Source organism: Provencibacterium massiliense, assembly GCF_900169495.1.
GTDB classification, from domain to species: Bacteria; Bacillota; Clostridia; order Oscillospirales; family Ruminococcaceae; genus Harryflintia; species Harryflintia acetispora.
The window spans coordinates 1-230,686 of record NZ_FWCH01000010.1; the positions used below are offsets into that span (position 1 = coordinate 1).

The 230,686-nt window shown below is 60.8% G+C and carries 191 protein-coding genes, 5 tRNA genes and 1 pseudogene; 125 read left to right on the forward strand and 72 right to left on the reverse strand.

The window, feature by feature from the left end; translation table 11 throughout:
- Nucleotides 1-358: 358 nt before the first annotated feature.
- The gene (locus B5477_RS02525; RefSeq protein ID WP_079698255.1) at nucleotides 359-544 is read right to left on the reverse strand and encodes a hypothetical protein; all 186 of its coding nucleotides are present in this window, start codon (nucleotides 542-544) and stop codon (nucleotides 359-361) included.
- A 243-nt stretch (nucleotides 545-787) separates the two neighbouring features.
- Between B5477_RS02525 and ftsZ the strand changes: the two genes are divergently transcribed.
- A complete protein-coding gene (gene ftsZ, locus B5477_RS02530) occupies nucleotides 788-1,903 on the forward strand; it encodes a cell division protein FtsZ (protein WP_079698256.1) in 1,116 nt (371 codons plus the stop codon).
- Between the two features lie 385 nt (nucleotides 1,904-2,288).
- A tRNA-Arg gene (locus B5477_RS02535) sits at nucleotides 2,289-2,365 on the forward strand.
- A gap of 159 nt (nucleotides 2,366-2,524) precedes the next feature.
- Here the strand turns inward: B5477_RS02535 and B5477_RS02540 are convergent.
- Genes B5477_RS02540 through B5477_RS02550 form a run of 3 tightly spaced genes read right to left on the reverse strand, consistent with a single transcriptional unit; the run spans nucleotide 2,525 to nucleotide 6,133 of the window.
- On the reverse strand, nucleotides 2,525-3,667 hold the full coding sequence (locus tag B5477_RS02540) for a serine hydrolase domain-containing protein (RefSeq protein ID WP_079698257.1): 1,143 nt from the start codon (nucleotides 3,665-3,667) through the stop codon (nucleotides 2,525-2,527).
- 27 nt (nucleotides 3,668-3,694) lie between these two features.
- Nucleotides 3,695-4,609, reverse strand: coding sequence for a transglutaminase domain-containing protein (locus B5477_RS02545; RefSeq protein ID WP_079698258.1), 915 nt, complete (start codon nucleotides 4,607-4,609; stop codon nucleotides 3,695-3,697).
- A gap of 60 nt (nucleotides 4,610-4,669) precedes the next feature.
- The gene (locus B5477_RS02550) at nucleotides 4,670-6,133 is read right to left on the reverse strand and encodes a GntR family transcriptional regulator (RefSeq protein ID WP_079698259.1); all 1,464 of its coding nucleotides are present in this window, start codon (nucleotides 6,131-6,133) and stop codon (nucleotides 4,670-4,672) included.
- A gap of 180 nt (nucleotides 6,134-6,313) precedes the next feature.
- Here B5477_RS02550 and B5477_RS02555 point away from each other — a divergent pair, with 180 nt between their 5' ends.
- From B5477_RS02555 to B5477_RS02645, 18 genes are all read left to right on the forward strand, one after another.
- Nucleotides 6,314-8,725 (forward strand): PAS domain-containing hybrid sensor histidine kinase/response regulator, encoded by a 2,412-nt coding sequence (locus tag B5477_RS02555; RefSeq protein ID WP_200806036.1) that lies wholly within the window; start codon nucleotides 6,314-6,316, stop codon nucleotides 8,723-8,725.
- A 167-nt stretch (nucleotides 8,726-8,892) separates the two neighbouring features.
- Complete coding sequence (locus tag B5477_RS02560; protein WP_079698260.1) at nucleotides 8,893-10,581, forward strand: sensor histidine kinase; 1,689 nt, start codon at nucleotides 8,893-8,895, stop codon at nucleotides 10,579-10,581.
- Nucleotides 10,571-11,350: a response regulator transcription factor gene (locus B5477_RS02565; RefSeq protein WP_079698261.1), complete on the forward strand. Its 780-nt coding sequence runs from the start codon at nucleotides 10,571-10,573 to the stop codon at nucleotides 11,348-11,350. The genes B5477_RS02560 and B5477_RS02565 overlap by 11 nt, the downstream gene beginning before the upstream one ends.
- 102 nt (nucleotides 11,351-11,452) lie before the next feature.
- On the forward strand, nucleotides 11,453-12,559 hold the full coding sequence (locus B5477_RS02570) for an extracellular solute-binding protein (RefSeq protein WP_159448904.1): 1,107 nt from the start codon (nucleotides 11,453-11,455) through the stop codon (nucleotides 12,557-12,559).
- Nucleotides 12,560-12,649: 90 nt separating this feature from the next.
- Entirely contained in the window at nucleotides 12,650-13,726 is a 1,077-nt protein-coding gene (locus B5477_RS02575) for an ABC transporter ATP-binding protein (protein ID WP_079698458.1), read from the forward strand.
- Nucleotides 13,723-15,381, forward strand: coding sequence for an ABC transporter permease (locus tag B5477_RS02580; RefSeq protein ID WP_079698263.1), 1,659 nt, complete (start codon nucleotides 13,723-13,725; stop codon nucleotides 15,379-15,381). The genes B5477_RS02575 and B5477_RS02580 overlap by 4 nt, the downstream gene beginning before the upstream one ends.
- A gap of 27 nt (nucleotides 15,382-15,408) precedes the next feature.
- The gene (locus B5477_RS02585) at nucleotides 15,409-16,200 is read left to right on the forward strand and encodes a histidinol-phosphatase HisJ family protein (protein ID WP_079698264.1); all 792 of its coding nucleotides are present in this window, start codon (nucleotides 15,409-15,411) and stop codon (nucleotides 16,198-16,200) included.
- A 157-nt stretch (nucleotides 16,201-16,357) separates the two neighbouring features.
- Nucleotides 16,358-17,842, forward strand: a complete 1,485-nt coding sequence (locus B5477_RS02590; RefSeq protein WP_079698459.1) for an APC family permease — start codon at nucleotides 16,358-16,360, stop codon at nucleotides 17,840-17,842.
- 69 nt (nucleotides 17,843-17,911) lie between these two features.
- Nucleotides 17,912-19,564, forward strand: a complete 1,653-nt coding sequence (locus B5477_RS02595) for an MATE family efflux transporter (protein ID WP_242942101.1) — start codon at nucleotides 17,912-17,914, stop codon at nucleotides 19,562-19,564.
- Entirely contained in the window at nucleotides 19,446-20,132 is a 687-nt protein-coding gene (gene deoC / locus B5477_RS02600; RefSeq protein WP_242942113.1) for a deoxyribose-phosphate aldolase, read from the forward strand. Before B5477_RS02595 ends, deoC begins: the two co-directional genes overlap by 119 nt.
- Nucleotides 20,133-20,152: 20 nt before the next feature.
- Nucleotides 20,153-20,575 carry a pyridoxamine 5'-phosphate oxidase family protein gene (locus B5477_RS02605; protein ID WP_187138715.1) on the forward strand — a complete coding sequence of 141 codons (423 nt, stop codon included), beginning with the start codon at nucleotides 20,153-20,155 and terminating at the stop codon, nucleotides 20,573-20,575.
- 52 nt (nucleotides 20,576-20,627) lie between these two features.
- Complete coding sequence (locus B5477_RS02610) at nucleotides 20,628-22,913, forward strand: putative bifunctional diguanylate cyclase/phosphodiesterase (protein ID WP_079698266.1); 2,286 nt, start codon at nucleotides 20,628-20,630, stop codon at nucleotides 22,911-22,913.
- Between the two features lie 28 nt (nucleotides 22,914-22,941).
- Nucleotides 22,942-23,820 (forward strand): MBL fold metallo-hydrolase, encoded by an 879-nt coding sequence (locus B5477_RS02615; protein ID WP_079698267.1) that lies wholly within the window; start codon nucleotides 22,942-22,944, stop codon nucleotides 23,818-23,820.
- Nucleotides 23,821-24,004: 184 nt separating this feature from the next.
- Complete coding sequence (locus B5477_RS02620; RefSeq protein ID WP_079698268.1) at nucleotides 24,005-25,042, forward strand: M42 family metallopeptidase; 1,038 nt, start codon at nucleotides 24,005-24,007, stop codon at nucleotides 25,040-25,042.
- 201 nt (nucleotides 25,043-25,243) lie between these two features.
- Nucleotides 25,244-25,708, forward strand: coding sequence for a DUF2975 domain-containing protein (locus tag B5477_RS02625; protein WP_143533528.1), 465 nt, complete (start codon nucleotides 25,244-25,246; stop codon nucleotides 25,706-25,708).
- Between the two features lie 14 nt (nucleotides 25,709-25,722).
- The gene (locus B5477_RS02630; protein ID WP_079698270.1) at nucleotides 25,723-25,941 is read left to right on the forward strand and encodes a helix-turn-helix domain-containing protein; all 219 of its coding nucleotides are present in this window, start codon (nucleotides 25,723-25,725) and stop codon (nucleotides 25,939-25,941) included.
- Between the two features lie 2 nt (nucleotides 25,942-25,943).
- Complete coding sequence (locus tag B5477_RS02635; protein WP_079698271.1) at nucleotides 25,944-27,620, forward strand: DUF4153 domain-containing protein; 1,677 nt, start codon at nucleotides 25,944-25,946, stop codon at nucleotides 27,618-27,620.
- A gap of 1,010 nt (nucleotides 27,621-28,630) precedes the next feature.
- Nucleotides 28,631-29,857, forward strand: a complete 1,227-nt coding sequence (locus B5477_RS02645) for an MFS transporter (protein ID WP_079698272.1) — start codon at nucleotides 28,631-28,633, stop codon at nucleotides 29,855-29,857.
- Nucleotides 29,858-29,922: 65 nt separating this feature from the next.
- Here the strand turns inward: B5477_RS02645 and B5477_RS02650 are convergent, their stop codons facing one another.
- The 8 genes from B5477_RS02650 to B5477_RS02685 form a co-directional block, all read right to left on the reverse strand.
- On the reverse strand, nucleotides 29,923-30,921 hold the full coding sequence (locus B5477_RS02650; protein ID WP_079698273.1) for a LacI family DNA-binding transcriptional regulator: 999 nt from the start codon (nucleotides 30,919-30,921) through the stop codon (nucleotides 29,923-29,925).
- A gap of 199 nt (nucleotides 30,922-31,120) precedes the next feature.
- Nucleotides 31,121-31,957 (reverse strand): TIM barrel protein, encoded by an 837-nt coding sequence (locus B5477_RS02655; RefSeq protein WP_079698274.1) that lies wholly within the window; start codon nucleotides 31,955-31,957, stop codon nucleotides 31,121-31,123.
- Between the two features lie 51 nt (nucleotides 31,958-32,008).
- Entirely contained in the window at nucleotides 32,009-32,842 is an 834-nt protein-coding gene (locus B5477_RS02660; protein WP_079698275.1) for a carbohydrate ABC transporter permease, read from the reverse strand.
- 13 nt (nucleotides 32,843-32,855) lie between these two features.
- A complete protein-coding gene (locus B5477_RS02665) occupies nucleotides 32,856-33,734 on the reverse strand; it encodes a carbohydrate ABC transporter permease (RefSeq protein ID WP_079698276.1) in 879 nt (292 codons plus the stop codon).
- Between the two features lie 161 nt (nucleotides 33,735-33,895).
- On the reverse strand, nucleotides 33,896-35,266 hold the full coding sequence (locus B5477_RS02670; protein WP_079698277.1) for an ABC transporter substrate-binding protein: 1,371 nt from the start codon (nucleotides 35,264-35,266) through the stop codon (nucleotides 33,896-33,898).
- A gap of 105 nt (nucleotides 35,267-35,371) precedes the next feature.
- Entirely contained in the window at nucleotides 35,372-36,205 is an 834-nt protein-coding gene (locus B5477_RS02675; protein ID WP_079698278.1) for a sugar phosphate isomerase/epimerase family protein, read from the reverse strand.
- A gap of 19 nt (nucleotides 36,206-36,224) precedes the next feature.
- Complete coding sequence (locus B5477_RS02680) at nucleotides 36,225-37,052, reverse strand: sugar phosphate isomerase/epimerase family protein (RefSeq protein ID WP_079698279.1); 828 nt, start codon at nucleotides 37,050-37,052, stop codon at nucleotides 36,225-36,227.
- A 24-nt stretch (nucleotides 37,053-37,076) separates the two neighbouring features.
- Nucleotides 37,077-37,913 carry a sugar phosphate isomerase/epimerase family protein gene (locus B5477_RS02685; RefSeq protein WP_079698280.1) on the reverse strand — a complete coding sequence of 279 codons (837 nt, stop codon included), beginning with the start codon at nucleotides 37,911-37,913 and terminating at the stop codon, nucleotides 37,077-37,079.
- Nucleotides 37,914-38,274: 361 nt separating this feature from the next.
- Here B5477_RS02685 and B5477_RS02690 point away from each other — a divergent pair, with 361 nt between their 5' ends.
- Together B5477_RS02690 and B5477_RS02695 are read left to right on the forward strand one after the other, a co-directional pair.
- A complete protein-coding gene (locus B5477_RS02690) occupies nucleotides 38,275-39,027 on the forward strand; it encodes a fumarylacetoacetate hydrolase family protein (protein WP_079698281.1) in 753 nt (250 codons plus the stop codon).
- 34 nt (nucleotides 39,028-39,061) lie between these two features.
- Nucleotides 39,062-39,682 (forward strand): hypothetical protein, encoded by a 621-nt coding sequence (locus B5477_RS02695; protein WP_079698282.1) that lies wholly within the window; start codon nucleotides 39,062-39,064, stop codon nucleotides 39,680-39,682.
- Between the two features lie 90 nt (nucleotides 39,683-39,772).
- On the opposite strand, the gene B5477_RS02700 is transcribed toward B5477_RS02695, so the two are convergent.
- The 4 genes from B5477_RS02700 to B5477_RS02715 form a co-directional block, all read right to left on the reverse strand.
- Entirely contained in the window at nucleotides 39,773-40,987 is a 1,215-nt protein-coding gene (locus B5477_RS02700) for a YibE/F family protein (protein ID WP_079698283.1), read from the reverse strand.
- A 24-nt stretch (nucleotides 40,988-41,011) separates the two neighbouring features.
- The gene (locus B5477_RS02705; protein ID WP_079698284.1) at nucleotides 41,012-42,604 is read right to left on the reverse strand and encodes an ABC-F family ATP-binding cassette domain-containing protein; all 1,593 of its coding nucleotides are present in this window, start codon (nucleotides 42,602-42,604) and stop codon (nucleotides 41,012-41,014) included.
- Nucleotides 42,605-42,715: 111 nt separating this feature from the next.
- On the reverse strand, nucleotides 42,716-43,042 hold the full coding sequence (locus tag B5477_RS02710; protein WP_079698461.1) for a branched-chain amino acid transporter permease: 327 nt from the start codon (nucleotides 43,040-43,042) through the stop codon (nucleotides 42,716-42,718).
- A complete protein-coding gene (locus B5477_RS02715) occupies nucleotides 43,039-43,743 on the reverse strand; it encodes an AzlC family ABC transporter permease (RefSeq protein WP_079698285.1) in 705 nt (234 codons plus the stop codon). Before B5477_RS02715 ends, B5477_RS02710 begins: the two co-directional genes overlap by 4 nt.
- A 128-nt stretch (nucleotides 43,744-43,871) precedes the next feature.
- Between B5477_RS02715 and B5477_RS02720 the strand changes: the two genes are divergently transcribed.
- Nucleotides 43,872-44,510, forward strand: coding sequence for an HAD family hydrolase (locus B5477_RS02720; RefSeq protein ID WP_079698286.1), 639 nt, complete (start codon nucleotides 43,872-43,874; stop codon nucleotides 44,508-44,510).
- Nucleotides 44,511-44,552: 42 nt separating this feature from the next.
- Here B5477_RS02720 and B5477_RS02725 read toward each other — a convergent pair whose 3' ends face one another.
- On the reverse strand, nucleotides 44,553-45,749 hold the full coding sequence (locus B5477_RS02725) for a GGDEF domain-containing protein (RefSeq protein WP_159448905.1): 1,197 nt from the start codon (nucleotides 45,747-45,749) through the stop codon (nucleotides 44,553-44,555).
- 406 nt (nucleotides 45,750-46,155) lie between these two features.
- Between B5477_RS02725 and B5477_RS02730 the strand changes: the two genes are divergently transcribed.
- The gene (locus B5477_RS02730) at nucleotides 46,156-47,475 is read left to right on the forward strand and encodes a hypothetical protein (protein WP_079698288.1); all 1,320 of its coding nucleotides are present in this window, start codon (nucleotides 46,156-46,158) and stop codon (nucleotides 47,473-47,475) included.
- A gap of 77 nt (nucleotides 47,476-47,552) precedes the next feature.
- Here B5477_RS02730 and B5477_RS02735 read toward each other — a convergent pair whose 3' ends face one another.
- Nucleotides 47,553-47,936, reverse strand: a complete 384-nt coding sequence (locus tag B5477_RS02735) for a desulfoferrodoxin family protein (RefSeq protein ID WP_079698289.1) — start codon at nucleotides 47,934-47,936, stop codon at nucleotides 47,553-47,555.
- Between the two features lie 171 nt (nucleotides 47,937-48,107).
- On the opposite strand from B5477_RS02735, the gene B5477_RS02740 reads away from it, so the two are divergent.
- From B5477_RS02740 to B5477_RS02770, 7 genes are all read left to right on the forward strand, one after another.
- Nucleotides 48,108-48,518, forward strand: coding sequence for a metal-dependent transcriptional regulator (locus B5477_RS02740; RefSeq protein WP_079698290.1), 411 nt, complete (start codon nucleotides 48,108-48,110; stop codon nucleotides 48,516-48,518).
- Nucleotides 48,519-49,024: 506 nt separating this feature from the next.
- Nucleotides 49,025-49,402, forward strand: a complete 378-nt coding sequence (locus tag B5477_RS02745; RefSeq protein WP_002586617.1) for a TnpV protein — start codon at nucleotides 49,025-49,027, stop codon at nucleotides 49,400-49,402.
- Nucleotides 49,403-49,529: 127 nt separating this feature from the next.
- Nucleotides 49,530-49,838 (forward strand): ArsR/SmtB family transcription factor, encoded by a 309-nt coding sequence (locus B5477_RS02750; protein ID WP_002586618.1) that lies wholly within the window; start codon nucleotides 49,530-49,532, stop codon nucleotides 49,836-49,838.
- A gap of 88 nt (nucleotides 49,839-49,926) precedes the next feature.
- Nucleotides 49,927-50,940, forward strand: a complete 1,014-nt coding sequence (locus B5477_RS02755) for a permease (protein WP_072851497.1) — start codon at nucleotides 49,927-49,929, stop codon at nucleotides 50,938-50,940.
- An 18-nt stretch (nucleotides 50,941-50,958) separates the two neighbouring features.
- Nucleotides 50,959-51,339 carry a thioredoxin family protein gene (locus tag B5477_RS02760; RefSeq protein WP_074141146.1) on the forward strand — a complete coding sequence of 127 codons (381 nt, stop codon included), beginning with the start codon at nucleotides 50,959-50,961 and terminating at the stop codon, nucleotides 51,337-51,339.
- A 2-nt stretch (nucleotides 51,340-51,341) separates the two neighbouring features.
- On the forward strand, nucleotides 51,342-51,734 hold the full coding sequence (locus tag B5477_RS02765) for an arsenate reductase ArsC (RefSeq protein ID WP_002586621.1): 393 nt from the start codon (nucleotides 51,342-51,344) through the stop codon (nucleotides 51,732-51,734).
- 1 nt (nucleotide 51,735) lies between these two features.
- Nucleotides 51,736-51,903, forward strand: a complete 168-nt coding sequence (locus B5477_RS02770; RefSeq protein WP_074141147.1) for a cysteine-rich KTR domain-containing protein — start codon at nucleotides 51,736-51,738, stop codon at nucleotides 51,901-51,903.
- 53 nt (nucleotides 51,904-51,956) lie between these two features.
- Here the strand turns inward: B5477_RS02770 and B5477_RS02775 are convergent, their stop codons facing one another.
- Both B5477_RS02775 and B5477_RS02780 read right to left on the reverse strand, forming a co-directional pair.
- Entirely contained in the window at nucleotides 51,957-53,393 is a 1,437-nt protein-coding gene (locus B5477_RS02775; RefSeq protein ID WP_002586622.1) for a MobA/MobL family protein, read from the reverse strand.
- Nucleotides 53,394-53,627: 234 nt separating this feature from the next.
- Nucleotides 53,628-53,843 (reverse strand): helix-turn-helix domain-containing protein, encoded by a 216-nt coding sequence (locus tag B5477_RS02780; protein WP_002586623.1) that lies wholly within the window; start codon nucleotides 53,841-53,843, stop codon nucleotides 53,628-53,630.
- Nucleotides 53,844-54,015: 172 nt separating this feature from the next.
- Here B5477_RS02780 and B5477_RS02785 point away from each other — a divergent pair, with 172 nt between their 5' ends.
- The 3 genes from B5477_RS02785 to B5477_RS02795 all read left to right on the forward strand — a co-directional run bounded on the left by B5477_RS02785 (nucleotide 54,016) and on the right by B5477_RS02795 (nucleotide 56,704).
- On the forward strand, nucleotides 54,016-54,690 hold the full coding sequence (locus tag B5477_RS02785; protein ID WP_225363674.1) for a helix-turn-helix domain-containing protein: 675 nt from the start codon (nucleotides 54,016-54,018) through the stop codon (nucleotides 54,688-54,690).
- 107 nt (nucleotides 54,691-54,797) lie between these two features.
- Entirely contained in the window at nucleotides 54,798-56,096 is a 1,299-nt protein-coding gene (locus B5477_RS02790; protein WP_002586625.1) for a tyrosine-type recombinase/integrase, read from the forward strand.
- A 161-nt stretch (nucleotides 56,097-56,257) separates the two neighbouring features.
- Nucleotides 56,258-56,704 carry a GNAT family N-acetyltransferase gene (locus tag B5477_RS02795; RefSeq protein ID WP_079698291.1) on the forward strand — a complete coding sequence of 149 codons (447 nt, stop codon included), beginning with the start codon at nucleotides 56,258-56,260 and terminating at the stop codon, nucleotides 56,702-56,704.
- Nucleotides 56,705-56,958: 254 nt separating this feature from the next.
- On the opposite strand, the gene def is transcribed toward B5477_RS02795, so the two are convergent.
- Complete coding sequence (def, locus tag B5477_RS02800) at nucleotides 56,959-57,414, reverse strand: peptide deformylase (RefSeq protein WP_079698292.1); 456 nt, start codon at nucleotides 57,412-57,414, stop codon at nucleotides 56,959-56,961.
- Nucleotides 57,396-57,650 (reverse strand): helix-turn-helix transcriptional regulator, encoded by a 255-nt coding sequence (locus B5477_RS02805; protein WP_079698293.1) that lies wholly within the window; start codon nucleotides 57,648-57,650, stop codon nucleotides 57,396-57,398. Before B5477_RS02805 ends, def begins: the two co-directional genes overlap by 19 nt.
- A 150-nt stretch (nucleotides 57,651-57,800) precedes the next feature.
- On the opposite strand from B5477_RS02805, the gene B5477_RS02810 reads away from it, so the two are divergent.
- Entirely contained in the window at nucleotides 57,801-58,622 is an 822-nt protein-coding gene (locus tag B5477_RS02810; protein WP_079698294.1) for a collagen-like protein, read from the forward strand.
- Nucleotides 58,623-58,642: 20 nt separating this feature from the next.
- Here the strand turns inward: B5477_RS02810 and B5477_RS02815 are convergent, their stop codons facing one another.
- A complete protein-coding gene (locus tag B5477_RS02815) occupies nucleotides 58,643-59,155 on the reverse strand; it encodes a ferritin (protein ID WP_079698295.1) in 513 nt (170 codons plus the stop codon).
- Nucleotides 59,156-59,357: 202 nt separating this feature from the next.
- On the opposite strand from B5477_RS02815, the gene licT reads away from it, so the two are divergent.
- Nucleotides 59,358-60,200 carry a BglG family transcription antiterminator LicT gene (licT, locus tag B5477_RS02820; protein ID WP_079698296.1) on the forward strand — a complete coding sequence of 281 codons (843 nt, stop codon included), beginning with the start codon at nucleotides 59,358-59,360 and terminating at the stop codon, nucleotides 60,198-60,200.
- 61 nt (nucleotides 60,201-60,261) lie between these two features.
- On the opposite strand, the gene B5477_RS02825 is transcribed toward licT, so the two are convergent.
- From B5477_RS02825 to B5477_RS02870, 10 genes are all read right to left on the reverse strand, one after another.
- Nucleotides 60,262-61,737 carry a PTS transporter subunit EIIC gene (locus B5477_RS02825; protein WP_079698297.1) on the reverse strand — a complete coding sequence of 492 codons (1,476 nt, stop codon included), beginning with the start codon at nucleotides 61,735-61,737 and terminating at the stop codon, nucleotides 60,262-60,264.
- Between the two features lie 139 nt (nucleotides 61,738-61,876).
- A complete protein-coding gene (locus B5477_RS02830) occupies nucleotides 61,877-62,134 on the reverse strand; it encodes an HPr family phosphocarrier protein (RefSeq protein ID WP_079698298.1) in 258 nt (85 codons plus the stop codon).
- A gap of 23 nt (nucleotides 62,135-62,157) precedes the next feature.
- A complete protein-coding gene (locus B5477_RS02835; protein ID WP_079698299.1) occupies nucleotides 62,158-62,652 on the reverse strand; it encodes a PTS sugar transporter subunit IIA in 495 nt (164 codons plus the stop codon).
- 405 nt (nucleotides 62,653-63,057) lie between these two features.
- A complete protein-coding gene (locus B5477_RS02840; RefSeq protein ID WP_079698300.1) occupies nucleotides 63,058-63,822 on the reverse strand; it encodes a copper homeostasis protein CutC in 765 nt (254 codons plus the stop codon).
- Between the two features lie 22 nt (nucleotides 63,823-63,844).
- On the reverse strand, nucleotides 63,845-66,184 hold the full coding sequence (locus B5477_RS02845; RefSeq protein ID WP_079698301.1) for a sensor domain-containing diguanylate cyclase: 2,340 nt from the start codon (nucleotides 66,182-66,184) through the stop codon (nucleotides 63,845-63,847).
- Between the two features lie 587 nt (nucleotides 66,185-66,771).
- A complete protein-coding gene (locus tag B5477_RS02850) occupies nucleotides 66,772-67,617 on the reverse strand; it encodes a prenyltransferase/squalene oxidase repeat-containing protein (RefSeq protein WP_079698302.1) in 846 nt (281 codons plus the stop codon).
- A gap of 235 nt (nucleotides 67,618-67,852) precedes the next feature.
- Nucleotides 67,853-67,928, reverse strand: a tRNA-Gln gene (locus B5477_RS02855).
- Nucleotides 67,929-67,986: 58 nt separating this feature from the next.
- Nucleotides 67,987-68,063: transfer RNA gene (locus B5477_RS02860), tRNA-His, on the reverse strand.
- Nucleotides 68,064-68,077: 14 nt separating this feature from the next.
- Nucleotides 68,078-68,154 (reverse strand) — tRNA-Arg (locus B5477_RS02865).
- Nucleotides 68,155-68,180: 26 nt separating this feature from the next.
- Nucleotides 68,181-68,254: transfer RNA gene (locus B5477_RS02870), tRNA-Gly, on the reverse strand.
- Nucleotides 68,255-68,465: 211 nt separating this feature from the next.
- Here B5477_RS02870 and B5477_RS02875 point away from each other — a divergent pair.
- Genes B5477_RS02875 through B5477_RS02890 form a run of 4 tightly spaced genes read left to right on the forward strand, consistent with a single transcriptional unit; the run spans nucleotide 68,466 to nucleotide 72,549 of the window.
- On the forward strand, nucleotides 68,466-69,962 hold the full coding sequence (locus B5477_RS02875) for a nicotinate phosphoribosyltransferase (protein ID WP_079698303.1): 1,497 nt from the start codon (nucleotides 68,466-68,468) through the stop codon (nucleotides 69,960-69,962).
- A gap of 18 nt (nucleotides 69,963-69,980) precedes the next feature.
- A complete protein-coding gene (gene obgE, locus B5477_RS02880; protein ID WP_079698304.1) occupies nucleotides 69,981-71,252 on the forward strand; it encodes a GTPase ObgE in 1,272 nt (423 codons plus the stop codon).
- A gap of 3 nt (nucleotides 71,253-71,255) precedes the next feature.
- Complete coding sequence (locus tag B5477_RS02885; RefSeq protein WP_242942103.1) at nucleotides 71,256-71,687, forward strand: Mini-ribonuclease 3; 432 nt, start codon at nucleotides 71,256-71,258, stop codon at nucleotides 71,685-71,687.
- The gene (locus tag B5477_RS02890) at nucleotides 71,677-72,549 is read left to right on the forward strand and encodes a YitT family protein (protein ID WP_242942104.1); all 873 of its coding nucleotides are present in this window, start codon (nucleotides 71,677-71,679) and stop codon (nucleotides 72,547-72,549) included. Before B5477_RS02885 ends, B5477_RS02890 begins: the two co-directional genes overlap by 11 nt.
- 100 nt (nucleotides 72,550-72,649) lie before the next feature.
- Here the strand turns inward: B5477_RS02890 and B5477_RS15185 are convergent, their stop codons facing one another.
- A complete protein-coding gene (locus tag B5477_RS15185) occupies nucleotides 72,650-72,802 on the reverse strand; it encodes a hypothetical protein (protein WP_165873126.1) in 153 nt (50 codons plus the stop codon).
- Between the two features lie 161 nt (nucleotides 72,803-72,963).
- Here B5477_RS15185 and B5477_RS02895 point away from each other — a divergent pair, with 161 nt between their 5' ends.
- Nucleotides 72,964-73,515 (forward strand): NADH peroxidase, encoded by a 552-nt coding sequence (locus B5477_RS02895; RefSeq protein ID WP_079698305.1) that lies wholly within the window; start codon nucleotides 72,964-72,966, stop codon nucleotides 73,513-73,515.
- 176 nt (nucleotides 73,516-73,691) lie between these two features.
- Here B5477_RS02895 and B5477_RS02900 read toward each other — a convergent pair whose 3' ends face one another.
- From B5477_RS02900 to B5477_RS02920, 5 genes are all read right to left on the reverse strand, one after another.
- Nucleotides 73,692-74,123: a flavodoxin gene (locus B5477_RS02900; protein WP_079698306.1), complete on the reverse strand. Its 432-nt coding sequence runs from the start codon at nucleotides 74,121-74,123 to the stop codon at nucleotides 73,692-73,694.
- Nucleotides 74,124-74,164: 41 nt separating this feature from the next.
- Nucleotides 74,165-74,725, reverse strand: coding sequence for a DUF3793 family protein (locus tag B5477_RS02905; RefSeq protein WP_079698307.1), 561 nt, complete (start codon nucleotides 74,723-74,725; stop codon nucleotides 74,165-74,167).
- A gap of 358 nt (nucleotides 74,726-75,083) precedes the next feature.
- A complete protein-coding gene (locus tag B5477_RS02910) occupies nucleotides 75,084-76,943 on the reverse strand; it encodes a heavy metal translocating P-type ATPase (RefSeq protein ID WP_079698308.1) in 1,860 nt (619 codons plus the stop codon).
- 66 nt (nucleotides 76,944-77,009) lie between these two features.
- Nucleotides 77,010-77,228 (reverse strand): cation transporter, encoded by a 219-nt coding sequence (locus tag B5477_RS02915; RefSeq protein WP_079698309.1) that lies wholly within the window; start codon nucleotides 77,226-77,228, stop codon nucleotides 77,010-77,012.
- Between the two features lie 59 nt (nucleotides 77,229-77,287).
- Nucleotides 77,288-77,650 (reverse strand): ArsR/SmtB family transcription factor, encoded by a 363-nt coding sequence (locus tag B5477_RS02920; RefSeq protein WP_341455971.1) that lies wholly within the window; start codon nucleotides 77,648-77,650, stop codon nucleotides 77,288-77,290.
- Nucleotides 77,651-77,915: 265 nt separating this feature from the next.
- On the opposite strand from B5477_RS02920, the gene B5477_RS02925 reads away from it, so the two are divergent.
- The 9 genes from B5477_RS02925 (at nucleotide 77,916) to B5477_RS02965 (ending at nucleotide 85,879) form a co-directional block, all read left to right on the forward strand.
- Entirely contained in the window at nucleotides 77,916-78,398 is a 483-nt protein-coding gene (locus tag B5477_RS02925; RefSeq protein WP_079698311.1) for a hypothetical protein, read from the forward strand.
- Nucleotides 78,399-78,427: 29 nt separating this feature from the next.
- Complete coding sequence (locus tag B5477_RS02930) at nucleotides 78,428-82,036, forward strand: vWA domain-containing protein (protein WP_079698312.1); 3,609 nt, start codon at nucleotides 78,428-78,430, stop codon at nucleotides 82,034-82,036.
- On the forward strand, nucleotides 82,033-82,233 hold the full coding sequence (locus B5477_RS02935) for a hypothetical protein (RefSeq protein WP_079698313.1): 201 nt from the start codon (nucleotides 82,033-82,035) through the stop codon (nucleotides 82,231-82,233). Before B5477_RS02930 ends, B5477_RS02935 begins: the two co-directional genes overlap by 4 nt.
- Nucleotides 82,234-82,476: 243 nt before the next feature.
- Entirely contained in the window at nucleotides 82,477-82,680 is a 204-nt protein-coding gene (locus B5477_RS02940) for a YwbE family protein (protein ID WP_079698314.1), read from the forward strand.
- Nucleotides 82,681-82,697: 17 nt separating this feature from the next.
- Nucleotides 82,698-83,264, forward strand: a complete 567-nt coding sequence (locus tag B5477_RS02945; protein WP_079698315.1) for a hydrolase — start codon at nucleotides 82,698-82,700, stop codon at nucleotides 83,262-83,264.
- A 106-nt stretch (nucleotides 83,265-83,370) separates the two neighbouring features.
- Nucleotides 83,371-83,733 carry an arsenate reductase family protein gene (locus B5477_RS02950; protein ID WP_079698316.1) on the forward strand — a complete coding sequence of 121 codons (363 nt, stop codon included), beginning with the start codon at nucleotides 83,371-83,373 and terminating at the stop codon, nucleotides 83,731-83,733.
- Entirely contained in the window at nucleotides 83,734-84,780 is a 1,047-nt protein-coding gene (locus tag B5477_RS02955; RefSeq protein ID WP_079698317.1) for an alcohol dehydrogenase, read from the forward strand. It begins immediately after the preceding gene.
- 14 nt (nucleotides 84,781-84,794) lie between these two features.
- A complete protein-coding gene (locus tag B5477_RS02960; RefSeq protein WP_159448906.1) occupies nucleotides 84,795-85,505 on the forward strand; it encodes an MBL fold metallo-hydrolase in 711 nt (236 codons plus the stop codon).
- The gene (locus B5477_RS02965) at nucleotides 85,505-85,879 is read left to right on the forward strand and encodes a cytidine deaminase family protein (protein ID WP_079698464.1); all 375 of its coding nucleotides are present in this window, start codon (nucleotides 85,505-85,507) and stop codon (nucleotides 85,877-85,879) included. The genes B5477_RS02960 and B5477_RS02965 overlap by 1 nt, the downstream gene beginning before the upstream one ends.
- Before the next feature lie 129 nt (nucleotides 85,880-86,008).
- Here the strand turns inward: B5477_RS02965 and B5477_RS02970 are convergent, their stop codons facing one another.
- Complete coding sequence (locus B5477_RS02970) at nucleotides 86,009-86,509, reverse strand: nitroreductase family protein (RefSeq protein WP_242942105.1); 501 nt, start codon at nucleotides 86,507-86,509, stop codon at nucleotides 86,009-86,011.
- Nucleotides 86,510-86,644: 135 nt separating this feature from the next.
- On the opposite strand from B5477_RS02970, the gene B5477_RS02975 reads away from it, so the two are divergent.
- The 5 genes from B5477_RS02975 to B5477_RS02995 all read left to right on the forward strand — a co-directional run bounded on the left by B5477_RS02975 (nucleotide 86,645) and on the right by B5477_RS02995 (nucleotide 90,337).
- Nucleotides 86,645-87,814: a DNA glycosylase AlkZ-like family protein gene (locus B5477_RS02975; RefSeq protein ID WP_159448907.1), complete on the forward strand. Its 1,170-nt coding sequence runs from the start codon at nucleotides 86,645-86,647 to the stop codon at nucleotides 87,812-87,814.
- A 12-nt stretch (nucleotides 87,815-87,826) separates the two neighbouring features.
- Complete coding sequence (locus tag B5477_RS02980) at nucleotides 87,827-88,726, forward strand: helix-turn-helix transcriptional regulator (RefSeq protein WP_079698321.1); 900 nt, start codon at nucleotides 87,827-87,829, stop codon at nucleotides 88,724-88,726.
- A gap of 71 nt (nucleotides 88,727-88,797) precedes the next feature.
- Complete coding sequence (locus B5477_RS02985; RefSeq protein WP_079698322.1) at nucleotides 88,798-89,637, forward strand: zinc finger domain-containing protein; 840 nt, start codon at nucleotides 88,798-88,800, stop codon at nucleotides 89,635-89,637.
- Nucleotides 89,638-89,645: 8 nt separating this feature from the next.
- Entirely contained in the window at nucleotides 89,646-89,909 is a 264-nt protein-coding gene (locus B5477_RS02990) for a zinc ribbon domain-containing protein (RefSeq protein ID WP_079698465.1), read from the forward strand.
- Between the two features lie 11 nt (nucleotides 89,910-89,920).
- Nucleotides 89,921-90,337, forward strand: coding sequence for a DUF3788 domain-containing protein (locus B5477_RS02995; RefSeq protein WP_079698323.1), 417 nt, complete (start codon nucleotides 89,921-89,923; stop codon nucleotides 90,335-90,337).
- 135 nt (nucleotides 90,338-90,472) lie between these two features.
- Here B5477_RS02995 and B5477_RS03000 read toward each other — a convergent pair whose 3' ends face one another.
- Nucleotides 90,473-91,303: an Mrp/NBP35 family ATP-binding protein gene (locus tag B5477_RS03000; protein WP_079698324.1), complete on the reverse strand. Its 831-nt coding sequence runs from the start codon at nucleotides 91,301-91,303 to the stop codon at nucleotides 90,473-90,475.
- Between the two features lie 11 nt (nucleotides 91,304-91,314).
- Nucleotides 91,315-91,950 (reverse strand): TIGR04100 family radical SAM protein, encoded by a 636-nt coding sequence (locus B5477_RS03005; protein ID WP_341455973.1) that lies wholly within the window; start codon nucleotides 91,948-91,950, stop codon nucleotides 91,315-91,317.
- 81 nt (nucleotides 91,951-92,031) lie between these two features.
- Here B5477_RS03005 and B5477_RS03010 point away from each other — a divergent pair, with 81 nt between their 5' ends.
- From B5477_RS03010 to B5477_RS03020, 3 genes are all read left to right on the forward strand, one after another.
- A complete protein-coding gene (locus B5477_RS03010; protein WP_079698326.1) occupies nucleotides 92,032-92,292 on the forward strand; it encodes a DUF3781 domain-containing protein in 261 nt (86 codons plus the stop codon).
- Between the two features lie 170 nt (nucleotides 92,293-92,462).
- Nucleotides 92,463-93,689, forward strand: a complete 1,227-nt coding sequence (locus B5477_RS03015) for a 6-phosphofructokinase (RefSeq protein WP_079698327.1) — start codon at nucleotides 92,463-92,465, stop codon at nucleotides 93,687-93,689.
- Between the two features lie 162 nt (nucleotides 93,690-93,851).
- Nucleotides 93,852-94,067, forward strand: coding sequence for a heavy-metal-associated domain-containing protein (locus B5477_RS03020; protein WP_079698328.1), 216 nt, complete (start codon nucleotides 93,852-93,854; stop codon nucleotides 94,065-94,067).
- 50 nt (nucleotides 94,068-94,117) lie between these two features.
- On the opposite strand, the gene B5477_RS03025 is transcribed toward B5477_RS03020, so the two are convergent.
- The 4 genes from B5477_RS03025 to B5477_RS03040 form a co-directional block, all read right to left on the reverse strand.
- A complete protein-coding gene (locus tag B5477_RS03025) occupies nucleotides 94,118-95,146 on the reverse strand; it encodes a DUF4349 domain-containing protein (protein WP_159448908.1) in 1,029 nt (342 codons plus the stop codon).
- A gap of 218 nt (nucleotides 95,147-95,364) precedes the next feature.
- Nucleotides 95,365-96,084: a 5'-methylthioadenosine/adenosylhomocysteine nucleosidase gene (locus B5477_RS03030; protein WP_341455974.1), complete on the reverse strand. Its 720-nt coding sequence runs from the start codon at nucleotides 96,082-96,084 to the stop codon at nucleotides 95,365-95,367.
- A 110-nt stretch (nucleotides 96,085-96,194) separates the two neighbouring features.
- Complete coding sequence (locus tag B5477_RS03035; RefSeq protein WP_159448909.1) at nucleotides 96,195-97,028, reverse strand: endonuclease/exonuclease/phosphatase family protein; 834 nt, start codon at nucleotides 97,026-97,028, stop codon at nucleotides 96,195-96,197.
- Between the two features lie 89 nt (nucleotides 97,029-97,117).
- Entirely contained in the window at nucleotides 97,118-97,714 is a 597-nt protein-coding gene (locus B5477_RS03040; RefSeq protein WP_079698331.1) for a GNAT family N-acetyltransferase, read from the reverse strand.
- Between the two features lie 249 nt (nucleotides 97,715-97,963).
- Here B5477_RS03040 and lon point away from each other — a divergent pair, with 249 nt between their 5' ends.
- From lon to lysA, 3 genes are read left to right on the forward strand one after another with little or no spacing between them, the layout of a single operon-like run.
- Nucleotides 97,964-100,432: an endopeptidase La gene (gene lon / locus B5477_RS03045; RefSeq protein ID WP_079698332.1), complete on the forward strand. Its 2,469-nt coding sequence runs from the start codon at nucleotides 97,964-97,966 to the stop codon at nucleotides 100,430-100,432.
- Nucleotides 100,433-100,462: 30 nt separating this feature from the next.
- Nucleotides 100,463-101,086 (forward strand): ribosome biogenesis GTP-binding protein YihA/YsxC, encoded by a 624-nt coding sequence (gene yihA / locus B5477_RS03050; RefSeq protein WP_079698333.1) that lies wholly within the window; start codon nucleotides 100,463-100,465, stop codon nucleotides 101,084-101,086.
- Nucleotides 101,083-102,375 carry a diaminopimelate decarboxylase gene (gene lysA, locus B5477_RS03055; protein ID WP_079698334.1) on the forward strand — a complete coding sequence of 431 codons (1,293 nt, stop codon included), beginning with the start codon at nucleotides 101,083-101,085 and terminating at the stop codon, nucleotides 102,373-102,375. The genes yihA and lysA overlap by 4 nt, the downstream gene beginning before the upstream one ends.
- A 56-nt stretch (nucleotides 102,376-102,431) precedes the next feature.
- On the opposite strand, the gene B5477_RS03060 is transcribed toward lysA, so the two are convergent.
- Nucleotides 102,432-103,562 carry a CapA family protein gene (locus tag B5477_RS03060; protein ID WP_079698335.1) on the reverse strand — a complete coding sequence of 377 codons (1,131 nt, stop codon included), beginning with the start codon at nucleotides 103,560-103,562 and terminating at the stop codon, nucleotides 102,432-102,434.
- A 511-nt stretch (nucleotides 103,563-104,073) separates the two neighbouring features.
- Here B5477_RS03060 and B5477_RS03065 point away from each other — a divergent pair.
- Nucleotides 104,074-134,349 (forward strand): fibronectin type III domain-containing protein, encoded by a 30,276-nt coding sequence (locus B5477_RS03065; protein WP_079698336.1) that lies wholly within the window; start codon nucleotides 104,074-104,076, stop codon nucleotides 134,347-134,349.
- Between the two features lie 270 nt (nucleotides 134,350-134,619).
- Here the strand turns inward: B5477_RS03065 and B5477_RS03070 are convergent, their stop codons facing one another.
- Both B5477_RS03070 and B5477_RS03075 read right to left on the reverse strand, forming a co-directional pair.
- The gene (locus B5477_RS03070; protein ID WP_079698337.1) at nucleotides 134,620-135,117 is read right to left on the reverse strand and encodes a COG2426 family protein; all 498 of its coding nucleotides are present in this window, start codon (nucleotides 135,115-135,117) and stop codon (nucleotides 134,620-134,622) included.
- 12 nt (nucleotides 135,118-135,129) lie between these two features.
- Nucleotides 135,130-135,978 carry a helix-turn-helix domain-containing protein gene (locus B5477_RS03075; RefSeq protein ID WP_242942106.1) on the reverse strand — a complete coding sequence of 283 codons (849 nt, stop codon included), beginning with the start codon at nucleotides 135,976-135,978 and terminating at the stop codon, nucleotides 135,130-135,132.
- Between the two features lie 186 nt (nucleotides 135,979-136,164).
- Here B5477_RS03075 and B5477_RS03080 point away from each other — a divergent pair, with 186 nt between their 5' ends.
- The 7 genes from B5477_RS03080 to B5477_RS03110 all read left to right on the forward strand — a co-directional run bounded on the left by B5477_RS03080 (nucleotide 136,165) and on the right by B5477_RS03110 (nucleotide 144,246).
- Nucleotides 136,165-137,466, forward strand: coding sequence for a galactokinase (locus B5477_RS03080; protein ID WP_079698339.1), 1,302 nt, complete (start codon nucleotides 136,165-136,167; stop codon nucleotides 137,464-137,466).
- Between the two features lie 15 nt (nucleotides 137,467-137,481).
- Nucleotides 137,482-138,456, forward strand: a complete 975-nt coding sequence (gene galT / locus B5477_RS03085; RefSeq protein WP_079698340.1) for a galactose-1-phosphate uridylyltransferase — start codon at nucleotides 137,482-137,484, stop codon at nucleotides 138,454-138,456.
- 486 nt (nucleotides 138,457-138,942) lie between these two features.
- Nucleotides 138,943-140,604, forward strand: a complete 1,662-nt coding sequence (gene ilvD / locus B5477_RS03090; RefSeq protein WP_079698341.1) for a dihydroxy-acid dehydratase — start codon at nucleotides 138,943-138,945, stop codon at nucleotides 140,602-140,604.
- Nucleotides 140,605-140,632: 28 nt separating this feature from the next.
- A complete protein-coding gene (locus B5477_RS03095) occupies nucleotides 140,633-141,124 on the forward strand; it encodes an HD domain-containing protein (RefSeq protein ID WP_079698342.1) in 492 nt (163 codons plus the stop codon).
- A 310-nt stretch (nucleotides 141,125-141,434) separates the two neighbouring features.
- Complete coding sequence (locus tag B5477_RS03100) at nucleotides 141,435-142,835, forward strand: preprotein translocase subunit SecD (RefSeq protein WP_079698343.1); 1,401 nt, start codon at nucleotides 141,435-141,437, stop codon at nucleotides 142,833-142,835.
- Nucleotides 142,832-143,761: a protein translocase subunit SecF gene (secF, locus tag B5477_RS03105; protein ID WP_079698344.1), complete on the forward strand. Its 930-nt coding sequence runs from the start codon at nucleotides 142,832-142,834 to the stop codon at nucleotides 143,759-143,761. Before B5477_RS03100 ends, secF begins: the two co-directional genes overlap by 4 nt.
- 80 nt (nucleotides 143,762-143,841) lie before the next feature.
- The gene (locus tag B5477_RS03110) at nucleotides 143,842-144,246 is read left to right on the forward strand and encodes a hypothetical protein (protein ID WP_079698345.1); all 405 of its coding nucleotides are present in this window, start codon (nucleotides 143,842-143,844) and stop codon (nucleotides 144,244-144,246) included.
- Between the two features lie 31 nt (nucleotides 144,247-144,277).
- Here B5477_RS03110 and B5477_RS03115 read toward each other — a convergent pair whose 3' ends face one another.
- Genes B5477_RS03115 through B5477_RS03135 form a run of 5 tightly spaced genes read right to left on the reverse strand, consistent with a single transcriptional unit; the run spans nucleotide 144,278 to nucleotide 149,759 of the window.
- On the reverse strand, nucleotides 144,278-146,293 hold the full coding sequence (locus tag B5477_RS03115; protein WP_079698346.1) for a bifunctional 4-hydroxy-3-methylbut-2-enyl diphosphate reductase/30S ribosomal protein S1: 2,016 nt from the start codon (nucleotides 146,291-146,293) through the stop codon (nucleotides 144,278-144,280).
- Nucleotides 146,290-146,892 (reverse strand): lysophospholipid acyltransferase family protein, encoded by a 603-nt coding sequence (locus B5477_RS03120; RefSeq protein WP_079698347.1) that lies wholly within the window; start codon nucleotides 146,890-146,892, stop codon nucleotides 146,290-146,292. Before B5477_RS03120 ends, B5477_RS03115 begins: the two co-directional genes overlap by 4 nt.
- A gap of 30 nt (nucleotides 146,893-146,922) precedes the next feature.
- Nucleotides 146,923-147,594, reverse strand: coding sequence for a (d)CMP kinase (gene cmk / locus B5477_RS03125; protein ID WP_079698348.1), 672 nt, complete (start codon nucleotides 147,592-147,594; stop codon nucleotides 146,923-146,925).
- Between the two features lie 39 nt (nucleotides 147,595-147,633).
- Complete coding sequence (locus tag B5477_RS03130) at nucleotides 147,634-148,875, reverse strand: BaiN/RdsA family NAD(P)/FAD-dependent oxidoreductase (RefSeq protein WP_117507743.1); 1,242 nt, start codon at nucleotides 148,873-148,875, stop codon at nucleotides 147,634-147,636.
- 11 nt (nucleotides 148,876-148,886) lie between these two features.
- Entirely contained in the window at nucleotides 148,887-149,759 is an 873-nt protein-coding gene (locus B5477_RS03135) for a MurR/RpiR family transcriptional regulator (RefSeq protein WP_079698350.1), read from the reverse strand.
- 437 nt (nucleotides 149,760-150,196) lie between these two features.
- On the opposite strand from B5477_RS03135, the gene B5477_RS03140 reads away from it, so the two are divergent.
- From B5477_RS03140 to B5477_RS03155, 4 genes are all read left to right on the forward strand, one after another.
- Nucleotides 150,197-151,465 (forward strand): hypothetical protein, encoded by a 1,269-nt coding sequence (locus B5477_RS03140; RefSeq protein ID WP_079698351.1) that lies wholly within the window; start codon nucleotides 150,197-150,199, stop codon nucleotides 151,463-151,465.
- Between the two features lie 177 nt (nucleotides 151,466-151,642).
- Complete coding sequence (locus tag B5477_RS03145) at nucleotides 151,643-152,029, forward strand: GntR family transcriptional regulator (RefSeq protein WP_079698352.1); 387 nt, start codon at nucleotides 151,643-151,645, stop codon at nucleotides 152,027-152,029.
- Nucleotides 152,026-152,928: an ABC transporter ATP-binding protein gene (locus tag B5477_RS03150; protein WP_079698353.1), complete on the forward strand. Its 903-nt coding sequence runs from the start codon at nucleotides 152,026-152,028 to the stop codon at nucleotides 152,926-152,928. Before B5477_RS03145 ends, B5477_RS03150 begins: the two co-directional genes overlap by 4 nt.
- Nucleotides 152,903-155,245 (forward strand): DUF6449 domain-containing protein, encoded by a 2,343-nt coding sequence (locus B5477_RS03155; RefSeq protein WP_079698354.1) that lies wholly within the window; start codon nucleotides 152,903-152,905, stop codon nucleotides 155,243-155,245. The genes B5477_RS03150 and B5477_RS03155 overlap by 26 nt, the downstream gene beginning before the upstream one ends.
- An 86-nt stretch (nucleotides 155,246-155,331) precedes the next feature.
- Here B5477_RS03155 and B5477_RS03160 read toward each other — a convergent pair whose 3' ends face one another.
- On the reverse strand, nucleotides 155,332-156,474 hold the full coding sequence (locus B5477_RS03160; protein ID WP_079698355.1) for a hypothetical protein: 1,143 nt from the start codon (nucleotides 156,472-156,474) through the stop codon (nucleotides 155,332-155,334).
- A 379-nt stretch (nucleotides 156,475-156,853) separates the two neighbouring features.
- Between B5477_RS03160 and ligA the strand changes: the two genes are divergently transcribed.
- The 10 genes from ligA (at nucleotide 156,854) to B5477_RS03210 (ending at nucleotide 168,632) form a co-directional block, all read left to right on the forward strand.
- Nucleotides 156,854-158,839 (forward strand): NAD-dependent DNA ligase LigA, encoded by a 1,986-nt coding sequence (gene ligA, locus B5477_RS03165; RefSeq protein ID WP_079698356.1) that lies wholly within the window; start codon nucleotides 156,854-156,856, stop codon nucleotides 158,837-158,839.
- A 25-nt stretch (nucleotides 158,840-158,864) separates the two neighbouring features.
- The gene (gatC, locus tag B5477_RS03170; protein WP_079698357.1) at nucleotides 158,865-159,134 is read left to right on the forward strand and encodes an Asp-tRNA(Asn)/Glu-tRNA(Gln) amidotransferase subunit GatC; all 270 of its coding nucleotides are present in this window, start codon (nucleotides 158,865-158,867) and stop codon (nucleotides 159,132-159,134) included.
- 15 nt (nucleotides 159,135-159,149) lie between these two features.
- Nucleotides 159,150-160,613, forward strand: a complete 1,464-nt coding sequence (gatA, locus tag B5477_RS03175) for an Asp-tRNA(Asn)/Glu-tRNA(Gln) amidotransferase subunit GatA (protein WP_079698358.1) — start codon at nucleotides 159,150-159,152, stop codon at nucleotides 160,611-160,613.
- A 14-nt stretch (nucleotides 160,614-160,627) separates the two neighbouring features.
- Nucleotides 160,628-162,073, forward strand: coding sequence for an Asp-tRNA(Asn)/Glu-tRNA(Gln) amidotransferase subunit GatB (gene gatB / locus B5477_RS03180; protein ID WP_079698359.1), 1,446 nt, complete (start codon nucleotides 160,628-160,630; stop codon nucleotides 162,071-162,073).
- Between the two features lie 26 nt (nucleotides 162,074-162,099).
- The gene (locus B5477_RS03185) at nucleotides 162,100-162,666 is read left to right on the forward strand and encodes a hypothetical protein (protein WP_143533530.1); all 567 of its coding nucleotides are present in this window, start codon (nucleotides 162,100-162,102) and stop codon (nucleotides 162,664-162,666) included.
- A 17-nt stretch (nucleotides 162,667-162,683) separates the two neighbouring features.
- Nucleotides 162,684-163,880, forward strand: coding sequence for an aminotransferase-like domain-containing protein (locus B5477_RS03190; RefSeq protein WP_079698361.1), 1,197 nt, complete (start codon nucleotides 162,684-162,686; stop codon nucleotides 163,878-163,880).
- Between the two features lie 24 nt (nucleotides 163,881-163,904).
- Nucleotides 163,905-164,930, forward strand: coding sequence for a tryptophan--tRNA ligase (gene trpS, locus B5477_RS03195; RefSeq protein WP_079698362.1), 1,026 nt, complete (start codon nucleotides 163,905-163,907; stop codon nucleotides 164,928-164,930).
- Between the two features lie 152 nt (nucleotides 164,931-165,082).
- A complete protein-coding gene (locus tag B5477_RS03200) occupies nucleotides 165,083-166,477 on the forward strand; it encodes an MBOAT family O-acyltransferase (RefSeq protein ID WP_079698363.1) in 1,395 nt (464 codons plus the stop codon).
- A gap of 17 nt (nucleotides 166,478-166,494) precedes the next feature.
- Entirely contained in the window at nucleotides 166,495-167,637 is a 1,143-nt protein-coding gene (locus B5477_RS03205) for a DHHW family protein (RefSeq protein ID WP_079698364.1), read from the forward strand.
- 17 nt (nucleotides 167,638-167,654) lie between these two features.
- Nucleotides 167,655-168,632 (forward strand): type I phosphomannose isomerase catalytic subunit, encoded by a 978-nt coding sequence (locus tag B5477_RS03210; RefSeq protein WP_079698365.1) that lies wholly within the window; start codon nucleotides 167,655-167,657, stop codon nucleotides 168,630-168,632.
- A gap of 86 nt (nucleotides 168,633-168,718) precedes the next feature.
- On the opposite strand, the gene B5477_RS03215 is transcribed toward B5477_RS03210, so the two are convergent.
- The 3 genes from B5477_RS03215 to B5477_RS03225 all read right to left on the reverse strand — a co-directional run bounded on the left by B5477_RS03215 (nucleotide 168,719) and on the right by B5477_RS03225 (nucleotide 170,962).
- Nucleotides 168,719-169,141, reverse strand: coding sequence for a DUF2000 domain-containing protein (locus tag B5477_RS03215; RefSeq protein ID WP_079698366.1), 423 nt, complete (start codon nucleotides 169,139-169,141; stop codon nucleotides 168,719-168,721).
- Nucleotides 169,125-170,039 (reverse strand): DMT family transporter, encoded by a 915-nt coding sequence (locus B5477_RS03220; RefSeq protein ID WP_079698367.1) that lies wholly within the window; start codon nucleotides 170,037-170,039, stop codon nucleotides 169,125-169,127. Before B5477_RS03220 ends, B5477_RS03215 begins: the two co-directional genes overlap by 17 nt.
- 68 nt (nucleotides 170,040-170,107) lie before the next feature.
- The gene (locus tag B5477_RS03225; protein ID WP_079698368.1) at nucleotides 170,108-170,962 is read right to left on the reverse strand and encodes an AraC family ligand binding domain-containing protein; all 855 of its coding nucleotides are present in this window, start codon (nucleotides 170,960-170,962) and stop codon (nucleotides 170,108-170,110) included.
- Nucleotides 170,963-171,239: 277 nt separating this feature from the next.
- Here B5477_RS03225 and B5477_RS03230 point away from each other — a divergent pair, with 277 nt between their 5' ends.
- Nucleotides 171,240-171,524: a co-chaperone GroES gene (locus B5477_RS03230; protein ID WP_079698369.1), complete on the forward strand. Its 285-nt coding sequence runs from the start codon at nucleotides 171,240-171,242 to the stop codon at nucleotides 171,522-171,524.
- Between the two features lie 41 nt (nucleotides 171,525-171,565).
- Nucleotides 171,566-173,194: a chaperonin GroEL gene (gene groL, locus B5477_RS03235; RefSeq protein WP_079698370.1), complete on the forward strand. Its 1,629-nt coding sequence runs from the start codon at nucleotides 171,566-171,568 to the stop codon at nucleotides 173,192-173,194.
- 104 nt (nucleotides 173,195-173,298) lie between these two features.
- On the opposite strand, the gene B5477_RS03240 is transcribed toward groL, so the two are convergent.
- Entirely contained in the window at nucleotides 173,299-173,709 is a 411-nt protein-coding gene (locus B5477_RS03240) for a helix-turn-helix domain-containing protein (RefSeq protein WP_079698371.1), read from the reverse strand.
- Between the two features lie 224 nt (nucleotides 173,710-173,933).
- Here B5477_RS03240 and B5477_RS03245 point away from each other — a divergent pair, with 224 nt between their 5' ends.
- Nucleotides 173,934-175,214: an HlyC/CorC family transporter gene (locus tag B5477_RS03245; protein WP_242942107.1), complete on the forward strand. Its 1,281-nt coding sequence runs from the start codon at nucleotides 173,934-173,936 to the stop codon at nucleotides 175,212-175,214.
- Nucleotides 175,215-175,285: 71 nt separating this feature from the next.
- Here B5477_RS03245 and B5477_RS03250 read toward each other — a convergent pair whose 3' ends face one another.
- The 3 genes from B5477_RS03250 to rny all read right to left on the reverse strand — a co-directional run bounded on the left by B5477_RS03250 (nucleotide 175,286) and on the right by rny (nucleotide 177,870).
- Complete coding sequence (locus B5477_RS03250; RefSeq protein WP_079698372.1) at nucleotides 175,286-175,630, reverse strand: GIY-YIG nuclease family protein; 345 nt, start codon at nucleotides 175,628-175,630, stop codon at nucleotides 175,286-175,288.
- Nucleotides 175,631-175,643: 13 nt separating this feature from the next.
- The gene (locus tag B5477_RS03255) at nucleotides 175,644-176,126 is read right to left on the reverse strand and encodes a DUF6530 family protein (protein ID WP_079698373.1); all 483 of its coding nucleotides are present in this window, start codon (nucleotides 176,124-176,126) and stop codon (nucleotides 175,644-175,646) included.
- Between the two features lie 181 nt (nucleotides 176,127-176,307).
- Nucleotides 176,308-177,870, reverse strand: coding sequence for a ribonuclease Y (gene rny, locus B5477_RS03260; RefSeq protein WP_079698374.1), 1,563 nt, complete (start codon nucleotides 177,868-177,870; stop codon nucleotides 176,308-176,310).
- 627 nt (nucleotides 177,871-178,497) lie between these two features.
- On the opposite strand from rny, the gene thrS reads away from it, so the two are divergent.
- From thrS to B5477_RS03340, 16 genes are all read left to right on the forward strand, one after another.
- Nucleotides 178,498-180,402 (forward strand): threonine--tRNA ligase, encoded by a 1,905-nt coding sequence (gene thrS / locus B5477_RS03265; RefSeq protein ID WP_079698468.1) that lies wholly within the window; start codon nucleotides 178,498-178,500, stop codon nucleotides 180,400-180,402.
- Between the two features lie 271 nt (nucleotides 180,403-180,673).
- Nucleotides 180,674-181,096, forward strand: coding sequence for a hypothetical protein (locus B5477_RS03270; RefSeq protein WP_143533531.1), 423 nt, complete (start codon nucleotides 180,674-180,676; stop codon nucleotides 181,094-181,096).
- Entirely contained in the window at nucleotides 181,093-183,414 is a 2,322-nt protein-coding gene (locus B5477_RS03275; protein WP_079698376.1) for an Ig-like domain-containing protein, read from the forward strand. The genes B5477_RS03270 and B5477_RS03275 overlap by 4 nt, the downstream gene beginning before the upstream one ends.
- Before the next feature lie 434 nt (nucleotides 183,415-183,848).
- Nucleotides 183,849-184,358: a crossover junction endodeoxyribonuclease RuvC gene (gene ruvC / locus B5477_RS03280; protein WP_079698377.1), complete on the forward strand. Its 510-nt coding sequence runs from the start codon at nucleotides 183,849-183,851 to the stop codon at nucleotides 184,356-184,358.
- Nucleotides 184,355-184,960 carry a Holliday junction branch migration protein RuvA gene (gene ruvA / locus B5477_RS03285; protein ID WP_079698378.1) on the forward strand — a complete coding sequence of 202 codons (606 nt, stop codon included), beginning with the start codon at nucleotides 184,355-184,357 and terminating at the stop codon, nucleotides 184,958-184,960. The genes ruvC and ruvA overlap by 4 nt, the downstream gene beginning before the upstream one ends.
- Before the next feature lie 36 nt (nucleotides 184,961-184,996).
- Nucleotides 184,997-186,040: a Holliday junction branch migration DNA helicase RuvB gene (ruvB, locus tag B5477_RS03290; RefSeq protein WP_423241242.1), complete on the forward strand. Its 1,044-nt coding sequence runs from the start codon at nucleotides 184,997-184,999 to the stop codon at nucleotides 186,038-186,040.
- A gap of 139 nt (nucleotides 186,041-186,179) precedes the next feature.
- On the forward strand, nucleotides 186,180-187,553 hold the full coding sequence (gene glmM / locus B5477_RS03295) for a phosphoglucosamine mutase (RefSeq protein ID WP_079698380.1): 1,374 nt from the start codon (nucleotides 186,180-186,182) through the stop codon (nucleotides 187,551-187,553).
- Entirely contained in the window at nucleotides 187,531-188,388 is an 858-nt protein-coding gene (locus B5477_RS03300) for a class I SAM-dependent methyltransferase (RefSeq protein WP_079698381.1), read from the forward strand. Before glmM ends, B5477_RS03300 begins: the two co-directional genes overlap by 23 nt.
- A gap of 63 nt (nucleotides 188,389-188,451) precedes the next feature.
- The gene (locus B5477_RS03305; protein WP_079698469.1) at nucleotides 188,452-189,321 is read left to right on the forward strand and encodes an energy-coupling factor transporter ATPase; all 870 of its coding nucleotides are present in this window, start codon (nucleotides 188,452-188,454) and stop codon (nucleotides 189,319-189,321) included.
- A gap of 1 nt (nucleotide 189,322) precedes the next feature.
- A complete protein-coding gene (locus B5477_RS03310; RefSeq protein WP_079698382.1) occupies nucleotides 189,323-190,186 on the forward strand; it encodes an energy-coupling factor transporter ATPase in 864 nt (287 codons plus the stop codon).
- Nucleotides 190,186-190,998, forward strand: a complete 813-nt coding sequence (locus tag B5477_RS03315) for an energy-coupling factor transporter transmembrane component T family protein (protein WP_079698383.1) — start codon at nucleotides 190,186-190,188, stop codon at nucleotides 190,996-190,998. The genes B5477_RS03310 and B5477_RS03315 overlap by 1 nt, the downstream gene beginning before the upstream one ends.
- 9 nt (nucleotides 190,999-191,007) lie before the next feature.
- On the forward strand, nucleotides 191,008-191,766 hold the full coding sequence (truA, locus tag B5477_RS03320) for a tRNA pseudouridine(38-40) synthase TruA (RefSeq protein WP_079698384.1): 759 nt from the start codon (nucleotides 191,008-191,010) through the stop codon (nucleotides 191,764-191,766).
- Between the two features lie 19 nt (nucleotides 191,767-191,785).
- Nucleotides 191,786-192,940 (forward strand): DUF5711 family protein, encoded by a 1,155-nt coding sequence (locus B5477_RS03325; protein ID WP_079698385.1) that lies wholly within the window; start codon nucleotides 191,786-191,788, stop codon nucleotides 192,938-192,940.
- A gap of 52 nt (nucleotides 192,941-192,992) precedes the next feature.
- Nucleotides 192,993-193,796 carry a CvpA family protein gene (locus B5477_RS03330; protein WP_159448910.1) on the forward strand — a complete coding sequence of 268 codons (804 nt, stop codon included), beginning with the start codon at nucleotides 192,993-192,995 and terminating at the stop codon, nucleotides 193,794-193,796.
- Between the two features lie 178 nt (nucleotides 193,797-193,974).
- On the forward strand, nucleotides 193,975-196,272 hold the full coding sequence (locus B5477_RS03335) for an ATP-dependent Clp protease ATP-binding subunit (RefSeq protein WP_079698470.1): 2,298 nt from the start codon (nucleotides 193,975-193,977) through the stop codon (nucleotides 196,270-196,272).
- An 87-nt stretch (nucleotides 196,273-196,359) separates the two neighbouring features.
- Nucleotides 196,360-197,502, forward strand: a complete 1,143-nt coding sequence (locus B5477_RS03340) for a hypothetical protein (protein WP_132085253.1) — start codon at nucleotides 196,360-196,362, stop codon at nucleotides 197,500-197,502.
- A gap of 55 nt (nucleotides 197,503-197,557) precedes the next feature.
- On the opposite strand, the gene B5477_RS03345 is transcribed toward B5477_RS03340, so the two are convergent.
- Complete coding sequence (locus B5477_RS03345) at nucleotides 197,558-198,115, reverse strand: CDP-alcohol phosphatidyltransferase family protein (protein WP_079698388.1); 558 nt, start codon at nucleotides 198,113-198,115, stop codon at nucleotides 197,558-197,560.
- Between the two features lie 169 nt (nucleotides 198,116-198,284).
- Between B5477_RS03345 and B5477_RS03350 the strand changes: the two genes are divergently transcribed.
- The 6 genes from B5477_RS03350 (at nucleotide 198,285) to B5477_RS03375 (ending at nucleotide 204,013) form a co-directional block, all read left to right on the forward strand.
- Nucleotides 198,285-198,710 (forward strand): acyl-CoA thioesterase, encoded by a 426-nt coding sequence (locus tag B5477_RS03350; protein ID WP_242942108.1) that lies wholly within the window; start codon nucleotides 198,285-198,287, stop codon nucleotides 198,708-198,710.
- A gap of 11 nt (nucleotides 198,711-198,721) precedes the next feature.
- Nucleotides 198,722-199,501: a uridine phosphorylase gene (udp, locus tag B5477_RS03355; RefSeq protein ID WP_079698390.1), complete on the forward strand. Its 780-nt coding sequence runs from the start codon at nucleotides 198,722-198,724 to the stop codon at nucleotides 199,499-199,501.
- 311 nt (nucleotides 199,502-199,812) lie between these two features.
- Complete coding sequence (locus tag B5477_RS03360; protein WP_079698391.1) at nucleotides 199,813-200,898, forward strand: PucR family transcriptional regulator; 1,086 nt, start codon at nucleotides 199,813-199,815, stop codon at nucleotides 200,896-200,898.
- 194 nt (nucleotides 200,899-201,092) lie between these two features.
- Nucleotides 201,093-201,770, forward strand: a complete 678-nt coding sequence (gene ftsE, locus B5477_RS03365; protein ID WP_079698471.1) for a cell division ATP-binding protein FtsE — start codon at nucleotides 201,093-201,095, stop codon at nucleotides 201,768-201,770.
- On the forward strand, nucleotides 201,770-202,666 hold the full coding sequence (ftsX, locus tag B5477_RS03370; RefSeq protein WP_079698392.1) for a permease-like cell division protein FtsX: 897 nt from the start codon (nucleotides 201,770-201,772) through the stop codon (nucleotides 202,664-202,666). Before ftsE ends, ftsX begins: the two co-directional genes overlap by 1 nt.
- A gap of 36 nt (nucleotides 202,667-202,702) precedes the next feature.
- A complete protein-coding gene (locus B5477_RS03375; RefSeq protein ID WP_079698393.1) occupies nucleotides 202,703-204,013 on the forward strand; it encodes a murein hydrolase activator EnvC family protein in 1,311 nt (436 codons plus the stop codon).
- Nucleotides 204,014-204,192: 179 nt separating this feature from the next.
- Here the strand turns inward: B5477_RS03375 and B5477_RS03380 are convergent, their stop codons facing one another.
- The 4 genes from B5477_RS03380 to potA are packed head-to-tail and all read right to left on the reverse strand — an operon-like array spanning nucleotide 204,193 to nucleotide 208,090.
- Nucleotides 204,193-205,413: an ABC transporter substrate-binding protein gene (locus B5477_RS03380; RefSeq protein WP_079698394.1), complete on the reverse strand. Its 1,221-nt coding sequence runs from the start codon at nucleotides 205,411-205,413 to the stop codon at nucleotides 204,193-204,195.
- Entirely contained in the window at nucleotides 205,410-206,228 is an 819-nt protein-coding gene (locus tag B5477_RS03385) for an ABC transporter permease (RefSeq protein WP_079698395.1), read from the reverse strand. Before B5477_RS03385 ends, B5477_RS03380 begins: the two co-directional genes overlap by 4 nt.
- Nucleotides 206,225-207,043, reverse strand: a complete 819-nt coding sequence (locus tag B5477_RS03390; RefSeq protein ID WP_079698396.1) for an ABC transporter permease — start codon at nucleotides 207,041-207,043, stop codon at nucleotides 206,225-206,227. The genes B5477_RS03385 and B5477_RS03390 overlap by 4 nt, the downstream gene beginning before the upstream one ends.
- A gap of 3 nt (nucleotides 207,044-207,046) precedes the next feature.
- A complete protein-coding gene (potA, locus tag B5477_RS03395) occupies nucleotides 207,047-208,090 on the reverse strand; it encodes a spermidine/putrescine ABC transporter ATP-binding protein (RefSeq protein WP_079698397.1) in 1,044 nt (347 codons plus the stop codon).
- Between the two features lie 614 nt (nucleotides 208,091-208,704).
- Between potA and B5477_RS03400 the strand changes: the two genes are divergently transcribed.
- From B5477_RS03400 to thrC, 11 genes are all read left to right on the forward strand, one after another.
- Entirely contained in the window at nucleotides 208,705-209,556 is an 852-nt protein-coding gene (locus B5477_RS03400; RefSeq protein WP_159448911.1) for a M23 family metallopeptidase, read from the forward strand.
- A 1-nt stretch (nucleotide 209,557) separates the two neighbouring features.
- Nucleotides 209,558-210,133, forward strand: a complete 576-nt coding sequence (locus B5477_RS03405; protein WP_079698399.1) for a zinc metalloprotease — start codon at nucleotides 209,558-209,560, stop codon at nucleotides 210,131-210,133.
- A gap of 116 nt (nucleotides 210,134-210,249) precedes the next feature.
- Nucleotides 210,250-212,082 carry a TIGR03960 family B12-binding radical SAM protein gene (locus B5477_RS03410; protein WP_242942109.1) on the forward strand — a complete coding sequence of 611 codons (1,833 nt, stop codon included), beginning with the start codon at nucleotides 210,250-210,252 and terminating at the stop codon, nucleotides 212,080-212,082.
- Nucleotides 212,079-212,735 (forward strand): TIGR03936 family radical SAM-associated protein, encoded by a 657-nt coding sequence (locus B5477_RS03415; protein ID WP_159448912.1) that lies wholly within the window; start codon nucleotides 212,079-212,081, stop codon nucleotides 212,733-212,735. Before B5477_RS03410 ends, B5477_RS03415 begins: the two co-directional genes overlap by 4 nt.
- A 297-nt stretch (nucleotides 212,736-213,032) precedes the next feature.
- On the forward strand, nucleotides 213,033-213,377 hold the full coding sequence (rplS, locus tag B5477_RS03420) for a 50S ribosomal protein L19 (RefSeq protein WP_079698400.1): 345 nt from the start codon (nucleotides 213,033-213,035) through the stop codon (nucleotides 213,375-213,377).
- A 212-nt stretch (nucleotides 213,378-213,589) separates the two neighbouring features.
- Nucleotides 213,590-214,174, forward strand: a complete 585-nt coding sequence (gene lepB, locus B5477_RS03425) for a signal peptidase I (RefSeq protein ID WP_117507924.1) — start codon at nucleotides 213,590-213,592, stop codon at nucleotides 214,172-214,174.
- Nucleotides 214,175-214,216: 42 nt separating this feature from the next.
- Nucleotides 214,217-215,086 carry a ribosome biogenesis GTPase YlqF gene (gene ylqF / locus B5477_RS03430; protein WP_079698402.1) on the forward strand — a complete coding sequence of 290 codons (870 nt, stop codon included), beginning with the start codon at nucleotides 214,217-214,219 and terminating at the stop codon, nucleotides 215,084-215,086.
- 18 nt (nucleotides 215,087-215,104) lie between these two features.
- Nucleotides 215,105-215,746, forward strand: a complete 642-nt coding sequence (locus B5477_RS03435; RefSeq protein ID WP_079698403.1) for a ribonuclease HII — start codon at nucleotides 215,105-215,107, stop codon at nucleotides 215,744-215,746.
- Nucleotides 215,747-215,749: 3 nt separating this feature from the next.
- A complete protein-coding gene (locus B5477_RS03440) occupies nucleotides 215,750-216,154 on the forward strand; it encodes a YraN family protein (RefSeq protein ID WP_079698404.1) in 405 nt (134 codons plus the stop codon).
- Nucleotides 216,155-216,168: 14 nt separating this feature from the next.
- The gene (locus B5477_RS03445) at nucleotides 216,169-217,107 is read left to right on the forward strand and encodes a dipeptidase (RefSeq protein WP_079698405.1); all 939 of its coding nucleotides are present in this window, start codon (nucleotides 216,169-216,171) and stop codon (nucleotides 217,105-217,107) included.
- A 39-nt stretch (nucleotides 217,108-217,146) separates the two neighbouring features.
- Complete coding sequence (thrC, locus tag B5477_RS03450) at nucleotides 217,147-218,640, forward strand: threonine synthase (RefSeq protein WP_079698474.1); 1,494 nt, start codon at nucleotides 217,147-217,149, stop codon at nucleotides 218,638-218,640.
- A 148-nt stretch (nucleotides 218,641-218,788) separates the two neighbouring features.
- Here the strand turns inward: thrC and B5477_RS14795 are convergent, their stop codons facing one another.
- Nucleotides 218,789-218,953: a DUF1540 domain-containing protein gene (locus B5477_RS14795; RefSeq protein ID WP_117507923.1), complete on the reverse strand. Its 165-nt coding sequence runs from the start codon at nucleotides 218,951-218,953 to the stop codon at nucleotides 218,789-218,791.
- 177 nt (nucleotides 218,954-219,130) lie between these two features.
- Here B5477_RS14795 and B5477_RS03460 point away from each other — a divergent pair, with 177 nt between their 5' ends.
- From B5477_RS03460 to B5477_RS03485, 6 genes are all read left to right on the forward strand, one after another.
- On the forward strand, nucleotides 219,131-219,829 hold the full coding sequence (locus B5477_RS03460) for a metallophosphoesterase (protein WP_079698475.1): 699 nt from the start codon (nucleotides 219,131-219,133) through the stop codon (nucleotides 219,827-219,829).
- A 184-nt stretch (nucleotides 219,830-220,013) separates the two neighbouring features.
- Nucleotides 220,014-221,420 carry a trigger factor gene (gene tig / locus B5477_RS03465; protein ID WP_079698407.1) on the forward strand — a complete coding sequence of 469 codons (1,407 nt, stop codon included), beginning with the start codon at nucleotides 220,014-220,016 and terminating at the stop codon, nucleotides 221,418-221,420.
- Between the two features lie 99 nt (nucleotides 221,421-221,519).
- Nucleotides 221,520-222,104 carry an ATP-dependent Clp endopeptidase proteolytic subunit ClpP gene (gene clpP / locus B5477_RS03470; protein ID WP_079698408.1) on the forward strand — a complete coding sequence of 195 codons (585 nt, stop codon included), beginning with the start codon at nucleotides 221,520-221,522 and terminating at the stop codon, nucleotides 222,102-222,104.
- Between the two features lie 111 nt (nucleotides 222,105-222,215).
- On the forward strand, nucleotides 222,216-223,544 hold the full coding sequence (clpX, locus tag B5477_RS03475; RefSeq protein WP_079698409.1) for an ATP-dependent Clp protease ATP-binding subunit ClpX: 1,329 nt from the start codon (nucleotides 222,216-222,218) through the stop codon (nucleotides 223,542-223,544).
- A gap of 295 nt (nucleotides 223,545-223,839) precedes the next feature.
- Nucleotides 223,840-225,312 carry a 4-alpha-glucanotransferase gene (gene malQ, locus B5477_RS03480; protein WP_079698410.1) on the forward strand — a complete coding sequence of 491 codons (1,473 nt, stop codon included), beginning with the start codon at nucleotides 223,840-223,842 and terminating at the stop codon, nucleotides 225,310-225,312.
- 42 nt (nucleotides 225,313-225,354) lie between these two features.
- The gene (locus B5477_RS03485; RefSeq protein WP_117507920.1) at nucleotides 225,355-227,730 is read left to right on the forward strand and encodes a glycogen/starch/alpha-glucan phosphorylase; all 2,376 of its coding nucleotides are present in this window, start codon (nucleotides 225,355-225,357) and stop codon (nucleotides 227,728-227,730) included.
- Between the two features lie 38 nt (nucleotides 227,731-227,768).
- Here the strand turns inward: B5477_RS03485 and B5477_RS03490 are convergent, their stop codons facing one another.
- The 4 genes and pseudogenes from B5477_RS03490 to B5477_RS03500 all read right to left on the reverse strand — a co-directional run bounded on the left by B5477_RS03490 (nucleotide 227,769) and on the right by B5477_RS03500 (nucleotide 230,497).
- Nucleotides 227,769-228,824, reverse strand: coding sequence for an Ig-like domain-containing protein (locus B5477_RS03490; RefSeq protein WP_242942110.1), 1,056 nt, complete (start codon nucleotides 228,822-228,824; stop codon nucleotides 227,769-227,771).
- Nucleotides 228,825-228,929: 105 nt separating this feature from the next.
- Nucleotides 228,930-229,043, reverse strand: a pseudogene (locus B5477_RS15460) (Ig-like domain-containing protein); the annotation flags it as partial.
- Nucleotides 229,044-229,046: 3 nt separating this feature from the next.
- The gene (locus B5477_RS03495; RefSeq protein ID WP_079698413.1) at nucleotides 229,047-230,168 is read right to left on the reverse strand and encodes an Ig-like domain-containing protein; all 1,122 of its coding nucleotides are present in this window, start codon (nucleotides 230,166-230,168) and stop codon (nucleotides 229,047-229,049) included.
- Nucleotides 230,165-230,497 carry a hypothetical protein gene (locus B5477_RS03500; RefSeq protein ID WP_079698414.1) on the reverse strand — a complete coding sequence of 111 codons (333 nt, stop codon included), beginning with the start codon at nucleotides 230,495-230,497 and terminating at the stop codon, nucleotides 230,165-230,167. The genes B5477_RS03495 and B5477_RS03500 overlap by 4 nt, the downstream gene beginning before the upstream one ends.
- Nucleotides 230,498-230,686: the final 189 nt, after the last annotated feature.

Below are 230,686 nucleotides of genomic sequence, written 5' to 3' on the forward strand. Positions count from 1 at the left end.
TTATACCGCTAGGGGTATCTGTATCTCATATTATCGGGCAAATCAATTTATTTGTCAAGAAATTTGCCTCAAACATCTTAATATCAAACTTTGAATTTACCACTTGACATTGTGGCAAAGAGCTGATTGAAAAGGACGAGCAGGAGCGCCTGCAGAGCGCCGGGCAGGAAGGCGTAGGCGAAGGGGGCGGCGAAGAGAGCCCCGCCGGCGGCAAGACCGGGATCCAGGTTGATCCGAATACCGGGGCGATCATCGTCGGGCCGAAGGACCCGCTGGCGCCCGAGAGCGGCACCGATCTCGGCGGCTTGTCCTCCTCCGAGGGGGAGGGCGCGTCGTCCTCCGAGCCCGGGACAAGCTCTCAGCCTGCGCCGTCCGATGCGTCCGCAGGGGATTCCTCCTCGTCCGCTTCGTCCTCGTCGCGTTCGGAGAGCTCCTCATCCAAGGAGAGTTCCTCGAAGGAGGAATCCTCTTCTTCCTCCAAGGAGAGTTCTTCCAAGGAGAGCTCCTCGAAGGGCAGCTCCTCCAAGGGGAGCGGGTACGACAAGAAGGATTATCTTGTGGTTTGACCCCCGCGCGAACACTCTATATACCGTATGATGGATCAAAACCGCCATGGGACCGGCAAACGGGCACAATATCTTGTATTTTTACGCGAATATCTCGCAATTCCGTATTGATTTCAGGTATGAAATCTGATAACATATATTTATATGATTGGAATAATTGTGACAGAACCGATTTTTCGCTTGTTCTTCTAGAAAATAGAGTGTAGGGGGCAGAGGATTCTATGAATTTTGATATGGATTCCGATTTCGAGAAAGTTGTTTCGATAAAGGTCGTCGGCATCGGCGGCGGCGGCGGGAACGCCGTGAACCGGATGGTTTCTTCCGGCATGAAGAGCGTGGAGTTCATCTCGGTGAACACCGACCTGCAGGCGCTGAACACCTCCAAGGCGACCGTGAAGATCCCGCTGGGCGAGAAGCTGACCAAGGGCCGCGGCGCGGGCGGCTCCCCCGAAAAGGGCCAGAAGGCCGCCGAGGAATCCCGCGACGAGATCGCGGCGGCGCTCAAGGGCACCCAGATGGTCTTTATCACCGCCGGTATGGGCGGCGGCACCGGCACCGGCGCAGCCCCCGTGGTGGCCGAGATCGCCAAGGATATGGGAATCCTCACCATCGGAATCGTGACCAAGCCCTTCCTGTTCGAGGGCAAGCGGCGCATGGACCAGGCCGAATCGGGGATCGCCTCCCTGCGCGAGCATGTGGATGCGCTGGTGGTCATCCCCAACGAGCGCCTCAAGCTCATTTCGGAAAATAAGATCACCCTGCTCAACGCCTTCCAGGCGGCGGATAACGTCCTCAAGCAGGGCGTGCAGAGCATCTCCGACCTGATCAACATCCCCGGAGTGGTCAACCTCGACTTTGCGGACGTGACCGCCATCATGAAGGATGCCGGCTACGCCCACATGGGCATGGGCGTCGCCGACGGGAAGGACAAGGCCGAGAAGGCCGCCGCCATGGCGATCGCCTCCCCGCTGCTCGAAACCTCGATCAACGGCGCGCGCGGTGTGATCATCAACATCACCGCCTCGAGCGACATCGGCCTCGACGAGATCGACGTGGCCTCCACCATGATACATAACGCGGCCCATCCGGACGTCAACCTGATCTGGGGCGCGGCGTTCGACGACAACCTCAAGGATCAGATGATGGTCACCGTGATCGCGACCGGCTTTGACAGCGGCAATAACTTTGAACCCCCTGTCGCCCGCCAGCAGCAACAATTCGGCGCCAAGGCCCAGGAGAGTGAGAAGGCTCCCGAGGAGCAGAAGAAGGAAGAGGAAGAGACCGGAATCGACGACGATGCCTTCTTCGATATCATGGAGCTGTTTAACAAGAAATAAGAAAAATGCGACAGGCGGCGTGAAGGATTCACGCCGCCTGTTTTTCTGTCGTCCGCCTCTTGGTAAATTGGGAAGGGCGGGCAGCCGAAGCGCCGGGCCCAAGGGGCGCCCACAGGCCGCGGGTTGACGCCCCGCTTTGGGTGCCCCGGAATGGTCCGGCGCTTTAGCTGAAATCATTTTAGGAAGCATCCTGTACGGATAGTGCGTTGGTTCATATGCGGGAGCTGTCCGGTCTTGCGCCGGAGCGGCCCCGCAATACAGTATATGCGCGCACCCCCAAAAAGTTGCCAGAGAAAAAGAAAAAATGGTCGCTTTTTCCGGCACAATGCTTGACAATTTTTTATGGGCATGGTAATATATTAAGGCTGACATGAAAAGTAAATACGCGCCAGTAGCTCAGTTGGATAGAGTGTTTGACTACGAATCAAAAGGTCGGGGGTTCGAATCCCTTCTGGCGCACCAGCGGCGAGCCGCCGCTCCCAAACGCGCTCCTCACAGTTGTGGGGAGCCGTTTTGTTTTTTGCACGCGAAGAAGTGCTCGTTTGTTTTGGGTGCAGAAGGCAAAAAACACGTTTAAGCGAAACGCTTAAACGTGTTTTTTCTGTGGTGTGACCGATCGCCTTATGCGCCCTCCCGATACGCCGCGAGGACATAATCGGTAAAATAGGGCCAGGGCGCGTAGCTGTCGCTTGGGTAGTTGCTGGTGATGACCGTCACCAGGTCCAGCTCGGGCACGACAAAGATATACTGCCCCCATGCGCCGAAAGCAAAATAGGTATCGTAGTTTTTGGCGCCAAAGGAGTTGATCCACCACTGGTAGCCGTATTGGCCGGTCCGCCCGCCGGGACCGGGGTTCTGCACCGAAGTGGAAGCCTCAACCCAGTTAGCCGGCACGAGCTGCTGGCCCTGCCAGCTGCCGCCCTGTAAGTAGAGCTGGCCGAAGCGGGCGGCGTCCCGCGCGCTCATAGAGATGCCGTTGCCGCCGTCGCAGATGCCCTGCGGGTCGCGGCCCCATTCGACGCTCTCCATCCCGAGCGGGCCGAAGAGGTTCTCCTCGGCGTATTGCAGCTCGTCCATCCCGGTTGCCTCCGTCAGCGCGGCGGACAGCAGATGGGTGTTGCCGGTGCTGTAGTTAAAGAGCGTGCCAGGCTGGGCCACCAGGCTGCGCCCGAGGATGTATTCTACCCAGTTCTCCGCCGACTGGAACTCCATCCAGTTGCTGCGCCCGCCGCCCCACTCGTACCACTCCAGGCCGGAGGTGTGGGTCAGCAGGTGGCGCAGGGTGAGTTGGCGCTTGCCCTCCTCCAGGGAAGCCACCTGCGGGAGGTAATCGGACAGAAGGTCGTCCACCCCGCCAAAGTATCCCTGCTCGATGGCGATTCCCACCAGCGCCCCGGTGAACGACTTGGAGCAGGAGTGCAGCGCAAACACGCTGCTTTCATCATAGCCCTCCTGGTAATATTCGTCGATCAGGACTCCGTCCTTGGCGGTGACCATGGCGTAGATTTGAGAGCCGGCCAACACCGCGTGCAGCTGCTCGAACAGCGCCGGGTCCATGCCGTGGTTTTGCGGCGCGTCAAGCTGCCAGCTGTTGTCCGCCTCCGGTTCGGGCTCCGGATCCGATTCAGGTTCCGGCTGTCCTGAAGCGATAGAAACCTCTGAAGCCGCACTCACGGCTTCGTGCGGCGCCTGTGCCGGACCTTGGACAGCGCAGGCGGCCAGGATCAGGCAGGCGGCAAAAAGCAAGGAAATGATTCTTTTCATAATGGTCTCCTTTTTGTCTGCTGCGGTCTACCCCTCGTCCTCCGGGCCGAAGCCCGCGAGGCCGAAGAGGGGCGGCGCGCTGGGTTCCATCGGCGGCAGCGCGCCATGCTCGCTTTCGTAAGCGGCGAGCTCCTCCCGCACGCGCTGTTTCAGCGCCGACAGGTTCGGTGCGGGCGCTTCGGCGAGGACATGCTCCGGGGGAGTGGGGTAGTCCTGCGGGCAGGACGGCGCGAGAAAGTTTTCCTCAATTTCAGCGTTCTGCTCCGGTGTCAGCAGCCCGGAGCCGATGAGGCTTTGCCCCCAGACGTGGGAGCGCGCCATGCTGGCGTCGCTTTTCATAAAGTAGCGGTAGCGGATGGCGCCGTTGCGGGAGACGTTGTCCTCCAGCTGGCTGTCCAGGTGGTACCAGACCCCGTCGACCTTGACCATCGTCCAGGCGTGGTCCACCAGGTTCCCCTGCAGCGAGTAGGTCAGTCCCGGGACGTATTCCGCCTCCAGTCCCAGCCCCTGCAGCAGCAGGGCCAGCGCGGCGGCGTAGTCCTCGCACATCCCCACGCCGAAGCGCAGGGGGCTCAGCGCCCGCTGCTCCACAAAGGTTGGCGCTTCCTCACCGTCGGCGCGGACACGCCACAGCTCCAGGCCGATGGGCGCGTCGAAGACGGTGTTTTCGATCATGTAATCGAACGCCGCCTTCGCTTTTTCAAATTCCGTCATGTCCGGCGTCGTAAGCTCCGAGGCGGTGTCCTCCACGAGCCGGTCGAGATAGGAGCGGACAGACGGTTCGGAAAGGTCCTGCGAAGAAGTGGGCGGGTCCGCTGCGTCATAGTCCGGCTGCTCCTGCGCGGGCGGCTCCTGGGGCTCGGAGGGCGTGGGTGCCGGGGATTTTGCCGAGCAGCCGAACAGGAGAAGCAGGGCTGCCGCGGCCAGGATCCATCTTTTCATAAAAGCCTCCCTTCTTGAGACACCCACATTTTAATGCAACGCTTATGATATGTCCAATACTTAGATTACATTGCTGGAAATGCTGTCTGGGCATGGGCATGTTCGGGCGCTCTCCGGGCCGTCGGGTGGGAAGAGGCGCTCCATCGCCGGGGCGGCCAGCAGAACCAACTGCCGAAGGCCGTCGTGCAGCTGCCGGCGGTCCCTCTCCTGCACGCCCCGGATGATCCCTTCGGCCTCGGCGCGCATGAGGGTGCACTCGGGCAGCGCGCCGGCATGCGCCTCCAGCAGGGGCAGGCCGAGCAGCAGCACCTCGCACAGCTTCCCCCAGATCTCTTTTAAGGGCTGGTTCCCGCAGCCCTCCAGCAGGTACTCTATACAGATGAAAAAGGGCTGGAGCGCGCCCCCGCGCGCCTGCTGCCGCTTGAGCTTTGCGACACAGGGGCCCACGTCCGGCAGCGCCTGTGGATATAAAAGCAAAAAGACCTGATCGAAGCTCAGGCGAACAATCTGTACCGCCTCCAGGAACATGGAGGCGATTTTTTTCACCGACTTGTGGCGCAGGTCGATCTCCTGCTCCCCCGGCGGCGTGACCCTGGTCCCCGCGCCTTGGCTGGCAAAGACCAGCCCCAGGCGCTCCAGCATGGCGACCGTGCGCCGGATGGTGCTGAACGAGACGCCGTATTTCTCCGCCATCGCCCCATAGGAGGGCAGGCGGTCGCCCGGGGAGAGCTGCTGCCCGACAAGGATGCGCCAGATCAGCTGGGAGCTCAGCGAATAACATAGCTGCGGACGCTCCCGGTAGACCCTCCACTCGAACGGGACCTGCTCCGGCGGCGCTGGCCGCTCCTTGGCGGCCTGCTCGATATAGGAGAAGACCGTCCCGTCCAGCAGCCACTGGATCTGGAGGTATATGCTGAAGAGCTCGCCGCGATCCCCTCCTTCGCAGGCCTCCACGGTCTGCCGCGCCAGCTGCCGGTAGCGCCGGTTCTCCCGCTCCATGGGGATGATCCTTGGGAGGGTGTGGACGAACTGGTAATAGGAGACGATCTCGTGATAGAGGTCGAGCAGCAGCTGGTTGTCGAGCGCCAGCAGCATCTCCCGCCCACAGAAATAGGAGATGTAGAATCCCCCGTCCTCCAGGGCGAGGGCCGTTTCTTTGATCTGCTGCATATTATGCTTTTGCAGCCGCCGGCTCCCCTCCCGCAGCAGAGGGACCAGCAGGGCGCGCAGCAGCTGCCCCATCGCGCGGAAGGTTTCCCTCCGCGCCAGGAAGTAGTCCTGCGTGTTGGCGATGCCCGCTTCGGGCGGGGCGCTGTAGGTCACCACGGTTTTGCGCCCCGGCGAGAGGCTGATGTAGCCCTCCTCCTCGAGCTGCAAATAGGCGTTGCGCGCCGTGCGCACCGCGACGCGGTAGACCTCGTGCAGCAGTTCGATCGAGGGCAGGCAATCGCCGCTGCGGTAATATCCGAATTGGATCTGGGATTTGAAGAATTTGTAGATCAAACCATACCGTCCCTGCTTCATCGGTTCCTCCCAATCAGTTATCGCTTAAATTGTAACATTTTGAGCCAGCCCTTGCAATGCGGCGGCAACTTTGATAAAATCTAACTAAAGTTACCTACATGAACAAAGTGAAAACTTCAGGGAGCGGCCCCGGGCGGGCCGCTTTCAGCATGCGGGCTCTAAGATCGGGAGGAGAACAGGATGGCAAAGATGCCGGAGGAAAAACCCATGGAACGGCCCGCGATGGCGCTCGCTGCGGACTATGAATACAACACCCTAATGCGCCTGCTGGGGGTCAGCGTGAGCAAGCATCTGCTGGACGAGCACTTTACGGTGATCTGGGCCAACGATTTTTATTACCAGCTCATCGGCTGGCCCCGGGAGGAATATGAGGCGACCTTCCACAACCACTGCGACTTATACTACAGGAACGACCAGGCCGAATGGAAGCGCCTGACGGATATGGTCACGGACTCGCTGATGAACGGGCGCAGCGGCTACAACCTGGTCACCCCTTTGCGCCGCAGGAACGGCGAGTACATCTGGGTGAAGTTTTCCGCCGCCTTCTCGGATGAATATGTGGACGGGTACCAGGTGGCCTATACCGTCATGACGAACATCGACGACCTGGTGCGGATGCAAAAGGAGCAGTCCGTCACCTACGACAACATCCCCGGGTTCGTGGCCAAGTTTTGCCTCCGGGGGGACGGCCTGCACCTGCTGGACGCCAACGACCGCTTCCGCGCCTTTTTCGGCTGCGAGGGCCAGTGCGGTCCGGCCTGCGGCCTGTCCAACCTGGACACGGTCCAGAACCGCACGACCTATGTCCAGAACCTGCCGCTCATGCGGGAGGGCAAGCACGTCCACTTTACCCTGCAGGCGGTGGACCACGGAGGCGGCAACGTCTGGCTGCAGGTCAACGGCGACTGCATCGACCACATAGGCGGGGACCCGGTCTACCTGGTGATCTACATCGACATCACCGACATCACCGAGCAGCGCGAGCTGCAGCGCCAGCTCGAGGAGCGCTCGCGGCTGCTGCACGAGGCGCTCGAGGCGGCCAAGAAAGCCAACCGGGCAAAATCCGATTTCCTCTCCCGGATGAGCCACGACATCCGCACCCCGATGAACGCCGTCATGGGGATGTCGGCCATCGCGGCCTCCCACATCGACGACAAGGAGCGCGTGCTCGACTGCCTGGCGAAGATCGACGTGTCCGCCAAGCTCCTGCTCAGCCTGATCAACGAGGTGCTCGACATGTCCAAGATCGAGAGCGGGCGGATCACCATGGCGCAGGAGGAATTCGCCCTGGGGGACGTCATCCAGAACATCGTGACCATCACCCAGCCCTCGATTTTGGAGAAGGGGCATTCCTTCGACATCCACGACTACGGGATCCGGCACGAGCGGGTCGTCGGGGACCCCAACCGCCTGGAGCAGGTCTTTTTAAACGTCCTCTCCAACTCCATCAAGTATACTCCGGACCGGGGCAGCATCGTGCTGGAGATGCGCGAGACGCCCTGCCAGCGGGAGGGGTACGGGCGCTATGAATTCATCTTCCGGGACAACGGCTACGGCATGACCCCGCAGTTTTTGGAGAAGCTCTTCACCCCCTTTGAGCGCGCCGACGACGAGACGGTGCACACCATCCAGGGGACGGGGCTGGGGATGGCCATCAGCCAGAACATCGTGCGCATGATGGGCGGGGAGATCGAGGTGGAGAGCGCCTACGGCAAGGGCTCCGCCTTTACTGTGAGCGTCTGCCTGCAGCTGCAGGGGGAGGAGTCGGAGGACTTTGAGATGCCGGATTCCCGGCCGGTGCTGGTGGTGGACGACGACAGGATCGCCTGCGAGACCACCTGCGAGCGGCTCGACGAGATGGGCCTTGATGGCCGGTGGGTCCTCAGCGGCGGCGAGGCCGTCAAGCGGGTGAGCGAGGCCCACCGGGCGGGGGAGGACTTCTTCGCCATCCTCATCGACATGAAGATGCCGGGCATGGACGGGATCGAGACCGCCCGACAAATTCGCGCCGAAGTGGGTGCCGGGGTGCCCATCATCCTGCTTTCCGCCTACGACTGGACCGATTATGAGGCCGAGGCGCGGGCGGCGGGGATCAACGGCTTCGTGGGGAAGCCCATGCTCAAGTCCAACCTCGTCTACGCCTTCAAGCGGTACGTCCTGGGCGAGGCGGCCCCGGCGGCCGTCACGCCGGCGGAGCCGGCGCGCTCCTATGCCGGCAAGCGGCTGCTGCTGGTGGAGGACAACGACCTCAACCGGGAGATCGCCACCGAAATCCTTTCGGGGACCGGCGCCGCGGTGGAGACGGCCGCCAACGGGCTCGAGGCGGTGGAACGCTTTAGCGCCTCCTCCGAGGGGTATTACGACCTGGTCTTTATGGACCTGCAGATGCCGATCATGGGCGGGATCGAAGCGAGCGTGCGGATCCGCGGGCTGCAGCGCAAGGATGCAAAGGCGGTACCAATCGTGGCGATGACGGCCAACGTCTTTGCCGAGGATGTGGAGCAGAGCAAGGCGGCGGGGATGAACGACCATCTGCCAAAGCCGCTTGATCTCGGGCAGATCGCCCGGGTGCTCGAGCAGTATATCGGCTGACAAGGCCGAAGGACAGGACGCAAAGCGCCGCAGAAGGCTTTCTGCGGCGCTTTGCTTTCTTTGGCGGGGGGCGGATTTTGCCAAAGGGTCGGGACAGGGGAAAAAATAGATGATATAATGACATTAATATTGCAGTCTCGCCAACACGACCTGAGGAGGGGAGCGCCATGGTCTCCAGCCGCTACCAGAAAAAGCTCAACCGGCAGATCACCCAATACGGCATATTGACAGTTTTCATCTGCTTTACCGGCTTCTTCGCGACCCTGATCGCCTACACCGGCTTTTACAACTCCTACCTGTCCTACCGCTACAGCGCGCAGCTCGAGGCGTCCTTTAACCGGGTGGTGGGCGGATACGAGGGCTATCTTCGGGACGGGGACCAGCAGCGGACCATGCTGGACTTCCTCGATGGGGCGATCAGTGAAAACCACCTGTCCTACCTCTTCCACGATGCGCTGCGGGACATCCCGGTCGGGGCTGACCTGATCCTGCGCGACGCTGCGGGGAAGGTGCGCTTTACCACCTTTTCCGAGCGGGAGCGCACGCGGCATCTGCTCTACTTCGACGAGATCGTGCAGGCGGACCATGCAAAGGGCAGGAGCCGGGAAATCTACCGCACGGTCTATTACATCGGCGGGGAGTTTTCCCGCTATCTGCTGGTGGAGAGCCTCTACGATGGGGACGGGACGTACCGGGGCGGCGCCGCGCTCTACCTGGACGGCCAGGAGTGGAACAGCCAGCTCAACAGCAACCACTACACCAGCGTGATCACCGGCCAGGGCGGCCGGGTGATCGCCAGCTCCAACCGCTCGATGGTGGACGGGATGAACCGCTTTTTGCCGGTCCAGGGGAGGAGGATCACCCTAGGGGGCCAAAGCTACTGGCTCCACGGGCGCACGCTGCCGCGGGAGGGGGCCTCGGTCTACGCCTTCGTCTACTCCCCGCCGGCGGGGGGCTACCTGATGACCGGGTGCGTGGTGATCGCGGGCATATTGCTGCTGACCATCGCGCTCTGCCGGCGCTTCTCGTCCAATGTGGCGAACATCAACTCGGCCTCCCTCACCGCGCTGCGCGACGAGATCGCGGTGATCAAGGAGGGGAGGGTGGACCACCGCATCAAGCTGCGCAGCGACGATGAGTTCGAGGCTATCGCCGCCCAGATCAACGCCATGCTGGACAACATCGAGGCGCTCTCCTCGCGCAACCTGGAGCTGCTGCGCCAGAGCACCGAGATGGAGATGCGCCAGCTGGAGGCGCAGTTTAACCCCCACTTTTTGTATAACACCCTGGAGAGCATCCGCTACTCCATCAAGCTCGACCCGCAGGCGGCCGACCGGATTATTTTGAAGCTCACCGGCCTGCTGCGCTACAGCATTCGGGACAGCCAGCATCTGGTGCGCGCCGAGGAGGATTTTTACATGCTGCGGGATTACCTGGAAATCCTTTGCTACCGCTTCCAAAATCGGCTGAGCTATCATATGGAGATCGCGCCCGAATGCCTTGGGTACCCAATCCCGAAGCTGCTGCTGCAGCCGGTGATCGAAAACAGCATGAAGTACGGCTTCCTCTCCCGGCGCGAAATCCGGATCGGGATCTGCGGCTGGGTGGAGGAGGGGTATCTCTATTTCCGGGTGACGGACGACGGACGGGGGATGGACGAGGAGCAGCTGCAGGCGGTGCGGCGTCAGCTCGGGGAGGACGGGGGCGAGCACAAGGGGCTGCACCACATCGCCCGGCGTCTGCAGCTGCAATACGGCGCCGAAAGCGGGATCAGCATCCAAAGCGAGCGGGGCTCGGGCACGCAGGTGACGCTGAAGATCAGGTGTGGGGAGGGGTGGCAGTCAAATGAGCTATAAGCTTCTGGTCGCTGAGGACGAGGATGTCATCCGGCGGGGGCTGATCTATTCCATGAACTGGCGGGCGCTCGACTGCAGCGAGCCGCTCGAGGCCGGGGACGGGGAGGAGGCGGTGCAAAAAATCCTGGAGCACCGTCCGGACATCGTGATCCTGGACATCAACATGCCGGTGCTCGGCGGCTTGCAGGTGCTGGAAAGCACCCAGGAGCAGTGCGGCTACGCGCCGATCATCCTCAGCGGCTACGCGGATTTTGAATTCGCGCAGACGGCCATGCGCTATGGGGTGAGCAGCTACCTGCTCAAGCCCGTGGACTTCGGGCGCCTGGGCGAGGCGATCGAATCGGCCAAGGTCGAGCGGCAGCGCACCGCCATGTTCCGGCAGACGCTAGCAAAGCAGGACGAGCTGCGGCAGGTGGACCTGCTGGCCCAGCTGCGGGACGCGCGGGTCAAAAACGAGGCGGTGCGCGCTATGCTGGAATATGTCGAGGGGCACTATGCCGAAAAGATCACCGTCTGCGACCTGGCGCGCCTGCTCTGCTACAGCGATACCTTCCTCACCCGCAAATTCAAGGAGGTGGTGGGGATCAACTTCAACGATTACCTCAACCGCCTGCGGATCCAAAAGGCGATCGGGCTGCTGCTGCATTCCGGCAAGCGGGTGCAGCAGATCGGGGAGGAATGCGGCTTCCACGACTATAAATACTTTAACACCGTCTTCCGTAAATATCTGGGATGCAGCGCAGGGGAGTTCTTGAAATATATCAAATAGAGCAGAATTTTCCCCAAAACAGACAGTTTTCTGGTATTTTCAACGAAATACCGCGATGGTATCATGAAGACAAGAAATCCAGATAACAAAGGAGGAGACTTCATGAAACGGTTTAGAAGGTTGGCGCTGGCGCTTTCCATCGCGATGATCGCGGCCTCGGCCGCCGGATGCAAGAGCGGCTCGTCCGAGCCCTCGCCGCAGCCGGAGAGCGGATCACAAGCCCCGGCGAGCGAGGCGGACGGACGGGGGGACGGCGGTACGGTGGGGGATGCGGAAAAGAAGCTCGTGATCTACTCCCCTTCGACCGAGGCGCAGATCAACGCGGTGGTCCCGCTCTTCTCGGAAAAGTATGGGATCGACTGCGAAGTGATCACCGGAAATACCGGCGAGATCGTGGCGAGGGCCGATGCCGAGAAGGAAGCGCCCTATGCCGACGTCATCTTCGGCGGCGGAGCCTCCACCTACAGCCAGTACCGCGACGTCTTTGAGGATTATGTAACCTCAAACGACAGCGAACTGATTGATACCTGCAAAAACACCACCGGCTATATCACCAATCACAACGTGGACGCCACCATCATCGTGGTGAACACCGACCTGATCGGAGACATCGAAATCAACGGCTACGAGGACCTGCTCAACCCCGCGCTCAAGGGCAAGATCGCCTTTGCAGACCCGACCGTGTCCTCCAACGCCTACGCCCACATCGTCTCCATGCTGGAGGGCATCGGCGGCGGGGATGAGGCGGCCGGCTGGGATTTCATCGCCAGGTTTATTGAGAATCTCGACGGGAAGCTCCAGTCCGGCTCGGGCGCTGTCTGGAAAGCCGTCGCGGACGGCGAGATGGTGGTCGGCACCTCCTATGAGGAGGCGGGGATCACCCTGGTGCGGGACGGCGCGCCCATCAAGGTGGTCTATGCCAAGGAAGGGGTCAGCGTGGACCCGAGCACCTCGGGGCTGATCAAAAACTGCAAGCACCCGGAAAACGGCAAGCTGTTTTTGGATTTCATCATGACCAAGGAGGTGCAGAACATCTTCTGCTCCGAGCTGGGGATCCGCCCGGCGCGCGACGACGTCGAATATCCGGACTACTTCGTGCCCGCGTCGGAGATCAATGTGCTGCACGAGGACAAGGAATTCTACGACGGCAACAGCCAGACGATTGTCAACCGGTATATGGATGTGTTCCAGGATGTATACCCCGGCTGATTCGGTTTTCGGAAACGGTGAGGCTTTGGAACACTCCAAAGCCTCGCCGCTTTTAAAGGGACCCATCAATATGAAATGCAGGTGTGCAGGATGAGTAAAATTAAAATATCCAACGCGGTAAAAAAATATGGGAACAATACGGTGATCTCCGGGCTGAACCTGGACATCCGGGACGGGGAGCTCTTTACCCTGCTGGGGCCCTCCGGCTGCGGGAAGACCACCCTGCTGCGGATGATCGCGGGCTTCAATTCGATCGAGGGCGGGGATTTCTACTTTAACGAGCGGCGGATCAACGACATCGACCCGAGCCGGCGCAACATCGGCATGGTGTTCCAGAACTATGCCATCTTCCCTCACATGACGGTGCGCCAGAACGTGGAGTTCGGGCTGAAAAACCGCAAGATTCCAAAATCCCAGGTGACCGCCGAGGCACAGCGCTTTTTAAAGCTCATGCAGATCGACCAGTACGCCGACCGGCTGCCTGAAAACCTGTCGGGCGGGCAGCAGCAGCGCGTGGCGCTGGCGAGAGCGCTGGCGATCCGCCCGGACGTGCTGCTCATGGACGAGCCGCTCTCCAACCTGGACGCCAAGCTGCGCCTGGAGATGCGCCAGGCCATCCGGGACATCCAGAAGGAGGTGGGGATCACCACCGTCTACGTCACCCACGACCAGGAGGAGGCCATGTCCATCAGCGACACCATCGCGGTGATGAAGGACGGCGTGATCCAGCATCTGGGCACCCCCAAGGACATCTACCAGCGGCCCTGCAACCTCTTTGTCGCGACCTTCATCGGGCGCACCAATGTGCTCGAGGGGGAATACCGCGACGGGAAGCTGCGGCTGGACCAGGGGTATCTGCTGCAAAACGGCATGTGGGACAAGATCGGCGACCAGCCGCTCAAGGTATCGGTGCGCCCGGAGGAGATCGTCATCGCCGACGGGGAAACCGGGCTGCGCGGCACGGTGCTGGACAGCATCTATCTGGGGCTCAACACCCATTATATCATCCGCCTGTCGGGCGGGGAGAAGATCGAGCTGATCCAGGAATCCACGATGGAGGAGCTGATCCCCGCCGGGACCGCGGTGAACCTCATGGTCAAAAAGGAAAAGATCAACCTGTTCACCGGGGACGGCAGCCGCAACCTCCTCAGGGGGGAAGCGTCATGAAAAACAACAACAAATTCCGCCTCGATGCCTGGGGCGGCATAACGCTGCTGATGCTGGGCTTCTATGGCCTGTTCCTGCTGTTCCCGCTGGCCAACCTGACGGCGATGGCCTTTACCAGCACCGAAACCGGCCGGTTTTCCTTTGAGCATTTCATCCGCTTTTTCTCCAAGCCCTATTACTCGTCGACGCTGAGCAATTCCTTCAAGGTGTCGATCGCGGCGACGGCCACCTCGCTGCTCGCCGGGGTGCCCTTGGCCTATTTCCTGACGGTCTATAAGATCAAGGGAAAGAAGCTGCTGAGCATCCTGATCATCATCTCCTCGATGTCCGCCCCCTTTGTGGGCGCGTATTCCTGGATCCTGCTGCTGGGGCGCAACGGGGTCATCACCAAGTTCTTTGGCAGCCTGCTGGGGATCCAAATGCCGGATATCTACGGCTTTGGGGGGATTCTCCTGGTCTTTACCACCCAGCTCTACAGCCTCATCTTCCTGTATGTGCAGGGGGCGCTGCGCAAGGTGGACAACTCCCTGATGGAGGCCAGCGCCAACATGGGCCGCACCGGCTTCAGGCGTTTCTTTACCGTGGTGCTGCCGCTCATCATGCCCACCGTGCTGGCCGCCGCTTTGATGGTGTTCATGTGCGCGCTCTCCGACTTCGGCACGCCCATGCTCATCGGCGAGGGGTACCGTACCTTCCCGGTCATCCTTTACAGCGAATTCATCGGCGAGGTCTCCAAAAACAAGGGCTTCGCTTCGGCCATCGCGATCATCGCGCTGGCCATCACCACCGTCGTATTCCTGATCCAGAAGTATGTCGGGACAAAAAAGGCCTTTTCCATGAATTCCCTCCACCCGATCGAGGAGAAGGAGCTCAAGGGCGCGGCAAAAATCATCGTGCACGCAATCTGCTACCTGGTGGTGGGGATTTCGATCCTGCCGCAGGTCTACGTCACCTATACCTCCTTCCTCAAAACCAAGGGGGTCACCTTTGTCAAGGGCTACTCGTTCGACAGCTACGTGAAGATGGTCGACCGCCTTGGCAACAGCATCCGCAACACCCTGATCATCCCGGTGGTGGCGCTCGCATGCGTGGTGCTCATCGCCGTGCTGATGGCCTATGTCACCGTGCGCCGGCGCAACCTCGTCACCAATACAGTGGACGTGATCTCGATGATCCCCTATGTGATCCCCGGAACGGTGGTCGGTATCGCCATGCTCACCGCCTTCAACACCCGGCCTATCCTGCTCAGCGGCACCATGACCATCATGGTCATCGCGCTGATCATCCGGCGCCTGCCCTATACCACCCGTTCGTCGGTGGCGATTTTGCAGCAGATCCCGATCAGCATCGAGGAGGCCGCCCTGTCGCTGGGCAGCAGCAAGATCAAAACCTTCTTCAGGATCACGGTGCCGATGATGGCCTCCGGCGTCCTCGCGGGGGCGATCCTCAGCTGGGTCACCATGATCAGCGAGCTGTCCACGGCGATCATCCTCTACACCGGAAAAACACAGACCCTGACGGTGGCGGTATACACCCAGATCATCCGGGGCAACTACGGGATCGCCGCGGCCATGGCGACCGTGCTGACGGTGCTGACGGTCGCCTCACTGCTGATTTTCAACCGCCTGAGCAACGGAAAAGAAATCACCATGTAAACGATACTTTGACGGGGAGGGCCGCTCATGCTGGATTTACATACCCATTCAGACTGCTCCTATGACGCCGACGATCCGCCGCTGGCGATGATGGAGGCGGCGCTCGCGCGCGGCATTGGCACCCTCGGCTTCACCGAGCATGTCGATCTCGACCGCGCGGGGGTCGCCGAGGGGAAGGCGCCCGCCGACTTCACCCGCTGTAAACGGGCGGTGGAGGAATTCTCTCCCGAAGGGAAGGGGCTCACCGTGCTGCGCGGGGCCGAGGTGAGCCTGGAGGATAGCGGTACCTCCGCCCGCTCCCGGGCGCTGATCGAGGGGATGGAGCTCGACTACGTCATCGGCTCGGTCCATTCGGTCGGCGGGGTGGGGGCCTACGTCCCGCAGTTTTACAGCCGCGGCGGGAAGCGGGAGGTGGTGCGCTGCTACCTCGAGCAGACGGCGAAGCTCCTCGGCACCTGCCCCTACTTCCAGGTGCTTGGGCACTACGACTTCGTCTGCAAGCACGCCCCCTGGGAGGACCGGGCGGTCCGCTACCGGGACGCGCCTGACGCCTTTGACGCAATTTTTAAACACCTGATCACCCACGGCCAGGCGCTGGAGGTCAACACCTCCGCCTGGCGGGAGCACCCCTGGGGGCTGGATGTGCTGACCCGCTACCGCGAGCTCGGCGGCGAGCTGCTGAGCGCCGGCTCGGACGCGCACAGCGCCTGGGAGCTCGGCAACCGGATTCCCGAGGCGCTGGAGCTGGCAAAGGGGGCGGGGTTTCGCTATATCACCCGCTTTCGCGCCGGGGGGCCCGAGCAGATCAAAATCACCTAGGAGCGAAAACGCTCCCTCCAGTTTTAAAGCGGCCGCAAGGATTGTCCTTGCGGCCGCTTTTTTGCGCCGGGCCGGAAAGACGGGCAATTTCTTGCCGTCGGAACCCTTTTTTTCCGTTTTGGCATAGGATGATGAGAAATCATTGGGGGTGTCCGATATGCGAAACGAACACAAAGACGGCCCGTCGCCGCAGGCCGGGCTCAGGCGCTGCCTGGGGCTGCGGGAGACCATCACCATCACCGTGGGCACGGTGATCGGGGTCGGGTTGTTCACGGTGGGGGCCAACGTGGTGGGGATGCTCGGTCCCGCCGTGATCCTGGCGACATTGGCGGCGCTGGCGGTGAGCGTCTATCCGTCCCTGCTCTACGCCGAGATGGGCGCCTCGCTCCCCTTTGCGGGCGGGACCTATCAATACGCCTCGCTGGGGCTTGGCCGCCCGATGGGAATGCTCGCGGGATGGAACTTCATCATCTCGATGGTGTCGGTGGCCAGCGGTGAGGCGCTGGCCTTCAGCTTCTATCTGCGCACCCTGCTTGGGGCGCTGGGGATCGCGCTGCCGCTGAGCGATCGGGCGCTCGCCTGCCTCGCGCTGGCCGCCTTTTTGGTGCTGGCGCTGTGCGGGGTCGAGCTGACCGGGCGGCTGCAAAACGGTTTTCTTTTCTTCTTCTGGGGGGTGGCCGCCGTCTGGATCCTCTCCTCTTTGCCGAGCATGCACTTCACGGCCTCGTTCGCGGTGGAGGCGCGCTATCTGACCCCGGGTGGCTTTCTCGGGTGCGTGGCCTTAATCTGGTGGTGCTTCGCCGGGTTCGAGACCTGCTGCGCGATGGGGGAGGAAATCCGCCATCCGCAGATCAACCTGCCGAGGGCTCTCTTCCTGGCCCCCTTTCTGGTCTTTGCGGTCAACGGGCTGTTCCAGTGGGCGCTGCTCTGCCTGGTGCCGTCGGGGGATTTGCATGCCCTGGCCGAGGCGGCGGCGCCCTACGCCGAGGGGATGCGCCTGGCGGGGGTGGCGGGGCTGCCGCTGGTGCTGCTCTGCGCCGGGATCGCCTTCGGCGGGGACTTCTCCACCCTCAACGCGAGCGTCAGCGCCCCGGCGCGCTACCTCTACACCATGGCGCGCGACGGCGCTCTGCCCGCCTTCTTCGGCAAGCTCCATCCGCGCCGGCAGACGCCCGTCCCGGCGATCCTCGTCCTGGGGGTGCTGATGATCGCGCTGGTCTATACCGACTCGATCCCCTACATCGCCTCGCTCTCCCTCTTTGCCACCCTGCTCTACTATGTGATCGGGATCCTTTCCGCCTGCGGGCTGCGCCGGCGTATGCCGCGCCTCGCGCGCCCCTACCGCGCGCCGGGAATCCGGGTGGGCGCGCCGATGAGCGTCGCCATCTACCTGCTGCTGATGACCCAGCTGGACCGGGGCGCCGTGCTGGCGGGCATAGCGTGGTGCGCGCTGGGGCTGCTGCTCTGGGCGGCGTGCCGCAAGCGGTACCCCGCGCCCGCGCGGGAGGAAGCGCCCCTGCCCGAGCCCCCCGGCGCGGATGAAAAGGCGAAGATGGACCGGGAATACCGCTTCTGGACAGCCGCGGTGGCCTGCCTTGCGGCAGTGGTGCTGGCGCTCAATCTCTGGGTGCTGCTGCGCTGATACATAACCCTTTCCCCTGCGGCATAAAGATAAAACAGCTTATTTTTTGCCGGGAGGGGGATGAAGGCCATGGCGGGGCAGACGCGCCTGACGCAGGGGAATGCCTTTTGGACCCTGGTGCGCTTTTCATTGCCGTTTTTGCTCTCCAACATCCTGCAGGCCTGCTACGGGGCGTCCGACCTGTTCATGGTCGGGCGCTTCTCGGATTCGGTGGGGGTCTCGGCGGTCGCCACCGGGGGGCAGATCATGCAGACCATCACCGGGCTCTCGATCGGGCTGACCAGCGGCGGCACCGTGCTCATCGGCCAGTATTACGGCGCGCGCCGCAGCCGGGACGTAGCCCACGCCATCAAGACCGGGGTGCTGGTCTTCGGGGCGCTCTCGCTGCTGATGAGCGGCGGGACCATCGCGCTGCTCGGCCCGATCTGCCGGTGGATGCGTGTGCCGCGGGAGGCGGTGCGCACCACCAAGGAATACCTCTTCATCTGCGCGTGCGGGATCCTCTTCATCGTGGGCTACAACGTCATCAGCGGGGTGCTGCGCGGGCTGGGGGATTCGCGCACTCCGCTGATCCTGATCGCGGTGGCCTGCGTGATCAACGTCTCGACCGACCTGCTGTTCGTGGGGGTCATGCGCCTGGGGGCGCCGGGTGCGGCGGTCTCGACCGTGATCGCCCAGGCGGCGAGCCTGCTGCTGGCGGCGCTCTACCTGCTTCTGAGGGGCTTCTTTTCCCGCTACCGGCAGCATGAGCCCTGCTTCAAGCTCTACGCGGCCAAGGGGATCCTCATGGCCGGACTGCCCATCGCGCTGCAGGAGGGGCTGGTCAACGTCTCGTTTTTGATCATCACCGCCATCATCAACGGGATGGGCCTCGTCGCCTCGGCCTCGGTGGGGATCACCGAGAAGCTGATCGCGTTCAGCATGCTGCCCACCACCGCCTTTGCTGCGGCCCTCTCGGCCATGACCGCCCAGCACAAGGGCGCGGGCCTGATGGAGCGCGCGCGGCGCTGCCTCAACATGGCCGTGGGGCTCTCGCTCTTCTTCGGTCTATGCTGCTTTGCGGCCGCGCAGCTTAACGCCCCCGGGCTGATCGGGCTCTTCACCAAGGACCCGGCGGTAATCGAGAGCGGCGCGTGGTACCTGCGCTCCTATAGCCCGGACTGCGTGCTGGTCTGCTTCGTCTTCTGCATGAACGCTTTCTTCAGCGGCGGCGGCCGGCCCGTCTTCCCGCTGATCCACAGCCTGGCGGCGACCTTCCTGGTGCGCATCCCGCTTTCCTACCTGTTCAGCCACGGAGCGCACCCGTCGATGTTCAAGATCGGCTTCGCCGCGCCGGCGGCCACCCTGTGCTCGCTGGTGCTCTGCGAGTGGTACCTCTCCCGGCGCTTCCCCTCGGGGGCAAAGCCGCGCGGGTCGGCCCTCCGGGCGGGGCTGCTTCGTGCGGGGGAGCGCAGCGGGGCAATATTTAAAACGGGGTGCGGCGACCATCGGTCGCCGCACCCCGTTTTGCTTTCGGGCAAAATCCATTTGCCAAGAGCGGCCGGGAGGGATATAATGGTGGCAGAATCCATCATGAAACGGAGGCCCATCCATGAGCGAGCTGCTGCACACCCTGACGCGCGAGTCCCTGGCACAGTATTTCGACCACACCCAGCTTGCGGCCAGCGCCACCGAGGCGGACATCGAAGCCCTCTGCCGCGAGAGCCTCGAGAACCGCTTTAAAATGGTGGCGATCAATCCGGTCCAGGTGCCGCTTTGCAGCCGGCTGCTGCACGGCAGCGGGGTGCATGTGGGGGCCGCCGTCGGCTTCCCGCTCGGGCAGAACACCATCGAGGAGAAGGTCTTCTCCGCCGGGAAGTCGATCGAAAACGGCGCGCAGGAGATCGACTACGTCATCAACATCACCGCGCTTAAATCGAAGGACTACGCCTACCTCGAGCGGGAGATGGCGGCGCTCGTCGCCGTCTGCCGGGAGCAGGGGGCGATCTGCAAGGTGATCTTTGAAAACTGCTACCTCACCGGGGACGAAAAGTGCGCGATGTGCGAGATCGCCCTGGCGGTGGGGCCGGATTTTGTCAAGACCTCGACCGGCTTCGGCAGCGGCGGGGCGACGCTCGACGACGTGCGGCTGATGAAGCGGCAGGTCGGGGACAAAATTAAGGTCAAGGCGGCGGGCGGGATCCGCACGCTTGATTCGGCGCTTCAGATGATCGAGGCCGGGGCCGAGCGGATCGGCTCCTCGGCGAGCGTCAAAATTCTGGGGGAGTTTTGCCGCCTGCGGCAGGAATGATAAAGAAAGAGGGGATTTGGATGATGCGTGACCCAGTGTCCACCATCGGCAACCTGATCGACAAGCAGAGCACCGCCTACCTCGGCTCGGTGGACGGGGAGGGGTTCCCCAACGTCAAGGCCATGCTCGCCCCGCGCGTGCGCGAGGGGATCAAAACCTTCTACCTGACCACCAACACCTCCTCGCGGCGGGTGGCGCAGTTTCGGGAAAATCCCCGCGCCTGCCTCTACTTCTGCGACAGGCGGTTCTTCCGCGGGGTCATGCTCAAAGGGAGCGTCGAGGTGCTGGAGGACTCTGCCGCAAAGGCGCTGATCTGGCGGGAGGGGGACACGATGTACTATCCTGAGGGCGTAAACGACCCCGATTACTGCGTGCTGCGCTTCACGGCCAGCGCGGGGCGGTATTACAGCAACTTCAAGTCGGAGGACTTCGCCATCGGGTAGCCGCGCCGGCGGCTGCTAGCGGGCTTATATTTATTTAAACGGAGGACGGACCATGGAGCGAAGCAGACCGGCCGAAAATACAGGCAGAGCGCTAAAGCTCTGCCTTGCCGCCATTGCGTCCGCCCTGCTCGTGGTCTGCGTCTGGTTCGTGGCGCAGCTGGGGCGAAGCATGTCCCGTCAGACCAACCGCACGCTCGAGGAGACCGCCACCTTCCTCACCTCCCTGGCGGACTACCGCACCGAGTCGAACTTCTCGGTGCTGGAGTCGCTGGCCGACGTCTATTTTCAGCTCCGGGACGAGGACAGGGAGGACATTTTGCAAAAGCGCGCCGGGCAGAGCAACTTTTCCGGGATCGCGGTGCTGGACGCCGCGGGCAGGATGGCAAGCCCCGAGGGCCGGGAATACGACCTCTCGGGAATCTCCTCGGTACAGGCGGCCCTGGAAGGACAGACACAGGTGAGCAACCTGATCGAGGACCCGCGCACCGGGAACAAGGGGGTCGTTTATGCGGTGCCCCTGCTGCAAGAAAACAGCATAGTCGGGGCGGTGGCCGGATGGGTGCCCCAGGAGCACATGCGCAGGGTGGTGGACATCGGCAGCTTCGGCGGAGAAGGGTATTTCCAGGTCATCGATTCCGAGGGGAATATCGTGGTGGGCTCGACGCAGAAGAACGCGGCGGGCGGGGAGGAGAACTTCTTCGACCTGATCGAGCGGCGCGGCGAGCTCGGCCGGGGCAGCTCGCTCGGGCAGATGAAGCGGGACATCCTCGAAAAGCAAAACGGCATGCTCTATTACACGCTGGACGACGGGATGGCCAGGGTGCTCAATTACCATGCCCTGCAGCACTCCGACTGGTACCTGCTCTCGGTGGTGCCGCAGCAAGTCGCGCGCAGCCAGATGAAGCAGGCGTGGCTGATGGTGGGCGTGATCGTCCTGCTCTTCCTCCTGCTGATCGGGATGATCCTGATTTTAAACAAGCGCGGCAGCGAGCAGCTGCAGAGGCTTGCCTTTGTGGACCCGGTGACCGGCGGCTTCAGCCGTACCCGGTTCGAGATGGAGGGCTCCAAGGCGGTGCGCGCGGCCCCGCCCGGCAGCTATACGCTGGTTTCGCTCGATCTGCAGAAGTTTAAACTGATCAACGACGCCTTCGGCAGCGCCGAGGGGGACCGCACATTGAAATATGTCCACGAAGTCATCAAGGGCAGCCTCGGCCCCGGCGAGTACCTTTCCCGCACGAGCGCCGACCATTTCAACCTGCTGGTGTACAAAAAGAGCCAGGAGGAGACCCTGCGGCTTGTGCGCGGGATCGCCCGGACGGTCAATCGGTATAACGAAAAGCTCGAACAGAAATACTACCTGCCCATCACGGCGGGTGCCTACCTGATCGACGATCCGCAGCTGCCCATGGTCTATATCCAGGACCGGGCGAACGTGGCGCGCAAATTCGGCAAGGAGTCCCGGGTGGGACAGATGTACTCCTGCGTGTTCTACAGCGACCTCGAGCGCAGGCGGATGCTGCGGGAGAAGGAGCTGGAAAACCGGATGGGCAGCGCTTTGGATAACCGCGAGTTCGTGGTCTACTTGCAGCCCAAGGTCGAGCTGGAGCACGACGCCATCGTGGGGGCCGAGGCGCTGGTGCGCTGGCAGGACCCCGAGCGGGGGTTGCTGCCGCCCTCCGAGTTCATTCCATTTTTCGAGCGCAACGGCTTCATCGTGCAGCTGGACCTCTACGTCTTCGAGGAGGTCTGCCGCCTGCTGCGCCGGTGGATCGACTGCGGGGTGAAGCCGGTCCCGGTGTCGGTCAACCTCTCCCAGCTTCACCTGCGGGATCCGGATTTTTTGCGCAAGTATCAATCCATCCAGCAGCGCTTCGACGTGCCGCCCGAGCTGTTGGAGATCGAGCTGACCGAGTCGCTGGCCTTTGAAAGCATGGACCGGCTGCAGGAGATGATCGACGAGATCCATGCGATCGGCTTTTGCTGCTCGCTGGACGACTTCGGCAGCGGGTATTCCTCGCTGAATATGCTCAAGGACGTGTCGGTGGACGCGATCAAGCTGGACCGCGAGTTCTTCAGCGGCCTTGGTGGGGAGAGCGAGCGGGAACAGCGGGTGATCGAGTCGGTGATCGAGCTGACCAAGAAGCTGGGGGTGCGCTCGGTCTGCGAGGGGGTCGAGACCGCTTCGCAGCTGGAATTCCTGCGCCGCGTGAAGTGCGACGCGCTGCAGGGGTATATCGTCTCGAAGCCTCTGCCGCCCGAGGCGTTCGAGAAAATGGCCTTCGGCGCCCCGGTCGGCCGGCCGGGCGAGGATGGGGCAGATATACCAAATGTAAAATGAATTCCTGAAACGAAAGGAAGTATACAATATGTATGAATTGGTGCAGGCCGGGGAGCGCACCTATTACATCAACAGCCCCGCCAAGATCGGGCTTTACCTGGAGGGGGAGCGGGACGTATATCTGATCGACAGCGGGAACGACAAGGACGCTGGGCGCAAGGTCAAAAAGCTGCTGGAGCAAAATGGCTGGGAGCTGCGCGCGATCATCAACTCCCATTCGAACGCCGACCACATCGGCGGGAACCGCTTCCTGCAGGAGCGCTACCACTGCAAGGTCCTCGGCACCGGGCTGGAGAACGCCTTCACCCGCTACCCGCTGCTCGAGCCGTCCTTCCTCTACGGAGGGTATCCCTGCAAGGAGCTGAAAAACAAGTTCCTTATGGCGCAGCCGAGCGAGCCGCAGGTCATCACGCCGGAGGACCTTCCGGCGGGGATGGAGCTCATGGAGCTGCCGGGGCATTTTTTTGAGATGATCGGCCTGCGCACGCCGGACGACGTATGGTTCCTGGCCGACTGCCTGGTGGGGGAGGAGACGCTCTGTAAATACCACGTCTCCTTCATCTACGACGTGCGCGCCTATCTCGAGACGCTGGAGCGCGTCGAGCAGCTGGAAGGCAAGCTCTTCATCCCCGCGCACATGCAGGCGGTGGAGGACATCCGCCCGGCGGTGCAAAGGAACCGGGAGAAGGTGCATGAGCTGCTGGGGCTCATCGAGTCGCTTTGCGGAGAGCCGCTCGTATTTGAGCAGGTGCTCAAAGGGGTGTTCGACCACTTTAAGCTGCGGCTCGACTGGAGCCAATACGTCCTGGCCGGGAGCACGGTGCGTTCCTATCTTTCCTATCTCTACGACGAGGGGCGGGTCGTGACCGAGGTGCAGGACAACCTGCTGCTCTGGAAAAGGGCTTGAAGGACAGGAAGCAAAAGGACCACTTGGAAAGGCTTTCCGGTGGTCTTTTGTTTTATTGTCGTCCCGGTGACAAAAGCCGTCTCAAAGGGAGTGGTTTCGCCTCCCGCCGCGACAGCTTTGCACTTTACGTCAAGGCGGGGTTGGAGTATACTGGTCTTATCAATCAAAACGGGGAGCGATTCGTATGGAACTTTCGGCTTATAAGGACTATCTGTTTGACACGGTGCAAAAAATCCTGCTCACCGACAGCCCGAGCGGCTACTGTGACGAGGTGATCGGCCTGATCGAGGGGATCGCCAAAGAGAACGGCTTCCCCTTCGCGCGCACCAACAAGGGCTGCGGGGTGATCACCGTCGAGGGGAAGGACAGTGGGAAGGTCGTCGGGCTCTCGGCGCATGTCGATACCCTGGGGGCGATGGTGCGCTCGATCACCGACAAGGGGGAGCTCAAGTTCACCGTTGTGGGCGGGCCGATCCTGCCGACCCTGGATGGGGAGTACTGCAAAATCCGCACCCGCGGCGGGTGCACCTACACCGGCACCATTCTCAGCGAGTCGCCCGCGGCGCACGTATTCCTCGACAGCTCGACGAGGGTGCGGGATGAGGAGAACATGATGATCCGCCTGGACGAAAAGGTCAAGTGCAAGGAGGACGTCGGGAAGCTCGGCATCATGGCCGGGGACTATATTTTCTTCGACCCCAAGACCACCGTTACCGAAAGCGGCTTCCTGAAGTCCCGCTTCATCGACGACAAGGCCAGCGTCGCCATCCTGATGACCCTGCTCAAGGTCATGAAGGAGGAGGGCCTGCGCCCGCAGCACACCACCAAGATATTCATCTCGATCTACGAGGAGGTCGGGCATGGGGCGTCGTATATTCCGGAGGACATCGAGGAGTTCATCGCGGTGGACATGGGCTGCGTGGGGCTGGATCTGGGGTGCACCGAGTATGACGTTTCGATCTGCGCCAAGGATTCGGACGGCCCGTACGACTATGAGCTGACCACCCGGCTGATCCGGCTGGCACAGGAGCATAACCTCCAGTTTGCGGTGGACATCTATCCGAAGTACGGCTCGGACGTGGGCGCGGCGCGCAGCGCGGGCAACGACGTCAAGGGCGGGCTGATCGGCTCGGGGGTGCACGCCTCCCACGGGATGGAGCGCACCCACTATGAGGGAATGGAGAACACGCTAAGGCTCCTGCTGCTCTATCTGGGCTGCTGACAGAGGGCGTGCTTTGACAGCCCGCAGGCATTTTGCCTGCGGGCTGTCTTTTTGTTTTACAAAAAGAAAATATCGAAAATTAGATAAAATTTATTGACAAACGATAAAAAGCATGTTATCTTAGTGCCAGTGAGCAATCAAAGGGAAGGACGCGCGGCCTGGAGTCTCTTTGGCGGCGTTCCCGGGAAAGGAAGGATTGTGTTGTTGAAAATTTTGGGGGAAGGCAGCTTGTGCCGCCTAATGGAGCGTTTTTGCAGGCTGCTGATGATTGCGGGCGGGTTGTTCCTCGTGGGGCTGCCCTGGATTTTGCGGTTCTATTTTAACTTCAAGGGCCACGCGGGGATGACACTCTACGTCACCATGCTGGTGGTGCTCTACGTTTCGGGGCTCTGCGGGATGCTCATCCTGTGGCAGGGCAAGCAGATACTGCGCAACATCAATGCGAGCGACCCGTTCACCGGCGACACGGCGCAGCGTATGCGCCGCATCGCCCTGCTCTGCCTGCCGGTGGCGGCCGTCTATCTGCTGGCGACCATCCTGATGCCCTCGATGCTGGTGGTGCTGGTGGGGATTGTCTTCCTCTTCCTGGCGGCGCTGGCGGCCATCCTGGCCGAGGTCTTCCTGCAGGCGGCGCGCTTTAAGCAGGAAAACGACCTGACCATATAAAAAGGGGGAGCGACATGCCGATCATAATCAACATCGATGTGATGATGGCCCGGCGCAAGATGAGCGCCAGCGAGCTGGCCGAGCGGGTCGGGATCACCCCCGCCAACCTGTCGATCCTAAAGAACAACCGCGCGCGGGCGATCCGCTTTTCGACGCTCGAGGCGCTCTGCCGCGCGCTGGACTGCCAGCCGGGGGAGCTGCTGGAATACCGCCCGTATGGTGAGGAGGATTAAGGATGGATCAGGAGAAAAAACTGCCGCAGGCGCAACAGCCGAAGGAAGGCGGCGCGCTGCCGCCCGCCGCACAGGGACAAAAGCCGCCGCTCCCCCGAAACGACTACCTGAGCAAAGAAGCTCCCCGCACCGATGCGGACGGGGCGGACGCCAAGACGGCCGAGCTGCGCCGCCGGTGCTCCAACGAGCGGGCCATGCTCTGCACCCTGGGGAGCCTGCTGCTGGGCGTGATCTTCTGCGAGACAATGCTGTTCGGGGGCCTGGGGGTGTCGGTACCTGTCTTCACGCTGCTGTGCTACCTGCTCGTCTTCTGGTACCTGCACCGCGAGGGGGAAAAGGCCCCGCGCGCCGTGTGGTGGATGATGGTCCCCAACTGCCTGCTGGCGCTGAGCTTCCTGCTGCACCACAACCCGAGCACCATGTTCCTTGCGGTGCTCACCATGCTGGTACTCTGGGCCGGGCAGCTGCTGGTGCTGGGAAAGGTGCCCATCAGCAGCCTATTCTCCTTTGAAACGGTCAGCCAGTCCTGCTTTTGGCTGATCGGCAAGCCGGTGCAGCACCTCTTCCTGCCGCTGTACACCTTGCGCAAAACACAAAAGCACAAGTCCCGCCGCCTGGCGATGGCGCTGCTCGGCGTGCTGGCGGCCCTGCCGGTGCTGGCGGTGCTGCTGATCCTCTTCGCGCTCGCGGACCCCATCTTCGGCGAGGGGCTGTACGCCGTCCAGCGGGCCATCGGCCTGCGGCCGGTGAACCTGCTCGGCGATCTGCTCTTCGGCACATTTCTGGGACTGGGGCTGGCAGCTCTGCTGCTGGGCCTGCGCGAGGAGGAGAAGCAGCCTGCCAAGGCGAAAAGCCTGAGCGTACTCGACCCGGTGCTGGTTTCTTCCTTTTTGATCCTGCTGGATTTGGTGGTGCTCAGCTTTGTGGGGGTGCAGCTGGGCTACTTCTTCGGCGGTGAGGAGCGCCTGAATCTCGACTGGCTGACCTATGCCGAGTATGCGCGGCGCGGCTTCTTCGAGCTGGCGGCCGCCTCGGGGATCGTCTTTACAGTGGTCCTGCTCGCTTTGATCCTCTGCCGCCGCCGGGAGGGCGGGATCCCCCGTCTGGTACGGGCGCTGCTGGCGGTGCTCTGCCTTTCGGACGGAGTGGTCCTCCTGTCCGCCGTGCAGCGCATGCTGCTCTATGTCAGGGCATATGGATTGAGCCTCAAACGGCTGCTTACCCTTTGGTTCATGCTGGTGGTGGGGGTATCCCTGATCCTGCTGCTGGTGCGCTGCCTGTATGAGCGCTTCCCGGCGGCCAAGTGGGTCTGTGTGGCTTTGATCGCCGGGGTCTGCCTGCTGCGCTGCGTGAACGTTGAGCGCCTGGTCGCCCACTACAATGTCGAACGCTATCTCGCCCCGGATTCACAGGTTGAGGTGGATAGTGGCTACTTTTCGCGGCTCTCCTACACTGCCGCGCCCGAGTTGCAGCCCCTGTTCGATGCCGGGCTGGACGATGGGCTTTACGATGTGCTGGTAAGTTGGGACTTACAGCTGGAGAGGAGCCACCCGATCTACGGCTTTACACTGGAGCGGCCCGCCGCGAAACGGATGCTGGAACAGAACTGGGGCCTCGTCGAGGAATATGATTGGTACGGCCCGAAGGCCGAGTACTGGGATGACGACTGGGACGAATAGGCGAAAAAGGCCCGCAGGGGAACCCCCTGCGGGCCTTTCGTTTTGGATCAGGTCAGACCGAGAGATGGCCAGCCGCACGCAGTGAAGCGAGCAGGTTATTGACCGTGGTGACGACGTCTGCGGTGGTGGCGCCGACCGGGAGATCGGCGACCGCAGCGGCAGCCGGAACAGCCGGGCCAGTTGGGCCGGTGGGCCCGGTGGGGCCAGTGGGGCCGGTTGCCCCGGTCGCGCCAGTCGCCCCGGCGGCACCAGCCGCACCGGTTGCCCCGGTCGGGCCGACAGGGCCCTGTACGCCCTGGATGCCCTGCGCGCCAGTCGCACCAGTCGGGCCGGTTGCCCCGGTCGCGCCCACAGCACCGGCCACGCCGGTCGCGCCAGTCGCTCCGGCCGGGCCGATGGGGCCCTGCACACCCTGGAGACCCTGCGCACCGGTTGCCCCGGTCGCGCCGGTTGCACCAGTCGGGCCTACGGCGCCAGCAGCGCCCGGAGCACCCTGCGCACCGGTGGCACCGGTCGCGCCGGCAGCGCCAGTCGCACCGGTCGGGCCGACGGGGCCCTGAACGCCCTGCAGACCCTGAACGCCCTGCGGGCCGGTCGGGCCAAGCGGGCCGGGAACGCCCTGGATGCCCTGCGGGCCTTGGGGCCCACGGGGACCCATCGGGCCCATGGGCCCGGTCGGGCCGGTTGCCCCGGTCGCAATGCCGGTGGGGCAGATGGGCGGACACGGGCAGGGGGGACAGGGAGGCGGACACGGCGGGCACGGCGGCGGACAGGCCGGCGGCCGACAACAGGTCGACGGCTCAAAGCCATGATAGATATTCATAACAAGTACCTCCGTAAATGTATAGTGGAATCCCTCGCATAGAGGTATCCTATTCAGCATATTCCATAGCAAAGGGTTTGGTGAAGGTGCAGAAAAAAGGAGGGATGAAACTGCGCAAAAATGATTGTGAAACCGACAAAAATATGGTACAATCGACCTAGTTTACCGGAGATTGGCAGGGTTGACAATGTCCTATTTCAAAAAGGAAAACCTTCTTTTCTATGCGTTCAACGTGGTCTATTTCGCCTGCAGCAGCCTGTATTTCGGCTTTATCGTGATGTACCTCACCGCGCACGGCTATTCCAGCTTTGAGTGCGGGGTGATCAACACCATCATCAGCCTGGTGGAATTTTTGTTCCAGCCGGTGGCGGGGTACATCACCGATACCTTCATGAGCATCAAAAAATATATCATCCTCTGCTCGGCCGGGGCGATCCTGACCACCTACCTGCTGCCCCTCACAGTGCATAATATGCTGGGCGCCAGCATTTCGGTCATGCTGCTCACCCTGTTTGCGTATCCGTTGACCTATCTGGCCGACACCTGGTCGGTCACGCTGCGCGAATCCCTAAGCTACATCGACTACGGCAAGAACCGCTCGGGCGGTTCGGTGGGCTATTCGGTCACCTCCGCGCTGGCTGGCGTGCTGATCGCCAAATTCGGCTACGACCTGCTCTTCTTGCTGCATGTCATCCTCTTCGCGGTGGTCATCGTCATTGTGCTGTTCATCCCTGGCGTCCCCTGCGGCAACGCCCGCAAAAAGAAGGTGGAGGGGGCGCAGCTCCAACCGGAGCAGGGGGAAAGCCTCTCCTTCGGCGGGATCATCAAGATGCTGCTGCGCAACCAGAAGTATATGGTTTTCCTGCTGAGCACCTTCTGCTTTTACATGGCGCTCAAGGCCTGGTGCACCTACATCCCCTACAAGATCATCGAGCTCGGGGGCGCGGACAAGGAGCTCGGCTACGCCATCGCCTTGGCTGCGGTGGGGGAGATCCCGATTTTGTTTATCATGAACCGGTGCGTGCAGCGCTTTCGCCTGAGCTTTATCTACATCACGGCCACCCTTTGCCTCTTCGCGCGCGGGCTATTGATGCTCACGGCGCAGTCGATGTCGATGGTGATGCTCTCCGAGCTGCTCGAGGCGTTCACCTACGCCTTCTTCATCGCCGTCTCACTCGAGATGATCAACCGGATCGTCCCGCGTTCCATCCGCACCACTGCGGTCACGGTGGAGGTGGCGGTGACCAACGGGCTGTCGGGGATCATCGGCACCTTCATCGGCGGGATTCTGGTGGACCGCTTCGGGGTGGACATGATGTCGCTGGTGATGTGCGTAATGAGCGCGCTCGGGGTGTTGCTCTTCGCGGTGCCGACCTATATACAGTTCCAGCGCGACCGCGAACTGGTGGTTTGACGCTGAGCGCAAAAAGTGCCCGGAACCGCTCGGTTCCGGGCACTTCACATGTTGTTAGTCTGGACTTACGAATTCACGGGCCGGGTGGATTCCCCGACCACCAGGCGGGGAGGCAGCTTGAGAAAGCGGGAGGTGAGCTCCCTTCCGGCGAGGAGTTGCAGCAGCATCTCCACGCTCTTTTCAGCGATTGTTGGAACCGGCTGCTCGACCGAGGTCAGGCGGGGGGAATAGTTGTTGTAAAGCGGGATGTTGTCGAATCCCACCACCGAAATGTCCTGCGGCACCCGGTAGCCGTGCTCCTTAAAGGCGCCGATTGCCCCGGCCGCGACGCTGTCGCAGACGCCGATGACCGCGCTGGGAATGGTCCCCCGTTCGATCCAGCGGTTTGCCACCCGGTAGCCGACCGAGAAGTCGTAGATGTCCCCGCCCCCCTCGCACAGCAGCCTCAGCCCGTGCTTTCTCAGGGTGTCGATCGCGCCGGCGCGCCGCTCGTGGCAGCAGAGCATGTTCGGCCCGTCGATATAGCCGATTTGGCGGTGCCCCAGCCCGATCAGGTGCTCGGCGGCCATGACCCCGCCGAGGTAGTCGTCCACCTCGACGTAAGGGTAGTCCGCCAGCGCGTACTGGTTGTCCAACAGGATCACCGGCAGGTTATAGCGCTTTAGCTTCTCGAGCACCGGCGATTCCAGCCCGGGGGCGATAACGAAAAATCCGTCCACGCGCTGCTCGTCCAGGATGTAGCGGGCGTTGTCCTCTCTTGTGATGTCGTCAAAGAGGAAGAGGGAGAGAAAGTACCCCTTTTCCAGCAGCTTTGCCTTGGCGGCTACCACCACCCGGCTGGTGTAGAGGCCCTTGAGGTCGGGCAGCACCACGCCGATCAGCCCGGTCTTTCCGCGCACCAGGCTGCGCGCGGCGGCGTTGGGCGTGTACCCGAGCTCCCGGATGGCGGCCAGAACCTTCTGGCGGCTCTCCTCCTTGACGTTTCCGGTATTGTTGATCACCCGCGAAACGGTGACGGTGGAAAGCCCGCATCGCTTCGCCACATCGAGAATACTGACGCTCATTGTGTTTCCTCCTGTCCGGCGCCATTCTGGATCGGTTGATGGCCTTTAAAAACAGTATACCATCATTTTTTCAAATGTGCCACTGGTATTGTCAGGTTATGGGGGATTTTAGGAAAACCGGCAGGGACCGCCCTTTCGGGCGGCCCCTGCCGGTTGGAGATATTCCTTTCTTTGGAAAGGAGTGAGTAAGTAGGTTGTCCTATTGGATCCCCAGGCGCTTCATCATCTCGCGGATGCGGCGCACCGACAGGGACATGTAGAACTCGGGATCGCCGTGGGCGCTGTCGCCGCCGAGCTCAATGCTGCAATAGCGGTCGTACTTGTAACGCTCGATCATCAGCAGCAGCTCCTCGAAGACTACCTCGCCGGTGCCGACCACCATATGCGCGTGGCTGATCCCGTTGCCGTCGGTGAGGTGGATGTGGCCCATCTTATCGCCCAGCTTCTCGAAGTAGTTGGAGTAGGACTCCTGCATGACCAAGGGGTTTACGCAGTCGAGCATACCGTACATCCTGGGGGAGGGCACGTCGTTGATCAGGCGCTGCAGGTCGTCGGCGGTGGTGATGATCAGGCTCTCGTAGGGGGAGAGGGATTCCATCACCACGTCCACCCCGACCTTCTCGGCGTGGGCGCAGACCTCCTGCATGCCCTCGACGAGGTGCCGCCAGTCGTCCCGCTCGTTCCCCTCGTAGCCGGGGTCGCCGGGGGTGATCTGGATCAGCTTCGCCCCGATCTGGGCGGCGACGTCCAGCGCGAGCTTGTAGTATTCCACCGTCTCCCGGCGCTCCTTCTCGGACTGGGAGCACAGGTTGTACGGATAGACGCAGTTTTCGGGGGTGTAGGCGCAGACCGGCACGCCGGTGTCCCTGGACATCCGGTTGATCTCATTAATCATCTTGTCGTCGCAGTCATAGACGTAGGCGTGCGGCCGTCCGCCCCAGACCTCGATCCCATCCATTCCGAGGCGCTCGGCCTCCGAGAAGGCCTTGGAAAGCGAGTAGCGCGAGTAGGCCATTGAAAGAAAAGAAAGTTTCATAATCCACCTCGATAATAAAATTTCTGACCGGTTGGCGGGGCCAAACGGTAATTAACCCTTGACGCCGCCCGCGGTCATGCCGCGCACGAACTGCTTCTGGAAGGCGACGAAGAGGATGATCACCGGGATCGCCGCGATTACCAGTCCCGCGATCAGCGCGCCCCAGTCGGTCGACAGGGTGCCCTTGAGGGTGGCGAGCCCGAGCGGGATGGTGCGGATCGAGTTGTCGGACGTGAAGACCATCGCCATCATGAATTCATTCCAGAAGCTCATGACCGCCAGCAGCGAGGCCGAGGCCAGCACGGGCTTGGAAACCGGGAGGGTGATGCTCAGGAAGATGCGGAAGGTCGAGCAGCCGTCGATGATGGCCGCCTCCTCGATGTCCTTGGGGAAGTCGAGGAGATACGCCCGGATCAAAAAGACGGTGAAGGGGATACGGAACGCCACATAGGGCACGATCATGGCGAGATAGGTGTTATAGATTCCCATCGTGCTGAGGATCCGGTAGAGCGGTACCAGCGCGACCTGGGGGGCCAGCAGCAGGCCGGCCAGGATGACCATGAAGAGGACCTCGCGGCCGCGAAACTTGAAGCGGCTCAGCCCGAAGGCGCAGGCCGCGCTCAGCGCGAGGGTCAGGATGGTGGAGACCAGCGTGACAAAGACGCTGTTGCCGATGAAGCGCCCCACGCCGACCCGCCAGGCGGTGGCGTAGTTTTCCACCTTCCAGACGGTGGGCAGGCCGAAGGAGTTGCTGTAGAGGTCCTTGTTCTCCTTGAAGCCGCTGATGATCATCCAGTAGAAGGGCAGGAAGATGGAGAGGACCAGCACGATCAGCATGATCCAAAGCAGGATGTGGACAATTTTAGATTTTATATTTTTTTCCATTTTTCGCCCCTCCTTATTCCTTGCCGGAGCCGGATACCTTCATCTGCAGCAGGGAGAGGATGAAGGTGATGATGAACAGGATGACCGCGATGGTGCAGGCGTAGCCCATTTCATCCTGCCGGAAGGCCGCCTTGTAGATGTAGCCGGCGAGCACCTCGGAGGAGTAGCCCGGGCCGCCGCGCGTCATGATGTAGACCTCGTCGAAGAGCTTGAAGGAGCCGACCACGCAGACGATGGTGTCGACCAGGATCATCTCCTTGATGTTCGGGATGGTGACGTGCCAGAAGATCTGCACCTGGTTGGCGCCGTCGATGACGGCCGCCTCGTTGAGCTCGTCGGGAATCTTCTGGATCCCGATGATCAGCAGCATGGCCATGTAGCCGAACCACATCCACTGGGAGACTGCGATGACGCCGAAGATGGCGGTCTCGGGGGTGCCCAGGATGTCGAGGGCGGTGGTGTCCATGCCGGTCAGGGCATGCACGATGGTGTTGAACGGGCCGACGTTCGGGTTGTAAAACAGGTAGAACAGCAGTCCGACCACCGTCATGGACATGATGGACGGGATGAAGTAGACCGTCCGGAAGAACCCGGAGTAGCGGCGCATGAACTGGCTTTCCAGGATGGCCGCGATGACCAGGCCGAAGCCCACCTGCCCGAAGAGGGAGATAAACGCATAGAGGGAATTGTTTTTCAGGCAAATCCAAAAGTTTTCATCCTGGAAGAGCCTGGCGTAGTAGTCAAGCCCGACCCAGTTCATGCCCGGGGTAAACGCGTTCCACTGGAAAAGGCTCCAGAAAAAGTTGAGGATGATGGGGACATAGACGAAGACAAGAAGGATTGCGAGAGCTGGAATGATGTAGAGAAACGGGGTGTATTTCTTAGCACGCAAGAAATATCTCCTCCTTTACCATAGATTTCGTCTCTACGGCCGACCAGCGGCCAAGGCCGTACGGTTATCAATCAGGGCCGGGCGGTCCGCCCGGCCCTGATTGAATGAATGCGAAGCGTTTGGTGTGAGACCAATGTTTCGAGCTGAAATCCCGAGGCTGTTTACTCGGCGGCAGCTTCGCCGGCATATTCGGCACGCACGGCGTTGGCGGCTTCCTGCATCTTGCCGATGTACTCCTCGGCGGTGAGGCGCTCGTCGATGTAGTCCTGGCCGTTCTTGAGCAGGACCTCGGTGATTCTGGACTCGAAGCCGCAGTCGCACCACTCGATCATGCCGGAGGTCTCGTTGAGGACCCAGTCCATGGCCTCGAGCGCCTGGGCGCAGAAGTTGTCGCTGGTCATGGCGCCGATCAAGCTGGAGGTGTGGCCGGCGTCAGCCTTGCGCTTCTCAGCGTCGGGGCTGGTCAGGTGCTTGAGCACGTCGACGGTCACGTCGGGGTTCGCGGTGTAGCCGGAGACGCACAGCCCTTCCGGTCCGCCGTGGATGCGGTCCTGGTCACCCTCTTCGCCGGGGATGTCGGGCATGGGGAACCAGCCGAAGTTGTCGCCCATGTTGTCATAGACGGTCTGGAATTCGAGCATTTCGAGGTAGGCCATCGCGCCCTTGCCGGCGTAGAAGTTCTGGCAGAGCATCTCATGGTCGGTGGAACCGACGTTGGGGGTGAAGTAGGGCTGCAGCTGCTTGAAGTACTCCAGGCCCTTGATGTAGCCGGGATGGTCGATCTTGACGGTGGTCACCTCATAGTCCTGGCCCTGCATGATCTCTTCGGGCACGCACTTGCCCCAGAGAGCGCCGTACCAGTGGGGCGCATCCCAGACGATGCCGTTGCCGAAGGAGAACGGGGTGATCCCGGCGCCCTGCAGCTTCTCGCAGATGGCTATAAACTCGTCCCAGGTTTCGGGGGTCTTTTCGATCCCGGCCTGCGCGAAGAGCTCTTTGTTGTAGACGTAGAGCATGGCGTCGAAGCGGGTCGGGATGCCCCAGGTCTTGTTATCATAGGTGAAGGAGCCCAGCGCCGCGGGGATGTAGGAATCCTTCCACTCGGTGTCCTTGGCCAGGTAGTCGGTCAGGTCCAAGGTGGCGCCGGCGCGGATGAACTTCTTGGTGTACTCGCCGGACCAGACCTGGTAGATGTCGGGCATGTCGCCCGAACCCATCAGGACGCGCAGCTTGTCCTTGATCTCGTCGTCGGTGGTGGTCTCGATCTTGATGGTCACGTTGGGGTTCGCGTCGGTGTACTCCTTGCACAGGTCCTCAAAGAGCTGCGGGAAGGGCTCCGCCACATACTTGTGCAGGAACTTGACGGTCACCTTGTCGCCGCTGGCCGCCTTGTCTCCTCCCTGTGAAGTCTGGGAGGCCTCGGCGCCGCCCTCGGAGCCGGCCTGTGCCTGTCCGCCGCCGCCACAGCCGGCAAACACGGACATGGTCATGATCGCAGCAAACAACAGCGCGAGCATTTTCTGTTTTTTCATTCTCCTCTTCCTTTCTCAAACGAAATGTACTTTCACGTTTTATCGCACTGTGCATTTTCCGGCCGCGTGGGCACGAAATAGAAAAGCACAGCTGGGACCAATGCTTTACTCGGCGTACTGGTAGCAGAACTCGAGGCTCTTCTTCATCGCGTCCTCGGGGTCCATCGCGTACCGGGTGCCCCAGAGCTCGGGGGTGAGCACGCCCTTGTAGCCGTGGTCGGCCAGGATCTGCATCCATTCGGCCATCGGCAGGACCCCGGTGCCGGGGATCAGGGAATAGGCGTTCTCGGTGGCGTCGATAAAGTGCATATGTACCAGGTCTTCGCCCAGGAGCTTCACGCAGGTTTCAAAGTCCTCCTCGGCCTTATAAAGGGCGTTGGTGTCGATCATCCCGCGCAGGTTGGGCAGCCCAATTTCGTCGATCATCTGGCGGATGTGGGTGCAGTTGTTGACCACCGTCGAGGTCATGTAGGACGAGGCTTCGAGCACGATGGTGATCCCGTAGCTTTTGGCCCGCTCGGTGATGAGGCGCAGGGATTCCTTCGAACGCTCCCACGCGCCGTCGAGGTCCCCGTCGAAGTAGCCGCGCCCGCCCACGATCTGCACCAGCGGGGAGCCGAGGATGGCCGCGTATTCCAGGGTGTAGTCGTAGTAGTGCACCGAGTAGCTGCGCGCATAGTCGTCGTCCAGCGCGATGTTGATCGGGTAGGAGCACTGCTCCGGGGTGAAGCAGGCCACCTTGATCCCGCTGTCGTCGAGCCGGCGGCGGATGTCCTTCGCCCGCTCGGGGGTGCAGTTCTCCACATAGAGGTGGGGGTCCGCCGCGTAGAATTCAATCTGACGCACGCCCAGGCGCTCCATGGATTTCACGAAATAGGGCAGGCTGTAGCGGGTGTAGTGGTAGTTTGCACCCACAATCTGGTCCTTTTTGAGCTTCAATGTATGTTCCTCCTTGCGCTTAATCGTCGAGGCAGCCGCGGCAGAAGTCGAGGCTCTGCTGCATGGCCTCGTCCGCGCATTCCTGGTAGCGGAAGCCCCAGAGCTCGGGGGTCAGATACCCCTCATAGCCGTACTTGCCGAGGACGTCGAGATATTCCTTCATCGGCAGGATCCCGCTCCCCGGGACCAGGCAGCCGCCGTCCGGCTTAAGGTCGATGAAGTGCAGATGGCGCAGATGGGGCCCGAGCAGCTTAACACTCTCCTCGAAGTCCTCGCCGGCGTGGTAAATCGCGTTGGTGTCGATCATCCCGCTGAGGTGGTCGCTGCCGATTTCCTTGATCATCTTGAGCTGGTCGGGGGTGTCCTTCACCGTGCAGGTGCGGTCCGCCTCGAGCACGATGGTGACCCCCACCCGCTCAGCGGTCTTCATAAGACGGGCGATCCCGTCGGCCGAACGCTTCCAGTCCTCCCCGGGGTCGCTGCCGATCAGCCCGGAGCCCGAGATCATCTGCATATAGGGGGACTCGAAGGCGGCGGCCAGCTCGAGCGCCTTCTCATAGTAGCGCAGCGAGCGCTCCCGCACGATGGGATCGTCGATCGCGGCGCTGACCGGGTAGAGGCACTGCTCGGCGGTCAGGCAGCAGACGGTGATCCCGGCCTCGCGCAGCAGCTTCTGCTGCCCGCCCACCGTGCCGGGGGTGTAGTCGTCGACATACAGGTGGGGGGAGGCAGCGTAGAGCTCGATGTGATGGACGTCCATGCGCTTCATCGACTCCACGAAGTGGGAGAAGGGGTGGCGGGTGTATTGGTAGTTTCCGCCGGCAATCTGTTCTTTTCTCAGTTTCATAGCGGTTCCTCCTGACGGTTTCACTTATTTGAGGAGCTTGAAGAGGTAATCGACGCTCTGCCTGACCGAGGCGGTCGGGTCCATGTAGTACCGCCCGGAGGTGATCTCCAGCGAGAGGTAGTTTTCGTACCCACCCGCGGACAGCTCCTCGAGGTACTGCTCGGCCGGGAGGTTCCCGTCCCCCCAGGCCAGGTGCCCGCCCGGGGTCCCGTCGATGAAGTGGACGTGGATGAGGTCCTTGCCGAGCGCGTCGAGGTAATCCTTCGGCGTCTCGCCGGCGAAGCCCATCGGGGCGTTGTCGATCATGCCGCCCACGTTCTTGTGGTTCAGTTCCTTCAGCATCTTGCACAGCGAGGGGAGGTTGTTGACCAGGTTGCTCTCATCGGTGCGCAGCACCTCCAGCGCGATCTTTACCCCATGCTCGAGCCCCAGCTCGCACAGGTCGTAGATCCCTTCCCGCGCGTGCTCCCAGGCTTCCTCCTTGTTGCTGTCATCGAAGTAGCCCCAGCCGGTGGTGACCAGCATCTTCGGGCAGTGCAGCTCGCCGGCCACCCGGATCGAATCCTCGAAGAACTTGAGGCTGCGCCGGCGTTCGGGCTCGGTTTCGGCCGCCATGTTGATCGGGTAGACGCACTGTTCGGGGGTGTAGCAGACGAGGCTCAGATTTCTCGTCTCGATCTCGCGGCGCACCTTCTGGATGTCCGCGTAGGTCATGTCCTCGGGATGGAAGTGCGGGGCGGCGCCCCACAGCTCGATGTTCTGTACGCCGCAGTCTACCGTGTCATCCAGGAATTTCTTCAGCGGCCAGTATTTGTACTGGATGTTCATCGTCACCAGTTTGTCCTTGCCAATGGTAATCATAAATCTACCTCCTCGTTTTGATAAGGTCGGCTGTGTTTATATTGCGGACACCTGCCCGCCTCCTGATAATCTGCATTATACGCATGGATGAGGACTTTTGCAAGGGTTTTTAGCTAATTCCTCCATAGTAACGAATGAAAACGTATTAATTTATGGCATTGTGACTAAAATATTTTTATATTTATTCCCTTGAACGAATATTTATTCCATGAATTGTATTTTCTTCCAGGAGCGAACGCTGTTTAATTTCTTTCAGATTATTTGACGAAATCTGACGAAAAAGGACGAATGGTACTTTTCTGGGAATAGAAACTGTGATATAATCGGTTTTAGTAAAATTAAGTAAAAAGGGGGCGGAAATTTGAAGCTGGTTCGTTTAAAAACACGGGACGGCATCCGCTATGGCGTCATCAAGGGCGGGGCAATCTACGAGGTGCAGGGGGACATTTTCGAGGGGCTGCGCATGAGCGGCCGTTCCTTCCCGCTCGAGGGGGCGAACCTGCTCCCGCCGGTTCAGCCGGGCAAGGTCGTCGGGGTGGCCTATAATTACAGGGAGCATGCGCAGGAGCGGGGGCTTCGGGCGCCCAAAGAGCCGCAGCTCTTTTTAAAACCTCCTTCGGCGGTGACGGCGCCCGGCTCAAGGATTCCCTGGCCGCCGCTGTCCAAGCAAGTGGAGTTCGAGGGGGAGCTGGCGGTGGTCATCGGCCGCCCGGCCAAGAACATCGACATGAAGTACGCGCAGGACTACATCCTCGGGCTGACCTGCGCCAACGACGTCACGGCGCGCGATTTGCAGCTTCCGGGGAGCCAATGGGCGCTGTGCAAGGGGTTCGACGGCTTTCTCCCGCTCGGGCCCTGTGTGGTGACCGGGCTCGATTATAAGGAATTGCAGCTGACGGTTTCCCTCAACGGGAAGGTCCGGCAGCAGGCAAATATGGGGGACATGCTCTTCGGCATCCCCGAGCTGGTGGGGTATGTTTCGCGGGTCATGACGCTGCTTCCGGGGGACGTGATCCTCACCGGGACCCCGGCGGGCAGCGCTCCCATGCGCCGGGGGGACGAGGTCAGCGTGGAAATCGGGGGGATCGGCACGCTGCGAAACACAATGGGATAAACGACTTGACAACACAGACTGGAGCATACGACAGATGGAGATCCCCATAATAGGCAACCTTTTAAAGTCCGCCGGGTGTGGCGTTGTGGCGGCGGCATTGCTCGCCGCCTTTTTCCTGTCCGATTCATTTTGCTTTCTCCTGCCGCCGGTGCGCATCGGGGATTTCAAGGAGATCGAGGATTTTGAGGATTCGGGAAACTACTTTACTCTCGCGATTCCCGGAGCGCAGGACACCGGGATTTGCACCTACAGCGATACGATGAGCGGCGCGGTGTATGAAGAGATGATCTACTATTGCGAGCTGGAAGAGATTGGATTTCTGATCGCGAAGCCGATCCGGGAGGGGTACGAGACGCCCGAGGAGATGCCGCTCTCCCTGCCCGGGGGAGATATGATCGCCAAGGTCGGGCCGGATGAGGACTACCGCGGGGTGGCCGGCGACGTGGACCGGGAACATGGGTATTCGGAACATAAGCCGCTTTATGAAAACATCCTGGTGGAATCGGAATTTTATTTCCTGCGCGGGCGGGTCAACACCATCCTGATCCTCGCCGGTTCGGCCGCCGCGCTCGCTTTCATGCTCGCCTTCTTTTGGCAGTGGCAAAAGGAACGCGGCCTGGCCCGCCAAAGGGAGCGGGCGTCTGCCTGTGCGTAGATGGGGGAGGCGCCGCGCCCGGCCCGGATAAAAGCTGAGGGCGGGGGCTGCCCACATCGGCAGCCTCCGCCCTCAAGCATTCGTGATTATTCACTTGGCCTTCGCCCCTGCCGCGGCCCTTTTGCGCAGGCGCAGCTTGTGCAGCGCGCAGGTGACGGCGGCGGTACAGGGCACCGCGCAGAGGATCCCTATGCTCCCCGCCACCGACTGGAGCACCTCGACGGCCACCATCTCCCGGTTGAGCACCGCCGAGAGGGAATGGTTGTAGGCCATCAGCAGCAGGATCACGTTGAGCGAGCTGCCCACGTAGGCCAGGATCAGGGTGTTGGCCATGGTGCCGATGATGTCCCGCCCGATGTTGAGCCCCGAGCGCATCAGCTCCCCGGCACTGAGATTGGGCTGATAGGAAAGCAGCTCGTCGAGCGAGGAGGCGATGGACATCGCCACGTCCATCACGGCGCCCAGCGCCCCGATGGCGATGGCCCCGAAGATCACCCCGCGCAGGTCGATCATGTGGTCGGGGTTGATCAGCCGTACAAACATCGAGTCCTCGTCCACCAACCCGGAAATCTTCATGCTGTATTCCATGACCACGGTAAGGATCCCCGCGACCCCCACCCCGCCGATACACCCGGCGGCCGCCGCCAGGCTCTTGGAGGAGGGGCCGGCCACGATCCCCAGGGTCATCACGATGATGAACGAGGCGATGATAAAGGTGAGCAGGTAGATGTTCACCCCCTTGATGATGGCGGGGATCATCACCAAAAAGACGGAGGCGGTGGTAAAGATCAGGGTGATTACCGTGTTGACCCCTTTGCGCCCCCCGAAGAGGACGAGCAGCAGCAAAAACGCCCCGATGAGCAAAAAGAGGCTCTTGTCCCGCACATGGTCGCTGGCGAACCACACCGGGTCGTCGTTTTCGTCGAAGTCGAAGGTGACGAAGATTTCGTCCCCCGCCCTGTAGGGGTAGAAGCTGGCCGAGGAATTCTGCTCGATGTGCTGGCCGCGGATCTCCACCGTTTCGCCCGTGAGAAACCCGTCGAGCAGCTTGACGGTCAGGTCCATCTTGGGGGTGACGATCTCGGTGTCGCCGTAGGTGGTGCTTTCGAGATGCACGTCGGAAGCGGTGAGCACCTTTGCCCGGTAGTAGTCCTGCGAGAGGGTCTGGCCCGCGAAATAGGCGTTGTCCCCCGTCGCCAGCCGGTAGCCGGTGAAGAGAAAGATAAGGGAAAAAAGAATGAGAACGATGGTGCAGACCGGATTCCGGTGCCCGGCGATCCAGCCGGGCAGCTTGGCTTTGTCCAAGGCGCGCCTCCTTTTGAATTTGGATTATTTCTGTTGATCCTTCCAGACGAGGTAGTCGTCGTAGGTGGTGCTGCGGTCGATCAGGCCGTTGTCCGTCAGTTCGATGATCCGGTTGGCCACCGTCTGGATAAACTGGTGGTCGTGGGAGGAAAAGAGGATGATCCCCTTAAAGTCGATCAGGCCGTTGTTGAGTGCGGTGATCGACTCGAGGTCGAGGTGGTTGGTGGGCTGGTCGAGCAGCAGCACGTTGCTTCCCGCGAGCATCATCCGCGAGAGCATGCAGCGCACCCGCTCGCCGCCCGAGAGGACCGAGACCGGCTTTAGGGGCTCCTCGCCGGAAAAGAGCATCCGCCCGAGGAAGCCGCGCACATAGCTTTCGGCGTCGTCAGAAGAGAACTGGCGCATCCAGTCGATGAGGTTCAATTCAGACCCGTCGAAGAAGGCGGAATTGTCCTTGGGGAAATAGGACTGGGAGGTGCTCACCCCCCATTTATAGCTGCCGGAGTCCGGCTCGAGCTCGCCGCTGAGGATCTGCAGCAGGGTGGTGGTGGCCTGCTCGCTGCCCAGAATGGCGACCTTGTCCTCCCGCCCGAGGCGGAAGGAGACGTTTTGCAGTACCGGGACGCCGTCCACCGTTTTTGAGAGGTTCTCCACCGCCAGGACCTCCTTGCCGACCTCGCGTTCCGGCTTGAAGGAGACCCAGGGGTAGCGCCGCGAGGAGGCGGGCATCTCGTCGATGGTCAGCTTTTCGAGCAGCTTCTTGCGGGAGGTGGCCTGCTTGGATTTGGACTTGTTGGCCGAGAAGCGCTCGATGAAGCTCTGCAGCTCCTTGATCTTGTCCTCGGCCTTCTTGTTCTGGTCGCGCAGCATCTGCTGGACCATCCGGCTGGACTCGTACCAGAAGTCGTAGTTGCCCACATAGAGCTTGATCCGGTTGTAGTCGATGTCCACGATATGGGTGCAGACGGTGTTGAGGAAGTGCCGGTCATGCGAGACCACGATCACCGTGCCGGCGAAGTCGAGCAGGAAGTCCTCCAGCCAGTCCACCGAGCGCACGTCCAGGCCGTTGGTCGGCTCGTCGAGCAGGATGATGTCCGGCTGCCCGAAGAGGGCCTGGGCCAGAAGCACCTTGACCTTTTCGGGCTGGGAGAGGGCGTGCATGGGGGAGGAGAGCAGGTCCTGGCTGAGGCCCAGTCCCTGCAAAATCCGTCCGGCCTCGGTTTCGGCCTCCCAGCCGTTTAGCTCGGCGAATTCGCCTTCGAGCTCGGCGGCGCGCTCGCCGTCCGCTTCGCTGAAATCCGGCTTCTCGTAGAGGGCGTCCTTCTCCTTCATGATCTCATACAGGCGCGGGTTGCCTAAAATGATGGTGTCCAGCACCGGGTATTCGTCATACTGGAAGTGGTCCTGCCGAAGGACCGACATGCGGCAGCCCTTGGCGAATTCCACCTCGCCGGTGTAGCCCTCCAGCTCGCCCGAGAGGATTTTGAGGAAGGTGGACTTCCCCGCGCCGTTGGCGCCGATCACCCCGTAGCAGTTGCCGGGGGTGAATTTGAGGTTGACCTTGTCAAACAGCTTGGCGGCGCCAAACTGAAGGCCCACATTGGTTACCGTAATCAACGAGTCATCATTCCATTTCAAGTAAAATACAAGAGCCCGGCGGCTTTGGCCGCCGGACCGCAGAACCTTGTCCATTATAACACATTTGCGGGGGAATATGCTACCTGTTCTCTAGACAAAGACGAACTGCACCAGCGCCATGTAGAGCAGGGTGCCCCCCGCGATACTCAGCAGGGTGTTGCGCCGCCAGAGATGGAGCGCCACCACCCCCGCCACGGCGATCAGCTCGGGCAGGGCAAAGGGATAGCGCAGCGGCGTGATTCCTTTGAGGCAGTAGACCACCAGCATCCCCATGATGGCGAAGGGGAGCACCTGCCCGAGGTAGCTCACCAGCGCCGGGGTCTGCTTCCCGCGAAAGAGCAGGAAGGGCAGCGCCCGGGTGAGGAGGGTGCAAAGGGCGATCACGAAAAAGACGATGAGCGACTGCGAGGTGGTCAGCACTGTGCCTCGCCCCCTTTCCGGAGCCGGCGGCGCAGCAGGATGAGGGAGAGCAGGATCAGCCCCATGGCGGGCAGCAGGAAGTTCTGCGCCCCGAAGAGGAGAAGGCAAATAACGCTCGCCAAAAGCCCCACCAGCGCCGGGGGATGACTGCCGGGCGTGCGCCACTGGTCGGTGAAGATGACCACGAACAGGGCGGTCATGGCAAAGTCGATCCCCTTGGTGTCGAAGGAGAAGGAGGACCCGAGCACCCCGCCCAGGAAGGAGCCGGCGATCCAATAGATTTGGTCGAGCAGCGAGGTGAAGAGGTAAAACCACCCCTTGTCCACCCCCTCGGGCACCTTGGCCGAGCAGAGCAGGGAGAAGGTCTCGTCGGTCAAAGAGAAGACGAGATAGGGCTTCTTTTTCCCCGTGTCCGCATATTTGTCGAGCATGGCGATCCCGTAGAAGAGGTGCCTGGCATTGACCAGCAGGGTCATCAGCACCGTCTGCACCAGGTGAAAGCCGGAGGAGAGCAGCCCCACGGCGACGAACTGCATGCTTCCGGCATAGACGATCAGGCTCATCAGCGCCGACCAGCCGGCGTGGTAGCCCTTTTGCTGCATGAGGATGCCGAAGGCGATCCCCAGGAACAGGTACCCCGCCATCACCGGGATGGTGAGCGGGAAGGCGGCCGCGAGGGCCTTACGTTGTTTTGTCATCCGTTGTCGCTCCCGAAATTGGTTTCTATTCATTGTACAATAGGAACGGCAAAATGTCCACAGCCTGTCCGGCTTGCGTTTGCGGGAAGCTGTGTTAAAATAGAAAAAACGGGAAGCGGGAGGAAACGATGGGAAAAACGACGACGGTGATTTGGGACTGGAACGGCACGCTGCTCGACGATGCGCCGGTCTGTGTCGCTGCGATCAACGATATGCTGCGCGAGCGCAGTCTGCCGCAGCTGAGCGCCGAGCGCTACCAGGAGATATTTTGCTTTCCGGTGAGCGAATACTACCGCAAGGCCGGGTTCGATTTCAGTAAGGAGCCGTTTGAGCGCCTGGCGGTGCTCTACCATGAGCGCTACCTTGCGGCGAGCGAGCGCTGCCCGCTGTGCGAGGGGGCGCTGGACACGCTGCAGGAGCTGCAGCGCCGCGGCGTGCGCCAGGCGGTGCTCTCCGCCTCGCACCGGCGGCACCTGCTCTGGCAGATGGGCCTTTTCGGCCTCCTCGGCTACTTCGACGAAATATTGGGCGTTTCGGACATCTACGCGCGTAGCAAAGCGGAGCTGGGACAAGACTTTGTCCGCCGCCGGGGGCTGGACCCCGCCGGGGTGCTCCTGGTGGGCGACACCGAGCACGATTATGAGACGGCGCGGGCCATCGGCTGCCGCTGCCTGCTGATCCCCGGCGGGCACCAGTCCCCCGGGCGGCTGCGCCGAAGCGGCGCCACGGTGCTCTCCTCGCGGAAAGAGATACTGGAATATCTATAAAAGCCTGCCCCCTTCGGCGAAGCCGAAGGGGGCAGGTTTTGATCAGCGGGCCGCCCGGCGCCCCACCTTGTGCCGGTACATCCGCTCGTCGGCCAATTGCAGCACCTGCTCGGCCTCGATCTTTGTGCCCGCAGGGAGGTGCACCACGCCGTAGCTCAGCGACATGTCGTACCCGGGGTGGTAGAGCCCGGAAAACGCTTGCAGCCGGCCTGCCGCGTCCCCGCAGCGCGCATGGGCCTCCTCCTCGCGCACTCCGGGCAGTAGCGCCATGAATTCGTCTCCGCCCATCCGGCAGAGGAGCGCCTCGCCGCCGAAGGCCTCGCGCAGCGCCCCCGCGGCGGCGAGGATATATTCGTCCCCCTCCTTGTGGCCAAACCGGTCGTTGACCAGCTTGAGGTGGTCCAGATCGAGAAAGCAGACCGACAGCTCCCGCCCCCGTGAGAGCATCTCCTCCAGATGTCCCTGGCCAAACCGCCGGTTATACAGCCCGGTCAGCTCGTCGTTGAAGGCAAAGGCGCGCAGCTCCTCGCTCTCCCGGGTCCGCAGGCGCAGCAGCTGGCGGGAGCGGGAGCGGTATTCCAGCAGCACGCACATCCGGGTGCTGTGCCGGAAGATGGTGTAGAAGGCGGCGAACAGGATGAAGGCGGTGCTCAGGTGGAACAGCGGCAGCAGCCGGTTTGGGGAAGGGGCGTCGAACCCGAGGCTGAGGATGAGCAGATAGAGGTTCATGCATCCCAGTGAAAACACCACGAAGCGCAGCTGGTCGGGGGTGCCCAGCAGCAGGAGCATGGTCTGCAGCTCCATCACCTTTCTAAAGAACAGTACGAAGAGGGCGCAGCCGAACATGGTGGTGCAGAGCGAGGCGTAATAAAGCTCCCTCTGCGCGAGGATTTCCCAGGGGGTCGCCCCGCAGATCAGGGAAAACAGGGAGATGACGATCATCCGCATACAGATCAGGTGGAAGAGGAACATTCCGGTGGCGAAGAGGGTTCCGAGGAATCCGCAGCGGTAAAGCAGAAGGTGTTCGACGAGCAGCACCAGATAGGTAATGAGATAGGTTAGCGCCAGGGGAAGGCCCAGCGCGCTGTAAACGCCCATGATCAGGCAGTTGACGGCGCAGGAGACGAGCAGGCAATCCCCCTCGCGCAGCCGGGCGCCGAACAGGGCCCCCATATAGGAAAAGGATAACGCCGTATAGGCGATCAGGCCGCAGAAAGCCGGCAAGCTTTCCCAGTACATAATCATCCGTCCCTTTTTGAATCCTTGCCCCTTGCTGCGTATTGCTGTGTATATGCGACGCATACGCAACAACGCGCCAGGCACGCAAGGAGACTGATACATCCTATGCCTGTAAATGGGGAACGGTGAAAAGCGCCCTTGCGCCCCGCGGCAAAAACGGCGGCCCGACATCATGTCGGGCCGCCGTTTACAAATGACCGCAAGATAAGGTTTCCTGTTGGCAAATTTTGATTCTGTTTTGAAGGATGGGCGAATAAACCCCCCGCCTTTTTTTAAAACCATCCTAATTATATCCTCTTCTGGCGATTTTTGCAAGGGAATATGCCTCCTTCCCCCTGCCTCCCGGCCCTCATATGACCGCTGGCAACCTTATCTAGCGGTCTATTATGAGGGAGGGAAAACGGCATTGAAACTACGAATATCGGCGCTGCTCCTGGCGGCGGCAGTCCTGCTGCCGGTCGTCCCGGCGGATGCCGCCGGGACGGGGATCACGGTGACGGTGCGGGAGGGCTACCAGTGTGATTACGGGGTGGACATCCCCTTTACCCCCTCGCCCCGCACGGACAGCTACACCTTCGCGCTCTACGAGGGCAACAGTACGTCGGGAAGCCCCGAGGTGAGCGCCGAAGTGACAGTCCCCTCGGCCGGGACGGTGCACCTGCCGCTGCGCTACGACGTGAGCGGCCCGAGCACCTGGACGCTCAGCGTGACGGCGCATGTCCGGCCGGGGCGGGAGGCGTTCGACCAGGAATCAACGGCCACAAAAGTTTTCACCACCGCGCCGGTCTGTGGCTGTCCGGCAGGGACGGAGGGGGCCTTCTACGCCGGGGACGGGAGCGAAAGGAGCCCCTACCGGGTCGGGACGCCCTGGCAGCTGCAGCACCTGAACCATACCCGGCATCTCGCGGCGGGCCAGCATTTCCGCCAGACGGCCGACCTCGACTTTTCCTCCTTCGGCAACTGGACGCCGATCGGAAATGCTACGGCCGCCTTCACCGGGAACTACGACGGGGACGGGTATGTGATCTCGAATTTGTCCTGCGTGCAAAACGGCCTTGATCTTGAAGGGCTGTTCGGGTTGGTGGGGCCTGCTAAAATTGAGCGAATGGGGATTGTAGATTCCCAATTTATAGAAAACAAATCTACAGGAACCCAGCTTTGTATGGGAGCGTTCATAGGGCAGTCTTCCGATACTACGTCACTCGATCAGTGCTATATCAAAAACTGTACCATCTCCGCCCCTTATGCCTCGACTCTCGTCAGAGTAGGCGGGCTGGTTGGGCAGAGCCTTGGAGCCATCTCCGATTGCTATGTGGTTGATTCTTCCGTCACGGGAAGCGGCCGAGAGGACGACAGCTTCCATGTAATTGGCGGCGGACTGCTCGGCACCAGTTGGACCCATTTGACCACGGCGCCCAGAACCTCGAGAAGTTATACCCTTTCCACTGCCGTTTCCCGGTTCTCGACTTCGACCATGGGGGTGTTCTGCGGCGCCACCCTTGTCGGAAGTGTCGATTCTTCCTGCTTCTTCACCCCGACAGCCGGACTCAATCTTGGAACCGGATGGAGCGGCTCCGAAGAAGGTCTTTTTTCCGCCACCCAGCTCATGAGCGAAGCCGAGTTCGGGAACCAATCCAATTTTACTGCCAAGGGGTGGGATTTCAGCTCGGTCTGGCGGATGGACGCCGCCCTCGGCTATCCCGTCCTGCGCGCTTTCGACCACTGAACGCCTAAGCCATATAAAACGGGAGCCCGCAAACCCATAAGGTTTGCGGGCTCCCGCGGAAAGACAGGGAAGCGAAATCAAAGGTCGGTCTTCCACAGCCCGTGCAGATTGCAGTAGGCGTAGACCGCCACTGGCTCGTCGTCCACCACCGCGAACTCGACCACCGGAGCCCCGTCGACCGGCAGGCTCTTGCGCTGGCCGCCGTGCTTGGTCTGCAGATAGACAAAGCCGATGTGGTGCTCCTCTGACATCGGATGATGGGTGCTGCCCACCTCGACGCGGATCTTGCCCTTGTCATTGCTGACCACCGGCAGGTGCTTTTCGGCGGCGCCCTCGCTGGTGTTGGCATGCAGCTCGCTCATCGGCTCGCCGCAGCAGATCAGCTGGACGCCGGCGTTGTAGATCATGCCGACCAGGTTGCCGCAATGCTTGCAAATAAAGAATTTCTGTTCGTTTTTCATAACAATTCCTCCTGTGTCTCAATTCCCTGCTGTTAGTATGCCCAGTATACCAGTATTTGTCGCAAAATTTAAGTCAAAATCTATGAATGAATTGAAAATTAGTCCAGACTAACAAAATCTCTTGCGCCTTGGGGAAAGAGATGCTACAATGGGGGAGAGGGGGCGGGGAAGATGGAGCTGGGCGAATCGGCGGAGAACTACCTGGAGACGATCCTGCTGCTGCAGCGTGAGCATGGGCCGGTGCGTCCGGTGGAGATTGCCAACCGGCTGGGCTTTTCCCGCCCGAGCGTCTGCCACGCGGTGGGGCTGCTGCGTCAGGCAGGATACCTGGAAAGCGAGGACGGCCGGCTGCGCCTCACACCGAAGGGCGAGGCGGCGGCCGGGGAGGTCTTCGAGCGGCATTTGCTGCTTTGTCGGATGCTCCGCTCCTTCGGCGTGGGGGAAGAGGCCGCCGGGAAGGATGCCTGCAAAATGGAGCACATCGTCAGCGAGGAGACGGTGCGCTGCCTGCGCGCGGCGTTCGGGGAAGCGCCCCGGCGCGGGCCGATCGTGCGCCAGGGCGGGCACAACAGGAGAGGATAAAAACACCCTTGCGGCTTAGCGGGGTGTTTGTAAGACAGTAAATAAGCAAACGGCGTGACTTTCGTGGTCACGCCGTTTCTTTTAGCAGATAGCCGCAAAGCGGCGCAAGGGGTGCGATCACTTGTTCAGAACACAGTGACGAAAACGCCCCGGATATTCAGAGGTCTGGAACGTTTGCCTCGTAGAGTGCGCATACGGGGTTGCCCCGTATAGAAGCGCGCCCTTGCATCTGCTCGACAAATAGTAATTTGAATATCAGTAAATTATGACCTCTCAACAGAGGTTACAGTGTTTTAATAAAATCCTCCAAAAGCCTTGAAAATAAAGGATTTATCGCAATGTGTCTGCCTTATCTCTTTATACGGTTACACACAAGTTTACTCTTTCCCTCATTGCTCATAAGGGCAAATACAAGGGCAAGAAAATCTCATAACAAGATATAACAAAGTGTGGCAATCGGAGAACTGTGATGTATGTGCGAATATATTATAACGGAGGATTTTTCAATGGACAAGTACATTTACGATGATAAAAATGGTCTGTGGTATGAACTGCAAGGAGATTATTATATCCCATGTCTTATCTTACCAGCCGAAAAAGAACAGCCTATTGGTTTGTGGGGACAGCGGCACTTGCGGTATCTGAAAGAATACCGCCGAGCCACCTACATAACCTTGTTCACAAGCGGCAGACTGAACAATTACCTTGCTGACATCGACAGGCAGGCGCAGGAACGCATGGAAAGGCTCACAGAGCAGATGAAACGGGTGCAGGGTATTACGGAGCAGTTAAAGGCGGAAAACGCTTTGGAATGGACACAGAGAATGAATAACATACGGGCGTGTGCAAAGGAGATTGTGGAAAAAGAAATCATCTTTGCATAAGAAGACAGCGGTAGGATTTAGTTTTCCTACCGCTGTTTCACTTAAATCAAAAAAATATATTGACATTTTTCTATGTGTTGCATATAATAACACATAGACATTTATCTATAGGAGGTGATTGAGAGAGATGGATGAAAAAAGAATTGCGGCAATTTTCAAAGCGTTTTGTGATGAAAACCGCATTAGGATTATAAAACTGCTGCGTTCAGGTGAAAAATGTGCTTGCAAGTTGCTAGAAGAAATCAATGTCACGCAGCCTACGCTTTCCCACCATATGAAAATTCTTTGTGACGCTGAAATAGTTGTCGGGCGCAAAGAGGGAAAATGGACACACTATTCTATTTCAGAAAAAGGTGTGGAGCAGGCAAAAGAATGTTTGCGGCAGTTGACAACACTTGATGTTGAAAGCGAAAACAAGTCGTGCTGTGAAAAGTGAGGAAGTTTATTGATTGCTTTTCCGCACGGCTTATATTCGGGACGATAAATCGACATATTTCAATATAACTATATGAAAGGGGCTTTTTATGGAGACACTAAAAACAATTTGGGACTTTTTTCAAAATGAAGTCCTTGGTATGAACTGGCTGAATCGCCTCATTGAAACATTTTTGAACGCTTGCGGTTTAGATACCACGGGCAAAATAGGAGGAAGTGTTCAGTTTTTCATCTATGATACTGTAAAAATTATGGTACTGCTCGGCGTTTTGATTTTGATTATCTCGTATATTCAAAGTTATTTCCCGCCCGAAAGAGCTAAAAAGATACTCGGCAGATTTCACGGAATATGGGCGAATATCATCGCCGCTCTGCTCGGTACGGTAACACCGTTTTGCTCGTGTTCTTCCATTCCGTTGTTTATCGGGTTTACAAGCGCAGGTTTGCCGCTTGGCGTTACATTCTCCTTTTTGATTTCTTCGCCGATGGTTGACCTCGGAAGCCTTGTCTTACTGATGAGTATTTTCGGCTGGAAAGTTGCTGTTTTATATGTAATATTCGGTTTGGTAATCGCTGTGGCTGGCGGAACGCTAATTGAAAAGTTGCACCTCGATAATCAAGTGGAAGAATATATCCGAAACGGTCACTCGATTGATGTTCCGCAGGAGGAACTGCATTTCAAAGACCGTATGAAATTTGCGTGGGAACAGGTTGTTGAAACCGCTAAAAAGGTTGCTCCTTATGTTCTGATCGGCGTGGGCATTGGTGCTTTCATTCACAACTGGATTCCTGAAGAATTTATTGTCAAAGCACTTGGCGAAAATAATCCGTTTGGCGTAATTCTTGCTACGATAGTCGGTATTCCGATGTATGCGGATATTTTCGGTACAATTCCGATTGCAGAAGCCCTGCTTGCAAAAGGTGCTTTGCTCGGCGTTGTCCTTTCCTTTATGATGGGCGTTACTACGCTTTCGCTCCCTTCAATGATTATGCTTCGCAAGGCGGTCAAACCGAAACTGCTTGGTATTTTCATTGGAATATGTGCTGCTGGTATTATTATTGTAGGCTATCTTTTCAACGCAATACAATATTTAATTGTTTAATTTTAGGAGGTTATTATTATGGCATTATTTAACTTTGGAAAGAAAAAGGAAGAAGAAAAGAAAACACCTGCTTGCGCTTGTAGCTGCGGTTGTGCTGCCAGCGAAGCAGAAAGCATTACAAACGATTGCTGTCCTGATTTGAAAGAGGGAGAAATCTGCTGTATCAAAGTGTTAGGGGCAGGTTGTAAATCCTGTCACGAACAATTTGAATACACAAAGCAGGCAGTAAAGGATATGGGACTTTCCGTAGAGGTCGAATACATTACCGATATGCAGAAAGTAATGGAATACGGTGTTATGAGTATGCCTGCCCTTGTTGTCAACGAAAAGGTTGTTGCTATGGGTAAGGTTTTGAAAGCTGCTGATGTGGTTGCTCTGCTGCACAAGCTGGGGTTTTAACGATGGATAAGAAAAAGGTAGCCTTTATTTGTGTGCATAACTCCTGCCGCAGTCAGATTGCAGAAGCACTTGGAAAACATTTGGCGGGAGATAAGTTTGATTTCTATTCTGCCGGAACAGAAACAAAATCACAAATCAATCAGGACGCTGTGCGGCTTATGAAACAGCTTTATGGGATAGATATGGAGCAAAGCCAGTATAGCAAGACGATTGATAAAATCCCTACGCCCGATATTGCGATTTCAATGGGGTGTGATGTCGGTTGTCCCTATATCGGTAGAGCGTTTGATGATAATTGGGGACTTCCCGATCCGACGGGCAAAAGTGATGAATGTTTTATACAGGTCATTGAGAGAATATCTCAAAAAATAAAAGACTTGAAATTAGAAAAGTAACATGAAAGCCACAGAATGGATATATTGCCCTATCTGCGGCAATAAAACTCGCACAATGATACGGGAAGATACAGAATTAAGAAACTTCCCTCTCTACTGTCCGAAGTGCAAAAAGGAAACAAGCATCAATGCTCAGGATATGAAAGTCACGCTTGCAGAACACAAATAAGATTTTTATGTATGCCGCCGCATGGGTGATACCATAGCGGCGGTTTTTCGTGCCTATCGGCTGTCTCTGTCAAAGGATTTCTTTCTCTGTCTCGGCTGGTTTCTCTGCTTACCCTCCGCCTGAAGCTGACGCAGGCGTTTCAGCACGCTCTCTCGTTCAGGCGGCTTTGCCTGCTCTTTTTTGGCGGGTTTCTGTTTTTCCCTGACCTGTTGCTCCCATGCGGCAAGGTCACGATTGAACTGCTCCACAACAGCCTCCGCCTTACGGTAGGTTGCCATGTACGCCTGCACATCGGGATAACCGTCCTCTTTCAGAACATCGGGCAGTTTATCCAGCTTTTCAGCGATTTCCTTTTCTGTCCGCTGTATCTGCTCTGTGAGCGCCTTGCGCTCCTTACCCTTGAAAATCCCTTTTGTATCGGCAAGCTGTTGTTTCAGCTTCGGAAGTACCGTATCCTGCAAATGCCGGATTTCTTTCGCCTTATCCTGCGCCTTTATCATCAGCTTTTGCATGGTACGGAACTCTGCCATATCTATTTCAAGGACAGGCTTCGGCGGCATATCGTGTTCACGGATTAAGTTTTGCAGGAAGTCCTTAGCCTTGTTTACGATACTGCGGAACAGACCCGGCAGCCAGCCCTTGCTTTTGATAGACTGGCTCGCCTTTTCGTGTATCTCTGTCTGCTTGACTTCTAAAATCTTTGCTTCGGAGATACCTGATAATAACGCCATATCCGCTGTCCTGTTCCATTCCTGCCTTGCGGCATTATCGGCTTTGATTTCGTCCTCTTTGGGATTATTTTTGCCGATTTTCTTGGCCGGAAGATAGACGCTGTTTTTATCAAATACCTTTAAGTGCTGCTCAGGATCGGAGATATGGCAGTTAATAAGTTCTGTATACACTTCCTTTATCTCTCGGAGAAAAGGCTCTCCCTTAAAGCGTGTATCTTTGGTAGTAAACAGATGGCTTTCGTATACCTCGCCTTTTTTGATGACGGTACAGCCTTTCCGTATCTGCCCGTCCTCCCCCGTGATTTCCTTTTTGGTGCGGACACGCTTTCCAGTCTCGTCAAAGAACACGCTGCGGGAAGCAACCTTTACATCAGGTTCGGGGAGCAACCTCCTCTCGCTGAAAATCAGATGGATATGATAATTTGTCTTGCGCTTGTTGTGGTGGAGGGCGGACACGCACTCCACACCGTACCGCCTGCGGAACTCCTCTGTAAAGTCCGTGAGTACCTGCTGCGGCTCGTATTGCGTATAGATTTCGGGCAAGGCGATAATCAGTTCCCTTGCTTCGATACATTTGCCCTCTGTGCCGCTGCGCTGAAACTCCTGCTGGCTTTCCCTTGCAAGGTTGCTCCAAAAGGTGCTGTCGGCGGTGCGGTAGGTGGCATAGAGATTTTCCTGCCTTGCATGGCTTGTAATATACGATATTCGCCCTTTGACATTGGGCAGTTTTGACATCTGGATAAAACTGTGTCTCGGCATACATCATCTCCGTTTTCTGTTGTCAAGGTGCGTCCTTTTTTTGCAACCGTTTACGGTTGTGGCTGTCGCTGCGGCAGCGGTGACAGCCCCGTATCATACGCCGCAGGCGGTTGATACGGAAGCCCCCTGCAAGGGCGAAATACCCGGAGTACAAATCGAAGATTTGTGCGAGGGGTGTATTTCGCTCTCAAACGCCGAGGGCTTAGGGTTACTTTCCGAAAAGAGAATGGATGGTCATTCCACTCTGCGGACATCATCGGGCTTCAGAAGATTTCTTCCCTGATTGACCGTCAGAAACCGTTCCAGCGTGTCCCTGCGGATAATGGTCTTGCGCCCCACTTTGAGGACGGGCAGCTTTCCCCATTCCACCAGCTTCCGCATGGTGTTCCTGCCGATACCCGTACATTCTGCGGCTTCCTCTATGGTAAGTCCCATTTTGACTGCGCTCATTCTATCAACCTCCTTTTAGAATACTCATTTTGCAACTACTGTTTTATCATTATACTTATTCTGCCATCTCTTGTCAACCTATTTTGCAACCATTCATAGTTTATTTACAACTTTCATTGAGATAAAGGTTGCAAAATAAGTATCGGCGTGTTATACTGATACCAGTCAGGAGGTGAACACCTTGAAAAAAGAAACCACATTCACCGCAAAACAGGTCGGTAGGAGGATTAAGGAACGCCGCACAGAGTTAAACATTACCATGCCGGAACTTGGCAGGCGTGTAGGCGTGAACAAATCCACCATTCAGCGGTATGAAGCGGACGGAGTTGATCCGAAGCGCACAATGGTTATCAACGGTCTTGCGGAAGCGTTGCTCACAACTCCCGAATGGCTGACAGGTCTTTCCGATGATAAGGAATATGACACCTATACTCTTTGCCAGCGGGATATTGAGGAACACATCAGGAAATATCTGGACACAGTTTCCTATACAGTAAAGGGCGAGCCGCACCAGCAGCTTCTCACGACATTTCTCGGCAAGATGGTTGACCTGTATACGGTTATGACCTGCTACTTTGCTGATGCTATGGAGGAAGTTGACCGTGTGGCGGAGGACAAAGGGCTGAAAGAGTCTCTTGGACGGTACGCCATAGAGTCCGGGGCAATCATGGAACAGGTATACCGCAAGAAGATGGAAGTACCGATTGAGGATATGAAACGGTTTTTAGACGGGATTTTACATATCCACGATGAGGGGCGCACAAGAATGTCGATGGGCGCACTTTTCGGGATAGTGGAGGAAGCCGAAGAAAGGCTTTCCGAAAAAGAAAATTCCGTGGCACCTTGACAAGTAAAGACGCCAGTTGACTTTCACTGGCGGAAGTGACACAATTACTTTACGCACACCATATGTCACAGTCCCGATTGCCACGGATAGAAAGGAGTTTTTTATCTATGGCAAAAGGTTCTGTAAGAAAGAAAGGCAAAAAGTGGTACGGACGCTTTTATATTGAAGATGAAAGCGGCAGAAAAGTGCAGAAAGAGTTTGCAGGCACAGAGAGCAAGGCGGAAACAGAAGCCATGCTCCGCAAAGCGATAGCGGACTATGAGGAAAAGCAGTTTGTCGGGAAAGCGGAAAACATCACGGTAGGCGATATGCTGGATATGTGGGTAGAGGAAGAACTGAAACCCGGCAACTTAAGCAACGGGACGGTCATGTCCTATCAGGGAACGGTCAACCGTATCAAGCAATATCCCATTGGCAAACGCAAGCTGAAAACCGTGACCGCCGACCATTTGCAGGCGTTCATTGATTTTCTGAGCTACGGTGGGACAAACCCGGACGGGACAACTTCAAAGCCCATGAGCAAAGGATATATGCTCCTGTTCTCGGCGGTGTTGCAAAATTCCTTCCGCTTTGCGGTTTTCCCGAAAAAACTGATTACCTTTAACCCTATGCAGTATGTGAAGCTGAGGGGCAGGAAGCAGGAAACGGATATTTTCTCGGACAGTGAGGAAGATACTTCCAGTATTCCTACTATCACCCATGAACAGTTCCAAAAGCTGGAGGAATTTCTCAAGGCAAAAGATAATCCCGCCTTGCTGCCTGTGCAGATAGCGTACTACACGGGGCTTCGTATCGGGGAAGTATGCGGCTTGACTTGGCAGGATATTAACCTTGAGGAACAATATCTCACGGTACGCCGAAGCATGCGCTATAACGGAACAAGGCACACAACCGAAGTGGGAACGACAAAACGGAGCAAAGTCCGCACCGTTGATTTCTGCGACACGCTGGCGGCAATCCTGCGGGCGGCGAGAACAGAACAGCGCAAAAACCGTTTCCGCTACGGGGAGTTTTATCACCTGAACTACTACAAAGAAGTAAAGGAAAAAGGGCGCACCTATTATGAGGTTTACAGCCTGCAAAGGACAGAGGAAGTCCCGGAGGATTACAAGGAAATCTCCTTTGTCTGCCTGAGAGCAGACGGGGCGTATGAAGCGCCGAGTACGGTAGGGATTATGTGCAGGGCGGCAAAGAAGAAAGTGAAAGGGCTTGAAGATTTCCATTTCCACACGCTCCGTCACACCTACACAAGCAATCTGCTTTCCGGCGGCGCAAAGCCGAAAGATGTGCAGGAACTTCTCGGACACTCCGATGTCAGTACCACAATGAACATCTACGCTCACTCTACAAGGGAAGCGAAGCGCACTTCCGCAAGGCTGCTGGATAAGGTGGTCGGCGGGGAATAAAAAGTTGCCCTTGTTTCGGCTCGTAAGGGCAAAAACAAGGGCAAACAGATAAGGTTTGAATGAAAAACAGGCGTGAAGCCTTGAAAAATCAATGGTTTTTGAGGATTAGATAGTTAAATCTGAATTTGACGGTAGAATGCGGCGAAAAGGAGCACCAGAGAATGCGTTTTGAAAAAACGGATGTTCAATCGGCAGACGCACAGATGCTTTTGTATGAATTGAATGTGGCCTTGATGGGTATTCTTGGCCATAATGGAACAAAACATGTTTGTCTGGACGATTTCAATCATGACAAGTCTTTTTTTGTGATAGGCTATGATGAAGGTATGCCCGTTTGCTGTGCGGGGATTCGTAAATTTGATGATACCACTGGAGAAGTCAAACGAGTTTTTGCAAAGAAGAATCGTCGGGGATATGGAGCGGAGTTAATGGCCGCAGTTGAAACACTGGCGCTGGATTGTGGCTACAGACGGCTTATCCTAGAGTGCCGGGAAGGTAATCCTCATGCGATTGATTTCTATAAAAGAGTAGGCTATTTGCCCTGTGAAAATTATCCTCCTTATAAAAATGAAACGGACGCCGTCTGCCTAGAAAAGAAATTGCTGTGATTACGAATATTTCATAAAAAAATTTTCAGTTTGACAATTTAGAATTTAAAGATCTGTTCGGTTCCACATTATCATATGGCCGGACAAACTACAAGAACAGCCACAGCAGTTTGCACTGCTGTGGCTGTTAACTGTCTTACGAACACCGCCCATTACCGCAAGGGCGTTTTTTTGCAGGTCGGCCACAAAATAAAACGGCCATGGCCGTAGGCCGGTCGTAAGAATCGTAAAAAATAGCTCGGAGAGATATTTTTTTACAGCTCGATCCATTCCAGCGCGCGGTCGGGGAGGGATATCCCGTCGAGATGGTCCAGCTCATGGCAGAAGCACTTGGCAAGCTCCCCTTCCCCCTCAAGCAGCAGCTCGTTCCCCCATTCGTCCAGCGCCTGCACGCTCACCCAAAACGGGCGCATGGTGCTCGCCCAGTGCCCGGGGAAGCTGAGGCACCCTTCCAGGCAGAGCTGTTCCCCGCTCGCGCCGACCAGGCGGGGATTGACCAGCTGCAAGAGGCCCTCTCCCAGATCGATCACCACCAGCCGCCGCAGGACCCCAATCTGGCAGGCGGCCAGTCCCGCGCCGTTTTGGGTGTGGTACATCGTCTCGGCCATGTCGCGCAGCAGAGCGCGCACCCTGTCGTCCACGGCCTCCACCGGACGGCAGGGGAGGTGCAGCGCCCGGTCGTCAAACAGCCTCAATTCTCGCAGCGCCACTGGCTTACCCCCTTGCTTTTGTCCACCCGGGAGCGCCGCACGCTCTCTTCGAAGAGGAAAACCTCCTCGATCCGGAGGCCGAACACCTGTGCAAGGTCGTGCGCCAGCCAGATCGAGGGCTCGAATTTTTCGGTTTCGATGGCGTTGATGGCCTGGCGGGAAGCGCCTGCCAGCTCGCCCAACTGCTCCTGGGTGAGCCCCCGAGCCTCCCGCAGCTGAAGGATACGGTTTTTCATGGAAGTCCCTCCGATTTGTCGTGTTAACCTTACAAACAGGATAACAGATACAACCTGTCTTGTCAAGTTGACCTGACAGACAGTCCCCCATTGGGGGATGGTGGAATAGGATAGAGTGGGGCAATCCAATCCACGAAAAGGAGACTATTTATGAATCGGGAATTTCCCTTTTATAACGGGTGCTGGCGGTACTGCTGCTGCCCGCCGTCCGACAATGGCAGCCCGGCAAACGAGACTGGAGCCACCGGGCCGATGGGCCCTCCGGGCCCACCTGGTTCCCCCGGCGCAAACGGCGCTCCCGGGCCGAGGGGCGCCACTGGCCCGGCCGGAGCGGCGGGCGCCACCGGAATGATGGGAACGACCGGCGCGACGGGCCCCACTGGGGCGACCGGGGCCACCGGCCCCACCGGAGCGACCGGGCTGAGGGGCGCCACCGGTCCGACAGGTCCGGCCGGTCCCGCTGGCGTGACCGGAGCGCGGGGATTTATCGGCGCGACCGGGCCCACGGGGGCGACCGGAGTTACCGGTCCCACCGGACCGACCGGGGCCACCGGGACCGTCCCGGGCGACTCCTACGCATCCTTCATCAATTTTGGCGCGTCGTTCGCCGATGCCACGCTGATCCCAATGCGGATGGCGGTGGCGGACCCGGCCGGGAACATCACGATGGCCGACCCCAGCCGCGTGTCGCTCGCGCCGGGGGTGTACGCTATTTCCTATGAGGTGTCGACCCTACTGGACGCTCCGGGGTTTATCCAGGTGACGCCGTATTATAACGGCGCTTCCCACATCGAATACGGCATCTATTTCATGACCGGCACCGGCACCGGGCGTTCCAGCGCCAACGGCGCGGTGTCGCTGATCATCGAGGTCCCGGCGCAGACCATTTTCAACCTGACCTTCAACAGCCCCGTGAGGGCCACCGAGGGCGCCCTCACCATGGTGATTACCAAGCTGAGAAGCGGGACCTGACCCTGCCATGCGGCTCTCGCTCAGAGCACCAGGGTGGGCGGGGCGTAGACACGCGCGGCCAGCTCGCTGTCGAGCAGATAGAGCCCCTTTGCCTCGCCGCCGAAGAGCTCCATCTTGGTGATCAGATCGTGGGCGCTCTTCTCCTCCTCGCCCTGCTCCTTGATGAACCAGTCGAGAAACTGCATGGTGCGGAAATCCTTGGCCTCCTGCGCGGCGGCGTAGATGGCGTGGATCAGCCCGGTGACGTACTCCTCGTGCGCCAGCCCCGCTTTGAGCGGGTCCATCGGGGCCTGCGGCGCCTGGTCCGGCTTCGCGATGGCCTCGAGTACCACGCGAAAGTTGTTGTTGTGCAGGTACTGGTAGAAGAGCATGGCATGATCGCGTTCCTCCTGGGCCTGGACCTGGTACCAGTTGGCGAAACCGTCCAGACCCTTGTCGGTGAAGTAGCTGGCGAAATCGAGGTAGAGATAGGCGGAATAAAATTCCTGGTTGACCTGGGCGTTGAGCAGCCCGGACACTCTGTTGTCCAGCATGGGGAAAACCTCCTTTGACGTATTCTCACTGTCAGTATGGGACAGGAACGGGCGAAACAATCTGTTAGTTTTAACTAACGATTGCGGTCGCGGCAAATTTACGTATTTGCCCGCTGGACAGATTGGCCAAAACCGCTTATACTAGAGACAGGGAAAATTTGCCTGTTGACCGTGCCCACCTTGAGGACAGCGGAGGGATTCGATGAAGATCGAAAAGGTTTTGAATAACAACGTGGCGGTCACCCGGGACGAACGGGGAAGGGAGAGCGTGGTCATGGGCCGCGGCCTCGCCTTCAAGGGGAAGCCGGGGGATGTGATCGACGAAGGGCTGATCGAGAAGGTGTTCACCATCTCGGACCAGGGCGTGCTCGACCGCTTCCAGCAGCTGCTTTCCAATATCCCGATGTCCCATGTGCTGCTCAGCGAGCGGATCATCAACTATGCCAAGATCAAGCTGGGAAAGAAGCTCAACGACAGCATCTACGTCACCCTGCCCGACCATATCTCGATGGCCATCCAGCGCCAGGAGGAGGGGATCGTGCTCAAAAACCCGCTGCTCTGGGACATCCGGCGCTTCTACCGGGACGAGTACGAAATCGGCCTCAAGGCCAACGAGGTGGTCAAGGAGGAGACCGGGGTCGAGTTCCCCGAGGACGAGGCCGCCTTTATCGCGCTGCACTTCGTCAACGCCCAGCTCGGCGAGCAGATGGCCAACGTCTACGATATCACCTACCTCATGCAGGAGGTCTGCGGGATCGTCAAAAGCTATTTTGGGATCGAGTTCGACCTGGAGTCGCTGGACTATTACCGGTTCATCACCCATTTGAAGTTCTTCGCCCAGCGCCTGCGCAACAACCAGCACTACGAGGACGACGACGAGGACCTGCTCGAGGTGGTGCGCTTCAAGCACCGCGCGGCCTACCTCTGCGCGCAGAAGGTGGCGGCCTTCGTGCTCGATAAGTACGGCTACCGCCTGAGCGGGGAGGAGCTGCTCTATCTCACCGTGCATATCGCGCGGGTGACCCGCAAGCCGAACGAACCATAAGAAAAGCGCCCATCTCCTGGGAGATGGGCGCTTATTCGCGTGATAGGGCGGACAGGAGCTGTTATTTCATCAGCTTCTTGAATTCGTCGGCCACATGCTGGACCTGGGTGCCGACGATGACCTGTACGCTGGTCTTGCTCGGGCGCATGACGCCGGCGACGCCAGCGGACTTGATCAGCTTTTCGTTGACCTGGGTGTAATCCTTGATCTCCAGGCGCAGGCGGGTGATGCAGTTGTCCACGCTGGTGACGTTTCCGGCCCCGCCGAGGCCTTCGAGGATAACCCGGGCGACCTCGGTGAAGTCATTGTTGGAAAGGACCACCTTGGTCTCGTCCTCGTCGTCGTCCTCACGGCCGGGGGTCTTGAGGTCGAACTTGGTGATGGCAAAGCGGAAGACCAGGTAGAACACCGCGAACGCCGCAATGCCGAGCGGGATGATCATCCAGGTGTTGGCCGCTGCCGGCAGGCTGGCGGAGAAGAGCAGGTCGGTGGCGCCGGCGGAGAACGAGAAGCCCGCGCGGAAGCCGACCAGAACGGTGATAAAGGTGAAGATGCCGTACAGCAGCGCGTAAGCGACGTAGAGCAGGGGCGCCAAGAACATGAACGCGAACTCAAACGGCTCGGTGACGCCGCAGATGAAGGCGCACAGGGCGGCGGAAGCGACGATACCGACGGCGACCTTGCGTTTGTTGGTCTTGGCGGTATGGATCATCGCGAGCGCGGCGCCCGGGATACCGAACATCATGCACGGGAAGAAGCCGGACATGTACATACCGAGGTCCCAGCCCACCTGAGCCGAGGTTTCGCCCGCCCAGAAGTGGGTCAGATCACCGATACCGATGGTCGGGAACCAGAACACGTTGTTGAGCGCGTGGTGCAGGCCGACCGGGATCAGCAAACGGTTGAGGAACGCGTAGATACCAGCGCCGATGGCGCCCATGCTGAGGATGCCGTTGCCCAGGGCGACCAGGCCGCCGAAGATGATGGGCCATACGAACAGCAGGATCGCTGCGGCGACGATCGAGACGACCGCCGTGACGATGGCGACGCAGCGCTTACCGCTGAAGAACGCCAGGAAGTCCGGCAGCTTGGTGTTTTTAAACTTGTTGTAGCAGGTCGAACCGATGATACCGGCCAGGATACCGATGAAGGCGTTCTGAATGCTGTTGAACGCGATCGTCTTGGAGGCGTCCTCGGCGACACTCGGGATCAGGGTGGTGACCACTCCGGTGCTCAGCAGCTTGGTGATCATCAGCCAGGAAACCAAGCCGGCCAGCGCCGCGGTACCGTCGTGGTCGTCCGACATACCGATCCCGACGCCGACGGCGAACAGCAGCGCAATGACCGGGCCGTCAATGATGGCGAGCGCCGCCTGGACCATGAAATAACCGATCAGCGGGATCGCCCCGGTGATCTCTCCGCCCTGCATGGACGCCGGGCAGAGCAGGTAGCCGAGACCGGAAAGGATACCGGCGATCGGCAGCACTGCCACCGGCAGCATCAGGGACTTGCCTAATTTTTGCAGGTACTTCATCATAAGTGCATACCCTCCTCATTGTTTGCGCGGCTTCGTTGGCCGCGCTCTTTGTTTTTGGCCCGCCCCGCGCCCGTCCACCCCTCAAAGGGCCCGGGGGAGCGCTTTATCAGAACCCGTTTGCCTTACGGGATTCCAACCTCTACAGGTTGCCCTGGAAGAAGGCCTCCAAATCCTTGGCGGCCGTTTCCTCGTCCCCGCCCTCGCAGGTCACGCTCACGGTGTCGCCCTGTTTTACGCAGAGCCCCATCAGGGCCATGATCCGGGTGGCGTCCGCCTCCTTGCCGCCGGCCGCGACGCGGACCGTGCAGGAGTATTTCTTGGCCTCCTTGCACAGCAGCCCCGCCGGCCTCGCGTGGATTCCGAGCTCGTCGCGGATGGTGTAGGTAAAGCTCTTCATGCGCCGTCTCCTCCTTTTAGGGATTATTTCTTCAGCCGGATCAGATCGTCCAGCTCCCCGACGTGGGCGCCGGTGAGCGGCTCGAACCCGGCGTAGGCGTCCGAATTGCAGATGACCACCGGAGTGATGACGTCGTATCCGGCGCCGGTGATCCCCGCGATGTCGAACTCGATGAGCAGCTCGCCTTTTTGCACCCTCTGTCCGTTTTTGACGTGGGCGGTGTAGAACTGCCCCTTGAGCCCCACGGTGTCAAGTCCCACATGAATGAGAATTTCGACCCCGTCGGCGCTGGTCAGGCTCACGGCGTGGCCGGTGTCGAACATGGTCTCGATCGTCCCGTCGGCGGGGGCGACGATCCGGCCCTTTCCCGGCCGGATGGCGACGCCCTTGCCGAGAATCTCCTGCGAAAAGGTGGGATCGCTGACCTCACTGATCGGGACCGCTTCCCCTTCCAGAGGGGCCTGGATGACAAGCCCGCTCTCGCCAAAACCGAACATATCCTTTAGTTTCCCGAACATTTCTCCCATCATCCTTCCCGGCTGCCTCTGGAAATAAAAACTTGGTCCCGGCTTTTTTATTGCCCCACTGTGCTTGGCAATAAAAAAGACCAAACCCCGCCTACCGCACCCCGCGGCTGACGAAATTTGGTCTTGCCTGCATTACCAGTAACAACCCATTCGTATTAAATTATACGTTTAACAACGGTATTTTCATGCCGATCCAGCAACCCAAATTTATAGATTGAAGCCGAAACGAAGCGAATGAATGCTTCGTTTTTTGTGCGTTTTACTGGAAAAACACACCAGTCGCTGAATCTATAACTAGTATAACAGCGGAAAAAACCAAAATCAATTGGAACATGCAACAGTGATTTTGTTAATATCTTGTACATATTTGCCAAAACAAATATGGCATACTTGTCTTCATTGCACGGACAGGTTTTCTTCGAGGACCTGGACGGCGGCGGCCACCGCCGCCGGGTCGGTGCGCCAGAGCTGGTATTCGTCCAGGGAGGCGACCCCCATGCTCACATTGGGGTTGCGGTAGGTCATGCCGCTCTTTAGCACCCGTTTGCCGGACATATGAAAGCTGCGCAGGGGCGTGTCCCGCAGAAAATCGGAGATCACTCCGGCGTTCACCCCGCCCCCGACCAGGATGTCCGGCCCGTTTTCGCCCGCGGCTTCGGCCAGGCGGCAGAGCAGCTCTTTGCCCGCGGTGCAGCTGTTTTGCTGGCCCGAGGTCAGGATGGCGCCGATCCCGAGGGACCGGGCCTGCTCCAGCGCCAAAAAGGGATCGCGGCACATGTCGAAGGCCCGGTGCAGGGTGACGGACATCCCGCCGGCCTCCTCCATCAGCGCCCGCATTTGGGGAAGGTCCAGCTCTCCGCCGGGGGTCAGGCAGCCGATCACGAGCCCCTCGGCCCCGGCCTCGCGAAAGAGGCGCGCCTCCTCGCGCAGCACCCGAAGCTCCTCCCCGGTGTAGAGGAAATCCCCGAAGCGGGGGCGCAGCAGCACATGGATGCGTATCCCGCACTGCCTGCGGATCTCATGGAACAGGGCGAGGCTGGGAGAGAGCCCGCCGGTGATCAGGCTGCTGCACAGCTCCAGGCGGGTGGCGCCGCCCTGGTATGCCGCCAGCGCGGACTCCACCGAATCCACGCAGCATTCGAGCGTATAGGTTTTTTTCATATGAACCTCCATTCTGTGAGGGCTATTGTTCGTTCCACTTCGTCTTCTCAAAGGTCCAGATACATTCCCTGCATTGGGGGGAGTAGTCGGGGGAAGGGAAGATATGCAGGAAGATGCACTCGCCGTCTTTCTTTCGGTAGAGCAGCTGGGGCTCCTCGCCGCGTCCCAGGCGCTTCTCCAGCGCCTGGTAGTCCAGCAGCGCCAGCAGGGCCTTGCGGTCCATGGCATCGACGCTCTTTTCGGCGTAGCTCTGGAGCGCGGCGCTGAACTTCCCGCCTGCGGCCTGCACGGCCCGCTGGAAGTAGGCGGGGATATAGATCGTGCGCAGGGAGTCCATGCGCAGGTCGACGATGTACACCCCGATGTACTTGGAGGCGAGCGCCGAGCGGAACACATCCAAATCCCGCTTCTCCTGCAGCAGATCCTCGAGCTGGCGGTTCATCTCCCGCGCCTGCTGTTCGCCGTCCCGGTTCTGGTAATATAGCCGCTTGGCCTCGTACATCTTTTCCTCGGCGCGCTTCACCATCTCGAAGACCAGCGGCGCCCGCTCGCGCCGTTCGACCCCCAATGAGACGTGGTAGCCGCAGTCCGCGATGGCCCGCTCGAGCGCCTGTATGCGCCGGCCGACCTGCTCCTCGTCCTCGCCGAGGCAGAAGGCGGCGAATTCGTCCCCGCCGATCCGGTAGGTGTTCTCCTCACCGAAGCATTCCTTGAGCGCCTCGGCGACCGATTGCAGCATCCTGTCGCCCGCGATGTGGCCGAACTGGTTGTTGATCTCGTGCAGCCCGTCCGCGTCGAGATAGACGCAGCAAAGGGAGAGGTTCCCGCCCTTTTCGTACTCCTCCATCGCCTTTTGGAAGCTGTTGCGGTTGAGCAGTCCGGTCAGGTGGTCCATCATGCCCATCTCCTTGATGGTGAGGAAGGATTCCATATTGTACAGCGCCATCGAAAAGCTGAGCACGACGCTCTGCAGCAGCTCGGCCGAGGAAAAGCGGCGGCCGAGGTTATAAGCGCCCAGCACGCCCGCGTGCACGCTGTCCGGGTTCCTGACGCTGACGAGCATAAGGCTCTCCACCCCGGCACCCTGAAGCAGCTCATATTCCCGGGGGCTTTCCTCAGCCAGGGATGAGAAGTCGTAGCACACGAGACTGCCCTGCCGGGTAAGCATCGCGCTCAGGCGGGGGAAACGCTTGGCCGAAAGGTTTTCCCAGAACCCGTTGGGGGCGTCGTCCCCGCCCGTCCAGACGTAGGCATGCCTGCCCTCGTGGCTGCCGTAGAGGAGGAAAAAGGCGCCCTGCGCCTGCAGCATGCCGGCGACCTTGTGCAGCGCTTCCTCGAACAAGCCGGGGTCGCGCGCGGCGTTGAAGAGGACGTTTTCGATCTGCAACATATACTGCACCCGGTCCAGCTGGGCATCCTTTTCGCGGGTTTCGCGCCGGGTGCGCAGGAGCAGCCAGACAAAATAGAACACCAAAAAGAGCGCCTCGAGCCCGGCCAGCAGCATGAGCATGCGGCGGATTTTTTGGGCGTCGGCCAGGGCGACGCTCTCGGGCAGGGAGAACATGAGCATCCAGTCGTTGATCCCGGCCGGCTCATAGGCGCAGTAGAGATATTCCCCCGCGGTATTCGAAAAGAAGGCCGTCTGGCCGGATTTCCCCTCGTCCATGTCGCGGATCACCTGCTCCAGGCTGTAGCCCTCCTTGATCTTGCGCGAGCGGAGGCCATGGATATTCCCCAGGTAGTCGTGTACCGTGTCCACCAGGAAATTGCCGCTTTTCCCCTCGATGACGCACAGCCTCGAGCCCTCCTGCGACAGGTTGTCGCTGTAAAAATGGGGCAGCGTTTCGAGGTCGATCACGGCGCAGAGCAGCGCCTGCGTTTCCCCGTCTTTGACGATCGGGGCATAGCTGCGCAGGATCATCCCGCTGCCGTCAAGCTCGTTTTGCCGGCCGGAGATATGTTCGCCCAGCGCCTTCTCCCGCTCGTAGGAGAGGGCGTCCGAGGCGTCGGTAAGGCTGCCGTCCATGCTTAGGATTTGGTCGCCCGGCAGCAGGATTTCCAGACGGGAGATAAGGGAGCCCCCCTCGAAGGAGGAGAGCAGGCGCAGGGCCGGCTCGGAATCGAGCCCATCAAGCTCGGCGAACTGCCGCGCGGTCAGCTTCAGCAGCTGGCGGCTGCCGGAGACGTTGCTCTTGAGCTCCTGCCCGAACTGCAAGGTTGCTTGGCGCAGCATACGAAAGCAGGAATCGGTCGCAAGGGCCGTGATCTCCCGCGAGGCGAAGAAGAAGGCGGCGCCCAGGCAGAGGGAGAGGAAAACGGCCGCAAGAATATGCGGTTCGCTGCGCCTGCGTTTCGCTTTCACCGTCCATGCACCTCCCGGATGAAAATAGCGGCCATAAAAGTCCGTATCATTGCTTTTCTACCGCCATTATACCATGAGCGCAAAGCGCGAATGGTATAATCGGCCATCGCCATGGGCGGGCCAGTGAGATCTGTATAATAGTCGCTCTGCGACTGTTATACCATGAGCGCAAAGCGCGAATGGTATAATCGGCCATCGCCGTGGGCGGGCCAGTGAGATCTGTATAATAGTCGCTTTGCGACTATTATACCATGAGCGCAAAGCGCGAATGGTATAATTGGCCATCGCCGTGGGCGGGCCAGTGAGATCTGTATAATAGTCGCTCTGCGACTGTTATACCATGAGCGCAAAGCGCGAATGGTATAATTGGCCATCGCCGTGGGCGGGCCAGTGAGATCTGTATAATAGTCGCTCTGCGACTATTATACCATGAGCGCAAAGCGCGAATGGTATAATCGGCCATCGCCGTGGGCGGGCCAGTGAGATCTGTATAATAGTCGCTTTGCGACTATTATACCACAGCGGCGGGGGCAATGACAGATTTTGGCTGTACCTTCCCGGAAAATGTGAGAATTTTCGGGGGCCGCTCACAGGGAGGCACGGCTCTGCATATTTCGGAGGATTTCCCGATAGCGGTTGGTGGCGGGCCCGCTGGGCCGGCCCTTGCGGCAGAAGGAGAGCCGTCCGAGCTTTGGCACCACCCGCTCGACGATTATCTGCCCATCCGACAGCTTCCCGTCGAGCACCCGGAGCGCTTCCAAAAACCGCGGGTCGCTGCAAGCGCACGCGTAGAAGGAGAGTACATAGAGATAGTAGAAGAGGTTATATCCCCGAAAGGGGTACTCGACTTGCAGGAAGAGGGAACCGATCCCGTAGTGGCAGGGCCCGGCGGGCTTGCGATAAGTCCAGTGCCAGAGCAGGAACCCGACAGCGCGTTCGAGCGCCGGCTCGGCGCGAAACGTTTCGCTCTGGCGGAAGGCGTCGAGCGCCACAAGGGTCGGGAAGGGGTTGGAATACTCGGTTTCCGGGCCGCGCCCGTAACTATACTTGTTGCAGCGCCAGCCTCCGTCGGGCTGCTGAATGTCCAGCAGGTGACGAAAGGTTATGTGCAGGCGCGGATCGTCGGCATAGCCCAGCCGGCAGAGCGTGGCGGCGGCGTGGGCGGTCTGGCAGGGGTAGATGGCGCCGGTGGGGTACAGCTTAAAGCGCCCGTCCGGCTGCCATGCGTCGAGGATCAGTTCGGCCACCTCCCGCAGCGGCGGGTCGCCGGGGTCCATCCCCAGCTCGAGCAGATAACTGGCGCTTTCCAGCGCCGAGAAGGGCGCCCCCTTGATCAGACGCTTGTCCGGCGTGGTCCAGAAATCCGCCCCGCCGTCATGGCGGTGGGAGAGGATCTCCTGAACGTCCGGCAGATATTGCTGTGAAACGGACATGCTGGCCGCCCCCCTTTACAATTCAGTTTATTTCTGTGCGTACGCGACATCCTGCTCTAAAGTTTAGAATATCCGGATATGTCTTGTCAATTTATATTTTAGCCCGGGGGTGCCGTTAGCGCCCCGCCGAACGGCTTGGGGCGCTTTCCCCTAAGGGGACGTGACAACGTCAAGAGGGGGATCATCCCCCTACGAAAAAATAGTCGTTAAACCGAACCGGTTTAACGACTATTTTTGGTTGGGCTGGCTGGATTCGAACCAGCGGGATGAGGGAGTCAAAGTCCCTTGCCTTACCGCTTGGCTACAGCCCAATGTTTATATAGAAAATCCCCAAGTACAGAATACTGCAATTGGGGATTCACTTTTAAATGGGGTGGATAGTCGGATTCGAACCGACGACCTCCAGGGCCACAACCTGGCGCGCTAACCAACTGTGCCATACCCACCATATATCATTTTTTGGCGCGCCAGGAGGGACTCGAACCCCCGGCCTACTGCTTAGAAGGCAGTTGCTCTATCCAGCTGAGCTACTGGCGCATAAGAGCCCGCCGATCGGTGGGCCGTGGAGCGGGTGATGGGAATCGAACCCACGCTGCCAGCTTGGAAGGCTGGAGTTCTACCATTGAACTACACCCGCGCACCTGTCCCAAGCCGGGTCCTCCCGTTTTGCGACGAACTATATTTTAACAAACTTTGTAACCGATGTCAATACAAGAATCGCGCTTTGTGCTGAGAAAAAGCAAATTGGCTGTACAAAACAGGGAAAGGGTGGTAAAATAACTCTAGTTAGGCTGTCATCGCCAATACCTGTCCGGATACGCGTAAGGACCCAAAGGAGAGATGTGAAAATGAGCCCCCAGGATAAGCTCGGCAGAAACCTGAGCATGCTGACCGATTTTTATGAGCTGACCATGTCCAACGGATATCTGCAAAACGGCATGAAGGATACGGTCGCGGTCTTCGATATGTTTTTCCGCAGGATTCCGGACGGAGGAGGCTTCGCCATCTTCGCCGGGCTCGAGCAGCTCATCGAATACCTCTCGAATCTCTCCTTTACCGAGGAGGACATCGGCTATCTGCGTTCCAAGAACTGCTTTTGCGAGGAGTTTCTGGACTACCTGCTCCACTTCAAATTCCAGTGCGACATCTGGGCGATGAAGGAGGGCACCCCCATCTTCCCCAGCGAGCCGGTGGTGGTGGTGCGCGGACCGGTCATCCAGGCCCAACTCGTCGAGACGATGGTGCTGCTTACCATCAACCACCAGTCCCTGGTGGCCACCAAGGCCAACCGCGTGGTGCGCGCCGCGCAGGGGCGCTCGGTCTTCGAATTCGGCTCCCGCCGTGCGCAGAGCTACGACGGCGCGGTGCTCGGCGCGCGCGCCGCATACATCGGCGGGTGCGACGCGACCGCCTGCGTCATCGCCGACCGGGACTATGGGATCCCCGCCGTGGGAACCATGGCGCACAGCTGGGTGCAGATGTTTGGCAGCGAATATGAGTCCTTCGCCGAGTATGCGAAGCTCTACCCTGATAATTGTACCCTTTTGGTGGATACTTATAATGTGCTTTCGAGCGGGATCCCCAACGCCATCAAATGCTTTAACGAGGTGCTGCTCCCGATGGGCTACCGTCCGAAGGGGGTGCGCATCGACAGCGGCGACATCGCCTACCTCTCCAAGAAGGCGAGAAAAATGCTCGATGAGGCGGGCTTCGACTACGTCAACATCGTGGCCTCCAACTCGCTGGACGAGTATATCATCCGCGACCTGCTCATCCAGGGGGCGAGGATCGACCTGTTCGGGGTGGGGGAAAACCTGATCACCAGCAAGTCCGATCCGGTGTTCGGCGGGGTGTATAAGCTGGCGGCGGTGTGGAAGGGGGAGGAATACCTCCCGAAGATCAAGATCAGCGAATCGATCGAGAAGATCACCACCCCCGGCTTCAAGATGGTCTACCGCTTCTTCAGCAAGGAGACCACCCTGGCGGTGGCCGACCTGGTGACGCTGCACGATGAGGCGGTGGACGCCTCCCGTCCGGTCACCATCTTCGACCCGATCGCCACCTGGAAGAAGAAGACGCTGCAAAACGTCGAGGCCGTCGAGCTGCTGACCCCCATCTTTAGGGGAGGGGAGCTCGTCTACCGCTCGCCCGAGCTTTCGCAGATTCGCAGCTACTGCCTCGACCAGGTGGACCACCTCTGGGACGAGGTCAAGCGCTTCGAGCACCCGCACACCTATTATGTGGACCTCTCGCACAAGCTGTGGAGCATGAAGAACGCCCTGCTGGAGGAGATTTCCTCTCAAAATACGGGCGCCCCTCAAATCAACGAGGGGACATCATTTTAATTTGAAACGGGGAACAGAATGTTTGTAGATATTGCAAAAATCCGCGTTAAGGCCGGCGACGGCGGCAACGGGGCGGTGACCTTCCACCGTGAAAAGTACGTTGCGGCGGGCGGCCCGGACGGCGGCGACGGCGGACGTGGCGGCAACGTCATCTTCCAGGTGGATACCAACCTGTCCACCCTAGTGGACTTCAAGTTTAAAAAGCGCTACATCGCCCCCAGCGGCCAGAACGGCTCGGGCAGCCGCTGCTACGGCAAAAAGGGGGAGGACCTTCTCATCAAGGTGCCGATGGGCACCCTGGTGCGGGAAGCCGAGAGCGGCCGGCTGCTGGCGGACATGTCCGACTTCGAGCCCAAGGTGATTGCAAAGGGCGGCAAGGGCGGATGGGGGAACAGCCATTTCGCCACCCCCACCCGCCAGATCCCGCGCTTCGCGAAGCCCGGGCTGCCGGGGGAGGAGTTTGAGCTGATCCTTGAGCTCAAGCTCCTGGCCGACGTGGGGCTTTGCGGCTTTCCGAACGTCGGGAAGTCCACCTTGCTGTCCATGGTCAGCTCGGCGAAGCCGAAGATCGCCAACTACCACTTCACCACCCTGTCCCCCATCCTGGGGGTGGTCCGCGTCGGGGAGGGCAGCTCCTTCGTGATGGCGGACATCCCGGGGCTGATCGAGGGGGCGGCCGAGGGCGTGGGGCTCGGGCACGAGTTCTTGCGCCACATCGAGCGCTGCCGGCTGATCGTGCATGTGGTGGACGTCTCGGGTGTGGAGGGGCGCGACCCCAAGGAGGATTTCGAGGCGATCAACCGGGAGCTCCAAGGCTTTAGCGAGGAGCTCTCAAAGCTTCGGCAGATCGTGGCGATGAACAAGACCGACATCGCCACCGGGGAGCAGGTGGAGGAATTCCGCCAATTCATCACCGGGCAGGGGTATGCCTGCTTCGAGGTGTCGGCGGCCACCGGAAAAGGGCTCCAGGAGCTCATGAACGCCGTCTGGCAGGAGCTGCTGACCCTGCCGCCGATCAAGCAGTACGAGCCCGACCCGGCGCCGGTGGTGGACCCCGGGAGCCTTTCGGGCCGCCGCTTCGAGGTGAAAGTCGAGGACGGCGTCTATTTTGTGGACGCGCCCTGGCTCTCCCAGGTGCTCGGTTCGGTCAACATGGACGACTACGAGTCGCTGCAGTACTTCCAGAGGGTGCTGCGGGACAGCGGGATCATCGACAGGCTGATCGAGCTTGGGATCAAGGACGGGGACACGGTCTCCATCTTGGACTTCGAGTTCGACTACGTCAGCTGAGGATTGGAGGCGGTCGGAATAGAAAATCCGAAGCTGCTGAGCCCCCTCAACCTGGCTTTCGTGGGGGATGCGGTCTATGAGCTGATGGTGCGCCGGCGCCTGGTCGAAGGCGGCAGCCGCCCGGTGAGCGAGCTGCACGCCGAGGCGGTGCGCTACGTGCGCGCCGGGGCGCAGAGCATGTGCTATGAAACGCTCTGCGCAGTACTTAACGAGGAAGAAACGGCAATTTTGAAGCGTGGGCGCAACGCGAATTCGGTGCGCCCGCCCAAGAGCAGCACGGCGATCGACTACCGCCGGGCCACCGCGGTGGAGGCGCTGCTGGGGTATCTTTTTCTGTGCGGGGAGCATGAGCGCCTGCAGCAGCTGGTCGGGCTGATGATGGAAACGATCCGGCGGCAGGCAGAAAAAATGGAGGTATGTGAAGGTGAAGATTAGGAAGGAAACGGGGAAGGAGCTCGCGCTCGACTTCCTTTATGACATCGTGGGCGGCGGGATATTCGCCATCGGGACGCACTGCTTCGTCTCCCCCAGCAACATTGCTCCGGGCGGCGCGTCCGGTATCGCGATCATGTTCAATTACCTGTTTAATTTGCCGATCGGCACCATGATCTTCGTGGTCAATGTGCCGCTGATGATCCTGGCCTATAAATACATCGGCAAGGGCTTCACCCTGCGCACCTTAAAGTCGGTGGTCGTCAGCTCGCTCATGCTCGACGTGGTGGTCGCGCCCTTCTTCCCGCAATATGTGGGGGACGAGCTGCTCGGCTCGCTCTTCGGCGGCGTTATCACCGGCGCGGGGCTGGCCATCGTCTTTATGCGCGACTCGACCACCGGCGGCAGCGACATCGCCGGCAGGCTGATCCAGGTGCGCTGGCCGCATATCCCCATCGGGCAGGCCATGCTCTTCTTCGACGTGACGGTGCTGCTCGTCTCGATCCTGGTCTTTGGCTCGATCGAGTCGGGGCTCTATGGGCTGATCTGTATGTTCGTCTGCTCCAAGGTGATCGACGGGATCATCTACGGCATGGACAAGGGCACCATGGCGGTGATCGTCTCGGACAAGACCCGGGAGATCGCCGAGAAGGTGATGGAGGAGATGGAGCGCGGCGTGACGCTTTTAAAGGGTGTCGGCGCCTATTCGGGCGAGGACAAGGAGGTCGCGCTGTGCGCGGTGGCCCGCTCGCAGTTCCACCGGCTCAAAACCATCGCCTACGAGGTGGACCCCAGGGCGTTCATCATCGTCTCCGAGGCGGGGGAGATCCTGGGCGAGGGCTTCAAGGACATCAAAAAGGATTGATCGGAATAAAAAGAGAGGGCCGCCCGGTTGGACGGCCCTCTCTCTGATTTCAGGCGGTTAACGAATAGGTTCCCTAACGGATAAACACATTTCGAACAGCTTACTTGGAACTCTTCGGGCAATTGTTGTTTTGCTCGTTGCTGTTCTTGTTCTCGGAACGGTTCTGGGAATTCTGCTGGTTGTTCTGAGAATTGGAGAAATTGGAATTGTTCTTGTTCTTGCTGTTGTTGCTGTTGTTATTGTTGTTGGACATTTTCATTTCACCTCACTTTTGTTAGTATTATCTGTCCGTAAAAGCGTTTTATACGCCCTTGGCAAGGAAAAATCCAATTTTTTTGTTTTCCGTGGTTGACAAAAATATACCATTATAGTATAATTAAACCAAACAAAAAAGAGTTTAGGGAGGAAAATATCATGAAAAAGTTTATCTGTACCGTTTGCGGCTACGTATACACCGGCGACGCTGCGCCCGAGAAGTGCCCCCAGTGCGGCGCTCCGGCTTCCAAGTTCACCGAGCAGAAGGAGCAGGCGGGGCTTTCCTATGCGGATGAGCACAGGATCGGCGTGGCCAAGGACGTGGACGCCGAGGTTGTCGAGGGCCTGCGTATGAACTTTACCGGCGAATGCACCGAGGTCGGCATGTACCTGGCCATGTCCCGCCAGGCGGACCGCGAGGGGTATCCCGAGATCGCCGAAGCCTTCAAGAGATACGCCTTCGAGGAGGCGGAGCATGCGGCCAAGTTCGCCGAGCTGCTCGGCGAGGTCGTGAATGCCGACACCAAGAAGAACCTCGAGCTGCGGGTCGCCGCCGAGAACGGCGCCTGCGAGGGCAAGAAGCAGCTCGCCACCCGCGCCAAGGAGCTCGGGTACGACGCGATCCACGACACGGTGCATGAGATGTGCAAGGACGAGGCCCGCCACGGCTGCGGTTTTGCGGGCCTGCTGGGCCGCTACTTCGGCAAGTAAGAATCGAGAACAGTGATACATAAAAGGAATCGCCGGTCATTGACCGGCGATTCCTTTAGGTAGGGACGTATGATAGGAGGAAGCCCGCAGCCTGTGCGGGGCTGCGGGCGGACAGGGGGGATATGGCAACCCCCATCGTCTGTATCGTTATGCGCTTGGTTGCGGATAACCAAAGATTAAAGAGAGACGAAGTCTCCGCCGAGCTTGCGGCAGGAGGCGAGCGCGTCGTCATCCGGGGTTTCGTGGGCCATCAGCCCCTCGTCCCCGCAGAGGATGGCGCCCGCGGCGGCCGTTCGGTCCTGCCAGTCGCGCATCCACTCCCCGTCGCCCCAGCCGTAGGAACCAAAGAGAAGCACCTTCTTGCCGGAGAGCTTGCCCTCAAGCTCGGTGAAAAAGGGCTCGAACTCGCTTTCCTCGAGCACCTCGGCCCCCATGGCGGGGCAGCCCAAAGCGAGCTTTTGATATTCGGCGGCCTTGTCTGCCGTGATTTCGGAAACGGTGAAAAGCTGAGCCTGCGCGCCGGCCGCGTTGATCCCCTCCGCAATGGCGTTGGCCATGGCTTCGGTGTTGCCGGTCTGGCTCCAGTAAATAACCGCGATGTTTTCCATAAAACAGCCTCCTGACTTCGTTATGTAGCATGCATTTGGTATTATGCGGCGATAAGCACCTGCCGCAGGGTCTTTCCCTGCGCGATCTGCGCGCAGAGGGCATGACGGCAGCGGGTGAAACTTGAGAAGAGCTTCCGGGCCTGCTCCTCGTCGGAATAGACCTTCCAATAGCCGCAGAGCTTGCAGTTTTTCCCCTTATTTTTGAGAAAGCCTTCCACATCCGCGAGCGGGTAGCCCAGCAGCACGCCGGCCTCGTGGGGAAAATCCCCGTCCTGAGCGAGCCTGTGCTCAAAACAGTGCAGCACATCCTTCAGCCCTCCGCCGGGGTAGCCGCGGCGCCGTAGAAATTCGCTCACCTTCTCCTGCGCCAGGTGGCGCTCGAGCAGGTCCTGCCGGTAGACCAGCAGAAGAGTGCGTTTTTCGCAACGGCAGAGGAGGCGCAGATGGATTCTCTCGGGATTCAGCTGCTCGTCCAGAGCTTCAATCTGTCTTTCCAGATCGCGATATTGCCCGTGAGGGCAGCAGATCAGGTTGGCAGGCTTGAGCCCGCAAAGCGCCGGCGCGCAGTGGAAGGCGAGCGCCTTCTCCAGAGACTGTGTCATCCGCTCCTCCTTTTTGTAGCTAGCAAATGCTAACTACGTGGGTGAAAGAATGGCCGCTCTGAGACGGCCTGTATTGTGTTAGAGTTAGCAATCGCTAACTATGTGCTTATATTACCATGGGGAGAACAGGCTGTCAAGGGTGAGCGGAAAAAAATTTTGCGCAACCGAAAAAAAGTAAGCCGCGGGCAGCAAAAAGGGCGCGACCTTGCCCGGATTGACGCTGCGAAGGCGTCCTTTGTGCCTTCGGCAGGGTTTCTTTGCCGAGGCCGCAGCATGTTCCCGCACCGCTAAAGAAAGCAGGCTGCGGACCAAGGTCCACAGCCTGCTTTTTACTCAGCCGGCCTCCCGGCAAAGTGCGTCATTTCCCCATGATCCCCTTGGTTTTCAGCGCCCGCGAGGCGTTGAGGATGGCGATGACCGAGACGCCCACGTCGGCGAAGACGGCCTCCCACATATTGGCCATCCCCAGCGCGCCCAGCAGCAGCACCAGCGCTTTGATCCCCAGCGCGAAGACGATGTTCTGGCGCACGATCGCAAGCGTTTTTTTGCTGATCTGCATGGCGGCGGCGATCTTTACGGGATTGTCGTCCATCAGGACGATGTCCGCCGCCTCGATGGCGGCGTCCGACCCCAGCGCACCCATGGCGATCCCGATGTCGGCGCGGGAGAGCACCGGCGCGTCGTTGATCCCGTCGCCCACGAAGGCCAGCCGGCCCTTGGGCGACTTCTCCCGCAGCAGCTGCTCGACCTTCTCCACCTTCCCGGCGGGGAGCAGCTCGGCATAGACCTCGTCGAGCCCGAGCTGGCGGGCGACCCCCTCGCCCACGGCCTTGGCGTCCCCGGTGAGCATGACGGTGCGGCGCACCCCCTGGCGCCTCAGCGCGGCGACGGCCTCGGCGGCGTCCGGCTTGACCTCGTCCGAGATCACGATGTGCCCGGCGTAGGCGCCGTCCACCGCCACATGCACGGTGGTGCCGATGTGGTGGCAGGGGTGCCACTTGACCCCGATCTCCTCCATCAGCTTGTCGTTGCCCGCGCAGACGACTGTGCCGTCCACCTGCGCGCGCACCCCGCGGCCCGAAAGCTCCTCGACCTGCTGCACCCGCTTGGCGTCGAGTTCGGCGCCGTAGGCTTCCTTCAGCGAGCGGGAGATCGGGTGGTCGGAATAGCTCTCGGCGAGCGCGGCCAGCTCAAGGAGCCGCCCTTCGGAAAACTGGTCGGGATGGATGGCGGTGACGTTAAAGACCCCCTTGGTCAGGGTACCGGTCTTGTCGAAGACCACGATTTCCGTGTCGGCGAGCACCTCGAGGTAGTTGCCGCCCTTGACCAGAATCCCGCATTTCGAGGCCCCGCCGATCCCGCCGAAGAAGCTCAGCGGCACCGAGATGACCAGCGCGCAGGGGCAGGAGATGACGAGGAAGATCAGCGCCCGGTGAATCCACTCGGACCAGGCCCCGCCGAGCAGCAGGGGAGGCAGCACGGCGAGCAGGGCCGCCGCGATCACCACCGCCGGGGTGTAGTAGCGCGCAAAGCGGGTGATGAAGTTTTCGGCCTTGGCCTTCTTGCTGCTGGAGTTCTCCACCAGGTCCAGGATCTTCTGCACAGTGGATTCGCCGAAGGCCTTGGTCACCCGCACGCGCAGCAGGCCGCTCTGGTTGACGCAGCCGCTGATCACGTCGTCCCCCGGCTGCACGTCGCGCGGGAGGCTCTCGCCGGTCAGCGCGGCGGTGTTCACCGCCGAAGCGCCCTCGAGCACCACGCCGTCCAGCGGGATCTTTTCGCCCGCCTTGATCACGATGGTATCGCCCACCGCGACCTCGTCCGGGTCCACCTGCACCAGCTTGCCGCCTTGTTCGATGTTGGCGTAGTCCGGCCGGATGTCCATCAGCGAGGCGATGGACTGGCGCGAGCGCCCGACGGCATAGCTCTGGAAGAGCTCGCCCACCTGGTAGAAGAGCATGACCGCCACGCCCTCGGGGAATTCCCCGGTGAAGAAGGCGCCGATGGTGGCCAGCGCCATCAGGAAGTTTTCATCGAATACCTGCCCGTGGGAGATGTTGCGCACCGCCCGCCAGAGCACGTCCCAGCCGATCACGGCGTAGGGGAGAAGGAAGAGCGCCATTCGCAGATACCCCGTGGCCGGGACCAGCAGAGCTAGCCCTAGGAGCAGGAAGCTGGCGACGATCCGGCAGAGCATCTTTTTTTGTTTCTTGTTCATGGAAAGGTTCCCTCCGTCAAAAAGATTGGGAAGAGCCTGTAAATTTCATGGAGTCCCGAGGGGCCGTCAAAGCTGGATGGTGCAGTCGGGTTCGACGCGCTTGCAGGCCTTGACGACCTTCGCCATAATTTCATCGAAGCGGCCCTCGTCGGCCTCGATGGTCATTTTCTGGCCCAGAAAGCTGACGGTGGCGGAGTGCACCCCGTCGATCCTGTTGATGGCGTCCTCCATCTTGGCGGCGCAGTTGGCGCAATCCAGGTCGATCAGCTTAAAATGTTTTTTCATGGTGTTTTCCTCCCGAATGTAAATTTATAGTAAAACAGTTAAGGAATCCCAAAGGCAAGCTATTCCGCGACGTGTTCCATCCCCTGCCCGAGGATGGTGCGCACATGGCTGTCGGCCAGGGAGTAGAAGACCGTCTTCCCCTCGCGGCGGTATTTGACCAGCTTGCTCTGCTTGAGCGCGCGCAGCTGGTGGGAGATGGCCGACTGGGTCATGTTCAGCAGCTGCGCGATGTCGCAGACGCACATCTCCGACTCGAAGAGCACATAGAGGATTTTGATCCGCGTGGAATCGCCGAAAATCTTGAAGAGCTCGGCCAGGTCGTAGAGGATTTCATCGTCGGGCATCTGTTCGTTGACCTTTTTGACGATCTCCTCGTGCGCATGGATGAACTCGCAGCGCTCGACGCCGTTTTGATCGATCACGGAAATGCACGTCCTTTCATATGATCTATTGTTCATATGTTATTATATAAAACTCCCTCACGGATGTCAACCCCATATTTTAATTTTTTGTGCCCGCCCGTGCAGGCGCTCCTCTCATTATACTATGCGGGCGGACCAAAAATGAAGTTCGCATGAGAAGGGGTCATAAAAAGAAAAAAGAATTTCGCTCGCGTTACCGGAATGTGACTGCGGCGTGCCATAATGGGCCTATAGAAAGAAAAAACCTGCGAAGGAGGATTCACGATTGCCAAACACAACCGGGATTCCACCCAGCAATGTGACCCGCACCCTGGTGTGCATAGACCGCTATGAAAACTGTGAGATTTACGGCAGGCTGATCAATCCCTTTGAAAAGGCGCCGATGGATTTTAACGGCGTGCTGGATATGGCCGGGCAGATGGAGGCGCTCTTCGACCGGCTGGCGTTCCCGCAGGCAAGCTTTCGTTACCGCAGCTTCAGCGAGGACAAGAAACCACAATCATACCGCCCCGGGGAGGTGCGCAGATATATGGACGAAATCATCTTTGAAAACGAACGCGGCGAGAAAGCCACCTTTATCATACAGGTGCAATTCCGCCAGAACGCCACCTGGCAGGGCACCATCCGCTGGGCGGACAAGAAAAAGGTGCAGCGCTTCCGCAGCACCCTGGAAATGATCAAACTGATGGACGACGCTCTGGGCGGCTTGGGCAGCGAGGTCGATCCGTCTTGGCAGGATGAAGACTGAGATAGCTTGTGATGGAGGCATAATTTAACATGAAAAAGAATAAGATCTTGGCGGCTGTCGCGGCTGCGGCCTTGTGCCTGAGCGCGCTGCCCGTCAATGTGTTTGCTGCGCCCTCCGATACCCTGAGCAGTGGTGCCGCGCTGACCGCGGCCCCGGCCGCCGGGGCCAACCGCGCGGATTATCCCGAGTATCCCAAGGAGGGCTCGGTGCAGATGCAAAAGAGCGCCGAGTGGACCGATTATCAAAAGGGCGAGGCCACGATCCACTTTTCAGTCGCCGGCGTGCCGGCCAACGCGGGGGTGGACGTGGTTCTGATCCTCGACCGCTCGGGCACCATGTCGGCCCCGGCCATCCAGGACGCCGTCTGCGGGGAGCCGACGGCGAACTACACCGAACGGGATATGCCGCCGGTCGGCCTGCCGGCAGGGTACTATAGAAAATACTATACCTGTCCGGTCTGCGGTTACGGCAGCACCATCACCTACAATGAAAAGGGCGGGCCGGTCAAGGTCAAGCAGAACGCCCACGGAGACGTGATCAAGCCGGTGCAGTACGTCCCCGCCGAGGGGCTGCCCGAAACCTGTCCGGGCAACACCTCCAAGATGCGCATGCAGGTGGTCAAGGGCGCGGCGAAAAACTTCGTCGAGATCATGATGAAGGAGAACGCCGACGGCACCCCCTCCCAGAACAAGGTGGGGATGGTATCCTTTGACACCTACGCCCAAGTCGATGTGGAAATTTCGGGCCGGGATCAGAAATCGCGGCTCCTCGGCGCGATCGATGAGCTCTATCCCCGCGGTGACACCGATTACACCCGTGCGTTCGAGGCGGCCGAGCGGCTGCTCGCCGCCCGGGGGGAGAGCGACCGGCCGGCCTATGTGGTCTTCCTCACCGACGGCCTCCCCGACCCGGCCAACAAGACCGGGGTCGACGCCGCGGCGCGGATCAAGCAGGACCTGAACGTCAAGATCTACACCGTCGGGATCGGGGACGAGGCGGGGGACGGCTCGCTGCTGGGCCGGCTCTCCTCCGGCGCGGGCTACACCTACCTGGTGGGGGATTCGGACGACCTGAGCGGGCTGTACGCCACCATCGCCGGGAATATGAAGGTGGCGGGCACCGAGGCGGTGCTGCGCGACCTGATCGACTCCAAATACTTTTCCTATGACAGCTCCCGCGCCGACGAACTGGTTGCCAGCGCCGGCGAGGCGTGGGAGGAGAACAACAACGTCGAGTGGTCCATCGGGGAGATCAACGAGAACGGCGCGACCCTCTCGATCCCGGTCAAGCTCGCCCCCTCCTATGTCAACAAGACCGGCAGCTACCCGACCAACATCCCGGGGGCCAGACTGCGGTACACAAACTTTGCCGGCCATCCCTGCGCGCAGACGGTCGCCTCCCCTTACCTGCCGGTGCAGGGTGGGATGATCCGGGTGGTGCCCTATCTCGTCGACGCCGAGGGACGCACGGTCAACAGCGAGGGTACGGTCGTCCCCTTCACGCAGCGCGTCGAGATTTCGCCCTACTACGTCGAGGACCCCTCCTCCACGGGGACGGACAAGAGGCTGCTTCCCATCGGGACGCACATCGTCACCGCGCGGGAGAGCGTCCGCTACGGGAATATGGATTGCCAATATGAGCCCGCCAGCGCCCAGCACAACGGCAGCGCAAATCCGACGCGGGGCGTCGTCAAAAACGGGCAGACCGGGATTATTTTCTTCGGCTATCGCCTCCCATCCTACCCGGTGAAGGTGGAATATTACTACGGCGACATTCGCAGCGAGCACTTCCTCGGCGAGGCGGCGCTGGGCGATTACGCCTACGGCACCTCGATCGAGCAGCTGCGCGCTCAGGTTTCCCTCACCGCCCCCGCCGGGAGCGTGCTGCCGGACGGCTATCAGACCAGCGGGACCATCCATGAGACGTCCATGCAGGCCGTCACCGAGTTTGCCGAGCGCAACGTCATCCGGGTGGTCTTCCTGCCGGGCGCCGAGACCGGCTACACCGTCAACTATTACCGCGACCGGGTGAGCACCATCGGCGAGAGCGGATACCTGGGCAGCTACCAGGGCAGCGCCGTCGCCAACACCACCCTGTCCTTCGGTGAGACGGCGGACGAGGGGCAGCTGCTGTATAAGCTGCCGCAGGGCTATCACCTCAGCGAGGGGCAGGCCCGAAGCCTGCGGATCACCGGGGACGCGGCGGCCAACGTTTTGGATGTGCTCTATCTGCCCGACCCGGTCCTCCCGCCCGAAAAGATAAAATACACCGTGCGGCTGATGACCACCGACGGGGCGTACGAGATGACCGTCTATCAGGACTCCGCCGACGAGGACACGCTGCTGACGGAGGTCGACCAGCAGAAGCTGGCCCGGTCTGCCGCGGCCCTGCCGGGCGGCAAATACCAGTTCAGCCACTATGAAAACCTCCCGCTGCGGCTGTCCAAGGATGGGGAGAACGTCGTTATCGCCTACTTCGCCCCGGTACCCGAGCCGCGCGCCGAGCTGGTGGTGAAGCATGTTTACCGGGAATATCCCCAGTTCGACTATACCGAGCAGGGACTGCAGGCCACCATTGGCGAGTCCTTTGCGGCGGGCAAATATGAAAATGACGCCCCCAATGGGAACACCGACCCGAAGCTGAGCTTTTCGCTCGAGCAGATCGAGGCCGACGAGGAGGACCTGCCCGAGGTGACGAACGCCCTTGCTGCGGCGCCGCAGGAGGAATACGACGCATTGGCGGCGCTCGAGGACGAGCGGGACGAGGCGCGGCGGCTTTATGATCTCGCCGCCGGCGTGCCGGAATTGATCGCGGGCTGCCGTGAGCAGGCCGCTGGGGAGGAGACTGCCGGGGAGGAGCCCGCCGGGACGGTCGATCCCGAGGAAGACGGCGGGGAGAACAGCGGCCTCGCGGCGCTTGAAGAGGCGGTGCGCGCGGCCGAGGAGAAGGTCCGGCTGCTGCGGGAGCGCCTGGACGCGCTGGACGGGGACCCGACGATCGGGGAATCGGAAGGCGGGTCCGAGGAAACCGGGCTTGCGCTTAAGGAAGCAAAGCAGGAGCTGGAAGCGGCCCGTGCGGCGCTGAACAGTGCCAAAAATGATTCCGATCCGGACGTGGACAGCGATCAGGAGCCCGCGGATACCGGCAAGGAGCCGCCCGAGGGCGGGCGCGACTGGACAGGGGAGCTGGAAAGCGCGGCCGGCGAACTGGGGCTTTCCCTCTCGCCGGACGATCTCGACGGCTTCGCCGCCTCGGCTCAGGCGCTCATGGAAGAGCTGCAGGGGCAGATTGAGGAGCTGGACAAAAGGATCGGGCGGCAGGAGGAGCGCATTTCTTCGCTCGGGCAGGCGGCCAACGCCGTGCTGCTGGCCCTGCCCCTTGCCGGGGAGGTTTCACCCCACGATCCGCTCGCGCTGTCCCCCGGGAAGCGCCTGATCGTCACTTATTACTATAAGGCGACGGTGCAGAAGGACGATCCGCCCACCCCGCCGACGCCTCCTGATCCGCCGACGCCCCCCACTCCGCTCCGGTGGAGCCGGACGACTACCGCCCCTCCCGCCCGAACGACCGGGACGATGACGAGGGCACCCACGGCCCTTACGCGCCGGTGCGTGTACCGTCCCAGGGTGAAACGGTGACCATCGAGGACGAGGCGATCCCCCTGGCGGCGCAGCCCCTGCTGCCGCAGGCCGGCGATCTTGTCACCATCGAGGACGAGATGATCCCCCTGGGCAAGCTGCCGGTTTCGGGCGGGCAGGCCGCCGAGGCCGCCTGCGGGCTTGGGATATTGGCTCTGGCCGCCGGGGTGCTGGTCCTGCGCCAAAGCAGGAAATAAGGTGCTCCCTGCGCAGCAGGGTAAAAATAGAAGCGGCTTGCCGAAATTGCGGCAGGCCGCTTTTATATGGTCCTGTGCAAAATTTGCCGCCGTCCTGGTTGCTTAAGTAGGGTGGATGGGCTACAATAGGGAAAGTAAAGAAAGGTTACTTTCAAGCATAGAGTTTTTGTGCCTATGCCGCCGCTGGCGGCAATTTCGCGCGGCGAAACCGGCACGAAACTTCCAGAAAGGGATGGTCATTTTATGCCGGACGGCAAGCTTCGAAAGGACATAGCCCCCGGGGCACTGGTGGACGTCGTGTTAAAATGCGACCAGCCCACCGGTAAGCTGACCCGCGGGCATGTCAAACGGATTTTAACCAAGAGCCCCAACCACCCGCACGGAATCAAAGTTATGCTCGAGGAGGGCGGGGCGGTCGGCCGGGTGCAGGCAATCATTGAGCAATAGGAAGGAGACGTGTAAAAATGGGAATGGTACCGACGATGGAACAGGCGCAGGAGCTGCTGCGGCAGTACAACAAGGAGGACTTCCACCTGCGGCACGCGAAGATCGTGTCCGGGGTGATGGGCTATTTTGCAAAGGAGTATGACCCGCAGAACGTCGAGTTCTGGAAGGTGGTCGGGCTGCTGCATGATCTGGATTTCGAGCGGTTCCCGGACGAGCACTGCATAAAGGAGCAGGAGCTGATGAAGGAGGCGGGGATCGACGGGAAAATTATCCGCGCGGCGGCCTGCCACGGCTGGCCGGCCTGCACCGACCTGAAGCCCGAGCATGTGATGGAGAAGGTGCTCTACGCCACCGACGAGCTCACCGGGCTGATCGGGGCGGTGGCCATCATGCGCCCGTCCAAAAGCGTGAGCGACCTCGAGCTCAAGTCGGTCAAGAAGAAATTTAAGACCCCCGCCTTTGCCGCGGGCTGCTCGCGCGAGGTGATCGCACGGGGGGCCGAGCTGCTGGGGATGGAGCTCGACGAGCTGATCAGTAAGACCATCCTGGCCATGCGCAGCCTGATGGGGGAGATGGAAATTTGAAAGATGAATCTTTCAAACTTATGGTTTTACGTTTTAGTGGTCTTACAACCGTCATTTCGGCTTTGCCGAAACCGACGCAATTCCCGGGAAAGGAATGATTAAAGATATGAAGACGGTTTTGTTCGTGTGGTATCCCAAGTGCTCCACCTGCCAGAAGGCCAAGCGCTGGCTGGATGAAAACGGCGTCTCCTATCAGGAGCGGCACATCGTGGAGGAAAGGCCCACCGCTGGGGAGCTCGCCGACTGGCATTCGCGCAGCGGCCTGCCGCTCAAGCGCTTTTTCAACACCAGCGGCATGCTCTATAAGGAGCAGAACCTGCGCGAGCGCCTGCCGGACATGAGCGAGGAGGAGCAGCTTGACCTGCTCGCGACCAACGGCATGCTCGTCAAGCGCCCGCTGATCGTGGGGACAGATTTCGCGCTGGCGGGCTTCAAGCCGGCCGAGTGGGAAGAGAGGCTGAAGGCTTAGATGAAGGACACCATGCTGGCCCTGGTCTGCCGCGAGGGAGGCGCCCTTTCGCTCGAGGAGCGGCCGGTGCCGCGCTTGCAGGACCGGCGCGATGCGATCGTGCGGGTGACCCGCTCGACCATCTGCACGAGTGATTTGCATATCCGTGCCGGGGCGGTGCCCAGGGCGCTCCCCGGGGTGGTGCTCGGGCACGAGTTTGTGGGCGAGGTCGTGCGGGCCGGGGAGGATGTGCCCCTGCGCCCCGGCGCGCGGGTGGCGGCCAATTGCATATCCTTTTGCGGCTCATGCTGGCACTGCCGCCGGGGGTACATCAACAACTGCGAGCGCGGGGGCTGGGAGCTCGGCTGCCGGATCGACGGCTGCCAGGCGCAGTATGTGCGGGTTCCCTTCGCCGACACCGGCCTTACCCCCATCCCCGATTCGGTGCGCGACGAGGAGGCCCTTTTCGTAGGGGACATCCTCTCCTCAGGCTACTTTGGGGCCGGGCTCTGTGAAATTCGGGAAGGGGACACGGTCGCGGTGATCGGCGCCGGGCCGGTCGGCCTTTGCGCCATGCAGTGCGCCCGCCTGATGGGGGCGCGGCAGATTATAGCGGTGGAGCCCATCGAAGCGCGCCGCCGGCTGGCGCTGCAGCGGGGCTTGGCCGACGCCGCCCTCGACCCGGCAGAAAACGTTTGCGAACAGGTCCTTGCCCTCACCCACGGCCGGGGCGCGGACGGGGTGATCGAATGCGCCGGGGCGAAGGGGACCTTTTCCCTCGCCTGGCGGTTGGCACGCGCCAACGCCGTGGTGGCGCTTTTGGCGATGTACGAGGAGGACCAGACCCTCCCCCTGCCGCAGATGTACGGCAAAAACCTGGTCTTTAAGACCGGCGGGGTGGACGCCGTCCACTGCGCGCGGCTGCTCGGACTGATTGAAGCGGGGAAGCTCGACACCAGCTTTCTTATCACTCACCGCGGCCCGCTGCAAAACATCCTCGAAGGGTACCGGGTCTTTGAAAACCGGGAGGACGGCTGCCTCAAATGGGTGGTCACCTACGGCGAATGAAAGGGAACGAAAGAATGGAAAAGCTGACCGGGCGGGTCTATTACCTGCCCCACGATGCGCGCACCGACCGCCCGGTGTTGGGCTACATAAGGGGCGAGCGGTACGCTCTGATGGTGGACGCGGGCAATTCGGCGGCGCACGCCGCCCTGTTCGAGCGGCAGCGCAGGGAGCTGGGACTGCCCGCCCCGGCCTTCGTCGGGCTGACGCACTGGCACTGGGACCATGTCTACGGGCTGCATGCGCTCGGTGCGGTTTCGGTTGCCAGCCGCCAGACCGGGGATTACCTCGCGCGGATGGCCCGCTGGGGCTGGTCCGACGAGGAGATGGAGGGGCGGATCGCCTCGGGGGAGGACATCCCCTTCTGCTGTGACAACATCAAGAAGGAATATCCCGACCGCTCGCAGATCGTGGTGAAGAACGCCGACCTCCTGTTTGAGGGCGGGCTGCGCCTCGATTTGGGCGGGGAGGTCTGCCGGGCGTGCCAAGTCGGCGGCCCGCACAGCCCGGACAGCGTGGTGTATCTGCTCGAGCGGGCGGGGGTCCTCTTTTTGGGGGACTGCGCCTGCGAGGACTTCCACCACGGCCCGGCGCACTACCCGCAAAAGGAGCTGGGGGAGCTGATCGGCCGGCTGGAAGCGCTGGACTTTGAGATTGCCCTCACCGGGCACTGGCAGCCGCAGAGCAAGGAAGAGATACTGCACGATTTAAAGGAGCATATATGGTGATGGATTGGAACGAGCTCTATGAGCTGGCAAAATCGAAGCGCGGTTCCCGCATCCTTTCAAAGCATTCCGAGGCCGGGTCGGTGGCCGCGGCGATACTAAGCGAGCAGGGCCATGTCTACTGCGGGGTATGCATCGACACCCCCTGTTCGATGGGCTTTTGCGCCGAGCACGCCGCCATCGCGGCGATGGTGACCGCCGGGGAAAACCGGATCCTGCGCATGGTGGCGGTGGGCGCAAACGACCGTGTGATCCCGCCCTGCGGGCGCTGCCGGGAGTTCATCTGCCAGGTGCACGACGACAATTACCGCTGCGAGGTGCTGCTCGACGGCGGACGGGTGAGCACCATCGGCGACCTGCTGCCCGAGCGGTGGTAGGCTCTGAGCGGCTGCGCCTGCTCCCGTTTCTGTGCGCAATTTCTGTTGCTTCGCTCACGCTCAACAATAAAAAAGCCGCGGGTCCCGGTTTCAAACCGGGGCCCGCGGCTTCCTGTATGGTCAGAATATCTACCAGCGGTCATAGTGGATCTTTTCGGGATCGAAGCGCTCGGGACGCTTCTTCTCCTCGCCGCCGTAGCCGATGGCGATCAGGCTGAAGGGGAGCATACCCTCCGGCAGGCCAAAGCGTTCGGCCAGCGGCTGCAGGCGCTCCCCGGCGGGATAGACCCCCAGCCAGCAGGTGTCCAGTCCCAGGCACTTGGCGGCGAGCAGGATATTCTGGGTGGCCGCGGCGCAGTCCTCGGGGAAGTAGCCGGGGCAGCAGCGCTTGCTGTCGGCGCAGACGAGGATGCATGCCGGCGCACTGGAGAGCATGTTGGAATAGGGGTGCACGCTCTGGATAAACGCGAGGTCCTCGCGCTTTTGGAGGACGACGAAATGCCAGGGGCGGCAGTCCATCGCCGAGGGGGCGTACATCCCGGCGCGCAGCACCTCCTCGAGTGCCTCCTTGGGAACCGGTTTATCCTGGTATTTGCGCACGCTGCGCCGGTCATAGATGATGTCCAGCAACAAAAACCACTCCTTTGCCGTTTTCTTCATTATACCGCAGGAATGTGAACAAATATAGTCTATTTTAAAATTTGTGTGTTTTGGGGCGGATATGGTACAATGACAGTATTCTGCGAAAAGAGGAGGGCACACGGTATGGCGCTGTATGCGAGCCGGCGGCAGCTTTGCCGGTACATGGTGGAGTACCATCACCTGAGCGCCGCCAGCGCGCTGCACGGCATGGAGGAACTGGAGGGGTACTTACGCAAGGTCGGCTGCGTGCAGTACGACCCGCTGGACGTGGTGGGGCGCAATCCGGATCTGGTGTTCCAGTCGCGCTGGTCCGGCTACCGCAAGGGGCAATATGAGCGGCTTCTCTATCGCGAACGCCGCTTTTTCGATATGTGGGACAAGAACATGTCGATCTGCGCCGTCGAGGATTGGCCCTGCTTCGCGCGCACTAGGGAGCGCCCGCTGCGCTGGTGCCGTGAGCACCCGGCGGCAATCGAGGAGATCACCGCCTATCTGAAAAAGCACGAATCCGCCTGCTCCTCCGATTTTGTGATGGAGGAGCGGGTGCTCTGGTGGTACGGCCAGCAGCGCCTGGCCAAGGCGGCGCTCGAGGCGATGTGCTACGCCGGGCTGGCACTGGTGCACCACAAGAAGGGCACGCGACGGTACTATTGCCTTTCGGAACGGGCGCTGCCGCCCGGGCTGCTGAGCGCGCCCGACCCCAACCCCACGCCGCAGGACTACGCCCGCTGGCAGGTGCTGCGCCGGGTGGGGAGCGTCGGCGCGCTGCCCGACCGCCCGGGGGACGCCTGGCTGGGGATCGGCGGGATGGACGCCGCCGCGCGCAGCCGGGCCTTCGCCGAGCTGGAGGAATGCGGGGCGCTCGCCGCGGTGGCGGTGGAGGGGATGAAGTCCCCGCTCTATGTAAAAACACAGGACCTGCCGCTGCTGGAGGGCTGCCAGCGGCCGCTCCCGCTCGGTACGGCGCGGATTCTGGCGCCGCTGGACAATCTGATCTGGGACCGCAGGCTGATAGAAGCGCTCTTCGGCTTTGCCTACCGCTGGGAGGTCTACACCCCGGCGCAGAAGCGGCAGTACGGCTACTATGTGCTGCCGGTGCTGGCGGGCGAGCGCTTCCTCGGGCGGATCGAGCTTGCCACCGACCGGGAGCGCGGGAGGCTGATCGTGAAAAACTTCTGGTGGGAGGAGGGCGCAAAAAGGAGCGCCGCCGCCCGGGAAGCGGTCACACGGGGCCTGCGGCGCTTCATGCGCTACAACCGCTGCGGGGAAATCGAGCGGGACTGTGAAATCTGAGGGGGGATCGAATTGCAAAGCGGCAGGCTGTTTGAGATCGTCTATCTGCTGCTCGAGCGCGGACAGCTGACGGCGCGCGAGCTCGCCGCCCGCTTCGAGGTGAGCGAGCGCACCATCTACCGGGACATCGAGGCGCTGAGCATGTCCGGGGTCCCGGTCTACTGCGCCAAGGGGCGGCACGGCGGGATACGGCTGATGGAGGGGTTCGTGCTCGAGCGCTCGCTGCTCAGCGAATCCCAGCAGGAGGACATCCTGCTGGCGCTGCAAAGCCTTAGCGCCGCGCAGTACGGCGATATGACAGGGGTGCTCTCCCAGCTTGGGGCCCTCTTCCGTAAGGAGAATCTCGACTGGCTGCAGGTGGATTTTTCCCCCTGGGGCAGCGGCCCGCAATCCCAGCAGGCCTTCGAGCTGCTGAAAAAGGCGGTGGCGGGCCGCCGGGTGATCGAATTCGATTACTGCGCCTCGAACGGGCAGCGCACCCACCGCGAGGCCGAGGGGCTCCAGCTTCGCTTCAAGGACAAGGGCTGGTACCTGTGGGCGTACTGCCGCCGGCGGCAGGAGCCGCGGCTCTTCCGGGTGACCCGCATCAGGAACCTGCGGCTGCTGGGCGAGACCTTCGAGCGCCGCCCCTTAGAGCAGGAGCCCGGGGAGCAGGAGCCGGCAGGTATGATCTGCCTGCGGCTGCGGGTGGACCGGGAGCTGTCCTACCGTGTCTACGACGAGTTCGACGAGACGGACGTGCGGGAGAACCCGGACGGCAGCTTCGAGGTGCGCGCCTATCTGCCACAGGACGGCTGGGTCTACGGCTATGTGCTCTCCTTCGGCCCCTATGCCGAGGTGCTGGGCCCTCCCGGGGTGCGCGAGGGTCTGGCGGCCCTGCTGCGGGAAATGAGAAAAATCTACGAACCGTAATAAAATATGACAGACAGGTGTCATAATAAGAGTGATAAGATCATATCAGACCACACGAAGGAGGGGAAATTATGCTGGAGCTGCCCGAGGCGGCGGTGATCAGCTGCCAGTTGCAGGAGCTGATCGGCGGCAAGCGGATTCTAAACGTCATGGCGGGGAAGACGCCGCACAAGTTCGCCTGGTTTTTCGGCGACCCCGAGGGGTACCATGCGCTGCTCGCCGGGAAGACGGTGGAGGAGGCGCGCGCCTACGGCGGGCATGTCGAGCTCAAGATCGGGGACTGCCGGTTGAGTTTTAACGACGGGGTGAACCTGTGCTACCTCGCCCCCGGGGAGGAGCGCCCGAAGCGGCACCAGCTCCTGCTGGAGTTTGAGGACTTCTCGGCCCTGGCGGCCACCGTGCAGATGTACGGCGGGCTCTACGCCTTCCGGGAAAGGGAGAACGACAGCTTTTATTACCTGGTGTCCAGGGAGAAGCCCTCGCCCCTTGGCGACGGCTTCGACGAAGGGTATTTTCTCTCGCTGTGCGGCTGCGAGGACTATGAAAAGCTCTCGGCGAAGGCCTTCCTCGCCACCGGGCAGCGGATCCCGGGGCTCGGCAACGGCGTGCTGCAGGACATCCTCTTTCGTGCGGGACTGAGCCCCAGGCAAAGGATGGGCGCTCTCGGGACAGAGGAGCTCTCCCGCCTCTTCGATTCGTTAAAGGTGACGCTGGCCGGGATGACCTTGGCCGGCGGTCGGGACACCGAGCGGGACCTCTTCGGCTGCAAGGGGGGCTACCGCTGCCTGATGAGCAAAAACACATACGGCAATCCCTGTCCGGTCTGCGGGGAAAGAATCGTCAAGGAGACCTATCTTGGCGGGAGCGTTTACTACTGTCCGAACTGCCAACCAAACAAAAAAGGAGAATGAAAATGGAAATGGAAAACATGATTTTCTGCCAGTCCTGCGCCATGCCGATGATGAAGGATGAGGACTACGGGACCAACCAGGATGGGAGCAAGAACGAGGAATACTGCACCTACTGCTATCAAAGCGGCGCCTTCACGGCTGACATCACCATGGAGCAGATGATCGAGGCCTGCGTGCCGATGGTCTCGAAGGGCAACCCCTATCCGGACGAGGAGAGCGCCCGCAAGGCCATGCAGGAGATATTCCCCACCCTGCGCCGCTGGAAGAAATAGCGGTGGCAAGGATGGCCCCCACCGCGCAGCCCACCGCCGGGGAGCTGGCGCTGGCAGGCGGCCCCCTCTGGCGGCGGCTCTGCGAGGAACTTGGGGAGCGTTACTGGATTCAGCCAAAGATCGAATACAGCGGCTGTTCGATGGCGCCGGGCTGGAACGTCAAGTACCGCAAGGGTTCGCGCGCGGTCTGCACCCTCTATCCGGCGAAAGGGATCTTCACCTGCCTGGTGGTGATCGGCCCGCGGGAGGAGGAGCGTGCGCGGCTGTTGCTGGACGGAATGTCGCCCTATCTGCGAGATCTTTACAGGAACGCCAAGCCCATGATGGGCGCGCGCTGGCTGATGATCGAAATTGCGGACGAGCGCACCCTCTCGGAGGCCCTGGCCCTGATCGCCCTGCGCATGGAGAAGGAGAAAATGGAGAAATAGAAAAATGCGGAGAAAAGGGCGCCCCTCTTTTTATGCAGGGCGGAGCTGGCGTTGCGCCCCTTCATAAGGATACGGGCAGCAGATTTTATCTGCCGCCCGTATCCTTTCTTATGTGTGCTTCCAAGTTTTACGAAGCTATTTCTGACTTTCGATCGCCGCGGCGGCGCCGTCCAGCCAATCGCCCTCGAACAGCTCGATCATCCCGCGGTCGCACGCCGCGCTGAGTCTCGGGTCGATCGGGATGCGCCCGAGCACCGGCAGCGAGAAGTTGGCGGCCACCTCGTCGATGTGGCTCTCGCCGAACACCTTGAGCTGCTTGCCGCAGTCCGGGCAGGTGGCGTAGCTCATGTTTTCGATCAGCCCGAGGGTCGGGATGTTCATCATCTGCGCCATCTTGAGAGCCTTGGAAACGATCATCGAGACCAGCTCCTGTGGGGAGGTGACGATGATGATCCCATCGAGCGGGATGGACTGGAAGACGGTCAGCGGTACGTCGCCGGTCCCGGGCGGCATGTCCACGAACATGTAGTCCACCTCGCCCCAGATCACCTCGCTCCAGAATTGCTTGACCGTCCCGGCGATGACCGGACCGCGCCAGACCACCGGGTCGGTGTCGCTCTCGAGCAGGAGGTTGACCGACATCAGTCCGATCCCGGTCTTGCTGTAGGCGGGCAGGATCCCGTTTTCATTCCCCTGCGCGCGGGAGTGGATGCCGAACATTTTAGGCACCGAGGGGCCGGTCACGTCCGCGTCGAGGATGGCGCTGGTGTGGCCCCGGCGGTTCATCAGCACCGCCATCAGACCGGTGACGAGCGACTTGCCCACGCCCCCCTTGCCGCTGACCACGCCGATCACCTTTTTGATCTGGCTCATCTCGTGGGGGCTCTCCAGCAGGCTCTGCGGGTTCTGGCGCTGGGCGCAGTCCTGCGAGCAGCCCTCGCAGTTGTGATTACAATCCATTCGCATTCAGTCCTTTTTCAGTATTCTTTGATATATTCCCTCACCCGCAGCGGGATATCCATCTCCTGCGCGAGGGCGCGGCAGCGCTCGATCTCCTGCGGGGAGATCACGTCGACCACCGTGAAGAGCACATTGGGCACGAAGCGCTTGCAATCCAGGGCGAATTCGAGCATGCTTTGAAATGAGCCGGGCCCGAAGATCGGGCTCGTCACCTCGAGGTAGCGCTCTTCGTCCGGCGCGTTGAGGCTGATCGACACGGTGTCCACCAGCCCTTCGAGCAGGTGGGCCGTCTTGCGTTTGTGGATCAGGTCCCCCAGCCCGTTGGTGTTGAGCCTAATCGGGATGTCGCTTCGCGAGCGCACCAGGTGGCAGACCTCCAGCAGCTTTTCCAGCGCGCAGATCGGCTCGCCGTAGCCGCAGAAGACCAGCTCCTTGTAGTTTTTCAGCTCCACCCCGTCGAAGGCGGCGAGCACCTCGTCGAGGTGGGGCTCCAGCTCGAACCAGAGGTTTTCGGCCGAACCGACATGGCTGCCGTTTTTGCGGATGCAGAAGCTGCACCGGCAGGGGCAGCGGTTGGTCAGATTGATATATAGGCTGTCGCCCAAGGTGTAGAGAATATCGGTCATCAGAAAGCCTTCCTTTACTACAGTCAATTTCAGGGCTTCCCTTTTATTTTAAACCCTGGCCGCCATAATGTCAAAGGGGGGCGGGGAGCATATGAAACGGAGGATAGCATGGCGATAAGAAAAGATGCCGGCGGCGGGCTGATTGCATGTTTGGACCGGCTCCATACGACCCGGCTCGGCGGGCAGCGGATCAGGAAAAACCTCTCGCTGGACGAGGGGGTGGATCCGGTGGCCTGGTGCGGGGAAAAGATCGGTGCGCCGCAGAGCGTGATCCGCCAAAGGGGAAAGAACTGGTATATCGCCGCGGACGGCTGCGAAATCACGGTCAACGCCCAAAGCATGACGATCATCACGGCACATAGGCGGTAAATATGGAGGTCCACGCACGCGTCAACTTTTATAGCCCCTCTTCGTGCAAAGGCTTCCCTTTTCGACAGGGGTGGGTTATAATGGAAGGCGTAACAGGAAACCGTGCGAAAGGCCGTGCCGGCACGGCCCTTTCGCACAGGGGAAAATACCGCCAAAGGAGAATCCGTTTCATGGGAAAAAATATGCTCATTGCCCAGTCCGGCGGGCCGACCGCCGCCATCAACGCCTCGCTGTCCGGGGCCGTACAGCAGGCCAGATGCAGCGGACAGATCGGTAAGGTCTATGGCGCGCGCTTCGGCGTAGAGGGGATCCTCAAGGGGAATATCGTGGACCTGGACGGGTGCCTTCGGAGTGAGGAGGACTTCCATGTGCTGGAGTGCACCCCCTCGATGGCGCTGGGCTCCTGCCGCTACAAGCTGCCCGCGCCCGGGGAGGACGGCGAGGTGTACCGCCGGCTGCTGCAGGCGCTGCACGAGTATGAGATCGGTTATTTCTTCTACATCGGCGGGAACGATTCGATGGACACGGTGGCCAAGCTCTCGCGCTACTTTGCCGAGCAAGGCGAGGGCATCAAGGTCGCCGGGGTGCCCAAAACGATCGACAACGACCTGGCCGAGACCGACCATTCCCCGGGCTTCGGCTCGGCGGCCAAGTTCATCGCCACCGCCGTGCAGGAAATCATCCGCGACGCGAGCGTGTATGATACCCGTTCGGTGACCATCGTGGAGATCATGGGGCGGGACGCGGGCTGGCTGACCGCTTCGTCGGCGCTGGCGCGGGACGAACACACCGGGGCGCCGCATCTGATTTATCTGCCCGAGGTGCCCTTCTCGGTGGCCGATTTCCTCGGGGACGTCGAGCGGCTGCACAAGGAGGTCAAGAACGTGGTGGTCGCCGTCAGCGAAGGGGTGCGCACCGCCGACGGACGGTATGCCGCCGAGAGCTACCAGAGCGGGGTGGTGGACACCTTCGGGCACCGCTACCTGTCGGGGGTGGGCAAGTACCTGGAAAACATGGTGCGCCACAACATCGGCTGCAAGGTGCGCTCGGTCGAGCTCAACGTGTTGCAGCGTGCGGCCGCGCACGTCCTTTCCGCCACCGACATCGACGAGGCGCGCGGGGTCGGACAGGCCGCGGTGCGCTTCGCGCTTGAGGGGAAGACCGGCTTTGTGGCGGTCATCCGGCGCGCGTCGCAGGAGCCCTATGAGGCAAGCTATGACTGCGCCCCGATCGAGCGGATCGCCAACGTCGCGCGCAACGTGCCGCCCGAGTGGATCACCCCGGAGCGCAACGATGTGACCGGGGAGATGCTGCGCTACCTCGAGCCGCTGATCCTGGGCGAGGTTCGTTTTCCCACCGAGCGCGGCCTGCCCAAGCATTTTTTGCTGCGGGCATAGGCCCGCCCCTCTCCCGCCGCGCGGTATGCGTACCGCGCGGTGCGCATAACCGGCGCGGGGGTTACCCATACTATTGGGTGAGGAAACGGCCTTGGCGGTTTCCCCGCCGCCATTTCGGCTTTGCCGGAACCGGCGCAATTCCCGGGAAAGGAAGATTTTAAAATGTCCAACAGCATTATGTTCAAGGTGGAGGGGATGTCCTGCCAGAGCTGTGCCAGCCGGATTGACACCACCCTGCACGCCTACGACAACGTGGACATCGTGACGGTGAGCATCCCTGACAAGAGCGTCACCGTGATCGGGGAGAACCTGGACGAGAACCGGCTCCGGCACACCATTGAGGACATGGGCTTCGAGGTCCGCGACGAGCGGGAATAAGAGAGAAAAACAGGGAGCGCAGCGATCGCTGCGCTCCCTGTTTTATAATATTATTCGTCTTTGGGCGGCTGCTGGGGAGTGTCCCCCTTCTCTTCGGGCGCGGTATAGGGGTTCGGGAGCTTGGCGCCGCCGTAGAGCGGGGCGGCGGACGTGCGCGTGCGCTCCTTTTTGACCAGCCGGCGTATCAGCAGCACGGCAAGCAGGACGACCACGCCAAGGATCAGCAGGTAGGGCAGGTTCACCACAAAGCCGACGAACAGGTTGGTGCCCGCCTCCTTCATATCCCCGAAGGTGTTCGACAGGCCGGTGCTGATCCGCTCGGGCACGGTTTCGGGGGTCTGCTCGCTGACCTTGCGCACCTCGTGCAGCTCCATGGTCACGGTGCTGTAGTCCACCAGGTTGTCGTACCCGCGCAGCTCGGAAGTATAGCCGTCGAGCTGGTAGCGCACCTCGCTCAGGCGTTCCTCGAGCTTGATGATCGACTCGAGGTCCTCCGCCTTTTCCAGCAGGGCCAGCAGACGCTCCTGCTCGACCTCGAGGGACTTTTTGCGCGTCTCGGTGTCGGTATATTGCAGCGTGATGTCCTCGCTGGACAGGTTGCTCGAGAGGACGTTGCAGATGCCACCCACCTCGCCGATGAAGCCGTCCAGCTTGTCAGAGGGCACCCGGGCCGTCAGGGTGCCGTACCGGCGGGAGGGCCCGTAGCTTTCAATGCTGTTCCCCTCGACCGAGGAGCTTTCCAGGTATCCGCCCGCGGCGTTTACGGCGGCGGTCAGCTTTTCGATGGCGCTGTCAAATTCCAGCGTCTCCAGCGAGAGCCAGGCACGCCAGATTTTTTTTCGGTTGGGCTGATTCTGTCCCGAGACAATGGCGGCGGGGCCGGCCCCGGCGTCGGCGGCTTCTTCCTCGGGCACGGCCTCGTCATAGGCCATGTCTTCGACGGCCGCCTCCTTTGAGTAGAGGTTCTGCGCGGCCGCGGACGACGCGGCGGCGGTCTCCCCGCCGGACGATGATCCCCCGCAGCCCGCCAGCGTGGCCATGCAAAACAGACAGCAGAGCAGTACGGATAGCTTTTTCATATTGATCTCCCTCCTCGTTGGTTCTGGCTTCTGACTGATAGGTGGCAAAAAGTTGGGGATTTGCTGCCTGCCGGGGCCCACCGGGCGCATAAAAATTTTACAGAACGGTAAGAAGTACAGCGCCCGGAGCAAGAAAGGGTGCAAAGCACCCTTTCTCCCGAAATGCGGGGTTGGGCGCGCAGAATGATTCTGAACGGGGAAAGGGGGCTGCACCCGGACTAGCGGGACTCCTTGGCGGTGCGCTTTAGCTCATCCAAAAAGTCCAGGACAACATCTTTGGAGATGGTGGAAGCGCGCTGGCAGTTTTCCTCAAATTGGTCCATTCCGGAATGCGTCGCGGTGTCCGTGATGGAACGTATGGCAATGAACGGAATTTTATTGACATAGCATACATGTGCGATGCCCGCCGTCTCCATATCCACGGACAGCGGCGCGTATTTTTGATTGATTGCGTCACGAAAATCATCTTCGATGAATTTTTCTCCCGTCACCGTCCGCCCCAGGCGCACCGACGGGTTCCTTTCGCTGATGAATGCCGCTATCTCCAACAGCGCCGGATCCACATCAAAATAGATCGAGGGCATCCATGGATGGAATTCGGTCAGGATTTCGTCATCCATGTCGTGATATGCGACCTGGGCTGAAACGACGGTGTCAAAAAGGTTGACGGACTGGTCCATTCCGCCCGCGGTACCGGCGTTGATTATCGCACCGACGCCATATTTGTCTATCAATATCTGCGTGGCGATAGCCGCGTTGACTTTACAGACGCCGCAATACAGCGCAACGACCGGAATGCCGTGGACAGAGCCTTGATGAAATTTCAGCATGGCGTTTTCCGTCACTTCATCATGGTCGATATGCGGCAAAAACGGTTCGAGCTCGTCATCGCTTGCGCAGATGATTCCGATCTTAGGCATGGGACTGGCTTGATCCATAATTGATCTCCTCTCGCTGTCTGTTGCATTTTTACGGACGGCTTACTCTTTAGCATAAGCGAAGCAATAAAAAAACAGCCGCAACTGCTGCGGCTGTCCCTTTTACCTGTTTAGGCCATATCCTTGAACCGCAGGGTGGCCATCACCGGGTAGTGGTCGGAAGGGTAAACCCCGTCCCGGCTTTGGGTGTCGATATTCACATCCACCACCTCGAACTCGTCGGATACGAAGATGTAGTCGATGGGGGAGGAACGGGGCTTGATCTTCCCCTTGGAGCCGTGATAGGTGTTGAACACCGAGTCGAGCACCCCGTACACGTCCTTCAGATGGACGTTGCGGTACTCGTGCATCTGCTCGCGGATGATCTTGACCGCCGTCGAGTTGGGATGGGCGTTGAAGTCCCCCATCACGATGGTGGGCAGCGGATCGTCGAGATTGGTCTGGTTGATATAGTCGAGGATCATGCGAACCCCGAGGGTGCGCGCCATCCAGCAGACGTGGTCGAAATGGGTGTTGAACACCCGGATACGCCGCCCGCTCTTTTTGAGCTTGACCACCGCCACGGTACAGATGCGCGGGAACATCGCGAAATACGCCCGCGAAACGGTGTCCGGCTTCTTGGAAAGCCAGAAGGTCTTGTACCAGGTGACCTCGACGTCGTCGTTTTTAAGGATAATGTCAGCGTGCTCGTCGTTTTTCGGCTTCTTGCCCATCATCCGGCCCACGCCGAAGATGCTGTAATCCGTCAGCAGGTTGCGGATGTCCTGCCGCATCTGGGGCAGCACCTCCTGCACGCCGATAATCGCCGCGCCCGAATCGCGGATGATGTCGGCGGCAATGGAGCGGCGCACCTCCCACGGATATTTGCGCCGCGGACCGAAATCCCGGCGCAGGTTGAAGGAGGCAACCCGGATGATATCGTTTTCTGCCAGGGAATAGGACATGACACACACTTCCACTTCGTTTTTAACCGGCGGGCAGGACCCGCAGCGGCTGTGCAAAACAGCCCTAAATCTTATTATAGCATTCTTTTTTAATTTTGTGTATGGAATTGTTGGGAAATTTGTAAATATTCCGTCCAGTCGCCGCGCAGGATGGCATAGGTGCGGCAGTCCTGGAACCCTTCGGTGGGGGAATAGTATTTCTGCCGTGCCATCCCCTCGAAGGTCATGCCGCATTTTTCCATCACCCGGCCCGAGGCGGGGTTTCGCACCGAATGGCAGGCCTCGATCCGGTTGAGGCCGACCTCCTGAAAAAGGAAGCGGATCGCGGCCGCCACCGCCTCGCTCATCAGCCCGCCGCCCCACCAGTACCGTCCCAGGCAGTAGCCGAGCTCGGCGCAGGCGTCGTTTTCGCTGGTGATCGTGGCCTCCAGAGCGCCGATGGGCGTGCCGGTCTCCCGCAGCTCGATCAGCCACAGGTAAAAGCTGGGCTGGCTATAGTGCTTGACCCAGCTTTCCACCACCTGCCCCGTCTCCTGCACACTCTGGTGCGGGCTCCAGCGCATATAGCGGGTAACCTGGGGGTCGCTGGCCCAGTTTCGGTAGACGGACGGCGTGTCCTCGGGCCAGAACCGGCGCAGGGCCAGGCGGGGCGTTTCCAGCGGTACGGTGCCTTTGTGCATGAGCATGGCGGCGCCTCCTTCGGCGTGTTTTCACCATCATACAAGGGTGGGGCGCGCCTGTCAAGGCGCGGCAACAGATTTGCTATATCCGGTTCACGAAGTGTTTACTTGCAAATAGGCAACTTATTTAGTATAATATTGATTCAATATAAAGCAGACACGAAACTTTTTGATAGAGCGGGCCCTGCCCGCGGGTTTTCTCAAAGGGACGGGGCCGGCAACGGGCCGGTTCCCGGGAAAGGAATGGTTATAAAAATGAGCGAAAGAATCAAAATAAAGGCCGAGGTCGTCCCCGAGGGGGGCGGCAAGGAAGTGGGGGAGATGCCGGTCATCGCCATGCGCGGGCTGGTGCTCTTTCCCCGCATGGTGCTGCACTTCGACGTGGGACGGCAGATTTCCATCCAGGCGCTGACCGCGGCGATCCAGGGCGAGCGCAAAATCTTCATGGTGGCCCAGCGCGACCTTAGCAGCGACGAGGTGAACGCCCAGTCGCTCTACCAGGTCGGGGTGGTCGCCACGGTGCGCCAGATCTTAAAGCCCCAGGACGACGTGCTGCGGGTGGTGGTCGAGGGCGAGTACCGCGCCAAGACGGTGGAGATCACCGCCTTCGAGCCCTATATCAAGGCCCGGTGCAAGCCCTTCCCGCTGCGCCCGCGCAAGGTGGTCAACACCATCCTCTGCGAGGCGCTCATCCGCACGGTCAAGGACTATTTCGAGGAGTACTGCGCGCTCTCGCCCAAGATGCCCAAGGAGTTCGTCATGGGCGTCTATATGAGCGACGACCCGGTGTACATAGCGGAGTACATCGCGGGGAACATCCCGATGGACGTGGCCCAGAAGCAGGCCATCCTGGAGGAGAACAACCCCACCAAGCGCCTGGAGATGCTCGCCCATTTCCTGGAGAGCGAGAACGAGATCCTCTCCACCGAGCAGCAGATCCAGGAGCGGGTGCGCGAGCAGGTGGACAAGAACCAGCGGGAATACTACCTGCGCGAGCAGATGAAGGCCATCTCCCAGGAGCTCGACGAGGACGAAAACCCCGAGCAGGAGATCGAGGACTACCTGCAAAAGATCGAGAAGCTGGGGCTTCCGGACGAGTGCCGCGAGAAGCTCGAAAAGGAGGCCAAGCGCCTTTATAAAATGCCGGCAAACTCGCACGAGGCCGGGGTGGTCCGGGGGTACCTGGACACCTGCCTCGAGCTGCCCTGGAACACCTACACCAAGGAGAAGCTGGACGTGGACAAGGCCCGGGCCCAGCTCGAGCGGGACCACTACGGCATGCAGAAGGTCAAGGAGCGCATCCTCGAGCTGATCGCGGTGCGCAAGCTGGCCCCCGACATCAAGGGGCAGATCATCTGCCTGTACGGCCCGCCCGGCGTCGGCAAGACCTCGGTCGCCAAGTCGATCGCCAAGGCGATGGGGCGCAATTACGCCCGGCTGAGCCTCGGCGGCGTGCGGGATGAGTCGGACATCCGCGGGCACCGCAAGACCTATATCGGGTCGATGCCCGGCCGGGTGATAGGCGCCATCAAGCTCTCCGGCAGCAAGAACCCGCTGATCCTGCTCGACGAGATCGACAAGCTGGGCAGCAGCTACAACGGCGACCCCTCGAGCGCCCTGCTCGAGGTGCTGGACAGCGAGCAGAACGTGGCCTTCCGCGACCACTTCATCGAGCTGCCCTTCGACCTGAGCGACGTGCTTTTCATCGCCACGGCCAACGACCTTTCCACCATCCCGGCGCCGCTGCTCGACCGCATGGAGGTCATCGAGCTCTCGAGCTACACCCGGGAGGAAAAATATAACATCGCCAAGCGCCACCTGATCCCCAAGCAGATGAAGCGCCACGGCCTCGCCGCCTCGCAGATCACCTTTAAAAAGGAAGCGGTCTATACCCTGATCGACAACTACACCCGGGAGGCCGGGGTGCGTTCCCTCGAGCGGGAGATCGCCTCGGTGCTGCGCAAGTGCGCGAAGCTGATCGCCAGGGGGGAACAGGAGAAGATCGTCCTCTCCCAGAAAAGGATCGGCGAGCTGCTGGGGGTGGCGAAGTTTAAGCCCGACGAGCTCGAGGGGTTCGACCAGGTCGGGGTGGTCAACGGCCTGGCCTGGACCTCGGTGGGCGGCGAGCTGCTGCAAGTCGAGGTCTCGGTGCTCAAAGGCACCGGCAAGCTCGAGCTGACCGGGAGCCTGGGCGACGTGATGAAGGAGTCCGCCCAGACGGCGGTGAGCGTGGTGCGCCGGATCGGCGAGCGCTACGGGATCGACCCGGACTTCTATAAGAGCAGCGACATCCACATCCACTTCCCCGAGGGCGCGGTGCCCAAGGACGGCCCGAGCGCGGGGGTGACCATCGTCACCGCCCTGATCTCGGCTTTATCGGACGTGAAGGTGCGCCACGACGTGGCGATGACCGGGGAGATCACCCTGCGCGGGCGGGTGCTGCCCATCGGCGGGCTGAGGGAGAAGACCATGGCGGCCTACCGCAATAAGATTACAACCGTCATCCTCCCGAAGCAAAACGAGCCGGACATCGAGGAGATGGAACCGGTGGTGCGGCAGGCGCTGACCCTGCGCCCGGTCTCGCAGATCGAGCAGGTGCTGCAGATCGCCCTGTGCGAGGGGCAAAAAAAGGGCCCGCGCCAGCCCCTCCCCGCGCAGAAGCCGCTGCCCGCCGCCACCGGCGAGGCGCCGGTGCACAGCAGCCCGATCCCCATCCCGCAATAAGAAGAGACCTACCCGACTGGAGGCATGGCCATGAATTATCACAATGTCGAGTTTGAGCGCTCCTTTGGAACCTATTCGCAGCTCGGGAAGAGCGACCTGCCCGAGATCGTTTTTGCCGGGCGCTCGAACGTGGGCAAGAGCTCGATGATCAACAAGCTCTTTAACCGCAAGAACCTGGCGCGGGTGAGCGCGGTGCCGGGCAAGACGGCGACCATCAATTTCTTTCGCCTGGAGAACCTGCGCTTTGTGGACCTGCCGGGCTACGGCTACGCCAAGGTCTCGAAGAGTGAAAAGCGGCGCTGGAGCGAGCTCATCGGCGGATACTTTGCCGACGAGCGGGACGTGGCGCTCGTCTTTTCCCTGATTGATATGCGCCACCCGCCCACCGCGGACGACCGGCAGATGGTGGACTTCCTCATCGAGCACGAGTTCCCCTTCGTCTGCGTGCTGACCAAGGCGGATAAGCTCGGGAAGACCGCCCGCGAGGAGCGGCTGCAAAAGATACGCCAGGAGCTGCCCTGCGGGGACCAGCTCACGCTGATCCCCTTTTCCGCCGAGACCGGCGAGGGGGTCGGGGAGATACGCGGCATCCTCGATGAGATTTCGCAGGACGTCGCCGAAGAGAGCGGTGAGGAAGGGGAGGCAGAGGAATGAACGAGAGCTTTTCGGTGAACCGGGAGGGCCACCTGACCATCGGCGGGGCGGATACCGTCGCGCTCGCCAAGGAGTACGGCACCCCGCTGTATGTGATGGACGAGGGGATGATCCGGGACAATTGCCGGCGCTACCGCCGCGCGATCGATGAGTTTTACGGCGGGCGCGGGATCGCCGCCTACGCCTCCAAGGCCTTCTCCTGCAAGGAGATCTACCGGATCGTGCAGCAGGAGGGGATGGGGGTGGACGTGGTCTCGGAGGGTGAGCTCTACACCTCTCTTCTCGCCGGGTTCCCGGCGGATAAAATCTTCTTCCACGGCAACAACAAATCAGAGGGCGAATTGCAGTTCGCCATCAGGCAGCGCGTCGGGTATATCGTGGTGGACAACCTGAGGGAGCTGCATACCCTCGAGCACCTGCTCGAGCGGGAGGGGCAGGAGATGAAAATCCTTTTGCGGGTCAAGCCCGGAGTGGACGCCCACACCCACCAGTTCATCCGCACCGGCCAGATCGACAGCAAGTTTGGCTTCGCGCTCGAGACCGGCGAGGCGCTCGCCGCGGCCAGGGAGTGCGCCGCGCTGCGGCGGGCAAGGCTCGTGGGGCTGCACTGCCACATCGGCTCCCAGATTTTCGAGGTCGAGCCCTTCTGCCTGGCGGCCAGGCGCCTGATCGGCCTGATGGGCCAGATCAGGCGGGAGTGCGGGCTGGAGATGAAGCTGCTCAACCTCGGCGGAGGCTTTGGGATCAAATACACCGAGGAGGACGATCCGGTTCCCTATGAGCGCTTCATGGAGCGGGTGAGCTTGGCAATCCACGAGGGGGCGGCGGCCGAAGGGTTGCCGGTGCCCTACGTCGTGCTCGAGCCGGGACGCTCGATCGTCGGGCGGGCGGGGATCACCCTCTACACCGTCGGCGCGCGCAAGGAGATCCCCGGGGTGCGCACCTACCTTTCGGTGGACGGCGGCATGACCGACAATCCGCGCTATGCGCTCTACCAGTCGAAGTATGAGGCCATCGTTGCCAACCGCGCCGGGGAACCGAAGACAGAGACGGTCACCATCGCGGGGCGCTGCTGCGAGAGCGGCGACCTGCTCGCCGAGGGGGCGAAGGTACAGCCTTGCTCGCCGGGGGATATCCTCGCCGTGCTCTCGACCGGGGCCTATAACTACTCGATGGCCTCCAACTACAACCGGGTGCCCCGTCCGGCGGTGGTGATGGTGAAGGACGGCAAGAGCCGGGTGGTCGTGCGGCGGGAGTCGCTGGATGACCTGGTGCGCAACGACCTGTAGCGTTATATATTAATAAGAAGGCCGGGCAGAAGTAAGTGCTTCTGCCCGGCCTTTTTTTACTGTGTGATCCCGTTTTCCCTAAGGATTGCACGTACCGCCTCGGGGGAGAGCTCCTCCCCGAAGGCGCGCACCCCGTGCCCGGCGGCGAGGTCGGGGGTATACTGCTTGAGGGGATAGACCGCGAGGTCCCGGAAGTGGGGGCCGTAGTAGGTCACCACCGGGGTGAGCGCGGGCGGATCGATCTCCACCCGGCCGTCCGCCCCCTTGCGGATGGTGAAGCGGGGGAGCAGCCCGACGAGGTTTTGCCCCTTGCGCTGGGCGCTGACCAGGTTCCCCAGCGAATAGAGCACCCACGCCTGCCGCCCGTCCGGGGCGGCGAGCGCTTCGGCGCTCTGGACGACGTGCGGGTGGCTGCCGAGGATGATGTCGGCCCCCTCCCGGGCGAGCAGCCGCGCGCTATCGCGCTGCGATGTGGTGACGGCGAAGGAATCCTCCTGCCCCCAATGGGTGTAGACCACCACCACGTCGGCGCGCTCACGCGCCCGCGCCATCAGGGCGCGCAGGCGTTCGTCGTCGCGCAGCAGCGGCACCATCCCGCCGCCCGAATCCGCCCCGCCGCCGAGGTTGGTGTAGGAGGTGAAGCCCAGAATGGCGAAGGTGATCCCGTTTTTCTCAAGCAGAAGGGGGGCGGCCTCCTCGCCGGGCAAAAACGCCCCGGTCACCGAGAGGCCGGGGGTTTCGCGCACCAGCCCGATGGTCTCCCCCAGCCCCTCGGGCCCCATGTCCAGCATGTGGTTGTTGGCGAGGCTGAGCACGTCGAAGCCGCTCTGCGCCAGTCCCTGCGCGAGTTCCACGGGGGAGTTGAAACGGGGGTAGCCCGAGGGCGGGAAACTGCCGGCCATCGGCGTCTCCTGGTTGATCAGCGCGAGGTCGGCTTCTTCGATCAGCGGGCGGATGTGCCGGTAGAGCGGGCAGAAGTCGTAGCCGCTCCCGGTTTTTGCCTGCTCGTAGAGCACATCGTGGATCAGGTTGTCCCCGGCGGCCACCAGAGTGACGGTAACGGGCCCGGGCTCCCGCTCGGGCGCGGGAGCTGCTTCGGGTGCTGGGAGCGGCGGCTCGGCCGGCAAAAACATGCCGACGCCCCAAAGAAGCGCGAGGGCGCACAGGAGGAAGAAGAAACGTTTCATGGCAGATCCTTTTCTGGTTGTGATGGTTCTCGTTTAAGTACGCCGCGTCAGACTTGGCCATTGCCGCGGACGGACCGGAAATTAAATGGGAAAATGGCCTTGAACCTAGGTCGGCCGCGAGAATTCTGAAAATAGATCGCAAAACTATATTTTATCTTGCCGTTATTATAGCATTCCCACCCTCGTTTGTGCTATTTTTGTTCACAAAATGTTGTATTTTTAGACAAATTCAAAACATAAAGTCGTTCAAAATGAATAAATTTACTGATATTTCCTTTTTTTTAGGCAAAGGTTGTTGTAGTAAAATTTTTGAAATGGTATAATATTCTAAAATATAGTGGGTGAAGTGCGCCCTTTTGTAGGAATGGCGCGCTCGCCGACTGGATATTTGCCTGTCCGCATGGGGGTAGGGGTTCCCCCGCTCGGACAGATCAAAATAAAAAGAATAGACGTAGGCCGCATAAAAGAGAAAGCGCGGCGCGGTATTCCAGTGTTTAGTGGGGGATTAGGAATGAACACAGAGTACAACGAATTGTCTGTATTTCCAGAGGAGGAACCGGACCGCAAAAAGCGGATTATAACGATCTCGGCCATTGCAGTGCTGATCATCGCGATCCTGCTGTTTGTGTTCTCACAATGCACCTTCTTTGGAAGGACCTTGGTCATCGACACGGCGGGGGAATATGTCGTGTCCGACCAATATGACAATGTAATCATTCGCGCCGACGGCGTGATCATCAAGGACTCGAACATACCGGGCCGTATTGTCGTGGACAAAAATGTCGACGGGGCGAGCCTCAAGCTGTCGGGGACCAATGTGGGAGAGGTCGTCTTCCAGGGCCCGGGCGAGGATAAGCTCTATCTGGAGAACTCGTCGATCGACCTGCTGCGCGACGACAAGCCTTCGGGCACCATCACCATCATCAAAGACAAGGGGTCCACGATCGAAAAGGTGACGGTGAGCGATCCCGACCGCCAAGGCAACACGGACGAGAATATCAAAGTCGAAGAGCTGCCGGACGATGTGCTCACCCCGGTCGGCCCGACCAATCCCGACGACGACAAGAAGGCGCCGTCCGATTCGTCGGATTCTTCCGGCTCGGACAAGGACAAGGATAAGGACAGCTCGAGCTCTTCCTCATCCAGCTCCTCGGGCGGCAGCTCCTGGTGGCCCAGCGGCAACGGGAACAATAATAACAATAACAACAATACCTCCTCGGGCACAAATTCGTCCGGTACGGGCAGCTCCTCCAAGGGGTCGTCCTCGTCCAAGAATTCTTCCTCGTCCAAGGGCCATACCAGCAAGCCGGATGACGACTTCTGGGGCGACGGCGGCGGCGGAAGCCACAACAAGCCTGACAAGGACGATGACGACGACCGCTCCAGCTCCCGTTCGAGCAGTACGTCGAGCATTTCCAGCAGCTCGAGCAGCACGCCCAGCGTGCCGGAGCTCGGGCCGATTACGGCCAACCTTACATATCGTCTGGAGGACAATACCTACGTCCTGACCTGGAACAAGCCGGCCAACGCGGGCAACGACGTCGCATATGCCGTCCGCTTCCTGTACGGGGATATTGAAGAGGACCTGACTGCAAACGAGAGCTATCTTCCGCTCGCGTCCAGCAGCCGGAGTGTTTCCCCGCTGCAGCTTCGCGCCGCCACCATCGGCGAAAGCACTTACGAGGACACGGTGACCAGCCTCAACGATACGCTGAGCTACACCTTCCCGGCGCCCCACCCGCCCAAGACGGCGGCGGACTGCCAGATGAAACTGGAGGATTACCTCCCTTACCGCGCCCAGGTAGCCGCTTGGCGCCCGAGCGATCCGAACAACCAAAACCAGTGGAAGCGCGCGTATTCCAACGTTTGCCACAACTATAATCCTGACTTCTCGGGCGGGTACGGCACCAAGGTCAATCCCTACCTGGTCGCGCAGGCGGGAGAATTCAGCCATATCAACAACGATGTACTCAACGGCCACGACATCACCGGCCGCTATCTCGGCATGCACTTTATGCAGGGCGCCGACATCGACTTTAGCCGGGAAGAGCAGATTGCCGGTACCTTTAACGGCAGCTTTATCAATCCTGGCAGCAAGGACGGCGCCAAACCCGGCGAGCCCGGCAAGGCCGGCGGCTATGCCTTTAACAATGTGACGCTGGGCAGCAGCGGGAATAACAGCAATCTTGGCCTGTTCAACTCCATCGGAAAAGACGGTGTGGTGGACGGGCTAAAGGTGTCTGAGTTCGCGTCGGTCAACGCCCAGGGCGGCAGCAACATCGGCGTGATCGCAGGCACTACCGACGGCACCATCAAGAACTGTGAAATCCATGCCCAGATGGATGTTGAGAGCTGCCATCTCGTCGGCGGCGTCACCGGCAAGACCGGCCCCGACGCAAAGCTGGTGGGCAACGTCACCCATGGATATATTAAGGGTGACACGATTGGCGAAAAGGTCGGCGGCATCACCGGCCAGAACGCTGGCCAGGTGGACAGCAACCGCAACGGCATGGAGATCCTGACCGGTGAAAAGCAGGTCGGCGGCATCGTCGGTGAAAACCTGGACGGCGGCTCGGTGACCAACAACCAGAACAACGGGCATATTACCAGCGATAAGGGCCCGGTTGCGGGCATCGTCGGCGAAGACAAGAATGTTGACGAGTCCGGCGCGCCGAATTGGCAGGACCATGTCAAGGACAACGTCAACTCCGGGACCATCACGGTAAATGGGAAAGACGAAGAGGGGAACCTCGATGCGGGCCAGATCGTCGGCAAGCCGCAGGTCAACGGGGAAAACGAGAGCGACAACAACACCGGCGACGGTGTGGTTATCCTGCCTGAGACTGAGCGCAACAAGCTGAACACGCCAGATAATATCGTGGTCGAGCTCAAGGAGTCCGCCGGGAAGTATTCGGCTGAAGTGTTCTTCAACCGGGTCACCACCGCCTATGATCCCGACAGCGGCGAGTACACCGGTATCACCAACAACAAGGAGCGCACCGGCATCACCTACCGCGCCCGGGTTTACAAGGGGAGCACCCAGCTGCAGACGGCGGATGGGGCGGATTATCTCACTGCTCTGACGGCGAACAATCCCGCCCTGACCAGGGTTTCCATCGACATCACTCCGTTCCTCACCGAGGTGGGGATAGAAAACCCGGTCGATGAGTTGGAAACCTATACCGTGTCGGTGGAAGCGATCCCCTATGCGCAGGGCGGCAATTATAAGCCGTCGGGCGAGAGCACGCCCAAGAATGCGTCTACCATCAAACGGGTTCCGTCCCCGGACGAGCCGATCATCGATGTGACCACCAAGGCCTCGGCCACGGAAGCGGACGCCGGCACTGTCACCTACTGGGCGAACCATACCTATCCTGGTGTGGAGTATGCGGCGCGGTATACCTACGACGCCGACAAGACCAGGGTGGACGAGCTGGGTGTTTATGATCCGGCCGAGCCCGACGGGCAGAAGATCACCCTCGGCGCGAGCGGCTATGAATACGACAGCACTGCCGTCTTTAAGAACTTCTACAAGCGCGATTATAAAAATGGGAATACGTTGCGCGACAATAGCGTGACGACTGCTTTGTACGCCAAGGACTTCCTGAGCGGCGACGCCACCCGCGCCCGGGTGGTGGCCGGCAAGCAGGTTTCCGGCGAATCGACGAAGGTTGACTCCTTCCGTCTGCCGACGCCGTTGACCTCCAGCGGCGACATCCAGCTCTCCAACGGAAAGCTGGAGATTGGCTTTGAGCCGCTCACCGCTCAGTTGAAGACCGCGATCGACTACTACGAGATCACGGCGGTTTGCGGGGATAAGTCCATCACTCCGGTCCGGCTGAAGCCTTCCCAGATCACCAACGACACCTATAATATCCTGCCGATCATCAGCACCGGCGGCTTTGCATTGAACGACCGGGTAGAGATCACCGTAACGGCCGTGCCGAAGAACGCTGCGGTCAATATGGCCCCGGCCAGCGCATCCAAGTTGACCTATAAAGTACAGACCCCGCCGCTTCCGGCGCCGGGTTATGTGCGCGTTGACCAGGTCGCCAGCGGCGACGTGGAGGTGGAGATCACCTGGCCCACCGGCGACAACGCCGACCTGGTGGAAGAGGTCACCATCCACTTGTTCGCGCCGGGTAGCGATACGACGGACCCGACCAACAGCATTTGGAACAAGACGGTCAGCAAGACCGAAGCCGCTTCGGGATCGTACACCGATACCTTCCCGAAGGCCCTGTTCTCCTCCAGCGGCCTTTACGAGGTGCAAATCCGCTCCGAGCTGCCGACGGCGCTCGAGGGCGCCTATACCGCTTCCTCCATCGAGAAGTGGCAGATCCGCAAATATGACGACCCGAGAGGGCTTGTAATCGGCGGGACCGGCGACGCCAAGGACCGCCTGACGGTCGGTTTCAGTGGGGATGCCGTGGTCGGTACCACAGGGGATAATATTGCCGCGCACTATGACGTCACCTTTGACAAGCTGGATGCGACTTCGCCCGCTGAGATCGACTATACAAAGGGGACTTATGTAAATGGCGTCGGCTCCTACGACGTTACCGACAGGGCGGCTGCGGCCGAGAAATACCGCGTCACCGTCGGCCTGCCGACCATCAACGGCGCGGCGAGCGCCGAGACGGCGACCGGGAATCAGCCGGTGCGTTACACCCAGTTGAAGACCGCGACCGCCTCCAAGGAGTACGAGGTCAAAGCCTACGACCTGGAGCCCTCTGTGCCCCTGATGGACGTCGGTTCGCCCCATAGCGGCGCGCAGGGCGGCACCGGGCTCTACCTGAATACCACCCCGGTGACGAATGCGATCCGTTACCGCTTCACGCTGGACTTCCAGAAGATGGACGGCGCATACGGCATCGGCGGCAACAAGAACGATGACGGCAGTAGCGCGGGCTTTGGCGGCGCGCTGGATAGCATCGTCGTCGATGCAAGCAATGCCGACATCGAGGCGGGCAAGGTCCGCGCCGACATTGAAGAAAAGGTGAAAGCGCTCGTCGACCAGACGGACGGCGGGCAGGCTTACTATACCTTTAAGGCGAGCGTGCGGGTGCTGAGCAACTTTGGCGACGGCACCGGCTATCTGCAAAGCGCTCTCAAGACAAACGACGGCATTACCGAGAAGGGTTACAAGCTGCCGGGGCCGCTTGCCGACACCACGCCGGACCTCAGCGTGCCCGGCCAGGTCAACCTCAAACTGAACCCGGATGCGGGGGCGGTCGCCTACTTCGCGGGCCGCGCCAAGCTGACCACCTCGCCCGAATATGGGGATAGCTATATCTTTACCGCCGACGGTACGGCACAGTCCATCAACATGATCCCGGCCATGCTCAAGGTAAAGCCCCAAGGCTCAGAGGGCGAGCTGGGATATGACCTGCAGGTGACCTCTGTCCCGAAGAGCGTGGTGCTCAACCCGCCGAACACGGGAAGCTCCACGGTTGATTATGAGGTCAAGGGCATCCCGGCCCCGAAGGTCTCGCTCGGAATCAAGGGGATCAGCGGCACCGTGCCGGATTCCCGCTGGGATAGTATGACCGGCGCCGACGTAATCACCCTGAATATTGACGGAACCGAGGGCAACAGCCTGACCTTGGGCTACTCGGTCTCGGTGAAAAATGAGAAGACGGGGGACAGCTACAGCAAGTTTATCAGGAACACCGGGTCATACAATTACACCGTGGTCTTCCAGGAAGATGCGGATTTGGATGGTCTGGGGAACTTTGCTGCAGAAGGCAAATATACCATCGAAGTAATCGCGGCGAAAAAGACTGATCTGGAAGGGATGGAGGACTCCGTCCCGGCGACGCTCGAGGTCGTCCGGTACCAGCCGCCCACCGATGTGAAATTCTTTGCGCCCGCAGCGGACGGCAGCATCCTCAATCTCAGATTCTCGGGCGCCCAAAACCTGTCTTACACCGCACAAATCCTTTACCGTATGTCCAGCAGCTCGAACTTTGGGGTCACCCCGATCAAGAAGTCGGCGACGCCTTCCTTGGGGCCTGTCGCGCTTGACGTGCGCGCGGACATCATGGACTATGTCAACGAGAATAGTCCCGGCCAGTTTGCCGCCAAGGTTTACCGGGACGGCAAGCACACGGTGGATGGTTCGGGCAAGGAGAAGCTCGAGCTGCCGGTCGACCCGGTGCAGACCGATGCGGCCGACAACCTGGTGCAGGTGCGTTCCGCGGTCGGGATCGACGGGATCAGCCAGGAATTCGATATTTCGGACCCGGATACTCTCTTCGGACGCTGGCTCGATAAGGGCGCGGCCGACGGCTACAGCTACGAGCTGCATGAGCTCGCTCCGGTGGAGGAGAATGCCGCCGCCCCGCAGTGGAACAAGGTGGAGGCCGAGCATTCAAGCGGCTCCATCGCTTCCCCGAACGACGGCAGCAATTATGCGGCTGAGTTCACCGAGAACAGCCAGATCGAGCTGCGCCACCGCACGGCCTCCTCGACCAGCCCGGCGAAGTACCGCTTCGGGGTGCGCTCCAACGCGAGCTTCGCCTATGCGCCGAACGATCCGACGCCGGACGTCGGCAACCTCTATAACTATACCTATACCGCCGAGTCCGCCCTCACCCTGAGCGATACGGTGGACGCTTACAAGCTGCCCGCTCCCTCCAACCCGGGCACCGGGCTGACAATCAACAATGGCGAATACTCCGTCATGCTCAACTGGGCGCCCGCGATCGAGGAATATGTCATCACCACCCAGCGGGTGGAAAAACAGGGTGATACCTACGTGCCGGTGGCCGGGGTCGACCCGATCGTCAAGCACGTCGACGCCCAGCAGTATAAGGATGTCGCCCAGGCCGGCGGCAATAAGTTCAGCTATTCTCTGACCGACCAGCTTCTGGAGGACGGGGAGAGTGGCTTCTATAAGGTCGCCATCGAGGCGGTTCCCTTCAACAATGTGCTCAACGCTTCCAGTAAGAGCGAATATGAGCCGGTGGAGATCAAGATCACTCGGCTTGAGAAGCCGACGATTGAAAGTTTCCTGCGCAAGAGCCAGGGCTCGGACGATCTGAGACTGGAGTTCAGCGACAACCCGGGCGGGATCAACAACTCGAACAACACCGAGAAGTATGTCGTCACCTATTATAAGGATGGGGAAGAGGTTTGCCACCAGGACTACACTGCCGATCTCTTCGATGCAAACGGCAAGCCCACCGGTAATACGTTTGCCGACGAGCAGCTGACCGCCGCTCTCATCGCGGATAAGGGCCCGGGCAGCTATTCGGTCACCGTCACCGCGGTGGCGAAGGCCGGGACTTCCTTCGAGCCCGCGACCCAGAAGCTCGATTTCGTGGTGGCGCGCAAGGTGGAGAAGAGCGACATCCACTTTAACGCCGCCCATGACAAGGTGTCCCTGGGCTTCAGCACCTCTGAGCCGGGGACCACCACCATGGAGTATACCCTCGAGCTCTACTTCAAGCAGTCCGCGTCTGAGCCGTACGGCAGGGCGCCGCTCGATACCTATACCGTCACGGACAAGAGCTATCAGGAGATCACCGAGCATCTGACGAAGACCGGCTATTATATGGGCAAGGTCTCCCGTGCGGATGTCATCGACGAGAACAACTGCCTGACCCTGCTTGGGCTTTCCAGCGCGGTGGAGAGCGATGCCTATAACCTCACATCCTTCGCGCCGATGGAAGCCCCGGCAATCGACCTGAGCGACCCGGCCAAGGTGCAGGTTGTCGCCAGCAAATATGCGGACGACCTGGCGGCCCCGGGCAGCGAGGCTGAGATTCGTTATACCCTCAAGCTGTGGGTCAAGCGGGTCGGCGGCAGCGACGCCTATGCGGTTCAGGATACCTATACGGACCTGACGGCCGATGGGGCGGGCAAGCTGCTCCAGGACGTTTCGAGCAAGATCCGCAAAAACGATACCGAAACGGTGGACGGCCAGGAGAAGTATATCAACTACTACTATAAGGCCACCATCGAGCCGCAGACCAACTATGCGGCCAAGAAGCTCACTCTGCCCACCATGCAGCTGCGGGATTCCAACGAGGTGGTCGCCGGCCCGATGCTGCCGGCCAACATCGTGGGTAAGCCCTATGTCGAGGGCAGCAACAACATCAAGATGTACTTCCTGCCGGTGACGGCGGACCGCGAGGGCGATGCGTCGTTCAACGCGCTGATGTCCGATCAGACCGACCAGTACAGCGCATGGATCGGCTATCCGGGCGGCCAGGTCAAGGATTTCGAGCTGCTGACCCAGGCGCAGGCGCTCGAGGCTTACGATAAGCTGCCGGACAAGAGCATCGGCGTCGGCGTCGAGCTGGAGGACTCGGTGGACGAGACCCAGCCGGACGAGGACCATATCTTCCGCGTCTATACCGAGCCGAAGAACACCGCCCTCAACTCGGTGGGCGTCTATGAGATTTCCTGTCTTATCAAGCAGATTCCGCAGCCCGGCCTGCGCTTCGAGTTCGGCGAGATGGATCCCGATCCGACCAGGAACGAGGACGACCGCGAATGGGATACCACCCTTTACGCGGTCTGGAACCCGGTGATCGGCGCGATTGAAAGCGACGTCGAAAAGATGGCGGACCGCTACCAGATCCAGGTCTACAAGGTGGACGATGCCGGCAATGAAACACAGCTGTATACCACGCCGCTTGTCATCACCTCCCGGGCCGACATAGACCTGGCTACGCAGTATGAGCTGGATACAACGGCGACCCAACTGCGCATCCCGATCAACCACGCGAAGAATGACGATGTCAACGTCATGAAGGACGCGGGCAGGTATGCGGTGCGCATCAAAGCGGAATATGAAAACGCCTCCTCCCCGGTCTTCCCGGAGGAGCTGGACCCTGGCAAGACCACCAAGAATGTAGAGGTCTTTGTCTACCGTCTGGAGGAGCCGTCCAACGTGCGCCTCGCCAGCGGTGAAGACGGCGGTATGCCGGTGCAGTATCAGGGGAAAGATACCGTCCGCCTGCGCTTCGACGGCGGCAAGGCCAAGGGCAAATATAAGATCGGGATTGCCCAGATCAATCCCGAAAACCAGCAGGTCATGGGCAAGGTGCCCCTCTTCAAGGACACCACCGCCATGGATAAGCTGCTGGAGGAGCAGAACGATTACGGTGAACCGCTCTACGAGGCACAGGTCCTCAACGAGCTCGCCATCTACGGAGAGGACCAGGGCTACAACGAGTTGGACGATACCACCAAGGCGTTCTTCCGCCCGCAGGTCACCGTCTACGGCGAAAACTTCACCACTCAGTTTAACCAGCCGATCTACATCTCCTCCCAGCCCGCCGAGGGCGCGCGCAAGGAGGTCTGGTACGCGCCCAGGATCGACGATGCGGGCGTGCGCATCGACTGGAGAAGCAATACGGACTATAACGATCCCCCCGCGGCGGTCGACGCCGTTTGGAGACTGGCGGAGGGCTTTACCACCTATGGCTTTGGCCTGGTGAAGGACGGCTCACAGGGCGCGACGCTGACCCTGCGCGACGGCGATTACGACGACACCGGGTTTGAGACCGCGGGAGGCTCCTTCTATTCCCTGGGGCGGTATCCCATCTCGAGCCAGATCGTCAGCACCGGGCTGCTCAAGGACTACAAGGTCAATTTGAGCATCCCCTGCGAGGCGGGCGCACAGGATGAAAACGCCGAGGGCGTAAATGATTACATCCCGAAGATCGGACGCCTGGAGTACCGGTATAAGGCGCCGGGCAGCAATAACTTCACCTCCGACGTGGCCTATGATTGCTCGGGCACCAGCGCGGCGGTACAGGGCGGGCAGCTCAATTACCCGAAGATTCAAAAGCTCGCCTCGGCCCCCAATTCCTTTAAACTGACCCTGACCGAGCCTGACCCGGCCTATACGCCGGTCGATCAGATCTACGGCTACGAAATCCGGGTCACCTATAACAAGGGCACCGGCCTGCGTCCGGGTGCTGAGACCTCGCATACCCTTCTGGTGAAGAAGGAGGATCTGGCGGCGGACGGCACCGTCGACTTTGAGGACCTGGTCGACCTGCTGGTTGCCGACCTCAAGGAAGTCGACTCGCCTATCCTGGTTTTCCGGGTGCAGGCGCGCTCGATCGCCCATAACAGCGTGCTCAACAGCAGCTCTGCCTGGACGACCAGCAGCAAGGCGATGGAGTACAGCGTGGTCGTCGAGAACCTGCCCGCACCGCAGTTGAAGCTCACGGTCGAGGGGTCCGACAGCGCGATGAGCGCCCCGACCCTCTCGTGGGATGCCATCGACGGCGCCGGCAACTACAACGCTTATATGACGAAGCCCGATGGCAGCCAGGTCACCTTGGGCGAGTCGTCGGTCGACCGTTCCTATAAGCTGAACACCAGCGAGTGGAGCACGGCGGCCGAGGGCGACTATACCTTCGAGGTCGTCGCCAATCCCGACGGCACCGACGCGGGCAAGCGCCCGAGCGTGCCCGCCACCCTGACGGTGCGCCGCCTGGCGGCTCCGGCCGGCGTGGAGCTGCGCGCGAGCGACGATGGAAAAGACATCGGCGTGCACTGGACCTCGGCGGATGCGGCGGTGAGCGGCCTCAGCTACCACACCACCGCACAGATCACCGCCTCGGGCCAGGAGAAGAGCCTTGACACGGCGGGGAACGAAACCTTCCTCAGCTTTAAGGATTACTTTGCCGCGCTGCCGCAGGGAGGCTACAGCTATCAGGTCGCCAAGGTCCAGGCCATCGGCGACGGGAGCGCCACCCTGACCTCCAAGGCGTCCAATCAGACGCAGGCGGTGCGCATCTCCAAACTTGCCCAGATCGGCAAGCCGGCCTTCGATACGGCTGACGACAAGGTCACCACCTTCTGGACGGGCGTCAACTACATCGACGGCGGCAACCCTGCCCCGGCCAGCTACGAAGGTAAGCTGAGCATGCAGCAGGGAAGCACTGCTGCGACCGAAACACCGATCACCCCGACCATCGGCACCAGTACGAGCGCCTCGGTGATCGACCTGGTGAAGGCAAACCGCGCTTCGCCCAGCCTGTGGACCTATTACAGCTCGATCCGCGCCATCGACGAGATCGACAAGGGCGTGTTCGCCGTTCCGGACTTCATGACCTCCGACCCGGTCTACGGCGGCAAACTGCGCGATGTCAGCGACATCCGCCTGGCCTACTACAACAAGCCCTCGGGCGATACGACCACTCCGAGCGTGATGGCTGAGTTTAAGCCCGTCACCAAGGACGGCGACTCCCGCGACCCGCTGGTGGACAATATCCTCGACTATGAGATCGAGGTGTCCTACGGCGCGGGCGCCACGGCCGGCAAGGTCACGGTCAACACCACCGACGTGCCTCCCGTGAAGGCTACCGCCAACATCGGAGGGACGGACGTCGAGGTCTGGCAGGTTGATCTCAGCGCCATCTACGACTACCTCAAGACCCAGAGCGGGGAAGTGACCTTCGGCGTGAAGGTGACCACCCGCACGAAGAATAGCAACCTGAGTGATCCCGCCTCGGCGGTGACCACGGCGAAGCTGCAGCTCGGGAAGCTGAGCGACCCGGTGATCACCTATCAGGACGGCGCGGACGGAAAGACCGTCACCGCCTCCTGGGCCAATGTGCCGAACGCCGGCAGCTATACCGTCACGCTCAAGAACGCCGACGGGGTCACCAGCAATCCTGAAATTAAAGAGAACGCTTCCGGGCGTTATATCACCTTCGACGGGGCCAAGGCCGGCGCCTACACCGTGACGGTGCAGGCCCTGCCCGACAGCGCGCACTTCGAGCTGCTGCCCTCCGATGAGATCAGCAAGACCATCGTGCGCCTCGCGCCGCCGACCGGCGGCAAGCTGGCCCTCCCCGCAAGCGACAAGGACGGCGCCATCACCGCTCAGTGGAGCAAGAATCCGCTCAACACGGACAACAGCACCACTCCGGCGGGCTCCTTCGAGAGCGGCTACCAGCTCAAGCTGGTGCGCCGCACGGCGGGCGGCATGCAGGAGGCTGCGAACCAGCCGGCCGCCGGCGGCACGATTGCCAGCGGCATGGACGTCACCGCGCTGCTGCAGTCCGAGGCGACCAGCGGCAAATATGGAATCACCGTCCAGGCGGTGGGCGACGAGGATAAGACCTTGAGCTCCCAATGGTCGGTGCCCGACCCGAACTTTGACACCCCGATCTGGCAGATCGGGGCTGCCGCCGGCGCGCACTTTACCATTGAGACGAACAAGGTGACCGGCGCCTGGACCGTCGACTCGCAGCAGAATGACATCCGGCTGCTGCCGGGGATGGACGGCTACCAGATCCCGTATGGGGTGCAGCTCGAGGAGAAGCAGCTCGATGGGACTTGGGATAAGGTGGGTTCGGTGCGCGACGCCCACGGCTCCTTCGATTTCGGCGCGGGCGACTTCCCGAAGTTTAGTAGTCAGAACCAGCTCTACCCCTACCGCATGCGGATCGACAGCCAGCCCGACCATGTGCACGGCGTGCTGGCCCACCCCGACGTCACCATCGGTGCGAGCGAGGTGTTGGGCGGCTGGCTGCCTGCGGTGGAGCAGGACAGCGTGAAGCTCACGAGCCTCGGCGGCAAGGCGAACATCTCCTTCGAGCCGCTGACCGTCGCAAGGCCGGAGCTTCTGGAGAATATCAAGGAATACGTCGTCACCGTCCAGGGCGAGGGTGCGGGCGCCGCGTTCAGCGAAACGGCGACCATCCCGGCCGCCGACATCGACGGCGAGAAGACGGTCCACGACGTGGAGATGCCCGGCCTGACGGCCGACTTTGGCAACGACAAGAGCTATACCATCAAGGTCCAGGCGGTGCCGGTGAACACCGACCTCAACGGGGACGGCAATGTGCAGACCAAGACCGGGCAGAAGATCACCCGGCGCGCGCTGGACAACCCGCTCTTGCAGGTCGTGACCGAGACGAATGGGGAAACCGGCGTCAAGACCACCTACCTCGTCGTCACCCCGAAGGACCCGGCGGACGTGCAGCAAGCGGTCGGCTCGGTCGTGATCAGCGGGGACTACAGCACCATCAAAAATCATGGAGGCACGGTGGACGCCGCCGCCGGCACGCTGACCATCCCGGTCACCTACACCGGCGATGCGCCCGACGCGCTCAAGCTCGAGCTGGGCGTCAATACAGCGGGCAGCTATACTTACAAGGTGGTGGCGAAGCCCGCTACCGACAAGATCGACGAGCTGATGGAGTCCGGCGAGGCCGAGAAGACGGTCGTGCGCCTCGCGGCGCCGAAGGACGCTTCCTTCGGCTACCGCAAGGTCGGCAGCGACGAGATGATCGGCGCGGCCTTCACGAGCGAGGATACCGCCCTGCCGCAGGGCAGCTTCCAGTATCAGATCGGCCTGTATGAGGGGGCTGAGCTTAGGACCACCTTTACCTATTCCCAGGCCGACATCGCGGCGGGCGGCGCCTGCTTCCAGGATGTCACCGCTTGGCTGCGTGAGCATGCCGTGAGCGCGGATTACTACGTCAGGATCCAGGGGATCGGCCAGAGCGCCGACGGTTCGGTGCTTGATTCGGCCGTGACCGGCCCGGTCGGCCCCTTTGCGGCGACCCGCTTGCCCGTGATGGCAAACGTGCGCTTTGCGGCGACCAGGACCGGCACGGGGGACGAGCAGGTATTCGGCCGCTGGAACGCGCTGGGCGTATCGGTCCCCGGGTATACCCCGCAGTTCGACGTGGTGCTCTATCAAAATACCAATACCGAGGTCGCCCTCTCGAGCCAGGCCACCATCGGCACGAGCGGGATCGACCTGAGCCACGAGTTCGCGGATAAGGCGAATCCGGGCACGGTGCCCTATACCTTTAAGGTCAAGGCGAAGGACAACCTCGAAAAGGGCGTCTTCGCACAGAAGGATTACGTCTTTGCGGCGAATCCGGATAAGGTTTACTCCGGCAAGCTGCCGGCGGCGAGCGGTGTGACGCTGCGCCCGGCCCTCCGTGATGACGGCTCCGGTACGGTGCGCGCATCCTTTAAGCCGGCGGCCAGCGGAGAGCTGCTGGAGAACATCCTCGGCTATGAGGTCCTCATCAAGAAGGGCGGGACCGAGCTGCAGAAGATCACCCTCACCAAGGAGCGGGCGGATGAGCTCAAAAACGCCCAGGGCGATGTGGTGCTCGACTGCGGCGATGTGTACGCCGACCTGATCGCGGAGGGGAACCTCGGCGCGCAGCAGGAGTACACCATCACGGTCACCACCCAGTCCAACAACCATTGCCTGAGCGCGGACAACAGCTTTAGCCCGACGCAGGCGAGCCATCTGACGGTGAAGAAGCTGCCGGCTCCGGCCATCACCTTTACGGCGGCCGGCTCGGACGCGGACGCAGACGATCAGTCGGTGGTCAAGGCGACCTGGCAGAACGTCCTGCTCAACGCGGGCTACAGCTATCAGATCGGCAGCGGCTCCGAGCAGGAGCTGGCGGCCGATGTAAACGAGGTTTCGATGGGCGACACCAAGGCGGCGGGCGGCTACACCATCACGGTGAAAACCCTCGCGCCCAAGATCCAGACCTCCGAAAGCGAGCTGCTGCTCGATTCCGACGCGAGCACCGGCACGGTGACCCGTCTGGCGGCTCCCGCCAGCGTTTCGATCGAGCTGCCCGCCGAAAGCGACGCCGACCCGAAGATCGACGCAAAGTGGGCCGCGCTGCCCAGTGGCTCGAATGAAAAGGGCTACGAGCTGGCCTTCTGGAAGTGGACCCCGACGGGCGACGTATCGCTCGATACCGTCCTTGACGGTGCCGGCGCGGTGTCGAGCGGCAGCGACCTGCGCAAGGACGTCACCGCGACCCTGCGCGGCTTCGGCGAAACGGGCGACTACTTCCTCAAGGCGCGCGCGAGCGGCGATGCTGAGAACAAGTCGACCCTGACCTCGGATTGGAACACGGGCAGTAACAGGACCATCCAGTTCGTGGCGCAGCCCACCGACCTTACGCTCAACTTTGTGGGCGATAAGACCACCCCGAACGTGGTGACCGGTACCTGGACGGCGGACAGCGCCATCTCCGTCACCGGAAAGCCCGATTACCATCCGCCCTATCAGGCCGGCTTGGTCGAAAAGGGGATCAACCAGAGCTTCAAGGGCAAGGTCAACGACTATAAGCAGCCGTTTGAAGATACGGACTTTAAGAATGCCGGCAGCGAGCTGATTGACTACAAGCTGATGGTCAAGAGCCTGGACGATCTGGCGAACGGCATCTTTGCCTATGAAAATGGATCTGTTGAGATCGGAACTCACCAGGTCTGGGCAGGTGCGCTTCCGAAGGTCGATACCAGCACCGTCAAGCTCGAAAGCCGCAGCGCCAAGCGCGGGCTGACTTTCCAGCCGGTTGAGCAGAATACCCTTTACAGCAGCAAGCTCGAAAAGAACATCGCTTCCTATGACATTAAGATTACCGCCACCGGGAAGACCCCGATCGAGCTGACAGGCTACAAGCCGTCCGGCGCCAACCCGTTTGTGGAGCTGCCGGCGCTTGAGGACAACGTCAAATACACGGTGGAGATCACGGCCAACCCGGCCAACACCATGCTCAACACCGGTTCGAAAACCTCGGTGAAAAACTTGGAGATCACCAAGCAGAAGGTGGCGCAGCCCACCATCTCGATTGCGGCGGTGACGCCGGACGACCCGAACTCCGAGGTGCAGATCACCGTTTCCGGGCTCGACGAGCACACCGGGAGCTTTGAAATCTTTAAAGACGGACGCAGCATCGTGGCGGCGCTCGAGGCGTCGTACGCTTCGTCCCCGATCGAATTGGCGGCGAAGGATATTCCGGCTGCCGGCATGACGGCCAACTATACCGTCAAGGCCTACCCGAAGGCCGATGCGCTCGATAGCTACATTGAAAACGAGTCGGAGCAGTACCCGCTCTCCCGCCTCGGGAAGCCCGTTTCGCCCAAGTTCGGCTATTATGCCGACAAGGCGACCATCGGCGCGAGCTGGGGCGATCCGAACGCGGGGCTGACCGGCACGTACAAGATGGAGCTCTACCGCTCTTCGCCCGATACGAAGGTGAAGGACTACGGCCCGTATACCACCGGGACCGAGATGTTCCAGAGCCTCTACAACGATTTCAAGACCGAAACCTCCTTCACCGACGGGCGGTACTACGTCAAGGTGCAGGCGATCGGCGACGGTACCAGCACCCTGACCTCGGACGCGGTAACCCAGAGCGGGACCTATCAGGTTTACAAGCTGACCGCTGCCACCGATGTCAAGCTGGACTACAGCACCGGCGTGAAGGATGGCGACGACAACGATGAGGTCTACCTGACCTGGAAGGACAACGCGCCGACCGGCCAGGATGTGGACTATGACATCCAGATCAAGAAGAACGGCACGGCCATAAACGCGGACAACACCGACCTGGCCGCGGCGCTCGCCACCCTCGATAAGACCAGGAAGTCGGTGAACCTTGAGGCGCTCACCAAGACCACGCGAGACACTTCTTCCAACACCCCGGTCTCCTACGAGGCCGCGGTCGGGATGAAGGATAAGTTCACCGACGGGGCCGCGCTGATCGCGACGGGAGCCCCCACCCCGAGCACCCCGGCGGCCGTCTATACCGGCACGCTGCCGCAGGTCGCCCAGAACAGCATAGGCATGGAGCTCTACCTCAACGCCGCGAGCGGCAAGAGCGTGCAGGCCAAGTTTACCCCGGTCGCCGACAGCAATAAGCTGGCCGGCAACATCAAGGAATACCGGCTGGTGGTCGAGCGCGCCGACGGCGCGGCCATTGCGGACGGGGCCGAGACCCAGGTGGTCAAGACCATCCCGGCGGGCACCGCCGTGGGCGGCGACGGGTACTTTACCGTCGAGCTGCCGGAGATCTACCGCGACATGACCACCGCGGGGCATATGAACCGCGACGACAACACCTACAAGGTCACGGTGACCACCGTCACCGCCAACGATGCGATGAGCGTAAACAGCGAGCCGATGGGCGCGCACAGCGACATCACCCTCAAGGCGGCCCAGCTGGCCACCCCGGTCATCACCTTCGAGGCGACCGAAAGCGACGGCACTGCCGACGCGAATGGCACCCAGTCCAAGGTCTGGGCCAAGTGGAGCTCGGTGCCGGGCAACGCCGGTTATACCGTGACAATCAACGACGGGACGCCCGTGAGCCTGCCCGCCTCCACGGCCGAGGTCAAATTCGACCTGGGCGACACTGCGGTTGCGGGTGCCTACAAGGTGACCGTCAAGGCGATCGCTGCCGATTCGGATGCGGATAAGCTGGATTCAAACGAGGGCAGCAATACCATCACCCGCCTGGCGTCGCCAAGCGCCCCTGCGGGCGGTTCGACGATCGACCGCACGGCCGACGGCATCTTCGCGCAGTGGAGCGCGCTGACCGAGGCGGTGAAGAAGTACAGCGTCCAGATTTGGGAGAACAAGGGCGGCAGCGAAGAGCCGCTGCGCTATGCCAGCGGCGATACCTGCCAGACCTCGGTCGACAGCGGCGAGCGCGTCTCTATCACCGCGCTGCTCGAGGGGAACCTGAAGCACAGCGGCAACTACTTTGTCAAGCTGCGCGCGCTGGGCGATATGTCCGATGCGCAGATGAACGCCGGAAAGGCCACCCTCAACTCGGCCTGGTCCGGCAACCGCACCGATGTTTCGGCGATCAAGCTCGCCGAACCCCCGTCCGACCTGGAGTTCGACTTCGTCACCAAGAAGGCGGAGAAGACGGTGCTCGGCCTGTGGAAGACGACGGATGGCTCCATCGCCTACAAGGCGGGCCTCATCAAGGCCGGGACGCTGCAAGGCGGCACCGTGGGCGACCAGGCTGAGACTGGGAAGCGCAACTTTGCCGACGGCTCGTTTGACAAGTCTGCCGCCACGCCGGTGGAGTATAAGCTGCGCGTCGAGGCCAAGGCCGACTACGCGAACGGCGTGATCGGCGGAGCCTATACGATCGGCGAATCCTCGCCGGTCTATGCGGGCACGCTCTCAAGCATCGGAGAGGGCGACATCCAGCTCGTCAAGCAGGGCGGCGTCAACGGCGTCAAGTTTGAGACCATGACGTCGGTCGAACCGAAATTTGCACAGAACGTTGCCTCCTATACCATTACCCTCGTGAAAGAGGGCAGCACCGACCAGATCACCCTCGAATATCCCGCCAGCGGCGAGACTCTCGACGCATCCCTCACAACGGTGTTTGTGCCGCATGCGGGCATCGATTCGCAGGCGAACTATACGGTGAGCGTGGTGGCCAACCCGGTCAACGCCGGACTCAACACCAAGTCGGTGCCGGTCGGCGTCAAGACCCAGGTCGGCGTGGAAAAGCTCGACCGCCCGGTGCTGAGCATCTACACCGACGGCGAGGCGGGCGACCATGACGCCACCACCTACCTGAAGGTTTCGGGCGTCTCGGCCGATGCCGGGAGCTTCGAGGTCTACAGAGGCGATTCGGCCACCGGTACCGCGCTAAAGACTGTCCCCACCGAGCCCGGAAAGGTCGTCTACGACCTGCCGATCACGGCGGCGGCCGGCCTCGAGGACATCACGGCGGCGGGCACCTACACCTACACGGTCAAGGTGATCCCGAGCGCGGACAAGACAGACAGCTTCGATCCGAACGTCTCCCTGCCGGTATCGACCACCCGTCTGAGCCAGCCCACCGGGATCGGCGTCGGCTACCAGGCGGACAAGAGCGCCATCGGCGCCTACTGGACCGACACCAACACCACTGTGGCGGCAGAGAATTACCGCGTGCAGATTGCAAAGGACGGCAGCTATCTTTCCGCGCTGACCTATACCGTGGCCGGAAATGTGGAGTACCAGGCCCTGACCGAGGACCTGCGCGATGAGGCGCAGGCGACCAGCGGCAAGTATTCGGCCACCGTGCAGGCGGTCGGCGACGGGACGAAGACCCTTTCCAGCGCGCCCGCGGTCCAGACCGGCGAGGTGTATCAGGTCTATAAGCTGGGCCCGGTGCAGAACGTGCGCTTCGACACTGCGGATAACCAGGTCTTCGGCAGATGGGATGTCCAGACCTTCATCATGGACGGGGCGGACTATACGCCCAAGTATGACATGAAGCTCTGGCGCGGTACCAATCCGCTGACCAGCGGCTTCACCGTCGGCACCAGCAGCGACCTGAGCGAAGTGGTCAAGGAGACCCGCGAGTCCGTGCCGACCAAGTACTCGATCCGCGTCAAGGCGCAGGACGACCTGAGCCGCGGCGTGATTGCCGACAAGAACTATGTCCCGGCAGACGGCAGCGTCTTTGTCTACGGCGGTATCCTGCCGTCGGTGAGCGCCGACAGTATAGGGATGGAGCCCTTTATGAACGACGTCGGCGAGCCGAGCATGAGGGTCACCTTCCAGGCTGTGGCAAGCGGCAACCTCTCCGGGAACATCAAGGAATACAAGGTAGTGGTCAAGGCGGGCGGCACCCAGATCGCCTCGGCGACCAAGACCTTGGCCGCCGGCGCGTCCGGCGAGGTGGAGCTCAAGGAAGTCTATGACCACCTGAAGAACAACATCAATTCCAGCCAGAGCTATCAGATCACCATCACCAGCGTGTCCGGCAATACCAGCCTGAGCGCGGATTCCTCGCCGGCGACCAAGAGCGTCCCGATGGTGATCCAGAAGCTGTCCACACCGCAGGTCAAGATCACGGCCTCGGGCGACGGTCAGACCCAGGTGCGCGCCGAGTGGACCCCGCCCACGGCGGAGGTGGCCGACATCGACGGCTACACCGTGACGCTGAAGTATCAGGATAACAGCGGCGGCGCCGAAGTATCCACCGACCTGTCTGGTTCGGTTCTGACCGACGGCGACAAGCGGTACGTCGATCTGAGCGCCCTCACTGTCCAGCCGGGCAGCTACACCGTCGAGGTCACGGCCAAGATTCAGGTGACGGACGGCACCGGCCTGCTCAAATCCGATTCGGATATGGGATCTGCTTCCACCGCGCGCCTCGCGGCGCCGGGCAGCCTGAGCTTCACGCTGCCGGCCGCGGGCGCCAGCGGGGTTGACAATCAGATTAAGGCTTCCTGGAGCTGGGTTGACGGCAGCCGTGAAAACAGCGGCTACACCGTCAAGCTGCAAGAGAAGGACGGTGCCAGCTATGTGGACGTGGCGGGCGAGACGATCTCTGTGGCAAAGGCGCAGACGAGCGCCGACGTCACCCCGACGCTGCGCAAGAGCGCGATCACGAGCGGTGTATATGCCGTCGCGGTGCGCGCCGAGGGTGACAGCGTAAGCTACGGCTACCTGAGCTCGGCCTGGTCCGAGAGCAGCCCGGAAGTGGAAATCTATAAGACCAAGGTGGAGAGCGATCCGCTGCCAACCATCAACGCGCCTCCCACCACTGCGAACATCACCGAGGCGAAATGGGCCTATACCCCGGCCGACGGCGGGCTGCCGGCCCCGGCGCCCTACAAGGTCGAGGTGCTGCGTGACACCGAAGTGACCGCCACCTATGAAAAGGCCACCGGCGGCACCTGGACCCTGGAAGATCAGGCGATCGACCAGGCGCGCGCCACCCTGAGCCCGTACACGGCACGGATCACCGCGCAGGAGGATTTGAGCCGCGGGTTTATCCCGTTGAGCACCGCCCCGGTCTCTGGCACCGGGAAGGTCTACGGCGGCAAGCTGCCGCAGGTCGCCCCCTCGAGCGTCAAGCTGGCGCGGGGCGATGCAAATGAGGTCCTGCTCACCTTCTCGCCGGTTACCGATAACAGAGTGCTCGCCAATATCCAGGGCTACAGCGTGACCATCCAGAACAGCTCTGCCCAGACTCTTGTCGGGCCGCTCACCCTGGGGGCCTCGGACGGCGCGGGCTACGACGTGACGGAAGCGGTCATGGGAGACCTGAAAGCCCAGTTCGCGGCGAACCCGGGCAAGACCAACGAGCAGTATACCGTGCTGATCACCGCCGAGCCTTATAACAGCCTGCTCAACGCCTCTTCCAATGAGAGCAGAACCAGCAGCGGCAACACCACCATCAGCGTGGCCAAGCGGGCGAAGCCCACCGTCACCCTCACAACCGATCCTCTTCAGGGGATTGATCGGACGACAACCGCTTCCTGGACCGGTATTTCCGGGACCACGCCCGCCGACTATAGGCTGAGCGTCAAGCTCGGGGAGAATACTGTGGCCGGCGTGGACTATGTCATCGAGAGCGATGGCAGCGATCCGCCCAAGTACACCTGTGACGTGACCGACGCGCTGAAAAACGCAGGCGAATATCAAGTCAGCGTGGTCGCGCTGGCCGATCCGGACAGCCTGACCGAGGTCGATTCCGACCCGGGTATCGCGAAGATCAGCCGTTACAAGAGGCCGGAGAACGTCTCGTTCACTTCGACCAAGACGAAGATTACCCTCGGATTCTCGAACGGCTATGGCGATAATCTGCCCGGTCTGACCGAGCAGGATTTCGTTGTCACCCTCACCGAGGGGACGGGCGAAAGCGCCACCTCCCAGACCATTAAGACGGGCATCCAGAGCCTTGGCGGCGGCGCCTACAGCCTGGATGTCACCGATAAGATCAAGGCCGGCGGCGTAGGCAGCTACACCGCTACGGTCCGTGCGGTCAATCACACCAACAATAAGACCTATCTGCCTTCCGTGGAGTCCGTTGTAACCACGAGGCCTTACGTGCTGGGACGCTTCGAGGCGCCCACCAACGTGGAGGTGGATTCGCGGAAAAATCTCAACACCGCGATTGTCGCGGGCTGGACCGGCCCGGCCGGCTATGACCATGTCGACTATGTTGTGACCCGTTACAACTATGTCGGCGAGGGTGCCGCCGGGACGCTGGCTGGAACCACGAGCTATAACGTGGCCAATGCCCAGACCAAGGACGTCAGCGGGAAGGGCACCGGCGGAACGGAGCCTAACCGTGTGGTCAATCCCACTGAAACCATGACCTACACCGTCGAGGTCACCATCGAGGAAGACCTCGCCGCGAAGGGCAACCAGGGCATGCTCGCGCCTGAAAACCCGGGCAAGAGCGTGGACAACACCGAGCCCACCAAGCAGCAGGCGGTCTCCGGCAAGCTCAAGACCCCGTCCGGCGGCTCGGCAACGCCTGAAAGCGACGATCTTTCAATTTCCGGCTTCACCACCGACGATCGCGCCGCGCGGTACGACGGCACGATCAGGCGCAACGATCAGACGCTCGATCCGGCCACCTGCACGGCCCCGCCGATGGTGTTCTTAGGCGCGGTTAAGACGGATCAGGCATATACCTACAATGTCACCCTCAAGTCGATCGCGCGCAACACCCACCTGAACACCGATTCAGATGTTGCCTCGCTCACCTATAAGATGGGCAAGCTCAACACGCCCGGCGTCACGGTGGAGGGGCTCGCTTCCGACAGCCATGCGACCGTCGAAGCGCGTTGGAATGTGCCTGCCACGTTGGAGGAAGGCTTCGACCGCTATAAGGTCGAGCTGTACAACGTCAACGCAGACGGAACTGATGGCACGCAGGTAGCCAATCCTTACACCGGCAGCCTGACTCCTGACGCTGAAGGGAAGATTTCCATCGGCCTAAATATTAAGCAGGATCAGGCCGGCGGCGACTACCGGCTCAAGGTTCAGGCAATCTCGAATAAGGCCATAGTCAGCGATTCGGATGTGGCGATTGTCAACATCCGGAGGCTGGCTCAGCCCGCTGCGCCCGAATATGAGGCGGTTTCCGGCTCCAGCGGCCGCAAGATTTCCCTTAAGTATACCGGCGAGGCCGGACAGAAATACCAGGCGATCGTGACCTATACGGGTGCGGCCAACGCCGTGGTCGACGAGACCGCAACCGGCGGCAAGATCGATATCACCTCTGACATGGTTGCAAATGCGGTTGAAGGCGTGACCACCCGGTACCTGGCCACTGTACGTGCGCTGGGCAGCCCGAGCACGGGCAGTTCCGCAAACCCGGAGAATTGGGTGATCCTCAATTCCCTGGACAGTGAGAGAGCCCAGCAGGATATTTATAAGGCTCCGGTCATTCCGAACGTAAAGATCGACACCAGCTATGCCGAGGGGCAGACTGCGGTCAACGCGACCTGGACCGGAAACAACAAAGCGCTGAAGTACGAATACAAGTTCGTTAAAAAGGACATCTCCGAGTCGACGGAGACTGGTACAATTAACGCCAAGGATGGCGAAAACCGACCGGTTACCTCGTTCGACGTAAGCGGTTGGATTGATCCTGACGGCGTGCAGTGCGACAACACCTTCTATATCCGGGTGGCGGACGATCTGCCCGAAACCGAAGGTGCAACGAAGGCGGAGTGGATTCTCGGCTCGGCCTATCAGGAAGCTTCGACCCTGACCCCGGTGCGCAGCGGTAAGTTTAAACAGTTTGCACTCAATGATATTGTAACCGCGCTCGACCCCGATACCGGCAGAGTCATGGTCAAGTTCCCGACCGAGATGTCCACCGACAGCAGTAAGCCCTTGGATCCCAAGCAGGTGGAAAGCTATACGGTCAAAATTTATAAGCGCAATTTCGTCGAGGTGTTGGACAGCGTGACGGTGAGGACCGTTGATCCGGATGTGGGAGTCGATATCACCGATATCATCTACTCCCATGTCAACCCCACCTTGGGCGAAGGCGTCGCAGGCCCGGCCGCGGCTCCGGTCACCCAGTTTACGATCAATGTGATTGCCAATCCCTACAACCCGCTGATCAACGCGGCGAATGATTCGACCGATGTCTACTATGATCTGAGCGCCGATCCCTCGATCAAGCAGCTTGATGTACCTAATCTCTCGCTGCACACCGAGGAAGCCAACCTCTACGAGAGCAGATCCACCCTGCAGATCGCCAACGGCACGGTTGTCAATGAAGCGATTGCGGCGGGCAAGTTCGGCGGCTACGAGGTGCGGCTCGGCGGCCAGAAGGTCGAGACGGTGAAGAATGCCGACGGCAGTTACTCGGCCGACATCACCGATCTGACCAAGACCGCGGGCGACTACTCGATCACGGTGCGCGCCTTGGCTCAGGAAGGCGATCTCAGCTACTATTCTTCTGCGCTGAGCAGCGTCTTCAAGGTCACTCGTCTGGCGGCGCCGACGCCGGCCGACCCCTGTTTCGTGGGCGACGACGGCAGAAAGACCATTACCATCAACTTCAGCGGCGAGCGCGTTCAGAAGTATAAAGTAAATCTGAGCTTTAAGAACGCGACGATCGGTATGTCCGAGAAGAATGCGGATACCGAAGGCAATGTGAAGTTCGAGCTGAGTGAGGAGACCATCCGGGCCAACGGCGCCGGGACCTATACGGCCAGCGCGGCGGCGGTGGGGAATAAGAGTACCCAGAGCGGTGCGACCCTGACTTCGGACAATTCTGCTACCAGGACCCAAGCGATCCAGAAGCTCGATGCGCCCAGTACGGCCAGCTTCGACATCACCTCCCTGGCGAGTGAGAGCAAGGCCAAGATCAGTTGGTCCGATCCGATCTCGCTGGCCGGCCATACCGGCTATACGCCGAAGTACCAGATGAGGGTCTACGCGCCCTCCGGCGAAAAGCTGAAGATCACCGACGTCCTCGGAGCGAGCAGCCAGTTTGACACCGAGACCGGCGGCGCGTCCTACACCTTCGGCCAGACCAGCCCGGCGATTGATCAGGAGTCGGCGACGAGAGAGAACTACCGCGCGGCGGTTTCCTATGTCGGCAGCTTTGCGCAGTTCCTGCTCGATTCGGACGAAAAAACCACCGGGCAGGTGGATGGCGGTAGACTCGTCAAGCCGGTGCTGACCGAGGCGAACATCAAGACCGACAACGGCATCAACCTGGTCTTTACCCCCGACCGGCGCGCGGCGAGCTACACCGTTGAGCTGACCGATTCTGATGCGGGCAAGAGCTATACCACTCAGCCGGTCGAGGTGCCGGATAACGGTAACATCTCGATCGACATCGCCAGAATCCTGCGCCAGGCGGCGGGCGACGGTATGTCGGCGCCGTATACCTTGAAGGTGAGCGCGACGCCGAAGAACGCGGCGGTCAACGCGACCTATGAGGGCACGGCGGATGTGGACTATACCCAGGACATTACGCCGTTTGAGGCACCGACCATTGTCGTGAACTTTGACCCGGACAACAATGCGACGATCCCGACCGCCAAGGCGACTTGGCCGGCGCAGGAGGGGCGCAGCGCCCAGCTCGAGCTCAAGGTTTATAACAAGGCGGATTACACCCCGGGAAGCTCGGAGGGCTCCGGCAATACACTCGGCACCGTGACCGTGGGTGCAAATGCGGGAGAAACGACCGCTTACCAGCTCACCGCTATGAGCGATCCGGGCGAGTATGTCATCACCGCCCAGCTTGTATTGGTCGGCAGCGATGCCAGCCACACCTCTTCGGCGGTGGTTGAGCAGTACGTCACCCGCCTGGCGGCTCCGCAGAATCTGGAGCAGAAGTGGACGAACACCGACCTGTCCCTCGAGTGGGCCGGCGTGACGGGCAACGGCGGTTATAAGATCGCCTTCTCAAAGCCTGCCATCAATCCGGTTTTGGTCAACAAGATCTCCGATGTGAAGGTAACCCGGTCGATCACCGAACAGCTCAAGCAGATGGACGCCGGCGTGGATACCGCGGTGGACAACACCGTTTCTGTCTTCGCCCGCGGCCAGAGGCCCGTTTCGGACAGCGGTACCATCATGCTGCCCTCAGCATCGGCGAGCACCAGCTTTAAGCTCAAGAAATGGCCGGCCCTGACCGACGTCAAGATCCGCACCGAGGCGCAGACAGATGCTGAAAGGCAGAATGGTGTGGTCAACGCGACTTGGACCCTGCCGGCGAACGTACCGGCCGGGACACAGTATAACCTGAATGTTTATAAGGGTACCCAGCAAGACCGCAAGGGTGAGCTGGTTGCCGGGTCCAGCCAGTTGGTTTCGTCCAATGACGAACCGATTGACAGCTGGGTCGATCCGGATGTGACCAACCACTACTGCGTGGGCGTTTCCCGCGCCATGCAGCTGGTGGTGGACGGCAATCCCGACGAGCATTACCTCGCCTCCGACGAGGAGGTCAGCCCGACCGTGATGAGCGGTCCGCTGAATACCTTCACCGCGAAGGACGAGCCGGATATGGCCAACAATAAGGCTTATCTCGCCATCACCAACACCGAAGACACCGAGGCGAACCCGGTGGTGAAGAGCTACAAGGTCGACGTTACGGTCAATCCGAGCAGCCCGACCAATTACACGGCTACTCAGGTTACCGGCAACAAGAACCGCTTCGATATCACCGGCAGCGGCACGGCCGGTTTGAAGGCGGATACCGCGTTCAGCTGTACCGTCACGGCCAACCCGGTCAATCCGAAGCTGCGCTCGTCGGTACAGATCAAGGCGCCGGACAACCGGACTTACAAGTATCCGTTTACCTATCTCGGAGAAAACAAGGCATCCGCGGCGAACCTCGCGCTCTCGGCGGCGGTGGGCGACACCTCCACGGACGATTACCTCAAGGTGACCTCTCCCGTCAATATGACGATGAAGCTCGAGGGCACCCCGAACGACGGCGCGGCCGCCATGCTCAAGGAGTACCGGATTTCCTACTCCGTTGACGGCGGAACGGAAACGACCTTCACGGTATCGCCTAAGGCCGACCTTGCGGAGACGGTGGAAAACATCCGCAGCAGGATCGCCGTCGAGACGCCCGGAATCTATGAGTTCAGTGTTACGGCGGTCCCGAAGGCGGAGAGCATCTTCTTCGTCGAGCAGAAATCCGATAAACCGCTCGCCGTTCAGCAGCTGAGCAAACCGGCCAGCGCGACTCTCGGCTTCTCCGAGGACAGCGCGAAACTTTCCTTCGATCTGGACAGCGCATGGACCTACCAGGTCGACAAGGAGACCAGCGGGTCGCTGGCAGCCGAGATTGTTGAAAAGAACATCACGAGCACAACGGCCTATCCGATCGATGTGACGAGGCATATCTCGGAGGCTACCGGTTTCCGCCTCGGTGTGCGTAAGTCGGGCGATAAGCAGAGTGCGCCGGGTACCAGCCGGAGTATTATCAAGTTGACCTCCGACATTACCTACGCGAACGCGGCGACCTCCTTCTCTAAGGAAGCCACCCCGATCGATCTGTCCATCGACATCACCCCGCTGAACATCACCGGCGGCAGGGCGGTGGCCCATTGGACTCAGAGTGGCGCTGTGGCGCCGAGAAGTTACGAAGTTATCCTATATAAGGATGACGTTAAGTTCGGCGATCCGGTGACAGTTGCCAGCGGTGTGACCGAGCTTGACCTGACCACGGTCAGCGGCTACCTCGACAACCAGAACGAGCACAGCTACGGCTTCCAGGTCGTCGCCAAGGGCGACTTCACCAAGCAGACGGTGGATTCCGATCCCACTGCCTTGGCGCAGGAGGGTACCGCCGGCGCGCTGACTATGAACCCGGTGAAGTCAGTGCTGCTGCCCAAGCCGGACGCTTTGGTGACGAATACCGACGGAAGTTATACCCTCAGTCTCACCAACACTGATAAACGGGTACATTCCTATGAGATTGTGGTCAAGGAACAGAATAACGATGCGGTCAAGTATACGATCAAGACCAGTGCCCATGTTGACAGCGTGGATGCAATTGATTGGACCGACTGGACCGATACAGCGGGTAAGAATATCACCATCGACATCAACAAGTACCTCGACCTGCCGGGCACCAAGACCTATGAATTCCATGTCACCCCTGTCGCGTATAACAGCGCGCTCTACGGCGTGCAGAAGGCGCAGACCAGTGTCGAGGTGACCCGCAACCCGGTCGCCAAACCGACTGACTTTACTCTGCAAAACGGCACCATCACCGATGACGGCTCTAACGCGAATACTCTCCCGAGTGTCACCGCGAGATGGAAGCCTGGCGTAGCCAGCGGCAATACTGCGGCAGCGGCCTCCCACGTAGTGGAAATCAGCTACGTCGTGGACGGCGATACAAAGACTGAAAAGGTAAGCGGACCTGCCTCTGCGGGCAGTGATGGCTACATGTCGGTGGACATCACCGCGCAGACGACGGCCGCGCGCGACTACAGCGTCAAGGTTGTCGCCCTACCGGACAGCAGCAACATTTCCCAGTTCAGAAGCGAGACGTTGCCCATCCGGGCGTTCCGCTACAAGGCACCTGTTGCCGCTGACCCGGCCTTCAGCACCGACGCTGACGGCAAGCAGTACTTCGTCAACTTCACCAGCGACGTGACCAACGGCAACAACATCCTGGTCATGCGCCAAGGGACATCGAGTCCGATAGACAGTGCACGGAGCAGCGGGATGCACAGTCCGGCGCGGATCGATAACCTGATCTCCAACGCCAACCAAAGCGCAAGCATTGCGGCACCGTTCGACGTCTACCTGCGCACCATTGGCGATGCCACCCCGATTGAGGCCGGCGGAGAAATTCACCTGACCTCGGCGGCCGCGACGGTCACCACCGAAGCGCTGACCCCGGTCTCGCCGGTACAGAACCCGTGGTTCCAGATGACCAACAACGGCACAAACGACCAAGTCAAGGCGCAGTGGACCAGTACGGACAGCAACGCCACCCGCTTCAAGCTGACGCTGAGCGGGAACAGCGGCAAGGTGCTGGAGGAGGAACTCGAGAACGTCAGCGAGTTCGATCTCACGGACAGCGTGGATAACGGCTCGGCGGACGCCGGAAAATCGAACCACCTCTACACCTTCCAGCTCGAAACCCTGAATGACTTCAGGGCTGGCAAAGCCCACTTCGTGAGAACAGTCACCGGCCTGAAGGATACCTCTTCGAAGGTCCTGGACGGCAACACCGAGCTGACGATCGACGGCGTTGCGGCCGGCACCCTCGACGCGGGCCGTTTGGCCGCGCCGACGCCGCCTGCCGGTAAGACAATCGAGAAGGACGGCGCCAAGCTCAAACTGCCGATCACCACCGACCCGAGAGCCAAGAGCTATTCTGTTGAGATGCGCTTCAAGGCCCTGGACGGGGCAGACTATGGCGAATATGCGAAGATCGGCGAGAACATTACCAATGCGCAGATTTCCGCAGCCGGTAACTACATCGAGATCGACAATGTCTTCTCGCAGAAGGGCAACTATCAGTTCAAGGTTACGGCCCATACCTATAACAGTGCGGTCAACACCGAGAACGTCAGCGACGCCCACAACCGGCTGTACAACGCCACCACTCTTGAGGCACCGAAGAACGTCAACCTGACGGCAACCAACAACAACAAGAACGGCATCGCCGACTTTACGCCGGAGGTGAAGGTCAACTGGGATATCGTGGCCGCTAACAAGAATGAAATCACCGGATACGAAATAGTCCTCAAGTGGACCTCGGATGGCACAAATTGGCTCGATTACCAGACCATTCCGGTTGCCGGACAGGGCACCAAGCAATACGTGCTGCCGATTGCGGAGATGTTTAAGAATGCGGCGACTACGCCGAACCTGGCTTACCAGGTAAGCATGCGGACCAAGGCGGATACGGCGCTCAAGGATGAGTACGAGGATTCCGCCACGACCGCTCCGATAGGCCTTTCTAAGCTCAGCACACCGCAGATCAACGAGCCGGTCTATGAGACCGATAAGGTCACGCTGGGCTGGAATGCGATTTCCAATGTGGACGCTTCCAATTCCTACTACACCCAGTTGCAGCACAAAGCGAACGCAGAGTCCGGAACGACGGCCGACGAGGTCGTGGCCCGCAGAATTACAGCGACGAGCTACGATGCGGCGTCCGACATCGAAACCTATGCACAGCAGCATACGGACGGCAGCGCGAGCGGCGTGTATGTGCTCAATCTGAGGGCGCTCGGTACGCCGGACAACACAGGCGTCACCACGGGCAACACCCTCTACTTGACCTCCGACCAGCGCAGCAAGACCACCAAGACGTTCGTCCAGCTCAAGGCAGCGGACATCACCTTCCCGGTCTACCCGCTTGACGACGCGAGCGCGGCGGTCAAGACCAGCGGCATCGACGGGTCTACCGATCCGGCGACAGCCAACTGGACGGTGGAATACACCGGATCCTTCGCGGGTAACTTCATGCTCAAGCTCTATAAGAGTATGGATGCCAAGGCAAACTTTAGTGTTGTAACCAATACGGATGGTTCAGAAGTCATCGTAGAGGTTACCAATGAGACCGATAAGAGCTACAGCATTCCGCTCAACGACCCGCAGAGGCAGTCGGAAGGAGTGGCCGATAACCGCACGAGCGGCCTCGACAGAGTGGGTAAGCCCAATGCCTCCGGCACGCACGACCCGTTCTACTACAAGTTCAGCGTCCAGGTGAAGGGAGACTACACCAAGGATCCGGCAGTTATCGGAACTGGTGAATTTGACTCCGGTTCGCCCGAAGCCCAGACCGGTATGCTCGACGACTTCTCCATCGGGGACATCTCGACGGGCACCGACTCGGCAAGCGCTGCGAGCTACAGCCTGCTCGATTCCCCGAGCTACAGCAGCCGTTCGCTGTATGTCTTCACGCCTCCTGAGGAAGAAATTCCACAGGAGGACGTGAGCAGCAGCTCGACGGACGAATCCAGCTCTTCCGGGGATGAATCCTCGAGCTCGCAGGACGAGAGCTCCTCGAGCTCCGGCAGTTCTTCGGACAGCAGCACATCCTCGGATGGCTCGTCCTCCGACAGCAGCTCGTCCTCGAGCGGATCGGAGAGCAGCTCCTCCGGTGGAGGCGAGAGCTCAAGCAGCAGTTCCAAGCCGGATGTGATCGTACCTGACGACATCTGGGACTTCGGCAGCAGCTCGAAGGACGAGGAGGAGGATTCCTCCTCCGAACCCGAGCCGCCGCCCGAGGAACCGCAAGACCCTGAAGACATCCCCGTCGCGCTGCCCTAGCGGCGGCGCGGGGGAACCCTCCTAAAACCATCCGCGGCGGTGTAAGCCGCCGCGGATGGGCGGGATGGGGCAACCATTGTTTCAAGGTACACTTCGGGTACATCCCCCCGTATCCGAAAACCCCGTACTTTGAAGATAAAAAAACCACCTGTAAGCTGCAGGTGGTTTTTTGTATGGATAGGCCCCCGGCTTTGCCGGGGGCCTACTTTGCGATGCAAAACCGCCGCCCTGTAATCAGGGCGGCGGACACTTTTAATCAATGATGTTGTTTTACGACAGCACGGCTTGCAGCACGCCGAGCAGCCCGAAGGAGGCGAAGCCCATGATCACCCCGGCGAGCAGGACCCCCAGCGCGATGGCGAAGAAGGCGTACAGCGGGCGTAGCCGCAGGAGGGTGGCGATCACCGAGCCGGTCCAGGCGCCCGAGCCGGGGAGGGGGATGGCGACGAAGATCATGAGCCCGAGCAGCTCCCATTTGCCGATCTTGTGGGCCTTTTCGTCCGCCTTGACGAGGATCCGCGAGAAGAAGCCGCCGATCTTGGGGAGCTTCGCGCACCAGACCAGCACCCGCTCCCCGAAGAGGAGCAGGAAGGGGACGGGCAGGAGGTTGCCGATGACGCAGACGAGATAGGAGGAAGGGAAGGGCAGCCCGAGAGCCGTGATGGCTGCGATCATCCCGCCGCGCAGCTCGATGATTGGCAGCATGGAGATCAGAAAGACATAGAGATAGGGGTAATCCTGCAGGGAGCTGAGCAAAAAATCCAGCATGATGAAACTCCTTTATGTTTTGTTGGCCTGGCCGGCATGTCCTTTTTGATAGTCGCGTGGGGACAGCCCCATCAGACGCTTAAAGACGCGGGAAAAATAGAGCGGGTCCTCGTACCCGACCGAGCTTGCCACCGAGCCGATGGGGAGGCGGTGCCCGCCCAGCAGCTCGCAGGCCTTTTCGATCCGGTAGCGGGTGAGATACTCGTTGGGGGTCACCCCAAGGTTCTGCATAAAAACGCGGTAGAGGTGGCTGCGGCTGACGCCGATCTCCCGGGCGATCTGGGAGACGTCGATCCCGGCGGAATAGTTATAGGCGATGTAGCGCACCGCGCTGCCCACATAGTCGAAGCCGTCCTCGGGACGGTCTGCGCCGCGCGAGAGCTCGAGCAGCAGGGCGAGGAATTCGTACAGCCGACCGATCATCCGTGTTTGATCGCACAGCCTGCTGCCCCGCGCCTCGATGATGGCGGCGAGTGACTGCGGGATCCGCTTGTCCTCATAGTGCAGCACCGGCTGCTGCGGGGAAAAGTCGGTGCGCCCGATGAGGAAGCGCGCCTCGCTGCCCGCAAAGCCCACCCAGTCGTATTCCCAGGGGTCGACCTCGTCCGCCCAGTATTTGACGGTATGGCCGGGATAGACGATGAACAGGTCCCCCTGCCCGAGGGAATAGAGCGTGTCGCGGGCCCTGTAGTAGCCCTTGCCCGAGACGACGTAGTGGATCAGGTAGTGGTCCCGCACCCCTTCGCCCCAGCTGTAGGCCCCGGTACACTTCTGCGCGCCGCAGTTGTAGACGCCCAGCGTCAGGCTCTCGCGGGTCTTGTCCTTATAGGAGAGCTTGAAATAGTCCTTTTGCTGCGCCAAACGCGCACCTCCTCCCGGCGGATACGGCCCCGCTTTTCTATTCTTTGCCATTATACACTATGAAATGCGGGTTTTGCAACAGAAATCCATATTCTCGGAACAATTTCAAATTGCATCTTCCCGGGCGGGAGGGTAGTATAGAATCAGATAACAGGCGGGAGCAGACAGAAAAAGGGAGGAAGCGTTATGGAGAATCTGGAGCGACTTAGCGGCAGGATCGGCGGCGGGGAGTATGACCGCGCCTTCAGCTACCTTTATGGGTGTGAGGAGCGGACCCTGCTCGCCCAGCGCCGGCGGTATCTCGACCTCATCCGCACCTTCGGCGAGCGGTACGGGCGGCAGGAGTGCGCGCTCTTCTCCTCGCCCGGGCGCACCGAGGTGGGGGGGAACCATACCGACCATCAGCACGGGCGGGTGCTCGCGGCGGGGGTGGACCTGGATGTGATTGCCGCGGCCTGCCCGAATGATGAGGGGATCATCCGGATCAAGTCGGAAGGGTACCCCGAGGACGTGATCGACCTGCGGGAGCTGGCGGAAAAAGACAGTGAGCGGGGCCGGTCCGCCTCCCTGGTCCGCGGGATCGCGGCGCGCTTTATGCAGCTGGGGCTGAAAATCGGGGGCTTTGACGCCTGCACCACCTCCGATGTGCTGGGCGGCTCGGGGCTGTCCTCCTCCGCCGCCTTCGAGGTGCTGGTGGGGACGATCCTGTCCGGCCTCTATAACGGCGGCGCGCTCGACCCGGTGCTGATCGCCCAGATCTCCCAGTACGCCGAGAACGTCTATTTCGGCAAGCCCTGCGGCCTGATGGACCAGACCGCCTGTGCGGTGGGCGGGTTTGTGACCATCGACTTTGACGACCCGCAAAAGCCGGTGGTGGAGAAGGTGGACTTTGATTTCGCCCACAGCGGCAGCCGGCTGTGCATCGTGGACACCAAGGGGGACCACGCCGACTTGACCGACGACTACGCCTCGATGCCCGCCGAGATGAAATCGGTGGCGGCCCAGTTCGGGAAAGAGGTGCTGCGCGAGGTGCCGCCCGAGGAGTTTTATAAGGGCCTCGGCCAAATCTACGGCAAGGTGAGCGACCGCGCCATCGTGCGGGCCGTCCACTTCTATGCGGACAACGACCGGGTGCCCCGCCAGGTAGCGGCGCTGCGGGAGGGGGATTTCCCCACCTTCTGCCGGCTGGTCATCGAATCGGGCCGCTCCTCGGCGATGTACCTGCAAAACCTTTTTTCCTGCAAGGACCCGGCCCGCCAGGGGCTGACGGTGGCCCTGGCGCTATCCGAGCGCCTGCTCGCAGGGAAGGGCGGGGCCTGGCGGGTGCACGGCGGCGGGATCGCCGGGACCATTCAGGCGTTCGTGCCGGAAAGCCTGCTGGACGGATACCGCGCGATGATTGATGGGGTGTTCGGCGCGGGGAGCTGCCATGTGCTCTCCATCCGGCCGGTCGGGCTATGCGAAGTAACCACAGGTTTGGGAAGATAGATAGGAGAGTGTGATATGGCTGAACTGAGATGGCATCCGCTGATCGGAGACTGGGTGATGATCGCCTCCCACCGGCAGGCGCGCCCGCAGATGCCCAAAGATTGGTGCCCCTTCTGCCCGGGCTCGGGCAAGGTACCGCAGGACTATGAGGTTTACGAATACGACAACGATTTCCCGGCGCTCTCGCAGGACCCGCCGGCACCCGACGACGTGGCCACCGACTTTTTCAAGGTGAAGGAGGCCTATGGCAAATGCGAGGTCGTCCTCTACTCGCCCGGGCACACCACCGTGCTGCCCGAGCTGTCGGACCGGCATATGCGTAAGCTGGTCGAGCTGTGGTGCGAGCGGTTTGAGGCGCTCTCACAGGACGAGAAGATCAAGTACGTCTTCATCTTTGAAAACCGCGGAGACGTGGTCGGGGTCACCATGCCCCATCCGCACGGGCAGATTTACGGCTACAGCTTCGTGCCCAAGAAGCTCGAGCTCGAGCTGCAAAACGCCAAGGCCTATCAGCAGGAGCACGGGGCCTGCCTCTTTTGCGATATGCTGAAAAACGAGCTGGACTTCCAAAAAAGGATCATCTTTCGCAACGAGCATTTTACCGTTTTCCTGCCCTTCTTCACCGAGTACCCCTATGGGGTTTACATCTTCCCGAACCGCCATGTGCGGTATATCACCGAGCTCGACGACGCGGAGCGCCAGAGCCTGGGGCTCACCATCCGGGACACGGTCGGCATGCTCGACAGCCTGTTCGACTACAAATTCCCCTATATGATGTGCATGCACAACGCCCCGGTCAACGGCGAGGACGCCGGGGAATATTATCATTTCCACATCGAGTTTTTCCCGCCGATGCGCAGCGCGGATAAGCAGAAGTTCAACGCCTCCAGCGAGACGGGGGCCTGGGCGCACTGCAACCCCACCTGCCCGGAGGATACCGCGCAGGAGCTGCGGGAGGCCTATGCGCGTTATATGGAAGGCAGGAAATAAGGAATTCTCAAGGGTCTAAAGCGCCGATGGCGCCATACCTTTCTGGCGGGTGCGGGCAGCTGGGCGCACGCATTTTTGGCGCCCGACCAAAAATGCTGCACGCTGGCGCGTGGTCGCGCGCGAGGGGGTACATAAAAAGAGGGGGATACTTCCCCCTCTTTTTCGTCTTTCCGGAGCCCTTTTCTTTGAAAAGGGCTTAACCTTCTTCCACGTGGAAAAGAGGACTCGTCGTGCGGGGGCCGTTGCCTCCCTCGGAGGCATTCACCCCACAATCTCTCCCCGGCCTGCGGCCGGTGAAAAGGTGAGACTCGCAGCCGGGTAGGCTCTGCGGCCACCGGCCGCCAAAAAACTGCCGTCTGCGGGCATGCAGGCAAACTTTTTGATTGACAAAGCCTCCCACAGGTTTTAAACTGAAAGAATAGAAATTTTGAGAAGTTTCGGCCCGGCGCGGGGTAAGCCCGCGGGGAAGAGTAGGGAGGAAGAAGTTTGAACAGCGATCAGATCAAAACAGGCTACCAGCGCGCACCCCACCGCTCGCTGCTGAAGGCGCTCGGCGTGACCGACAGCGAGATGAAACGTCCCTTTATCGGTGTGGTGAATTCCCACAGCGAGATCATCCCGGGACATATGCATTTAAACGCAATCGCAAGGTCGGTCAAGGACGGCATCCGCAACGCGGGCGGCGTCCCCTTCGAGTTTTCCACCATCGGCGTTTGCGACGGGATTTCGATGAACCACCGGGGGATGAAATATTCTCTGCCCTCCCGCGAGCTGATCGCGGATTCCATTGAAGTGATGCTCACCGCCCATCCGATGGACGCGGTGGTCTTTATCCCCAATTGCGACAAGATTGTGCCCGGCATGCTGATGGCGGCCTGCCGGATGAACCTGCCGTGTATCTTCGTCTCGGGCGGCCCGATGATGGCCGGCACCTTCCAGGGCAAGCGGGTCGGCCTCAACGAGACCTTCGAGGCCGTCGGCGCGGTCGCGGCCGGGAAGCTGGACGAGCGCGAGCTCGAATCCATGGAGAACACCGCCTGCCCGACCTGCGGCAGCTGCTCGGGGATGTATACCGCCAATTCGATGAACTGCCTGACCGAGGCCATCGGCCTGGCGCTGCCGGGCAACGGCACCATCCCCGCGGTGATGTCCGCGCGGCTGCGCCTGGCCAAGGAGAGCGGCGAGCAGGTGATGAAGGTGCTGGAACAGAATATCCGCCCGAGCGACATCATGACCCCCGAGGCGTTCGAGAACGCCCTGCGCTCGGACATGGCGCTGGGCTGCTCCTCCAACACGGTGCTCCACCTGACCGCCGTGGCGCACGAGGCGGGCGTGCCGATCAGCCTTCAGGACATCGACGCCGTCGGCCGCAAGACCCCGCAGATCTGCAAGCTCAACCCGGCGGGACAGGTCTTTATCCAGGACCTCGACGCGGTGGGCGGGATCCAGGCGGTCTTAAAGGAGCTCTACCGCGGCGGGATGATCCACGACACCCTGACCGTCAGCGGCAAGGTCAGCGAGCGGATTGCCGCCGCTCCCGCGCCGGACGGGAAGATCATCCACACCCTCGAGGAGCCGGTGCGAAAGGACGGCGGGATCGCCATCCTCTTCGGCAACCTCGCCAGTGAGGGCGCGGTGGTCAAGCAGGGCGCGGTCGCGCCCGAGATGATGACCTATACCGGCTGTGCCAAGGTCTACGACTGCGAGGAGGACGCCTCCGCCGCCATCCTGGCGGGGGAGATCGTCCCCGGGGATGTGGTGGTGATCCGCTACGAAGGGCCGAAGGGCGGCCCCGGCATGCGGGAGATGCTCGCCCCCACCGCCTCGATCGCCGGGCGCGGGCTGGACGCGCAGGTCGCCCTGATCACCGACGGGCGCTTCTCAGGTGCCACCCGTGGCGCCGCGGTCGGGCATATTTCGCCCGAGGCGGCGGCCGGCGGGACCATCGGGCTGGTGGAAAACGGCGACAAGATCCTCATCGACATCCCGAACCGCAAGCTCGAGCTGCTGGTGGAGGAGGCTACCCTCGCCGAACGGGTCGAGCGCCGCTCCCACCCGCAAAAGAAGGTGGAGGGGTATCTGGGCCGCTATGCGCATTTCGTCACCTCGGGCAGCCGGGGCGCGGTCTATGGGGACGAGGAGAAATAGGCCTGATCAAGAGACAGGGGGATGCTTCGTGACAACCGGCGCGCTTGTGGAAAAGATGATCGCGTTTTATAACGGGAATCTGCATGACATCAATCATTTTTTGAAGGTCCACGCCTATGCCAAAACGATCGGTGAGCTGGAGGGGCTGGACCCCCTTACGCAGCGGACATTGGAAGTTGCCGCCATCGTCCATGACATCGCCTGCCCGCTCTGCCGGGAGAAGTACGGCAATACGAACGGCAAACGCCAGGAGGAACATGGGGAGGCCCTTGCCCGGGAGTTTCTGGATGGGACGGGCTGCCCGGACGGGTTGGTGGAGCGCGTCTGCTATCTGGTGGCCCACCACCACACCTATACCAATGTGGACGGCATGGATTATCAAATCCTGCTGGAAGCCGATTTTTTGGTCAATGCCGATGAGAGCGGGATGGGCGAAAAAGCGATTTTAAACACCTTGCAAAAGGTGTTTAAAACGAGGAGCGGCATCCGCCTGCTGAAGGAAATTTACCAAGTGGCATAGAAAACGGGCTTGGCGGGAGCAGGAAAGCCGATTTAATTGGGCCGGAATGGATTAAAAGATTGACAGAATGTGCAGATTTTACTATAATAAACTTTATGAGTGTCGCATCTTTATGGCTCCTGAAGGGGAGCGGTCCCCACAGTGGAACCGCTTCGCGGCGGGGCTGCGGGAGGTGTGTCGCCGCGCCAAAATGGACAACCCGTAAGGGGCGGCCAATTTCCAGCTGGGCGCGGCGTCCTTTGGCGTTTATGCGCCCTTGGACGATTCTAAAAATATATGGGAATCCCATATATCAAACGGAGGCTTTCAGATGAAAAAAGTTGGCAAACCCGTGTTTTTCATAGTCGCTTTGCTGATTGTGTTTCTGACGTACACCTCATTCTTCGGTATTTCCACCCAATACGGCGACGTGACCAAGACCTGGATCAAGGGCGCGGACACGATTCGCTGGGGGATCGACATCCGCGGCGGCGTGGATGTCACCTTTACCCCGCCCGAGGGAGTGGACGCGACCGAGGATGAGCTGGCGGCGGCGCAGGCGGTCATCGAGACCCGCCTGATCAATCAGAACATCGCGGACTATGAGGTCTACAAGGACACCGCGAAAGACAGGATCATCGTCCGTTTCCCCTGGAAGGAAAACGAGACCGACTTCAACCCCGAGGAAGCGATCCAGGAGCTGGGCGAGACCGCGCTGCTTTCCTTCCGCGAAGGGATGGAGACCGATGAAAACGGCCTTCCCGCCGGGATCACCGCCGAGAATGTGATCCTCTCGGGCAACATGGTCGAGAGCGCGCAGGCGGTGGTGGACCAGCAGGGTCTGCCGCTGGTCTCCCTAAAGCTCACCAGCGAGGGGGCCAAGGCGTTCGACGAGGCGACCGGACGGCTCTCGCAGGAGAGCCCGAAGGGGCGGATCAGCATCTGGATGGACGAGCTGATGATCAGCGCGCCCGAGGTGCAGGCCCACATCACCGACGGGAACGCCGTCATCTCGAACATCGGGGACATCGAAGAGGCGAAGGATCTTGCCAATAAGATCAACGCCGGCGCGCTGCCCTTCAAGCTCGAGACCGAAAACTACAACTCCATCTCGCCGACGCTCGGCATGGGCGCGCGGGATGCCATGGTGCTGGCCGGGGTGATCGCGTTCATCCTGATCGCCATCTTCATGATCCTTTACTACCGCCTCAACGGCGTGGTCGCCGTGATCGCCCTGATGGGCCAGGTGGCGGGCATCATCATCGGCGTGACGGGGTACTTCCCGGCGATCCCATCCTTCACGCTGACGCTGCCGGGCCTTTGCGGTATGATCCTCTCGATCGGCATGGGTGTTGACGCCAACGTCATCACCGCCGAGCGCATCAAGGAGGAGGTCCGCGCGGGCAAGACGCTCGACGGCGCGATCGACAGCGGCTTTGAGCGCGGCTTTGCGGCCATCTTCGACAGCAACATTACCATGATCATCGTGGCCGTTATCCTGATGGGCTCGTTCGGCCCGACCGACAGCCTGTTCGCCAAGATGCTCAGCCCCATTTTCAGCATGTTCGGGCCCGCGACGGCCGGCAATATCTATTCCTTCGGCTACACCCTGCTCGTCGGCGTGATTCTCAACTTCATCATGGGCGTGACGGCGACCCGCCTGATGCTCAAATCCATTTCCAAATTTAAGCCGTTCCGCAAGCTCTGGCTCTATGGGGGGGTTGACGAATGAAACAGATAGCATTCATGAAAAACCGGAAAATTTATTTCGGTATTTCCATCGGCCTTGTCGTCCTGACGGTGCTGGCCACCCTGATCTTCGGGGTCAATCTCGACATCCAGTTTAAGGGTGGTACCATCATCACCTATTCGCATGCCGGCGACCTCGACGGGGGCGCCTTCCAGAAGGCAATTGAGGAGAAGCTCGGCCAGAAGGTCAATATCCAGGAGCAGACCAACGTGGCCACCGGGAATATGAACTACGTCGTGTCCCTGACCAGCGCCGACGGCCTCTCGGTCGAGGACCAGGGCGCGCTGACCGAGTCGCTGCAGCAGCAGTTCCCGGACAATGCCATTGAGACCTTCGCGGTCAACAATGTCAACCCCACCATCGGTAAGGAATTTTTCGCCAAGTGCCTGGTGGCCGTGGCGATCGCGGCGCTGCTGATGGTCGTCTATATCGCCTTCCGCTTTAGGCGGATCGGCGGCTGGAGCGCGGGCGTGATGTGCGTGGTTGCCCTGCTGCACGACGTGATGATCGTCTATCTCACCTTTGTGCTCTTCAAGTTCCCGATCAACGACAACTTCATCGCGGTGGTGCTCACCATCCTGGGTTATTCGATCAACGCGACCATCGTCATCTACGACCGGATCCGGGAAAACAAGAAGCGCTACGGCTCCAAGGCGAACATCGGCGAGCTGGTCGACAAGTCGATCAACCAGTCGATGACCCGTTCGATCAACACCTCGCTGTCCACCGCGACGGCGATGATCGTCATCTGCATTGTGGCGGTCGTGCGCGATGTGAACTCGATTCTGACCTTCGCGTTCCCGCTGCTGATCGGCATTATCGCCGGCTTCTATTCCTCCACCTTCCTGTCCGGCCCGCTGTGGGTCTGCTGGCAGGAGTATAAGAAGGCGAAGAAGGCCGCGAAATAACCCGAGCGTTGTATAAGTAGAAAAAGGGCCGGTTGAAAACAACCGGCCCTTTGTTTTTCCTCAATGGAAAGGGGAGGCATATGAAAAAATATCTGCAGGCGGCCGGGATCTGGGCTTTGATCATCCCGCTGGCGATTCTGAACGGAGGGCTGCGGGAGGTTGTCCTGGCCGGGCTCGGCAGGCTAGCACTTCCGCTGAGCGGCCTTATCCTGAGCGGGGCGATCCTTCTGGTTGCCCGCCTCCTCATCCCCCGGATCGCCGGGTGCAAACGGAGGGACTATCTTGTTTTCGGGATCCTCTGGTGCGCGCTTACCAACCTGTTCGAGCTCGGCATGCTCCTGATGGCGGGCGGCGGGCTTTCGGACTACCTGGAATCGTTTAACTTTCTCGATGGGAACCTGTGGGCGCTGGTGGTGTTGACCACCCTGCTCGCCCCTCTGGCGGCCCAAAGGTGGAAAGAAAAAGACAGAAAAGAGGCGGTGTGATTCATCACACCGCCTCCTTTTTAATTGTAAATTATTCGGCGTCCTCAGCCGGAGCCTCTTCCTTCTTTTCAGAGGGGGGAGCCGCCTCATAGACGGTGGGAGCCGCATCCTCGTTTTCCTGCTCCTGCTCGGCATTTTCCTCCAGCAGGGCGCGGATCGAAAGGCTGACGCGCTTGTTCTCAAAGTCGATCTCGGTGATCTTGACCTGGACCTCCTGGCCGACCGACAGCACGTCGGAGGGCTTGCCGATCCGCTCATTGGCGATCTGGGAGACGTGGATTAGCCCGTCCACACCCGGGATCAGCTGCGCGAAGGCGCCGAAGGTGGTCATCGAAACGATCTTGACGGTGGCGACGTCGCCCACCTGGTACTTGTTCTGGAGAATGACCCAGGGATTGTCCTCGGTCTTCTTGTAGCCCAGGGAGATCTTCTTCTTCTCGGGATCAATGTCCTTGACGTAGACGTCAACCACATCGCCCTCCTTGACGACCGCAGACGGATGCTTGATCCGCTGCCAAGAGAGCTCGGAGATGTGGATCATGCCGTCCACACCGCCCAGGTCGACGAACGCGCCGTAGGAGGTCAGGCTCTTGACGGTGCCCTGGTAATGCTTGCCGACCTCGACCTCGGTCCAGAACTTCTCCTCGAGCTCCTTGCGCTTCTCGGCGCTGACGGCACGGATCGAGCCGACCGCACGGCGGCGCTGGCGGTTGACCTCGAGGATCTTGAACTCGACTCTCTGCTTGAGAAGAGTGTTCAGGTCCTGACCGCGGGACATGGTGGCCTGGGAGGCCGGGATGAAGACCTTAACCCCGTTGGTGAGCGCGAGCACGCCGCCCTTGACGACCTCCACGACAACGCCCTCGAGAACCTCGCCGGTGTCGACCGCGTTCATCACCTTCTCAAAGCCCGCGATCGCATCGAGGCGCTTCTTGGAGAGCATGACGGTGCCTTCCACGTCGTTGACCCGGACCACCATCAGTTCGAGCTCATCGCCCTTGTGTACCAGTTGGGAAATGTCGGCCTGCGGGTCGTCGGTAAATTCCGAAACCGGCAGGTATCCGGCGTGCTTGGTGCCGATATCGACCGAAATTTCATTCGGCGCAATGCCGGTCACAACGCCTGTGACCTTCTCTCCCGTGTATGTACTTTTAAAGGACTGGTCAAGCAGCTCCTCAAAGCTCAGTTCTTCCTGGTTGTTCTGGTTCTCACTCATTGTTTTTTGTACCTCCTTAATAATGCAGGCCGGTGTGGACGCCCCCGCCGTAATCCCTACCTTACGGACGCCGGCCATGGTAACACCCGAAAGCTCGTTTGCATCCTCGATGAGCACCGCGCGGGTAAACTGTGAGGCGATCTCATAGAGCTTTTTGGTGTTTGAACTATGCCTGCCGCCGATCACGACCATCAGCTCGCTCTCGCGCGCCAATGATTCGGCCTCCTGCTGACGCATAGTTGTAGCACTACATATTGTATCAAAAATTGTGAAGCGTGTACATACCTTTTTTAGAATTTCTTCGCATTTCTGCCATTCGTTGCGGTTAAAAGTTGTCTGTGCGACCATTATTTTGGGGGCATCGGGCGGAAATTTACAATTTGTTAATAAATTTGCGAGCTCCTGCGCGCTCTGGAAGACAAACGCCTCGGAGGAAGCGTGCCCCACGATCCCCTGCACCTCGGGATGCTGCGGGTCCCCGGCCACCAGGATGACGGTGTCGGGTTCCTGGGAGGAGACGATCTTATGGATCTTGCCAACGAACGGGCAGGTCGCGTCCACCGTCTCGATCCCAAATTGCGCGAGTTTACGGTAAACGTCCTTCCCAACGCCGTGGGAGCGGATGACCACCGTGTAGCCGCAAAGGCTTTCGTCAATTTTGTCGGCCACCAGCACGCCCCGGCGGCGGAACTCCGCCACGATCTGGGGGTTGTGGATGATCTCCCCGAGGGTCGCCACCCGCTTTCCCGCGCCCAGCTCGCTTTGCACCATGCGCACCGCCCGGTCCACCCCAAAGCAGAATCCCGCGCTCCCCGCCACCGTGATCGTCATGGGCGGTCCTCCGCACTGTCGAGCAGCTCCTGGATCCGGCTCATGATCAGCCGGCTGGCCGCCTTGATGGTGGCGGGGGAGGAGGCCGAAACGCCCAGCTCTTCCCGGGAAATAGGTTTCCCGAATTTGACGGTAATATGACTGCGAAAATGCAGCTTCTCCCCAAAGCAGACGGCGGTCGGCACCACGTCGGCGCCGCTGGCCCCGGCGATCAGGGCGCAGCCGGACTTGGGGCGCAGCAGCTTGCCGTCCAGCGAGCGAGTCCCCTCGGGGAACATGGCGAGGATCTTCCCCTCCTCCACCGTTTTGATGGCGAAGTCCACGGCCCCGGTGTCCCCCTTGCCCCGCTCGACCGGGAAGGCGCCCAGCCAGTAGAAGAGCCGCCCGATCACCGGGAGCTGGAACAGCTCGATTTTGGCCATGAAGGTGAGGTTGGGCTTTAGCATCACCCCGATGAAGATCGGGTCGCAGTTGGAGCGGTGGTTGCTCGCCACGATGAAGCCCTTGTCTTTCGGCAGGTTTTCGCGCCCCTCAGCGTCGATTTTAAAGGCAAACCAGAAGAAAAAGTGCAGCAGGTTGCGGGCAAAACGGTAAAACATAGACTCGACTCCTTTGTGTTTTCATAAAGCCTAGAGTGCGGCGAGCTTCTCCTCGATCACGCTTCGCAGCTGCGACACCGACTGCTCAAAGTCGTTGCCGGTGGTGTCCACCGTCACCGCATCGGGCGCCGGGCGCAGCGGGGCGATGGCCCTGGTCGAATCGTTGCGGTCCCGCTCGATCACGTCGGCGAGCACCTGCTCATAAGCCACGTCCTTGCCCTTCGCCAAAAGCTCCTGGTACCGGCGCCGGGCGCGCTCCTCGCTCGAGGCGGTGAGGAAGATTTTGACCTGCGCGCCCGGGAGCACCACCGTGCCGATGTCCCGCCCGTCCATGATGACGTTCTGCTTCGCCGCGATGCCTTGTTGCAGCTCGAGCAAAAAGGCGCGCACCTCGGGGATGGCCGACACGCCCGAGGCCGCCATTGAGACGGCGGGGGTGCGGATCTCTTCTGAAACGTCCCGGCCGTTTAGATAGACGTGCTGCCCGTCCTGCCGGTGGCGCAGCTCGAGCGTGATCTGCGGCAGCAGGGCGGGCACCTTCTCCCGGTCGGTGGGCTCGACCCCGTGCTCGAGGGCGTACAGCCCGATCGCGCGGTAGAGCGCCCCGGTGTCGATATAAACATAGCCCATCTGCCCGGCCAGGGACCTGGCAATCGAGCTTTTCCCGGCGCCGGACGGCCCGTCGATGGCAATTGCGATCATATTGTTACCTCCTGTTATTTTTGTATGCAGTCCCCGCCCTTATGCACCGAGGATGTCCTGCGCGGCGAGATAGGCGGTGGAAAAGGCGATTTGCAGGTTGAACCCGCCGGTGAGCGCATCCGCGTCGATCACCTCGCCGGTAAAGTAGAGCCCTTCCGCCAGCTTGGAGCGCATGGTGGAGGGCGCGATCTCGGAGAGCTTGACCCCGCCGCGGGTGATGATCGCTTCCTCGAGCGGGCCCGGGGCCTTGATGTGCAGGGTCAGCCCTTTGACGAGCCCGATTAGCGCTTCGCGCTGCGTGCGGGTCAGCGAATGGACCTTGGTCTCGGGCGGAATGCCCGTCAGCCGCACGATCACCGGGATCAGGCTGCGGGGCAGGAGAGCGTCCAGGGCGTTGCAGAAGTCCCGGTTTTGCCGCTCCTCGAAGTCCCGCAGCAAGCGCCGGTCCAGCGCCGCCCGGTCCAGCCCGGGCTTCAGGTCGATCGCCACCGAAAAATCCGAAGCGCGCGCGGGGTCGAGCAGGCTGCAGGCGGTGAGCACCAGCGGCCCGGAAAGCCCGGTGTGGGTGAAGAGCAGCTCGCCCAGCTCCTGAAAGACCGGCTTCTTCGGCTTTTTTTGGTCCCAGAGCGAGAGGGTCACGTTGCGCAGGGAAAGCCCGGCGAGCTCGCGCACCCACGGCTCTTTCGTATCCAGCGGCGCCAACGCGGGCGCGGGCGGCGCCACCGTGTGCCCGAGCGCGCGAGCGAAGCGGTAGCCGTCACCGCTCGAGCCGGTCGCCGGATAGCTCATCCCGCCGGTGGCGATCACGATATTATCAGCATAATAGCGCTCCCCGGCGGCGGTGCGCACCCCGCGCACCCTGCCCTCCTCGCATAGGACCTCCGCCACCGTGGCGCAGCGTATCTGCGCCCCCGCGTCCTTGACCGCGCGCACCAGCGCGTCCACAACATCCATCGCCCGCTGCGAGGCGGGGAAGACCCGCTGGCCCCGCTCGGTCACCAGCGGAACCCCGAGACCCTCGAAATAGGCCATGGTGTCCTGCGGGGTGAAGGCGGCGATGGCGCTGTACAAGAAGCGGCCGCCCCGTATGCAGTTTTGCAAAAAGGCGTCCCGGTCGCAGTCGTTGCAAAGGTTGCACCGGCCCTTGCCGGTAATCAGCAGCTTGCGGGCGGGGCGCTCGCGCTTTTCCAGCACCAGGGTGCGCTTGCCCCCGACGGCCGTATGGGCGGCCAGGAAGAGCCCGGAAGCGCCCCCGCCCACCACGATCACATCATATTCCAAAGTTTCTCTCCTCACTGGGCGGTTGGCTGGGGCTTCTCGTAGACGTCGTATTCCTCCCAGATGTTTTCCAGGTCCTGATAGGTTTTGAAAATCTCGCCCCGCTTGCGCATCCCGACCGCGACGATCAGGGCGTTGATCAGGCTCAGGGGGGCCACCAGGGAATCGACGAAGGAGACCATGTCGCTGCGCGCGCAGAGCAGGTTGTCGCAGTACGGCGCGATGGGGGAATGGTCGCTGTCGGTGATTCCGATCACATGCGCGCCGGTGGACTTGGCGAACTCGGTCGCCTTGATCGAGCGGCGCGAATAGCGCGGGAAGGTGATGGGGATGAAGACGTCCCCCTTGCCCATATGGTAGATCTGCTCGAAGACCTCGCTGGCGCTGCTCGCGCTCACCAGGCGCAGGTTCTTGAAGATGTGGTTGAAGTAAAAATAGAGGAAGTTGGCCAGAGAGGCCGAGGAACGTATCCCCAGGATGTAGATTTCCTGCGCGTCGAGGATGGCGTCCACGGCGGCCGAAAAGCTCTCGGGGTTGACCGACTCGGCGGTGCGGCGGATGCGCTCGATGTCCAGTGAGAGGACCTTTTGCAGGATGTTGCTCTCCCCGATCTGGTCGCTCGTAACCTCCATGCGCTGGGCGGAGGTCAGCCGGTTGCGGATCAGCTCCTGCAGCGCGCGCTGCAGGCGGGGGTACCCGTCGAAGCCGATTTCATAGGCGAAGCGCACCACGGTGGATTCGCTCACCCCGACGGCGGCGCCCAGCTTTTGCGCGGTCATGAAGGCGGCGCGCTCATAGTGGTTGACGATGTAATGGGCGATCAGGCGCTGCCCTTTCGAGAGCTTGCCGTTCATCGCACTGATTTTGGTCAGCAGGTCCTGTGTCAAGATGTACCCTCCCACCGCCGGGGGAACCCCCGGCGAAACGATGAATAACCGCCCGCGCTTTTTGCGCAAATTGCCCGGCACATTGAAAGAAGGGGCGCGGCGGCTTTCTTCCTATGTCTTATTATAGTCCCCGGGAGGCAAAAATCAATCGGGAATATCCCCAAAATGCAGCGTCAGTTTGCAGGAATTGCAGCATGAAGGTGCAAACCGGATGCTTTTACGTTCAAAAAGACCGCAAGCATAACCAGCTTGCGGTCTTGATTTTGTGTATTTTCGCGCCAGGGTGGAGCAAATGTTCCAATCCCTTCCATTGTTTCCCTAATTATATCCTGTTCTGGCGAAAAATGCAAGGGAAAATAGCGGTTTAAGAGGGCGTCCCGCAGGGGATCGGACCCCCAGCTGGTTATGCTGGCGGTCTTTCTTGGGAGGATGTAAATATGAAAAAGAAAGGGTTGCCGGCAATTTGGGCCGCGCTGGCGTTTATTCTGCTGTTGGCCCGCACGGGATACGCCGCGCCGAGCTCTTCCGGGGTAACGGTTGCGCCGGAGGGCGGCTATCAGTGTGATTACGGGGTGGATATCCCCTTTACCCGTTCGCCGCGCACAGGCAGCTACACCTTCGCCCTCTATCCGGGCGAAGGCGTCGCCGGAACGCCTGAGATGACGGCCAGGGTGGAGGTTGTCCCCGCCTCGCAGGTCAACGTCCACCTGCCGCTACAGTTTGATCCTGCAGCGCCCAGCACCTGGACGCTGAGGGTAACGGCACATGCCGCGCCGGGCCGGGAGGGGCTCGACCGGGAAGCATCGGCTGTCAAAACCTTTACCACCAAGCCGGCCTGCGGGTGCCCCGCCGGGACGGCGGGGGTCTACTATGCGGGGGCGGGTACGGCGCAAAACCCGTTTTTGGTTGCCACGCCCGGGCAGCTGCAGCATATTAACACCCACTTGCAGGGGAAGCATTTTAAGCAGGCGCGCGATATCGACCTGTCCTCCTGGGGGCAGTGGACCCCGATTGGGGATTTTGTTACCGGCGTTGTAAGCAATCCCTTCACTGGATTTTACGACGGCGACGGAAAAACAATAACGGGCTGCAAAATAAACGGCGGCTTCCTGCGCGGCTCGCTTTTTGGCTGTGTCAGCGGCCCGGGGGCCGGGGTCAAGGACCTGTCCGCGCAGGATTTCTCCATCGACGTTTCCGGCGTTAAAGCCAGCGATGCCGGTGCGATCGCCAACTATCTGCGGGACGGGGCCGCCGTCTCGGGATGCCGGGTGCTCGGCTCCACCATTTCCTGCCAGTATTCCGGAGCGGGGGTCGTCGCCGCCATCTTCGAGGGCGGCAGGGTGGAAAACTGCTATGCTGACGGCAACACGGTTACGGGCGCTAGCGTGGGCGGCATCACCAGTTGGATGGAAGGGGACGGAACCGTTAAAAACTGCTTTTCCTATTCCAACCGGCTGGCCGACACCGGCGGCGCGTGCGGTGGCATAGCGGCGAACACCTACAGCGGCGCGCCCGTCCTATCCGGAAACTTTTTCCTTGGCACCACCGCCTCCTGCGGCGGAGGCAACCCCGCCATCAACACGGGCGCCGCTCCGATCACCGCCGGGGCGTTCAAAAATTCGTCCACCTTCTCCGGATGGGATTTCTCCGACGTCTGGTATATGCCCCCGGACGGGGACTATCCCATGCTCCGGTGTTTTTCGTGATTGACCAGCGCCCCGGCCTAAAAGCAGGCCGGGGCTTTTTTCTTTTTTTCGGGAAAAACCTTTCTATGGCTGTTGACAACCCTTCTGGGATATGTTAACATGAGACTGTACTAATACACATAATACGGTTAGTACGGTTTGGTGATACGGAATTATCAAACGAAGGGGTGAATAATTTTGATTCGGATCGATCCGTACAGCCGCTCGCCGATCTACGAGCAGGTGATCCACCGCATTTCAGAGCTGATTATGGTGGGGGATCTGAAAAACGGCGACAAGCTGCCCAGCGTGCGCACCCTGGCAAGGGACCTGGGCGTCAACCCCAACACGGTACAAAAGGCGTATGCGGAACTCGAACGCCGCCGCATCATCTATACCGTTTCCGGCAAAGGGAATTTTGTGGGGGAGCGCGACGTCGTCTCCCGCCAGGTGAGCGACCGGCTTCTGGAAAGCCTGCGCGAGGCCGCGGTGGCCGCGCGCAACAACGCGATTCCCTATCAGACGGTGGCGACGCTCGTCGAGCGCGTCTATGACGAAACAGACGGGGAGGGGAAGGACGAATGATCAAAGCGGCAAACGTCGTCAAGTTCTTTGACGACACCCGGGCGCTGGACCACTTTTGCACCACCATCGAGGACGGGTCGATCTACGGCCTGATCGGCTCGAACGGGTCGGGCAAATCGACCTTTCTGCGGCTGATCGCCGGCGTTTACCGCCCGGACGAGGGGCAGGTGGAGATCGAGGACGCCCCGGTCTTTGAAAACCCGCTGATGAAGGACAAGGTGTTCTTCGTTTCGGACGAGTTTTACTATTTTCCGCAGTCCACCATGGACGAGATGGCCGCCTTCTATGCGAAGATGTACTCCGGCTTTTCGTGGGAGCGCTACCGCAAGGTGGGCGGCATGTTCCCGATCGACCCCTCGCGCAAGATCAACACCTTTTCCAAGGGCATGCAGCGCCAGACCGCGCTGATCCTGGGGCTCAGCTCCCAGGCGCAGTATCTGCTGCTGGACGAGGCGTTCGACGGGCTGGACCCGATCATCCGCACGGCGCTGCGCAAGATCCTGGCCGACGACGTGGCGAGGCGGGGGGCGACGGTGATCATCACCTCGCACAACCTGCGCGAGCTCGAGGACATGTGCGACCACGTGGGGCTTATGCACAAGGGAGCGATCGTCTTCGAGCGGGAGCTCGACGAATTAAAGCTCGGCTTTTGCAAGGTGCAGGCGGCCTTTAAGCCCCTGCCCGACATGGACCGGCTGCGCGGGGAACTGGAAATCCTCCAACTCGAGACGCGCGGCAGCCTTCTGAATATGGTGGTGCGCGGCGAAAGCGGGCGGGTGCTCGAAAAGCTGTCGGCCTACGACCCGCTCTTCGCGGAGAGCCTGCCTCTCACACTGGAGGAAGTATTCATCAATGAAATGGAGGCGATCGGGTATGATTACAACAACGTCATCTTCTAATCGCGGTAAACTTTCCGGCCTCTACCTCTCCATTCTGCGGCGCAACTTCGGCGTTACGCTGCTGTATTTTATCTTTCAGTTTTTGTTTTTCCCCCTGCAGTACATCCTGAGCGCGACCGACGCGCTGAAGAACCAGAACGCGGCGGGCCGCATCCATTTCATCGGGATGGGCGGGATCTACACCGGGATTTCGCTGTTCTTCTTCACCGCAATGGTGATCGTGGCGCCCATCCTCTTCACCATGATGCAGTACAGCTTTTTGCATCAGAAGCGCTCGACCGACCTGTTCCACGCCCTGCCGATCCGGCGCGAGCAGATGCTGCTGGTCAATTTCGCGGCCTCGGCCACCATGATCCTGGTGCCGATGGCGCTCAACTATGCCGTCACCATCATCGCGGCGGCTTCCTTCGGCTTCCCCGGCTTTTCGCTGCTCGGGGCGCTCGCGGACGCCTTCTCGGCCTTCTGCCTGACGCTTGGGCTCCTGGCCGTCACCACCCTGGTCTCGGTCTCCACCGGGACGGTGTTCGACAACCTGGTCTACACGGTGGGGCTGCTGTTCGGGGTCCCTTCGGCGGTCTTCCTTTGCTTGGGGTATGCGGCGAACGACCTGTTCGGCTGCACCCTGCCCGACTGGTCCCAGTACCTCTTCCTGGCCTCCCCGGCGACCGCTCCGGCTTATCTGCGGATCGCGGCCCAGGGGGAATTGGAGCAAATCACCTCCACCCCCGGCTTTCTGCTCGGCGTATCGCTGGGGTGGCTGGCGCTCGCGGGAATCTTTTTGCTGGTGGACATCGGGGTCTACCGCCGCCGGGGGAGCGAGCTGGCGGGCAAGACCGGCTACAGCAGCGTGCTCACACAGCTTGTCAAGCTGACCGGCGCGCTGATCGGCGGGGTCTGCTTCACGCTGCTGGTGCGCTCGGTGGCAAACTCCGAGGGCCTGCTGCTCAGTGCCGTTTCGGCGGCGGTGGGCGGGGCGCTCATCTACTGCGTGGCTGAATGCGTGATGTCGCGCGGCTTCAAGACGATCAAAAAATCCGCCCCCTACCTGGGCGCGGGGCTGGCGCTGCCGGTGCTCTTCGTGCTGATGGTCGGGCTCGGGTGGTTCGGCTATGAAAGCAGGGTGCCCACGCTCGATAAGATCGAGAGCGTCGAAATCAATTTTACGGACCGCTACGGCTTTACCCACTATGATTTCGACGCCAGCCGCAAGAGCCTCGAGCGCATGCAGAAAAACGGCCGCAACGCATACGATTACTATTCGCTCGAGACCATCAACGAGATCCTGCTGGCCGACGAAAAGGCCAGGGAGCTGGTGCACGACATCCATCAGGACATCGTAAACGGGCATGAGCAGGAGGAAAAGAACGTCTCCGGCGCATACATCACTCTGGAATATAAGCTCAAGAGCGGCGGCTCGCTCAAGCGCAGCTATTACGGCATGCCGCTGCTGGCGGGGGAGAAGTACAACGAGCTCAACGCCTGCGAGGAGGTCAAGGTGCAGACCCACCCGGTCTATAGCCTGAAGCCCTCCGATGTGCGGGAGATTACCCTGCTCAACCGCCTGATGGGCAATGTCACCCCGGTTTCCCTCTCGGAGGGACAGATTGGCCGGCTGATCGAGGCGCTGCGCGAGGACATGAGCGCCGAGACCTATGAGCAGATGGAAAACGGGCGGGAGCTCGGCTATCTGGTGCTCACCCCCAAATACGGCGCCGAATACTTCAGCTACACCTCCATGCGCAAGCCGGGCTTCGTCCTGCCCGACGAGAGCGACGGCTACGACGCCTGCTACGTCCTGTTGACCGAAAACTATGAGAGCACCCTGGCGCTGCTCGGCGAATTCGGTTACGACGGGTTTGAGCGGGTGGATTACGACAACATCGAACGGGCATATATCACGCTCGACGCCTACTACAACCGCGACAACGTCATGCGCATCCAGGGGCCCTACGGCTTCGACCGCTCGGATCTTGCGCAGAACGAGGAGATGCTCAGCTATAACCGCGGCAACACCGAAATCACCGATCCGGCCGTGCTGCGCATCCTCGCCGAAGCGGTGCGCGGCAACGCGCAGAACGCAGTCGTGCAGGTGGACGGAAGCGACAAGCAGCCCTCCTGGGGCGGCTCGATCACTTTGATGGTCACCTTCGTAAGCAAAGACGGCAGCAACCTGGTCCACACCTTCGCGGTCAACCCGAAGGTGCTCCCCGAGGCGACGCTCCTGGAACTCAAGGACAGCTTCAACCGCCAGTGGAGCGATGAAAACGTGGAGGACCCCTTCACCCTGGTGCTTGAGCGGATCCGCTCGGAGCAATAAATCTGCGTATCACTTAAACCAAACCATAAACCGCCCAAGGGCCCGGCAGCGAAAGCTGCCGGGCCCTTGGGTATTCTGGCTCCCTGTTAAAACCCCTTGAGAGCGGGATAGCTGCCGTCGGCGATCTCCCAAACGGAGGTATCCCAGTTTTGGTAGGTCGAGGCGGCTTTGAGCTGTGCGTCGGACAGGGCGGTGCCCTTTCCGTTGTTCCAGGCGGAATTGCTCAGAAAATAGCAGTCCGTGACCGTTCCGCTGAACGCCTCGTCCCCCACGATCCCGCCCGGCTGAATCGGAGAGGAGAGCGCGGCCGGGACTGACCAGCAGTACGAGATTGTGCCGCCATGGCAGGAGCCCACGATTCCGCCCGCGCTGTGGTCCGGAGTGGGCGCGCGGAAGGTGCAACCCAGAGAATAGCAGTTGCGTACGGTGGCTCCTGCCTGTAAAACGCCCACCAGCCCCGCCGCGAGGCTAGAATCGACGGTACAGCCGCTGACATAGCAGTTTTCGATCAAGCCGCCCTTGGTCAGGTGACGGGTGATTACTCCGCTGGAATAGTTGCTGAGAGCGGATACGGTGAAATTTTCCAGCCCCAGGTTTTTCACCGTGCCCGAAATTTCCATCATCCAGGACGGACTGGTCTTGGCGTTTCGCACCACATGGTAATCCCCATCGTACACTCCGCTGAAGGTGCCGCTGGGGGAGGCGAGCGCTTTTCCGTCGAAATCGAAGTCGCTGCATTGGATGAAGTGGGCGTCCAGATGGCTTTTAATATGATCGAACTGCGCGGGCGTCGCGACCAGATAGGGCGCGGCGGCACTGCCGTCCCCCGCGAGGAATCCCCCGGCGGCGGGAGTATGCCCGCAGGAGCTTGTTTTTCCGGTGGTGAAGGCGCTTGTGCGGCTGGCGGCGGAATCCAACCCCTCCCGCCCCGGCAGGGGGTAGGCGGTCACCCGCAGGGTATAGTCGTGCTCCCCGGCGGGGTCGTAGAGAAAGGGGAGAAAGACCGAGGACTGGTCCGGCTGTGCCTGCAGCTCCCGGCTGGCGAGCGGCTGGTCGGATGAAAGCTGGGGGTCAAAGACCTCGAAACGGTAGCGGGTGGTGCGCGAAGAGGGAGTAAAGGCAATGTTTATGCCATAGCTGCCCAGTTCCTCGGCCCGTGCGGCGGATACGGGCAGGCTCAGCAGGGCGCAAAGCGCGGTGCAAACGAAGGCGCGGCTGATTCGGTTCATGATATTTCCTCCTTTGGTAACCGGAAAAAGACCTATAGCAAAGCTATCTGGCGGTCCGCCCGCCCGGGCGCAAGGGTGAGAAAACGGGGGATTCCCTTGCAAAAGGAGGAAAAACAGGGTATAATTAGAGTAACTTTTCCAGGACTTGGGATACTTCTGGAAGGGACAGGAAATTTAAATAAGACCGGTGACCGCCAGATAGCTTTTCTGGCGGTCATTTTGCTGAAAGCGGCGTTTTCCCGAAAAAAAGAGGCCGCTCTTTTGCGCCCGGAAGGCAGAAAAACTTGGCATAAGCGGTACAAAACAGGTGAAGGATATGCTATAATAAAATGTACATGCGCGGGGGCAGTCCCTGCGCGGGAAAGGGCGGTCGTTTTCTGTGGAACTCAAGGAAGCCGAAAAGCGGGTCCGCCAGCTGCGGCGCGAGATCGAGCGCTGCAACCGGCAGTACTATCTGCTGGATGACCCGGACATTTCGGATTATGAATATGACAAGTTGACATTGGAGCTGCGCCGTCTCGAAGCGCAGTTCCCCTCTCTCGATTCCCCCGACTCTCCAACCAAGCGGGTGAGCGGGGTGGCGAGCAGCACCTTCGAGAAGGTGGAGCACACGGTCCAGATGGGCTCGCTGCAGGATGTGTTCAGTGTCGAGGAGGTGCGCCAGTTCGTCGAAAAGGTGCTGGCTGCAGAGCCCTCGGCGCAGTTTGTGGTGGAGCCCAAGATCGACGGGCTCTCGGTCTCGCTGGAGTACCGCGACGGGCTCTTCGTGCGCGGGTCCACCCGCGGGGATGGGCAAGTCGGCGAGGATGTGACCGAAAACCTGCGCACCATCCGGTCGATCCCCGTGCATCTGAGCGAGGAGCTGCCCTATCTCGAGGTACGCGGCGAGGTCTATATGCCAAGCACGAGCTTCGAGCGGCTGCTAAGGAGCCAGGAGGAAAAAGGCGAGAAGCCCTTTAAGAATCCGCGCAACGCGGCGGCGGGCTCGCTGCGCCAGAAGGACCCCAAGGTGACCGCCAGGCGGGAGCTGGATGTCAAAATCTTTAACCTCCAGCAGGTGCAGGGGCGGGAGTTTTCGTCCCACACCGAGACCTTCGACTTCATGAAGGGGCTGGGACTGCCGGTCAACGTTTCCTACAACCGCTTTTCGGACGCCGATTCGGTGGCCGACGAGATCGAGCGCATCGGCGCGCAGCGCGACAGCTACCCCTTCGACATCGACGGCGCGGTGGTCAAGGTCGATTCCCTCGCCCAGCGCGAAATTCTGGGCGCGACGAGCAAGTTCCCCCGCTGGGCGGTGGCCTTCAAGTATCCGCCCGAGGAGCGGGAGACCGTGCTCAAGGACATCGAAATCAACGTCGGGCGCACCGGCGCTTTGACTCCCACCGCGGTCTTCGACCCGGTGCCGCTGGCCGGGACCACCGTCTCGCGGGCGGTGCTCCACAACCAGGACTTCATCGACGAGAAGCAAATTTCAATCGGGGACAGGATCGTGGTGCGCAAGGCGGGCGAGATCATCCCCGAGGTGGTGCGCGTCGCCTGGCACGACGGGACGAAGCCTATTTATCACATTCCCGAATACTGCCCTTCCTGCGGGACCAGGACGGTGGTGGACGAGGAGCAGGCGGCCATCCGCTGCCCGAACCTGCACTGTCCGGCGCAGCGCTACCGCTCGATCGTGCATTTCGCCTCGCGGGACGCGATGGATATCGACGGGCTGGGGCCGGCCATCGTGGATCAGCTCCTAAATGAAAAGCTGATCGCCACCCCGGCGGATCTATATACCCTGGAGTTCGACCAGCTCAGAGACCTCGAGCGCATGGGCGACAAGAGCGCGCAGAACCTGCTCGACGCCATCGAGCGCAGCAAGGGCCAGGACCTCGGGCGGCTGCTCTTCGCGCTGGGGATCCGCAACATCGGCGCGCGGGCGGCCTCGCTGATTGCTAGGCACTTCGGCAGCCTGCAGGCCGTGATGGAGGCCGGTGAAGAGGAGATCGCCGCCATCGACTCGGTGGGGGAGGTCATGGCCAGGAACGTCACCGAATTTTTTGCGGATGAGCGCAACCGCGAGGAGGTGCGCCGCCTCATGCAGTACGGGGTCAACCAGCGCTCGCTGGCGGCCCCGGTGGCCGATACCCTCGGGGGGAAGACCTTCGTGCTGACCGGCACCCTGCCCACCCTGTCCCGCGCGCAGGCAAAGGCGCTGATCGAGGCGCAGGGCGGCAAGGTCAGCGGCAGCGTCTCGAAGAAGACCGACTACGTGGTGGCCGGGGAGGACGCGGGCAGCAAGCTGCAGCGCGCGCAGCAGCTCGGGGTGGCCGTGATTGATGAAGATGAGCTGCAGGCGCTGCTGGGACAAAAATAGGAACACCGAAAGGAGTCAGACATAGATGAAGATTGACATTGAAAAGATCGCGAGGCTTGCGAAACTCAAGATCGAGCCGGATAAGCGGGGGATGTTTGAGACCCAGATGGAGCAGATTGTCGCCATGGTGGAGAACCTGCCCGAGATGAGCGAGCGCTACGTCGGGGTGGACCCGGAGAATCCCATGCGGCTGCGCGAGGACGAGGTTCGCCCCTCGATGCGCCGGGACGAGCTGCTCCAAAACGCCCCCAAGGTCCAGGCGGGGTGCGTGGTCGTGCCCAGGACCGTGGAATAGGAAGGGGGAGCGAAAATGCAGTTATATGAAAAGACCGCCGGCGAGCTGCACGACATGCTGAGAAAGAAGGAATGCAGCGCCAGCGAAGCGGTGGAGTCCCTCATAGAGAGGATCGACGCGGTGGAGGGCAAGGTGCACGCCTACCTCACAAAAACGCCCGAGCTCGCGCGCGAGACGGCGAAGAAGGTCGACGAGCGCCTGGCCGCCGGGGAAGAGCTTTCCCCGCTCGCCGGTATTCCGATCGCGATCAAGGACAACATCTGCACAAAGGGGGTGCGCACCACCTGCGCGTCCAAAATGCTTGAAAACTTCGTGCCGCCCTACAGCGCCACGGTGGTCCATAAGCTTGAGCACGCGGGCACGCCGGTGCTCGGGAAGCTCAATCTGGACGAGTTCGCCATGGGGTCCTCGTGTGAAAATTCCCATTTCCAGAATACCGCCAATCCCCACGACCTCGGCCGGGTGCCGGGCGGCAGCTCGGGCGGCTCGGCCGCCGCGCTCGCGGCGGGGGAGTGCACCCTGGCGCTCGGGTCGGACACCGGCGGCTCGATCCGCCAGCCGGCCTCCTACTGCGGGGTCGTCGGGCTCAAGCCCACCTATGGTTCGGTTTCCCGCTATGGGCTGGTGGCCTTCGCCTCCTCGCTCGACCAGATCGGACCGATGGGGCGCAGCGTCGAGGACGTGGCGCTGCTCTACGAGGCCATTAGAGGAATGGACGAGCGGGATTTGACCAGCGCACAGCGCGAATATGAACCGCTTCACGGTCAGCTGGACGGCGGGGTGCGCGGCATGCGCCTGGGCGTGCCCGAGGAGTACTTCGGCCCCGGCGTGGAGGACGAGGTCAAGGAGGCGGTGCGCGCGCAGATAGGGGAGCTTGAACGCAGCGGCGCCGTCATCGTGCCGGTGAGCCTGCCGAGCACCGGCTACGCGCTGTCGGCCTATTACATCATCTCCTCGGCCGAGGCCTCCTCCAACCTCGCGCGGTACGACGGGGTCAAATACGGCTACCGCAGCGAAAACGGGAGCTCGCTCGAGGAGCTCTACCTCAATACCCGCAGCGAGGGCTTCGGCGACGAGGTCAAGCGCCGGATCATGCTGGGGACCTTCGTGCTGAGCTCCGGCTACTTCGACGCCTATTATAAAAGGGCGAAGATTCTGCAGGGAAGGATCGGCCAGGAGTTTGCAAGCGCCTTTGACGCGTGCGACGCCATCCTGACCCCGACCGCGCCCGACACCGCCTTCCGGTTCGGCGAGCACACCGCCGACCCGCTCAAGATGTACGCCAGCGACATCTGCACCGTGACGGTGAACATCGCGGGTCTGCCCGCGGTGAGCGTGCCCTGCGGCAAGGATAAGAATGGCCTGCCGATCGGTATGCAGATCATCGGGCGCAAGTTTTCGGAAAAGACCATCCTCACCGTCGCCAAGGCGGTCGAGACGCTGCGCGGGGGCTATCACTCCCTCCCGCAGATCGGTTAAGGAGGTGCGGGACAATGAGTAAAACGGATTACGAGATGGTGGTGGGCCTGGAGGTCCACGCGGAGCTTAGCACCGACACCAAGATATACTGCTCCTGCAAAAACTCCTTCGGCAGCGAGGTCAACTCCAACTGCTGCGAGGTCTGCACCGGCATGCCCGGCACCCTGCCCACCCTGAACCGCAAGGTGGTCGACTACGCCATCAAGATGGGGCACGCGCTGCACTGCAAGATCAACAACGTCTGCAAGCAGGACCGCAAGAACTATTTCTATCCCGACCTGCCCAAGGCCTACCAGATTTCCCAGTTCGACATCCCGCTGTGCGAGCACGGCTATGTCGATGTGATCCTCGACGAGGAATGTCATCAAAAGCGGATCGGGGTCACCCGGATCCACATCGAGGAGGACGCGGGCAAGCTCATCCATGACGACAGCTTTTCGGGGTCGCTGGTGGACTTCAACCGCTGCGGCGTGCCGCTCATCGAGATCGTCTCCGAGCCCGACCTGCGCTCGCCGCAGGAGGCCAAGGCGTATCTCGACACCATCCGCTCGATTTTGCAGTACCTGGACATCTCGGACTGCAAGATGCAGGAGGGGTCGATCCGCTGCGACGTGAACGTCTCGGTGCGCAAATGCGGCAGCGGGGAGTTCGGCACCCGGTGCGAGATGAAGAACGTCAACTCCTTCTCGGGCGCCATGCGCGCCATCGAATACGAGGCCAACCGCCAGATCGAGGTGCTGGAAAGCGGCGGGACCATCACCCAGGAGACGCGGCGCTGGGACGATCAGAGGGGGCAGAACTTCCTGCTGCGCTCCAAGGAGGACGCGCAGGACTACCGCTACTTCCCCGAGCCCGACCTGCTGACCATCGTGGTGCCCGAGGAACGGGTACAGCAGCTGAGGGAGGAAATCCCCGAGCTGCCGGGCGAGAAGCTGCTGCGGTATGTAAAAGACTTCGGGCTGCCGTATTTCGACGCCAACCTCCTGTGCGAGAGTGGGGAGAAGCGCGCGCTCTTCGAGGAGATCGCGGCGAAGGGCGGCATTGACCTCAAGGCCGCCGCCAACTGGCTCAACGGCGATATCACGCGGATTCTCAATGAAAAAAACAAGACGCTAGCCGAGAGCTCTCTCTCCGCCGACAAGCTGATCGGGATGATCTCGATGATCGAGCAAGGGACCATCTCGAACACTGCGGCCAAGACGGTGCTCGAGGAGATGTTCTGGCAGGATAAGGAGCCCTCCGAGATCGTGGAGGAGCGGGGCCTCGGGCAGATCAATGACGACAGCGCGCTGCAGGCGATCGTGGGGGACGTGCTCCAAAAGAACGAGAAGGTCGTCACGGACTATAAAAACGGAAAGACAAATGCATTGGGCTTTTTGGTGGGCCAGTGCATGCGCGCGACCAAGGGGCAGGGGAACCCGGCGGCGCTGCGCGAGCTGCTTTTAAAGCAGCTGGGCTGAGGGGATAGAAAAGTAGGGGGATATTATTGAAAAGGATTTTGGCAGTATTGGCGGCGCTGTGCGTATTGGGCGGGTGCGCGCGGGTGGCGACGCCGGTTGACCCGCAGGCCACCATCGAGGACCCCCTGCTGCAGGAGGAAGATTCTTTTGCATCGCAGGACGATGCGCAGGCATCCGTGCCGCAGGAGGAGTTCGGGGTCAACGAGGCGGGGGAGTACCAGTATCAAAACGGCGCCATGGGCTTTAAGATCACCGTCTACGGCGACATCGCGCGCAATTTGCAGGTGCTCAAATCCACCGCCACGCGCTACGACGCGGTGGTGCCGCAGGTCCAGTTCGACTACACCACCGCCAACGGCGACATCACCACCATCCTCACCATCCAGAAGCTGCCCAATTCGGTCTATGACCGGATGATCAAGGACGCTTCGATCGACGAGGGGATCATCCCCTTCGACAAAACCACCGACACCCATGTGTTTATCTACTACGCCATCGGCAACGCCATGCTCGAGGACGAGCGGGACAGCCTGTACATCAAGGGCTTCCTCGACAACCTCGATGAGACGGTGGCCAGCTTCGAGTTGATTTAAGAAAGGTGTGAACCGATATGAATTATACGTTTTCAAACAAGATTTCCGGCGTCAAGCCCTCGGCCATCCGTGAAATCCTCAAGATGTCCTCCGACCGCTCGGTGATCTCCCTGGCGGCGGGCAACCCCTCCCCGGATGCGTTCCCGGTGCAGGCGGTGCAGAAGATCAGCGCCGAAATTCTCAGCGAGGACCCCATCCTGGCGCTGCAATATTCGGTCAGCGAGGGCTACACCCCGCTGCGCGAGAAGCTCTGCACCCTCGCGCGCGAGCACTACCACGCCATGGGCGGGGAGGACGATCTGATCGTCGTCTCGGGCGCCCAGCAGGGGCTGGAGCTCAGCTGCAAGGTGCTGTGCAACGAGGGGGACACCCTGATCTGCGAGGACCCGAGCTTTGTGGGCGCGCTCAACGCGTTCCGCACCTACGGGGTCAACCTGGCGGGCGTTGCGATGGAGGAGGACGGCATCTCGATCGGGAAGCTCGAGGAGGCGCTGAAAAAAGAGAAGAACGTCAAGGCCCTTTATGTCATCCCCAATTTCCAGAACCCGTCGGGGATCACCATGAGCCTCGAAAAACGCCGGGCGGTCTACGAGCTCGCCTGCCGCTACGACGTGATCATCCTCGAAGACAACCCCTATGGGGACCTGCGCTTTGAGGGGGAGGCGCTGCCGCCCATCAAGTCGATGGATACCGAGGGGCGGGTCATCTACTGCGGCAGCTTCTCGAAGATCCTCTCGCCCGGCCTGCGCGTCGGGTTCGTGTGCGCCAACAAGGCGATTATCGGCAAGCTGGTCGTCGCCAAGCAGTGCGCCGACGTACATACGCCCATCCTCTCCCAGCTGATCTGCGACCGGTTTTTAAGCGAATATGACCTTGGCAAACACATCGAAATGCTGCGGGATATCTATCGCAAAAAGTGCGCGCTGATGCTCGGCGAGATCGAAAAGCACTTCTCCCCCAAGGTGGCCTATACCCGCCCGCAGGGAGGGCTCTTCGTCTGGTGCACCCTGCCGCAGGGGAGCGACATGCCCGAGTTCTGCCGGCGCGCGGTGGCGGATTACAAGGTCGCCGTGGTGCCCGGTACCGCTTTTTTGGCCGACGAGAGCGCGCCGACCACCTCTTTTAGGCTCAACTACACCACCCCGCCCGACGAGCAGGTGGTGCGGGGGGTCGAAATCCTCGGCAAGCTGACCCGCGAATTCTGCGCGGATTGATTTTATCTTTAAGGGGGACTCGGCATGTCTGAGCAGGTCGCGCCGCAGGAAGCGGCGCAGAAAAAGAAAATCATCTTTTCCGGGATCCAGCCCACCGGCGTGATGACGCTGGGAAACTATCTCGGGGCGGTCAAAAACTGGGTGAAGCTGCAGGAGGACTACGACTGCATCTACAGCGTGGTCAACATGCACGCGATCACGGTGCGGCAGGACCCGAAGGCGCTGAGAGAGAACACCCTGCGCGCCTTTGCGCTGCTGCTGGCCTGCGGGCTCGACCCGGAAAAGTGCCTGATGTTCATCCAAAGCCACGTGAAGACCCACGCGGAGCTCAGCTGGGTCCTCGGCTGCCACACCCAGTTCGGCGAGCTGTCGCGCATGACCCAGTTCAAGGACAAATCGCAAAGGAACGCTGACAACATCAACGCCGGCCTCTTCACCTATCCGGTGCTGATGGCGGCGGACATCCTGCTCTACCAGGCGGATATGGTGCCGGTGGGGGCGGACCAAAAACAGCATCTCGAGCTCAGCCGGGACATCGCCATGCGCTTTAACAACCTCTACGGCAACACCTTCCGGGTGCCCGAGCCCTACATCCCGGAAAATGGTGCGAGGATCATGTCCCTGGCCGAGCCGCAAAAGAAGATGTCCAAGTCGGACGACAACCAAAACGCCTTCATCGCCATCCTGGATAGCGAGGACACCATCATCAAGAAGTTCAAGCGCGCCGTCACCGACAGCGATATGGAAGTCGCCTACCGCGAGGGGAAGGATGGGATCAACAACCTGATGACCATCTACTCCGCCGTGACCGGCAAGAGCTATCCCGAAATTGAGCGGGAGTTCCAGGGCAAGGGCTACGGCGACTTCAAGGTGGCCGTGGGCCAGGCGGTGGCCGACCACCTGCGCCCGGTGCGGGAAAACTTCGAGCGCTTCTACGCCGACAAGGCGTATCTGAAGGAAGTCTATACCGCCGGGGCCGAGCGGGCGCTGCGTCTGTCCGGGCGCACGCTGGAAAAGGTCTACAAAAAGGTCGGATTCCTGCCGGCGTAATGCCAGGGCGCGGGGACGCGGCTGGTCGGCTTTGTCGACCAGCCGGGCCCCCGCGCCTTCCTCGGCCCGTGTGCATAGGAAAGACGGACCGAGCCAAACATGATAGACGTAAGGCCGTCCGGCGGCCAAGTGACAATAGGAGGTAGCGCCCCTTGCTGTTCAGCAGTCTGCTGTTTTTGTTCCGGTTCATCCCGGTGGTTTTCCTCGTTTATTACATCCTGCCCTTTCGCTATAAGAATTTCTGGCTGCTGCTGAGCAGCCTGTTCTTCTATGCCTGGGGGGAGCCGAAGTATTTTCCGATCATGCTCTCCTCCATCCTGGTAAACTACGTTGCCGCCCTGCTGCTCGAGCGCTTCCGGGAGCGGAAGAACCTGCGCCGGGGCGTCTTTATCGTCTCGCTGATCTTCACGGTCGGGTGGCTGCTGCTCTTTAAGTACACCGACTTTTTCATCCAGAACATCAACGCCGTCACCGGGCTTGCCATCCCGCCCTTCCTCTCAGGGCCCGGCGGCAAGGTCATGCTGCCGCTGGGGATCAGCTTCTATACCTTCCAGATCCTTTCCTACACCATCGACGTCTACCGCGGAAAGGTACGGGCCGAGCACAATTTCGTGAATTTCGGCACCTTCGTCACCCTCTTCCCGCAGCTGATCGCCGGGCCGATCGTCAAGTATACCGACATCAACGAGGAGCTGCATACCCGCACCGTCACGCCCCAGATGCTCGGCGACGGGGTGCGCCTCTTCATCATGGGGCTGGGCAGCAAGGTGCTGCTGGCCAACAATGTGGGCGCGCTCTGGGACACCGTCACCCGCCTGGGGTACGCCGAGGTCTCCACGCCGCTTGCCTGGCTTGGGCTGATCGCCTATTCGTTCCAGATTTATTTCGACTTTTCCGGCTATTCGCTGATGGCCATCGGCCTTGGGAAGTGCCTCGGGTTTAACTTCCCGCAGAACTTCAATTATCCCTATATCTCGAAGAGCGTGACCGAGTTCTGGCGCCGCTGGCACATGACGCTGGGGTCGTGGTTCCGCGAATACGTCTATATCCCCCTGGGCGGCAACCGGGTGGGGCGGGTAAGACTTTACCTCAACCTGTTTGTCGTCTGGTTTTTGACCGGCTTCTGGCACGGGGCCAACTGGAATTTCATCTTCTGGGGGCTCTATTTCCTGGTGCTGCTGGTGATTGAAAAGACCTTCCTGCTGCGCCATCTCGAGCGCAGCCGCGTCCTGTCGCGCTGCTATCTGCTCTTTGCGGTGGTGATCAGCTGGGCGCTCTTCGCGGTCAGCGACCTCAGTAGCCTCGGGGCCCTCTTCGGACGGCTCTTTTCGCTGCACGGCGGGGAGGACTGGGTCTACTACCTGCGCAACTACGGCGTGACGCTGCTGCTGTGCGCCTTCTTCTCCACCCCGCTGCTGAAAAAATGGTATGAGCGGATCAAAGACCGCCGCTGGCTCATCACCGCGGGGCTTGCCGCGGTGCTGAGCCTGTGCGTGGGGTACCTGGTGGACGCGACCTACAATCCGTTCTTGTACTTTAACTTTTAGACGAGGAGGTACCCGCCATGCTCAAAAAGACCCTGCGCGCGCTGAGAGAATACCCGTGGGTGATCCTCTTCGCCCTGTTTATCCTCTCTTATACGGTGCTGGACATGTCCTTCACCAACAAGAGCTATTCCGAGCTCGAGAACCGCCCGCTCAAGACCCGGCCCAAGATGAGCTTCTCCACCCTGATGAGCGGGGACTACGACGAGAAGTTCGACGCTTACATCAACGACCAGTTCTTCGGACGGGACGGGTGGATCACCCTCAAGTCCCGCACCGAGTCGGCCCTGCTCAAGACGGAAAACAACGAGATCGTCTATGGGAAGGACGGCTACCTTTTCAAGAAATATGACCGGATCGACGGGGAGAAGTACCAAGCGAACGAGCGGTACATCCGCGAATTTTTCGAGAAATACCCGCAGCAGGAAATCACCTTCTGCGTGGTGCCCAATTCCTATGAGATTTTAAAGGACAAGCTGCCGGTGGGCCTCTCGCTGGTGGACGAGGCCGCCGAGATCGAGCGCCTCTACGCCGGGCTGCCGGATAATGTCACGGCGCAAAACGTTTACTCCACCCTATGGGAGCACAGGGACGACTACATCTACTACCGCACCGACCACCACTGGACCACCTACGGGGCCTATCTGGCGGTGTGCGCCTACGCTGGGGAGCGGGGGATGACCCCACCGCCGCTCGAGGCGATCGACTCGCAGAAGGTGCCGAACTTTTACGGCACCTACTTCTCCAAGGCCAAGAAGGCCGGGGCCAAGGCGGATGTGATCACCTATTACGAGGTGCCGGTGCGTTCGGTCACGGTGGCGGATGAGGAGCGGGACGGGCTTTATGACCTGCAAAAGTTCGAGACGCGGGACAAATATGCCGCCTTTTTGTGGGGGAACAACAACCGTACCGTGATCGAGAGCGACCAAAACCTCAACAAGGTCGAGGGGAAAAAGACCCGGGTGCTGCTGATCAAGGACAGCTACGGCAACTGCTTCGCGCCGTTTTTGTGCTACCTCTACGACGAGGTGGTAATCGCCGACCTGCGCTACCTGCCGAAGGCGAGCGACCTGATGGAAGACGGGCAGTACGACGACGTGCTGCTGATGTATAACTTCGAGTCCCTCGCGAGCGACGGCTATCTCGCGAAGCTGCGCTACTAAAAGAGGAGTGTGACGACATGGAGCCCTTCAAGCTGATCCCGGCCTACAAGGACTATCTCTGGGGCGGGAGCCGCCTGCGCGACGAATACCACAAGGAGACCGGCCTTTTCCCCCTGGCCGAGAGCTGGGAGCTCTCCTGCCACCCCGACGGGCCCAGTGTAGTGGGGAGCGGCCCCTGCGCCGGGACCAGCTTCCCCGAGCTGCTGAGCCGGCGGGGGGAAGCGCTGTGCGGCGCGCGCTGTGCACGCTTGCCCTTCTTCCCGGTGCTCATCAAGCTCATCGACGCCAAGGCCCCGCTCTCGATCCAGGTGCACCCGAGCGATGAGTACGCCCTGGAGCACGAGCACAGCTACGGCAAGACCGAGATGTGGCTGATCCTCGACGCCGAGCCGGGGAGCTATATCTACTACGGCACCGCCTGCCCGCTCGAAAAGGACGAGGTGCGCGCCGCCGTCGCCGCCGGGACGATGGAACGCCTGCTGCAAAAGCGGGCGGTAAGGCCCGGGGACGTGGTCTTTATCCCCGCCGGGACCCTGCATGCGCTGGGGGAGGGAGTGGTGCTCTGCGAGATCCAGCAGAACTCCAACCTCACCTACCGGGTCTATGACTACAACCGCCGGGGGAAGGACGGCAAGCTGCGCGAGCTGCACCTTGAAAAGGCGCTGGAGGTAGCGGACCTTCATCCCGCCGCGGGCAGCTTCGCCCCGAAGGGGGAGGCGCAGGAGCTGGGCGGCGGCGCGATCGTCACCGGGCTCGCCGCGTGCGAGTACTTCCGCGTGCGCCGCCTGGCGCTCTCACACGGCCGCTACGAGGCGGCGGCGGATGGGCAGACCTTCTGCTGCGTGGTTTGTATCGGCGGCGAGATGGAGCTCGTCTGCGGCGGCGAGACGCTTACGCTGCGAAAGGGCGAGAGCGCCTTCATCCCTGCCGACGCGGGGGCGTACGCCCTATGTGGGAGCGGGGAATGCGTGCTCACCGAAATGCCGGAACAATAAAGTGCCGAAGGGCTGCGCCCTTCATGAACGAGCGGGCTGTAGAAGTATCTACAGCCCGCTCGTTTGTTCCCGCAGGAAAACGGATTCTATCTCAGCAGCGGCAGGTTCCCGGTCAGCTTGTTGACGAGCTTTTTATCGCCGCAGATCCCGAGCCCGAAGTAGGCGAGCGCGCCCTCCTCGGTGTTGGCCGCCTTCTCGGTGAACTCGCCGTAGTTCTTGCAGCCTTGCGCCACGTCGGAAAAATCGACCGCCGTCAATTCCGAGAATTGGGGCTGGTAGAGCTGCTCCCGGATCGCCCGGATTTTCTCCCCGTCGGCTTTTAAAACGGGCACCGGCAGCGCGACGATCCCGAGATGGGCCCGGCCGCTCTGGTCCTGGACGTCCGGCCCCACGATTTCGGGATTCAGCTTCCCCAAGGTCATCCCCAGGATGCCCGCCGTATTGGCGATCAGCCCGAGCGGCAGGGCTTCGTCGATGATCATGACGCATTTTTTATTTTGCAGTTCCAACGCGTTCGCACTCCTTTTTTGCTCCTTTGTTTTCCGATAAGAACAGGCCGGCCAGGGTCAGGACGATGCCGCATACCATGCGCAGGGTGATTTCCTCGTGAAGGACCAGGGCCGAGGTGGCCGCCGTGACGACGGGCACCATGTAAATATAGGCGCTCGTTTTGACGCAGCCCAGGATTTTCACCGCGAAATTCCAGGTCACGAAGCAGAGCGCGGAGGCGCCCAGTCCCAAAAACAGGATGTTCAGCAGGACGGCGGGCTCGCAAAACTCTGAGAGGCTGACCTCGAACCCCATGAAATACAGGGCCGGGAGCATGAGGAGCAGGCCGTAGAAAAAGGTGCGCCGCGTCGCCTGGATCGTGTTGCAGCCGAAGGTGCTGATCCGTTTGGTGAGGGTGGAATAGGCGGCCCAGATCACCGCGGCGATGATGGCCAGCAGGTCGCCCAGCGGCCCCAGCCGCAGCGCGCCGCCCTTCCCGAAGTGGATCAGCGCAATGCCGGCCATCGCGATCAAAAAGCCCAGGAAGAAGCGGGCGCCGGGGCGGGGGGCGCGCAGGAACAGGCAGGAGAAGATGGCCGTGAAGAACGGCGCGATGGAGATGATCACCCCGACGTTGGAGGCCAGCGTATAGGTGAGGGCCATATTTTCAAACAGGTAGTACAGCGTCACGCCGCAGAGCCCGGCCGCCAAAAAACAGAGCTCCTGGCGCCTGTCCTTGATGGCCAGCGGGTGCGGGAAGGCGCACCACAGCGCAAAATAGCCGATGGCGAAGCGCAGCAGCAGGATTTCGCTTGGGGTGAAGACACGCAGCAGCACCTTGGTCGAGATAAAGGTGGTGCCCCAGATCAGGGTGGTAACGAAGGCTGCCGCATGCCCGACGAGAGGGGAGCTTTTCATTTTTGTGACCAATCCTTTTTCATAAGTTTTTTGCCGCGGCACAGGCCGCCGCGAGCCCGGCGGGTGGATTATTGGGGCGCTTGCCCATCCGCGCCGGGCGGCGCGTCGGTGAATATCCGCTGGTACTGCTTGGGCGTCAGGCCGATGAATTCCTTAAAGAAGTTGGTAAAATGGCTCTGATCCGAAAAGCCGGCCATGCTGGCCGCATCGATGGGCGCGACCCCCTGCTCCAGGAACCGCTTCGCCCGCTCCAGGCGCACGGTCTGTAAATAGCGGTAGGGAGAGACGCCGACCTGCCGGGTAAAGGTGCGGATCAGGTAGGACTTGCCGAAGCTCGTCATGGAGAGCAGCTCGTCCAGCGTGACGTTCTCACTAAAATGCTGCTCCATATAGGCGCAGAGCGCCTGGACGGTCTGGTCGGGCCCGCGGGCGGCGCTTTCGTCCAGGGGCGCTGCGTAATCCCGCAGGACCTGCTCGAGCAGGAAGTAAAAGGCCTCCTCCTTTTGCAGCCTCGGGGCCTGGGAGAGGATCGCGCCGTAAACCTCGCCGACCGATTGGACGAGCTCGCTTTGAAAGACGACGTTCCTGGTAAAGACCGGGGTAAAGGCCGTCCCGGTGATCTCTTGGGCCGCGGCGCGCATCACCTCGGGCTGGATGTTGAGGGCCCGGTAATCCAGAACCTCACCGCCGAGCGGCGCGCAGAAGTGGTTGTCCCGGGGGCTGAAGAGGATCAAATCCCCGGCTCCCAGGTCGTATTCCTTCCCCTTGCACCAGAGGTGCCGCTTCCCGCCCTCCACGAAGCCGATCACATAGAACTCATGGAAGTGGTTGGGGAATTTCTGAACGATGCCGCTCAGGTTATAGGCCTCGATCCGAAGATCGCGGTCGAAATAGGCGTGCCGCTGTTCCTGTTCGATGGGCATCCGGCGTCCCTCCCTGCTGAATGTTCTGACTGTTATTCTACCACCTTACAGCAAATTTTTCTTGAAGGATATGACACAATGATACCAAAACGGCAGGGGAACTTCCTTCCAGTATTTGAACAATTTGTTAATATTGCGGTGCTGGGCCGGGTTTTTTGCAAAAGGTACTTGATTTTTTTCTAAAAATCAATACAATAGTATTTAGCACTCAGGTTATTTGAGTGCTAACAAAATGTTCATAATTCTCATAGAATCATTTTACAGGAGGTAGTTTATCATGACAATCAAACCACTTGCGGACCGTGTTGTAATCAAGATGGTTGAAGCGGAGGAGACCACCAAGAGCGGGATCATCCTGGCGGGCGCCGCCAAGGAGAAGCCCCAGGTCGCCGAGATCATGGCAGTCGGCCCGGGCGGCGTGGTCGACGGCAAGGAGATCAAGATGGAAGTCAAGGTCGGCGATAAGGTGCTTATCAGCAAATATGCCGGCACCGAGGTCAAGATCGATGATGTGGAGTACACCATCCTGCGCCAGTCCGATATTCTGGCGGTCGTAGACTAACGAAGGAAGCAAGATTAGAGATTGGAAAGGGTTGATTTATCATGGCAAAGCAGATCATCTACGGAGAAGAAGCCAGAAAAGCGCTGCAGATCGGCATCGACAAGCTCAGCGATACCGTTAAGATTACACTCGGACCTAAGGGCAGAAACGTTGTTCTTGATAAGAAATTCGGCGCGCCGCTGATCACCAACGACGGCGTGACCATCGCCAAGGAGATCGAGCTCGACGAGCCGTTCGAGAACATGGGCGCCCAGCTGGTCAAAGAGGTTGCCACCAAGACCAACGACGCGGCCGGCGACGGCACCACCACCGCGACCCTGCTCGCCCAGGCGCTGGTGCGCGAGGGGATGAAGAACGTGGCGGCGGGCGCCAACCCGATGGTGCTCAAGAAGGGCATGAAGAAGGCCATCACCACCGCGATCGACACCATCGTGGGCAACTCCAAGAAGGTCGCCGGCTCGGACGACATCGCGAGAGTCGCCACCGTATCCTCGGGCGACGAGACGGTCGGCAAGCTGATTGCCGAGGCGATGGACAAGGTTTCCGCCGACGGGGTCATCACCATCGAGGAGTCCAAGACCGCCGAGACCTACAGCGAGGTCGTCGAGGGCATGCAGTTCGACCGCGGTTACATCTCCCCGTATATGTGCACCGATACCGACAAGATGGAGGCCGTGCTCGACGACGCCTACATCCTGATCACCGATAAGAAGATTTCCTCCATCCAGGAGATCCTGCCCCTGCTCGAGCAGATCGTGCAGTCCGGCAAGAAGCTGCTGATCATCGCCGAGGACATGGAGGGCGACGCGCTGGCCACCCTGATCGTCAACCGCCTGCGCGGCACCTTCACCTGCGTCGCGGTCAAGGCTCCGGGCTTCGGCGACCGCCGCAAGGAGATGCTGCAGGATATCGCCATCCTGACCGGCGGCCAGGTCATCAGCGAGGAGCTCGGGCTCGAGCTCAAGAGCGCGACCATGGAGATGCTCGGACGCGCCCGCCAGGTCAAGGTCCAGAAGGAGAATACCATCATCGTGGACGGCGCCGGCAAGAGCGAGGACATCAAGGCGCGCATCGCCCAGATCAAGACCCAGATCGAGACCACGACCAGCGACTTCGACCGCGAGAAGCTGCAGGAGCGCCTGGCGAAGCTGTCCGGCGGCGTTGCGGTGATCAAGGTCGGCGCGGCCACCGAGGTCGAGATGAAGGAAAAGAAGCTGCGCATCGAGGACGCGCTCTCCGCGACCAAGGCGGCCGTGGAAGAGGGGATCGTCGCCGGCGGCGGCGTGGCCTTCGTCAACGCCATGCCCGAGGTCGAGAAGATCATGAACGGCCTTTCGGGTGATGAGAAGACCGGCGCTGCCATCGTGCTCAAATCGCTCGAGGAGCCGATCCGCCAGATCGCGCTCAACGCCGGCCTCGAGGGTTCGGTCATCATCGACAAGATCATCTCCTCCGGCAAGGTCGGCTACGGCTTCGACGCTTACAACGAGAAGTACTGCGACATGATCCAGGGCGGGATCGTGGACCCGACCAAGGTTTCCAGAAGCGCTCTGGAGAACGCCTCCTCCGTCGCCTCGATGGTTCTGACCACCGAGAGCTTGGTCGCCGACATCAAGGAGAAGGCCCCGGCCGCTCCCCCCATGCCCGACGGCGGCATGGGCATGATGTAAGCCCCCTGAATATGTGAGTAAGAAGGCTGCAAGCTATGCTTGCAGCCTTCTTTGTGTGCAAAATGGCGTGCTTGTGCGGGGCCTTCCACCCTTATAAGGGTGGATCAGTCATTTTTACTTTTATCGGAAAGAAGGGAGATTCCCACACAGCTTAAACCAAGCCCCAGCATGAAAAAGCCGGAATACAGATCAATGGCTTTTAAAATGGACAGGACCATAACCGCGATTCCCATGGCCAGGGAAACCGCTTTGAAAACAAGGGGGATTATGGCGTTTGCGCCCTTCCTGCTCGGACCGGTCTGGTCTTTCAGTTTGATTTGCATAAGCTGGTCCACCGACACGCCAAAAATGTCCGCCAGCTTCGGCAAGGAATTGATATCCGGATAGGATAAATCCCGTTCCCATTTGGACACCGCTTTATCGGTAACCCCCATTTTTTCGGCCAATTCCAGTTGCGTCATCCCATTTTCTTTCCTCAGTGATGCGATCATTGCTCCAAGTGTTTGGTTTTTCACCGGGCCACCTCCGTTTGTCTGATAACTGTATAGTACCACCCGCTCTTAGTTTTCTCAACCGACCGGTGGTTTAGTGTGATAAACCTGTAGTTTACCTGCCGTATACGCATACATGGCGCAGCAATACCTGACGAAAAAGGGGGGAGCGGCCGGCCGCTTGATTTTTAAATTCCTTTTTGCTATACTATTCCATAATATTTTGAACATATGGAGTTGATCGCACTTTGGACAGTACCGGCTGGCTATGGATCACACTGATCGTTTTGCTGGCATTATCCGCCTTCTTTTCCTCGAGTGAGACCGCATTTTCGACCATCAACCGCATCCGGATGAAGACCCTGGCCGCCTCGGGCGATAAGCGTGCCCAGAAGGCGCTGGACGTGTCCGAGGACTACGACCGGATGATCTCCTCCATTCTGGTGGGGAACAACGTGGTGAACATCGCCGCGGCCTCGATCGCGACGCTGCTGGCCACCCGTTTCCTGGGCGAAAACCTCGGCGCGGCGGTTTCCACCGTGGTGATGACCGTTCTGGTACTGATCTTCGGCGAGGTCAGCCCCAAGTCTTACGCCAAGTGCAACGCCGAGAGGCTGGCGCTGCGCTTTGCCGGTCCGCTCGGGTTCGTGATCAAGCTGTGTACCCCGGCGACCTTCCTTTTGACCCTGCTCACCAACCGGATCAACCGCGCTTCCCAGAAGGACAACGGCCCCTCCGTCACCGAGGAGGAGCTCAAGTATATCATCGAAACCACCGTTGAGGAGGGCGTCTTCAAGGAGGACGAGAGCGAGCTGCTCCAGTCCGCCATCGAGTTCGACGACATCAAGGTGCAGGAGATCCTGACCCCGCGGGTGGACCTCGTGGCGGTGGACGTGGCCGACGATGCGCAGACCGTGCTGGAGATGGTGCTCGCCGAGCGCTTCTCCCGTCTGCCGGTCTACGAGGAATCGCTGGACAAGATCATCGGGGTGCTGCACACCCGGGAATTCCTTGAGGAGATGGCCGCCGGTAAGACGCCGGACGTGCGCTCCCTGCTGACCGAGTGCCTCTATGTACATAAGAACAAGAAAATATCCTCGCTGCTCGGGGACTTTAAGCGCACCAAGATCAACATGGCCGTGGTGATGGATGATTACGGCGGCACGATGGGGATCGTGACCACCGAGGACATCCTCGAGGAGCTGGTGGGCGAGATCTGGGATGAGGACGAGGAAATCGTCGACGAGTTTGTGGACCTGGGCGAAGGGCGTTATGAGATCGCAGGGGAGCTGACGGTGCGGGAGATGCTCGAGCAGCTGGACCTGCCGGAGGATCTGATCGACACCGACTCCAATACGGTGGGCGGCTGGGTGCTCGACGAGCTCGGAAGGATTCCCGAGGCAGGGGACAGCTTCACCTGCTCGGGGCTGAACGTCACGGTGCAGCAGGTGGAGGAGCAGCGGGTACAGAAGCTGCTGCTCGAGCTGCCCAAGCCGGGGGAGCCGGACGAAGAAAACAAAGAGGATTAAATCAAAAGCCGCGGGGAAACTTCCCCGCGGCTTTTCTTATCCAAGGGCGCTTGTCCAGTCCGGCCTTTCCGTTAATAGAGCGCCTGCCCCTGCAGCTTTTCGAGCCAGAGCTCGTAGAGGGTGTCGATGTCCTCGCGAAACTGGCGGTCGGTCTGCTCCTCCTTCTTCTCCAGCACCTCGTACAGCTCGAAGCAGAAGGCCTGGCCGCCGTACTTCGCCCAGTCCTGCTGCACCTTGGAATAGGTGCAGCTTCCGGTCATCTGGGAGAAGCGAAAGCGGTTCTCACACCCCTGCAAGTCGGCGGTGGAGAGCAGCAGGATTTTCCCGCTGACAGTGTTGCGTATCCCGAACACCCCGCCGCGCACCTTGCGCCCCTTGTAGGCGGCGATCAGCTCCCTGCGGTTTTGCCTGTCCATTTTCTCATCCCTTTCAGTAGCCCATGTCCCGCAGCAGCCTCGCCAGGGTGCGAAACCGCTCGCTGAGCAGCTCGTCGTCCTCGCTGAGCGCTTGGGAGAAGAGCTTGATGTCCTGGTCGATCATCGGGTTCTGGGTGCAGACCGAAACGGTCATCGCATCCCCCTGCAGCCCGATCCTCTCCAGCGTGGGGTGCTGCGGGTCGTAGAGCCCGGGATAGCGGTAGGCGTCCTCCCCAAAGTACCGCTTGGCCCGGCAGATCAGGATCGCCAGGTCGATCACCCGGTGGATCGGCAGCTCCTCCGACTGGCGGGACCACTTTTCCCCGGTGTGCCGCCAGACCTTGGCCGAAATGTCCACCTTGCCGCGGTCATTCCACTGCGCGAGCCCGAGCGAGAGGCCCTTGGCGTCCGAATGATAGGCGCTGCGCCCGTCGATGTTTTCATAATTCTCCGATACGATGACCGGCTTGTGTTTGAGGGTGGTCGGTATCTCCATGATGCTTCATCCTTACTTTTAAATTAGTAATTTACTAAATTACTAGATGAGTATACCCCGGCCGCCTCCTTTTGTCAAGCCCTCTGTTTTGGCGCAGGCCGGCGCACCCCTGCGCAGGGGTGCCGCGCACGAAGAAAGGGCCCGCCGCAGAAAATTCTGCGGCGGGCCCCCAACGGTCCTTTTATTTTGCGTACTCGATCGCGCGGCTTTCGCGGATGACGTTGACCTTGATCTGGCCGGGGTAGTCGAGCTCGCCCTCGATCTTCTTGACGATCTCGCGGGCCACGACCACCATCTCGTCGTCGTTGACCTGGTCGGGCTTGACCATGATCCGGATCTCGCGCCCGGCCTGGATGGCGAAGGATTTCTCCACCGCCTCGAAGGAGTTGGCGATCTCCTCGAGCTTCTCGAGGCGCTTGATGTAGTTTTCGAGGTTCTCCCTGCGCGCGCCGGGGCGGGCGGCCGAGATGGCGTCCGCCGCCTGGACCAGGCAGGCCACGATGGTCTTGGCCTCGATGTCCCCGTGGTGGGCCGCGATCGCGTGGATGACCTCCTTGCTCTCCTTGTACTTCTTGGCGATGTCCACGCCGATCTGTACGTGGGAGCCCTCAATCTCGTGGGTCATCGACTTGCCGATGTCATGCAGCAGGCCGGCACGGCGTGCGAGCACGGCGTCCGCGCCGATCTCGCTGGCCATCATCCCGGCGAGCTGGGCCACCTCGATGGAGTGGTTGAGCACGTTCTGCCCATAGCTCGAGCGGTAACGCATGCGCCCGAGCAGCTTGACGAGGTCGGGGTGCATGCTGTGGATTCCAAGGTCCATCACGGCGCGCTCGCCGTCCTGCTTGATCTTCTGGTCGACCTCGCGCTTGGCCTTGTCCACCATCTCCTCGATCCGCGCGGGATGGATCCGCCCGTCCTGGATCAGCCGCTCGAGGGCGATACGCGCGATCTCGCGGCGCACTGTGTCGTGGCAGGAGAGGGTGATCGCCTCGGGGGTGTCGTCGATGATCAGGTCCACCCCGGTCAGGGTTTCGAGGGTGCGGATGTTGCGTCCCTCGCGGCCGATGATCCGGCCCTTCATCTCGTCGCCCGGCAGCGGCACCACCGAAACGGTGATCTCCGCGACCTGGTCGGCGGCGCAGCGCTGGATGGCGCAAGAGATGATTTCGCGCGCCTTCTCCTCGCTCTCCTCGCGCAGGTAGGTTTCATACTGGCTGATCTTGAGCGCCTTTTCGTGGGTCAGCTCATTTTCCAGGTTCTGCAGCAGGTACTCCTTGGCCTGGGTGGCGGTGAAGCCGGAAATTTTCTCCAGCATGTCGAACTGGTGCTGCTTGACGGCCTCGGCCTCCTCCAGCTTCTGCTGGGCCTCCTTGACCTTCTGGGAAGCCTGTTCCTCTTTCTTCTCCAGGTTTTCCAGCTTGCGGTCGACCGATTCTTCCTTTTGCTGCACTCTGCGTTCCAGGCGCTGCACCTCGCTGCGCCGCTCCTTGTTCTCGCGCTCGGCTTCGGTGCGCAGCTTGTAAATTTCGTCCTTGGCTTCTACCAGGGCTTCCTTTTTCTTGCTCTCGGCATTTTTAATGGCGTCGCTTACGATTCTCTTGGCTTCCTCTTCGGCGGACCCGATGTCCGATTCCGCAACCCGTTTTCTATATGAAACGCCTACGAAAAAAGCGATGACAAATCCAATAATAAACGCTACCAGAACAGCCGCTGCGATAAATATTATTTGTCCTGTGCTCATGACGTGCCGCAATACCTCCTTCTGTAAAAATTTTTCTAAGAGTAAAAAATCATCAGATGGCGTATTGCACATATCCATGGCTTTTCCGGGCAACCTGCAAATAGCGCGCGGGCTGCCGCTCAGAGGATAAGCCGGTTCCCCATCGTTATGCGGGGAATACCCTTTTATTTGTAAACAGAAAATGGAAGATTCTGTACAAAAATACAACAATACACCAATACTATTTTAGTAGCAATGGGCCATCCTGTCAAGAAATTCTTTTCTGAGGAAAAAATACCGCTCAGACATTGGTTGACTTCTGGGACGCAAGGTGGTAAGATACCTTTTAAGAAACCAGATCAATAGTGGCAAAAGCGATGACGAGGACACGCTTTGGACCAATCGTTCCGGCAAGAGAGGCGGGGCCGCCGGCTGAAAGCCCTGCCGCGGAATCGGGCCATAGTACCACCTTCCGAGCGGATGTGAACCATCCCGTCCCTGCCGCGTTAAGGCAGCAACGAGCGGCGCGATTTTGCGCAATCCGGGTGGAACCGTGGAGCGTACAGCTTCATCCCAGTTATTTGGGATGGGGCTGTTTTTGTTTTTGTCAAAGATGAAACGACCATGTGATAAAGGAGATTGATGATGATGGTAAAATTGACCCTCAAGGGCGGTACTCTCAAGGAGTTCGAGAGCGGCGTCACCCCCGCCGAGGTGGCGAAATCCTTGGGCGGCGGCCTTTACAAGGCGGTTTGCAGCGCCAGGATCGACGGCGAGGTGTGCGATCTGCGCACTCCGATCGAGCGGGACTGCGCGCTCGAGCTGTTGACCTTCGACGACCCGGACGGCAAGCGCACCTTCTGGCATACCGCCTCCCACATCCTGGCGCAGGCGGTGCAGCATCTCTACCCCGATACCAAATTCGCCATCGGCCCGGCGATCAAGGACGGCTTCTATTACGATTTCGACCTTCAGAAGCCCTTCTCTCCCGAGGACCTCGAAAAGATCGAGGAGGAGATGAAAAAAATCGTCAAGGAGGGATTGCCGCTCGAGCGCTTCGAGCTCGAGCCCGCGCAGGCCAAGGAACTGATGAAGGACCAGCCCTACAAGCTCGAGCTGATCGAGGAGCATTCGGGCAAGGGGGAGAAGATCAGCTTCTTTAAACAGGGGGATTTCTGCGACCTGTGCGCGGGGCCCCACCTGCTCGACACCTCCAAGGTCAAGGCGTTTAAGCTGACCTCCTCCACCGGCGCCTACTGGCGGGGGGATTCGAGCAAGGCCATGCTCTGCCGGGTTTACGGCACCGCCTTCCCCAAACAGAGCGAGCTGCAGGCCCACCTCGACGCGCTCGAGGAGGCCAAGAAGCGCGACCACCGCAAGCTCGGGAAGGAGCTCGGCCTCTTCGCGCTGATGGACGAGGGCCCCGGCTTCCCGTTCTTCCTGCCCAAGGGGATGATCGTCAAGAACACCCTGATCGACTACTGGCGGGAGATCCACACCCGCGCGGGGTATCAGGAGATTTCCACCCCCATCATGCTCAACCGTGCGCTCTGGGAGCGCTCGGGGCATTGGGATCACTATAAGGACAATATGTACACCACGGTGATCGACGACACCGACTTTGCCATCAAGCCGATGAACTGCCCCGGCGGCCTGATGGTCTATCAAACCCAGCCGCGTTCCTATCGCGACCTGCCGCTGCGCATGGGCGAGCTTGGGATCGTGCACCGGCACGAGCTCTCCGGCGCGCTGCACGGCCTCATGCGGGTGCGCTGCTTCACCCAGGACGACGCGCACATCTTCATGACCCCCGAGCAGATCAAGGACGAGATCAAGGGGGTCGTCGCCCTGATCGACGAGGTCTATTCGCTGTTCGGCTTCAAGTATCATGTCGAACTGTCCACCATGCCCGAGGACCATATGGGCGAGCTCGAGGATTGGGAGCACGCGACCGATTCGCTGCGCGCGGCGATGGAGGAGATCGGCATGCCGTTCGTGATCAACGAGGGTGACGGCGCGTTCTACGGGCCGAAGCTCGATTTCCACCTTGAGGACTCGATCGGGCGCACCTGGCAGTGCGGCACCATCCAGCTGGACTTCCAGCTTCCCGAGCGCTTTGAGATCGAGTACACCGGCGCGGATGGGGAAAAGCACCGCCCGGTGATGATCCACCGCGTTGTGTTCGGGTCGATCGAGCGCTTCATCGGCATTCTGATCGAGCATTTTGCCGGCGCCTTCCCGGCCTGGCTGGCGCCCGTGCAGGTCAAGGTGCTGCCCATCAGCGAGGACCAGAGCGCTTACGCCAGTGAAATTACCGAGAAGCTCAAAGCGAAAAGAATACGGGTCGAGTGCGACCTGCGCCGCGAGAAGATCGGCTACAAGATCCGTGAGGCGCAGCTGGAGAAGGTGCCCTACATGCTGGTTGTGGGCAAGAAGGAGCAGGAGGACGGCACGGTAGCGGTGCGTTCCAGGAACAAGGGCGACCTCGGCGCGCTGCCGCTCGAGCAATTTATGGCGGACCTGGGCGAAGAGATTGCAACCCGGGCAAGATAAGACAATAATAGGCAGTAAAAGTGCCCCGGTCGCAAGGCCGGGGCACTTTTTTGAGAGTACAAAAGACCGTTAGTATAGGTTACTAACGGTCGTCTTTTTGCTGTTTTCTAAAAGGAGCGGCAGGTTTTTAACCCGCCCCTTCCGGATTTATCCTAATTATATCCTGTTTTGGAACGGATTTCAAGTCAAAACGGCTTTTTTCGCCGAATCCCTCACAATGGAAGACCGAAAGCAACCTATGCTACAGGTCTTTTTTGAGGAGGACGAAAGCATGAAAAGAAAGCTGTTAGCCATCATCCTGGCCGCACTGGCACTCTGTATGCTGGGCGGCTTTACGCTGGGGGGAAGGGGGGCGCGCAGCATTCCTGCGGGAATGCAGCTATCGGCTGACGCCGATGGCGCGTCTCACGGGGGGAATCATCCCCCCGTGGGCCCCCTAACTCTCCGAGGGGGACAGGAGGAGCTGGAAGTTTCTGAACAAAATATTTCCGCATTCATTACCGCCGGGGACCGCGAGGCCCTGAAAGAAATCTACACCGCGATGTACGAGGCCGGGGAGCTGACGGCCGGGGAATACACCCTCGCGAAGCGGTGGGACTGGATCATCCCGGAGAGCGAGCGGATACCGCTTGACGACTTCGAGATCGACGTTGCGGGCATTCGCACCGGAACAGACAGGGGCGGAGTGCGATGAACCGCCGCCTTTGCAGCCTCGCGCTCGCGCTGTCGCTGACGGCGGGGCTCTGCCTGCCCGCCGGGGCGACGCTCGGTGAGAGCGGAGGCTTCGATTACGAGCCCGCCCCGGTTCCCGAGGGGAGAACCGCCATGGCGGCGCTGTTCTCCGCCGGGGCGGAGACGGAAGCGATCACCGTCAAGCTGGGCAACAACAATCCGGACCTGATCACCGGCTTCACCGTCGCCGCCCCGGCGGGCGGTGGCGCGGCCCTCTATGGCGTGCGGCAGGGGGCGGGCTGGGACTATAAAATCCCGTTTGCTTCCCCGCCCCAGGAGGACACCGACTTCACCATCACCGTGACCTCCCAAGGCAGCGCTCCGGGCTTCCACGCGGCCGGGGTGAAGAAAACGGTGATGACCTACAACGCGATCAAGAGTCTGACGATCAGGAGCGGGGATACCGACGCGACCGGGAAAACCCTCTACCTGCAAACGAACAACGCCCAGGGGCGGCAGAGCGTGCAGCTCGCCGCGACGAAAAATGGCAGTTCCGGCTCCACCGGCCCGACCGGCCACCCCTACATGAAGGCGAACGGCTACGCCGAACAGGTCCTCTGGACGAGCAGCAACGAGGCCGTCGCGTCGGTGGACGCGACCGGCCTCATCACCGCCCACACCGGCGGGACGGCGACCGTCACCGCCAGCGTCTATGGCGGCAAGGTGAAGGCTACCTGCACGGTCAACGTCTCGGCGGTGACGGGGGTGTCGCTGAGCCACACCGCCTATACCCTCTTCACCGGCGGCACGGCGGCCGAGACGCAGTTTACCCTCTCGGCCGCCCTGACGGGCGGGGTATCCAGCGACGAGCTGGAATGGACGAACAGCAATCCCGGCGCCGCCGCGATGACAGTCTCTGTGGACGGGCGCAGCGCCACCATCGACGCCAGCGGCAAGACGGCGGGCAGCACGACGATCACCGCCCACATCAAGGGGGCGCCGGACACGGCGCGGTACAAGGCGAGCTGCACCGTCACGGTGGTGACCATTGGAAGCGTGAGCGTCAGCCCCAACAGCTATACCCTCTATACTCAGGGTTCGCCGCAGACGGTGCAGCTTGCCGCAACCGTTACGCCCAACGCCGCCCCGGTCTGGAGCAGCAGCAACCCGGCCGCCGCGACGGTCAACCAGACCGGACTGGTAACAGCGGTCGCGCCGGGGAGCACGACCGTCACCGCGACGGTGGGCAGTAAAAGCGGGAGCAGCACCATCACGGTCAAGGACAAGATTCCCGTGACTTCGGTAACGGTCAGCGGTACCAATAGTTTGGTGCGCACCAGCGACAAGACCACCGTGACCTCCCAGCTGTCTGCGACGGTCAATCCCTCGAACGCGACCCTCCCGGCGGTGACCTGGGCGAAGACCGGCGGCAGCGCCAATATCAACATCAGCACCTCCGGGCTGGTGACCGCGACCGCGGCGGGCAGTGCCACCTTCACCGCCACCGCCGACGGCGTGACCAGCACGCCCTACACCGTTACCGTGACCGACCAGAAGGTCACGGGCATCACCATCCAGGCAAGCGATTCCGTTCTGACCGGAAAATCCATTTCGGTTTCTGCCACCGTGACTCCCGAAAACGCCATCAACACTGACATAACCTGGAGTCTCACACAGAGTAAAAATTACGCCTCGCTCAGCGGGCAAACCCTCAATGGCCTGGAGAGCGGCGATGTGTTTGGCACCGTGACACTGCGCGCCGTTTCAAACGACGGGGGAGCTTCCCAAACGAAAACGATACGCGTCACCGCCGCAAACGGAAGCCAGGTTCAGTGGGCGGGCAAATCTTGGCGGGTCGCCGATGAGGACGCCACCCAGTTCGGCGGCAAGACAGGCTCGGTGGTGCTGATCGGCGACATTTATGAGACTGTCGAGTTCGGCTCCAACACCTATTATTACAGCACGGTGCGCAATAGGTGCCTGGCTCTTTACAACAGTCTGACGGCGGCACAAAAGGCAAAAATTTCCAATCATGCCGTGGTCGGTGATCCTGTCTGGGTACCCAACTCTTATGAAATTTACGGCTCCTCCACCCCCTCCTGGGGGCTTACTCCCGGCGACACGCTCATTCGCCAGCTGGGTTACTTTGCCGACACGGGGACGACGGTTTCCAACACGGAGCCGGTGCGCGCGATCTATCAAAGTTACGGCTCCTGGCTGCGCGTCAATTACAACAATTCGGGAGATTCCATCTGCCGTGTGCTAAACGGGTATCTTGGCTATGACAAGAGCACCACCTCGAAAAACGCCATACACCCCGCGTTGATTCTCAACCCTTAACCGCGATAAGAAAAGGCGCCGCCCGGCTCAAAAGAGCCGGGCGGCGCCTTTTTCAAATACGAATAAAAAAATGCCGCCCCCGCTATTGCAAGGACAGCACCCTGGTGGTGGAAGAGAGAAGCTGTGGGCTTTTTTCTTCCATATTGTTTGTCCCCGGTGGACAACATCATGAATTATAACCCACGTTTTTGTAAAATGCAACACAATATCTTGTAAATTGTAGCATTCCACAAATTCGTGTCAAACCGGATGTGAATTTTGAACAACCTGTAAACGGGACGGGAACAAATCAAAAACTCTTCTTTTTGCGCGGCCGATTTCGACCCCCTCGTACTTGTGGAGGGCCAGCGGGTTGTGCTATAATAAATTGATTGTAGCATGGGCCATTCTGCCCCTGTGGGCACAGGGGAACGGAAGGAGGGGAGCGCTTCGTGATGCGGATTTTAGGGATCGACCCCGGCTACGCCATCGTGGGCTGGGGGGTGGTGGACTACCACAACAATCACTTTTTCCCGGTCCAGTACGGGGCGATCACCACCGAGGCGGGGGAGGAGTTCGATGTGCGGCTGCGCAGGATTTATCTCGATACCTGCGCGCTGATCACCGCCGCCAAGCCTGAGGCGATGGCCATCGAGCGGCTCTACTTTACCACCAACCAGAAGACGGCCATCGACGTGGCCCAGGCGCGCGGGGTCATCCTGCTCGCCGCGGCGCTTCAGGACGTGCCGATTTTCGAGTATACCCCCCTGCAGGTCAAAAGCTCGGTGGTCGGCTACGGCAAGGCCGAGAAAAAACAGGTTATGCTGATGACCCAGCGGATACTGGGCCTCAAGGAAGTTCCGAAGCCCGACGACACCGCCGACGCGCTGGCGATCGCCATCTGCCATGGGCACAGCGCGGGCAGCTCACTGTCGGGACTGATACGAAAGGCGGGCGCGAGATGATCCATTCCCTGCGCGGCATATTGGCCGCGGTAGAACCAAACTTCATTGTGATCGAGTGCTCGGGGGTGGGCTTCGGGGTGCGCACCACCATGAACACCATCGGCAAGCTGCCCAAAACGGGGAGCGAGGTCAAGATATACACCCACCTCTCGGTGCGCGAGGATGCGATGGAGCTCTTCGGCTTTTCGGAGCCGAGCGAGCTAAACTGCTTTCGCATGCTCACCGCCGTCACCGGGGTGGGGCCGAAGGCGGCCATCTCGATCCTCAGCGAGCTGACCCCGGACAAGCTCATGCTCTGCGTGGCCTCGGGGGACCACAAGTCGATCACCCGGGCGCAGGGGGTGGGGCCGAAGCTCGCCAGCCGGATCGTGCTCGAGCTCAAGGACAAGATCAGCAATGAGGAGCTCGCCGGCGGGATGGAGGGCGCCGCCTTCGCGGCGGCGGCCGACCCGAAGACCAATGCGGGCGAGGCGATGAGCGCTCTGGTGGTGCTGGGCTACGCCCAGTCCGAGGCGGCCGCGGCGGTGGCCCGCTTCGCGCCGGACACCCCGGTGCAGGAGATGATCAAGGGCGCGCTGAAGATTCTCAGCGGCGGCCGATAAGGGTAGGGGAGCGGCAGAATGAACGATTTTAGCGAGATGGATTTTGAAAACCGCGTCATGGCGCCCGAGGCGTTGGGGGAGGACAGCGAGAGCGAGCTGAACCTTCGCCCCCAGTCGCTGGACGAATATATCGGCCAGGAGAAGGCCAAGGAGCACCTGCGCGTCTATATCGAGGCGGCGAAAGGGCGCGGTGAGGCGCTCGACCATGTGCTGCTCTACGGTCCGCCGGGACTGGGCAAGACCACCCTGTCCGGGATCATCGCGCGGGAGATGGGGGTGGAAATCCGCGTAACCTCCGGCCCCGCCATCGAGAAGCCGGGCGATCTGGCGGCGCTGCTGACCAACCTGAATGCCGGGGACATCCTCTTTGTGGACGAGATACACCGCCTTTCGCGGGCGGTGGAGGAGGTCCTCTACCCGGCGATGGAGGACTACGCGCTGGACATCATGATCGGCAAGGGGCCCTCGGCGCGCTCGATAAGGATCGACCTGCCCAAGTTCACCCTGATCGGCGCGACCACCCGGGCGGGACAGCTTTCCGCCCCGCTGCGGGACCGCTTCGGGGTGGTCATGCGCCTCGAGATGTACACCCCGCAGGAGCTCGGCACCATCGTGCGGCGCAGCGCGGGGATCCTCTCGATCGACTGCGACGAGGGCGGGGCGCTGGAGATCGCCTGCCGTTCGCGCGGCACGCCGCGTATCGCCAACCGGCTGCTGAAAAGGGTGCGGGACTTCGCCCAGGTGCTGGGCGACGGGCGGATCACCAACGACCTTGCCAAGCTCGCGCTCAACAAGCTGGAGATCGACCCGCTGGGGCTGGACGACGTGGACCGGCGGATGCTGGCCCTCATCATCACAAACTATGCCGGCGGCCCGGTAGGGCTGGAGACCCTGGCCGCGGCCATCGGCGAGGAATCGGTCACCTTGGAGGACGTGTACGAGCCCTACCTCATGCAGATCGGCTTTCTGGCGCGCACCCCGCGCGGGCGCTGCGTCACCCCGAAGGCCTATGACCACCTGGGGCTTCGCATGCCCTCGGCTGCGCGGGAGGATGAGCTGCAGCAGAAGCTGGAGCTCTAAATCAAAGCTGACTTTGCATATAGATATATGTAGCGGTGAACCGCGCGGGCGGGATGAAACCGCACTCTGGCGGCCCTGCGGCCGCCGCTTCGGCAGAGCCGGAGCCGGCACGAATTTCCAGAAAGGGATGGTTACAGGTATGGGGAGAATTTTTGGGACCGACGGCGCGCGCGGGGTCGCGAACACCGAGATCAGCTGCGATTTGGCGATGGACATCGGCCGGGCGCTGGCGATGGTGCTCACCGAGAAGAGCGATAAGCGCCCGAGAGTATTGATCGGGCGGGACACCCGCATCTCGGGCGATATGCTGGAGAGCGCCGTGGCGGCGGGGCTGTGCTCGGTGGGCGCGAATGCCGAGCTGCTGGGCGTGGTGCCCACGCCGGCCATCGCGCACCTGGTGCGCGAGCTGCACGCCGACGCGGGGGTCATGCTCTCCGCCTCGCACAACCCGTTTGAGTACAACGGGATCAAAATTTTCGGCTCGGGCGGGCTCAAGCTGCGCGACGAGCAGGAATTTGAAATCGAGGAGCTGGTGCTCGACCACAAGGCCCCCTTCACCATCCAGTGGGGCGCGCATGTTGGCCGGGTGAGCCGGGACGAGCGCGCGGTGCAAAAATATGTCGACCATCTCGCCGCCACCGTGCCCGAGGGGCTCATGGGGCTGCGCGTGGCGCTGGACTGCTCGAACGGCAGCGCCAGCCGCACCGCCGAAGGCCTCTTCACCCGCCTGGGGGCCGAGGTCACCATTTTTTCATGCGCGCCCGACGGGATCAACATCAACGACGGCTGCGGCTCCACCCATATCGAGGCGCTGCAGGAGCTGGTGCGGTGCGGGGACTTTGACTGCGGCTTCGCCTTCGACGGGGACGCCGACCGGTGCCTCGCGGTGAGCGCCGAGGGGGAGCTGGTGGACGGGGACCGGATCATCGCCCTGCTGGCCAAGGACCTGAAGGAGCGCGGGAAGCTCGTGGGGGACAGTGCGGTGGTCACCGTGATGAGCAACCTCGGCTTCCATAAATTCTGCGAGCAGACCGGTATCCGCGCCGAGATCACCAAGGTCGGGGACCGGTACGTGCTGGAAAACATGCTGGAAAACGGCTATATGATCGGCGGCGAGCAGTCAGGGCACGTCATCCTGCGCGAGCACATGACCACCGGGGACGGGCAGCTCACCGCGCTGCATGTGATGGCGGTGATGAAGCGCACCGGCAAAAGCCTCCACGAGCTGGCAAGCGTCATGCAGGTCTTCCCGCAGGTGACGGTCAACGTGCGGGCCGATCCGTATATGAAGAGCCATCTCGAGCTCGACGACGGGGTGGTGCGCAAGGTGGCCGAGCACCGCGAGCGCCTGGGCGACAGCGGCCGGGTGCTGGTGCGCGTCAGCGGCACCGAGCCCCTGATCCGGGTGATGATCGAGGGGCAGGACGAAGAATATATCAAGGCGGCGGCTGGGGACATCGCCGACACCATCAAGGAACGGCTGGGGAATAATGAGAGCGACAAAGGACTTTAAGGATTACGAGCTGATCGACTGCTCAGGCGGCGAAAAGCTCGAGCGCTGGGGCGATGTGACCCTGGTGCGCCCCGACCCGCAGGTGCTGTGGGAGACTCCGCGAGGGCCGCGTTGGAAAAGCTGCAACGCGCACTACCACCGCTCACAAAGCGGCGGCGGGCGCTGGGAGTATAAGAGCATGCGCCGGGAGAGCTGGAATATCTCCTGGCGGCAGCTCACCTTTAAAATCAGCCCAACCGGCTTCAAGCACACCGGCCTGTTCCCCGAGCAGGCGGTCAACTGGGACTACGCCATGGGGAAGCTCGCCGGGCGGCCGGGGGCGAATATTTTAAACCTCTTCGCCTACACCGGCGGGGCCACCCTGGCCTGCGCGGCGGCGGGGGCGAAGGTCTGCCATGTGGACGCCTCCAAGGGGATGGTGTCCTGGGCGCGGGAAAACGCCGCGCTCAGCTCCCTTGCGGACAAGCCGGTGCGCTGGATCGTGGACGACTGTAAAAAGTTCGTCGAACGGGAGCTGCGCCGGGGCAACCGGTATGACGGGATCATCATGGACCCGCCCTCCTACGGCCGGGGGCCGGGGGGCGAGATCTGGAAGCTCGAGGAGCAGATCTACCCGCTGCTCGAGCTGACGGCGCCGCTGCTTTCAGACGCCCCGCTCTTTTTCATTTTAAACTCCTACACCACCGGGCTTTCGGCCTCGGTCATGCAGTACCTGCTGGGGGTCACGGTGGGGCGGCTTCACGGAGGGCGCGCCGCGGCCGACGAGATCGGCCTGCCGGTCAGCGAGACCGGGCTCGTGCTCCCCTGCGGCAGCACCGCGATCTGGGAGCCCTGACATCGCCTTTCCGGCCGCGAGGCCCTGCCCGCGGACCACTTTATGATAGCGAGGATGTTTTTCGTGAAGGATCAGTTTTTACAGGCACAGCACCTGAGCTTTGCATATAACACCGAGGAGGGGGAAACCCCGGTCCCGGTGCTGCGGGAGCTGAGCACCGCCATCCCGAAGGGGCAGTTCGTGGCGGTGCTCGGCCACAACGGCTCGGGCAAAAGCACGCTGGCCAAGCACTTTAACGCCATCCTGCTGCCCCAGGGCGGCACGGTATACGTCGGTGGAATGGATACGAGGGTGGAGGAAAACCTTCTGCCCATCCGCCAGACGGTGGGGATGGTTTTCCAGAATCCCGACAACCAGATCGTCGCCACCATCGTGGAGGAGGACGTCGCCTTTGCGCTGGAGAATATGGGGGTGGCCCCCGATGATATCCGGCGCAGGGTGGACGAGGCGCTCAAGACGGTGGGGATGTACGAATTCCGCGAGCACGCGCCGCACCAGCTTTCGGGCGGCCAAAAGCAGCGGGTGGCCATCGCCGGGGTGATCGCCATGCGCCCGGCGTGTATCGTGCTCGACGAGCCGACCGCCATGCTCGACCCCAAGGGGCGGCGGGAGGTCATCGGCACCATCCGCAGCCTGAACCGGGAGTTCGGGATCACCGTGGTGCTGATCACCCACTATATGGACGAGGCCGCGCGGGCCGACCGGGTGATCGTGATGAACGACGGGCAGATCATCCTGGACGACGTTCCCAAGAAGGTCTTCTCCCACGTCGCCGCGCTCAAGGAGGTGGGGCTGGACGTTCCCCAGGCCACCGAGCTTAGCTATGAGCTGCGGGGCGCGGGGGTCAACCTGCCGGACGACATCCTGGACGACGAGGAGTTCGTGCGGGAGCTTTGTAAGCTCCTAAATAAGCGGGAAGGGGAGGGATGCTGACATGCCGGCGATCAAAACGGAGCATCTGAGCTATATCTATTCGCCCGGCACCCCTTTCGAGAAGACGGCGGTGGACGACGTGAACGTCGAGATCGAGAGCGGGGAATTCGTCGGGGTGATCGGGCACACCGGCTCGGGGAAGAGCACCCTGATCCAGCATTTCAACGGCCTGCTCGAGCCGACCGCGGGCAAGGTTTATATCGACGGGGAGGACCTGTGGGCGGACAAGAGCCGCCTGCGCGATTTCCGCTTCAAGGTGGGGCTGGTCTTCCAGTACCCCGAATACCAGCTCTTCGAGGACACCGTGTATAAGGACATCTCCTTCGGGCCGCGCAACATGGGAATGAGCGAGGAGGAGATCCACAAGAGCGTGATGGACGCCGCGGCCTTCGTGGGGCTCAAGGAAAAACACATGGAGAAGTCGCCCTTCGAGCTCTCGGGCGGCCAAAAGCGGCGGGTGGCCATCGCCGGGGTGATCGCCATGAACCCAAAGGTGCTGATCCTGGACGAGCCCACCGCCGGGCTCGACCCGAAGGGGCGGGACCGGATCCTCGGCCAGATCAGGGAATACCACCAGCAGGTGGGGAACACCGTGCTGCTGGTCTCCCACTCGATGGAGGACATCGCCCGCTACTCCAAGAAGGTGCTGGTGATGAACCAGTCCAGGCTCTTCATGTACGCCGATGTGGCCGAGGTCTTCGAGCACGCCGATCAGATCGCCGCGATGGGGCTGTCCGTGCCGCAGATCACCCGGATATTCCACCGGCTCTCTGCCGAGGGGTACCCGGTGCGGCGCAACATCTACGACATGCAAAGGGCGAAGGACGAGATTCTGCGCCTGCTCTCGGAAAGGGGGAAGGCCTAATGCTGCGCGACATCACAATTGGGCAGTATTTCCCCGGCAAATCGGTCATCCACCGCCTGGACAGCCGGGTCAAGATCATCCTGGTGGTGGCTTATATCGTCATGCTGTTTTTGGCCACCAATCCGAGCGGGCTGGCGGTGGGAATCCTCTTTCTGGTGCTGACCTACGGCATCTCGGGGATCCCCTATAAAATGATCCTCAAGAGTTTAAAGCCGGTGGTGCCGATCATCCTTTTCACCGGCGTGCTCAACATGTTCTTTATGGACGGCGAGATCATCTTCCAGTGGGGCTTCATCAAGATTGCCAAGGAGGGGGTCCTGCTGGCGATCACCATGACCATCCGGATCATCTGCCTGATCGCCGGGACCTCGCTGCTGACCTACACCACCTCGCCCATCGCGCTCACCGACGCGATCGAGCGGCTGCTCTCCCCCCTAAAGCGGCTGAAGGTCCCGGTGCACGAGCTGGCCATGATGATGACCATCGCCCTGCGCTTCATCCCGACGCTCATCGAGGAGACCGACAAGATCATGGCGGCCCAGAAGGCGCGCGGGGCGGACCTCGAGAGCGGCAACCTCATGCAGCGCGCCAAGGCGCTTATTCCGATTCTGATCCCGCTCTTCGTCTCGGCGTTTCGCCGCGCGGATGAGCTGGCGCTGGCCATGGAGTGCCGCTGCTACCACGGCGGCGAGGGGCGCACCCGGATGAAGCAGCTGCACCTGCGCTACTACGACTTTGTGGCGAGCGGCTTTGTGCTGGCGTGTATTCTGGCGGTGGTGGCGATCACCCTCCTCGTCCCGCCGCTGTTTTAGGAGGCGGGGATGGATCGCAACCTGCTGCTGACTTTACGCTACAACGGCGCTTACTTCCACGGCTCGGCGGTGCAGAAAAACGCCGTCACTGTCTGCGGGACGCTGCAGCCCGCCCTCGAGCGGATCGTGGGGGAGAAGCTTTTGATCAAGTGCTGCTCGCGCACCGACGCCGGAGTGCACGCTGAGATGTTCTGCCTGAGCTTTCATACAAAAAGCTCGATCGAGCCGCAGCGGCTGGTCCTGGCGCTCAACAATTCCCTGCCCGGGGCGCTCGCGGCCTATGCCTGCCGCGAGGTGCCGCCCGGCTTCCATGCGCGCTACAGCTGCCTTGGCAAGCGGTATCTCTATAAGATCCACAATTCCCCGGTCAAGAACCCCTTTTTGATCGACCTGTGCTGTCACCACCGCTACCCGCTGGACGTGGAGCGGCTGAACCGCGCCTGCCAGGACTTCCTGGGGCGGCACGACTTTTCGGCCTTCTGCGCGTCGGGCAGCGACGTTGCGGACCGGGTGCGCACCATCACCGATTGCTCGCTGCGCCGGGAAGGGGAGCTGGTGTCTTTCGAGGTGGCGGGGGACGGCTTCCTTTACAACATGGTGCGGATCATGGTGGGGACCCTTCTCAAAATGAGCTATGGCAGGATCGCCCCCGACGCAATCCCGGAAATCCTGCGTGCGCGCGAGCGCAAAAACGCGGGCCCCACCGCACCGGCCGCGGGGCTCTATCTCAAGGAAGTGTACTACGACCTGCCGGACCCCGAAAACTGAGTGTTTGGAGAGACGACGGATGGCAAAAGAGAAGCTCAGCGAGTTTGAGCGCTACAAACGCAAACTGAATATCCGAAAAAAGCTCAGCGCCATCTTCTGGCTGCTGCTCATTACAGCCGTCGCCGCGGGCGGAGTGGTTTGGTTCGGCGCCTTTTCAAAGTCCGAGTTTGGGGTCGCCTTCCGCTCCCAGTTTACGAGGGACGAGCAGTTCCCCATCGCGCTTTCCGGCGGTTCGATCCGCCAGATCGAGCCGCTGGAATGGGATATCTGCTTCATCAACGACACCGATTTTTACGTCTACGACAACAAGGGCAATATGACCTTTACCGCCACCCACGGCTTCGCCTCGCCGGTGCTCAAGACCGACGGGGGCCGCGCGCTGCTCTACGACCAGGGAGGGACCCGCTTCCTGCTGACGAGCTCCTCGCGGCAGCTCGCACAAATCGACGCCGGCTACGCCATCCATGCGGCCGACGTCGCCTCGGACGGCTCGGTCGCGGTGGCGACCTCGGCCTCGCAGCACGCCACTCAGGTGACGGTCTACGACAGCCTGCAAAACCAGCCGCTGGTCTGGAAGAGCTCGGAGAACATGGCGACGGCGATCGCCCTCTCGCCCGACGCGGGCCAGGTGGCCATCTCCTGTATCAACGCCAGCGGAGGGGAGCTCGTCTCCACCGTCTACCTGCTGGACGTCAAGAACAACCAGGAGATCATGCGCGCGCAGCTGCCGGGCGAGTTCACCTACAGCGTCTCCTTCAAGGACCAGTCCATCCACGTAATCACCGACAAGGGGGTCAAGTCGATCGACAGCATGGGCCGGGTGCGCGCCTCCTTCGACTACCAGGGGCAGCAGCCGATGCTGTTTTCGGACCAGCAGCTGCACAACACCGTGCTGGTGCTGGGCAACTACCGCTACATGCGCTCGAGCGAGGTGGTCTCGCTCGACGCAAAGTGTAAGCAGCTCGCCCGCTTCACGGTGGATACCACCGTCGACTCGCTCAAGGTGAACGAGCGGGGGATTTACTACCTGTCCGACAACGTGGTTTATCACTACGACTTTGGCGGCAAGCTGCTCGCGCAGACCGAGGCCCCCGGCACGGGCGAATACCTGCCGCTGGGTCAGAGCCTCTACGCCGGGACCTATGAGGAATTGCGCCGGCTTGAAATCCGCTGATCCTTTCTATGCTGCCTGCCGGGCATGCCGCCCGGCGAAAAAGGAGATCATTATGCAACCGTTCATTCCGCTGATTTACGACATCGCTACCGTCATCGTCTTCGTCTACATGATCGCCGCCTGCGCGCGCGGGGGCTTTTTGCGCACCATCGTCAGCTTCATCGGCTACGCCGCCGCCCTCGTCGGCGCCGCGGTGCTCTCCCGCCCGCTGGCCGCCGGGGTCTATGGCTCGCTGATCCGCCCGGGGGTGATCCAAAGGATCGCCGAAAAACTGGCGCAGTACCGAAACGACGCCCTTCCCGCCGGGCTGCTGGGGCTGTTCGAGGGGCTCCCCGAGGAGGTGCTCGGGGCCCTTGGCATGGACAAGGAGGGGATCGTGGACGCGCTGGGCGACCTGATCCAAAACGGCGGGCAGGGCGCGGCCGGCGAGATCGCCGACGCCATCGTGGCGCCGCTGGCGGTCATGCTGCTCAAAATCATCTTCTTCTTTTTGATCTTCGGCCTTTTGATGATCATTGTGCGCCGGGTCGCCTGGGTGTTCGGCTCGGTCAACCACCTTCCCCTGCTGGGCCCTGCCAACCGGATCCTGGGCGGCGCGGTGGGCGCGCTGCAGGCCGCGCTGACCATGTACGTCGTGGCGGTGCTGCTGGTGCTGCTGGTCTCGCTGACCAAGGAGGGGATCGTAATCCGCCTGTCGGGCGAGGACATCACGCTGGCGAGCTACGCGCTCTACCAGCGCACGGTGCTCTTTAGGGTGTTCGTCAACACCAACCCGCTCGACCTGCTGCTGCTCACCCAGAACGCCCTCTCCTATGCGGGGATCAAGGACGTGCTGGCGCAGCTGAGGATAAATTAGCAAACTAAACCATGGAGTGCTAAAATTTTTAAAAATAGATGTGGTTTGGTCACAGAAATTTCACAGGATTGGGTTATAATGAACGCAAACAGGGGCGTATTGCCCCTTGAACGATAGACGGCAAGTAACGAAGGTGCACGGGAATCGTTTCGTGTTTGAGAGGGAGCCTTTTATGAATATGTTATGTTCGAGATGCAAAAAACGGATCGCCGTGGTGTACATGACCCGCATGGACAACGGCGAGCCGGTCAACGAGGGCCTTTGCCTGCAGTGCGCGAAGGAGCTCGGGATACAGCCGGTTGACGACCTGATGAAAAAGATGGGGGTCAACGAGGAGGAGCTGGAGGCGATGAACAACCAGCTCATGGACATCATGGGAGAAAACGGCGAGGAGGGCTTCGAGGTCGGCGGCGCGCAGCCCTTCCCGTTTTTGCAGAACCTCTTCGGAGGGAACATGCCCAAAAACAGCGGCGGGGAGCTGCCGAAGGAGGCGCCCGGCGAGGTGTCCACCGGCGAGCGGCGGCAGGAAAAGAAGTCCGAGCGCAAGCAGCGCGCGGAGGACAAGAAGCGCAAGTACCTCAACACCTACTGCGAGAACCTGACCGAAAAGGCCCGCGAGGGCAAAATTGACAACGTGGTCGGCCGGCAAAACGAGATTTACCGGGTCATGCAGATTTTGAACCGCCGGCAGAAGAACAACCCCTGCCTGATCGGCGAGCCGGGCGTCGGCAAGACGGCCATCGCCGAGGGGATCGCGAAAAGGCTTTGCAGCGGGGAGGTGCCCTACCGGCTGGCGGGGAAGGAAATCTACCTGCTCGACCTGACCGCCCTGGTCGCGGGCACCCAGTTCCGGGGCCAGTTCGAGAGCCGGGTCAAGGGGCTGATTTCCGAAATCAAGGAGCTGGGGAACATCATCCTCTTCATCGACGAGATCCACAACCTCGTGGGCGCCGGGGAGAGCGAGGGCGGCGCGATGAACGCCGCGAACATCCTGAAGCCCGCCCTCTCGCGCGGCGAGGTGCAGGTCATCGGTGCGACCACCTTTACCGAATACCGCAAGAACATCGAGAAGGACGCGGCGCTCGAGCGGCGCTTCCAGCCGGTGAAGGTGGATGAGCTGAACATCGACGAGACCTTCGAGGTGATGCAGGGGATCAAGGGGCATTACGAGCAGTTCCACCGGGTGTCGGTGAGCGACTATATCCTAAAGCGGATGGTGGTGCTCTCCGAGCGGTACATCACCGACCGCTTCCTGCCGGACAAGGCGATCGACCTGCTCGACGAGAGCTGCTCCTGCGCGGTGATGCGCAACCCCGACATGGCGAAATACGACGAGCTCTCAAAGCGGATCACCGAGCTCAACGACGAGATTATCACCCTGGAGGCCGACCCGGACTATAAGGACTACGAGCACATCGCCTCGATCAAGAGCGAGGCCATCCGCGTCCAGGCGCAGCTGAGCGATCTCGCCCCCAAGGCGATCGGCGCGCCGGTGACCGACGACGACGTGGCCAAGGTGATCGAGCTGTGGACCGGGATTCCGGCGAGCAAGATCCGCGAGAGCGAGCTCAGCCGGGTGGCGGGGCTCCAGGATGAGCTCAGAAAGCGGATCATCGGCCAGGACGAGGCGGTGGAGTTGGTGTCCGCCGCGGTCAAGCGCACCCGGATCCAGCTTTCGGCGCGCCGCCGGCCGGCGTCCTTCATCTTTGTCGGGCCCACGGGGGTGGGGAAGACCGAGCTGGTCAAGGTGTTAAGCCAGCAGCTCTTCGACGACCAGGAGCCGCTGATCCGGCTCGATATGTCCGAATTCATGGAGAAGCACTCGGTCTCGCGGATCATCGGTTCCCCGCCGGGTTATGTCGGCTACGACGAGGCGGGCCAGCTCACCGAGAAGGTGCGCCGCCGCCCCTATTCGGTGGTGCTCTTCGACGAGATTGAGAAGGCCCACCCGGATGTGATGAACATCCTCCTGCAGATCCTGGACGAGGGGAAGATCACCGACGCGCAGGGGCGCACCGTTTCGTTTGAAAACACGGTGATCGTGATGACCTCCAACGCCGGGACCGAGCGCAGCGACATGTCCCTGGGCTTCAACCGCCAGCCCCAGCAGGTCGCCAAGGACCGCGCGATGAAGTCCTTAAAGGAATTCCTGCGCCCCGAGTTTCTGGGCCGGGTGGACGAGATCGTGGTCTTCCGCCCCTTGAGCGAGGAGGACTACCAGCGGATCGCCGCCCTGATGCTCGACGAGCTGAAGGGGCCTTTGAGCGAGCGGGGCGTGCAGCTGCGCTACGACGACGCGCTCCTGCGCGAGGTGGCGCACCGCGCCTTCGGCGGGCACAGCGGCGCGCGCGATTTGACCCGGGTGATCCGCAAGGACATCGAGGACCGGGTCTGCACCCTGCTTATCAGCACCCTGGACACCCCTCCCAAGGCCATCGAGGTGACGGCCAAGGACGGGCAGATTTATATTTCTTAAAAACAGATAAAGGATCAACGCGGCGTGCGGCGCCCCGGCGGGACGGCATTCCCCCCGGGGCGCCCGCGCTTTGAGTTTGAGGACGGTATGAAAACATTACGCTTTACCCGCCGGGAGGCCGGCTTTCTGATCGGCACCGGGATCTTGGCGCTGCTGGTGCGCGGGACCTTCTTCCCCTTTGTCTCGACCGATTTCCGGGATTTTCTCAGCCTGTGGTTCGATACCCTGCGGCAAAACGGGGGCCTTGGGGCCATCGGGCTGGCGGTGGGGGACTACTCCCCACCCTATATCTATCTGCTGGCGCTGCTGACCTACCTGCCGCTGGACGGGCTCCATGCGGTCAAGCTGCTCTCCTGCGCGGCGGATTTGGTGCTGGCCCTTTACGCCATGCGTATCGTCTGGCAGGTGGTGGGGAACAAAAGCTATGCGCTGCTCGCCTGGTGCGGTGCGCTCTTTTTGCCGACGGTGCTCATCAACAGCGCCGTCTGGGCGCAGTGTGATGCGATCTATACCGCCGGGCTGCTCGCCTGCCTGTACTATTTTTTGCGGGAGGACAGCCTGCGCGGGATGCTCGCCTTTTCGCTGGCGCTGGCCTTCAAGCTGCAGGCGGTGTTCCTGGCGCCGCTGCTGTTGGCGCTGCTGCTCAAGGGCAGGCTGCGCCCGCTGCATTTGCTGCTGCCGCCCGCGGTCTACCTGCTGGGGATCCTCCCGGCGGCATTGATGGGGCGGGACTTCGGCGAGCTGCTGACCATCTATCTCAGCCAGGCCGGCAGCTATCAGGAGCTCTCGATGATGGCCCCCAACCCCTACAGCTGGCTAAATGGCATGGACTCCGAAATCTTCGCCCCGGCGGGGATTCTGCTGCTGCTCGGCGTAACTTTGATCGGCTGCTATTTCCTGGTGAGCAGCCGGGTGAAGCTGAGCGAAAGGGCGATCGTCTCCCTGGCGCTGCTCTCGGTGCTGCTGGCGCCCTACCTGCTGCCCCATATGCACGAGCGGTATTTCTATGCCGCCGACCTGCTCTCGCTCGTCTACTGGTTCTGCTATCCCAGGCGCTGGTATGTCCCGCTCGGGGTGGTGGGCTGCTCGTCCTATGTGGTGTGCAACTTTGTCTTTAGCTTCGATGGAGGCTTTCTGCGCGTCGAGCTGCTGGCGGTCGTCCTGCTGGTCGTGATCTTTTTGCTGCTGCGGGACACGGTGCGCGAGCTGCGGGGAGAGGCACAGGCGTGAGCGCGGCAAAATAAAAGGCCCCGGAAGGATTTTCCTTCCGGGGCCTTTTGGCTCTTTAGTCGTTGCCCCCGCCCTTCTTTAAGGAGAAGAAGATGGGGATGTACCGCGCCAGCGCGAAGAGGAGCAGCAGGATGTTGAGCAGCACCACGGTGTTCACGACCCGCTCGTCCAGCGTGGGAATGAGCACAATCACGATGGTCGAGAGATAAAAAAAGAAGGTGGCGAGCTTGCCGAACCACTTGGCCGAACCAGGATGGATCCGCTTGCGAAGGAGCAGGATCCCGCCGGTGAGCATGAGCAGCTCCTTGACGGCGAAGACCGCCAGCGCCGCCAGAAAGACCGGATAGCGCAGCGACAGGCAGAAAAGGATGGCCAGCTGGGTGAGCTTGTCGGCCACCGGGTCGAGTACCTTGCCGAGCTCGGTCACCATGTTGAATCGCCGGGCGATGTATCCGTCGCACAGGTCGGTGAGCCCTGAAAAAATCAGCAGGCCCGAGGAGAGCAGATAGCTGCGCTTCCACAAAAACGCCCACAAAAAGAAGGGGATGAGCAGGATGCGCACCAGGGACAGGATATTTGGAATGGATTTGAGCTGGCTATATGGTCCTCGCATGGACGATTCTCCCTTACGGTCGAGGTTGGTGGAATTCCAAAATATTCTATCACATTTTGCGCACCAAGGCAATCCAAAATGCCGCAAGGGCCGGGGCTGTTTTTTGACTCCCGATATGGTATAATTGTATTAATTTATCAAAACTGTGCAAAGGGAGATGAGGGCGTTGGTGTCCGAAAGCAGGATTACGGTGCGGTATGCCGAGACCGACCAGATGGGGATCGCCCACCATTCGGTCTACCCGGTCTGGTACGAGGTGGCGCGCACCGATTTTATTAGGCGCCTGGGGATGACCTATTCCGAGATGGAGCGCAGGGGCGTTATGCTGCCGCTGAGCGCCCTCAGCTGCCGTTACCGCGGGGTGGCGAAGTATGAGGACGAGCTGTGCGTGCAAGTCAAGATCAGCCTCTTTTCCGTCTCGCGGATCCAGTTCTCCTACGCGATCTACCGTGCCGGGGAGCAGAGCCCCATCAATACCGGCACCACCCTGCACGGCTGGGTGGACCGCGAGACCTTCCGGCCGCTGAATCTCAAGAAGAAGCACCCTGAAATCTATGACCTCGTCCAGAGCTCGCTCGGCGACGAGGCGCTCTAGGAGGGAACGCGATGTCCAAAGCCTATTCGTCCGACAGGCTCTACCATTTGCAGCTTCGCCCCGGCGAGGTGGGGCGGTACGTCATCCTGCCCGGCGACCCGGGGCGCTGTGAAAAGATCGCCGCCCGCTTTGACGCCCCGGTCCTGGCGGCGCAAAACCGGGAATTCACCACCTATACCGGCACCCTCGACGGGGTGCGGGTGAGCGTCACCTCCACCGGGATCGGCGGCCCCTCTGCCGCCATTGCCATGGAGGAGCTCTATCAGTGCGGGGCCGACACCTTTTTGCGGGTGGGTACCTGCGGGGGCATGCAGCTCGAGGTGGAAGGGGGCGATTTGGTGATCGCCACCGGCGCCGTGCGCGCCGAGGGCACCGGGCGGGAATACGCGCCCATCGAATTCCCGGCGGTGGCCGATTTCGCCGTGGTAAGCGCGTTGGCAGAGGCGGCGCGGGAGGGCGGCAGGCGGTACCACGTCGGGGTGGTGCAGTGCAAGGACAGCTACTACGGCCAGCATGAGCCCGAGCGCATGCCCGCCGGATACGAGCTGCAGCAGCGCTGGCAGGCCTGGCTGCGCTGCGGGTGCCTCGCTTCCGAGATGGAGTCGGCCGCCCTCTTTGTGGTGGCGAGTTCCCTTCGCGCACGCTGCGGCACGGTGCTCGAGGTGGTGGGCAACCAGGAGCGCCGCAGGGCGGGGCTCCTGGACCACATCGTGCACGAGACCGGCGAGGCGATCGACACGGCAGTCCGGGCGCTGCGAAGGCTGATCGCGCGGGACGGGGAGCGAGCCTGATTTTTCGCCCGGCAGACGAACAAATTTTAAAAAAATTAACATTTGATGAATAAAAGAGGTATATACTGTAGAGGTACGGCGCGCTTCGGCAGGTTTCGCCCCTCGCCGTGTTTTGGGGGATTTGCCGCGTTTTACCCGCCGGCGCGCAGGAATCCGGGATATTCAAGGCGTCAAAGCCGCCTTTTCTATAAAAATCACTTGAATTTATCGCACCGATTCGGTAAAATAAGATAAGAATGGGCTGGTTTATCCTTGCGTGCAAGGCCTGCGGGTTATTTGGATAAATCGCCGATGGAAGAGGGGTTATATTAATGTCAAACAGACTGTTCCAGGGAATCGTGCACCAGATGCGTGATACCATCGACCGCGTCATCGGCGTGGTGGACGACACCGCCACCATCATTTCCTGCAGCGAGCTGTCCAAGATCGGCGAGACCAACGAATACCTGATGCTCGATTTGGGCGAAAACAGCGATATGTTCATCCGCGACGGCTACACCTACAAGCCCTTCGCGGGCAAGGGCCGCCCGGAATATTCGGTCTTTGTGGAGGGGACCGACGACATGGCCGCCAAGTTCTGCAGCATTCTGGCGATCACCCTCTCCTCCATCAAGCAGTACTACGACGAGAAGTACGACCGCAACAACTTCATCAAGAACGTGATTTTGGACAACATCCTGCCCGGGGACATCTACGTCAAGGCGCGGGAGCTGCACTTCAACACCGACGTCTCCCGGGTGGTCTTCCTCATCCGGGTGCTCTCCACCAACGACATCTCGGCCTTCGACGTGATCCAGAACCTGTTCCCGGACAAGCAGAAGGACTTCGTCTTCAACATCAGCGAGACCGACATCGTCCTGGTCAAGGAGATCAAGGCCGGGATCGAGAGCAAGGACCTTGAGAAGCTGGCCCGTTCGATCGTGGACACCCTGGGCAGCGAGTTCTACACCAAGGTGGTCTGCGGAATCGGCACCCCGGTCGCGGGGGTCAAGGACCTGGCCAAATCCTTCAAGGAGGCGCAGGTCGCCCTGGAGGTCGGCAAGGTGTTCGACACCGAGAAGTCGATCGTCAACTATGACAACCTCGGGATTGCGCGGCTGATCTACCAGCTGCCGACCACCCTGTGCGAGATGTTCTTAAAGGAGGTCTTCAAGAAGGGCTCGATCGAAAGCCTGGACCATGAGACCCTCTTCACCATCCAGCGCTTTTTTGAAAACAACCTCAACGTTTCCGAGACTTCGCGCAAGCTGTTCGTGCACCGCAACACCCTGGTCTACCGGCTGGAGAAGATCAAGAAGCTCACCGGGCTCGACCTGCGCGAGTTTGACCATGCGATCGTCTTTAAGGTCGCCTTGATGGTCAAGAAGTACCTGACCAGCAACCCGGTCAAATATTAAGGCGCGAGCCTTGACAAAATTGCACCTGCCCTTTCCATTTTGCAGCAAAAAGGGCGGGTGTGCGTTTTGCCCGGCACAGGGCAGAAGCGGCCGTCCCCGGCGGGGGACAAATCAAAACCGACCGAAAACGAGAGACAGAGAAATTTGGGGAATGAGGGGCGGCACCCTCAGGAATGGTGGTTTATTGGTTTATCATGATTAACTTTACCGATGTGAAAAAGGTGTATCCCAGCGGTACCCATGCGCTCAACGGGATCACGCTGCGGATCGAAAAGGGCGAGTTCGTCTTCATCGTCGGCGCCTCGGGCGCGGGCAAGAGCACGCTGATCAAGATGCTCCTGCGTGAGGAGGTCCCCAGCAGCGGCCTGGTCGAGGTCAACGGCTATAACCTCAACAAGATGCGCCGCCGGCAGATCCCGTACTTTCGGCGTTCGCTCGGGGTGGTCTTCCAGGACTTTAGGCTGATCCCGACCATGAACGTCTATGAAAACGTCGCTTTCGCCCTGCGGGTGACCAATGTCGCCAACCGCGACATCAAGCGCAGGGTGCCTTACATACTCAGCCTCGTCGGACTGGTGCACAAGGCCAAGTCCATGCCCGAGCAGCTCTCGGGCGGCGAGCAGCAGCGCGTTGCGCTCGCGCGCGCGCTGGTCAACAACCCCCAGCTCATCATCGCGGACGAGCCCACCGGCAACATCGACCCGGAGCTCTCGTTCGAGATCGTCGACCTGCTCAATGAAATCAACAAGGTGGGCACCACCGTCGTCATGGTCACGCACGAGCACGACCTCGTGCAGCAGTTCCAGCGCCGGGTGATCACCATCGAACAAGGCCGGGTCCTCTCGGACACCGCCGCATTGGGAGGTTTCTGATGAGAGGGAGCAGTTTTGGATATTTGATCAAGGTCGGCGTGCGCAGCGTCTTCAAGAACCGTCTGATGTCGTTCGCATCGATCGGCGTGCTGATGGCCTGTATGCTGCTCATCGGCTCGGCGGGCATGCTCTCCTTGAACGTCAACAGCATCGTCGGCTATGTGGAGGATCAAAACGAGGTGGTGGTCTTCGCGGACGACAATCTCGACGAGGACGAGCTGCAAAACCTCGACCTCGACCTTCATTCCATGGACAACATCCGCGACATCCAGTTTATCTCCAGGGAGCAGACGCTGGAGGAGTTTAACGAGAAGAGCGAGGAGGGCCTCGGGTTCGAGGAGGGGGACAACCCCTTTCCCAACGCCTTTCGCCTGAGCGTGGACGACCTGTCCCGGCTGAGCGAAACGGTGACGAAGCTCCAGGGGCTCGAGGGGGTCATCGAGGTCAACGCCCCGACCGACATCGCCTCGACCATCGTGTCGGTCAAGCAGGCGGTCTACATCGGGGGATCGAGCATCGTGCTGATCCTGGCGATCGTCGCGCTGATCATCATCGCCAACACCATCAAGATCACCGTTTTTAACCGCCGCAAGGAGATCAACATCATGAAGTTTGTCGGCGCGACCGACACGTTCATCAAGCTCCCCTTCTTTGTGGAGGGTATGGTCCTGGGGCTGCTGGCGGCCTCCCTTGCCTTCTTCATCCTCTGGGGCGGGTACGAGTACCTGGTCACCTGGATGGACGGCAACCAGTCCGCGCTGTTCATGATGTTTAAGGACCAGATCATCCCCTTTGAGAGCATAGCCCTGATGATGTACGGCGCCTTCGCCGCGGGCGGAGTGCTTATCGGCGTGGGGGGCAGTATGATTTTCGTTCGCAAGTACCTGCGGGTGTAAGTCCGCGTCGATGGAACAAAAGAAGGAGGACCACCGGTGAAAAATCGTAAGACCCTGCTCGCCATGCTGCTCAGCGCGATTCTCTGCCTCGGCTCGTTTACCGTTTCTCCCGCCCATGCGAGCATCGGGAAAGCCGAGCCCCATCCGGATGAATATTCCGACGAAAGCGATGAGGACGAGGACGACTCGGACTGGTGGGACGATGATGAGGACGAGGAAGAAGAATCCAGTTCGTCACAGTCCAGCCATCCGACCGAGGACGACTTCAAGGACGAGCTGAGCGACCTCAACAGCAAGCTCAAGGATTTGCAGACCCAGCAGAAGGCGCTGCAGGACCAGCTCGCCGGCGCCAAGAGCGAGAAGGAAAAAAAGCTGGTCGAGAAGACCCACTGGGAGAAGCAAATCCAGATGACCAAGGAGCAGATCGCCCTGCTCGAGGAGCGTATCGCCCTGCTCGAGGAGCAGATCGACGACAAGCTGGAAGAGATCGAAGAGAAGCAGTCGGACATCGACAAGAACTATGAAACCTATAAGCAGCGCATGCGCGCGATGTATATGCAGAACCAGTCCTCCACCCTGGCCATGGTGCTGGGCGCGAGCGACTTCACCGACTTCCTCATGCGCACCCAGATGGTCAAGTCCATCTCGGACCACGACCAGGAGCTGATCGACACTCTCAAGAAGGACCGCGCCGACCTGGAGCAGGCCAAGGCGGACCTGGACGAGAGCAAGCAGATGGTTGAGGAAGACAAGGAACAGATGGCGGACAAAAAGAAGGAGCTGGAGGTGAACCTCGCCGAGACCCAGAGCCAGATCGAGGACATCGCCCTGCTCGAGCAGCAGTATCTGGCGCGCAAGGCCGAGTTCGACGCGCAGGAGAAGCTGGTGCAGGCCGAGCTTGATAAGATCTATGCCCAGATCGACACCTCCACCGAGTTCGTCGGCGGCGAGTTCGGCTGGCCGCTGCCCGGCTTCACCACCATCACCTCCTACTACGGGTGGCGCTTCAACAACTCCAACTTCCACACCGGTATCGACATCAGCGGCCCCGGCGTCTATGGACAGAGCATCCGCGCCTCGAACGACGGTACGGTGGCCTTCGTGCAGAACTCCTACACCGACGGCGTCGGTTACGGGCGGCACGTCATCGTGGACCACGGCGGCGGCTACTCCACCCTCTACGCCCATATGACCAGCATCAGCGTCAGCGAGGGCGACCATGTGACCCGCGGGGCGACCGAGATCGGCAAGGTCGGTTCGACCGGCTGGTCCACCGGCCCGCATCTGCACTTCGAGGTGCGCATCAACGGCAAGCACCAGGACCCGATGGGATTCTTAAAGGGATAGCAAAAAGGCGGCCTGGTTTCTAAGTTTCCCGATGGGCGCCTCCCATGCTTTGTCTGTAACCCATCGCTCCGGAAGGGCATGGCCCCGTCGGTGCCTGAGGGTTTCCCGGCATTTCAATTGTAAACTATAACAGTCAGCCCCCGGCCATACGGCCGGGGGCTTTTTCAGTCTCGCTTTCATCAATAGGGGGAATCCTTCTTTTTGCGGTACCGCCTGGCGAGGTTGATCCCGATCGAAAAACCGACGGCCACCACGACGAAGACCGGCATGATCCATTTGTTGTAGCCCTTGTCGGTCGAGAGCACCTCGGTCCAGAGGCTGTCGAGCAGCAGGCTGGTCTCGGGCGAGAGGGCGAGGAAGGGCTCGGTATTTTCCAGCACCTCGGGCGGGGGATAGCAGACCGGGTCGTTTTGCACCTCCTCGTCGAGCAGCTCGAAGGCCGCTTTGTTCGGCGTGGAGTAGCCGATGTACTCGATGTTGTCCGCCGCGACCCGGGGCTCGCACAGGAAGTTGATGTACAGCTCGGCCGCGGCCTTGTGGGCGGCCCCTTTCGGGATGCACACCGCGTCCACAAAGAGGTTGGTCCCCTCCTTGGGGATCGAGAAGCGCAGATCCTCGTTGTCCTCGGCCATGATGAGGTAGTCCCCGGCATAGTAGGGGGCGATGGCCGCCTCGCCGGAGAGCATCTTGTCGAAGATCTCGTCCATGACGTAGGCCTGCACCAGCGGTTTTTGATCCTTGAGCTTCTCGCAGGCCGCGCGCAACTCGTCGTGGTTCTCGGTGTTCAGCGAGTAGCCCAGCAGCTTCTGGGTCAGGCCGAAGGCGTCACGGGAGTTTGAGAACATCAGGATGTCCCCGCGGTACTGTTCATCCCAGAGGATGGACCAGCTGTCCACCGGCTCCTCGACCGTACCGATGTTGTAGATGATCCCCACCGTCCCCCAGGTGTAGGGGACGCTGTAGCGGTTCTCGGGGTCATATTCGGGGTTGCGGTACTGCTCGTCGATGTTCTCAAACGCCGGGATACTTTCAAAATCCAGCTCCTCGAGCATATCCTCGGCGATCATCCGCGCGATCATGTAGTCGGAGGGGATGATGACGTCGTACTGCGCGCCGCCGCCCTTGAGCTTGGAGTAGAGCTCCTCGTTGGTGGCGAAGGTGGAGTAGTTGACCTTGATCCCGGTCAGCTCCTCGAAGGCCTTGTTCACGTCCAGCGCCCCGTCGCTGCCGTCCGAGATGTACTCGCCCCAGTTGAAGACGTTGATCGAGGCGTTCTGCCCCGCAAACTGCCCGTAGTACGCCATGTCGTACTCCCCGTCCTCCCCGGCCGCGAAGGCGTTAAACGGGATTAGCGCCAGCAGGCAGGCGGCGAGGGCGCACAGCAGTTTTTTCCTTTTCATATGCGCACCGCCTTTCTCTCCCGGCGTTCTTTTTGGATGGAGGAGAGGTTCCCCAGCAGCAGCGCTAAGAGCACCACCACGAAGATGATGGTGGACAGGGCGTTCATCTCGGGGCTGACCCGGCGGCGCAGCTGGCCCCAGATGGCGATGGGCAGCGTCTGCGAGGTGGGGCCCGAGGTGAAGTAGCTGATGACGAAGTCGTCCAGCGAATAGGTCACCGCCATGAGGAAGCCCGCCATAATCCCGGGCATGATCTCGGGGATGACCACCTTGTAGAAGGCCTGGAAGGGGTTGCAGCCGAGGTCGAGCGCCGCGTCGTAGGTGTTTTTGTCCATCTGGCGCAGCTTGGGCAGGACGTTGAAGATGACGAAGGGGATGTTGAAGGTGATGTGCGAGAGGATGAGGGTTAAGAGCCCCATCTGGATGGGCACGCCCATCTTGGTGCGCATGAGGACGAAGAGCATCATCAGCGAGACGCCCATGATGATCTCGGGGCTCATGATCGGGATATAGGTCAGGGTGCGCACCGCGCGGCCCATCCACTTGTTCATGCTGTAGATGCCGATGGCCGCCGCCGTGCCGATCAGGGTGGCGAAGACCGAGGAGACCACCGCCACGATCAGGGTGTTGCCGAAGGCGGAGAGGATGGCGTCGTTGTGGAAGAGCTTTAGATACCAGTCAAAGGTGAAGCCGGTCCAGGCGCCGCGCGACTTGTTGCGGTTGAAGGAGAAGACGATCAGCACCAGGATGGGCAGGTACAAAAAGACCATGATCGCCCCGGTGTAGAGGCGGGAAAGACCCTTATGCCGTTTCATATGAGCATCCCCTCCATTTCCTCGGAGTCGTCGAACTGGTTCATCACGCTCATGCACAGCAGGACGATCACCATGAGCACCAGCGAGATGGCGCTGCCCAGATGCGGGTTGTAGGCATTGCCCAAAAACTGCATGTCGATCAAATCGCCAATCATCAGATTGCTGCCGCCGCCGAGCATCTTCGAGATGATGAAGGTGCTCACCGCCGGGACGAAGACCATGGTGATCCCGCTGGAGATCCCCGGCATGGACAGGGGGAGGACCACCTTGGAAAAGACCTTCATCGAGCCCGCGCCCAGGTCCTGGGCCGCCTCGATGACCGAATGGTCGATCTTGACCATGATCGAGTGCAGCGGCAGGATCATGAAGGGGAGGTAGTTGTAAACCATCCCCAGGACCACCGCGCCCGAGGTGTTGATCAGCTCGAAGGGCCCAAGGCCGATCATCCCGAGCACCCGGTTGATCACCCCGGTCTTTTCCAGCAGGGTCATCCAGGCGAAGGTGCGCAGCAGGAAGCTCATCCACATTGGCAGCATGATGAGCATGAGGCCGATCTGCTGGGAGCGCGCGCTCTGGCGCGAAAGGATATAGGCCAGCGGGTAGCCGAGCAGAAGGCAGACCGCGGTGGCGATGGCCGCCAGCCAGATGGATTTCATAATGACGTCGGTGTACTTGCCGACGTCCGATATGTTTTTAATGGTAAAGCCGCCGTCGGGGGTGGTGAATGCGAAAACCAGGATCAGCAGCATGGGTATGATGGTAAAGACCACCATCCAGACAAGGTAGGGGAGGGCGGCGTATTTCGCTTTGCTCATCGCTCATTCCTCCATCTTGTGCATGATCTGGATGTCCTCGGGGATCACCCGCAGCCCGACGAAGCTGCCCACCTCCTGCGGGAGGGTGGAGTGGATGATCCAGCGAAAGCCGTGCGCGCCCACCGTGATCTCGTAGTGCACCCCCTTGAAGAGGATGGACTCGACCACGCCGGAGAGCTGACCCTCCTCGGGGGAAACCACCTTGACGTCCTCGGGGCGCACCACCACGTCGACGCGCTGCATCTCGCCGAAGCCCTTGTCCACGCACTCGAATTTGACCCCGCAAAACTCCACCAAAAAGTCGTGGATCATGATCCCGTCGATGATGTTGCTCTCGCCGATGAAGTCGGCCACAAAGGCGTTGACCGGTTCGTTGTAGATGTCCTGCGGCGTGCCGATCTGCTGGATTTCGCCGTCCTTCATCACCACCACCCGGTCCGACATGGTCAGCGCCTCTTCCTGGTCGTGGGTGACGTAGATGAAGGTGATCTCCATCGCCTGCTGGATCCGTTTGAGCTCGCCCTGCATCTCCTTGCGCAGCTTGAGGTCCAATGCACCCAGCGGCTCGTCGAGCAGCAGGACCCGCGGGTAGTTGACCAAGGCCCTCGCGATCGCCACGCGCTGCTGCTGCCCACCCGAGAGCTGGCCCACGCCGCGCTTTTCAAACCCGCGCAGGTTGACCATTTCGAGCATCTCGCCAACGCGCGAGGCGATCTCCCTGTCCGGCAGCTTTTTCAGCCGCAGCCCGAAGGCGATGTTCTCGTACACGTTCAGATGCGGGAAGAGCGCGTAGCGCTGGAACACGGTGTTCACCGCGCGCTTGTAGGGCGGCAGGGCGTTGATCCGCTTGCCGTCAAAAAAAATGTCACCCTCCAGAGGCTCGATGAATCCACCGATGATCCGCAGCGTCGTGGTTTTCCCACAGCCGGACGGCCCCAGAAATGTGACAAATTCCTTGTCATGGATCTGAAGGTTCAGGCCGTTTAAAACCCGCTCCCCGTCAAATTCCACGACAGCGTTTTTGATGTCGATCAGGACATCGTTCATGTTGGTAGTCCCCCTTTGCGGTTTTTAGTCAGCAATGCGCCGGCCCTGACGAAGCCTTTCGCGCATCTCATTTGATCCGTTTTTTAAAACGGATAAACTTTTAGAAGCGGCTCGCGGTCGCCCGCTTTTTTGCCGCTTCCCCGGAAAGGAAATCCCTCCCGGACTTGCCAACCCACACGCCCTCTTGACACCGCTTCCCGCAAAAGGTGGTCGCCGGGGAAGCTTTGCAGCACTCTCCTTAAAGAGACTTCCCAGCTCGGCGATTTTCTAATCGTTCCCCGCAAAAGTGCGGGGCCGTTGTTAGGCGGCGTACCCGGACATGTGTATTGCCCGCCCAAACGGGCGAAGGCAACGTATATCACTATAGCAGAAAAATGCTGTTTGTCAATAAATTTTCCGAAAAACCCGCTGTTTTTGATGATTTATCCATGATTCCCGTGGTTTTCCCGCCGGGAATCTATAAATCATGCAAGGATCACGGAATAGCTCCGCCATTCTTCATTTTCCTCGGGGGAGATGCGAAGGGACGAAACCGGACAGACTGTCATGTTTGCACCCGCCGGCGCATAAGATTAGGGTGAATGCAAAGGCAGATGAAAGGGGCGGCAAAAAATATGGCGGCAAGATCGAGATACCAGCACTACCAGCGCGCGCGGCGGGAGGGGGAGGGCGCCTCCAAAGCCGAGCGGCAGGCAAACTTTCTCACCTTCCAGATCATTATGGTGCTCCTGCTGCTGGGCGCGGTGTTCCTCTGCAAGCACTTCGGGCTGAAGGTGTTCGAGGACATCCGGCGCCTGGGGGACCTGCTGCTGGGGGGAAAAAGCGAGTCGGTTTCCACCGTGCTGGACTACAAAACGCTGGAGGACATCTTTTCGGGCAATTTTGAGTTCGACCTCTCCTCCTTCGGTGCGGTCAGCTTCCTGTCGCTGGGCCCGGCCGGGCTGCTGCTGCCGCGCGAGAGCGGCGCGCGGGGCGGCTCCTTCCCCGGCGTCCTGCAGGGAGGGGACGGGGCCTACCAGCGCCCGCGCAGCGTGAGCTTCTCCCCGCTCCTCCTCTCAGCCCAGCCGAAGCCCCCCGTCGCGGGGCGGGTGACCTCCGGTTTCGGCTGGCGGGAAAACCCGACCGGGGAGGGCGTGGACTTCCACACCGGGCTCGACATCGCCGCCGCCGAGGGGACTCCCATCCTGGCCTCTCTCCCGGGGGTGGTGGAGGATACCGGCTACAGCGAGAGCTACGGCAATTTCGTCCACCTCTCCCACGCAAACGGGCTGATGACTACCTATTCCCATTGCTCCGAGATCATCGCGCAGCCGGGGGAGCGGGTGCGCCAGGGGGAGCGCCTGGCGCTGGTGGGGCAGACCGGGAACGTGACCGGGCCCCACCTGCACTTTGAGGTGCGGCAGGACAACCTGTGCTACGACCCGATGGTCCAGCTGCTGCCCTACCGCAGCGCCTCGGTGGGCTGAAATGGAGTTCTATGTCGGGAACACCCGGGTGAAGGTCTCCTTCTGGTTCCTCTGGGCGCTCACCCTCTTTGTGCTGCTGGACCGCAGCTTCATCGTGCTGCCCCTCTTTGGCACCATCCTGCTGCATGAGGGGGTGCATCTGCTGGTGCTGCGCCTTTGCGGGGCGAAGGTTTGCGGGTGCGAGCTGCATCTTTACGGCGTGCGCCTCTCGTGCGACTTGTATACGCTCAGCCGTGCGCGGCGCGCGGCGGTGTATCTGAGCGCGCCGGTTTGCAACCTGCTGATAGGGGGAATCCTCTACCTCTATGACCCGATGATCATTTTCGGCGTCTACAACCTGGTGATCGGCGCTTATAACCTCATCCCCATCCCCCCGCTCGACGGCGGGAACGCCGCCAGGGCCCTTGGCCGCTCGCGCGCGGCGAAGGCCGCCTGTTCGCTTGTTTCTTTGCTCTGCCTCGGCGCCGCCTTCGCCGGGGCGATTTGGCTCGTGTGGGCCTATCACAACTGGACCCTGCTCGCCTGCGCGCTCTATCTGCTGGCGGTGCTGCTGAAGGGCGGGGAAGAGGCGCTCTGAACGCCTTGCTACGGCTCCGGGGCGGACGGGCTCTTGCGCGGCGCCGACCAATATTGTATAATTAGAAACTATGGAAGTAAAAGGCCTCTGCCGGCCTTGGAAAATGAGGTATCGTTTTGAACGAAGCTTTGGAGAAGAAAATCGAGCGCGCGCTGCGCCGGGTGCAAAAGCCCGCACGCTATATCGGCAGCGAGCTGCACAGCGTCATCAAGGACCCCGCGCAGGTGGCCATGCGGATCGCCTTCTGCTTCCCCGACCTGTATGAGGTCGGGATGTCCCACCTGGGGATGAAAATCCTCTACAGCCTCTATAACGCGCAGCCGGATATCTGGTGCGAACGCGCCTTCATGCCGGACACCGACATGGTCGAGCAGATGAAGGGGCTGGACATCCCCCTTTTCGCGCTCGAGAGCCGGGACCCGCTGCTGGGCTTCGATTTCGTGGCCTTTACGCTGCAATATGAAATGAGCTACACCACCATCCTGGCGATGCTCGATCTTGGCGGCATCCCGCTCTACGCCCGTGAGCGGGACGAGCGCCATCCCATCGTGATCGCGGGCGGGCCGTGCGCGTGCAACCCCGAGCCGGTCGCCGACTTTTTCGATCTGATCATCCTCGGGGAAGGGGAGGAGGTCAATCTCGAGCTGTGCGCGCTCTACCGCGAGGTGCAGGAGAGGCGGGAGTATCTGCGAAGGGCTTCGCAGATACCGGGGGTCTACGTGCCCTCCCTCTACGACGTGGAATATCACGGCGACGGCACCGTGCGCGCCGTCACCCCGCGCGAGGGCGCGCCGGCGACGGTCACCAAACGGATCATCCGGGACGTGGACAAGGTCTTCTATCCAAAGGAGTTCATCGTCCCCTTCATCAGCACGGTGCATGACCGGGCCATGCTCGAGGTGCTGCGCGGGTGTATCCGGGGCTGCCGCTTCTGCCAGGCGGGGTTCATCTACCGTCCGTTTAGGGAAAAGACGGCCGCGACCCTCGATGGGGATGCAAAGGCGCTGACCTCCTCGACCGGGTTTGAGGAGATCAGCCTGACCTCGCTCTCGACGAGCGATCTTGGCGAGATCGAGCCGCTGCTCGACAGCATGCTCGACTGGACCGAGCGCCAGAAAATCAACCTCTCGCTGCCCTCGCTGCGGATCGACACCTTTTCGCCCGGGCTGCTTGAGAAGATCGACCGGGTGCGCAAGAGCGGGCTGACCTTCGCCCCCGAGGCGGGCACCCAGCGCATGCGGGACGTGATCAACAAGAACATCGACGAGGAGGAGATTTTCTCCTCCTGCCGCACCGCCTTCGAGGGGGGCTATACCTCGGTCAAGCTCTATTTCATGATCGGCCTGCCGACCGAGACCGAGGAGGACCTGGGGGGGATCATCGACCTGAGCCAGCGGATCGTGGATCTTTACTACTCCCTGCCCACCAAGCCCAAGGGCAAGGCGGTCAATGTGACGGTGAGCGTTTCGAGCTTTGTGCCCAAGCCCTTTACCCCCTTTCAATATGAGCCGCAGGACACCACCGAGCAGCTGATCGCGAAGCAGCGCTTCCTGCGCGAGCAGATCAAGACCCGCAAGATCACCCTCAAGTGGCACAACAGCGACGTCAGCCACGTCGAGGGGATCCTGGCCAGAGGGGACCGCAGGCTGGCCCCCGTGTTGGTGGACGTCTACCGCCAGGGGCACTACCTCGAGAGCTGGGAGGACCGCTTCGGGGTGGGGGCGTGGCATGAGGCGATGGCCCGCGCGGGCCTCAGCGAGGCCTTCTATGCCAACCGCCAGAGGGGCTTTGACGAGCTCATGCCCTGGGACCATCTCGACTACGGGGTCACCAGAGAATTCTTGCAGCGGCAAAACGAGCTGGCCCACGCCGGGACCCCGACGCCCAACTGCCGCGCGCAGTGCGCGGGCTGCGGGGCGAACAAGCTGATAGGGGGGAGCTGCTTTTGATCGACATCCGGATATTTTATAAGAAGCGGGGCAGGATCAAGTATATCTCCCACCTCGATATGAACCGGCTCATGCAGCGCGCGCTCAAGCGCTCGGGGCTGCCGGTCTGGTATACCCAGGGCTTTAACCCGCACATGTACCTCACCTTCGCGCTGCCCCTTTCACTGGGGTTTGAGAGCGACTACGAAATCATGGACATCCGCCTGACCGAGGAGCTCCCGATGGAGGAGGTCGTCGCGCGGCTGGACGCTCAGATGCCCCCCGGCCTCACGGTCTTTAAGGCCGCGCCCCCGGAGATGGATGTTAAGGAGATCACCGACTGTATCTATGAGATCACGGCAGAGGTCCCCGGCGGCGCCAAAAAGGCGAAGGAACAGCTCGAGGCGCTGATGGCCGAGCCCACGCTGATGGTGGAAAAAAAGACCAAGCGCGGGGTCGCCACGGTGGACCTGCGCCCGAACGTGGAGCTTCTGCGCTGCGCCCCGCAGGGGGAGGATATCCTCGCGCTGCGGCTGCGCTGCACCAGCGGCAGTACGCTCAACATCAATCCCACCCTGCCCATAAACCTGTTCTGCGCGCGGTACGGCTACGAGCCCGAGGGGGTATCCTACCTGCGCGTACAGGTACTGGCCGGCGGGCGGGAATTTTGCTGAGAGAAACCAGAAATTTTTGGGGAAACTCCAAAAAATACCTTGCGCGGCTTTGAAAAGTGTGTTATTATAGTTAGGCATGTGAGATTCCGTTGCGCAGTTTTTCTGCGTAAAGGGGTTTAGTGCCTTGCCGATACCGGCAATGACATTAAAGCGGACAGTCCTCTGTCACCGGCGCAGACGGCCTTGTGCAAGGGGCCGGCGGTTCTGATAAGACCGTGTAAGTCGCCCGCCGCCGAAGGGTGCGGCCACCGTGTAGTGTGAGTATGAATGTCTGAATAATAAGGAGGAGCATTAAGAATGGATGCTTTGAAACTGATTGCACAGGACAGCTTAAAGAACGAGGTACCGGAGTTTCACGTCGGTGACACCGTCCGGGTCCAGGTAAAGATCAAGGAAGGCGAGCGCGAGAGACTGCAGGCCTTCGAGGGGACCGTTATCGCCCGCCAGCACGGCGGCATCAGCGAGACCTTCACCGTGCGCCGCGTGGCCCATGGCTGCGGCGTGGAGAGGGTTTTCCCGCTTCACTCCCCCAACGTGGATTCCATCCAGGTCATCCGCCACGGCAAGGTGCGCAGAAGCAAGCTGTACTACCTGCGGGACCGCGTCGGCAAGGCCGCCAAGGTCAAGGAGCAGATCCGCTAATTATAACAGCAGCCAGAAAGGGTCCATTCGGGCCCTTTTTGTTTTTGTATGGGCCGGGCGCCCGGATGTGCGTCCCCCTCAGGAAACAGAAGATTTTACCGGCGGGGAACTGTACAATTTGGCCCAAACGGTTTATAATAGTAAAATGGATTTTCTGTCACTTCAAGAGGATTGCCGAGGCGTCGGTCCTCGGGAAAGGAATGGTTATCAGCATGCAGAACAAAGAAGACGTTGCGGGGGGAACGAGCCTCGCGATTTTTGAATACCTGGAGATGCTCATCTTTGCCGCGGTGACGGTGGTACTGCTTTGCACCTTCGTTTTCCGCATGGTGCGCGTGGACGGCTGGTCGATGTTCCCGACCTTGACCGACGGCGACTTCCTGGTTTCCACCCACATGTTCTACGAACCCCAAAAGGGCGACATCGTGGTGATCACCAAGCCCAACGAGATTTCCTCCCCGCTGATCAAGCGGGTGATCGCCACCGGCGGGGACACGGTGGACATCGACTTTGACAGGGGCAAGGTCACCGTCAACGGGACCGAGCTCAAAGAGGACTATATCAACGACCTCACCCATTACCAGCCCCCGCAGGGCCTCGACTATCCGCTGACCGTGCCCGAGGGCGAGGTGTTCGCCATGGGGGACAACCGCAACGAGTCCTCGGACAGCCGGGATGCGCACATCGGCCTGATCGACACGCGCTACATCATGGGGAAGACCATCTTCCGTTTGCTGCCGGTGGATAACATCGGCCCGATCGGCCATTCGGCGGGCGGGACCTTCGCGGGAGTCTGATCGCGCCCACATACTCATTTTAGGATAAGGATGGCTTATATTATGGCACAGTCGCAGATACCCTCGATCCAGTGGTTCCCGGGGCATATGGCCAAGACCCGCCGCCTGATGAAGGACAGCCTTCGCCTGGTGGACGTGGTGGTCGAGCTCATCGACGCGCGCATCCCGCGCGCGAGCCGGAACCCCGAGCTGCATGCGATCATCGGCAACAAGCCCCACCTGGTGCTGCTCAACAAGGCGGACAGCGCCGATGAGCGGGTGACGGCGGAGTGGTGCGCCTATTTCAAAAATAAGGGGATCGTGGCGATCCCGACCGACTGCCGCAGCGGAAAGGGGCTTTCGCAGTTCACCGGCGCGGTGGAGGAGACGCTGCGCGAGCTGACCGAGCGCCGGCGCAAAAAGGGGATGCAGGGCTCCCCGATCCGGATGATGATCGTGGGGATCCCGAACGTGGGCAAGAGCTCGCTGATCAACCGCCTCTGCGGCACCCGGCGCGCCAAGGTGGAGGACCGCCCGGGCGTGACGCGGGGCAAGCAGTGGGTCAGCTTGCAAAACGGGATGGAGCTGCTGGATATGCCCGGCGTGCTCTGGCCGAAATTCGAGGACCAGGCGGTGGCCGAGCACCTGGCCTTTGTCGGCTCGATCAAGGACGACGTGCTGGATATCGAGCTGCTGGCCGTGCGGCTGCTCGAGCTGCTCGCAAGGGACTATCCGCAGCAGCTCTGCGAGCGCTACAAGCTCGAGCCCGGTTCCTTGGAGGGGGCGGACGGCTATACCCTGCTCGAGGCGGTGGGCCGCAAGCGCGGCATGCTCATGCCGGGCGGGGTGGTCAACACCGAGCGCGCGGCGATCATGCTGCTCGACGAATTCCGCGGCGGCGTGATGGGGAAAGTATCCCTCGAGCGGCCGTGACGCGGGGAGGAGGACGCTATGGCAAGCAGTACCAAGCCCGAGTTTGATCTCTACCAATATGAGCGGGAGGCCTACCGCACCGGCTTTCTGGCGGTGTGCGGGGTGGACGAGGCCGGGCGCGGCCCGCTGGCCGGGCCGGTCTACGCCGCGGCGGTCATCCTGCCCAAAGGTCTGGAAATAGAAGGGCTCAACGACTCGAAGAAGCTCAGCGAAAAGAAACGCGACGAGCTCTACGATATTATCTGCGCGCAGGCGGCCGCCTACTGTGTCGCCAGCGCCGACGAGCGGGAGATCGACAAATACAACATTCTGCAAGCCACCTTCCTGGCCATGCGCCGGGCGGTGGAGGGGCTCGGCGTTGCGCCCGACCTGGTGCTGGTGGACGGCAACCAGGACCCGCAGCTGCCCTGCGAGCATACTTTGACCATCGTCAAGGGGGACCAGCGCAGCGCCAGCATCGCGGCGGCCTCGATCTTGGCCAAGGTCAGCCGGGACCGGTATATGCTGCGGCTGGCGCAGGAGTACCCGCAGTATGAGCTGCAGCGTCATAAGGGCTATCCGACCAAGGCGCACTATGAGCGCCTGCGCCAGTTCGGGCCCGCCCCGATCCACCGGATGAGCTTTCTAAAGAAATTTTTCGAGGGTGAAAAGAAGGGATGACAGGTGGCAAACAGACCACGGGGATATAGGCGGGAACGCGGCCGGCTGGGCGAGGAATACACCCTGCGCTTTCTGGAGGACGACGGCTACCGGATCGTGGAGCGCAACTGGCACAACAGCTTCGGCGAGATCGACCTGATCGCCGAGAAGGACGGTTATCTCGCCTTTGTCGAGGTGCGCACCCGCACGGCGGGCTACCTCGTCGAACCGGTCAGCACGGTCAACAACCAAAAGCGCAAGCGGATCATCTTCGGCGCCCAGCAGTTCCTGGAGGAATATGACGTCGGCGGGCTGCAGCCCCGCTTCGACATCGCCGAGGTGATCCTCATGGAGGGCGCGCATTTCTCGGTCTGCGGCTTCCACTATTATCCCAACGCCTATACCATGGACGACATCACGCTGTTTTAAAAGGAGAGTGCTTCATGCGGGTATTCGACATGCACTGCGACACCCTGACCGTCTGCAAGAAAAAGGGGTGGGATCTGGATAACGAAAACTGCCAGCTGAGACTCGGGGACGCGGACGGCTTCGACAGCTACGTCCAGCTCTACGCGGTATTTATTCCGGACGAGGTGCGCGGGGAGCGCGCGCAATCCTTCTTTGGCACCCACCACGCCTATTACCGCCGCCAGCTCGAGCACCTCGGGCCGCGCCTTTACGACGTGCCCGACCTTGCTGCGCTGCAGAAGGCGCGGGACCGCCGCGGGATGTCCTCCATCCTGGCCGTCGAGGGCGGCTGCGTCTACGGCGGGGAGCTCGGGATGGTTGAGCAGGTGTATAACGCCGGGGTTCGCTCGGTGACCCTGACCTGGAACGGCAACAACGAGCTCGCCGGCGGGGTGATGGACGACGGGCGGCTGACCGACTTCGGCAAAGAGGCCGTCCATGAGATGGAGCGCCTCGGGATCGCGGTGGATGTCTCCCACCTCAACGATGAGAGCTTTTACGACGTGTTGGCGGCAACCGAAAAGCCGGTTTTCGCTTCGCACTCGAATTCCCGGGCCGTTTGTTCCCACCCGCGCAACCTGACCGACGATCAGTTCTGCCGGATCGCCGAGCGCGGCGGGGTGGTGGGGCTCAACTTCTATAACCAGTTTATCGCCGATGGCGGCGAGGGGGCGACGTTCGATCAGATGCTCGCCCACCTGGACCATCTGCTGCAGCTCGGCGGGGAGAATGTGCTCGCGCTGGGCAGCGACTACGACGGGGCGGACATCGAGGAGATCATCGACCGGCCGCGCAAGCTCAAAAATTTCTACCAGGCCCTGCTGGACAATGGCTTTGGGCGGGAGCTGGCGGACAAGATTTTTTACTGGAACGCCTACGGCTATTTCGAGCGCCTGCTTGCGGGCGAGCTTTGATTCGTTAGATGCAACACTCCCGGGAAAGGAATGATGATGATGAACTACATCAGTACGCGCGACAAGAAGGCGGTGCGTACCGCCAGCGGCGCGATCCTGCAGGGGCTGTCCGCCGAGGGAGGGCTGTTCGTGCCCGAAACGGTCCCCACGCTCAGCGACGAGGAGCTTTCCCGCTGCTGCGCGCTGGACTACTGCGCGCGCGCAAGGCTGGTGCTCGGCAAATTCCTCGGGGATTTCAGCGGAGAAGAAATTTTCGACTGCGTCAGCGGCGCCTATACCGGCGGACGTTTTGAAAACGACCTGCCCGCGCCGATCTCCAAACTGGATGACAGCACCTATGTGCTCGAGCTCTGGCACGGGCCGACCTGCGCCTTCAAGGATATGGCGCTGCAGATTCTGCCCCGGCTGCTGAGCGTGTCGGCGAAAAAGAACCGGCAGGAGGGCGAGGTGGTCATCCTGGTGGCGACCTCGGGGGACACCGGGAAGGCCGCGCTCGAGGGCTTTCGCGACGTGCCCGGCACCAGGATCCTGGTCTTCTATCCCGAGGACGGGGTCAGCGAGATCCAGAAGCTGCAGATGCGCACCCAGGAGGGGGAGAACGTCGGCGTCTGCGCGGTGCGGGGCAATTTCGACGACTGCCAGAGCGGGGTGAAGGAAATCTTCACCGACCCCTCTCTCGCGCAGCGGCTGGAACGCGCGGGGAAGCGCTTCTCGAGCGCCAACTCGATCAACTGGGGCCGCCTGCTGCCGCAGATCGTCTACTACGTCAGCGCCTACTGCGACCTGGTGCAAAACGAGGAGATCGCCCTGGGGGACGAGATCAACGTGGCGGTGCCCACCGGGAACTTCGGGAATATCCTGGCGGCCTACTACGCCAAGCGCATGGGGGTGCCGATCGGGAAGCTGATCTGCGCGTCCAACCGCAACAACGTGCTGACCGACTTCTTCGCTAGCGGCGTGTACGACCGCAACCGCGACTTCTTCGCCACCCTGTCCCCCTCGATGGATATTCTGATCTCCTCCAACCTCGAGCGGCTCCTTTTCGAGCTCGGCGGGCGGGACGGGGAGCAGGTGCGCGCGCTGATGGCCGCGCTGCAAAGCGAGGGGCGCTATACGGTGCCGCCGCAAATGAAGGCGCGCATGCAGGACGAATTTTTCGCCGGCTGCTGCAGTGATGAGAAAACCAAGGCGACCATCCGCTCGGTTTTCGAGCAGTACTGCTACCTGATTGACACCCACACGGCGGTGGCCTTCGACGTCTGTGAGCAGTACCGCCGCAGCATCCCGGACGAGCGCAAGACGCTGATTGTCTCCACCGCCTCGGCCTATAAGTTCGCGGACAGCGTCTGCGGGGCGCTGGGGCTCGAGGCAGAGGGGGAGGACCTCTTCGCCCCGGCCGACGCGCTCTGCCGCCATACCGGCGTTGCCGTGCCGCAGCCGATCGCGGCGCTGCGCGGGAAGACGGTGCGTTTTTCGCGCTCCTGTGAGCGCGGCGGCATGGCCGGCTTTGTCTGTGAAACGCTCGGCATTTAATTTTATGTACACGCTTTCTGGGTGCTATGCACCCAGAAAGCGGGCATTCCCGGCGCATTGCGCCGGGAATGCGGCTCGACCGTGCCGGTCAAGCGGCGCACGCCGGCATCCAGGGCCGGGTGCGGGTTTTGGGTGAGAGGTAAAAAGGCTACTCGGCCGGCTTGAAGGTGGCGCAGGCGGTGTCCGCGGCGCAGCAGGCGTGCTGCGGGGCGACGCGGATCTCCTCGGCGGTGCAGCAATGCGCATCGTTATACTTGCAGTTCTTCACTTCGCACTTGATTCCCGGCAGGTAGTTCTGGGGACGCTGTTCCATCAAAAACACTCCTTTTCCTTTTTGCCTAGAAAGATGTCCGCGTCCATACTCAGCCGCGGCTGGATAGGGACGCAAAGGGGACATATCCGTTATCTGGCGGCAGGAGCCGCATTGTTTAGTATTTGTACCGGGGGCGCCGGATATGCGCCGCGTTTCCCGGGTTTTACAGGGGGCTTTATGGCGATATACACGATTGGGGACCTGCATCTTTCCCTGGGCGCCGACAAGGCGATGGACATCTTTCCCGGCTGGGAAAATTACGTCGCCCGCATTGAGGAAAACTGGAAAAACACCGTGCGGGAAGAGGACACCGTGGTGCTGGCGGGGGACATTTCTTGGGGAATGAGCCTGCAGCAGGCGCTGCGCGATTTTCAGTTCATCGACGCGCTGCCGGGGAAGAAGCTGCTGCTCAAGGGCAACCACGACTATTGGTGGACCACCAGGGCAAAGATGGAGGCCTTTTTTGAGGAAAACGGGATTCGCTCGCTTTCCTTTTTGCACAACAGCGCCAGCCTCGTCGAGGGGCTGTGGCTGTGCGGCTCGCGCGGATGGATTTTTGAAAACGGGCAGGAGCACGACCGCAAGATTACGGCCCGCGAGGCGACCCGGCTCGAGCTCTCGCTAAAATCGGCCGAAGGGGACCAAGGCGAGCGGGTGGCCTTTTTGCACTATCCGCCCCTCTACGGCAACGAAACCAGCGCCGAAATCCTCGACGTGCTGCGCCGCTATGAAGTGCGCCGGTGCTACTATGGGCACATCCACTCCGCCGGCTGCGCCTGGGCGCTGGAAGGGGAGCACCTGGGGATCACGTTCAAGCTGATCTCGGCGGATTATCTGCGCTTTTGCCCCCATCTGGTCCCGCTAAGCGGCAAATAGCCTGCAAAACCCTGCATGTTTTCTGAATTTTTAGAAAAAAAGGCTGGCAAACGGCGCGGGGATATGCTAAACTAGATAAGATAGTTCCGGGTCTGTTTGCGCCTTGGCGAAAAAAGACCTTTTGGGGATAGTAAAAAATAATCTTGTACAGATTATAAATGGTATACACAGGAGGAAAGAGGTAATGGAACTTACTTCGTCAAAAAAAATCGAGACCAACAAATATGAGCTCGAGGTCAAGGTCGGCGCCGAGGAGTTTGCCCCCGCCGTGGACCGTGCCTTCAAGAAGCGCGCGCCCAAGCTCAATGTGCCGGGCTTCCGCCGCGGCAAGGCGCCCCGTTCGATCGTCATGAAGATGTTCGGCGAGGGGATGTTCTATGAGGATGCGGTCAACGAGCTGTACCCCAAGGCGTATGAGGACGCCGTCGAGGCGGCGAAGCTCGAGCCGGTGGCCTACCCCGAGATTGAAATCACCGCGGTGGATAAGGATGGGTTCACCTTCAAGGCTGTTGTCATCAACAAGCCGGAAGTGAAAATCAGCGGCTACAAGGGCATAAAAGCGCCGAAAGCCGTCAAGACTGTCAGCGACGACGAGGTTGCCGACGAGCTCGAGCGTCAGCGCAAGCGGGGCGCGCGCATCCTCACGGTCGAGGACCGCGCCGCCAAAGAGGGCGACACCGTGGTGATCGACTTCGAGGGCTTTGTCGACGGCGTCGCCTTCGAGGGCGGCAAGGGCGAAAACTACAGCCTCAAGCTCGGCAGCGGGCAGTTCATCCCCGGCTTCGAGGACCAGGTCGCCGGGCACAGTGTGAACGAGGAGTTCGACGTGAATGTGACCTTCCCCGAGGAGTACCAGGATGATCTAAAGGGCAAGGACGCCACCTTCAAGGTGAAGCTGCATGAGATCAAGGAAGAGCAGCTGCCCCAGCTCGACGACGAGTTCGCCAAGGACGTCAGCGAGTTCGATACCCTCGAAGAGCTGAAAAAGGACACCAAGGAGAAGCTGCAGAAGGCGGCCGACGAGCGCGCGCAGGAGGAGTTCGAGGACAAGGTCATCGACCAGGTGGTCGAGCAGCTCGAGGGTGAAATCCCCGACGAGATGGTCGCCGCCAGGATGGACGACATGATGCGCGAGTACGAGTACCGCCTCAAGAGCCAGGGCATCCCGATGGAGATGTACCTGCAGTATATGGGCCAGACGAGCGAGACCTTCCGCGAGTCCTTCCGCGACGGCGCCCTGCGCCGGGTAAAGATTTCGCTGGCGCTCGAAAAGATCGCCGAGCTCGAGAAGATCGAGCCGAATGCCGAGGAGATCGAGGCGGAGTATCAGAAGCTCGCCGAGCAGTACAAGAAGGAAGCCGACGAGATCAAAAAGATGATCGGTGAAAAAGACATCATCCACGACGTGGCGGTGACCAAGGCCATCGACCTCATCCGCGACAGCGCGATCCCGGTGGAAGAGGCCGAGGCGGCCGATGAAAAGCCCCAGAAGAAGGCGGCGAAGAAGGCTTCCAAGGACGACGAGGGCGAGGCGCCCAAGAAGACCACCCGTAAGAAGACCGCCAAGAAGGCGGACGAGGAGAATGCGTAACGCCACACGTTAAGCGTAACGTGTATTTGTTTGAGGGAAGCGCTTTCCGGGAAGGCAATCGGCGGCAACAATTATTTTAAGGATTAGGGGTGTATTGTTATGAGCTTAGTGCCGATGGTCATTGAACAGACCAACCGCGGCGAAAGGTCATACGACATTTTTTCCAGACTTCTCAACGACCGGATCGTGATGCTCTGCGAAGAGGTCAACGATGCGAGCGCCAGCATTGTGGTGGCGCAGCTGCTGTACCTGGAGGGCCAGGACCCGGATAAGGACATCAACCTGTACATCAACAGCCCGGGCGGGTCGGTCACGGCCGGCATGGCGATCTACGATACGATGAACTACGTCAAGTGCGACGTGTCCACCACCTGTATCGGCATGGCCGCCTCGATGGGCTCCTTCCTGCTGACGGCCGGGGCCAAGGGCAAGCGGTTTGCGCTGCCCAACAGCGAGATCATGATTCACCAGCCCATGGGCGGCTTCCAGGGGCAGGCGAGCGACGTCAAGATCCACGCTGAGAGGCTGATCAACATGCGCCGCAAGCTCAATCAGATGCTTTCCGACGCGACCGGACAGCCGCTCGAGGTCATCGAGCGGGACACCGAGCGGGATAATTTCATGACCGCCGAGGAGGCCGTAACGTACGGCCTGATCGACAAGGTCATGGTCAAGCGTGCCTGACGAATCAAAAACGAGTACCTGCAGGAAGCGGCCGCAAGGGCGCTTCCTGTTCCTCGTTTGTCTGGGGAAAATCAGCTTCCCCGCAACCCTGTTTTAATTGGAGGAAACACGATGCCGAACAACGACAAGACCGGGCAGAGGATGATGCGCTGCTCCTTCTGCGGGAAGACGCAGGCCGAGGTCGCGCGGATGATCGCGGGGCCGGGGGTCTTCATCTGCAACGAGTGCGTCGAGCTGTGCCTGGGGATCCTCGAGGAGGACGACGACTACGCCGACGCGCGCGCGCGCGAAGACGAAAAGGCCCAGGAGCCCGAGGAGATCGTCATCCAAAAGCCCGCCGAGATCAAGGCGGCGCTCGACGAATACGTCATCGGGCAGGATCGGGCCAAGGTGGCCCTGTCGGTGGCGGTCTACAACCACTATAAGCGGATTTTCCTGGGCGGCCAGGACGACGTGGAGCTGGGCAAGAGCAACGTGCTGCTGCTCGGGCCGACGGGCGTGGGCAAGACCATGCTCGCCCAGACGCTGGCGCGCACCCTCAACGTGCCCTTCGCCATCGCCGACGCGACCACCCTCACCGAGGCGGGGTATGTGGGCGAGGATGTGGAAAACATCCTGCTGCGCCTGATCCAGGCCGCCGATTACGACGTGGAGCGCGCCCAGCGCGGGATCATCTACGTCGACGAGATCGATAAGATTTCCCGCAAGAGCGAGAACGCTTCGATCACCCGCGACGTCAGCGGCGAAGGGGTGCAGCAGGCGCTGCTCAAAATCCTGGAGGGGACCGTCGCCAACGTCCCGCCCACCGGCGGGCGCAAGCATCCGCAGCAGGAATTCATCCAGATCGACACCACCAACATCCTTTTCATCTGCGGCGGCGCCTTCGACGGGATTGAAAAGAACATCGAGCGCCGGGTCGCCCAGAAGTCGCTGGGCTTCGGCGGCACGGTGGTGGACAGCCGCTCCAGGGAGCGCGACGAGCTGGTGCGCCAGGTGGTTCCGGCGGACCTGGTCAAATACGGGCTGATCCCCGAGCTGGTCGGGCGCATGCCGGTCATCGCCACGCTCGAGGACCTGGACGAGGAGGCGCTGGTCAAGATCCTCACCAAGCCCAAGAACGCGATGGTCAAGCAGTATAAAAAGCTCCTCAAGCTCGACGGGATCGAGCTCAAATTCCAGGAGAAGGCCCTGCGCGAGGTCGCCAAGGCCGCCATCCAGCGCAAGACGGGCGCCAGAGGGCTGCGTGGGATCATGGAGGGCGTGCTGGGCGAAATTATGTTTAACGCCCCCAGCGATCCGACCATTTCCCAGATCACCATCACCCCCGAGGCGGTGCTCGGCACCGGCAAGCCCAAGGTGGTCAAGAGCGAGACGATCATCCGCTCGAACAAGCTGACGGTCAGCAAGGAGAAGCTCGAGGAGAAGGAGAGCGCCAGCTGACGGGGTGCGTGTCATTTCTACAAAACGGCACTTGCTCCTGATCCCCTTTTATTCTACGTGACAATTTTTATGACAGGCGCGGCCACTTTGGCTGCGCCTGTTAATTTACCATTATCTGTAAAATATTTTGCATCAATTCCCGGAAACGCCCGGAAATCTTGTCAAGGGGAAGCGGGAAGGCTATAATAGGATGAAAACGTTCGCATGGCGTCTTGCCAACCTTTGCTTCGCATGGTGAGACGGGCGTTTTCCTTAAAATATTTGCCGGCGCGAAGCGGCAAAAGGGATGATTTTTATGAGAGCGAGCGGGATTCTGCTCCCCATCTTTTCGCTCCCCTCGCCGTATGGGATCGGCACGCTGGGGAAGGAAGCGCACCGGTTTGTGGATTTTCTTTCGGCGGCCGGGCAAAAATATTGGCAGATCCTGCCCCTGGGGCCGACGAGCTACGGCGACTCGCCCTATCAGTCCTTCTCCACCTTTGCGGGGAACCCGTATTTCATCGACCTCGAGCTGCTGGTGCGCGACGGGCTGCTCACAAGAGAGGAGTGCGCGGCCTGCGACTTTGGGAGCGACCCCGGGCGGGTGGATTACAAGGCGCTCTTCGACGGGCGGTTCGGACTGCTCCGTAAGGCCTACGAGCGGGGATTTCTGCGCGAGCGGGAGCAGGTGGCCGCCTTCGAGCAGGAGAACGCGCACTGGCTGCCCGACTACGCGCTCTTCATGGCGCTCAAGTACCGCTTCGACCAGGTGCCGGTGCAGGAGTGGGAGGCGGACATCCGCTCCCGCGAGCCCGCGGCGCTCGAGTATTGGCGCCGGGAGCTGCAAGGGGAGGTCGAGTTCTGGACCTACCTGCAGTACCTTTTCTTTCGCCAGTGGCGCGCGCTCAAGGGCTATGCCAACCGCAGGGGGATTAAGATCATCGGGGACATCCCGATCTATGTGGCGCTGGACAGCGCCGACGTCTGGGCGAATCCGCAGCTCTTCTCGCTCCACCGGGATCTCACCCCGGTGGAGGTGGCGGGCTGCCCGCCCGACGCTTTCTCAAAGACCGGCCAGCTCTGGGGCAACCCGCTCTATGACTGGGAGGCGCTGGGAGCGCAGGGCTATGGCTGGTGGATCGAGCGGGTGCGCGCCGTCTGCTCGGTTCACGACGTGGTGCGGATCGATCACTTCCGCGGCTTCGAGAGCTACTACGCCATCCCCGCCGCCGACGGGACGGCCGAGCACGGCATCTGGCACAAGGGGCCGGGGATCGCCCTCTTCGAGGCGATCCGCCAGAGCCTGGGCGAGCAGGCGATCATCGCCGAGGACCTGGGGCTGCTCACCGAGGCGGTGCGCGAGCTGCTGCGCCAAAGCGGCTATCCTGGCATGAAGGTGCTTCAGTTCGCGTTCGATCCGAAGGGGGACAGCGACTACCTGCCCCACAACTTCGAGAAAAACTGCGTGGTCTACACCGGCACCCACGACAACGACACGGTGCGCGGCTGGTTTGAGACCTCCCCGACGGAGCAGGTGCGCTTTTGTAAGAGATACCTGCACTTGGACCACCGGGAGGGCTATACGCGCGGCTTCATCCGCGCGGGGATCGCTTCGAGCGCCAACCTCTGCGTGACCCAGATGCAGGACTGGCTGGGGACCGGCAGCGAAGGGCGGATCAACATCCCCTCCACCCTGGGGGGGAACTGGTGCTGGCGGCTGCAAAAAGGGGAGCTCAGCGCCGCCCTGGCACGGGAAATCCGGGCGATGACGCGGCTTTACGGAAGATAGTTTCGGCAACAACAAATCCCCACGAAAGGAATGGATATTATAATGCTGGATCATTTTGATCAGGAAGGCTTTTTGCAGGCGCTGCGGCAGAACCTGCACCGGGAATACCGCTGCGAGATCGAGGAGGCGGCGCCTTGGCAGCTGCACGAGGCGCTGGGCGAGGCGGTGATGGAGCAGCTCTATTCCGACTGGCGGGCGAGCCTGCAAAAACGGGATCAGGTCCGCCGGGCCGGATATCTGTCGGCCGAATTTTTGGTCGGCCGGGCGGTCTATAACAACCTGCTCTGCCTGGGAGTCCTCGACGAGGTGGCCGGGCTGCTCGCGCAGGCGGGCGCGGATATCGGGGCTTTCGAGGAGATCGAGGACGCGGCCCTGGGCAACGGCGGCCTCGGGCGGCTGGCGGCCTGCTTCCTGGACAGCGCCGCCACGCTGGACCTGCCGCTGGACGGGTACGGGATCCGCTACCGCTACGGGCTCTTCCGCCAGCGGCTCGTGGACGGGTACCAGAAGGAGGCCGCCGACGACTGGACCCGCTTCGGCGACCCGTGGAGCGTGAGAAGACAGCAGGATACGGTGCAGGTGACGCTGGGGGACCAGGTGGTCAACGCCGTGCCCTACGATATGCCCATCCTGGGCTGGGGCACCGACAATGTGGGCACGCTGCGCCTGTGGCAGGCCGAACCGGTGGAGGAGTTCGACTTCACCCTCTTTAACGACCAGCACTACGACGAGGCGGTGCGCTGCAAAAATAAAGCGGAGGACATTTCCCGGGTGCTCTATCCCAACGACAGCACCCGCGAGGGCAAGCTGCTGCGCCTGGGGCAGCAGTACTTCTTCTGCAGCGCCTCGCTGCAGAGCATGCTGCGCGATTACGTCCGCGCGCACGGGGAGAATTATCATGACTTCGGCAAGTGGTATGCCTTGCAGCTCAACGACACTCATCCGGTCATCGCCATCCCCGAGCTTATCCGGCTGCTGATGGAGCGCTCGCTCGACTTCCTCTCCGCCCTTGCGGTGGCGCAGGAGACCTTTTCCTACACCAACCACACCGTCATGCCCGAGGCGATGGAGAGCTGGGAGTGCTCCCTTTTGCGGGAAACCTGCCCGCAGGTGCTCGCCGTCATCGAGATGATCGACGAGCACCGCGCCCGCGACCTGGCGGGGCGGGGGCTCTCCCCGATGGCGGCGGCGCGCTACCGGATCATCCGCGGCGGCTATGTGCAGATGGCCAATTTGGCCGTCTACGTCGGGCATACCGTCAACGGGGTGGCACAGCTCCACACCGAAATCCTCAAAGAGACGGTGCTCCACGACTGGTACAAACTTTTCCCCGAGCGCTTCCAGAACAAGACCAACGGGATCACCCAGCGGCGCTGGCTGCGGCTGTGCAATCCCGAGCTTTCCGCGCTGATCACCCGGCTGCTCGGGGACGAGGCGTGGGTGCGTGACCTTGAGCGGCTGAAAGAGCTGGAGCGCTATGCGCAGGACGAGGGCGTGATGCGCGAGTTCGTGGACATCAAGCGGGAGAAGAAGCGCCAGCTGGCAGGCTTCATCGAGTGGCAGGAGGGGATACGCCTGGACGAAAACTTCCTTTTCGACATCCAGGTCAAGCGCCTGCACGAATATAAGCGGCAGCTCTTAAACGCCCTGTCCATCCTGGACATCTACTATGGCCTTAAGGAAGGGCGGATTCAGGACTTCACCCCCACCGCCTTTATTTTCGGCGCCAAGGCGGCGCCCGGCTATGTGCGCGCCAAGGCGATCATCCACTTTATCTGCGAGATCGCCAAAATGATCGACGGCGACCCCGAGATGGACGGGAAGCTGAAGGTCGTTTTCGTGCAAAACTACAACGTCTCCTATGCCGAGCGCCTGATCCCGGCCGCCGACGTATCCGAGCAGATATCCACCGCCGGGACCGAGGCCAGCGGCACCGGGAACATGAAGTTCATGTTAAACGGCGCGGTGACCCTCGGCACCTACGACGGGGCGAACGTCGAGATCGTAAAGGCCGCGGGGGAGGAAAACAACTATATCTTCGGCGCGCGGGTCGAGCAGCTCGACGAGATCCGGGACAGCTACGACCCCAAGCGCATCTACGAGGAGCAGCCGCGCATTCGGCGGGTGCTGGACACCCTGATCGACGGCACCTTTTCGGACAGCGGGAACGGGGAGTTCGCCGAGCTGCACCGCTCGATTCTGGAGGGGGCCAGCTGGCACCGGGCGGACAACTACTTCTTGCTGCGCGACTTTTTGGACTATCAGGAAAAGAAGCTGGCGGCCAACCGCGACTACCGCGACAGGCTGGCCTTTAGCCGCCGCTGCTGGTATAATCTCTGCAACGCCGGGCGCTTTTCGTCGGACCGGACCATCCGCGAATACGCCAGGGATATTTGGAAGATCGAACCGGTCAAGTAAGAAAGAGGCCCCGCAAGTTTGCGGGGCGCTTTTTACTGTCATGGATTGAGGATGATACAAAAACGCATGGGAAGAGATGCCGTGAGGGACGAACTGGTTAATTCGCCGTTTGGCCCGACGACACATATGACATAGCTTCGCGGGGAACGAATCCATCTGTAGCCGGTACTTCCGAACACCGTCTTGACCGCACTGTAATTGCTTGCCGTTACGCCGTTATTTATAAAATGGCTGAACTGTTTTGTCTCTGTATATGCATCGGTGGAGTTGCTCGGCCTGCTGCTTCCATATATTTCGCAAGCGCTCGGTAACCAGGCATAGTCCCCTACATATTTATGCGCAGAGAGCTTTTCCTTTTGTGCGGCCGTCAAACCGTTATAAAAATTGGCGCACTGGGTCCGTACCAAACTGCTGCTATAAGTGTTCAAACTGCCGTATTTTCCAGTGTAATAGTCGAAATTTGACAGCAAAACAACAGAACCGGAATTGCCGCCATACGGACTTCCATCATCGTCGACGACCCACCAGCTTTTGCCGCCCCAGGTTACCGTTTTTCCTTCGTCCATTGCGTTGCCGCTGTCGTCTATAATGACCGGTTTTTGTACGGTCACAGACATGGTCTGGTAGAAGCCGGTGTTCCCCTGTGCCTGGGCGTAAATATTGGCGGTTCCCGCGCCGACGCCGTAAACGGTAATGGTCCCGTTGTTTGCCGTCGACCCGGCGCTCACCGTTGCGACCGCCGGGTTGTCGCTCCACCAGTTGATATTGGTGTTCAACGCGTTCCATGGGCTGACGGCCGCATTGACAGTGGTGTTCTCTCCCACTTTAAAAGTCGCTGCCGTCTTGCCTATGACGATACCGGTCGGGCCCTGGTCGGTCACGGTGACGGTGTAGGGGGCGCTCGTCACACCGTCCGCCGTGGCGGTGAAGGTGGCACTGCCCGCCGCGGTGGCGGTCACCAGCCCGGAAGCGTTGATGTTGATGCTGGCGCTGCCGCCTGTTTTGGCCCAGGTGACAGTTTTCAGAGTGGCATTCTCCGGCTCGACAGAGGCGGAAAGCTGGGAAGTGGGACTGAGATTGTCGCTGGTGCGCACCAGGTTGTTGTTCCCGCTGACTGTCACCGAGGTGACAGCGATCCTGTCCTTGACCGTGATGGCGCAGTTGGCGCTCTTCCCGCCCACCGTCGCGGTGACGGTCGTGCTCCCCGGCGCAACCGCGCTCACCAGTCCGGTCTGGTTGACCGTCGCGGCGGCCGGGTTGCTGCTGCTCCAGACCGGGGCGGCGCTGGGCGTTACCGTTGCGCTCAGCTGCACCGTCTACGGCGAACCCTGAGTATAGAGGGTATAGCTGTTGGGACTGACACGGACGCTTCCAATGGTCACCACCGTGACGATGCAGCTCGCCTTGTACTGCGCCGTGTCCGGCGCCCCCTTGATATGGGCGGTGATGGTCGTGCTGCCCGCCGTTTTGCCGCTGGCGGCGATGGTGGCGCTGTGCCCGTCCGCAGAGACTGTCATCGCGGCGGCGCCGGGATCGCTGTTCGTCCATTCCAGCTCGTCGCTGGATGCCCCGCCCGTCAGGGCGGCCGAGAGGGTAAACTGCGTCTCGGACGCTGTGCCGCCGGTGAAGAGGGTATAGGCGGTGTGGCTCAGCGACACCCCCGTCACCGCCGAGACGTTGACCGTGCAGGCGGCCTTCACTTTCCCGCCGTAGACGCTGGCGGTGACGGTGGCCGTCCCGCCGGTGTGGGCGGTGACGAGGCCGGTCGCGTCCACCGACGCGACGGCCTCGTTGCTGCTTATCCAGAGGACCTGTTCGGCGTAATTGTTCGCCTTCATGTAGGGGTGGCCGGTCGGGCCGGTACTGCTTGTGCTGCCATTCTTGCTGGCGGCCAACTGAACCGACTGCCGCCCCTGGGCGTTGTTCGTCTGCAGATAGAGGGTTTTCCCGGTCGCGTCGGTATCCCCGCTCCTGATCGTCAGGCTCTTGATCGCGTTGTAGGTCATCACCGTTTCCTTCACCCCGGCCGCGTGGAAGCCGGGGGCGCTGCTTTGGGAGGTCACGGTGATGGTGAAGTCGGTGTCCTCCTGGGGCGGGGAAGCAAACGGGATCTTATAATCCCAGCCCGCCCCCTGCCGCACGCCATAGAGGGCCTCGCCGCCGCCCGCCGGGGCGGCGGCGACGGTGAAGCCGGTGATCAGGTCCGGATTGTTGTTGCTGACGTGAAGGCTGATCGCCTCGGTCTGCACATTCGCCGCGAAGAGCGCCGCCCGGGCCGTTCTCCCCCCGGGGGCCGGGACGGGTTCATATTCTATTTCCGTCCCGCCGGAGACTCCCCCCGACTCTCCGACGGTGGCGGCCAAGGCCGGGCTTGCTAAGCTCAGCGAGAAGAGGATGGCAAAGATGGCGGCGGCAATCCGGCGCGAAGGAATCCTCACGCAGGCTCACCTGCCTCGCGGCCCTGGGTGATTTCGCCGATGACGAAATCGTCGAGCGGCTCCTTCTCACTCTCACCCACGCTTATCCCCCCTCGGAGAGTTAGGGGGTCCATGGGGGGATGATTCCCCCCGTGAGGTGGGCCGCCGGCGTCAGCCGGCAATGGCGTTTCCGTAGAAACGCCGCCCACCATAAATTCAGCCCCGGTGATGATCCCCTCCCGGAGCAGACCGGCGTAATGCTCCCGCGCCCCGCTGTCTTCCAACGTGAAGCCGCCCAATACGGCAAGTGCCAGCGCGGCCAAGATGATAGCTGACAGCTTTCTTTTCATGCTTTCGTCCCCTTTAGAAAGACCGCTAGTAATAACTTCTTGGGGCCAAAACTTTCGCGGGATACTGCTTAAAACCTCCAAATCCCCTTGCATTTTTCACCAAAACAGGATATACTTAGAAATGAATGGAAGAGCTTGGAGATTTTCTTCTGATTTTACGCAAAAAACGCACAATCAAGACCGCAAGCA

What these genes read in the sequence shown, in the direction of transcription:
- ftsZ (WP_079698256.1), top strand. Translation starts at nt 788, where the DNA reads ATGAATTTTGATATGGATTCCGATTTCGAGAAAGTTGTTTCGATAAAG.
- B5477_RS02540 (WP_079698257.1), bottom strand. Translation starts at nt 3,667, where the DNA reads ATGAAAAGAATCATTTCCTTGCTTTTTGCCGCCTGCCTGATCCTGGCC.
- B5477_RS02545 (WP_079698258.1), bottom strand. Translation starts at nt 4,609, where the DNA reads ATGAAAAGATGGATCCTGGCCGCGGCAGCCCTGCTTCTCCTGTTCGGC.
- B5477_RS02550 (WP_079698259.1), bottom strand. Translation starts at nt 6,133, where the DNA reads ATGAAGCAGGGACGGTATGGTTTGATCTACAAATTCTTCAAATCCCAG.
- B5477_RS02555 (WP_200806036.1), top strand. Translation starts at nt 6,314, where the DNA reads ATGGCAAAGATGCCGGAGGAAAAACCCATGGAACGGCCCGCGATGGCG.
- B5477_RS02560 (WP_079698260.1), top strand. Translation starts at nt 8,893, where the DNA reads ATGGTCTCCAGCCGCTACCAGAAAAAGCTCAACCGGCAGATCACCCAA.
- B5477_RS02565 (WP_079698261.1), top strand. Translation starts at nt 10,571, where the DNA reads ATGAGCTATAAGCTTCTGGTCGCTGAGGACGAGGATGTCATCCGGCGG.
- B5477_RS02570 (WP_159448904.1), top strand. Translation starts at nt 11,453, where the DNA reads ATGAAACGGTTTAGAAGGTTGGCGCTGGCGCTTTCCATCGCGATGATC.
- B5477_RS02575 (WP_079698458.1), top strand. Translation starts at nt 12,650, where the DNA reads ATGAGTAAAATTAAAATATCCAACGCGGTAAAAAAATATGGGAACAAT.
- B5477_RS02580 (WP_079698263.1), top strand. Translation starts at nt 13,723, where the DNA reads ATGAAAAACAACAACAAATTCCGCCTCGATGCCTGGGGCGGCATAACG.
- B5477_RS02585 (WP_079698264.1), top strand. Translation starts at nt 15,409, where the DNA reads ATGCTGGATTTACATACCCATTCAGACTGCTCCTATGACGCCGACGAT.
- B5477_RS02590 (WP_079698459.1), top strand. Translation starts at nt 16,358, where the DNA reads ATGCGAAACGAACACAAAGACGGCCCGTCGCCGCAGGCCGGGCTCAGG.
- B5477_RS02595 (WP_242942101.1), top strand. Translation starts at nt 17,912, where the DNA reads ATGGCGGGGCAGACGCGCCTGACGCAGGGGAATGCCTTTTGGACCCTG.
- B5477_RS02605 (WP_187138715.1), top strand. Translation starts at nt 20,153, where the DNA reads ATGATGCGTGACCCAGTGTCCACCATCGGCAACCTGATCGACAAGCAG.
- B5477_RS02610 (WP_079698266.1), top strand. Translation starts at nt 20,628, where the DNA reads ATGGAGCGAAGCAGACCGGCCGAAAATACAGGCAGAGCGCTAAAGCTC.
- B5477_RS02615 (WP_079698267.1), top strand. Translation starts at nt 22,942, where the DNA reads ATGTATGAATTGGTGCAGGCCGGGGAGCGCACCTATTACATCAACAGC.
- B5477_RS02620 (WP_079698268.1), top strand. Translation starts at nt 24,005, where the DNA reads ATGGAACTTTCGGCTTATAAGGACTATCTGTTTGACACGGTGCAAAAA.
- B5477_RS02630 (WP_079698270.1), top strand. Translation starts at nt 25,723, where the DNA reads ATGCCGATCATAATCAACATCGATGTGATGATGGCCCGGCGCAAGATG.
- B5477_RS02635 (WP_079698271.1), top strand. Translation starts at nt 25,944, where the DNA reads ATGGATCAGGAGAAAAAACTGCCGCAGGCGCAACAGCCGAAGGAAGGC.
- B5477_RS02645 (WP_079698272.1), top strand. Translation starts at nt 28,631, where the DNA reads ATGTCCTATTTCAAAAAGGAAAACCTTCTTTTCTATGCGTTCAACGTG.
- B5477_RS02650 (WP_079698273.1), bottom strand. Translation starts at nt 30,921, where the DNA reads ATGAGCGTCAGTATTCTCGATGTGGCGAAGCGATGCGGGCTTTCCACC.
- B5477_RS02655 (WP_079698274.1), bottom strand. Translation starts at nt 31,957, where the DNA reads ATGAAACTTTCTTTTCTTTCAATGGCCTACTCGCGCTACTCGCTTTCC.
- B5477_RS02660 (WP_079698275.1), bottom strand. Translation starts at nt 32,842, where the DNA reads ATGGAAAAAAATATAAAATCTAAAATTGTCCACATCCTGCTTTGGATC.
- B5477_RS02670 (WP_079698277.1), bottom strand. Translation starts at nt 35,266, where the DNA reads ATGAAAAAACAGAAAATGCTCGCGCTGTTGTTTGCTGCGATCATGACC.
- B5477_RS02680 (WP_079698279.1), bottom strand. Translation starts at nt 37,052, where the DNA reads ATGAAACTGAGAAAAGAACAGATTGCCGGCGGAAACTACCAATACACC.
- B5477_RS02685 (WP_079698280.1), bottom strand. Translation starts at nt 37,913, where the DNA reads ATGATTACCATTGGCAAGGACAAACTGGTGACGATGAACATCCAGTAC.
- B5477_RS02695 (WP_079698282.1), top strand. Translation starts at nt 39,062, where the DNA reads ATGGAGATCCCCATAATAGGCAACCTTTTAAAGTCCGCCGGGTGTGGC.
- B5477_RS02715 (WP_079698285.1), bottom strand. Translation starts at nt 43,743, where the DNA reads ATGACAAAACAACGTAAGGCCCTCGCGGCCGCCTTCCCGCTCACCATC.
- B5477_RS02720 (WP_079698286.1), top strand. Translation starts at nt 43,872, where the DNA reads ATGGGAAAAACGACGACGGTGATTTGGGACTGGAACGGCACGCTGCTC.
- B5477_RS02725 (WP_159448905.1), bottom strand. Translation starts at nt 45,749, where the DNA reads ATGTACTGGGAAAGCTTGCCGGCTTTCTGCGGCCTGATCGCCTATACG.
- B5477_RS02735 (WP_079698289.1), bottom strand. Translation starts at nt 47,936, where the DNA reads ATGAAAAACGAACAGAAATTCTTTATTTGCAAGCATTGCGGCAACCTG.
- B5477_RS02740 (WP_079698290.1), top strand. Translation starts at nt 48,108, where the DNA reads ATGGAGCTGGGCGAATCGGCGGAGAACTACCTGGAGACGATCCTGCTG.
- B5477_RS02745 (WP_002586617.1), top strand. Translation starts at nt 49,025, where the DNA reads ATGGACAAGTACATTTACGATGATAAAAATGGTCTGTGGTATGAACTG.
- B5477_RS02750 (WP_002586618.1), top strand. Translation starts at nt 49,530, where the DNA reads ATGGATGAAAAAAGAATTGCGGCAATTTTCAAAGCGTTTTGTGATGAA.
- B5477_RS02755 (WP_072851497.1), top strand. Translation starts at nt 49,927, where the DNA reads ATGGAGACACTAAAAACAATTTGGGACTTTTTTCAAAATGAAGTCCTT.
- B5477_RS02760 (WP_074141146.1), top strand. Translation starts at nt 50,959, where the DNA reads ATGGCATTATTTAACTTTGGAAAGAAAAAGGAAGAAGAAAAGAAAACA.
- B5477_RS02765 (WP_002586621.1), top strand. Translation starts at nt 51,342, where the DNA reads ATGGATAAGAAAAAGGTAGCCTTTATTTGTGTGCATAACTCCTGCCGC.
- B5477_RS02770 (WP_074141147.1), top strand. Translation starts at nt 51,736, where the DNA reads ATGAAAGCCACAGAATGGATATATTGCCCTATCTGCGGCAATAAAACT.
- B5477_RS02775 (WP_002586622.1), bottom strand. Translation starts at nt 53,393, where the DNA reads ATGCCGAGACACAGTTTTATCCAGATGTCAAAACTGCCCAATGTCAAA.
- B5477_RS02780 (WP_002586623.1), bottom strand. Translation starts at nt 53,843, where the DNA reads ATGAGCGCAGTCAAAATGGGACTTACCATAGAGGAAGCCGCAGAATGT.
- B5477_RS02790 (WP_002586625.1), top strand. Translation starts at nt 54,798, where the DNA reads ATGGCAAAAGGTTCTGTAAGAAAGAAAGGCAAAAAGTGGTACGGACGC.
- B5477_RS02795 (WP_079698291.1), top strand. Translation starts at nt 56,258, where the DNA reads ATGCGTTTTGAAAAAACGGATGTTCAATCGGCAGACGCACAGATGCTT.
- B5477_RS02805 (WP_079698293.1), bottom strand. Translation starts at nt 57,650, where the DNA reads ATGAAAAACCGTATCCTTCAGCTGCGGGAGGCTCGGGGGCTCACCCAG.
- B5477_RS02810 (WP_079698294.1), top strand. Translation starts at nt 57,801, where the DNA reads ATGAATCGGGAATTTCCCTTTTATAACGGGTGCTGGCGGTACTGCTGC.
- B5477_RS02815 (WP_079698295.1), bottom strand. Translation starts at nt 59,155, where the DNA reads ATGCTGGACAACAGAGTGTCCGGGCTGCTCAACGCCCAGGTCAACCAG.
- licT (WP_079698296.1), top strand. Translation starts at nt 59,358, where the DNA reads ATGAAGATCGAAAAGGTTTTGAATAACAACGTGGCGGTCACCCGGGAC.
- B5477_RS02825 (WP_079698297.1), bottom strand. Translation starts at nt 61,737, where the DNA reads ATGATGAAGTACCTGCAAAAATTAGGCAAGTCCCTGATGCTGCCGGTG.
- B5477_RS02830 (WP_079698298.1), bottom strand. Translation starts at nt 62,134, where the DNA reads ATGAAGAGCTTTACCTACACCATCCGCGACGAGCTCGGAATCCACGCG.
- B5477_RS02835 (WP_079698299.1), bottom strand. Translation starts at nt 62,652, where the DNA reads ATGTTCGGGAAACTAAAGGATATGTTCGGTTTTGGCGAGAGCGGGCTT.
- B5477_RS02840 (WP_079698300.1), bottom strand. Translation starts at nt 63,822, where the DNA reads ATGAAAAAAACCTATACGCTCGAATGCTGCGTGGATTCGGTGGAGTCC.
- B5477_RS02850 (WP_079698302.1), bottom strand. Translation starts at nt 67,617, where the DNA reads ATGTCCGTTTCACAGCAATATCTGCCGGACGTTCAGGAGATCCTCTCC.
- B5477_RS02875 (WP_079698303.1), top strand. Translation starts at nt 68,466, where the DNA reads ATGAGCCCCCAGGATAAGCTCGGCAGAAACCTGAGCATGCTGACCGAT.
- obgE (WP_079698304.1), top strand. Translation starts at nt 69,981, where the DNA reads ATGTTTGTAGATATTGCAAAAATCCGCGTTAAGGCCGGCGACGGCGGC.
- B5477_RS15185 (WP_165873126.1), bottom strand. Translation starts at nt 72,802, where the DNA reads ATGTCCAACAACAATAACAACAGCAACAACAGCAAGAACAAGAACAAT.
- B5477_RS02895 (WP_079698305.1), top strand. Translation starts at nt 72,964, where the DNA reads ATGAAAAAGTTTATCTGTACCGTTTGCGGCTACGTATACACCGGCGAC.
- B5477_RS02900 (WP_079698306.1), bottom strand. Translation starts at nt 74,123, where the DNA reads ATGGAAAACATCGCGGTTATTTACTGGAGCCAGACCGGCAACACCGAA.
- B5477_RS02905 (WP_079698307.1), bottom strand. Translation starts at nt 74,725, where the DNA reads ATGACACAGTCTCTGGAGAAGGCGCTCGCCTTCCACTGCGCGCCGGCG.
- B5477_RS02910 (WP_079698308.1), bottom strand. Translation starts at nt 76,943, where the DNA reads ATGAACAAGAAACAAAAAAAGATGCTCTGCCGGATCGTCGCCAGCTTC.
- B5477_RS02915 (WP_079698309.1), bottom strand. Translation starts at nt 77,228, where the DNA reads ATGAAAAAACATTTTAAGCTGATCGACCTGGATTGCGCCAACTGCGCC.
- B5477_RS02930 (WP_079698312.1), top strand. Translation starts at nt 78,428, where the DNA reads ATGAAAAAGAATAAGATCTTGGCGGCTGTCGCGGCTGCGGCCTTGTGC.
- B5477_RS02940 (WP_079698314.1), top strand. Translation starts at nt 82,477, where the DNA reads ATGCCGGACGGCAAGCTTCGAAAGGACATAGCCCCCGGGGCACTGGTG.
- B5477_RS02945 (WP_079698315.1), top strand. Translation starts at nt 82,698, where the DNA reads ATGGGAATGGTACCGACGATGGAACAGGCGCAGGAGCTGCTGCGGCAG.
- B5477_RS02950 (WP_079698316.1), top strand. Translation starts at nt 83,371, where the DNA reads ATGAAGACGGTTTTGTTCGTGTGGTATCCCAAGTGCTCCACCTGCCAG.
- B5477_RS02955 (WP_079698317.1), top strand. Translation starts at nt 83,734, where the DNA reads ATGAAGGACACCATGCTGGCCCTGGTCTGCCGCGAGGGAGGCGCCCTT.
- B5477_RS02960 (WP_159448906.1), top strand. Translation starts at nt 84,795, where the DNA reads ATGGAAAAGCTGACCGGGCGGGTCTATTACCTGCCCCACGATGCGCGC.
- B5477_RS02965 (WP_079698464.1), top strand. Translation starts at nt 85,505, where the DNA reads ATGGATTGGAACGAGCTCTATGAGCTGGCAAAATCGAAGCGCGGTTCC.
- B5477_RS02975 (WP_159448907.1), top strand. Translation starts at nt 86,645, where the DNA reads ATGGCGCTGTATGCGAGCCGGCGGCAGCTTTGCCGGTACATGGTGGAG.
- B5477_RS02985 (WP_079698322.1), top strand. Translation starts at nt 88,798, where the DNA reads ATGCTGGAGCTGCCCGAGGCGGCGGTGATCAGCTGCCAGTTGCAGGAG.
- B5477_RS02990 (WP_079698465.1), top strand. Translation starts at nt 89,646, where the DNA reads ATGGAAAACATGATTTTCTGCCAGTCCTGCGCCATGCCGATGATGAAG.
- B5477_RS02995 (WP_079698323.1), top strand. Translation starts at nt 89,921, where the DNA reads ATGGCCCCCACCGCGCAGCCCACCGCCGGGGAGCTGGCGCTGGCAGGC.
- B5477_RS03000 (WP_079698324.1), bottom strand. Translation starts at nt 91,303, where the DNA reads ATGCGAATGGATTGTAATCACAACTGCGAGGGCTGCTCGCAGGACTGC.
- B5477_RS03010 (WP_079698326.1), top strand. Translation starts at nt 92,032, where the DNA reads ATGGCGATAAGAAAAGATGCCGGCGGCGGGCTGATTGCATGTTTGGAC.
- B5477_RS03015 (WP_079698327.1), top strand. Translation starts at nt 92,463, where the DNA reads ATGGGAAAAAATATGCTCATTGCCCAGTCCGGCGGGCCGACCGCCGCC.
- B5477_RS03020 (WP_079698328.1), top strand. Translation starts at nt 93,852, where the DNA reads ATGTCCAACAGCATTATGTTCAAGGTGGAGGGGATGTCCTGCCAGAGC.
- B5477_RS03025 (WP_159448908.1), bottom strand. Translation starts at nt 95,146, where the DNA reads ATGAAAAAGCTATCCGTACTGCTCTGCTGTCTGTTTTGCATGGCCACG.
- B5477_RS03030 (WP_341455974.1), bottom strand. Translation starts at nt 96,084, where the DNA reads ATGGATCAAGCCAGTCCCATGCCTAAGATCGGAATCATCTGCGCAAGC.
- B5477_RS03035 (WP_159448909.1), bottom strand. Translation starts at nt 97,028, where the DNA reads ATGTCCTATTCCCTGGCAGAAAACGATATCATCCGGGTTGCCTCCTTC.
- B5477_RS03040 (WP_079698331.1), bottom strand. Translation starts at nt 97,714, where the DNA reads ATGCTCATGCACAAAGGCACCGTACCGCTGGAAACGCCCCGCCTGGCC.
- lon (WP_079698332.1), top strand. Translation starts at nt 97,964, where the DNA reads ATGAGCGAAAGAATCAAAATAAAGGCCGAGGTCGTCCCCGAGGGGGGC.
- yihA (WP_079698333.1), top strand. Translation starts at nt 100,463, where the DNA reads ATGAATTATCACAATGTCGAGTTTGAGCGCTCCTTTGGAACCTATTCG.
- lysA (WP_079698334.1), top strand. Translation starts at nt 101,083, where the DNA reads ATGAACGAGAGCTTTTCGGTGAACCGGGAGGGCCACCTGACCATCGGC.
- B5477_RS03060 (WP_079698335.1), bottom strand. Translation starts at nt 103,562, where the DNA reads ATGAAACGTTTCTTCTTCCTCCTGTGCGCCCTCGCGCTTCTTTGGGGC.
- B5477_RS03065 (WP_079698336.1), top strand. Translation starts at nt 104,074, where the DNA reads ATGAACACAGAGTACAACGAATTGTCTGTATTTCCAGAGGAGGAACCG.
- B5477_RS03070 (WP_079698337.1), bottom strand. Translation starts at nt 135,117, where the DNA reads ATGCTGGATTTTTTGCTCAGCTCCCTGCAGGATTACCCCTATCTCTAT.
- B5477_RS03080 (WP_079698339.1), top strand. Translation starts at nt 136,165, where the DNA reads ATGGAGAATCTGGAGCGACTTAGCGGCAGGATCGGCGGCGGGGAGTAT.
- galT (WP_079698340.1), top strand. Translation starts at nt 137,482, where the DNA reads ATGGCTGAACTGAGATGGCATCCGCTGATCGGAGACTGGGTGATGATC.
- B5477_RS03100 (WP_079698343.1), top strand. Translation starts at nt 141,435, where the DNA reads ATGAAAAAAGTTGGCAAACCCGTGTTTTTCATAGTCGCTTTGCTGATT.
- secF (WP_079698344.1), top strand. Translation starts at nt 142,832, where the DNA reads ATGAAACAGATAGCATTCATGAAAAACCGGAAAATTTATTTCGGTATT.
- B5477_RS03110 (WP_079698345.1), top strand. Translation starts at nt 143,842, where the DNA reads ATGAAAAAATATCTGCAGGCGGCCGGGATCTGGGCTTTGATCATCCCG.
- B5477_RS03115 (WP_079698346.1), bottom strand. Translation starts at nt 146,293, where the DNA reads ATGACGATCACGGTGGCGGGGAGCGCGGGATTCTGCTTTGGGGTGGAC.
- B5477_RS03120 (WP_079698347.1), bottom strand. Translation starts at nt 146,892, where the DNA reads ATGTTTTACCGTTTTGCCCGCAACCTGCTGCACTTTTTCTTCTGGTTT.
- cmk (WP_079698348.1), bottom strand. Translation starts at nt 147,594, where the DNA reads ATGATCGCAATTGCCATCGACGGGCCGTCCGGCGCCGGGAAAAGCTCG.
- B5477_RS03140 (WP_079698351.1), top strand. Translation starts at nt 150,197, where the DNA reads ATGAAAAAGAAAGGGTTGCCGGCAATTTGGGCCGCGCTGGCGTTTATT.
- B5477_RS03150 (WP_079698353.1), top strand. Translation starts at nt 152,026, where the DNA reads ATGATCAAAGCGGCAAACGTCGTCAAGTTCTTTGACGACACCCGGGCG.
- B5477_RS03155 (WP_079698354.1), top strand. Translation starts at nt 152,903, where the DNA reads ATGATTACAACAACGTCATCTTCTAATCGCGGTAAACTTTCCGGCCTC.
- B5477_RS03160 (WP_079698355.1), bottom strand. Translation starts at nt 156,474, where the DNA reads ATGAACCGAATCAGCCGCGCCTTCGTTTGCACCGCGCTTTGCGCCCTG.
- gatC (WP_079698357.1), top strand. Translation starts at nt 158,865, where the DNA reads ATGAAGATTGACATTGAAAAGATCGCGAGGCTTGCGAAACTCAAGATC.
- gatA (WP_079698358.1), top strand. Translation starts at nt 159,150, where the DNA reads ATGCAGTTATATGAAAAGACCGCCGGCGAGCTGCACGACATGCTGAGA.
- gatB (WP_079698359.1), top strand. Translation starts at nt 160,628, where the DNA reads ATGAGTAAAACGGATTACGAGATGGTGGTGGGCCTGGAGGTCCACGCG.
- B5477_RS03190 (WP_079698361.1), top strand. Translation starts at nt 162,684, where the DNA reads ATGAATTATACGTTTTCAAACAAGATTTCCGGCGTCAAGCCCTCGGCC.
- trpS (WP_079698362.1), top strand. Translation starts at nt 163,905, where the DNA reads ATGTCTGAGCAGGTCGCGCCGCAGGAAGCGGCGCAGAAAAAGAAAATC.
- B5477_RS03205 (WP_079698364.1), top strand. Translation starts at nt 166,495, where the DNA reads ATGCTCAAAAAGACCCTGCGCGCGCTGAGAGAATACCCGTGGGTGATC.
- B5477_RS03210 (WP_079698365.1), top strand. Translation starts at nt 167,655, where the DNA reads ATGGAGCCCTTCAAGCTGATCCCGGCCTACAAGGACTATCTCTGGGGC.
- B5477_RS03220 (WP_079698367.1), bottom strand. Translation starts at nt 170,039, where the DNA reads ATGAAAAGCTCCCCTCTCGTCGGGCATGCGGCAGCCTTCGTTACCACC.
- B5477_RS03225 (WP_079698368.1), bottom strand. Translation starts at nt 170,962, where the DNA reads ATGCCCATCGAACAGGAACAGCGGCACGCCTATTTCGACCGCGATCTT.
- B5477_RS03230 (WP_079698369.1), top strand. Translation starts at nt 171,240, where the DNA reads ATGACAATCAAACCACTTGCGGACCGTGTTGTAATCAAGATGGTTGAA.
- groL (WP_079698370.1), top strand. Translation starts at nt 171,566, where the DNA reads ATGGCAAAGCAGATCATCTACGGAGAAGAAGCCAGAAAAGCGCTGCAG.
- B5477_RS03250 (WP_079698372.1), bottom strand. Translation starts at nt 175,630, where the DNA reads ATGGACAGGCAAAACCGCAGGGAGCTGATCGCCGCCTACAAGGGGCGC.
- B5477_RS03255 (WP_079698373.1), bottom strand. Translation starts at nt 176,126, where the DNA reads ATGGAGATACCGACCACCCTCAAACACAAGCCGGTCATCGTATCGGAG.
- rny (WP_079698374.1), bottom strand. Translation starts at nt 177,870, where the DNA reads ATGAGCACAGGACAAATAATATTTATCGCAGCGGCTGTTCTGGTAGCG.
- thrS (WP_079698468.1), top strand. Translation starts at nt 178,498, where the DNA reads ATGGTAAAATTGACCCTCAAGGGCGGTACTCTCAAGGAGTTCGAGAGC.
- B5477_RS03270 (WP_143533531.1), top strand. Translation starts at nt 180,674, where the DNA reads ATGAAAAGAAAGCTGTTAGCCATCATCCTGGCCGCACTGGCACTCTGT.
- B5477_RS03275 (WP_079698376.1), top strand. Translation starts at nt 181,093, where the DNA reads ATGAACCGCCGCCTTTGCAGCCTCGCGCTCGCGCTGTCGCTGACGGCG.
- ruvC (WP_079698377.1), top strand. Translation starts at nt 183,849, where the DNA reads ATGCGGATTTTAGGGATCGACCCCGGCTACGCCATCGTGGGCTGGGGG.
- ruvA (WP_079698378.1), top strand. Translation starts at nt 184,355, where the DNA reads ATGATCCATTCCCTGCGCGGCATATTGGCCGCGGTAGAACCAAACTTC.
- ruvB (WP_423241242.1), top strand. Translation starts at nt 184,997, where the DNA reads ATGGATTTTGAAAACCGCGTCATGGCGCCCGAGGCGTTGGGGGAGGAC.
- glmM (WP_079698380.1), top strand. Translation starts at nt 186,180, where the DNA reads ATGGGGAGAATTTTTGGGACCGACGGCGCGCGCGGGGTCGCGAACACC.
- B5477_RS03300 (WP_079698381.1), top strand. Translation starts at nt 187,531, where the DNA reads ATGAGAGCGACAAAGGACTTTAAGGATTACGAGCTGATCGACTGCTCA.
- B5477_RS03310 (WP_079698382.1), top strand. Translation starts at nt 189,323, where the DNA reads ATGCCGGCGATCAAAACGGAGCATCTGAGCTATATCTATTCGCCCGGC.
- B5477_RS03315 (WP_079698383.1), top strand. Translation starts at nt 190,186, where the DNA reads ATGCTGCGCGACATCACAATTGGGCAGTATTTCCCCGGCAAATCGGTC.
- truA (WP_079698384.1), top strand. Translation starts at nt 191,008, where the DNA reads ATGGATCGCAACCTGCTGCTGACTTTACGCTACAACGGCGCTTACTTC.
- B5477_RS03325 (WP_079698385.1), top strand. Translation starts at nt 191,786, where the DNA reads ATGGCAAAAGAGAAGCTCAGCGAGTTTGAGCGCTACAAACGCAAACTG.
- B5477_RS03330 (WP_159448910.1), top strand. Translation starts at nt 192,993, where the DNA reads ATGCAACCGTTCATTCCGCTGATTTACGACATCGCTACCGTCATCGTC.
- B5477_RS03335 (WP_079698470.1), top strand. Translation starts at nt 193,975, where the DNA reads ATGTTATGTTCGAGATGCAAAAAACGGATCGCCGTGGTGTACATGACC.
- B5477_RS03340 (WP_132085253.1), top strand. Translation starts at nt 196,360, where the DNA reads ATGAAAACATTACGCTTTACCCGCCGGGAGGCCGGCTTTCTGATCGGC.
- B5477_RS03345 (WP_079698388.1), bottom strand. Translation starts at nt 198,115, where the DNA reads ATGCGAGGACCATATAGCCAGCTCAAATCCATTCCAAATATCCTGTCC.
- udp (WP_079698390.1), top strand. Translation starts at nt 198,722, where the DNA reads ATGTCCAAAGCCTATTCGTCCGACAGGCTCTACCATTTGCAGCTTCGC.
- B5477_RS03360 (WP_079698391.1), top strand. Translation starts at nt 199,813, where the DNA reads ATGTCAAACAGACTGTTCCAGGGAATCGTGCACCAGATGCGTGATACC.
- ftsE (WP_079698471.1), top strand. Translation starts at nt 201,093, where the DNA reads ATGATTAACTTTACCGATGTGAAAAAGGTGTATCCCAGCGGTACCCAT.
- ftsX (WP_079698392.1), top strand. Translation starts at nt 201,770, where the DNA reads ATGAGAGGGAGCAGTTTTGGATATTTGATCAAGGTCGGCGTGCGCAGC.
- B5477_RS03380 (WP_079698394.1), bottom strand. Translation starts at nt 205,413, where the DNA reads ATGAAAAGGAAAAAACTGCTGTGCGCCCTCGCCGCCTGCCTGCTGGCG.
- B5477_RS03385 (WP_079698395.1), bottom strand. Translation starts at nt 206,228, where the DNA reads ATGAAACGGCATAAGGGTCTTTCCCGCCTCTACACCGGGGCGATCATG.
- B5477_RS03390 (WP_079698396.1), bottom strand. Translation starts at nt 207,043, where the DNA reads ATGAGCAAAGCGAAATACGCCGCCCTCCCCTACCTTGTCTGGATGGTG.
- potA (WP_079698397.1), bottom strand. Translation starts at nt 208,090, where the DNA reads ATGAACGATGTCCTGATCGACATCAAAAACGCTGTCGTGGAATTTGAC.
- B5477_RS03400 (WP_159448911.1), top strand. Translation starts at nt 208,705, where the DNA reads ATGGCGGCAAGATCGAGATACCAGCACTACCAGCGCGCGCGGCGGGAG.
- B5477_RS03405 (WP_079698399.1), top strand. Translation starts at nt 209,558, where the DNA reads ATGGAGTTCTATGTCGGGAACACCCGGGTGAAGGTCTCCTTCTGGTTC.
- rplS (WP_079698400.1), top strand. Translation starts at nt 213,033, where the DNA reads ATGGATGCTTTGAAACTGATTGCACAGGACAGCTTAAAGAACGAGGTA.
- lepB (WP_117507924.1), top strand. Translation starts at nt 213,590, where the DNA reads ATGCAGAACAAAGAAGACGTTGCGGGGGGAACGAGCCTCGCGATTTTT.
- ylqF (WP_079698402.1), top strand. Translation starts at nt 214,217, where the DNA reads ATGGCACAGTCGCAGATACCCTCGATCCAGTGGTTCCCGGGGCATATG.
- B5477_RS03435 (WP_079698403.1), top strand. Translation starts at nt 215,105, where the DNA reads ATGGCAAGCAGTACCAAGCCCGAGTTTGATCTCTACCAATATGAGCGG.
- B5477_RS03445 (WP_079698405.1), top strand. Translation starts at nt 216,169, where the DNA reads ATGCGGGTATTCGACATGCACTGCGACACCCTGACCGTCTGCAAGAAA.
- thrC (WP_079698474.1), top strand. Translation starts at nt 217,147, where the DNA reads ATGAACTACATCAGTACGCGCGACAAGAAGGCGGTGCGTACCGCCAGC.
- B5477_RS14795 (WP_117507923.1), bottom strand. Translation starts at nt 218,953, where the DNA reads ATGGAACAGCGTCCCCAGAACTACCTGCCGGGAATCAAGTGCGAAGTG.
- B5477_RS03460 (WP_079698475.1), top strand. Translation starts at nt 219,131, where the DNA reads ATGGCGATATACACGATTGGGGACCTGCATCTTTCCCTGGGCGCCGAC.
- tig (WP_079698407.1), top strand. Translation starts at nt 220,014, where the DNA reads ATGGAACTTACTTCGTCAAAAAAAATCGAGACCAACAAATATGAGCTC.
- clpP (WP_079698408.1), top strand. Translation starts at nt 221,520, where the DNA reads ATGAGCTTAGTGCCGATGGTCATTGAACAGACCAACCGCGGCGAAAGG.
- clpX (WP_079698409.1), top strand. Translation starts at nt 222,216, where the DNA reads ATGCCGAACAACGACAAGACCGGGCAGAGGATGATGCGCTGCTCCTTC.
- malQ (WP_079698410.1), top strand. Translation starts at nt 223,840, where the DNA reads ATGAGAGCGAGCGGGATTCTGCTCCCCATCTTTTCGCTCCCCTCGCCG.
- B5477_RS03485 (WP_117507920.1), top strand. Translation starts at nt 225,355, where the DNA reads ATGCTGGATCATTTTGATCAGGAAGGCTTTTTGCAGGCGCTGCGGCAG.
- B5477_RS03500 (WP_079698414.1), bottom strand. Translation starts at nt 230,497, where the DNA reads ATGAAAAGAAAGCTGTCAGCTATCATCTTGGCCGCGCTGGCACTTGCC.